Consider the following 230,686-nt stretch of genomic DNA (forward strand, 5'->3'; position numbering starts at 1 on the left):
ATGCAGCATAAACTCCGACATTAAAACCATAGATGGCATTTTTGTCATCGACTTCTCCAGAATAAAGATTAGACATATTTGCTCCTCCTTTTATCCCGAATTCGGCATTTACGGGAGCGTTTTGGGCTTGTAATACTCCAAAAGAAGCTGAAATAAATAATGTCAGGGCATGTAATAATTGGGCTTTGTTTTTCATAGTTTTAAAATTTTAGGGCTTGTAAATTACGTTGTTACTATTTAAAAAATCATGATCCTTTTTTATTGCTTTTGCTGCGTCCAGAAAGCGGTATTGTGTTGGCAAATATTTAATCGATAGTTTTATTATATCAGTATCATTGGTTTCTCTTGTTATTGATCTTAATAATTCAATCTGATCGCTTATAGATTCGATTATTAAATCTATGTATGCTTTATCAAAATCGGCCTTGGTTGCATCAATCAATGAATATAAATCGTTATTAGTTTCCTTTTCGTCGGTGTTTATAATAATGATTAGCTTTTGGTTGGCCATTCTGGCTATTTCATGAAGCAATTCATTCTGATTGGTTTCTATTTCACTGCTTAATTTTTTTATTTTACCCTCTTGACATTTTTGCTGTGCGATTTGGCTTTTTGATATTATAGCTTTACTAATATTAGCTGTAGCTATTAAAAAATAAGCATCAATTTCTTCTGAAGCCGTTTTGCTAAAAACTTCATTATCTGATGTTTTTTCAAGCGCTTCATTTTTTTTGCATGAAAGCATTGTCGTCAGAATTAAAAAGACAAAAATTGCTCTAACAAGCAAAAATTTAGAGGGGAACAGTGGGTTAATTTTCACTTCATAAAAGTTTATATTACAAAGTTGCAACCTAAATACAATTAATACTTTACAGCATAAAAAAGAATCGTTATATAATTCCCATAATATGAATTATATAACGATAAAAGTTAGTTTTTGGAGAGGATTATTCGGGCAGAAAAATGGTAAAAATAGATCCTTTGCCCGGTGTACTGTCGGCAATGATATGACCTTTATGGTTTTCGACAATTTTTTTGCAAATAGCCAGACCTATTCCAGTTCCAGGATATTGATCTGTTTTAGAATGTAAACGCTGAAACAATACAAAAATGGTTTCTTTAAACTGAGGGTCAAATCCCATCCCGTTATCGGTAAACGTAATTTTGTAATATTTTTTTATAGATTGTTCTAGCAAATCAGGAAATTCTGTAGCAAGAATTTTGGCACACGAAATATTGATTTTTGGTAAAACATCTGGCTGGTCATACTTTAAAGAATTACTAATTAAGTTAATAAATAACTGTTCTATTTGGTACGGAATAACATGCAGTTTTGGTAGTTTATCCGATAATATAATGGCGTTTTTCTCCTGAAGTACCTCTGTGAATTCTAGTTTTACTTTTTCGAGTAAGTCGTTTAAATTCGTTTTTAAGAATTCTTTCTTAGTCGTATTAGTTCTGGAGAACAACAATAAATCATCGATTAAAATACGCATTCTTTTGGCAGATACTCCAATCTTATTGATGTATTCTCGTCCGCTTTCAGACAAAGCGGCTTTGTCGTTATCAGAAAATCTCGAAATAAAAGTTTGAATTTTACGAAGTGGTTCTTGCAAATCGTGACTCGCCACATGGTTAAAGGATGCTAGTTCCTTATTCGTTTTCTCTAACTCTTTGTTACGTTCGTAAATTGCAATATTTTGAAAATGTTCTTCGGTAATGTCAAACGTTATTCCTAACATGATTTTACTTCCTTGCTCGTCTATTAAAAGTTTACCAATAGACTTAAAGTATCTGATATCGCCGTTTTTTCGAATAATTCTATAGTATATAAGCGGAAGCTGCTTATTTTCGATAATGCCTTGCATTAGGTTTGAGAAAGCTTCTTTGTCTTCGGGATGTACAAAATCCAGAAAGGTATCTTTTTCTGGAACAAAATAGTTTGGCGGATAGCCTAATAAGCGATATTGATTATCAGAGTAAACCATTTTATCGGTTCCTAAATCCCATTGCCAAGTGCTAAAAGCTCCAATTATTTCGGACTCTGCCATTAGTTTGCTAGAAATTAATAGCTTTTTGTTAAATACACGCAAGCGATCAATATCATTACTAATTTGTCTGTACGAAAGTAAAATAAGCGAAAGCGCTACCAGAAATAAGGATATGGTAAAGACAGGAGTTAATGAAATCTCGCTTTGGTATATTTTCTGTCTTTTTTGTAAGATGTCTTTTTCAAAATCATTCATTTCATCTATCTGAAAACGAATGTTTTCCATTACGATTCTTCCTCCAAACATACAGTTGTCGAGTTTCCTTTTGTCATAGGTTTTTTCGTTGCTGTATTTTAATGAACCTTCAAGATAGGTATAGCGCTGGATGATTAAATCGAATAGATTTTTAAGATTTTTTTGTTGCTTAGGATTGTCTGCCGTTAATTTCCTAAGTGCGATAAAGGATCGATTTACTTTATCGCGAGAAAATAGGTAAGGGGCAAGAAAACGGCTGTTTTTGGTTATTATATAACCTCTTTGTCCCGTTTCGGCATCTTTTACAAACGAAAGTAGTCGCTCTAATTGAATGTTTATTTCATAGGTATGCATCATTAACTTGCTAGAATTCTGCAAGTCACGATTGTGTTGATAGGATACCGATGAAATAAACAATAAAATAAATATCGATATTGCAAAAATAATCCTCAGCGCACGTGGGGAATTAAAATTGGGTATCAATTTCATCCGATTTTAATTATTTTAAGCGTAACAAAAATGTATCACGGTTTAAACCAGAAGTGTGATAATGCCAATTTAAAGTTACAACTTCATTAATAATCTTTTTTAGAGCATTAAAATTGCTTGGTTTTTTAATGTAAATATTTGCTCCTTGTATAAAAGTATCTTCAATATCTTCCTCTGATGAAGAAGTAGAGTAGATAGCAATTATAAGGTGTTTTAAATGATCTGTTTTTTTTATTTCCATCAAGCATTCTTTACCTGTTTTTTTAGGCATATTTAAATCCAGAAATAAAATATCGGGTAATACGGTATCAGGATGCATTAAGTGCTCCATTAACTCTATTCCGTCATGAGCAAATTGTACTTGTGTCTGTATTTTTACTTCTTCAAAGGCGTCTTTGAAAAAAAGGCGATCATCTTCATCATCATCTGCCAGTAAAATATGTAATGCGTTTTTCTGCATTTATAAATTCTTTATTTTAGGTTTTCGCGTCGTTTTTTTATGATTCTCTGAAAGGCCGAAGGAGTGATTCCTGTAGTGTTTTTAAATTGTGTGCTTAAATGCGCAACGCTAGAGTAATTGAGTAAAAATGCAATTTCGGTCAAGCTCATTTCATTTATAATAATGAGATGTTTGGCTCGTTCAATTTTTTGTAAAATGATAAAATTCTCAATAGACGAATAAGTAACTTCCGAAAATACGTTTGATAAGTATCCGTAACTATGATTTAATTTTTCGGCTAGATAAACAGAACTTTTTAAGTTGTTCCCGTTTTCATCCATAAAAACCATTTCTATAATAGCATCTTTTATTTTTTGTACTAAAACACTCTTCTGATTTTCTACAATTTCTAACCCAAAAGGCTCTAACTCATTCTTCATGCTATCCAATTCTTCGGATGTTAGGTTTTTGTCCAATTCAATTTCTCCAAAACCCAACGGTGTATAATTTATTTGGCGTTCGCCTAATTTCTGTTTCAGAAATTGGGTGCAAACTGTATTAATGTCAAACTTAATAAATAACTTCATCGTTTAAAAAATATTGCTAAAGATAGATAAAAAATTATTGCTAAGTAGTAATAAAATGAGCAGTAAAGTAAGTGTAGGGGAGTGATTGTTATTATTTTAGTAATTAACAAAAAAATACCGCCTAATATAAAATTAGACGGTACTAACTGAGTTAAAAAGAATTTACAAATCAGATTGATTTGATTCTCTACTTTTTTTGATTTCCCTAATTTTTGCTGAAGTCTTAAATAATAATTTCGACTTCCTCACTTCAGCAAACATCAAATCATCATCTGAAAATGTAGTGCGTAATATTTCAACTTTTCTTTATAACCCGTTTTCTTTATTTTAATTTATTTACACTTCGAAAAGTATAGTATGTAAATGTACAAAATATTGAGAGTTAAATAGTTATATTAAAATGGGTATTTGTTGCAGAATTCCCATTTTAGTAAAAATTTAACTTAGATAACGTCTTAATATCCAGGACATTTTTTCGTGTTGTTCTAATAAACCGGTGATAAAATCGGCAGAACCTATATCATGATTTTCATTTTCGAAAGCAGGAATGTATTTTCTAAATTCAGTAATAACCTGTTCGTGATTTTCTAATAACTCACTTAGCATTTCTTTTTGCGACGGATACTTATTAGGAAACTCTTTTAATGTCGAGTTACCAATAAATTCTGTCATGGTTCCGATTGTTTTTTCGCCAAGCTGATTAATTCTTTCGGCTACTTCATCAATGATAGTTTCCAGAACACCATATTGGTCCTCAAATAGTTTATGTAACTCCATAAAACTGTTACCAGATATATTCCAATGAAATTTTCTTGTTTTTACATATAAGATCATTTCATTAGATAAAATTGAGGTTAAGATGTCGGCACTTTTCTTTAAATCTTTTGGAGCTATTCCTATATTGGGTTTCATGTAATTTACTTTAAACGTTGTTTTCCAAATTTAGTTTTAACAACAGCTTGACTTGTTACACAATTACCGCTCTGTTTTATAAGAATTCTATGTTTGCCGAAATTCGAATACCAATAATATTATTTGTAATTTTGCCGCACTAGTAAATTACAATATGACAACACAACAACTACACGAACAAATTCTTCAAAAAAAATCATTTTTATGCATCGGTTTAGATGTCGATTTAACCAAAATTCCACAACATCTTCTAGAAACCGAAGACCCAATTTTCGAATTCAATAAAGCAATAATTGATGCCACACACGATTTGGCAATTGCTTACAAACCCAATACAGCTTTTTATGAAGCTTACGGAATAAAAGGTTGGTTGTCGCTGCAAAAAACGATTAACTATATCAACGAGAAACATCCTGATATTTTTACAATTGCCGATGCCAAACGTGGCGATATTGGTAATACATCGAGCATGTATGCCAAAGCTTTCTTTGAGGATTTAAATTTTGATAGTGTAACAGTTGCACCTTATATGGGGAAAGATTCAGTAGAGCCTTTCTTAGCTTTCAAAAATAAACACACTATAATGTTGGCGTTAACATCTAATGAAGGCGCATTCGATTTCCAGACTTTAATTACCAATGGTACCGAATTATACAAACAAGTTCTGGAAACTTCTAAAACATGGAAAAATAGCGAAAACCTAATGTATGTTGTTGGAGCTACCAAAGCCGAATATTTTACTGAGATTCGTAAGATTGTTCCCGATAGTTTTTTATTGGTTCCAGGAGTTGGCGCTCAAGGCGGAAACTTAGCAGAAGTATGTAAATACGGAATGAATGATAAAGTAGGATTACTTATTAATTCTTCTAGAGCTATTATTTATGCTTCTAAAGGAACTGATTTTGCTGATAAAGCAAGAGAAGAAGCTTTGAAAGTACAACAAGAAATGGAAGAGATTATGAGTTCAAAGGTTTAATTTTTTAACCGCAAAGAGCGTAGTCCCGATAGCTATCGGGATACGCAATCCCGAAGCGTCGGGAGCAAAGCTTTGTGTTCTTTGCGTAACCCTTTGTAATCTTTGCGGTAAAACTCTCAAACTAGAGCAACTTTAAACTTTAAACAAATGAAAACTCTTATAGACCAAATCGGTACTTCACATTCTTTCGAAACTGCACCAAAACGAATTATTTCGCTTGTTCCTTCGCAAACCGAATTACTTTATGATTTAGGTCTCGAAGATAAAATCATCGGAATAACCAAGTTCTGTGTTCACCCATATCATTTTAAATCAACAAAGAAAATGGTTGGCGGAACGAAGAAAGTGCATTATGAGAAAATCCGATTATTGAATCCAGATATTATCATTTGTAATAAAGAAGAAAACACAAAGGAAATTGTCGAAAAACTATCAGAGATATGTCCGGTTTGGGTTACTAATATCTTGACCATCGAAGATAATTTTCAAATGATTACCGATTTTGGACAATTGTTTAATTGCCGTACCGAAGCTCAAAAGTGGAACGATAAATTAGCTTTTGGGTTGCAGGATTTTAAATCTTATATAAAAGACAAGCCGTTTAAAAAAGCAGCTTACTTTATCTGGAAAAATCCTTTTATGGTTGTAGGTTCAGATAATTATATCAATGAGTTACTTAAACTCAATCACTTTACAAACATATATCTTGATAAAGGACGTTATCCTGAAATAGAGCTTAAGAAAATGCGTTTAGAGGGCGATCCCGACGTCGTTTTATTATCCTCAGAACCTTATCCTTTTAAAGAAGAAGATGCATTCGAGATTGGGCGATTTACACATCATGCCAAAACTGTTTTTGTCGATGGCGAAATGTTTTCTTGGTATGGAACCCGTTTGCTAAAAGCATTCTCCTATTTTAAGCAAATGCACGAACGCCTGCAATAATATTTTTTATAGAGAATTTCCATTAAAACAAAAGTGCTCCTAATAAGTGTCAATAGGAAGCATTGGTTTTTGCATGCTTTAAAATGTAGGAAATTATAATGCAAAAAAAAGCCGACATCTAACAGATGCCGGCAATCATTTAACTAACCAAAACCAAAATAATAAATAACCAGTTTATTACATTGCAAAGATCAGACATAAGCCAATGTTATCCTGTTAAGGTTTTGTTATTACTTTGTTGTACATAAGTTAACTTTTTTTTGATTACTTTTAGGTAAATTAAAAATGTACTAATTTAAAACTTTTCAATAGTTTGTAGTTATCAGAATATAAAAACAATCAATTTTGTTTATACATGCAAGTACGTTACCTTTGAATATAATCATTAAAATTTGTTACTTATGGAATCGAATGACAAACTTACCACGGCAACAGGAACGCCTGTACCAGACAATCAGAACATAATAACTGCAGGACCTCGTGGTCCGGTATTATTGCAGGATTTTTGGTTTTTAGAAAAAATGGCACATTTTGACCGAGAGGTAATTCCCGAAAGAAGAATGCACGCCAAAGGATCTGCAGCCTACGGAACATTTACCGTAACTCATGACATTACTAAATATACTAAAGCAGACATTTTTTCGGAAATTGGGAAAAAAACAGACATGTTTGTTCGTTTTTCTACAGTTGCTGGCGAAAGAGGCGCTGCCGATGCAGAAAGAGATATACGTGGTTTTGCCATGAAGTTCTACACCAATCAAGGGAACTGGGATTTAGTAGGAAACAATACGCCAGTATTCTTTTTCCGTGATCCAATGAAATTTCCTGATTTAAATCACGCCGTAAAACGTGACCCACAAACCAATTTAAGAAGCGCAGATAACAATTGGGATTTCTGGACATTACTTCCAGAAGCACTACATCAGGTAACAATTGTAATGAGTGATAGAGGTATTCCTAAATCATACCGTCAGATGCACGGATTCGGAAGCCACACTTTTAGTTTTATCAATGATAAAAACGAAAGACATTGGGTTAAGTTTCACTTTGTAACACAACAAGGAATCGAAAACTTATCCGATGAAGAGGCTGCAAAATTAGTTGGAGCCGACAGAGAAAGTCACCAAAGAGATTTATTTGATGCTATCGAAAGAAAAGATTTTCCAAAATGGAAATTGTCTGTGCAAATCATGACCGAGGAGCAAGCGAAAACCTATAAATATCATCCATTCGATTTAACCAAAGTTTGGTTAAAAGGAGATTTCCCACTTATTCCTGTTGGAGAGTTTGAATTAAACAGAAACCCAGATAACTATTTTGCCGAAGTAGAGCAAGCAGCTTTTAATCCAGCTAATATAGTTCCAGGAATAGGATATTCTCCAGACAAAATGTTACAAGCACGTTTATTCTCTTACGGAGATGCTCACCGTTACCGTTTAGGAGTTAATAATGCTCAGATTCCAGTAAATGCAGCAAAATGTCCAGTAAATAGTTTCCACAGAGATGGCGCAATGCGTGTAGATGGAAACTACGGAAGCAAAAAACATTATGAGCCAAATAGTTTTGGCAAATGGCAGGAACAACCAGAATATAAAGAACCTCCTTTATCAATTCACGGAGATGCGTATGCTCACAACTTTAGAGAAGACGATAACGATTATTTCTCTCAACCAGGAAAACTATTCCGCTTAATGACCGATGATAAAAAACAATTTTTATTTAAGAATACTGCTGCACAAGTAGGAGGAGCGCAAAAGTTTATTCAGGTAAGACACATTCGTAATTGCTTTAAAGCCGATCCAGCTTATGGAGAAGGAGTTGCAAATGCATTAGGAATGACAATGGATGAAGTAAATAATTTTAGTGATCCAAGATTATTAATAGAAGTTAAATAAGCTTCTTTAAGTTGCAAAGGTTCAGAGTTACAAAGGTTCAAAGAGCTTTAAAAAAACAAAACCCGACAAGTTTATACTTGTCGGGTTTTTTATAAGGTACTAAGATCCTGAGTTTTTTTGTAGAGGTGCACAACAGTGCGCCTTTGTTCCAGAGATTTTGTTGGTAATAAACTCAAAGAATTAAAACTTTGCGACCTTTGCGTAAATCTTCGCGCACTTTGCGGTAAAATCTTTTACGTTTAAGCCAATTAAGAAAACACAACCGTTTTATTACTATAAACCATTGTTTTACGCTCAGCATGTAATTTTATGGCTCTTGCCAGAACAATGCGTTCCAGGTCACGCCCTTTCATAATAAAATCATCTACGGAATGTATGTGCGAAACACGTGCAATATCCTGCTCGATAATCGGACCTTCATCTAGTTCCTCAGTTACATAATGACTTGTTGCCCCGATAATTTTCACCCCTCTTTTAAAAGCCGAATGATATGGTTTTGCTCCAGGAAACGCAGGTAAGAATGAATGATGTATATTGATGATTTTGTTTTCGTAAAGCGCAATCAGACTAGGTGTGATAATTTGCATGTAGCGCGCCAGAACAATAAAATTTATATCATATTTTTTTAATAATGCAATCTGTTGTTTTTCGCCTTCTTCCTTAGTGTCTTTTGTAAAAGGAACACAATGAAACGGAATATCAAAACGTTCGGCAATCGATCTTAAATCATTATGATTGCTTATAATTACCGGAATTTCTACACCCAGTTCATCAGCACTATAGCGCCCTAAAATATCAAATAAGCAATGGTCATATTTAGAAACAAACAATGCCATTTTAGGTTTTTGTTCCTGATTGTATAATTGCCATGACATCTGGAAATTGGTTGCGATAGTAGTACTAAAGTCGGTTTTTATATCTTCAATACTAATATTACGATTAGTAAGTTCGCATTCCAATCGCATAAAGAATACATTTTGCTCCACATCCACATGTTGGTCAATGTAAGTAATGTTTCCTTCAACTTTTAGGATAAAATTGGTTACAGCTGCAATAATACCTTTTTGGTCCTTGCAGTGAATAAGAAAAGTTATTTTTTGCATTTTGGTTTTTTGGTTAATCGGTTAATAGTTTATTTGTTTAATCGTTTAAATGCTTAACCGATACTTCCGATTACACAACTAAACGATTAAACAGTTAAACGTAAAATTACTTTTTATCCTGCAAAGCAAAAACACTTTTTAATAAAGGCGTAGTTCTTTCGCTTATATCAGTTCTAATGCCTTTTTCTTCTACAGCAATCATTTTAAAAACTCCAGCAAGAGCTTGGTTAGTAGTATAATCTGTTAAGTCAGGATTTACTTTCTTAACAAGCGGAATACTATTGTATTTAGCAATAATGTTTGACCAGATTACGTCGGCACCAACTTTACTAAAAGAGTTTTTAATAACAGGATTAAATTTGCTGTATAAAGCAGTAGTAGTGCTAGATTGTAAATAAGTTGTTGCAGCATTCTCATTGCCTAACAAAATAGATTTAGCATCGTTAAAAGACATGTTTTTTACAGCCGAAACAAATATAGGCGTAGCTTCTTTTACAGCATCTTCAGCAGCACGGTTCAATACCTTAATACCTTCATCAGCCAGTGACGAAAGACCAATTTTTCTTAAAGTAGCATCTACTTTTTGCAATTCGGCAGGCATAAGAATTTTAACTGCTTCATTTTTATAAAACCCATCGGTAGCAGTTAATTTTGTTACTTGTTTAGATATTCCTTTATCCAAAGCTTCTTTTAAGCCCGATGCAATATCTGCGCCGCCGCCCAAAGTTTGTATTTGCGAAGATAATTCATTTAAATTTTTCGGTATTTTTATTTGTGCACAAGCAGTTAGAGAAAATGTCAACGCAAGGAGTAAAATCTTTTTCATTAAATATTAGTTTTATAAGTTTCAAAAATACTACTTATTCAAAAACAAAGCCACAATTTTATTTTAGGAGCAGAAACATTTTGTTTTATTAGTAACAATGTTCCCGCTGTGCACTATATCCGCGCCAAAAAGAGCGCGGGATGCCGTTTCCATCGGGGCTAGATTAGGAAAAATAGTTTGTATTAGGAGAGAATTTGAGATGTGAGATAATAGAAGTAAGAGAATAGAAGCAAGATGATAGAGGCAAGAAAATAGAAAAAGTGGTAACGATTATTTTGTATGTAAATAGAACTGCAAAAGATTTTACCGCAAAGAGCAGGATTTTTACCGCAAAGTGCGCAGTCCCGATAGCTATTGGGATACGCAATCCCGAAGCGTCGGGAGCAAAGTTTTAATTCTTTGAACCTTTGAACCTTTGTAACTCAGTACCTTTTTTTAAAGAACCTCAGTACCTTCCTAAAAACCTTTGTCCCTTTGAGCCTCAGTACCTTTGTCCCTTTTTTAAAAAATCCTCATCTATGTATCTCAATTGGATAAATAAATACATCATTAGGTTCAAATAATACTCTTAGATCTTTATTATAAAATGCTTTTCTGTTCTTGAATATTCCTTTTTTTGTATACGGACTTTTCACTTCAGTAAAATCATTTGGGTAGATAAGCTTTTTATCTTTACTAGAATAAATTTTAGTTTCTTCAACGTAAATATCTATTGTTGTGGCCGAGTTGAGTTTGATTTTTTTTAATTTATTCTTTTTGCCAAAAGTTAGTTTAAAATCTTCCCAGACCTGATATTTTTTTTCTTCTTGTAAAGGCAATTTTCCTATCAATTCCTTTATTTCCTTTTTCGTCATGCCAAATTTCAAAAAATCTAAACTTACTCCAGGTTTTAAAACAGAATTAAGTGCTAGTTTTTTACCAGGGCCATAAATATTATTATAAGTTCTGCCTGAAACAATTTCTTTTTCTTCTTTCTTCTTTTTGTTTTCGGAATAAACGGCAATCTGAATTATTTCGTAAGGAGATAACAGACCACTAATCATCATGTTTAAATCGGTGAATATTAAATCTCGATTTACAATATATGGGTTGTGTTTTGATAAAAAGAGGTTTTTTTCGTCCTCATTACCTATCGTATATTTGGTTTTGTCTATTTCGATACTAGTAGCATCGTTTAAAATTATAGTCTTTAATTTATCATTTTTAAAGTAAAAATAATAGCCAAATTCTTTTGTTGAGCTTAATGTAAAACGAGATCCATTTGTATATTTTTCATACTGTTTGAATTCGTTTTTTTGTTTTAATATTTTCTCCACTTCATTAGGATTCATGTCTATTTTATAATCATCAATCCCGTCTTTATATATTAAAAAAGTATTTTTCATTTGTAGTTATTAAATTTTAGCAACTAAGCTTTTTCCATGTAGTTTATAACAAAAAGTTCTTGCAAGATTCCGTCTGTATTCTCATCATTCAAAAGTAACTGCGGTTCCAGTTTTTTATCCGGATTTACATTTCCGTCTAAGATTCCTAATACATCTACAACAGTTTCTGCAATCGTATTTTGTATAATTTCAAAAAACACCTTTTGGTTTTCTTTAGACAAGCTATTAAATAAATTTAAAGCCGATTTGTAATAGGGGATTAGCTCATCGGTTACAGTAGTTTTTTCGTATATCTCTTTGTATAAATTAGTGCCCAATAAAACTACATCCTCATATAGCATATCCAAAAAATGTTCGCTCATTTCTTCTGTCGTTTTCATATTCTCTATTGGTTTTAAATTAATCTATGTGAATTATAAATATCAAAATCGATAAAACCCATTGTATGACTTTATCGATTTTGATTATTGTGTTTATTTTATATCTGCGTAATTATCGGTAAAAAGGCGCCCTTCGCCTATAGATATTAAAGTATTGTATGGGTCTTTGTAATCATCGGACATGATTGATGCCATTTGTAGATTTTTGATGCCCTTAATTTTATTGTCCTGAACATCAAGTTCACCAGAAAGAATAATCAGATTTTGATATTTTGCAATATAAAGCCCTTTATCTAGCTCGCCATTACTATGAAATAAGATAGAGAATTTATTGCCTTCGCCAGATATAAAAGTGCCTTCTCCTTCCCATATTTCATTATTGCTATCATAGGAATAAATTAGAAAATTTTTAAAATCGATACTTAATTTAGCTGTATTTTGGTTAGAGAGCGTAAGAGTCGATGTACCGAAAGTAGTTCCTGATGCAAGATCTGCAAAGTTGGATTTAGCACAATAAAACGGGTCAATGGTGTAAACACCTTCTACCAGAGGTGGAGTAGTGCCTTTGTGTATGGTAATCCCTAATTGGTCAATCGATTTTTGCATGGTACTATTTATATAGTAATCGTACAAGATTTGTTCTGGCAGCACAGGACGGTCTTCATTATCATCACTAGATGAACATGCGGTAGTAGCCATTACAATACATAAAAGAAATAACTTGATTGTGGTAATTTTCATAGCATTAATAATTTTGGAATTAATAGTGATAAGAAGTATTCTCAATAAGAATGTTTGTAACCAAAACAATTACAATTAAATGCACTTATTGAGAAATAGTTTCAGTTTAGTTATATGCGAATATCATTTTTATTAAAGTTATTTCAGGCTATTATAAGTTTAAAAACGAGTATTTTAGGGTAATGTTTTTAGGTTTTATTGATGGTATTTATTTAGGAAAAAGAACAAATAAGCCTATTAATATGATTAATTAAAGAGTTGTTTTTGGGTAAGATTTTGCTCTGTTTTTAATATGGATAATGGTTTTTCCAGTTGTTGCATCAATCTCAAATCTTTCCTCGCTTACACCATGAGGAGTAAATTCGCATGGAATAATAATAAAATACTTCATCACTTGTGAGTTTCTAGATACAGACGAAACATAATTATTAGTCTTGATTTGATCATTTTCATTCATAAGATCTATGTCATATTCCTGTTTCATTTTCTTAACCAAATCTTGCCAACTAAATTTAAAAGGTTTGTCGTTATTTACCTCTTTTATAAGTTCTCCTTTTTCATTAAATTCTCTTCGGAAACCAATAATACAATCATAAAAGCTTTCTATTTCTTTTGTTACATTTAAAGTTTTCTTATCATACAAATGCCTTTTTTTTATAGGTGTATTTAAGTATGTTACTGTTTGTTGGTAAGAATCTGTATGTTCCAAGAGATAAATTTCAAGGGCATTACCATTACTATCTGTAGTTATATATCGGCAATAAGTAGCGCCGTTTTTTTTGTGTTTGTAAAATGATTCTAAATCAAATTTTCTCATGGTATTTTTTTTATAATTACAATTGGGTATAGCGAGAAATTTTTATTTTTCTGTCAGATGGTATATGATTTGTCCTGGTATAGCCCCAAAGAATAAATTCTAACTCTAGGTATTGAGCATCTTTTTTTAAAACGGTAGTTGAGTCTGGAATAATTTTAAATGAGTCAGTTTTTTCATCTTCAATGATTGAACTATTAGTGTTATCCTTTAAATCTTGATGATTGTTTTTACAATTAGTAAAAAAAATGCTAAGAATTAATAGTTGCCAGCTTTTCATTTTGCATTGCCCATTAGGCTTCGTTAACAGTGTCAATAACATGATGATTGAGTAATGTTTTGTAATTAAAAATGAACAAAACAGTCTTTGTCTGAATGTTTTTGACTTATTAAATAATAATTTTGTCGAAACAACAAAGGTTCTCTTAATTAATGGTGATTAATACTATTATAAGTTTTAAAACTACTAGGTTAAGGTAATATTTAAGTAAAAATGATTGTAGAGACTGGAAGCCAGCTTGTGGGGAAATTCATAAAGTTGAATTTTATGAGTTCTGTGTGTTGAATTATTTGTTTTGACTTTTATGCAAATTGCAAATAATGAAGATCAGGAGCATAAACAGGATTGTTTTGCTCTAGGTCATTTAGTATCATTTGGGTACAATCTTTACCGCCAATTATATGATAATACAACGAGCTAATTGTATGAATTGGTCCTAAAGGAAGTCCCCACCAGCCGAAAATTAAATTTAGTATAAAATAATTAAAAGAGTACTTGAGTGTATTCTCGTTAGGTCGAACAAAATAAATAGGGGACTCTTTTTTATAAGATAAAAAAAGAGCAGAAACGGTATAAGGAAATGCAACAAATTTCCCTCCTTGTTGTATTAGTTGTTTTATTTCAAAAAGTGTAAGTCCTTCAGTGTTATTCGTTTTCATTTTTAGATTTTTTATAAGTTATATTTCAGAAAAGAAAATTGACAGGGCAATCCTTAAAGCGAAAGAATCTTTGACCCTAATAGTAAATAAGTCGTAATCGAAAAAACTGCGATGATAAATAGTAATGAAATCCATCCGAAGATGTGTCTTTTATTATAGTAAACTGCTATTGTTGATAATATAAGTGCTGCTAAAAGCGTGAGAGGAGTAATTACAACGATAGAAAATTTGCAGAAATCCTCAATTTTTGCTGGAGCAATAATAAAAATGATTATCAATATAAGAAGAGTACTTAGGGATGTGAAGCCTAAAATTTGGACGCTTTTTTGTTTACTTTGCATCAAATGGTATTTTAATAATTAAATAAAAATTTGATTCTGTTTTAAAAGTATTGTGACTAAGAAATTTTAATCACATAAAAATTCGCATTTATTTATTGTTTAAAATATAACTACTTCTAATTCAGTATTTTTTGCGATTCAAGAAAAGTCATATATAACTCTTAAATCAAAGTGCAAAGGTCTGTTTAAAGAAAGCTGTTTTACGCCACTAGAAGTTTTAAAATTAGCAAGTTAGGGTAGTTTTTTGCTGTTTTTGGCAATAGAGAATTGATAAGTAAGAATACTATTATAAGTATGTGATTTCGTAAGAATTTAATCTGAAAAGAATATAATAGTATTAGATTATAATGTACTTGATCTTTTATGTTTTAATAAAAAATCTTTATTCTTAAAATGTTTAAGGATACTTTAAGTTAAATCGATATTTAATAGTAAGGTGTTTATAATAATTAAGAGTCGAATATATTCATTAATTTACTTTAGGTTTGTCGATAACGAACCATTTGTTATTTATCATAACCATGATTTTATCTTTTGAAAAAAAACTTGCCATATCATCATATTCAAAAGGAATGATGGTTTCTCCGTTTTTATTTATCATCCCCCATTTACCATTCAGAACAACTTTGGCTAAACCATCTTCAAAAGCATTTGCCAGTTTATAGATAATCGGAATTATAATTTTGCCGTTTTTGTTTACATATCCATATTTTTCATTTTTGGATACTAACGCTAAGCCCTCAGAGAAAAAACTTGAAGAAAAATCGGCTGGGTCATATATTAACGGAATAACTTCTTTTCCTGTCGCATCAATAAAACCACTTTTATTATTTAGTTCAACATAAGCCATGCCTTCGTGAAAAGCAGCTATGTTGTCATATTTCAGAGGTGTAATTTCATTGGCAGTTGCGTCTATAAATCCCCATTTGCCATTTAGTTTTACAGCAGAAAATCCCCCTTGATAAGCCTCTATTTTATCATACTTTAATAAGGAATCATCAGTTTGCGTAGTTCGGTTTTTCATGCATCTGGCAGAAAGAAGTCCGACACTAATTGCTGTAATAAATACTATTATTTTTTTCATACACTCTATAAAATTGGATAAATGACTATTTAGGTTTAAGTGAAATCAAATATATAAGAAAAAACGTATGTTTTAATACTTTTGAGTAAGAAAAAATGAACAGAATAAGTTTTTTTTCCGTATATAACTTGAGCCTGCTTTAAAAAGAGTATTTTTTTTGATAAGGTTTAAAACTAGATTCAAGAATCATTAAATTTTTTTGTAAATTGCTCTCCTAAAATTATCATATTCTCAAAATGGAACCACAAATACCTTATATTCCTAAAAATAAAGTAAGAATTGTTACCGCAGCATCACTTTTTGATGGACATGATGCGGCAATTAATATAATGCGTCGTATTATTCAATCCACTGGAGTTGAGGTAATTCATTTAGGTCACGACCGTAGTGTCGAAGAAGTTGTAAATACGGCTATTCAGGAAGATGCAAATTCTATTGCGTTAACTTCTTATCAAGGTGGTCACAACGAATATTTTAAATATATGTATGACTTGCTTCATGAAAAAGGAGCGGGACATATCAAGATTTTTGGTGGTGGTGGTGGTGTAATCTTGCCAAGCGAGATTGCCGAATTACACGAATACGGAATTACACGAATTTATTCTCCAGATGATGGGCGTTCTTTGGGATTACAAGGAATGATTAATGATTTGGTAGAACGTTCTGATTATCCTATTGGAGATAAACTTACAGATGAAATAAATCATATCGAAGATAAAAATCCAACGGCAATTGCACGTTTGATTTCTGCTGCTGAGAATTTTCCTGAAATTGCAAAACCTGTTTTTGATAAAATACATCAAAACAATGCAACTTCTAAAATTCCTGTTCTGGGAATTACAGGAACTGGTGGAGCAGGAAAATCATCTTTAGTAGACGAATTGGTACGTCGTTTTTTAATCGATTTCCCAACAAAAACTATCGGAATTGTATCTGTAGATCCATCAAAACGTAAAACTGGTGGAGCACTTTTAGGAGACAGAATCCGAATGAATGCTATTAATAACTCAAGAGTTTATATGCGTTCGTTGGCAACTCGTCAATCAAATCTAGCTTTATCTAAATATGTTGCCGAAGCGATTCAGGTTCTTAAAGCTGCTAAATATGATATTATCATTTTAGAAACTTCAGGAATTGGTCAGTCAGATACAGAGATTATGGATCATTCAGATGTTTCCTTATATGTAATGACACCAGAATTTGGAGCAGCTACGCAATTAGAAAAAATCGACATGCTTGATTTTGCCGATTTAGTAGCATTAAACAAATTCGATAAACGTGGTGCACTAGACGCCATACGTGATGTAAAAAAACAATACCAACGCAATCATAATCTTTGGGATAAAAATCCTGACGATATGCCTGTTTTTGGAACAATTGCTTCGCAGTTTAATGATCCGGGGATGAATACATTGTATAAATCTATCATGGACAAAATTGTCGAAAAAACAGAATCAGATTTAAAATCGACTTTCGAAATTACTCGTGAAATGAGCGAGAAAATTTTCGTAATTCCACCTCACAGAACGAGATATTTATCTGAAATTGCCGAGAACAATCGTAAATATGATGATACTGCTTTGTCGCAACAACAAGTGGCACAAAAATTATACGGTATTTTTAAAACTATCGAAAGTGTTACGGGGAAAGTTCCTGTGATTACCAAAGCAGGAATCGATGATAGCACTTTTATAAACGGAGCCGAAGAAAATCGTGTTTTCCTGAATCTTTTACTAAATCAATTTGATAAAGTAAAAATGGATTTAGATTCTTATAATTGGGAGATGATCCTAACTTGGGATGAAAAAGTAAATAAATACAAGAATCCTGTTTACAGCTTTAAAGTTCGTGATAAGGAAATAAAAATAGCAACACATACCGAAAGTTTATCGCACCAACAAATCCCAAAAATAGCTTTGCCTAAATATGAAGCTTGGGGAGATATCTTGCGTTGGTGTTTGCAAGAGAATGTTCCTGGAGAATTTCCGTTTGCATCAGGATTATATCCTTTTAAACGTGAGGGCGAAGATCCATCACGTATGTTTGCGGGAGAAGGTGGACCAGAAAGAACCAACAAACGTTTTCATTATGTGAGTGCAGGATTGCCTGCAAAACGTCTTTCGACAGCTTTTGATAGTGTAACATTATATGGTAATGATCCCGATGTACGACCAGATATTTATGGTAAAATCGGAAATGCCGGAGTTTCTATTTGTTGTCTGGATGATGCCAAAAAATTATATTCAGGTTTTGATTTAGTTCATGCTTTAACATCTGTGAGTATGACTATTAATGGACCAGCGCCTATGTTGCTTGGTTTCTTTATGAACGCAGCAATCGATCAGCAATGTGAGTATTACATTAAAGCCAATGATTTAGAAAAAGAAGTAGAGCAAAAAATCATCAAACTATACAAACAAAAAGGGATCACAAGACCTAAATACCAAGGCGATTTGCCAGCGGGAAATAATGGTTTAGGATTAATGCTTCTGGGAGTTACTGGTGATGAGGTTTTACCTATTGAGGTTTATAATGATATAAAAGCAAAAACACTTTCGCAAGTACGTGGAACAGTTCAAGCCGATATTCTTAAAGAAGATCAAGCACAAAACACTTGTATTTTCTCTACCGAGTTTGCTTTACGATTAATGGGAGATGTTCAGGAATATTTTATTACGCAAAACGTACGTAATTTTTATTCGGTTTCTATTTCAGGATATCATATTGCCGAGGCAGGAGCAAACCCAATTACGCAATTGGCATTTACGCTTTCTAATGGTTTTACTTATGTAGAATACTATTTGAGCCGCGGAATGAACATCAATGATTTTGGACCAAACTTATCGTTCTTTTTCTCGAATGGAGTAGATCCAGAATACGCAGTTATTGGTCGTGTAGCGCGTAAAATTTGGGCAAAAGCCATGAAGATTAAATATGGTGCTAACGAAAGAGCACAAATGCTTAAATACCATATCCAGACTTCAGGGCGTTCATTACACGCACAAGAGATTGATTTTAATGACATTCGTACCACATTGCAAGCATTATATGCTATTTATGATAACTGTAATTCATTGCATACTAATGCGTATGATGAAGCAATTACAACGCCTACCGAAGAATCAGTTCGTCGTGCTATGGCAATACAATTGATTATTAATAAAGAATTAGGTTTAGCCAAAAACGAAAACCCAATACAAGGTTCGTTCATTATAGAAGAATTAACAGATTTAGTAGAAGCGGCTGTTTTACAAGAATTCGACCGTATTACAGAGCGTGGAGGAGTTCTTGGTGCAATGGAAACCATGTACCAACGTTCTAAAATTCAGGAAGAGAGTTTGTATTACGAAACCTTGAAACATAACGGAGATTTCCCAATTGTGGGTGTAAATACTTTCCTGAGTTCAAAAGGATCTCCAACAGTTATTCCTGCTGAGGTTATTCGTGCAACCGAAGAAGAAAAACAATATCAGATAGATATGTTGAACAACTTACATGAGTATCATAAAGAATCGGTTAAAGATCATCTTAATACTCTGCAAGAAGCAGCAATTAAAAACGAAAACTTATTCGCCCATTTAATGGAAGCTACCAAAGTATGTTCGCTTGGTCAGATTACTTCGGCATTGTTTGAAGTAGGAGGACAGTATAGAAGGAATATGTAATTATTACGATTTTATAGATTTAGGAAACCTCTCAGAAATGGGAGGTTTTTTTGTTTTTGTTTGAGAGCTCGTTATTTTTTGTAAAGAGAGAGTATTGTTTCTTTAATATTATATATTTACTCAATTAATTAACAAAAAGGCAATTTGTATGTTTTTATGCAAATTGATTTAAAAATCTAAATACTTATATAGAGTGAAAACAAAACTACTTTTATTTCTTTTAACGTTTGTAATAATCAAAATTGACGCTCAACAACTAATCCAAGAATTTTCAACTACTCCGGAAGTTTTTTTTGAATTTAATAAACATATTTTTTTTAACAATTATAATGGAGATGTTGGTGGTAAAGTGTGGCGAACTGACGGAACTACTCCAAATACAGTTTTATTTAAAGATGTAATGGTAAAAAATGGAGGTTATCCAGGAATTCCATTTAAAGAGAATTCCGCAATTTTAAATGGTAAGTTATATTTTATTGGGCAAGATGCAAGTTCAAAAGGAGAAATATGGATGACTGATGGGACTGCTGATGGAACTATAAAAGTAACAAATTTTCTTAAAGGCAGGGTTTGGAGACTTACAACCGTAGGTAAGTATATTTATTTTATAATGAAAACAGGTGATTACTTAATGCAGGTTTGGAAAACTGATGGAACTACCATTGGAACAGAGTTAGTAAAAGATAATTTGCCTCTTTGGAATACGCCTACTTTTGAAGGTAGTTGCAATGATACTTTTATATTTACAATTCAATCTGTTAGTACTATGGATTCTAAAGTTTGGAGAAGTAACGGAACTTCTGAGGGAACGTTTCCAATTACCGAGAATATAGATGGTAATGGATCTGAAGGAGGAGGCACACCTGGTTTAACACAATATATAAACTATAATAATAAATTATATTTTGTTAGTAGGTATTTTTTACATGAGACTGATGGAACTCTTGAAAATACAAAAAGTGTCGGAAGGTTATTCCAGGCTCAAACTGATTTGGTGGAATATAGTAATGTTATTGAAGCAAATAATAATTTGTATTTTATGTTTTTTTCATCTGATAAAAATTTATTATCAATATGGGAATTTAATACAGTAAATAGAACTTCAGCAGAGATATATACAGAACAGAGTACTCGATATTTTTCGCCTTCTAATTTTATGAAAAAAGATAACTCTTTACTTTTTTGTTCTTCTAATTTTATAGGTGGTGGGACATCGTTAGTATCATTAAATCTTGATAATTATTCAGTATCGGGTGTAAAACATTTTTCAGATAGTGACATAGAAACGCCTTTTGTATTCATGAAAATATTGAATGTGTATACTATTTCTAAAATTCGTAATGATGACTATTTTATTACATCTGCATCGGATAAAAAGTATAATAGAAAAGGTTGGATTTATAATAGCACATTACAAACAACTGAAAATATTGACGCACTATATAATGTAAGAGAGAGTATTGTCTTTAATGAAGAATTATATTATTCAAAAGATAATAAATTATGGAAATATGCAAATAATTTGAATGTTGAGGTAATAGAAAATAAACAATCATTCAAGCTTTATCCAAATCCTACTTCTGATTTTATTCAAATAAATGTTGGTAATGATGATAAAGTGGAGAGTATTCGTGTTTTTGATTTAAATGGTAAAGTAGTAATTAATTTATCTAACTATAATGACAACAAGATTGATATTTCTAAATTAAGCCAAGGTACTTATATTATGGAGCTCAAATTAAATGGAGTTTTGGTAAACAAAAAAATAGTGAAGAAGTAAAAGATATATGATATATAGTAACTAGATTAAGATAGCTATTGTTTATATAAAAAATATGCTCCACGAAGTGTTTGAAATTGTTGTATGAAGCACGCTCTAAGAAGTGTTCGCAATCGCTGTGCGAAGTCTCCCGACTTCGCACCCGTTGCTATATTCTGTTCCAAATTTATTTTTTTGATTCTCTTTGCGGATTATTGGAGTAGGTACGAAGTCGGGAGACTTCACACAGCAATAAGGAACTCTGATATTTTATTGTGACTTTACTTTTTCAGGATCCTTTAGACTTGCGTTTCAATTTTTCAAGTATGGCATCGGCTTTTTCGTTTTGACAGATGAATTGTAAAGAGTCAGCATAACGATAGTAATATACAGGGTCTAAATCAGATGTCAAGGCAAACAATTCACCGTACCATACCGCAGCTTTTTCCAGTTTACAATTAGAGTAAGAAGAATTTCCTAATTTTTGGAATAAATCTACTGATTTATAACCTTTTGCCGCAACTCTTTCGTAGGTCTCTATTACATTAATATAAGCGTATTTGTCACTTACTTTATCGGTTACATAGTTTTTTTCATTTTGCGCAGAAATACGAAGTGAAAAAATTGTCAGTAGTGCTATAAGAGCTAATTTTTTTTGCATGTGTATTAGTTTAAAAAAATGTTAGGGTACACATTTTTTTGCCTTTATTGAATAATTTATAATGTAAGAAAATTTCATCTTTTGTTGAAAATGATGATGTTTTTTTGCAAATGTATATAAATCAGTGGTATAAAAATAGAAGTGACTGTTTTTTTTAGGACTGAAGCTAATTATCCCCCGTTCTACGAAGTGTTCGCAATTGCAGTGCGAAGTCTCCCGACTTCGCACCCGTTGCTATATTCTGTTCCAAATTTATTTTTTTGATTGTGTTTTCGGATTATTGGAGTAGGAACAAAGTCGGGAGTCTTCGCACAGCAACCAGAAACTTCCGTTTTAGTTATTAAGAAGATTTTTTAAATTTAGATAATTATAAAACTGCATTTAGTAAATGCGGTTTTTTATTTAATAGTAGTTACTTTTATTGTCTTATATTAAATGAAAAGAACTTAATTGGAATGGATTTAATTAATTATTCAGCCGACAAACTATTTGAAAAACTTTTGAATAATAAATCAAATAGAAATTATTGGAAATTTATTAGCGAATTAAGGAAGCGAAATGAAGATGGTATCTTTGAGAAAAGTATTGAACTTACTAAATCAGAAATTGTTAAGGAAAAAATTATAGGAATAAACATTTTAGCTCAATTTGGATATCCAAGATTATATTTGAAAAAAATCTTGAAGAGATATTTTGATTTATTAAAAAAAGAAATTGATAAAAATGTTATTAGTTCGATACTCTTTGGAATTGGACATAATAATGACAATCTAACAGAAAAACAAATCAATATAATTTGCGCGTATAAAAATCATAAAAGTGTTAATGTACGATATAGTTTGGTCTTCTGCCTTCTTTCAATTGATAAAAGCAAACCTATCGATACTTTGATTGAATTAAGCAGAGATAAAGATTCTACTATCAGAAATTGGGCAACTTTTGGGATCGGAACACAAATTGAAACTGATAACAAAATAATTAGAAATGCTTTGTGGGAGAAAGTAGGAGATAAAGATAAAATTACCAGATTTGAAGCCATTGTGGGGTTAGCAAAACGAAAAGAGGAAAAAATTAGAGAAATTCTTAAAAACGAACTTCTAAGAATAGATGAACATGGTTCATTAATTTTAGAAGCTATAGAAGAATTTAATGATGAAGAATTTATAAATTTAATTGAGGAACAAATTAAAAGAAATAAAGTTTTAAAAAAGATAGATGAGAATTGGTTATTAGAAACTTTAGAAAAATTATTACAACAGAAATAAAGATATTAGTTTAAAACCTTTCAGAGATGAAAGGTTTTTTTATATTTTAGTGTTATGAAAAATACTACCTATTATATTCTGTTTCTTTTTGTTACGGTTTTTAGTTATGCTCAAGACAAGCAATTGTTACAAACGGGAGTTATTATCGATTCGATGAAAATTGCAACGACTCCATCAGAATCGTATGCAATTTATTTTCCAAAAAAGTATGATGCCAAAACTCCAACGGCATTGGTCTTTATTTTTGATCCAGATGCAAGAGGAAAAATAGCAATTGAACCTTTTATACTGGCTGCAGAAACGTATAATTATATTTTGGTATGCTCCAATACTTTAAGAAATGGATCTACCCAAGTTAATATTGCAGTTGCTAATAGATTATTTGATAATGTATTGCAAACCTATCCTATTGATACTTCCCAACTTTATATTTCAGGTTTTTCGGGCGGTGCAAGATTAGCTAGTTTTTACGGAATATCTTCGGGTGCTTTTCAAGGAGTTATTGCTTGTGGGGCTTCTTTTAATGGTATGGATAAGCTTATTCCTCCTTCTAATAATTTTTCTTATGTAGGAATGGTTGGAGATAGTGATATGAATTATCAGGAAATGATAGCAAATAAAGATTGGTTAGATAAAGCGAAGATTGTAAACACACTTTTTGTTGCTCATGAAGAGCATGTTTGGCCGAAACAAAACGAAATGCTTCGCGCTTTTGATTGGTTAGAAATTCAGGCTTATAGAAAAAATATAAGACCTAAGAATGATACAATTATTAAAAGGATTTATGATAAAAATGTACGCATAGCAGATAGTTTAAAGGCCAATAAAGAAATGGTTTCTTCGGTGAATGCGTATGAAAAAGGAATTACACTCTTTAATACAAATGAAGATAATTTTATAAGAACCAAAATTGCCGAAATCAAAAAATCCAGAGAGTATAAAGAGGAACTAGCCAAAATGGAAGCGATACAGATTCAGGAAAATGAACTTTTAGATAAGCTTTCGCTTCGCTTTGACCAAGACTTAAAATCGGCTAAGAGTAATAGTAGTTTTAAGTTTTGGAAATCTGAAATTAAAGATTTGAATACAATGAAGTTAGACGACAAAAATCCTTTAGCCCAGAATATGGCCAAAAGAGTATTGTTTTGGTTTCAGGTTCTAGTTTATGAAACAGGGCAGGAAAATAAAAGAAATCAACAAAATAATAAGGCTGATTATTGTAATGAATTGTATAAAATTATTACAGAAGCAAATTAAAGACAAAAGCCCAACTCTTAAACAGAATTGGGCTTTTTATAATAACTAAATTGTAATTGTTTTGCTTATTAAAAAGCGGATAAATTAACGACGAAAAGCTGGGCTTTGATTAAAAGATTCGTCGGTTGTTTTGTTTGCTTTTGAAGATTTTACGATAATTTCGTGTTTTACTTTTTTGGCGTTGTCTTGAAATTCAAGATAATAAGTTCCTGCAGGATATTCTTCTAAACTTAATGTTTTCGAAATTTCTAATTCATTAGTTGCAATTCCTTTATATATCAAATGACTTTCGTTATCTACAATAGAGAAATTTGATTTCTGTTCTCCATTCAAAGTAAAACTAACTACTTTGCCATTTCCAGTTTTTATATTCAAGATATAATCCCCTTTTCCATCAATTGCATAAGTACTCATTGTTGTCAAAAAAATAACCAATACTAAGCTTAATCCTAAAATCTTCTTCATGTCTTTGTTTTTGTTTTTTAATTTTCAAATCGCGGTGCGCAAAACTACAAATAGTTCGTTAACTACAAAATATTTTTTATGTTAATTTTTGTTCTAAGTTGCTGACTTAAAAGTGTTTCGGCTGAACTCGTGATTATATACGGATTTATAAGATTGTTGGATGTTATTTTTATAACTTTTTTTAAATCAGTATTTTGCATTTTTGTAGTAGTCCACGTATAAAAGATAAATTTAAAATAAAAAACGATTGAAAAAATAGCTCTCTTTTGAATATTTGATACTATTATAACAAAAAAAAACAGCTCTTTTAACCATTAAAAGGGCTGTTTTTAAACGATGACGTTTTTAACTTTACTGACTAAACAAATTCATTTTTATATAATGTGGGCATGCAATTTTCTAACGTAATGCTACAGCAGTATTTTTAGCATTTGCTGTTTTGTATGTTTGCGAAATAGATTTGTTAGACATTGTTGATACCCTATTGGTAACATTAATCTCATATCTCAATTTCTTTACATTGTCTTCTATATCCAGAAAATAAGTTCCATCTGGCAATTCGGCCAAATCAAATGTTTTTATAATTCCGTCTTTACCCGTTGCATACTCAGAGTAAATTAAGGTACCATCTTTATCATAAATAGAAAGATATGCTTTTGTTACATTGTTTAAAGAAAATGTAATTAGTTTACCGTCGCCTTTTCTTACATGAAGGGCAAAATCGGTATTTCCATCAATTGCATAAGTACTCATTCCTGTAAAAAGTACTGCAAATACTAGACTTAATTTTAGAATCTTTTTCATGGCTTTAGTTTTTTAATTATTAGTTCTAATTCTCTGATGCTAAATTACTTTAAGAATATATTGTTTTACACATCTCTATTTGCCAATTTCTATGCTATATTCTCATTTACGAAAGCGTTATAGGTTAAAGTTTAAATTATATTAGGTGTTTTAGTTAAATTTGTTTTTATTTTTCAAAGAATTTATCATGAAGAACACCGCCCCAGCTCTTGAAGTGATATCAAACTCCTACGGAAGCTCTTTTAGCTATATTAGGCATGCAGAAAAGACCAATAGCAAATCCCATTTATGGCATTATCATCCCGAAATCGAATTGGTTTATGTAAACGGAGGTGCGGGAAAACGACAAATAGGAAGTCATGTTTCATATTACACCAATGGCGATTTGATTTTAATAGGAGCCAATTTGCCTCATTGTGGTTTTACCAATGAACAAACTGGGAATAAAAACGAAATCGTTATCCATATTAAGCCAGAATTTTTAGGAAATGATTTTTTTGGAGTTCCCGAGATGAAAAAAGTTCAAAATGTTTTTGGTCAAGCCAAAGCAGGAATAGCATTTACAGGAGAAACTAAAGAACGAATTGGTAAGAAAATAGAAATGATGGAAAAGCAACTTCCATTAGAACGATTGCTAACACTCTTGAGTATTTTAGATGAATTAGAATCTTCTGAAGATTATACGGTGCTTAACGCCGATGGGTTTTCGTTAGAATTATACACGCAGGATAATGATCGAATCAATGTTGTTTTTAATTATGTAAAAGACAACTTTCAGGAAGCTATTGCCATCGATGAGGTTTCGGGTTTGGTGAGCATGACGACACCTTCTTTTTGCAGATATTTTAAAAAAATAACCAATAAAACCTTCACCACTTTTGTAAATGAATATCGTTTGGTACATGCTTCGAAGCTTTTGGCCGAAAAGCCGATTAGTATTAATGAAGTTTGTTATGAAAGCGGATTTAATAATTTCAGTCACTTTAGTAAATTATTTAAAACTTATACAGGAAAAAGTGCGTTGCAATACCGTCAGGAGTTAAAAACTGTGATTAAGTAGTTTTAACTGCAAAGAGTTTAACCGCAAAGGGCGCAAAGATTTTATAAGTGAGATTCTATAAAAACGCAAAGTTCGCAAAGCTGTATGTTTTATCGGCTTTGTGAACTTTGCGTAAAACCTTTGCGTGCTTTACGGTTAATTTTTAAGCTGAGCGAATCCGTGTCATCTGCGTTCCCTTTTAGACAATCTTTATAATTTGAGTTCTATCTAAGTCTTTGTCAGAGTACCATACTGGGCGGTAATAATCCATTTTTTAGAATTGAAGTTTCATTTTGTATGTGAGAAAAAATTATATTTACATTCTTGTTTTTCGAATATTGTAACAAACAAGTGGTAATTAGTTAGATTTAATCAAAACAATCAAAATTATACTTAATGAATTTATTTAGAACACTCATCGTATTTACACTTACGGGAATAGTTGTTTCAAGCTGTGACAAAAAAGAACCAGCAGTATTTCCAGATCCTTTAATAACCAATCGTGATACAACAATAAATCCTGCGGATGATTTTTTTAACTATGCCAATAATGGTTGGTTTAAGAAACATCCAATTCTGAGTACCGATAGTAGTAACGGTATTGGGAGAATTGTTATGGATACAATTAATGAGCAAATAAAGAGTATTTGCGAAAAATCGGCTGCAGATGAATCGGCTGCAAAAGGAAGTAACAAACAAAAAATAGGCGATTTTTATGCTTCGGGAATGGATACAATTGCCATCGAAAAAGCAGGTTTATCTCCGCTTAATAGCGAAATGAAAAAAATTGCAGCTATAAAAGATGTTCCTTCTTTGGTAAATTCTATAGCGCATTTACAAACTCTTGGTACAAGTCCGGCTTTTTCATTTTATGTTGGTCAAGACGATAAAATAAGCACAAAATATGCGTTGTTTTTTGGTCAGGGCGGATTAGGAATGGGGCAAAGAGATTTTTATCTTGATACCGATAAGCGAAATGAATCTATTCGTAAGGAGTATTTAATTCATCTTAAAACGATGATGAAATTTACAGGCGAAGATGAAGCAACAGCTGCCAAAAGCGCTGCAACTATCATGAAGCTGGAAACTGATCTGGCAAAATCTTCTCGTAAACTAGAAGCGCTTAGAGATCCAGTAAAAAATTATAACAAACTTACTGTTGAGCAATTCAGCAAAACGACTCCAAATATTGATTGGAAAACAGTTTTACCAATTTTGGGTATTGCCAAAGCTGATACGGTAATTGTAGGTCAGCCTGAGTTTTTTACTTCATTAAATAAGTTATTAAAAACATATCCTGTTGAGGAATGGAAAACTTACCTTAAATGGAATTTGGTAAATTCGTATGCTGAATATTTAAATGCAGCGGTTGAGAAGCAAAACTTCAAATTCTTTTCGACAGTAATGAACGGAGTAAGTACTCAAAAACCACGTTGGAAAAGAGTTGTTGGGCAAACAGACAGCTATTTAGGTGAATTAGTAGGACAAGTATATGTGGCCGAATATATGCCAAAAGGGGTTAAAGAAAAATTACTAGAAATAGGTAATAACATACGTGATGTATTTGCTGTACATATCAAGAAATTAGATTGGATGAGTGATGCTACAAAAGAGAAAGCATTACAAAAATTAAATAAAATCGTAATGAAAGTTGGATATCCAGATAAATGGAAGGATATGAGTAAACTTTCTACTGATAGAAGTTCATTTTGTAGTAATGTGTTAAAAGCTAATTCTTGGCATTACAATGATATGGTTAACAAATACGGTAAACCTGTAGATAGAACCGAATGGAGTATGCAACCACAAACATATAATGCTTATTATAATCCTAGTAATAACGAAATTGTGATTCCGGCTTGTAATATTATCGTTCCTGGTTATGAAGGAAGAATGCCTGATGATGCTATCTTATACGGAATTCTTGGAGGTTCTTTCTTTGGACACGAAATCACGCATGGTTTTGATGATCAGGGAAGTCAATATGATGATAAAGGAAACCTAAATAATTGGTGGACTGCCGAAGATTTGAAAAAATTTAAATCTAAAACAAAGTTGATTGTAGATCAATATAATAAGTTTACTGTACTTGGTAAACACGTTAATGGAGAAGCAACTCAAGGAGAAAACATTGCCGATTTAGGTGGTGTTGTAGTAGGTTATGAGGCATTTAAGAAAACGGCTCAATATAAAAATAATGAAAAAATTAGCGGATTAACGCCAGATCAACGTTATTTCCTTTCTTATGCTTATTCTTGGATGATCAATAGAAGAGATGAGTCTAAGATTAATCAAATCATGACCGACGTACATTCTCCAGAACAATTTAGAGTAAATGGACCTTTAAGTAATATGCCAGAATTCTATAAAGCATTTAATGTGAAAAAAGGAGATAAAATGTATCAGCCAGATAGTTTACGTGTGGTTATTTGGTAATTTAAGTTGCTAAGGTTCTGAGAGGCAAAGGGACAAAGGTTTCCTGTAGGGACGCACCGCAGTGCATCTTTTTGGAGGTTCAGAGTTTTTTATAAGGTTTAAAAAAGGGACAAAGGTTTTCTGTAGTCTTTGTCAAAGAGAGTCAAAGAGTTTTGAACACAAAATAAACATAAACTTATTTTTTAGAGATAAGAGTAATCTCCGCAAGGAATTGACACAAACTAGTCAGTTTCTTATGGAGATTCTTTTTTTGGAAGAAAAAAGTTTGCGTTTGCTGTATGTTCAATCCAAACCTTTGTCCCTTTGAACCTCTGCGCCTTTATACCTTTTTCTAAACCTTTTTCATATCTTAGAGCCTTAGTAACTCAGAATCTCAGAACCTTTATTAAAAAACAAATGAAAAACTTTAAAATTATATTGTTGGCTGTTTTTTTATGCAGCTCCCTTTTATCTTATGGTGCCAAAGTAGATACGCTACAAATTGAGAGTGTTGCAATGGGGAAAACGTATAAAGCAGCAGTTGTTTTACCAAATTCGTATGCCAAAAGTAAAGCTTCGTTTCCTGTATTGTATTTGTTGCATGGTGCTTACGGACATTTTGGAGATTGGCTAAAAAACACACCAGATAAAAAATTAGTGCAAAATTTATCTGATCAATACAATTTGATAATCGTAATGCCCGAAGGAGAAACATTTAGTTTTTACTTAGATAGTCCAGTAAATAAAGGAAGTCAGTTTGAGACTTATATAACCAAAGAAGTAATTCAGAAAATAGATAAAACCTACCGTACTATTAGTGATAAAAAAGGAAGAGTAATCTCGGGACTTTCGATGGGAGGACATGGCGCATTGTATTTATCATCCAAGCATCCAGATTTGTTTTGCGCAGCAGGAAGCATGAGTGGCGCAGTAGATATGGGCGGAATGCTTAATCGTGACGCAGTACAGGTAACTAAATTTATGGAACCCGTTTTTGGAAAAGAAGGAGCGCCACAAGAAGTATATGCATCCTATGCAGTACTTGGTATGGTCGATAAGATGAAAGCCAATAAACTAGCATTGATAATCGATTGTGGAGTAGATGATTTCCTAATCGAACCCAATCGTGAATTACACCGAAGATTAGTTTATAGCAAAGTAGAGCACGATTATACCGAAAGACCAGGAGCACATACTTGGGAATATTGGGAAAATTCATTGCCGTATCATGTATTGTATTTTAGTAAAGTATTGGCTAAAAATGGTGTTGCAGTAAATTAAAATCATAAAATTCTAAAAAATAGCCTTTTATGATTTAAATGTTATGTATTGAAAACTAATGATTTGTATGTATTTGTGTGATTTTTTTTCAAGAAAATAGTACATATTATTTTTTTTGGTTTGATTTTTGGAATACCTTTATGTATAACTTAAAAAAATAAAAAAACATGAAAAAGATAATTACACTTTTTGCAATAGTAGGGTTGGTAGCATTCTCTAGTTGCGAAGGACCTGAAGGACCAATGGGGCCAGAAGGACTAGAAGGTTTACCAGGACCGGTTTCCGAAGTTATTGAAAGACAAGTAAATTTTAATCCAAGTGGATTTTCAGTGACAATACCATTAAGTCCACCAATTTATAAAAATGACGTTGTATTAGTTTATCATTTGTATGGTGCTTCAGCTGGAAATGATGTTTGGAGACTAATACCACAAACTTATTACATGAGTGATGGTGGAGCTCTTGATTATAACTTTGATTATACAATTAATAGAGTTAATATTTTTCTTGGTGCAGATTTTGATTTAAATACGCTTAGTCCAGATTGGACTCAAAAGCAGGTTTTTAGAATTGTAATTGTTCCGGCAGATATTTTTGAAACTGGAAAATCTGTTAATAAAGCGGATTATTCAGATTACAATGAGGTTATTAAAAAATATAATATTAATGATAGCAATGTTCAAAGAGTGAAGTTGTAATCTAAAAATAAAGTAAAAAAGGGAATCGTAAGATTCCCTTTTTTATTTTCTAAAAAAAAAACATTTAATCCGTGTTTTCGCTTTAGCGAATCCGTATCATCCGCGTTCCATCTACATTTAGTGAGAGTTAGAGGATTCTTAATAAACCTTAATCTCTTAATGGTTCGAAAAAAAACTGTTGTATTTCTATTCTTCTGTTTTAGAAATTTTCTCTTTGTTTTTGCTTAATCGCAATGAAACAATAATTCCTATAATTAGTGAAAGTCCGATAAAGGTAAGTGAGCCCCATTCTGGTACTTCGATATAATCGTGTAGGAGCATTTTAAGACCTACGAAACTTAAAATAGCAATAAGGCTGTATTCTAAATAACTGAATTTAGCCAACATATTAGCAAGGAAAAAATACATCGAACGTAATCCGAGAATAGCAAAGATATTAGAGCTAAAGACTAAAAAAGGATCTTTGGTAATGGCAAGAATTGCAGGAACGCTGTCGATTGCAAATAAAACGTCCATAAACTCAATTACTATTAAAGCAACAAATAGCGGAGTGGCAGCTTTTTTTCCTTTTTCAGTTAAAGTGAAAAATTTTTCATGCTCCATGTGAGAGGTAATCGGAATTACTTTTCCTAATACCTTATATATAAAAGAGTCTTTTGGATGAAAATCTTCTTCTTTGCCCGAAAATAACATTTTCATTGCTGTAAACAGTAAGAAAGCACCAAATACATAAGTTGTCCAGGTGAATTTATTGATAAGCATTACGCCAAAGAAAATCATCAATCCGCGAAAAATGACAGCGCCTAGAATTCCCCAAAATAAAACGCGATGCTGGTATTTTTGTGGAATCTTGAAAGAAGCAAAAATAATAGCAATCACAAAAATATTATCTACGCTTAATGATAATTCGATTAGATATCCGGTAATAAATTTTATTGCGGCAGCGGCTGGTTTTAGTCCGTCGGGATTTTCTATATAATCAGTACCATATAACCAATATATTACGCCAGAGAATAAAAACGAAGCGCTTACCCAGATAAGAGTCCATCTGCTAGCTTCTTTTGTGCTTATAATATGTGGTGTTTTATTAAATACGCCAAGGTCTAGAGCAAGAATAAGTAGTACTGCTATTAAAAAAAGTATCCAGACTATCATAAGCCGATTTTTTTTAGTGAATTACAAAGATAGTTTTTGATTTTATACCTAAAAAGCATATTTCCAATATTTTAACGATGCTTTTGGATTGTGTAAAAGAGAAAAATAAAAATTTTACCATTAAGAGATTAAGAGGGATTAAGTTTTAATCTGTGGCTGGGAATTTAACCGCAAAGGGCGCAATCCCGAAGCGTCGGATACGCAAAGGTCGCTAAGTTTCAAATTCTATGCGAAGGGGACGCGGATTAAACGGATTCGCTAAAGCGAAAACACGGATTAAACGGATTTTCTATCTGTTGTTTTTAAAAATCCGTATCATCCGCGTCCCTTTATATAGACAATTTAAGCTTTTTTGCAAAAATAATGGGCATAAAAAAAGCGCCTACATATATATGAGGCACTTTTTGGTTTTATGAAGCTATGAGATTACAATGCTGATTTTACAGTTTTGATAATTCTTGCAGCAATTTTATATGGGTCACCGTTAGATGCAGGTCTTCTGTCTTCTAACCAACCTTTCCAGCCTTTTTGTACTGTAATTAATGGGATTCTTATAGATGCACCTCTATCAGAAATTCCATAAGAGAAATCATGGATAGAAGCAGTTTCATGTTTACCAGTTAAACGTAAATCGTTGTAAGCACCGTAAACTGCAATATGCTCAGCAGTAACAGGACGGAAAGCCTCACAGATTCTTTCGTAAGTAGCTTGGTCTCCACAAGTTCTTAAAACTTCGTTAGAGAAATTAGCGTGCATTCCAGATCCATTCCAATCTGTATCACCAAGTGGTTTTGGGTGATATTCGATATAGTAACCATATTTCTCTGTTAAACGATCTAGTAAGTATCTTGCAATCCAAATTTCGTCACCAGCTTTTTTTGCACCTTTAGCAAATAATTGAAACTCCCATTGTCCGCAAGCAACCTCTTGGTTGATACCTTCAAAGTTAATTCCAGCTGCGATACATAAATCTGCATGTTCTTCGACTAATTTTCTTCCGTGAGTGTTCTTCCCACCTACAGAACAGTAGTACATACCTTGTGGAGCAGGATAACCTCCAACAGGGAAACCTAATGGCAATAAAGTTTTAGTGTCCATGATGAAATATTCTTGTTCGAAACCAAACCAGAAATCATCATTATCATCATCAATAGTAGCTCTACCGTTAGAAGGATGTGGAGTTCCATCAGCATACATAACCTCAGACATTACTAAGTATCCATTAATACGAGTTGGATCTGGGTAAATTGCAACAGGAACTAATAAACAGTCAGAAGATCCACCTTCGGCTTGTTTTGTAGAAGATCCATCAAATGACCAATTACCAAGTTCTTCTAGTGTTCCTTTAAAATTTTCGTGTTCTTCAACTTTAGTTTTGCTTCTAAGATTTTGAGTTGGTTCATATCCATCTAACCAAATGTACTCTAACTTTATTTTAGCCATAATAATATAAATTAATTTTTCTTTTTTTTTGGATTTTTTTGTTGGGTCAAATATATATTTATTTTTTTATTGCTAGAAAAACGGGGGTAGTTTTTATTTAGGGTAATGTTATTTTTTGCATAAGCTTAATTTTTGCGCCCTAAATTTAAAAATAGGTAATTTTAGAGGGGGATAAAAAATAATTCCGCAATTATGGGTGGTTTTTTTGAAAATGAGCAAGGTTTCGCGATTGGTAAATTGTTTTATAAATACCGAAAAAGCTGCTCTTTTGTTAAATTACTTCGAAAAGACAGGGGTGTAGTTTGAATTAGTTTCATAAAATGCACAAAGGGGGCTATAATAAAGGGGATTAATTATTATATTTGCACTTTATTATCAAATCTAAATTAATAATAACTTAAAATTTGTCTGCATGTCAACATTACGTTTTCAAGCTTTAAAAGAAGCTTCAACAAGAAAATCTGTTCAGTTTGAAGAAACCGACAGAAAATCAACCATTTTTGGATCTAATGTATTTAACGATAAAGCGATGAAGCAGTATTTGACTTCGGATGCATTTAAAGGAGTACAAGGAGCAGTTCAGCATGGAACTAAGATAGACAGAAAACTGGCCGATTATATTGCGATGGGTATGAAAGAATGGGCACTCTCTAAAGGGGTTACTCATTATACACACTGGTTTCAGCCATTAACAGGAACAACTGCAGAGAAACATGATGCATTTTTTGAGATCTCTTATGATGGTAGTGATCCAGTTGAGAAATTTGGAGGTGCACAATTGGTACAACAAGAACCAGATGCTTCTAGTTTTCCAAACGGAGGAATAAGAAACACATTTGAGGCAAGAGGATATACAGCTTGGGATCCTACATCTCCAGCATTTATTTTTGGAACTACTTTATGTATTCCTACTGTTTTCATTTCTTATACAGGAGAAGCATTAGATAATAAAATACCTTTATTAAGAGCATTATCTGCAATTGATGATGCAGCAACAGATGTTTGTAAATATTTTGATAAAAATGTAAAGAAAGTTACTGCAACTCTTGGATGGGAGCAGGAATATTTTCTTATAGACAGATCTCTTGCAGAATCTCGTCCTGATCTTATGATGACAGGAAGAACCTTGTTAGGACACACATCTGCCAAAGGGCAACAATTAGATGATCATTATTTTGGTTCTATTCCTACTCGTGCTTTATTATATATGAGAGATCTAGAGCAAGAATGTATGTTATTGGGTATACCAGTAAAAACGCGTCATAATGAGGTAGCACCAAATCAGTTTGAGTTGGCACCGATTTTTGAAGAAACAAACCTGGCGGTAGATCATAACTGTTTATTAATGGATGTAATGCAAAAAGTGGCAGAACGCCATGATTTTAAAGTATTATTTCATGAAAAACCTTTTAAAGGAGTAAATGGTTCAGGTAAACACAATAACTGGTCATTGGCAACAGATACTGGAGTAAACTTGTTAAGCCCAAGCAAAACTCCTATGAGTAATTTACAGTTCTTAACTTTCTTTATCAATACGATTAAGGCGGTTAATGATTATGAAGAACTATTAAGAGCAGCAATTGCTACAGCAAGTAATGATCACCGATTAGGAGCAAATGAAGCACCACCGGCAATTATCTCTGTATTTATTGGTGAGCAATTAACAAAGGTTTTGGCAGAATTAGAAGGTGTAACAACTGGAAAATTATCTCCGGAAGAAAAAACAGATTTAAAACTAAATGTAGTAGGTAAAATTCCAGATGTATTATTAGATAATACTGATAGAAATAGAACTTCACCATTTGCTTTTACAGGAAATAAATTTGAGTTTAGAGCTGTAGGTTCATCTGCAAACTGTGCTAACTCAATGACAACTCTTAATGCAATTGTTGCAAAACAATTAAAAGACTTTAAAATTGAAGTTGATGCATTGATTGAGTTAAAAGACATGAAGAAAGATGATGCTATCTTTAATGTTTTAAGAGAGTATATAAAAGTATCTAAAAAAATCCTTTTTGAAGGAGACGGATATAGCGAAGCATGGGAAATCGAAGCTACCAAAAGAGGTTTAAGTAATCATAAAACAACTCCAGAGGCATTAAAAGCCAGAGCATCTAAGAAAGCTTTAGATTTATTCTCGGAATTGGGTATCATGAACCATGTTGAGGTTGAGGCACGTTACGAAATTGAATTGGAAGAGTACACTAAGAAAATTCAAATAGAAGGAAGAGTTTTAGGAGATATTTCTAAAAATCACGTTATCCCAACAGCTATTCGTTACCAAAATACATTAATAGAGAATGTAAAAGGATTAAAAGAAATCTTTGGAGACGATTTCCTTACTATAGCAAAAGAGCAAATAGTATTGATTAAACAAATTTCTGGACATATCGAAGGAATCAACTCTAAAGTAGAAGCGATGACAAACGAGAGAAAGAAAGCAAACCATCTTACAGATGCACAAGAAATGGCCGAAGCATATTGTAATAACGTAAAACCTTATTTTGAGGATATACGTAATCACTGCGATAAATTAGAGCTACTTGTAGATAATGAAATTTGGACATTGACCAAATATAGAGAGCTTTTGTTTACAAAATAAGAGCTTAAAGCGCATTATAAAAGGGTCTGGCATTTTGCCAGACCTTTTTTGTATAATAAATTCAAAAATGGGGTTTAAAATGCATTTTTTAGAATGAAACTCAAATCTGAATATTGATTTAATGATAAAGTAACTTTTTTCTGATAGCAATTTAAGATAAAATTAGCATTTCGTCGATATTGTTTTGCACTTCATCGAAAAGGTGATTAACTTATTGAAAAATAGGTGGTTGTATTTATTTCGTTAGCAGAAAGTTCTTTAAATTTGAATCGTAATTAAGAAATAAAGCTTCACACTTTCCCCTTTATTTTAACATATCAGTAATTACAATTTTGCAGTGATTCCCCGTCACGAAACCTACATAATAATTTGTATTAATAACCAATTAAATATATTTATTATGAAAAAAGTAGTTTTAAGCATCTCCGCGATGCTATTTGTTGGTACAGCTGCAATTGCGCAAGCTAATGTTAGTGATGTAGATCAAACAGGCTGGATAAATGGAGCCTTGGTATCTCAGGTAGGTTATTCAAATGATTCACAAGTTACACAATTTGGTTTGGCAAATTTAGCATTTGTTAGTCAAACTGGAGATGATAATGAGTCAGATGTTTCACAAGCAGGTATTTTTAATATCGCAGCTGTAAATCAAAACGGAGATGATAATAGTGCAACTATAGCACAATTAGGTCTGGCAAATGTGGCAACAATCGACCAAATGGGAGATGATAATGATGCATTAACTGTACAATTAGGAGCATTTAACTCCGCTTCAACTATTCAATCTGGAGATAACAATAGTGCTACAACATTACAATTCTTTGTAGGTAACTCATCAACTATTGAACAAGATGGGGATGGAAACAATGCACTTGTTGTACAATCTTATTGGTTTAACACCTCAGATATTTATCAATTAGGAGATGGAAACACAGCAATTACAGCACAACTTGGTTATGACAATACATCTAGTGTTTACCAAGATGGTACTGCTAACTTTGCGTTAACACTACAATTAGGAAACGACCACATGAGTACAATTACTCAAACAGGTATTGCAAACGGAGCTATAGTTTTCCAATCTAACTAAGCTTTACTTGAAAAGAGTAGAATTTAATTCTGCTTACAATTCAGTTTATACCAGTTTTATTTATGAAACTGGTATAAATTTTTAAAGAAGATTTATTTTAAAAATATGTCATGAAACCAGCAGTGTATTTAATATTATTTTTATTTACAAATATTGCTTTCACACAGGAGTTAAATCCTTTAGATGTATATGCTATAAAAGCATTAGAAAGCAATAATGACTATAGAAACCAAAATGCAAATCTGTTTGTTCAAAATAATAATATTGTAAAAATTATGCAAATTGGAAATTACAATGCTACAGATGTAAGTATCATTAGTAATAAATCCAATGTAGTTCTTAATCAAATTGGTAATGACAATTATATAAATATGTATAAGAAAGCACCTGAAATTAATCAATCAGTTGTTCAGTCTGGAAATAACAATATGGTAAGCGACTTTTCTTTATACTCCAGTGGAGCTATAAATATGTCGATTAATCAAAGAGGAGATAATCTAACCATTTTTAATAATGGCTCAAACTCAATATCAGAGGGAATGAGAATTACCCAAACTGGAAATTCAGGCACTATTTATATTTTCAATCACTAATATTATGGAGCGATATAATCTAAATATTATTTTAATTATTATGATGTTAGTAGTGCAAAACACATTTGCACAAGTGGTTTATACAGAGGTAAAAGCTAAAATTGAAATTGAACAAATCGAAAATTCATTGGCAATTACCGGAACTGCAGAAAATTTAAAGGCAGAGTTTAAAAACATCTCCTATAAATTATCAGTTTTAAAAGTAAATAAATCCAATACTAATAAATCCAATAATGCACAAGACGGCAGAGTTACACTAGAACCAATTCAAAAAGTAAACCTCTCCAAAACACAAGTAAATTTTACTAAAGACGACGAAATAATTATTCTATTATTAATTTATGATGATAATAATGCAGTAATAGGAAAAGACAAAGTAATATTTGGAGGAAAAGATGAATCTAAAACAGAGATTCAAACACCTACAGACGGATTAGAAATGATTGGTATAGTTTCTAACGATACCAAGACTAAGTTGGGCAATGATTTTTACGATTATTTTTATTCAGAATATTCGAAATTAAAAATCAAATCACATAAAATCGTTACAGTTCGAGAAGAATTAACCTTCGGGAGAACAACTAAGATAATGATAGATGTTGATGGAGAAATAATTGATGAATTTATTTCAAGACCAGACGAAGATTTTTTAAAATACATGGCAGAATCATCTTCGGCCAAAATTTTCAAGTATTTTAAAAATATCGAAAGACAAAATAAATTGATCACTCAGTATTAAGTTGTGCATTTAATTAGTTGACATTCGAATAGATTAATTAAATGTTTTTTGGCAGTTATTTTTAAACCCTAAAAATACCAAAATGAAGACAATAACTTTACTATTTTGTTTACTAGGAATATGTTTTACTTCGGTTGCGCAAGATTTGGCCTATAAACCTATCAACCCAGCTTTTGGCGGAGATACGTTTAACTACAATTGGCTACTTAGTTCAGCGCAAGCACAAAACGACTACAAAGAAGATAAGACAACTGGATTCGAACAAAAATCAGATTTACAACGTTTCAAGGAAAATCTTAACAATCAGTTACTAAACAAACTTTCTAATTCATTATTCGAGGATCAGTTTGGTACAGGTACAGGAGGAGGTATAGGTACTGGTGGTACAGGAGGAGGAATAAAACCGGGATCTTATGTCTTTGGGACACTCTCTGTAGATGTTTATGACTCTAATCTTGGGCTTGTTGTAGATATCCTGGATATAGAAACAGGAGAACAAACGCAAGTAATTGTTCCTGGAAACAATTAGGATTAAATTTTTATTCCTAGTAATAAGTTTTACATTTTTTATCGCTAATAAGTTAATAAAAAATCACTTATGAATCAAAAATCACTTTTTGGAGTCCTAATAGCTATTTTATTCTCAGGTTGTGGTGCTTATTTTAATCAACCCGTTGGAGTACAAAAAGCTGTTTATGGAGAGAATACACCAGCTACCTCGGCATTAACCAATATCCCTAAACCCAAAGAACAAATTGTTGTAGGGGTTTATAAATTCAAGGATCAAACAGGGCAATACAAAGCCGTAGAACTAGGTAGTACATTTAGTACAGCAGTTACACAAGGAGCAACTTCTATCTTGATAAAAGCCCTTGAAGACTCAAAATGGTTTATTCCAATTGAACGAGAAAACTTGGGGAATTTGCTTAATGAAAGAAACATCATTAGATCCACAAGACAAGAATATGCTACCAAACCTAATGAAAAAGAAGCCCCATTAACGCCTCTTTTATTTGCCGGAGTTTTGCTGGAAGGAGGTATTATATCCTATGACACAAATATAATTACAGGAGGATTTGGAGCCAGATATTTTGGCGCCGGAGCTTCAGTAAGATATAGACAAGATAGAGTTACAGTTTATCTAAGACTTGTTTCAACATCAAATGGTAAAATCTTAAATACCGTTTATGTTTCCAAAACAATTTTATCACAAAGTGTCGATGCCAATTTATTTCGATACGTAAATCTAAACAGACTTCTGGAAGTCGAAACAGGATTTACCCGAAACGAGCCCATACAATTAGCCGTTACCGAAGCTATAGAAAAAGCAGTCGAAGGCCTTATTGTAGATGGTATCAAAGACAAATTATGGGAAGTAAATGCCCCACAAACCCAAATAGATAATTTTATTGCCAATTACGACAACGAAAAAAGCGAAGCCGACTTAGCACAACTATACGGAAGAAACCTAGTCGAAAAAAGAGGTCGTTTTGGTATAGAAGTAGCAGGAGGAGCAACCCTTATGAAAGGAGATTATCCTAGTCCGGTTGCAAAACCAATGGGAAGAGGAGCCGTGAAATATTTCTTTACACCAAATTTAGATATAAGTGCCTCGACAAATGTTTTTAAACTCGGTAATAAAGATAAGCTAGATGTTGGGTATGCAACCCTCGATCTAAATCTAGAATTATTGGTATTGCCCTATGACAACTTTACGCCTTACATATTTGGCGGCGGCGGAATAGGATTTAATTCTAAATATGAAAATAGGCATAGCAAAGTTCAGTTTGGAGGAGGAGTAGAGTATTTGGTAACGAGTAATCTTGGACTCAAACTGTACGGAGAATACAATATAAATTTCACAGATATGATAGATTATGTCGATAGCGGAGTCAGGGATGATTATTACTGGCGTTTCGGATTAGGGGTAACATATTACTTCCCGAAAAACTATCACAAGAAAAAAAAGATGTAAAAAAATATCATTCAAAAAATTCGTCGAATAAACTCGATAAAGTCTAACAAAATAAAATCTACAAATGAAAATAGGATTAAGAATTTTAGTGTGTTTTATTCTTTTGATTTCTTGTAGTGAAGAACAGCTAGAGGATGGAGCAAGTGGAACTGTAAAAGGAAGAGTAGTCGAATCGGGAACATTTACTCCCATCGAAAATGTACGAATATCTTCGAGCCCTGCAACAAGTACGGTATTTACAGATAAAGACGGTTATTTTACTTTAGAGAAAGTGTTGGTAGGAGATTACTCTTTTCAGGCTCAAAAAGACGGTTATATTGCCAGATTCGAACCCGGAAAAGTTACTGCCGATGCAACAATACAAATTATATTCGAATTGCAAATTTCTACAGCAAACAACAAACCGCCAGATATTCCGGTTTTAACAGCTCCGGTAGATAATGCAAAAGACCAACCGTTAAATTTAAATCTAACCTGGACAGCAGCCGATAAAGAATCTGATTCTTTAACTTATACCGTTACTTTAAAAAATGGAACGACCGATGAGATTAAAACATATCCAGATCTTAAAGCAAAAACACTGGCGATAAAAGATTTAAATTATAGTACAAAATACTATTGGCAAGTAGCCGTTTCAGATGGAATTAATAAACCAACTAATAGTGTAACTAACTCATTTACAACATTGGCATTTCCAAATCCAAGATTTTTATTTGTCAAAAAAATAAATAATAACAACGTAATTTACACTGCAGACGAAGCCGGAAATCAATTACAATTAACATCATCAACTGTTAATAGTTTTAGACCAAGAAAAAACCTAAGTGTAAATAAAATTGCGTACCTTAGTTCTGATGGTTCACAGAGTCAGATATATACGATGAACCCGGATGGGTCTGGAGTATTTAGAGTTACAAATTTTGTACCCGTTGCAGGATTTAATATGGAGTATGTAAATTACTGCTGGAACACAAACGGAAGTCAGATAATTTATCCAAATTTTGATAAACTATATCGTATAGATTCAGATGGAGGAGGACTCATTCAGTTATTTCAAACACCAAACGGAAAATTTATATCCGAATGCGATTGGAGTCAGGACGGATCACAAATAGCATTAAAAGTAAACGACAGATCAGGATATAATGTAGAAATTTATGTGATCGATATGGCGGGAACAGTTTTATATACAATACAAACAGGTTTAAGTGGTGCAACAAGCGGATTAAACATTTCTATAGATAATCAGAAAGTGATTTTTACAAGAGACGTTTCCGGTTTTGAAAACACAACATACCGAAGATTAGATTCCCGAATTTTCATGTACACACGTTCAAATAATACTGCTGCAGAATTAACAACTCAAAAACAGAATGGTTTTAACGATTTAGACGTGAAATTCTCACCAAATGAAGCCGAAGTTATTTTTGTAAATACATCCAATGATGGATTATCAGCACAAAATGTACAAAAAGTAAGTATTAATAGTGCAAGTGGTTCCGCATCGTCAAGAACCACACTATTTCAAAACGCATCAATGCCCGAATGGAAATAAGCGTGGTATGGATCTAGATTTCCAAACACTTTTTTCTAAAAATCCGATAAGAGTCTCAAACTTATCGGATTTTTTTATGTTTCAGACAGCCATAAAACCCAACAATTAAAAAAACTGGTTATCTTTGCACCACATCAACAACACAAACTAATTTCATGAGTTCAGATTCTAGCAAAAGGTACGCACAAAGAGGAGTTTCGGCATCTAAAGAAGACGTACACAACGCCATAAAAAATATTGATAAAGGATTGTTTCCACAAGCATTTTGTAAAATCGTCCCAGATTATTTAACCCAAGATCAGGATTATTGCCTTATCATGCACGCCGATGGAGCAGGTACAAAATCATCTTTGGCATATATGTACTGGAAAGAAACAGGCGATATATCAGTATGGAAAGGAATTGCACAAGATGCACTAATCATGAATATAGATGATTTGTTATGTGTAGGAGCAACCGATAATATCCTACTTTCATCAACAATCGGAAGAAATAAAAACCTAATTCCAGCCGAAGTAATTTCAGCAATCATAAACGGAACCGAGGAATTAATAAAAGAACTAGACACCTTTGGCGTAACCATCCATTCCACAGGAGGAGAAACTGCCGATGTGGGCGATATCGTTCGTACCATAATCGTAGATTCTACTGTAACAGCAAGAATGAAACGTTCAAATGTAGTAGATAATGCCAACATCAAAGCAGGCGATGTAATCGTAGGATTAGCTTCATTTGGACAATCAACTTACGAAAAAAGCTATAATGGTGGTATGGGAAGCAACGGACTAACATCTGCACGTCATGATGTTTTCGGTAAATACCTGGCAACCAAATACCCAGAAAGTTTTGACGCAGCAGTTCCCGAAGAATTAATTTATTCAGGACAAGTAAAACTTACCGATGCTGTCGAGAATAGCCCGATAGATGCAGGACAATTGGTGCTTTCGCCAACAAGAACCTACGCACCAATTATCAAGAAAATATTAGATAAATATACACCAGAACAAATTCACGGAATGGTACATTGTAGTGGAGGAGCACAAACAAAAATCCTTCATTTTGTACAGAATTTGCACATTATAAAAGATAATTTATTTCCAGTTCCACCATTGTTTCAGCTTATTCAGGAACAATCTAAAACCGATTGGAAAGAAATGTACCAAGTATTTAATTGCGGTCACCGTATGGAATTATACGTTCCCGAAGAACTTGCAGAAGACATAATTGCTATTTCAAAATCATTCAATGTCGATGCACAAATCGTAGGAAGAGTAGAAGCAGCCGACGATAAGAAATTGACAATTACCAGCGAATACGGTACATTCGAATATTAATATTTTAAGGTACAAAGGTTCAAAAGGTTCTGAGTTACAAAGGTTTTTTATGCTGGAGTTTACAACGGAACCTTTTTATTAATAATAGCTTTTTTTAGGAGCTAATCCCGCTATCCGCTATATCTTTTCGGGCGAACACCGCCCAAAAAGGATGTCGCTACTATCGGGGCTAAAAATCACGTTATCATGTACGAATTACTTTTTTGGAGATACTCAGAAGGAATTTATTTAAACCATCACGAAGTTTACGAAGCACTTATCGAAGAGCAGGAAGTCGACGGTTTAGAGGAACTTCCAGTTACTGTAATCCTAAACAGAATAGGTTCATTGTTTTCCAAATGGGAAAAAGTCGATGATAATAGCTGGAAAAGCAACGAAGGAAAAGGAGCATTTCAAGTTATAACTACACCGCAAAGCGTTAGAATAGACTGTTACGGAACCCAAGGAAAAGCAATGGATATTCTGGTAGGCGCCTTAGAAGAATTTAAATGTCCGCTTTACGACCCGCAAGTTCCAGAGCGTTACGACGAAATGAGTGAATAACAAAAAGAGTTTTTAAATAGATTATAAAATTATTTTTTTTACAAAATGGATTTCAATTTCTCTGAAAATATAGTACTCGAAGACGACTTAGTTTTATTACGTCCGTTACAAAAAACAGATGTAGAGAATTTATTAGAAATTTCTATCAACGAGCCCAATACCTGGGAATATTCGTTAATTCGTGCCAACGGAAAAGAAAACCTAGAGAACTATATAGACATTGCCTTAAAAGCAAGAGAAAAGAAAATAGAATTCCCATTTATAGTCTTTGATAAAAAATCAGGAAAATACGCCGGAAGCACCCGTTTTTACGATATGCAACTTCAGTTTAAAACCCTGCAATTAGGATATACCTGGTATGGTTCAGCCTTTAGAGGAACAGGATTAAACAAACATTGTAAATTCCTGTTATTACAATATGCATTCGAAACCATGGGAATGGAACGAGTAGAATTCCGCGCAGATAATAATAACCAACGAAGCATCGCAGCCATGAAAAGTATCGGTTGCAAAGTCGAAGGAGTTTTACGTAATCATATGCCTACTTTTGGCAGCGAAGTACGCCGAGATTCAATTATCTTGAGTATTCTGCGAGAAGAATGGTTTGATGAGGTAAAAGAAAACTTGAGGAAAAAGCTGTAAAATAAGTTGTTGGTAAAAAAATTAACTGCAAAGTTTTTAACCGCAAAGCACGCAATGATTTACGCAAAGGTCGCAAAGGATAAAAAATCCGTGTAATCTTTTAATCTGTGGCTAAGGAAAGAAAAGGTACTAAGATTTTTAAGTCGCAAAGGTTCAAAGGTTTTATTGATAAAAAACTTTTTCACAGAGTTTGCCACAAGATAACCACAATGTTGTCATTCTGAGTTGAGTCGAAGAATCGTAAGAAACTCCATAATCTTTTTAATTGTTACTATGATTTAACCGCAAAGTTTGCAATGGTTTACGCAAAGCAAGCAAAATTTTAAGTTTATAGTTAAGAAACTTTTTTACAAAGTTTATCACAAAACAACCACAATATTGTCTTTCTGAGGAACGAAGAATCTCCGCGAGTAGCTCGCCCCAATCTAGAAATACTTTATGTTAGCTTCTTACGGAGATTCTTCGTTCCTCAGAAAGACAAGTTTGCGATGGCTATTCCACATCTTTTATGATCAATCTGTTATTTTTTAGTTTAGCAAAAAGCAATTAAAACTTGTTTCTAACCATCAGCAAGAATAACATTTTGCTCTTTCCTAATTTTTACAACTAGCTTATCAATATGTGTTTTTACTTTTGTAGGTAATGAATTCCAGTTTTTATCTTTTTTAAAGCTTCTGCAATAATCTAAGTCACATTCAACAGCACGTATAACATACTTTTTACCTTTATAAAGAGTAATAATTTTAATACGTCTTAAGTCACCAACATCCGTTTTTGTGCCATAAACAAGTACTGGCTCAATATAACCATCATCGTCTAAATCTTGTGTGCTGCAATATTTTGTCCAGAACCAAATAGAAGTTTCTTCAACTTCGGCACTTTCAATTAAATCATTTATTTTCCATTTTTCGATATAACCACCATGATCGTTTAAATAGCAAACAGCTTCAATTTTGGTATTTAGCGTATCCTTGTCCGAAATTACTTTTTGGTTTTCGCTTAGAACCAATTCATAAACACCACCTTTATCTTGATATTCATAGGCTCTAAAAATGGGGAATTTACCACCATCTAAATCTCTTTCGGTTATTTCGGTTTGGCTTAATACTTTGCTTTGTACAGCTTGCGAAAAACTAATTGTAGAATAAAAGAAGAAGAATAATAAAATGAAATTTTTCATGAGATCAATTACTTTTTTGAATACTCAAAGATATTCATTTTTAGCCTTATTAAAAACAAGAGAATATATGATAGTATATCAGAGCTAATAAAATTCAGTAACAATTTTCATTAATAGAATTCGCAAAGTAATTTTTAAAAAACCAATATTTATTGTAATTTTCTAACCTGAAATTGTTATTAAATCGTTTTAGTAAAAACGAATAATGCTATAAACACAAAACCATAAACTAAAAAAGACCTGATGAATATTGTAAATTATAAAAGTTTCCTTTTCGGATTATCAGTTTTAATGCTCAGTCATACTCATAAAATGATTGGGCAGGAAAGAACTAATAAACTCAAAGATTTAGTTCAATATGTAGATCCTATGATAGGAACTGCCAAGATGGGGCATACATATCCAGGCGCAACAGTACCTTTTGGGAGTGTACAATTAAGCCCTGAAACCGATACGATTCCTTACGCAACAAATGGTAAGTATAATAAAGATGTTTACAAATATTGTGCAGGATATCAATACGAAGATAAAACGATTGTAGGGTTTAGTCATACCCACTTTAGCGGAACAGGACATTCCGATTTAGGAGATTTCCTTATTATGCCTACAACAGGAAAATTACAATTAAATCCTGGTACAGCAGCGCATCCTGAAACAGGATATCGATCAGTATTCTCGCATAAAACCGAAAAAGCCGAGCCAGCTTATTATAGCGTACTCTTAGAAGATCATAATATCAAAGCCGAACTTACTACAACAACAAGAGTTGGGATGCATCAATATACATTTCCAAAATCAGATCAAGCACATATAATCTTAGATCTTACAGCAGGAATTTATAATTATGATAAAAAGAATGTCTGGACATTTGTTCGCGTAGAAAACGACACTTTAATTACAGGATATCGCCAAACAAATGGCTGGGCAAGAACAAGAACAGTATATTTTGCAATGTCATTTAGCAAGCCAATAAAAGGATACGGACAAGCTACAGCCGAAAAAAGTGTGTATAAAGGTTTTTGGAGCAGATTTGATCAAACCAAAAACTTCCCAGAAATGGCAGCAGCAAACCTAAAATTATACTTTGATTTTGATACAAATGAAAATGAAAAAGTCAAAATAAAATTTGCTATTTCTCCAGTAAGTACTCAAGGAGCTTTGGCTAATATGAAAGCAGAAATTCCGGATTGGGATTTTGAAAGAGTTAAAAAAGAAAGTCAGGAAGTTTGGAACAAAGAGCTGAATAAAATTCAGGTACAAACCATCCAAAAGAAAGACATGGTTAATTTTTACACCGCAATGTATCATGCTTTTCTAGGACCAACAGTATATATGGATACCGATGGGAACTACAAAGGATTAGACGGAAACGTTCATAAAGCAACTACATTCCAGAACTACACAAGTTTTTCATTATGGGATACCTATAGAGCTTTACATCCTTTATTTAATCTGGTTCAGCCCAAAAGAAACTCCGATATGATTAATTCTATGTTGGCACATTACGATCAGAGTGTTCATAAAATGTTGCCAGTTTGGTCACATTATGCCAATGAAAACTGGTGTATGATTGGGTATCATAGTGTTTCGGTAATTGCAGATGCGATAGTAAAAGGGAACACCAATTTTGATGTAGATAAAGCACTTCTTGCAACCGTAAATACAGCCAAAGTTCCTTATTATGACGGATTAGAATATTATATGAAAAAAGGATTTGTTCCTGAGGACAAAAATGGTTCATCGGTATCTAAAACTTTAGAATATGCTTATGATGACTGGGCAATTGCACAAGCAGCTAAAAAGTTAGGAAAAGAAGATATCTATAACGAGTTCTCTAAAAGAGCCACAAATTATAAAAATGTATACGATGCCAAAACAGGTTTTATGAGACCCAAACTCGATGATGGAACATTCAAGAAAGAGTTTGATCCATTAGACACACATGGGCAAGGATTCATCGAAGGAAATTCTTGGAACTACAGTTTGTATGTTCCTCAAGATCCTGCCGAAATGATAAAAATGATGAACGGTACAGATGCTTTTACAAGAAGGTTAGATTCTCTTTTTTCTATGCACTTACCAGATAAATATTTTGAAAATACTGAGGATATTACCAAAGAGGGAATAATAGGGAATTATGTGCACGGAAACGAACCTTCGCATCACGTAGTTTATTTATACAATTGGACAAAGTCGCCATGGAAAGCGCAAGATAAAATCAGGATGATTCTTAAAAGAATGTATAAAAATGGTCCTGACGGATTAGGAGGAAACGATGATTTTGGACAAATGAGTGCTTGGTATATTTTTAGCAGTCTAGGATTTTATCCCGTAGCACCAGGATCAGAAGATTATAGTTTAGGAAGCCCGCTAGTAGCAAATGCTATTTTTAATCTTGAAAACGGAAAAACATTTGAAGTTGCTACAGTAAACCAATCCGATAAAAATGTATTTGTGAGTAAAGTGCTTTTAAACGGAAAACCACTAACAAGTCCTGTTATAAAACACAGTGATATTGTAAACGGAGGAAAGATTACATTTTATATGAGTAGTAAACCAAATAAGAAAATATATCTGGAAAAGGGACTAAGAGACTAAGGTTCTAAGATGCAAAGACTCAAAGGCTCAAAGATTCAAAGGTTTTATGCGGATAGTGTAAAGCTTTTAAGTGTGAGATAATTAATTGATTAGGTGGTTCGCGTTCGCAGTTGTCCTGCAAGGTCTTTTTTGACCTTGTAGGTATTAAGACTTATGAGGTCAAGTTTTTGTTTTTTATTACAGATTTACTTCGCCTGTTTGTTATTGTTAGAGTAGCAGATTTTTTTGGTATAAAAAATATTGAGTAAATACTCTATAAGCTCCAGCGGAGCGATACCTACGATTATTTTCTAATTGTGAAGCATGTCACCCCGATGGGGTTCTTTAAAAAATAATTAAAATTTCTATAAATATAACGTCTCGCTGGGACTTACTTTATAGTGATTTAATAAAGAGTTAGATAAGGGTAGGAGATTTTTTTTACATTGTTAGGTATTAAATTTAGACCTACAAGGTTAAAAAAAGCCTTGCAGGAATAGAATTTCTAAGAAGATTTGAGGTTAGCTCTTAATTTTCCTTAATTTCTTAATAGTTCGGTTTCTTGTCTTTAATTTTTTATTGAATTAAAATAGAAACATAATGCAGTTTGTAAAAAACTTCACGAAATTTGCCTTTTAAATTAATAGAAAGAGACACATGAAAATAAATCCAAAAAACGGAATAGACAAGTTGTTGTTCGGTATGAAACAGAACGATGTTACAGCTATTTATGGTAAACCAGATAGAAACTATAAAGACGAAGATGATAATGTAATTTTTGCATACAACAAGCATAAAATAAGATTGACATTCTATCAGGAAGAAGCTTTAAAATTGGGTTATGTTGTGGCATCAAGTCCAGATTTAGAAATCTTTGGTTTTAAAATTATAGGAAGAAAAATTGCTGATGTAAAAAAAGATTTGGCAACCAAAGAAATTACAAAATTCACACAAGAAGAGTTTGATACTTTCGAGAATTACTTTAACGAAGAAAACTGGATCATCTTCCAGACAGAATTTGAAGAAGTAGTAAAATTTGAAATCGGAGCAATCATCAATAATAAAGATGAATTCGATTGGAAGTTTCCAGCTAAAAAATAAAATAAAAAAGAGTATAAAAAAAACCGATAGTTACAACTATCGGTTTTTTTATGATATATAATTTAAGGAAATTATTGTTTTGGTGTTGGTTGATCTTTGTAGATTTCCAATTCAAAAACAAGCGTTGTATTTGGAGGAATCACATTACCTGCACCTCTTTCTCCATAAGCAAGTTTTGAAGGAAGGAAGAATACTGTTTTCTCACCATAAGACATAAGATCTAAACCTTCGATAAAACCAGGAATCATACCGTCTTTTTTACCAGCCTGAAAAGGAAATGCTTGATATCCTCCTTGAGCGGCACGATTTGTATCATGTTTTCCGTAAGTTTTAGCGATTTCTTCGATACTACTATCAAAAAGAGTTCCGTCTTCAAAATATCCTGCATACTTAAAATAGAAAGTAGCACCATTTGCCGGTTTTTCTCCAGTACCTTTTTGAATTACTTTATAACTTAAACCAGATGGAGTAGTTGTTGCAGTTGCTTTAGCAGTTTCTAGATACGCTTTTTTAGCAGTAATTACAGTCGCGTATTTTTCTTTGTAAAGACGTTCTTGTTCAAGAGCAGCAGCTTGTGCTTGTTTGGTCTTTTCAGCCTCAATTAAAGCTTGCTTTTTAGCATCTTCAGCTTTGTTTTCATAATATGCAGCAAATACCTTTGGAGCATCAAATTTCTTAGCCATAGCTCCCTTACGAGTAATCGTTACAGTAAGCATTACATCATCCTGAAGAATAAGATTAACAACATCCATTCCTTGTACAACGTGACCAAATATACTGTGTTTATCGTTTAACCAAGGTGTTTCTTTATGAGTGATAAAAAATTGACTTCCGTTTGTAGTTGGACCAGAATTTGCCATTGCAAGAATTCCGCCTTTATCAAATCTAAGATCAGATACAAACTCATCTTTAAATGCATATCCAGGACCTCCAGAACCATTTCCGTCAGGATCACCACCTTGAATCATGAAGTCATTAATAACTCTATGAAATTTTAAACCATCATAAAAAGGTTTTCCTTTTAATTTATCAATAGTCACATAAGGATTAGTTCCTTCTGCCAATGATACAAAATTAGCAACAGTAATAGGAGCTTTTATGTATTCTAGTTGCAATACGATATTTCCTTTTTTTGTTGCAATTGTAGCAAAAATTCCTTCGTTAACAGAAGGCTTAGTTTCAACTTTTGTAATTGTTGTTTTTTTGCCTGGAACAGGCTTTTTAGTCTGCGCTTGTAGGTTAAGTACACCCAAGCAAAATAAAAAAAGAATTTTTAATTTCATCTTATTCGATTTTAAAATCTGTTAATTTCTAAAATAAACTTATTGTTGTGGCATTTTTTCCAACAACTCTACTTCAAATATAATATTTGCATTTGGCGGAATTACACCTCCAGCACCAGCTTGTCCATAAGCTAAATGAGAAGGGATAAAAAGTACTGCTTTATCTCCAAAAGAAAGTTTCTCGATACCTTCGATAAAACCAGGAATCATACCTTCTTTACTACCAGCTTGAAATGGTATTGGGTTGTATTGCTTAGCTTCAGCTCTGGCTGCGTCAAATTTCCCAAAAGTTTGAGCTACATTTTCTATACTAGTATCAAATAAAGTTCCGTCTTCTAGAAAACCAGCATAATGTATAAAAACTTGTGCTCCGGCAGCAGGTTTTTTACCTGAACCTTTTTCAGTAATTACATATTCTAAACCTGAACTAGTTTTTGTAGCTTTTGATTTTAAACCAGCGTAGTAAGCTAATTTCTCGTCGCGAACTCCTTTAAATTTAGATTCAAATTCGCTTTTTTGTTTCGCTTCAGCAGAAAAATAATCATGAAAAACCTTAACAGCATCAAATTTCTTAGCTGCCTCACCATTTCTGATAATAGTTACTTTCTTGATGTAATCATCTTGTTTAACTTGGTTAACAACTTCCATTCCTTTGTCTACAACATGACCAAAAATAGTATGTTTTCCTTCTAACCAAGGAGTCTCAACATGCGTGATAAAAAATTGACTACTATTTGTAGCAGGTCCGTTATTTGCCATTGCAAGAACACCACCTTTGTCAAATTTTAAATCGCTAAACTCATCTTTAAATTTGTATCCAGTATCTCCAGAACCAGTTCCTAATGGATCCCCAGTTTGGATCATGAAACTTTCGATAACTCTATGAAATTTTAATCCGTCAAAAAAGTGTTTCTTTTTTAATTCAGGATTCGTAACAAATTCGTTTTTACCCTCTGCAAGCGTTACAAAGTTGGCTACAGTAATAGGCGCTTTTTGATAATTTAATTCAACAATGATATTTCCTTTATTTGTTTCAATTTCGGCATATAAACCATCAGGTAAATTGCTATGTTCGTCTTTACAAGAGTAAAGAGTTGTAATTGCAAGTAATAATAATATGAGGCTTTTTTTCATTTTAAAAATATTAGTTGTTTTTATTAATTTAATGAATCTTTCTTTATTGCAGGAGCTGCAGGAGTTGTAGGTTTAGGAGTCTCAGATTTTGGTTTTTTTGTTTCCATTTGTCTTCTATAAGCAGTTTCAGGAACAAAATTGTGTAACGTAACCGTACAGATTAAAGGCTGATTAATTCCAATTCTTTTTTCATCACCATGATAACCATAAGCCATATGAGATGGGAATAAGAAATTTACAGTTTCATTCTTGTGCATTAATTTAATACCATCACGCAGCCCCATCATGATTTCTTGTTTATCTACAAAATAAGTTTGAGGTCTTAATTCCATTTCACTATAAATAACATTTCCTTTTAAGTCTTTTATTTCATAGTCAAAAAAAGCAACATCTCCTTTTTTAGGAGTTATAGTATCTGTAGTATTTTGGTTTTCGTAAGCGTACCAATATCCTTTTGTCGAAGCAATATATTTTATTTTAGGATTGTTTTTTATAACAGCTTTAATTTGTTCTTCTTCAGTAGCTACAAGTTTTTTATTTCGCTCGATAGATTTTTTCATGAAAGTTCCCGAAGAAATAGAAATGGGTCTTCTGGCATCTTCATGTTGCTTACAGCTCGAAACTAAAACGGCTAAAACAATAGCTGAAGCAAATATTTTAGGATAGTTCATGGTAGGTTATATTTTTAGTTTGGTTACTAAATCTTCAAATTTTTTCAAAGTTTCTTCCATCGAATCAACTGATTTTCCTCCAGCAGCATTGCTATGTCCGCCACCATTAAAATGAGCTCTAGCAAACTCATTTACATCAAAACCACCTTGAGAACGGAAAGAAATCTTGATTATTTTCTCGTCTTTATTTTCAATAAATATAGCAGTAAAAACGATACCTTTCATACTTAAACCGTAATTTACGATTCCTTCAGTATCACCTTTTACATAATTAAACTCATCTAATTCGGCTTGAGTTAAAGAAGTATAAGAAGTTTTATGCTCAGTTAAAATCTTCAGGTTTTGCAGTGCTCTTCCAAGTAATTGCAAGCGACTGTAAGAACTGTTGTCATAAAGTAAAATCGGAATCTGCGTGTTTTCGACACCCAAATCAATAAGCTCAGCTATAATACGATGCGTGTTTCCAGTTGTTCCAGGAAAACGGAAAGAACCAGAATCGGTTAAAATTCCAGTATAGATACAAGTTGCGATAGTTTTGTCTAAATCTTCTTTTTTGTCTAAGAAAGAAATGAAATTATAAACCATCTCACAAGTAGATCCAAATGAAGTATCAGAATAGGTGTAAGCAGAGTAATCATCAGGTTTTTGGTGATGATCAATCATTATAAATGGAGCTTTTAACTTTGCCAAAGTATGTTCCATTTCGCCAGTGCGATGTAAAGCATTAAAATCTAGCGTAAAAATAAGCTCAGCTTCTTCAAGAATTTTAGTGCAGTTATCGATATCTTTTTCGAATACTTTTACAGTTTCAGAACCTGGTAACCAAGCAAGGAAATCTGGAAAATCATTCGGAGCAATTACAATTGGCTCATGATTATTTTTTAATAAAAAGTGGTATAAACCTAAGGTTGAGCCCATGGCGTCTCCATCGGGACCTCTGTGCGGAATTATGGCAATTTTTTTGGGAGTTGCAAGTAACAACTTTATGGCTTGAATGTCTTGTATTTTCATAGTGTGCGAATTTACATTTTTTTACTGTAAACCTGAAAACATTTTAGACATTAACATGCTTTTATATCTTCTTATTTTTAGTTGATAGTAGTTGGTTTATAGTTGTTAGTTTATAACTTTAAGTTTTCAGTCGCAGTTGCGGTTTTCAGTGAGCAACTTTAGATTTGATTTTTTAACTGCAATCGCAACTGAAAACTGAGACTGGTACTGAGAGCTGCAACTGCATACTGCAACTAAATGCTATATCAAAACCATTTCTGATACAAATCATACTTAGGACCTTTTACAATTTGCGATTTGTAAATGCCAACAGAACCCGATGATAAGTAGGCTATAACACAGACAATGGCAATAAAAATTCCGCTTTCAATACCAAAAAGTTCTATTCCCATAACGGTGCAAGCAATAGGAGTGTGGGTTGCGCCAGAAAAAACGGCAACAAAACCCATTCCGGCAAGAAGCGCAATTGGCATAGGAACAATGAGAGATAAAGCACTACCAAAAGTTGCGCCTACAAAAAAGAGGGGAGTAACTTCTCCGCCTTTAAAACCAGCGCCTAAAGTAAATCCAGTAAAGAGAATCTTAAGTAAGAAATCATACCAGGCATTAGTATTTGTAAAAGCGTCAACAATTACTGGAACTCCTAATCCTGAGAATTTTGAAAATCCGAAACCAGCAATAGCAATTGCCAGAATGATTCCGCCAACAAAAGGACGAAGTGGAGGATATTTTATCGTTTTAGAGAATAACGAACCCCAAAAATGTGTGCTACGGGAGAATAATAAAGCAGCAAACCCAAATAAAGTTCCACAAATTAAAGTATAAAATAGATTAGTCGCGGTGATTTCCGGCACAAGCGGAATACTATAATGAGTGTGTTTTACCTGCCAAATTTCGACAGTAAAATAAGCTGCGTAAGCCACTAAAAAAGAAAGCAAAATGCTTTTTAAGTTAATTTTACTAAAATATACAACTTCAAGGGCGAAAATAGCACCAGCTAATGGTGTTCCAAAAACAGATGCAAAACCAGCACTAATCCCTAAGATAATTAATGTTTTTCTTTCAGAATTATCAAGTTTAAAGATTCGGGTAAATTGATCAGCAATTGCACCGCCCATTTGTACTGCAGTACCTTCGCGACCAGCCGAACCACCTAATAAATGGGTGATTATAGTTCCAAAATAAACTAAAGGAGCCATTTTTAGCGGAATAATTTGCTTAGGATTTTCATATTCTTCGAGCAATAAATTATTGCCTTTTACAACATCTTTCCCTAAGTAATAATAGCTAAAACCTACAAGTAATCCGCCAATTGGCAGAAGCCAGATAATCCAATCGTGTAGGATTCTATATTGAGTAACAAATTCTAAAGTAATTAAAAAAAATGCCGAAGCAGATCCCGATAAAACACCTATTAAAGCACAAATGAAAAACCATTTGAGAATGAGAAGTATAGTTGCTTTTAAATTCATTAAAGAGGGTTAACTGTGCTTGTGTGGGTGCAAATATAATAAATCAGTTTTGAACACAAATTTCATTAATTACCACGAATTCTAAAGACTAACTTAGTTTGTGATATTAATTTCACAAATGAATTTGTGGTAATTAGTGAAATTACTTCGTCTGTTCGCTCTTTCAGGCTCGAGTCGTGTTTGATTTTTATAATTTAATGATTGTTTGTTATTCTACAATTACAGCAGTAAATTCTATTTCTACCAAGTATTCAGGAGATACAAGTTTACTAATTTCGTAAAAACCAGTTGTTGGTTTTATATCTTTAAAAAACGCCGAATGGGCTCCAGCTACAGATTCAAAAGTCGAAATATCGGTGGTAAAAATTCGTGTTCTAATTACGTCTTTCATGCCGATTCCTAAATCTTCCAATACTTTTTCGACTCTTTCCAGTATGTTCAAAGTTTGTGCGTAAGCATCATCTGCTTTAACTTTGTCGCCATCAACAATTGCAACAGTTCCCGAAACTTCTACGATGTTACCAATGCGAACTGCGCGACAGTATCCCATTTTGTCTTCCCATGGTGATCCCGTCAAGATGTTTTCTCTTTTCATTATAAGGTTGTTTTGTGTGTTTTCGAACTGCTTTTTTGTGGTTTTAAAGAGCAATTCATAGTTAGATTAATATGCTGCAATTTATAAAAAATGCACAAGAAAATCTGTAAAACACCGCTAATAATTCCTTATAAATAATCAGTTTTTGTGATAAAATTTCATGATTTGGGCGTGTCCCTACGGGTCGGGCTGTTCACGGCAAGTCCTCGCACTTCCTTCGTCAGGCTGTGGGCTTTCTGTTGCCATCCCTCACGCGAGATTGCGAATAAGAGAAACTTCTTAAACCAATTAAAAATTGTTTTTTAACACAAATAAAAAAGTGTTTTATAGCATATTGTGACCTATATCCATTTTTCGTTGCTAGTATAATCATTAGGAAAATAAGTAAGATATTGTACCATTCTAGGGGATTTACCTCGGTTTGCAGATGCACAATGAGGCAATGTATTTTGCCAAATAATAAAGTCGCCTGCATTTGCAACAATTGGCACAGGTTGAGTTATTTTAAATATTTCCTCTCGAGGGTTTATATCAGATTCAAGGTTTTTTAGCCAAGAATCTATTTTGTTATGAAATCCAGGAACACAATGAAAAGCACCATCTTGAGCACCACAATCAGTTAGATAAAGTAGTCCTTGCAATCCAAAACTAATAGGTAAACTTAAACTAACATCCCAATGAAGAGCGCCGCCTAAAAAAACAAACTCCTTAGTTTCTGGTGGGTTAAAGCTTACTTTATCAATCGTTTTATATATATTGTTAGTTTTATAAAGCTGTTGATACGCTTTTTTTATACGAGGAGAAAGTCTATTTCTGTTTAACGTTTCATGATCAGAAAAATTAAGCATCAATCCTTTTTGATCCTGATGATTGTTATACCATGATTCCTTTTTGTCAGGATCCATTTTTAAGAAATCCCAAATAGCAAACTGTGTGTCTTTGCAATCTTTTTTAGAAATAGCATTTTTTACAATAACATAACCGTTTTTATTCCAAAAAGCGAGATCATCATCCGATAGTACATTTTCAGTAAGGTCCTCAGGTTCTAAAGTTTTGTCTTTCTTATTTTTGTTAATCCAAATTTTAAAAGCTTCAAAATCGGGTTTCTCAAAATACAGATATTGTAAAGTATCTTCCATGCTAATTCCAAATTGGTAAAGCATTTCAATTTCTTTATCCCAAGTTATATTTTCATTAGTAGTAAACGTATTTGGGTTTAAAGTACGATTCCATAGATTTTCAAGAATATTCCAAGGCATAGTTTAAAATATAGATATGGTTTAAAATTAAGAAATAATCAGATTACTGTATCATTTCATGTGGTAATTGGTCAAAATAGACTTGTAGTATAAAATCACCCACTACAATATCATTTACTAACAATAAGTGACCATTTGGAGTATTGTCCCATTTTATGTTTGTCGAAATATGAGGTAAGCTACCTTTCTGATTTTTAATACTAAGATTATCTATTTTTAATGATTTTCCGTTTTTATCAACTATTTCCTGTCCAGAAAAAAGTTTGTCAGCTCTGGTATATTTTCCATTTGGGAGTAAAAAAGGCAAATTAGAGTTACAAACTAAATAAGGAGTATCATTACGATCTAAAGTCATATATACCATCTTATTCGATTGGTATTGATTACCTGCACTAAAAGAAATTTTTGCTTTAGATGATGATAATTTAATTTTTCCCCTGTATAGTTTTACTGATATTGCCGATACAGCATCACCTTTTTCAAAATGATCTATTGGTTTTAAACCTCTGGGAATCGTAATTAAAGCATTGGAAGTTGGGGTGAAATTGTTTTTCATAGGGCATTTTTTTTAGGAAGTTGTAGACTGTATTAAAAAAAATATGACTCAAAATTAATGTATTTAAAAATCTAGTCGTTACGTATAAATACCTGTTTTAAGAGTATAAAAAAACCAATTGAACGAATTCATTTATTTCTTGTCAGCGTAATTTGAAAATAAAAAGACTTCTTGCATTTAGTTAAGTTTCATAAAGAAAATCACTAAAAGCAACAAGTCTTTTAGAATTAAAGGAATATTATTCCGAAGAAATATATTCGTATAAGCAACATCATTATAATTAAGTTGACTAATTAAATTAGTCAACTTGATATTGTTCAAAAAGGCGAAGCTTATTTTGGGTTGCAGTAAGGTCTTTTTGTAATGCTTCTATTTTATTTAATAAATGAGCAATAGCATCAATCCCTTCTAGATTAATTTTGAGATCATAATGCATTCGTATCATTTTTTCTATAGCTGGCAATTGTTCAGGTTGTAAATATTGTTCTTCTTCCAGAACAATAATTTCTACTAAACCATAATTATTTAGTTTAGCTATAAAGGTGTCTTCAATTTCATGATATATACAAAATTGCTTTATCTGGATTAAATTTTTACTACTCATGATTTCTTATTTTAGCTAATTCTTGGAATAATTCTTTTTCCTTTTCGGATAAATTTGTTGGAATTTTGATGGTATAAGTAATATACAAATCTCCAAACTGATTGTCTTTTTTATATACGGGAAAACCTTTCCCTTTTAGTTTAACTTTAGTTCCGGGTTGAGTTTCTGCAGGAACTTTAATTTTTACTTTTCCATCAAAAGTATTTACTAAAACTTCGCCTCCTAAAATTGCCGTGTATAAATCAAGATCAACATCGGCGTATAGATTATTTCCTTCTCTCTTAAAATCAGAATCGTTTGCAATTACAAACGTAATATACAAATCGCCATTTGGGCCACCATTTGCTCCAGGACCGCCATGACCAGGAATTTTTATAATTTGTCCGTTTTCTACCCCAGCAGGAATTGTAATTCTGATATTCTTACCGTTCACAGTCAGATTTTGTTTGTGAGTAGTATAGGCCGATGCCAGATCTAATTGTAATTCGGCATTAAAATCTTGTCCTCTGTATTTAGCCTGACCTCTGGAACTTCTTCCGCCAGAACCGTACATAGAATTGAAGAATTCAGAAAAATCACTTCCCGAAAAATCACCTCCGCCAAAACCAGAATAATCGGGATTACTTTGTTGTTGTCTGGAATATTGTTGCTGGTTAGGATCATATCCTGCTTTTTCAAACTCTTCAGCATGTTTCCAGTCTTTTCCGTATTTGTCGTATTTTTTACGATTCTCCGAATTGCTTAAAACTTCATTAGCTTCGTTTATTTCTTTGAATTTTTGCTCGGCTTCTTTATCATTCGGATTCAAATCAGGATGGTACTTTCTTGCCAGCTTTCTATACGCTTTCTTGATTTCGGCTTCAGTCGCAGATTTTGTGATTCCTAATGTTTTATAATAGTCTATATAATCCATTTTTATGAGGTTTTAATAATGGTAAATTAAAGCATTGAAGTTATGAATAAGTTATTAATTATCAAAATAGTATATTTTTTTATATTAAAAATTTGAAAGAAAAGTTTTAATATTATGTAATGCCAATTAAGTCTTTTATAATTTTTTGGCAGGTTTTTTGTGTCCAAAAATTAGCCTAATATATTGTTATAAAACTCTTAAAGTTGTAGAGCCCATTTAAATTATGCTATTTTTGCGTATACTCTCGATTTTAAAAAATCTAAAAATTGATTCCATAATATTATACCCGAATGAAACAGCTTTTATTTTTTATACTATTAATCACAACTGTTACAGCATCAGCTCAAGCAGAATTTAATACTAAGTTTAAACCAATTCCTCCAGCAAGTTTTGGCATTAAGCCTAAAAAAATACCGCCTGCGGGAACAATTCCGCCTGAAATACCTAGTATAAAAGCACCAAATGTTTTTAATAGCACAAGTATTGCACCCGTACAGTCACAATTAAACTCTACATATCAAATAGGTAAAAAAGATAGCTTTACAATGACACCTTCTGATGAATTTGCAAATCCAGGAGACCGATACATACCAGGAATGGAAAAAGATTTGAATAAAACTCTAAAAGATCAAGGCTTAAAAGAGGGAAGAGGAACGTTGCTTAAACAGAATATTTCGTTTGGAGATTTTAAAACCAAAGCAAATTATTTTATTATCAGGCTTAGAGATTTTGGAGCAATTGATGGCGATTTGGTTAAGGTAACTTCAAATGATAAAGTAATACAATCGGAAATATTTTTGGATGTTAATTTTAAAGACATCAAAATCATTCTCGAAAAAGGATTTAATAAAATGGAGTTCGAAGCACTAAATATAGGTACTTTAGGAGGTAATACTGCCGAAATCCAAATACTAGATGATCAAAAAAATGTGATTGTTCATGACTATTGGAACAATCTTGCAGCAGGTTTTAAAGCATCTGTAGTAGTTACTAAAGAGGAGTAGGTTCTTTTTTTTGAGGTTCAAAGTTGCAAAGGCTCTGAGGTTCTAAGGTTTTTTAAGGTTCATAGATGCAAAGGTTCTGAGGTTCTAAGGTTTCTCTTTTTGAGGTTCAAAGGTTTTTTATAGAAACAGACACAATCTTGTCTTTCGATGTAAGTAAAACGCATACGATATAAATCAAACTAATAGTTCGATAACGTATTGCAAGCACAAATAACATGTTATAAACATTGCCAACGGTTTCAACCATTGGAATGCAATGTATTATCGCAAACCGTATCACACGGATGAAATCGTGCGCTATGATTAAAATAAGGTAGAATTTAGTTTTTTAAAGGTACTGAGATACAAAGGTTCTAAGGTTTCTCTTTTTGAGATTCAAAGTTACAAAGGCTCAGAGCTGCAAAGGTTTCTTTTAAGGTTTTGCTTTACTGTTTACCTTTATTATATAAAAATCCCTTATTCTGTTTAATTGTTAATTCAATTAAAACAAAATAAGGGATTTATAAAGTAAGAGTTAAGCTAATTTATATTTAGCCTAGCGAAAGAATTTGTAATCGTGAGTAAGATTATACGAATCTATAATTTGTAATTTATATGGGCTGTCGCTTAAAGGCAATTTATCAACCTCTATAGAAAATTTGTTGCTAGTAAGATTATCTACTTCAAGTACTTTACTTCCAGTACTATCATACACAATTCCTGATTTTAAATTTTTATTGGCTGTAACATCAATTTTATCAACAGCAATAGTTTTTGTTGAGTCAATTTGATATTGAACTTCGTGGTATCTATTAATTTTCAAGCCTAATGCGATTTTTTGCATTTTAAGGAATTCATTATAATATCTTGCACCCATTTCTCTTTGTCCAGCAGCATCAAAATGAATATCATCAAAATTATTGTTAGGTTTAGAAATTACAGTAGGAAATTCAGAATCAGCATATCCTGTGTTCATAACTCTATCAGGAGTAGCTTTAATGATTTGCTGTTGTTGCTTTCTTGAAGTGTTGTAATTAGCCCAATAAGGAACCATACCACCAAGTATAAATGGGACTTCCTGAATATCTTCCTGATGAATGTCGCTACGCATATCTGCTATCATTTGATCAAGCGTTGTTTGATATGGAGCCCACCCAACATTGGCTTCACCTTGATGCCAAAGTATAGCAGTTAATCTACTTCCGGGAATATTATCTAATAGGTAATTTACCCTTTCCATAGCATCTTTATATAAATTCTGGTTTTTTGTCCAGCTTGTAATACTACTTCCTGAATATCCGCAAGGAACAATTAAAACTTTTCTTTTTGAATTTTTTAAAATGTCATTTACATAAAGGTTAGAAAACGTAGTAGAGAAACTAACTCTGTCATTTGCTCTTGTCCAGAAATCTAGTACTGGTTTTGCAGGTGCAATTCTATAGTTAAGTCCGTCTAATCTATAAAGCGAATAAACTCTTGAGCTTACCGTATCGATAGCTTTGTTAAGTTGGTAACCGTAATGCGTATTAGATTGTCCAGCTACTAGGATTACATCATATCCTTCGCTTTGATCTAAATTTGTATTGTTTTGGGCAATTGAAAATTGGAAACAAAATAATATTAAGAGTAATTTTATATATTTCATGTCGATTATTTTTTGATAATTTTTATTTGTTTAGTCATATTGTTTTCAAGTGTTACCGATACAATATGAATTCCTGTTTGGAAATGATTTACTGCAATTACAACCTCATTTTGGTCATATTTGTTTTGAAAGACTAATTGCTGACTTTGATTGAAAATGGCTATATTTTTAATCTTTGACGTTGCTGATACTGTTATGTTATCAGTTGTAGGATTTGGATAAACCATTACATTTTCTGCTGCAACCTCAGGTTCAATCGATACAGTTTGTACCTCAATTGCAGGTTCAATTAATACCGTTTGTTTCTCAACCGTTGGCTCAATTACTTTGGATGTACTTACTAATTTAGGTTTTGGATCATTATTAAGCATTCTTAAAAATTCTTTATAATATCTTGCTCCCATTTCTCTTTGTCCAGCAGCATCAAAATGAATATTGTCAGAATTATTATTAGGTTTTACGATTACAGTAGGGAATTCTGAATCGGCAAATCCTGTATTTTGTACTCTAGTTGGTGTACTTTTTATAATTTCTTGCTGTGTTCTTCTGTTGCTTGCTAAATTTACCCAATACGGAACCATACCACCAAGTATAAAAGGAACGTCTTGTATGTTTTTTTGATCAATATCTGATCGCATATCTGCAATCATTTTGTCAAGTGTTTTTTGGTAATCTGCCCAACCAACGTTAGCCTCACCTTGATGCCAAAGTATAGCTGTTAACTTACTTCCAGGAACATTCTTTAAAACATAGTTTACTCTTTGCATGGCATCATTGTACAAGTTTTGGTTTTTTGTCCAGCTTGTAATACTGCTTCCAGAATAGCCACAAGGAATAATTAGAACTCTTCTTTTTGAATTCTTTAATATATCATTTACATAAAGATTAGAAAAAGTCGTAACAAAGCCGACTCTGTCATTTGCTCTTGTCCAGAAATCTAGTGCTGGTTTAGCAGGTGCGATTCTGTAATCTAATCCGTCAAATCTATTAAGAGAGTATACTCTTGAGCTTACAGTATCAATAGCTTTGTTAAGTTGGTAACCATAATGAGTATTTGATTGACCCGAAACCAAAATTACATCATAGGAAACATCATTAGCATTTATTGGATTTTTCTTGGTTTGTGCAACCGATGTTTTTAATCCTAAAAAGGTGAATAGGACCGAAAAGAGTAATAGCGTAATTTTATTTTTCATTGACTTGTTTTTTTAGTTTATCCTTAAAAAATAGATTTAATTTAAAGGACGTAATTAATATTTAATATTTTTTTTGTAAAAAAAGTATTATATTTTTTGTAAATGTAGAACATGTTTGTGTAAATTTTTTCTTAATATTAAAATAAATTTTTTCTTTTGAGAGCAATTGAGATGTTTTTTATTCTGAAAAAAAATGATTTTAATATAGAAAATGTTTAATTGGTGTTCAATTTTTAAGTTATTGATTATTAAAGAGTTATTTCGTTGCTCTTTTTGTAAAAATAATTTTCACAAAATTTAAGCTAATATTTAATTGTTTTGTAGGTTTTTGGCTTTTAAAAATTATATAAAGCACTGGTTTTTAGTTAGTAATGATTTTGTTTTGTGTGGTTTTTTTAAGTCAAACAGATAACTAATAATGAAGTTTTGTAATAAAATTTTCGGGTAAATTTGAAAATGAATAAAGGATGTATGCTAAGAATGGATAAAACCTTAAAAGATAAACGTTCAAAACGATAAGACGTTATTGTAATGCTTTTGAAATTTCAGAACCTTTGTGGCTTTGAAGCTTTGATCCTAATTTTGAAAAAAAAATCAGAATTCAATTTTTCAATTCGGAATATAAAAAGTATTTTTGCGCATGCAACACAACGTACTTATTTTAGATTTCGGATCGCAATATACTCAGCTTATTGCGCGTAGAGTTCGCGAATTAAATATATTCTGCGAAATCTTCCCATACAATCATTTTCCGAGTGATTTATCAAGTTATAAAGCAGTAATTTTAGGAGGAAGCCCATTCTCTGTTCGCGCAGAAGATGCTCCACATCCTGATTTATCTCAAATTCGTGGTAAACTTCCAATGTTGGCAGTTTGTTACGGAGCACAATATCTAGCTCATTTTAGCGGCGGAAAAGTAGCTGCTTCAGATACTAGAGAATATGGTAGAGCCAATTTGACTTATATTAAAGAAGACGAAGTTTTCTTTGAAGGTGTTTCTGAAAACAGTCAAGTTTGGATGAGTCATAGTGATAGTATTAAAGCTTTGCCTACAAATGGAGTGAAATTAGCAAGTACACACGACGTAGAATTTGCTGCTTACAAAATTGAAGGTGAAACTACTTATGGTATTCAATATCATCCAGAAGTATTCCATTCTACAGATGGATCAAAAATGCTAGAAAACTTTTTAGTAAAAATTGCTGAAGTTCCTCAAAACTTTACACCAAATGCTTTTGTTGAAGAGATGGTGGGAGAATTAAAAGAGAAACTAGGTAATGATAAAGTAGTTTTAGGATTATCTGGAGGAGTAGATTCGACAGTAGCAGCTGTATTATTACATCAAGCTATTGGTAAGAATCTATATTGTATTTTCGTAAATAACGGTTTACTTCGTAAAAACGAATTCCAAAATGTATTAGATCAATACAAAGGAATGGGATTAAACGTAAAAGGAGTAGATGCTGGAGATCGTTTCTTGTCTCAATTAGCAGGAATTAGTGATCCAGAAACCAAACGTAAAACTATTGGACGTGTATTCATCGAAGTTTTTGATGATGAATCGCACCTTATAGAAGATGTAAAATGGTTGGCACAAGGAACAATTTATCCTGATGTTATCGAGTCGGTTTCTGTAAAAGGACCTTCGGCAACTATTAAGTCACACCATAATGTAGGTGGATTACCAGATTACATGAAACTGAAAATTGTAGAACCATTACGTATGCTTTTTAAAGATGAAGTACGTAGAGTAGGTGCTACTTTAGGAATAGATCCAGAGTTATTAGGAAGACATCCTTTTCCAGGACCTGGATTATCAATTAGAATTCTTGGAGATATTACTCCAGAAAAAGTACAAATTTTGCAAGATGTTGATGCCGTATTTATCGACGGGTTAAAATCTTGGGGATTATATGATAAAGTTTGGCAAGCAGGGGCAATTTTACTTCCTGTAAATAGTGTTGGTGTAATGGGTGATGAGCGTACTTACGAAAAGGTAGTAGCGCTTAGAGCTGTAGAATCTACCGATGGTATGACTGCTGACTGGGTACATTTACCGTATGATTTCTTAATGAAAGTTTCTAACGACATTATAAATAAAGTAAAAGGCGTGAATCGTGTAGTTTACGATATCAGCTCAAAACCACCTGCAACAATTGAGTGGGAATAGTATTTTTTTTCAAATTAAGGCATTACATTTGTAATGCCTTAATTTTTTCAAACCTACTATTTATGAGAGAACTTTTAACGATTTCTCTTGTCTTTATTTTGTCTTTTAACAAAATAACTGCGCAAGAATCAATTATTGAACACAAAATCCAAAAAGGAGAAACTGCTTATTTCATTGCCCAGAAGTATAAAGTTTCCTTAGACGAGATTTACAGATTAAATCCCGAATCGCAAAGTGGATTAAAGGATAGTCAGATTATCCGAATTCCAGTACATTCTCCAGTCAAGGAGAAAGAAACCAAACAACTTACGCACACAGTTGCTGCCAAAGAAACTTTGTTTGGATTATCAAAACAATACAATGTGAGTGTTGAAGCCATTCAAAATGCAAATGCTTCGATTCTTGCTGATGGATTAAAAATTGGTCAGGAACTTATTATTCCACAAGATGCTGCCAGTATAATTAAGATTGCATCTGCAAGTAATGTTACTTCATCAAAAGTGACGCATGAGGTTTTGGCCAAAGAATCGTTATTTAGTATTGCCAGACAATACAATGTTTCGGTTCAGGATTTAGAAACCTTAAATAAAGAAACTTTATTAAATGGTTTGCAAATAGGACAAACTATTGCAATCCCTAATAAAAGAAAAACACTCGATGGTCGTGTTCGTGTTATCAACGGAGAAACTATTTTTCATGTTGTAGCACCAAAAGAGACAAAATATTCGATTGCTAAAAAATACGGAATTACAATTGATCAGCTTGAAGCTCAAAATCCCGAAATTGTAAACGGACTAGTTGAAGGAAATAAACTAGCCATCAATACCAAAGAAATTACGCCTACCAACGACAATGAAGAATTGATGCTTGCATTGGCAGAGAAACAAGTTGTAGTCGAAAAAACGAAAGCCAAGACAATTGAATTAGAAGATTTAAAAGATAGACTTGTTGTTCAGAAAGAGATGAACGAGAAGGTTATTAAAATTAATGACCTTAATGTTGATCTTAAGGGAATGGATGGTTTAAAAGGAAATTCGGTAGAAAAACTAAGATTAGTTCTGGAAGCGAATAAAAATGTTCAGGAAGTTTTAATGTCAAAATTAGATTCATTAGTTGTTAGTATGACAGATGATTTATATGACTTAAAAAAGATGGATGTGTTGAATATGAAAGAATCTAAACGTTTAGAAAAACTTTCGTACGAGGGTATTGCTAAAACTAATGAGCTTTCTTCTCAACTTAAAAAAGAATTAGCCGAGAACAGAAAATCATATGCGGGATTGATGAATAAAGTAGAGCGAATTGCTGTAGAAGAAAATCAAGAGTATAAGAGAAAGGTTCGTGAAAACACAAAAAATAAAACTGGCGAAACCCTTTTGCAAAGTCTTTCTTTAGAAAAAATCAAATATTATAAGATTGATCAGGAGAAAAATGATGCTCAGAATCAGAAATTGATTGCCAAAATTGATTCATTAGATACTCAGAAAAAAATTGAGGTAAAGCGACATATTAGTAAAGCATCATTTTATGGATCTGAGGCCAGAGCATTTGATGATAAAGTAGCTTTGGTTAAATTAAAAAGATACCAAGATAATGCAATTCAGAATCAGGGAAATACTGAAACTTCAATTGTAGCGTTATCATTAGACGAAATAAAACAGAAAATAAAAGAAGATCCTCTTTATACTAATAAAGATGTTAAAGTTGAATTTTTTGATAACCTGAAAGCAGTTCCCAATGGATATTACTTGGTTTTAGGTATATTTACAGACGCTACGCCAAGGGATCAATTTATTATGAAACTAATAGATTCGGGGGATTTTAATGCTAGTTTTTTCTATAATGTAAACAGTCAGTCGTATTATGTTTATGCTGAGAGTTTTGAAAACATAGAAGAAGCTTTGTATAAATACAAACAAAAAGAAAATTCACCGCTTTATAAAAATTGGAGTATCGCTAAATTAGAATTATACATTAGCAAATAATTAACAAGCTTGTGGAATCTTGTTTTATACAGAAATACTATCTTGTTTAAAATTTTTTATCTTATTATGAAATACATTTCAATACTAATTACAACTGCTTTTTTGATGTCTTATTCTGTTTTCCCACAGGATAAAATTAGTAAACACACCGTTACCAAAGGAGAAACAATTAACCAAATTGCCCAAAAGTACAAAGTAACTCCTTATGATATTTATAAGCTTAACCCAGATGCACAAAGTGGGTTAAAGTTAGATAGTGTTTTGTTGATTCCGAATAATTCAGGAAAAACAACTAGTTCAGATAAATCTACAGCAACCGTTACTGCTAAAAAATCAAACGGAGTAACTACGCATGAAGTAGTGGCTAAAGAAACGCTTTTTGGTATTGAAAAAAAGTATAATGTTTCGGATGAAGCTTTAAAAAAGGCAAATCCATTTCTTGAAAAAGATGGTTTGCAAATAGGACAAAAGCTTGTTATTCCTTCAGGAAACAGTTCTAAAGAAGCATCAAAAGATTCTAAGATACCTGCTACAAAATTAGTTCCTGCTAAGCAACAAGATAAATATGTTTACCATGATGTTTTGGCAAAAGAAACTAAATATTCGATTGCAAAACAATACGGAATTACAATAGAAGAATTAGAGAAACGCAATCCAGAAGTAGTTCCGAGTTTGCCAGTAGGATATCGTTTAACAATAAAAGGAACAGCTCCAAAAACTGTTGCAACAACGACTACTCCGGTTAAAAACGAAGTAAAAACTCCTGTAATCGAAACTACCAAAAAAGTATCGTATGCAGATTATCAGGTAAAACCAAAAGAGACATTATATAGTTTGTCTAAAACATTTGGTGTGTCGCAAGATGAGTTACTTAAATTAAATCCAACTTTATCTGGAGGAGTTCAGGAAGGAATGATTTTAAAAGTTCCTGCAGGAATTATGCCTCCACCAGAAATTAAATCTGAGACAAGACCAGAAATTAAAGAGGAAGCAAAAGAGATAGTTACTCTGACTAAAAAGAGAAGTAATGACCGCAAAAAGATAGCGTTATTATTGCCTTTTAATTTATCTAAAATTCAAAGTGATACAACTAGTGCCGCTACTCGTTTGAAAAAAGATAAGTTCTTAAATATGACTTTAGATTTTTATTCTGGAGCATTAATGGCAATAGATTCTGCTAAAGTTCTTGGGCTACCAATAGATGTTTCGATTTTTGATTCTCAGGAAACCAAAAACGGATCAAATGTAGCGGCTATTATACAAAACAACAGACTACAAGAAGCTGATGCAGTTATCGGACCATTTTATCAAAGTAATGCCGAAGCAACTGCTAAGTTATTAGGAGAAAATAAAGTTCCTGTAATTTCGCCGTTGTCTAAAGATCAAGGAAATTCATTTGATAATTTATATCAAACAATCCCATCTAATGATATTCTAAAAAATGCAATGTTTGATTACATGCGTTCTAAAGGGGGTAATATAGTTGCAGTTGTTGATAAGAAAAAAGAATCAATAAGACAGTATATTCAGCAAAATCAGAAAGGTGTAATTTTTGCACCAGTTACCGAAGCAGGAGATTTTAATCCGGCAGGTTTAAAAATTCAGTTTGTACCTAACAGAATGAATTATGTTGTAATGGAAACAGGAAATACAGCTATGATTAATGCTACGATTAAAGTTATGTTAAGTTCTATGTCATCATATCAGGTACAGTTGGTGATTTTAGAACCAAACAGTACATTAGATACAGACGAAGTTAGTTTTGAAAGTTTAACTAAGTTAAAATTAATGTACCCATCAGTAACACGTGAAAACGAATCTTCGGGAGCACTTATTTTTGAAAAAGAGTATAGAAACAAAAATAAGATCAATCCAAATACGTATGCTACGAGAGGTTTTGATGTAACTTTTGATACTATGATGAGATTATCACAAGGAAAAACGTATGAAGAAACTGCAAGTGAAATTGCAACTGAACAAGTAGATAATAAATTTCAGTTTTATAAAAAAGAAGATGGAGGATTTGCTAATAAAGGCGTTTACATCTTATATTATGATAGTGATTTAACAATTAAAGAAGCAAACTAATGACATCAAAAGTAACCTATTTAGGGGATTTAAGAACTAAATCAGTACACGTGCAATCAGGAAATGAAATCATATCTGACGCACCTATAGATAACAACGGAAAAGGAGAAGCTTTTTCTCCAACCGATACTGTTGCAAATGCTTTGGCAAGTTGTATGATGACAATTATGGGAATTAAAGCCCGTGATTTAAATGTAGATTTCATTGGCTCAACTGCCGAAGTAACTAAGATAATGAATGCTGAACCAAGAAGAATTGGAGCTATTGAAATTGCTTTTGAAATGCAGGGTGTTGCAGACGAAAAAAGTAGAACAATTCTGGAACGTGCAGGAATGACATGTCCAGTATTTTTGAGTTTAAATTCAGAAATTGAAAAGAAAATTACTTTTAACTGGAAGTAAATTCTTCAGATTATATTTAAAAAGCCATCAAGGAATAATTCTTTGATGGCTTTTTTGTGTTTACTAAATGATTCTATAATCCTTTTTCAGGTCTTAAATCTTCAAGAATAGGAGTAAGGATGGTTTTTACTTCCTTTTGAATGGTTTCATTTTTTTGCTCAAAAATAACAATGTTGTTTTTACCTTTTTTAAGCCAACAACCAGGTAGGTAAAGTGTTTGTTGTGGGCCAACACTCCAATAACGACCAATGTTTATTCCGTTTACAAATACAATTCCTTTGCCCCAATCACGCATATCCAGAAATGCATCTCCAGTTTTGCTAAGGCTAAAAGTACCTTGGTATAAAGTTGGTCGATTTACTTTTGCAGAATTTTTATAAGCGGTTAAATCTGGTTCGGTTGTCATTGGTAATTTATACATTTCCCAATCGCCAGTAATTGTTTCTCCATTGATAATAACAGGACTTATGATTCCTTTATTATTGGCATTGATTTGTGAACCGTAATTAATGCGTCCCATGTTTTCGACAACAATATCTAATGTGGCATTAAATGGAATTTCTATTTCGCAATCGTATTTTTTGTAATAACGATTTAACTCAGCTACTTTTTTTCCATTTACATATACTATTGCATAATCGCGTAATCCATTCAATTCTAATTTCCCACTAATAGGTTGAGTAAATTTTTTGCTATACCAAACATAACCATCGCCTTGATTTAATTGTTCAAATGTTTGTGGATTATCTTCGATTACAGGAGAGATTTTAGATTTTAAATCGGCTAAATCTACTGCTTTTGTCAGCTTTATATTCGGAATAGTGATTACTGGTATTTGGTCAGGAATAGCTGGAGTTTCATTTGTTTTTAATAATTCTCTTAAAGCATTATATTTTGGAGTTGCCCAACCTGCTTCACTAATCGGGGCATCATAATCATACGATGTCATATCGGGTTGAATATCGTGTTCTTTATCATAATTAGCGCCCGAAGTAAAATCGAAGTTTGTTCCTCCGTGTACCATATAATAATTAAAAGAAACCTGATTGTCCAGATATTTTTTTGTTTGACGAACAGTTTGTTCTGGTTTTTGAGTGGGGAATGGTTCTGCCCAATGATCTAACCAACCAGGGTAAAACTCAGCTACCATATAAGGGCCTTGATTATTATTAAATTGATTCACGACTGCTTTTAGTTTAGCGATATCACTTTCACCATTTGCAGTGGGTAATGCACCTGGTAAAGCACCTCCTTCAAACAACCAACTTCCATCAGAGGTAAAGAAAGGAACTTCAAAACCAATATCTTTTAATTGCTGAAATACGGCTGCGCTATATTTTTTATGTTCTTCGAGAGGAACATCTTTGCGTTGAGCAACATAAGAACCAAATTCGTTCTCTCCTTGCACCATGATTATTGGACCGCCTTTGGTAATTTGTAAATCCTTAACCTGATTATACAATTCGGTAAAATAGGCTTTGGTCGCAGCCAAATATGCTGTATTGTAACCACGAATTACCATATTAGGAACATTCTGCAAGAACCACGGATAACCTCCAAATTCCCATTCGGCACAAACATAAGGACCTGGGCGTAGGATTACGAACAAACCCTCTTCTTGAGCTATTTTTATATATTCGGCTAAGTTTTTATTTCCTGTTTTAAAATCCCAAACTCCGGGAGATGTTTCATGATAGTTCCAGAATACATAGGTAGCAACGGCATTTAATCCCATTGATTTCATCATTTTTAAACGATGACGCCAATACGGTTGAGGAATACGAGAGTAATGCATCTCTCCAGAATGTATCTGGATTGGTTTATCATTTAATAAAAAGTTCCCATCGCTTATGGCAAAAGTTTGTTTTTGCTGTGCTACTAGTGGGGAGAGTATAAAGAAAGAAAACAGAAGGGTTAAATAAACTTTTTTCATTTTTAATTTGAATTAAAGATTATAATTTATTGTGTTTTTGGGTTTATAGAGGTTGGTTATTAATTATGTCACCCTGAGGCGAAGTGCTATATTGAGTTTCAATAGCGCTTAGTTGGGAACGCGGATGACACAGATTTACTCCGTAAAGACACGGATAAAAACAGATTTTTTTAAATTAAGGATAAGAAAAAATCCGTTTTTATCTGCGTTTTCGTCTTTGACGAACCCGTATTATCCGCGTTCCTGACTAAGCTTGATATTGATTAAGTTTATCTAGAGCAAAGTTGAATGAAATTAGTTTGACATTTTGCCTAAGCAAATGATTATAACAAAAAGAGGGCACTTTATAATGGTGCCCTCTTGATGCAATTTAACTAACTTCAAAATTTTATTTTATTTAGAAAATTCTAAACCTTTTAATTTATTCCAACCTCCACGTGTAAAATCTGGGATTTCTACTGGAGAAGAATTGTTGTCAAGAGAAATTTCTGTTAATGGACCTAAACAAGACCATTCTGCAAGATCATATACATCCATATCAAGAGGTAATCCATTTTGTAAGCAGTGAATCAAACGGTAATCCATGATGAAATCCATTCCACCGTGTCCACCAACTTGTTTTGCTTTTTCTTCGATTCCAACTACAATTGGGTGTTTGTATTTTTCCATTAATGCTTTTTTCACATCTTCTGGCATGAATTTGTGTGCACTTAAGTTTTCGTGATCTGGTTTAATATCTGAGCTAATAGATTTAGAATCTAATGCATAACCTTCTACAGGATATTTATTAGCAAATCCTTTAGTTCCGCTTAATTGGTACATACGGCTATACGGACGTGGAGATGTTACATCATGCTGGATTTGGATAGTTTTTCCATTTTCAGTACGAATCATTGTCATAGTATGATCTCCGTTTCTAAAATCTTTAATATCGATTCCAGATTTTTCTTTGATGTAAGCAGGGTTTCCAACTGCTTTTGTGTCCATAGAAACTAAATAGTTCATTTTGTCACCACGGTGGATATTTAATGCTTGACAAGCTGGCCCCATACCATGTGTAGCATAAATATCACCACGGTGTTTTATATTGTAATCCATACGCCAGTTATTCCAGTACTCTCCCCAAAATGGTTGAAGACCGTGAATATATGAACCTTCTGCATGAAGAATTTCTCCAAATAAACCTTGTTGAGCCATGTTTAATGTAGTAAGCTCGAAGAAATCATACACACAGTTTTCTAATTGCATACAGTGTTTACGAGTTTTTTCGGAAGTATCGATAAGATCCCAAATTTCTTTCATAGTCATTGCACCAGGAACTTCGATAGCTACGTTTTTACCATCTTTCATAGCTTGAACTCCTATGATAGCGTGGTGTTTCCAGTCGGTAGCGATATAAACTAAATCTACGTTTGGAAGCGCAGTTACTTGTCTCCAAATGTTCTCATCACCATAAAATTCTTTTGCTTTAGGAAGACCTTGTTTAGTAAGGATTTCATTTGCTGATTTGGTATTTTTTTCAAGCATATCACAAAGTGCTACAATCTCTACACCTGGAATATGTGTCATACGTTCTACTGCACCTGGACCACGCATTCCTAAACCAATAAAGGCTACACGAACTGTTGGGATTGGAGCAAGTGCCAAACGTAAAACATCCTTTTGTCCTTTGGCACGCGCAGGAGTAGGTGTCTTAATCATTTGAGCTGAAGAAGTAGCATATCCTAAAAAGAAGCAGGATATCAGAATAAATTTAAAGATACTAGTTTTCATGTTGAATTAATTTTAATTTAAAATTGTGGGCAATCTATTTTGGGATTGTCTTACTGTCTTTTTTATGGCAAAGTACTAAAATTTATACTTGGCTTATTATGCTTTAACGGTTTTGTAAACTTAGTTTTGGCTTTGGTGTATTTGTTAAAGAATCCTCCGTCTTTTAAAAAGAAGTATCCTTTTTCTACTCCACCAGAATAATCCATTCTATATCCTTTTCTTCCAGTATTATCTATTGTAAAAATAGCCGAATCTATTTCTGTCCAAACTCCCTTATCATCGCGATACCATTGATTGTTAAACAAAACTTTGCGAGATTTATTTCCTTGTTGTGGTACGAAATTCTCTAAGAAAGAATGAAATCTTTTTAAATAAGTATTGGTTTGCGGACGGTTAAAACTTGCTATTAACATCCATTTGTTTGTTTCTGGTGCATAAAAATATGCAGTGTACGTGGTTGAGTTATCATTTTGAGGAACTCCGTTAAGCAAGAATTTATATGTTTTGCCAGCTTTCCAGTTGTATCTTAAATAACTTTGCCCACCAGAACCTTCGTTTCCGAATTCACCAGTTTGTACATTTTCTCCTTTTTTCAGCATTTTAATTTTATGCGATTCAGGAATGCTTTTCGGATCATCTGTAACAAAAGGGCTCCAAATAGAAAACAATACGCGGCGCTCTGTTTCAGAATTTACCTGAATTCCAAAATAGCCTTCGCCAAAACCGTTTGCCATATAATAAGAACCTATTTTATCTTCGTTTACAGGAACGGTAATTTCGTTATAATACCATTGAACGTTTACTTTTTCGGGAACTGTATAATTTAAATGAACCGAAGGACCTCTTCGTCCCCAGTGAAAAAAGTTATCATCATTATTAGGTACAAAAGCAGTTTTTCCTTGGAGTGCTGACCCACTAATGATTAATTTAGAAATAGAAGGGAAATTGTTTTGTGTTTTACTAATCCCTTTTATTTTTAAAGCGACATATCCTGTATCAATAATTTTCCATTCGTTTATTATAATTGGTCTTTTGTTACTTTCGTCAAATTCGATTTTTTTCAATTCTTTGTTAATACCAAATTCTAATGTAGATTTTCCTTGAATATTTACAAATTCATCTGTTGAGATTCTAACTAATCCTGGAGTTGAAACTCTAAAATAAACTGTGAAATATTCTTTAGGATCTGTCCAGTTTTCTATTCCGTTATTGGTTATAGTATTATTACTTTCAAGATTATAAGAACTAAAAGCATTTCCGCCAAGAGGCAAATGGATTTCGTTTTTAGAATCTTGTGCCAATACATTTGTACTTATAAGTAATAATGTAAGGAAAGAGAAAATAATTTTATAATATTTCATTTAGCCTGATTTTAGCTATTATTGTTTTTTGCATTTAACTTCTCCAGAATCCCTCTTATTTGCATAAGAGGGAAATTCTAAAGAAGGCCTTATTTACTAACTAACCATTAAACTTAAAATTAGTTTTCAAAATCGGTATTAAGGATTTTGAGTTAAAGTACCAGGATAAGCATTTATTTCCGATTGTGGAATATATTGTACTACTCTTGGACTTGTTGCCGGATAATCTACCATTGGGGTATGAGGACCAGGGTAATGACGCGTCATTGTTTGTCCGTTTCTATAAACGTCATATCCACGTTGCGCTTCAAAAGCTAGTTCTAGCTGGCGTTCTTCATCAATAAGTTGTACTGCATTTGTACTGGTTAAAGAAGTATATCCACCACCAATGATTGATCTTTCTCTAACAATATTTAAATTCTTAAGTGCATTTTGATAATCTGATTTTTTAGCATAAGCTTCTGCCATATTCAAATACATTTCGGCTAATCTTGAAATGATAGGCGAGTGTAGGTGAGAACTATTGTCTTGCAATGAACATTTAGTAACGTAGTACATAGGATATACACGATTTAACAACATCATATAATCTTTTTCTCCTACATAGGTTTTACCAGCATAATTTATCGAATAGCTATTTTCGGCAGCATTTACTACAGTAAGATTGTAATCTGTATTTGCTATAGTAATATAGTATGAACCGCTAGAATTAGTTTTAAGAGGTTGTTGTACATAGTTATAACCAGTTTGTACTCCACTAGCATTAAAAGCATCTGTTATAAAACGGAAAGCTTCTGTTTTATTGTTAGCAGCATCCAATGCATATTGAGGATCGATAAAAGCCCATCTTGCATCTTTCTTTAAGCCAGATTTACGTAAAAGATCTAAGTATTTTGCACTTGCATACATTTCTCCCCAACCTTGTCCTTGTATATTAGCATACATACCACCGATACCATAATAATGATCAAAACCTGAGTACTCAGAAGCTACACGTTTAACAGCAAAAATAGTTTCTGTTTGTCCGCTTGCATCAGGTGCAAAAGTGTTGTATTTCATAAAATCGACTCTGCTAAGCATATTATAACGACCACTATTGATTACTTTATTAGCATATTCAATAGATAAATCAGCATATTGTTGATTTGGTGTTTCATAAGTTCCGCTCATGTATAAATATACTCTAGAAAGCATTGCCTGAGCAGCTTCTTTAGTTGCGTAAGTAGCAGTTCTGCTTTCATTCATTAAGGCTTCCCCTTTTTTAAGATCGCTAATTGCTTGCTCGTAAGATGCTTTTACTGTAGCTCTATCCGGAAGATTGATGTTGGCAATATCCTCCGGTAATCCGTTAACAATTGGTACACCCAAATTAGTTTCTGGAGATTGTGCATAAGGTCTGCCGTATGTTTTAACTAAATAGAAATAAACCATTCCTCTTAGGTAATAAGCTTCTCCTAATTGCTGATCCATTTTAGGGCTTTCTCCTTCAGAAATCATTTTCATTAAGTCACTAGATTGTGAGATAACTTTATAACTATTATTCCAGAAAGTAGATAGTCTATCATTGACAGGGCTATGCTGATAAGAAATAAAAGTATAGAATGCATCTGTAGAGGTACCTCTAATCATGATGTTGTCTCCAGGATATTCACCAACACGGTGCATTACATCTGACCAACCTTTAAGTTGTGCATAACATCCGTTAAGAAGTACTTCGACAGCAGCTTCTTTATCCTGCATAATTTTATCTTTTGTATATGAGCCAAATGGTTCTCGCTCCAGCTCACATGAAGATAGAAAACTAAGGGTAATAAATAATATGAATATTTTTTTCATGGTTCTGTTTTTTAAAGAGTAAGATTAAAACCTAATACAAATCTGCGTGTCTGTGGATATACTGAGGTTGAAACTCCAGTTATTGTTCTTACACCATTTCTTTCAAATGGAGGTATTTCTGGATCTACACCTGAGAAATCGGTAATTGTAAACAAGTTTTCACCAGATACAAATATTCTTAGATTAGAAATATTCAAACGCTCAATAGATAAATTATATCCAAATGATACACTTCTCATTTTTAAGTATGACCCATCTTCTAAGAAACGTGATGATGCTTTATTTGAGTTGCTCGAATTGTTATAAATTGCTTGTGGGTGTGTAGCAATATCCCCTGGTTTTTCCCAACGACTCCATCCTTTTTGAAGATTCATTTGGTTACGATCTGTATAAGCTCCATCTGAATCAAATTCTGCACGAGCATAGTTATAAATTTTACCACCTACTGAATAACTGAATGTTGCTCCAAAATCGAAATTTTTATAATTTAAACTAGTCGAGAATCCTCCGTAATAAGATGGCGTGTAGGCATCGATAGCAATTTGATTTTTAGATGCATCTCCATAGTTAGATGTCTTAACACGTTCTCCAGCTGCATTGGTTGTAAACCATTCTGGCTTTCCATTATCAGGATTTACACCAGCCCATTCTGTAAGGTACCAAGTATCTACATCTTTACCAGGTGTTAATAGTTTATTTGCTGAACCTGAGATTCCAGTTCCATCAGGAACAATAATTTGTTGTTTTGTTCCGTAAAGGCTTGTCACTTCATTTCTATTTAAACCAATATTAGCATCTACATTCCATCTCCAGTTTTCATTTTTAATGATATCTACGTTAATAGATGCCTCAAAACCTTTGTTGTTTACAGCCCCAACATTTCTCCAGATACTTGTTACTCCAATTACTCCAGGTAAGGGTACCTCGTATAATAAACCAGAGGTGTCTTTATTGTAATAGTCTAATGTTAGATTAATTCTGTTTAAGAAACTAACATCTAAACCAATACCAGTTGTAAACGTTTTTTCCCAGCTTAAATCAGGGTTTCCTATTTGAGAAATAAGCGCACCAGGATTTTCATTATAACCAGAAGACACAGAATATAAAGGTAAGTGCAAGTATAAACCATTTGGTCTGTTTCCTACTGAACCATAACTAGCTCTAAGTTTTAAGTTATTGATATAATCGGCTTTAAAGAATTTTTCTTTATGAATATTCCAACCACCACTAATAGAAAAGAAATTACCATATCTTGCATTTTCTCCAAAATTAGAAGCCCCATCACGGCGTATAGAAAATTGTGCCATGTATCTGTCGTCATATGTATAGTTGATGTTGGTAAACAAAGATTGAACCGCCCATTGAGATCTGTTACCTTTAACTTTTTCTGGAACAGTTGCAGCATCTGCAACAATAAATCCTGGAGGTATTCCAGTTGAAACACCTTCAGTACTTTTACCATTATATTCATTCCATTCGTATCCAGCAATTGCGTTTATAGCGTGTGCTCCAAATGATTTGTTGAATTTGAATAATTGACTAGTATAAAAACGATTGCTACTAGTAGTTTCATCTGTAATTCTTCCTTTTACTGATAACCCTTCAGAAGATCTTGGATCAATGTAGGTCATTGAATTATAATTTGAGAAGGTATAGTTATTTGTAGAAGTGAATGATAGCCAACTATTAATTTTAGCATCAAAGTCTAAATTGGTTCGAACACTATATCTTTCAGATTCTCCATAATTCCATTGTAAGTCATACAAATAGTTAGAACCCGTTGTGTTTACCCAAGTAGGATTTGGTTGGTTGCCTACCAAAGTTCCATCAGGAAGATATGGGCTATCCCAAGGCATATTGCCATACATAGCACCGACAGAATGTTGTTTGTCTTCAGTTTCTGTACGTGTAATATTAGCTTGAGGACGTATGGTTAACCAATTGTTTACTTTATAGCTAAATTTAAGTAGTAAGTTATAACGAGTATAATCATATCCTTTTATAGCACCAGTTTCGTCATATATACCAAGAGAAACATAGCTTTTAAATACGTCACTACCACCGTTAATTGATAAGTTAAAATCTCTTGCAATACCAGTTCGAGTAGCATTTTTCCACCAATCGTAATTTTTGTTTCTTAATTCAGGGTTCCACCACCATGCATTACTAAAATCTTGTTTGTTAGGGAAAGAGTCATATAAGTCATATAATTCCTGACCATTCATGATGTCAAAATTTCCTGTATTTACAGTTGTTGCAGCAGTTTTGATAGAGGCATTAATAGTTGCCTTACCACTCTTTCCGCTTTTTGTAGTAACAATGATTACACCATTTGCACCTTGTGAACCATATACCGCTGTAGATGCTGCATCTTTAAGTACAGTCAAGGTTTCGATGTCGGCTGGATTCATATTTCCAGAACTACTTCCTACAATTACACCATCGATGACCCATAAAGGATCAGTACTTCCGTTAACAGTAGTTTTTCCACGAATAACGATTTTACCAGTATCTCCTGGCTGTCCATTTCCTGAACTTACATAAACTCCGGTAGCTTTACCAGCTAATAAATTCTCTACAGATGGAGTAGTAATATCAGTAAGTTTTTTATTATCTAACGTTTGTAAAGCTCCAGTAAGACTTTCTTTTTTAATTTTGCTGTAACCAACGATAACTACTTCGTCCATTACTTCTCCAGCTTCTTTTAAAGTTACAACGATAGGCCCTTTTCCAATCGTTACTTCTTGTTCTTGCATTCCCATATAAGAAATAACCAATACTGTTTGATTATCTGCTACTTCTATGGCAAATTCACCATTATAATCTGTTTGTACACCGATAGCAGTTCCTTTAATAAGAACATTTACTCCAGGAAGTGGCATTCCATTAGAATCGGTTACTTTACCCTTAACAATTTTTTGTACCAATGATAAATCAATTCTATTTGTGCTTACTTCTTTTGATGAAGCAGCGTTTGAAATTTGAAAAGTCAAAGCGAACAATGAAAGAATTGCTAATTTAATTTCCTTTCTAGAAGGGGCGTTTAACCGAAAACTTCTAGGTTTTTGTTTAATTAATAAATTCATACTCTTAAAAATGGGTTTGGTTAATAATTTGTTTTGTGTTGTTGTGTTAACTGGTATTCATTTTTATTATAATCGATTTAAGGAAATCTGCCTTAAATGAAATCGTGATGCTATTCTTTTTTTACTATTAATTAGCTGAAAATTCAATTTTTACAATCTCAAACGTGTACACTTTTTCTTGTTTATTTAGTTATGTTTTTTTAACATAAATTGTACTTTAATTTTTAAGATATGACGAAACTATATATTTAATTTTTATTAAACAAGGAAAAACACAAAAAATGTGCTCGAACACACAATATTTGTGTTCTCGAGCACATTTTTTTTATGGAAAATGTTTTTTTAGTAATAAAATTCTAGTTTCTTATTAAAAAACATGAAGCTTCTGGATTATTTAAAAACTAGTGTTTTGATGGTAATTACCATAAGAAGATGAAATAAAGAAAGAGGATTGATAAAAAAAGTATCAAATTCTTATATAAGGGTACAGTTGAATATTAAATATTCCTGAAATATTGTGTTAACAAAGGCGATAATATAGTATCAATAACGGCCTTATAAACTTAAGATTTAATGTGTCTTTTTAGCTTAACAGAGATAATAGGAAATCCTTCAGATGACCGCAATCATTTGAAGGATTTTTATTGTGTGTATTTAAGTTAATTTTTGTTAAAAAAAGAGAATTTGGAATGAAAAGAAACCAGGTTGTAATTTCAGTTTAAATAGTAATCGAAATATTGAATACAAACGGAATATTAAAAAAGTTTAAACCTTAAAAAATTACCTTTTACTATTAAGTTGAAACAAGCCAATTTCTTTACCAGAATCATTAAGCATTTGTAAATTTAAAACTTTAGTATTAGCTTCAATTCGTATTAAAGTTCTAATTCCAGTTTCTGGTCCGCCGCCAATAACAAAATGATGGGAGTGATCTTTATTTGGTTCGAACATTCCGTATTCGTGTGTGTGTCCTGCAACAAACAAATCAATTTTATATTTTTCGAATAAAGGACCAAATAACCTGCGACATTCAGTTGTTCCGTGTTCTTCATCGGAATGATAATGCGGAATGTGCATCATTACTACACGAAAAGGAGCATTCTTAAAAGCTTTAGACTTCATTTGTTTCTCTAGCCAAACTGCTTGCTCTTCTCGATAAGAATCATAATTTACAGTTCCGCCATATACAGGATGTGAGTCTTTTTTATCTTCGCCAGTATCTAAAACAATTGTAAAAACGGGACCCATTTTAAAAGTATAATACTCTTTCTTATCGTAGTTGTAGTAGTAATCTAATAGATTTCTTGAGTATTTACCTCTGGTTTCATGATTTCCTCTCACAAGCATAAATGGTTTCTCAGTCGAAAATAAGCTGCAAGGATTAAGTAAATGATTGATGATTTGGTTTTCATCCGTTTGATAGTCAAACATATCTCCGTTAAGGAAAACAAAATCGTAAGGTTTATTTTGGTTAAGTTGTATAAGTTCGCCAAATGATTTCGGGCGGTCGTGTATGTCGTTTAAAACGAGCCAGCTTACTTCTTTTGCTTTTGGGTTGAGTGTTTTAAAATAATATGTTTCACTGTTTATAATATCTCCAAAAGTGATTTTATATGGTTGAAAATCTAAAATTTGTTTGGAGAAAACTTTATAGTAATAGGTCGTATCTGGTTTAAGATTTGTGAGTGTTACAGTATTGATTCTAGAATTAATATTCATCATACCATGAGCACATTGCTGGGCTTTGATCCCTAATTTTTCGGTTTCGCCATATTCTACCCAATTTAAGCAAAGTTGGTTAGTGAGCCACATTATTGTAATGCCATCATTTGTGGGAGCTTGCAAATAGGGCTTTGTTAAGAAATCATGTTTTGAGTCTGGTACTTCGCTATTTGTGTTTGATGCTAAAGCCGATAATGGTAGCCCTGTTGCTATAACAGATCCCGAAATACCTGCTATAGTTTTTGTTAAGAAGGAGCGACGAGAGTTTTTTTCTTCTTTCATAAAAAGATAAAAATTTGGTTATTTATAGTTAAAAAGGTTGTTATTTTGAGGTTAATAGGAACGAAACTATAGATTATATTTTATTAAACAAAGAAAAGTATTGTAAAATGTGTTCGAGCACATTATATTTGTATTATTGAAAAAATGCTATCAAAACGATAATTGAAGAACAATATGAATCAGGGAATTAAGAATTACGAAGTAAAGTCAATAGCTGCAAACCAATTAATTGTATCCGGAAAAGGCGATTCTGATTTATGGAAAACAGCAATTATCCTGGATGATTTTTGTTCGCCTTGGGATTCTAAAGCGGTTTCCCGAATCGAGTTTAAAGCCTTATGGGATGCTGAGCAATTGTTTTTTTGTTTTACCGTTTATGATTCTGAAATTCATATAGAAAAGAAAGATGATAGTATTGATAGTATCAATAATTCCGATAGGGTAGAGCTCTTTTTTAGACCAGACAGTTCGCTTAATCCGTATTATTGTATGGAGATTGATACCGCAGCCAGAGTAATGGATTTTATAGCGTATCCTGATAAGAATCTTAATTTTGACTGGTCTTGGCCAAAAGATGATTTATTAGTTAAATCATCTGTAAATAAGGATTCTTTTGTTGTAGAAGGCGCAATACGTATTGCATCCTTAAAGAAGCTTAATTTAATAAAGAACAATCAAATCGAAACTGGAATTTTTAGAGCCAAGTATTCTAAAACCAATGATTCCGATTATGAACCCACTTGGATAACTTGGGTGGATCCTGTTACCGAAACGCCTAATTTTCATATTGCATCATCATTTGGAATTTTAACCTTGAAAAACTAGATTATTCCAGATAAAAATCGGCATTTTCGGAGTTAATAATATCAATAGGTAAGAGCGTAACAGCAGGTGTTTCTTTATGAAAAAGGAAATGCTCTACAAGATATGTTATGCCAAGATATGCTTGTCTTTTTTGGTTTTGATGAATTAAAAAATCAATTACGCCAAGATTTAGATTATTTACATTCTCATCGATTAAGTCATAACCAATAATTCGAATTTTTCTATCCTTAACCTCGTTAATTGTCTTGGCTATTTGATATGCTCTGGATGTAGTAATAAAAACACCAGATAAATCTGGATTTTCATTGATGAAGTTTTTTAGAGTGACTTCAACATTCGGGCTTTTTAGTTTTAATGTTGTAATCTTATAATTAAGGTTTTCTTTTTCGCTAAAATAATTTCTAAAACCTCTTTCTTTTTCCTGCATGTGAATTGCATTCTTGTAAGTTTCATCAATGTGTATAATTGCAATTTGGCCTTTATCTATAATTGTATTTAATAATTTGGCTGCTACACGACCACTTCTAAACAAATCTTGCCCTACAAAATTTTTGATTAAAGTAGATTCTACCTGATTATTAAATGTATTTACAATAATATTTAAAGAATCGTATTTTTTTATAGCATCTAATGTTTCCTTATGAAATAAAGGAGCTAGCAAAACTGCATCTGGCGATTTCTCTATAATCGTTTCGTTTGTGTTTGTAAACGATTTTGTTTTTTCGGGATTAAAGTAAAATGTTTCAACACGTATATTGTATGCTTTAAATTCCTGAATAGCATCTTTAATTCCTTGAATGCAAGGAAGCCAATAAGGGTCGATTTGAGGATCGGGTAATAAAATACAGATATGATATATCTTATTGTTCTTTAAATTTCGAGCAATAAGATTGGGTTCGTAATCAATTACATTTAAAACTTCGTTTACTTTCTCTAGAGCCAGCGGAGAAACTTTTCCTCTTTTATGCAAAACCCTGTCAACAGTACCTTTCGAAACACCTGCTAATTTAGCAATATCTTTAATCGTATATTTTTTATTCATAAGGAGGCAAATATATAAAAACTTTGTATTTATTCTTTTTAGGAGATATTTATAAAGTAAATGGCTTTTTTATTTGTAATGAAGTATTTGGTTGTGTAATAAATGGTTAATTTACTGAAAAAACGGAATGTAAAACAAAAATATAAAATTAGGTATTCTTAATTTCAATTAACATAAAAATCTTAATAAATTTCAAGAAGATTTTTATCAACATTTTCAGGCATCTATATAAGTGTGCTCGATAACATTATTTAAGTGTGTTCGAGCACATTTTTTGTTTTTTCTTAGGTTAATTAAAATTTAATATCTAGTTTCGTAAAGTTAAAACTAAAATAAAAGCCTATTTTATAAACTAATAATAGTGTAATTACCAGTATTGCAGTATTTTAATATATTTTAAAAGTGAAGAAAATTATATCATTGGCACCAGGACGAACGTGCCTTTTTGGAGATCATCAGGATTATTTAGGATTACCTGTTATAGCTTGTGCAATAAATAGAAATATACAATTAACAGCAGTAGAAAATGAGACTTCTATTTTTAAACTAAACATGGAGGATATTAATGAAGTTAGAGTCATTGATATCAATGCAACTTTTGAAGAATTAGAACCACGTGATTATTTCGCTTCTTCGCTGAGAGTTTTAAGAAGATACGGTTGTATCCCTACAGTTGGATATGATATTACTGTAAAAGGAGATATTCCGATTAATTCAGGAACGTCAAGTTCATCGGCATTATTAATGGCATGGATTAACTTTTTAATTACAGCTTATGGAGTTGATTGCGAAGTTACTCCAGAGTTTATTGCGCAAATGGGGTATGCTTCAGAAGTTTTGGAACATGGAGAACCAGGCGGAATGATGGATCATTTTAGTATAGGAGTAGGGAATATTGTTCATATTAATACAAGCGTTCCGTTCTCGTACAATATAATTGGCACACAATTAAAAGGATTAATTACAGGTGTTTCGGGAGTTCCAAAAGAAACAATTGGGTTGATAGGAGAATTAAAAGGCAATGCATTATTGGCTATCGATATTATAAAGCAAAATTTTAAAGATTTTGATTTACATAAAACCGAATTAGAAGATATAGATAAATATCGTAATTATTTGCCAGACAGATTGATTCCGTTTTTTGAAGCAGCTATAAAGAACTATCAATATACAAAAGAAGCTTTAAAAGAATTTGATAAACCAACACTTGATTTGGTTAGAATTGGTGAATTAATGAACATGCACCATGCTGTTTTGAGGGATTTATTAAAAATAACAGTACCAAAAATCGACGATATGATTAATGCAGCCTTACGTGCTGGAGCTTATGGTGCCAAGATTGTTGGTTCAGGCGGAGGCGGAAGCATTGTTGTAATTGCAGATCCTAAAAAAGAAGATGCGGTTGTAGCTGCAATATTAGCAGCAGGAGCAAAAGAAGCATATACTGTAACCGTTGATCCGGGAGCAAGAGTAATATAATAATTTTAAAATTTTAAAGAACAAATTATGCATGACAATTTAATTATTTTAGCAGGCGGTGCATCTTCTCGAATGAAAAAAGAAGTTGTATTAAATAATTTAACCGAAGAAGAAATCGCTCAGGCGAATGAAAGAAGTAAAGGATTAATAGGAGTTGGTCCTAATGGAAGACCTTTGTTAGATTATCTTTTGCTAAATGCAAAAAAAGCAGGATATAAAAATATCATCATCATTATAGGAGAGCAAGGAGATTTGTTTAAAGAATTCTACGGAAATCAAGATAAAAACAATGATTTTCATGGATTAAATATTTCATTTGCTGTACAGTATATTCCCGAAGGCAGAGTAAAACCATTTGGCACAGCCGATGCGTTATTTCAGGCAGTAGAACAATATCCAGAGATGAACACCCAAAGTTACTCAGCTTGCAATAGTGATAATTTATATTCTACAGCAGCTTTGCTGGCGCTAAGAGAAACTAACAGCCCAAATGCTTTTATTGGCTACGACCGTGACGCATTGGATTTTCCATCCGAAAGAATTTCTCGTTTTGCAATAGCCAAACTAGATAAAAATAATCACTTATTGGATATTCTGGAAAAACCAACCGCAGACGATTTAGAAAATTACAAAGATTCCGAAGGGAAATTAAGAGTAAGTATGAATGCTTTTAAATTTGATGGAGCAATGCTGTATCCTTATTTAAAAAATTGTCCAGTTAATCCAGAAAGAGACGAAAAAGAATTGCCTACAGTGCTTTTAAATACAATAAAAGACAACCCAAATGCAGCTTTAGGAATCCCTTTTTCGGAACATGTTCCAGATTTAACGGCCAAAGAAGATATTGCAGAAGTAAAAGAATATCTTAAAAAAAACTACCCAGAACTAAACTGGGAATCATAAAAAATTAACAAAAATTTCATATCTAATTTAGGAATAAGAAGAACTTATTGAGCTACTTTTGTCGTAGTATTGCAAAAAAATCGCACAACCCGTGATTAATTTGCAAAAATTATGAAAGTGTTGGTGCTATTTTAGATTGAAAAAAAATAACTAATCTATTAACCATCAACCAAAAAATAACTATGTCAAAGATTGAAAGTGCAATACGTATAGACCAGAGGAGTACCATTATTCCTATGGTTATTTTAACCGCATTATTTTTTATTTTAGGATTTGTTACCTGGCTTAACGGGCCGCTAATTCCTTTTTTCGAATTAGCCTGTGAGTTAACTGCTTCTCAAGCTTATTTTGTAACATTTGCTTTCTACATTGCCTATTTTGTAATGGCAATTCCATCTTCTTGGGTTATCGAGAAAGTAGGATATAAAAACGGAATTTCGCTTGGCTTAATTGTAATTGCAGTAGGAGCTTTTATGTTTTATCCAGCAGCAGCAACAAGAACTTTCGTATTCTTTTTATTAGCATTATTTACCATGGGAACAGGTTTAGCAATTTTGCAAACCGCTGCAAATCCTTATGTAGTTGTTATCGGACCGAGAGAAAGCGCAGCAGCAAGAATTAGCGTTTTAGGAATTGCAAATAAGTTTGCAGGATTTATAGCCCCATTAGCCCTGACAGCTTTGGTGTTATCAAATATGCAAGAATACACAGCAGATAAAATTGCACTTTTAGATGAAGTTTCTAAAACAGAAGCCTTAAATTTGCTCACATTACAATTGCAAACACCATATCTTTATATGGGATTGGTTATTTTGGTTTTGGCACTTTTAGTTAAGCTATCACCATTACCAGAAATTGATTTAGATGAAGAAGGTGATGTACTACATTTAAGTATTTTTAAGCAAATAAAAAATGCTTTCAAGCATCCACAATTAGTTTTAGGAGTAATAACTTTAATGCTATATCTGGCAGCCGAAGTTTTAGCAGGAGATTCCATTGGAGGATTCGGAAAACATTTGGGAGTATATGGTAAAGACGGTAATTTTTATTTAAAATTAACCTCATTTACAATGTCAGCAATGGTAGTAGGATATGTTTTAGGGATTACATTAATACCTAAATATCTTTCGCAAGTTACTGCATTAAAAGCATCTGGAATTTTAGGATTAATTTTAGTAATTTTAATAGTTGTAATATCACCTGCAATAACAGTTCAGTTTTCGGGGATTCCAGCGATACCATTAGTTGTTATTTTAGTAGCATTAATGGGACTTGCAAATGCACTTTGTTGGCCGGCAATATGGCCAATGGCATTACAGGATTTAAAAGGATATACCAAAATAGGAAGCGCAATTTTAATCATGGGTATTATAGGAGGAGCAATCTTTCCTTTAATTTATGGAGCTTGGGCAGAAAGTGTTAATGCAGCCAATATAGCAAATGGAGTTGCTAAAACGGCTAAAAGCGGAAATCAGATAGCATATTTAATGTTAGTGCCATGCTACTTAATGATTATATTTTTTGCATTCAAAGGACATAAATACAGAAGTTGGTCACGCAAATAAAAAACAGGATAAATAAATAAAGTAAATATAAAAAGAAGCGAATAATGTTAAAAAGTTCCATAGATAAGGCGACAGGTTTCGAAAAACGATTCGAAAATATTGACACGGTAGTTTTTGAGAATTCCACCGATGCATCCAAAGCAGTTGCGCAGCAAATAGCGGCACTTATCAAGTCAAAACAAGAGAAAAACGAATCATGTGTATTAGGATTAGCCACAGGATCATCCCCAAAAGGATTATATGCTGAGCTAGTACGTTTGCACAAAGAAGAAGGATTGAGTTTTAAAAACGTAATCACTTTTAACCTGGACGAATACTATCCAATGGAGCCAGATTCAGTAAATAGCTACGTAAGATTCATGAAAGAATTATTGATGGATCAAGTAGATATTTTACCTGAAAATTATCATATTCCAGACGGACTTTTAACAAAAGAAGAAATAGCAGATTATTGCGCAGATTACGAAGCTAAAATAGAAGCTCTGGGCGGAATCGATCTACAAGTTCTTGGAATTGGAGCAAATGGACATATCGGATTCAACGAATCAGGATCATTACAAAATTCAAAAACAAGATTAGTAGCATTAGACCATATCACCAGAGTTGCAGCAAGTAAAGACTTTTTTGGATTAAACAATACACCAAGAACAGCTATTACACTTGGAGTAAAAAAAATAATGGAAGCTAAACAAGTTATTCTACTGGCTTGGGGAGAAGGAAAAGCAGATGTTGTAAAAAAATCTGTAGAAGGAGAAGTTACTAATAGAATTCCTGCGTCATTTTTGCAAGAGCATAACAATGTAGTTTTTGTTTTAGACAAAGAAGCATCATCAAAACTAACAAGAATCAACAGACCATGGTTAGTAGAGAAAATTGTTTGGACAGACAAATTAACTCGTAAAGCCGTTTTAGGATTAGCGCTAGACTTAAAGAAACCAATCCTAATGCTTACCGATGCTGATTATATCGAAAACGGAATGAGCGATTTACTTGCCGATTCAGGACCAGCATACGATATCAATATTAAGATATTTAATAAACTACAAAATACCATTACAGGATGGCCAGGAGGTAAACCAAATGCAGATGATACCAAACGACCAGAAAGAGCTGAACCAGCAAGAAAAAGAGTATTGATATTCAGTCCGCATCCAGACGATGATATCATTAGTATGGGAGGAACATTCATGCGTTTGCAAGAGCAAGGACATGAAGTACACGTAGCATACCAAACCTCAGGGAATATTGCAGTTGCTGATGATGAAGCTTTGCGTTTTGCAAGATTCGTTACCGATTACAACGAGAAATTCGGAATCAAAAGCGCCGAAGCAGAAAATATCTACCAAAAAGCAGTAACCTTCTTAACCAATAAAAAGAATAGCGAGATAGATATTCCAGAAGTTCGTTACATAAAAGGATTGATCAGAAAAGGAGAAGCACGTTCAACAAGTCATTTTGTAGGTTTGCCAGACGAACAAATTCATTTTATGGAACTTCCATTTTATGAAACAGGAACAATCGAGAAAAAACCAATTGGAGAAGAAGATATTCAACTTACAATGGCTTTAATCGAAAAAATAAAACCACACCAAATCTATGCAGCAGGAGATTTAGCCGATCCACACGGAACACACAAAGTATGTCTGGATGCTATTTTTGAAGCAGTAAAACGATTAAAACCAAAATCATTTATGGATGATTGCTGGTTATGGTTATACCGTGGCGCTTGGCAAGAATGGGGAATTGACGAAGTAGAAATGGCAGTACCAATGAGTCCAGATCAGGTATTAGCAAAAAGACACGGAATCTTTAAACATCAATCTCAAAAAGATGGAGTTGTGTTCCAAGGATCAGATGCACGTGAGTTCTGGCAAAGAGCAGAAGACAGAAATGCAGAAACAGCCGAATTATACAACCAATTAGGTCTATCACGTTACGCTGCAATGGAAGCTTTCGTGAGATGGCATTACTAAAAGGTTCTAAGATTTTGAGTTGCTAAGTTTCTGAGTTTTTTTGAAAAGGTTCAAAGGTTCGGGAAACAAAGGTTTAAAGTTTTAAATCTGTGAAAATTTTTTTAACCTGTGGCAAAAATAAAAGAAAAATAATAATAGCTTTGCATTCAATGGAAGCAAGAAGAGAGAATAAGTCTATATTCTTTTTTCTTGCTTCTTTTTTATTAAAAAAAAATGGAACCAGACAAAAAACTTCTCATAAAATTAGCTCACACTAAAATGCCTTTCGGAAAATACGAAGGACGATTCTTAATTGAACTTCCTGAATATTATGTTGTTTGGTATCATAATAAAGGATTTCCTAATGGTGAATTAGGGCAGCAACTAGCACTTGTCTATGAGTTAAAACTTAACGGATTAGAAGAGCTGATTAGAAATATTAAAAAGCAATATCCAAAGCCTTTAAAATAATAAATCACTAAAAAAAGGTATGGAGAATAATTTTCGGCAATCAAATGCTGGTCAAAGTATGAGTATTGCAGCGTTAGTAGTAGGAATAGTGTCTATTATAGTTGCTTTTATACCTTGTTTTTATATACTAGCTATAATTGGTGGGGTTTTAACAATGATTTTTGCAGCTATAGGAATGTCTCAGGCAAAAAGCGAAAATGCTTCAACTGCATTGTCTAAAGTCGGCTTTATTATAGGAATCATAGCATTACTAATTGCGGTTTTCTTTACCTTAATTTATGGTTTTATTTTCGCATTATTTATGATGTGGGATTAGTAAAACTGCGATTTTTGATATTTCACTTTAAGACTTTATAGTATAATAAGTCTAAGCAGTCTAAGAAAGTCTAAAATTCTAAGCAAGTCTAAGTTAGTCTGATAATCATTTATTTGTTAATAACTTTGGCTTATTCTCTCTTTTTCGCATAAGTGTTTTCTTATTTTTGCAGCAATTAACATAAAAAACGATATGGATAACAATTTACAATCATCAAATGCAGGTCAAGGAATGGGAACTGCCGCTTTAGTTTTAGGGATATTGACAATTCTAATAGCATTTATTCCTTGTGTAGGATTAATATCGGTATTTTTTGGAATACTTGCAGTGATTTTTGGAATAATTGGTTACATGAAAGCCAAAAAAGGAAATGCTTCTACCTCAATGCCAATAGCAGGAATAGTTTTAGGAGTTGTTGGGACTATCTTTGCACTTATGTGGGTACTACTTTTTGTAGGTTCAGTTTGGGCAGGATCATTATCTGATGAAAATGAAATAAGATCAACTATAGATTCTATACATACAGAGACATTAAAATTACAGGATTCTTTAAATAACAGCGTTGAAACAGTAACTGATTCAATTGAAGTTGAAGAACCAAAAGAATAATTTTTTGTGAAAACAAAACCTTCTTACGAAATTGATTCATACAAAAGGATAAACAAGATTTTTATTATAATAATCATGTTTATCTTTTTTTATTGTTATTTATCCTCTTTTTTAAATTTAGGAGTACGTTCCCTTTGCGAAGGAATGCCTTTGAGTTATTGTAAAAGTCGAGGATTAACAAGGGCGTTTTCTCAAATTCTAAATTTCAACTTAAAAGGAGCAATTGCTTATAATCCTTATAGTTTAAAAATTTTCTCATTCTTCCTTATTCAGTTAATAGCACGTTTTCTCATTAATAAGATACTTCAATTTTCTAATTTTAAAATAGTATTGATTTTTGATGTATTCTTCAGTATTGTGTTTTTTATTTTTTCATTCTATAATTTGATAATAATTTAGACTTCTTAGATTTATAGACTTGCTTAGACATCTTAGAGTTTTCAGACTTCTTGGATATTTAGACTTTTTAGACTTGCTTAGATTTTTTAGTATTGTCGGATTATTGGGTTTCTTAGAATTTTCAGACTTACTAGGAATATAGGATTTTAAATTTTTACATTATATAGGTTATATGCTACGCATCATATAGAGTATATGCTATGTAAATCACCAGAATAAAGAGTCATTACTTTTATATTCGACTTTGAAATTTAATAATATAATTTGGGAAATTTTTTTAGGATTACTATAATTCATCAGTCTAAAATTAGACAATCCAATTATCCAAGAAGTCTAAGGCAGTCTAAGCAGGTCTAAAATCTAAGAAAGTCTAAGGAGTCTAAATATCTAAGATGTCTAATAATCTAAGTTAGTCTAAAATTCTAAGTAATCTAATAATCTAAGTGAGTCTAAGTTGTCTGAAAATCCAAGATGTCTAAGCAAGTCTATGAATTCTAAGAAGTCTAGGATAAAATTCTAATAATCCAATTTTATTCACTATTTTTGCCACGTTTTTTACACAACTACAATACAAACAACAACAGAATGAATCAAACGAAATATATTTTTGTTACTGGCGGTGTGACTTCTTCATTAGGAAAAGGGATTATCGCAGCATCTTTAGCAAAATTGTTACAAGCAAGAGGTTATCGCACAACTATTCAAAAATTTGACCCGTATATAAATGTAGACCCGGGTACATTAAATCCGTACGAGCACGGAGAATGTTATGTGACTGATGATGGTGCCGAAACCGATTTGGATTTAGGTCACTACGAGCGTTTTCTTAACGTTCCTACATCACAGGCAAATAACGTAACTACTGGTAGAGTATATCTTTCGGTTATAGAAAAAGAGAGAAGAGGAGAATTTCTTGGTAAAACAGTACAAGTAGTACCACATATTACCAACGAAATTAAAGATAGAATGCAATTGTTAGGTAAATCTGGCGATTATGATATTGTTATTACCGAAATCGGTGGAACAGTAGGAGATATAGAGTCATTACCTTATATAGAGTCAGTTCGTCAGCTAGTATGGGAATTGGGAGAAAATAACGGAATTGTAATACACTTAACATTAGTGCCTTATTTGGCTGCTGCGGGAGAGTTAAAAACAAAACCAACACAACACTCTGTAAAAACGTTGATGGAAAGCGGTATAAAAGCTGATATCTTAGTTTGTAGAACAGAACACGAATTATCAGATGAATTACGTAACAAACTTGCTTTGTTCTGTAATGTTAAGAGAGAAGCTGTAATCCAGTCTATCGATGCATCTACAATATACGAAGTACCTAATTTAATGCTGGAAGAAGGCTTAGATGTAGTTGCTTTAAAGAAATTGGATTTACCTAAAAAAGCGGCTCCGGATTTAAAAAACTGGAATACTTTCTTAAAAAGATTAAAAAATCCAAAGCATACAATTAATATTGGTTTGATTGGTAAATATGTAGAAATGCAAGATTGCTACAAATCAATTTTAGAAGCATTTATACATGCAGGAGCTTCAAATGAAACAAAAGTAAATGTAGTTTCTATACATTCAGAGTTTATCGATGCTGATAATATAGAAGACAAATTGAAAGGTTTAGACGGAATTCTTGTGGCTCCAGGATTTGGAGAAAGAGGAATAGAAGGAAAAATCGAAGCAGTGCGTTATGCGCGTGAAAATAAAGTTCCATTTTTCGGAATTTGTCTAGGAATGCAAATGTCAGTAATCGAATATTCTCGTAATATTTTAGGTTATGCAGATGCAAACTCAACAGAGATGAATGAGAAAACAGCTCATCCAGTTGTGAATTTAATGGAAGAGCAAAAAACGATTACCGATAAAGGAGGAACAATGCGTCTTGGAGCATGGAAATGCGATATTACACCAGATTCATTGGCACACAAAATTTATGGTAAAACAACTATTTCTGAACGTCACCGTCACCGTTACGAGTACAACAGCCAGTATGTAGATGAGTTACAAAAAGCAGGATTAATAGCGTCAGGAGTAAACCCTGATACAGGATTGGTAGAAATTGTAGAATTAAAAGATCACCCATTTTTTATAGGTGTACAATACCATCCAGAATACAAAAGTACGGTAGCGAATCCGCACCCAATTTTTGTGAATTTTATAGCCGCTGCGGTAACGGCTCATAAAAAATAATACGTATTTGTATAAGTTTCTAAAAAACAGGAGAAACGCAAACATAAAACTTGAATAAAAATTACAATGGAAGAAAAAAAATTTGATCTCAATTCAATTATTGGTTTTATATTGATTTTTGGTATTTTGATTTGGATAATGTATCAAAATAAACCATCTGAAGCTACTATTGCTGCAGAAAAAGCCAAGAAAGAATTAGTTGCAAAACAAGAAGCTCAAGCTAAAGAAGCTACTACTGCTAAAACTGCAGTCTTGCCAGTTGCAGCAACTCCTGGAGATACAGTGCAATTAGCAAAATTGCAAAAAACATTAGGTGGATTTGCTTATTCAGCTACGCTTCCTTCTGCTAAAGATGCTTATACAACTATCGAAAATGAAAAGATTATACTGAAAATCGCTAATAAAGGTGGTTATATAGTAGAAGCTACATTAAAAGGATTCAAAAGATTCGAGAAAAATTCAGGACAATTAGTAGAGTTGATTAAAGACAACAATGCTCATTTAAATATTCAGTTGCAAACAACTGACAACAGAACTTTAAATTCAAAAGACTTATATTTTGAACCTACATTAACTAAAAATGGAGAGGATCAAATATTATCTATGCGTTTAAAAGCTGGAGCAAATGAATTTTTAGAGTACAAATATGTGCTAAAACCAAACGAATATTTAGTTGGTTTTGATATTCGTTCTCAAGGATTGAACAAAGTTTTGAATTCATCTAAACCATTAGATTTAGTTTGGGATTTAAAAACGAATAGAAATGAAAAAAGCGTTTCTATAGAAAAACGTTTTGCTGAAATCTTTTTTGAGTATGGAGATAAAAAGTACGATTATGTAAGTCCTAACGGCGTAGGGAAAGAAGAAACACCTGAAAAAGTAAGTTATATAGCTTTCAAACAACACTTTTTTACCACTATTTTATCTACAGATAAGCCATTCGAAAAATCAAGATTACAATCTGATGATTTAGTAAAAGATGAAAAAATAGATACTAATTATATAAAACAATTTAAAGCAACAGTTCCTTTAGCTTTTTCAAACGGAGAAGTTGATTATAAAATGAGTTGGTATTTTGGACCAGCTGATTATAAAACATTAAAATCATACGATAATAATTTCGAGAAAATTATTCCATTAGGTTGGGGTATCTTCGGATGGATTAATAAATTTATTTTTATTCCGTTATTCGGATTCTTGAGTTCTACAATTGGATTGTCATTAGGTATTGCTATTATTGTTTTTACAATTATAATAAAAATTGCGATGTCGCCAATTACTTATAAATCATTCTTGTCTCAGGCAAAAATGAAAGTGTTACGACCAGAAATTACTGAGTTGGGAGAAAAGTTCAAGAAAGACCCAATGAAGAAACAGCAAGAAACAATGAAGCTGTATAATAAAGCAGGAGTAAACCCAATGGCGGGATGTATTCCAGCCTTGATACAACTACCGTTTATGTATGCTTCGTTCCAGTTTTTCCCATCAGCTTTTGAGTTAAGACAAAAAAGCTTCCTTTGGGCAGACGATTTATCTTCATTTGACTCAGTAGTGAAACTTCCATTTCATATCCCAATGTACGGAGATCATATTAGTTTGTTCCCGATATTGGCAGCAATTGCGATTTTCTTTTACATGAAAATGACATCTGGTGACCAACAAATGGCAGCTCCGCAGCAAGAAGGTATGCCGGATATGGCTAAGATGATGAAAATCATGATTTATGTTTCTCCACTTATGATGTTGATATTCTTCAACTCTTACGGAGCAGGTTTGAGTTTATATAACTTTATCTCTAACTTAATTACAATCGGAATTATGTTTGTAATTAAAAACTACATTGTAGATAGTGATAAAATTCACGCTCAAATACAAGAAAACAAATTAAAAGAGCCTAAAAAACAAGGTAAGTTCCAAAGACGTTTACAAGAAGTTATGGAGCAACAAGAAGCTGCTAAAGCTGCCAAAGGCAAAAAATAATATACTTGTTAAAAATAAAAAAATCTCGATTTATCGGGATTTTTTTATACACGTATAATTTATAATACACTATTTCGTTAAGGTTTTAAATAGAAGATAAAATGATTTGTAAAAGAATAATACTCGGATTGCTTTTGTTGAATGCTTTTTTTATAAATGCTCAGGCAAACTTGAATAAGCTCGATGCAGATGGAAAAAAAGATGGACTTTGGAAAGGGATTTATGAAGAATCAAAAAGACCTCGTTACGAAGGAACTTTTAGTCACGGTAAGGAAACAGGTATCTTTAAGTTTTATGATGATACCAAAGCTGCTAGTGTAATTGCAACGAGAGATTTTAGTGCTAATGATGGGAGTGCTTATACTATTTTTTATGATCAGAGTAAGAATAAAGTTAGCGAGGGTAAAGTAGTTAATAAGCTTTTTGAAGGAGAGTGGAAATATTATCACCAAGCTTCTCCAACTGTTATGACAATCGAGAATTACAGAAAAGGGAAGTTAAACGGTTTGCGTTCGGTTTTTTATCCAAATGGGAAAATTGCTGAAGAAATGAATTATAAAGACGGTATAAAAGATGGTCCTTATAAAAGATATGCGGAAAATGGAACTGTCTTAGAACAGTTGTATTATAAAAACAACGAATATAACGGAGAAGCCATTTTTAATAATGCTGATGGAACTGTTGCTTCAAAAGGGATGTTTTTAAATGGTAAAAAATCGGGTAACTGGCAATTTTTCGAAAAAGGAAAACTAGTAAAAGAAATCAATATGAGCGATCCGAAAAATGCAAACAAAACAGCTGATAAAGTCGAGAAGAAAAAAAAATAAAACAATAGATAAATTTGTTAAATTTGAGTCTTAACTAATAGATTCATATGGATTTACAAGAACTTTTCGGAAGGTTTGTATTATTGTTTTTTTCAATTCTGATTTTATACTTTTTTTCGAATAGAAAAGATAATGAAACAATTAATCCATTAATGGTTATTGTTGGGTTATGTACTTTTTCCTTATGTTATTTATTTACAAGAATCGAAATAGGAGTTGGGATTGGCTTTGGCTTATTTGCGATTTTTTCTATTCTAAGATTTAGAACCCAAACCTTTACTGTAAATGCAATAATCTTTTTGTTTGCTACAATTACACTTTCTATTTTGGATATTATGTATCCATTTGAAAAAATAGAAGTGTTGCTTTTCTTTCAGTTAATAATCATTGGTTTTTACATTATAGCTTCCGTTTTAGTAAACAAAAAAGCATCGAGATATCTTAACACGGTTGATGTGAAAGTAAGCCTGGGAGATGACTTTTCTTTGAATAATCAAGATATTCGACAATTAATTCAAACACAAATTAATATAGAAAATTTCGATTTCAAAATCATTACCATAAATACCGTAACAAAAGAAATTGACGTAACAGTTTTGTATTGATTTTTATTAAAATAAAGGTTTTTAAAAAAGGTTTTACCATTAAGAGATTAAGAAAAATTAAGTCAAGCTTTAAAAATTTAGTAAATACGCAATGCAAGAGAGTAAGGACTTTAGCTTTACACAAAACAATCTCAAACTTGTCTTTTCGACGAAGGAGAAATCTCCGCAAGAAACTGACTCACAGTTTTTTTCTTTTCTTAAATTGTCGAGCTACCCGTGGAGATTTCTCCTTCGTCGAAAAGACAATATTTAGGGTAAACTTTGCGAGAGATTTATGAAAACTTAATTTTTCTTAATCTCTTAATGGTGAAAAATGGTAAAAAAATGGTGAAAGCTAATCATTAAAGGGACGGACTTGTTTTATATATAAATCCCTGCTTTGGTTTACAATCTTAAATTCCATGTCGATAGCGCTACTTGAATTTTTCCAATAACGGGACATTTTGCTTTCTATCTTTTTGCTAACTAAATAAAGGTTATTGATCTCCTTTTTCGTTAGCAAAGGCTTATTGTCATTTAAATTTGAATTAGAAGTAAAATCGACATCAAAATCGGGATCTTTAGCTTCATCGAAAGTAAAATTATAAACTACAAATTGTTCGCAAACTTCTCCTTTTTCTGGTTTTACAACTGAGTTTTCTCCTTTTTGAATGTTTACCGTAATTCCTGGTAGACTTTCTCTAAAGATATTCTTAGTAATAATAACGCCGTTTGCCAGTTCATCTGGAAACGAACGATGAACGAGAACTCCCATCGCAATATTTTGTTGGTCAATGCCAAAGAGTTCACGTTCCCAATACGAACTTTCATTCCATACGCTTGCCCAAACTTGCTTAATTGCTTTTTCGAATGTTTTAATAGTGTCTCCCAGAATTCCGGTTTTAGACTCATATAAGCCTGCACCATTAAATCCAGCTATATCTTCGGCATTAGTAGAAGAACGAAATCTGAAATTCTTAAAATCAGTTTGTTTTCCTAATTTTTCATTTAGTTTAGTAATCAATACATTGTCGATGGGTTCTTTTTTAATCGCAGTTCGAATCCTTTTCAATTGATTGTTTATCCATTGTGCGGAGTCCTTATGCGGATTATCTAAAAGCTCTTTTATTAATGGTGAAATACTTTTATTCTGAATGTGTTTTGTGTAATAATAAAACGGAATCGCATTAGCATTCTCTGGTGTTTTAAAAGGGGTTTCTTTTGCAATAGCAATTAGATAAGCCAGATTTTGCGCTTTTGCACCAATATAATTTACACCATTTTTTGGAATGCTGGATAAATCAACTAGTTCTGTAACCGAATTATCTACGACTAGTTTTTTCTTTTTAGATATTGGTTTCTCGGCTATTTTCTTGGTAGTTTCACTAATGTAAAAGGTATCAATAGCAATTTTTAGTTCTACTTTTTTGCCAATCAAACTTGTGATTTTGTTGTCCTTTAAAACTTCGGTATAAGCCATAATCGGAATCTTTCGGTTCTTTCCTAATATGACTAAATGACTCAGAGGAGTTTGTAATTCATTTACAATAATTCCTCTTACATTTGGTAGGATTTCTGGTGTTCCGTCTAGAATAATAATCTCGTCTTTGTTGGGTTTTATCTTTTCTAAATCTTTAGTTCGGTACATTTTTAAAATACCAACATTCTTTCCTGAAACGACTTCTTGGTATTTAAGTTCATTAAAGATATAATCGGATTTTACACAAGGAATTTTAAATTCACCTAATTCGTATAAATCGATATTCTCTCGGTTATTCAGATAGAATTTTAGGTTTTTTTCAATAAAACTAGTTTCGGTAATGAGGTTGTAAAACTGCTCAATCAGTGGAATTGGCATATGATCAGAAGCTGCCAGTTCAAAAATCCATTTTTCGGTTCCTTTTATGTGGTTAAGATTCCCAAGTAGATAGTTTCTGTTTTTGTCGGTATTGCTATAATTATCACGATTAAAGATTTCTAATTCTTTACTATAGCCTAAATAATCAACCACAAAATCATAATGGAGTTTAATTAATGTACTATTGAAATAGTATATCTTTTTGCTTTTAAGGTCATAAATAATTTTAACCGATTCGATATTAGAGAATTTATCAGATAGCGGCTTTCCTCTAAATGCCTTGTATGCTTCGTAGTTTGGTAATTTTGAAACATAATTTTGAGCATAAAAAGTGGTAATTATTGCAAAGCAAATAATGGTATAAATACACTTTTTCATAGCAATTAATTTGAGTATTAAATATAAACAAAAATTGCAATAACTTTTATCTACTACCCAATTGCATAAACTAATGGAAACAATAGTTATTATCTGCAATTATGGATTAACTTTGCAAAATAATTTTTTTTAGATTTCGAATATATGAAACGTGTTGTAGTAGGACTTTCCGGAGGTGTTGATTCTAGTGTTGCGGCTTACTTGTTGCAACAACAAGGATATGAGGTTATTGGCCTTTTTATGAAGAATTGGCATGACGATTCGGTTACTATTTCTAACGAATGCCCTTGGTTAGAAGATAGTAATGATGCATTATTGGTAGCCGAAAAACTAGGGATTCCTTTTCAAACTGTTGATTTAAGCGAAGAATACAAAGAAAAAATCGTTGACTATATGTTCAACGAATATGAAAAAGGACGCACACCAAACCCTGATGTGCTGTGTAATCGTGAGATTAAATTTGATGTTTTCATGAAAATTGCATTAAGTCTTGGAGCCGATTATGTGGCAACAGGACATTATTGCCAAAAAACGGAAATCGAAGTTAACGGCGAAAAAGTATACCAACTTATTGCGGGAGCTGATACCAATAAAGATCAATCTTATTTCTTGTGTCAATTGTCGCAAGAACAATTGTCTAAATCGTTGTTTCCTATTGGAGAATTGACCAAACCAGAAGTACGCGAAATTGCTGCTGAAATGGATTTGGTTACTGCCGAAAAGAAAGATTCACAAGGATTATGTTTCATTGGGAAAGTACGTTTGCCAGAATTTTTACAACAAAAACTGCAACCTAAAGATGGTTTAATTGTTCAGATTGATAAAAATGATCCAATATATAATGCTGAGAAATCAGAAGATTTATCTCTTGAAAAAGAATTAGAACTTGAAGCTAAGAAATTACTTTACACTCCAAAAATGGGTAAAGTAGTTGGAAAACATCAAGGAGCACATTATTTTACTACAGGTCAGCGAAAAGGACTTAATGTGGGCGGAACAACTGATCCGTTATTTATTATTGCAACCGACGTTGAAACTAATACTATTTATACTGGTTTAACGAGTCAGCATCCTGGTTTATTCAAGAAAGCATTGTTTATAGAAAAATCTGAAGTACACTGGATTCGTACCGATTTAGCTTTAAAAAATGGAGAACAAATGGAGGTAATGGCAAGAATTCGTTATCGCCAGCCTTTACAAAAAGCTACTTTGCACCAATTTGAAGGTGGAATGTATGTTCATTTTGATGAGCCACAATCGGCTATAACCGAAGGACAATTTGTTGCTTGGTATTTAGATAATGAATTAGTTGGTTCGGGAGTAATTTCTTAGATTAGTACTTTTTTACGGAAGGTTTAACCTTATCTAAAAAAGTATCCTATGAAAAGATATTTCATAATTCTCTTATTATTCATTTCGGCAGCGAGTTTTTCGCAAGAAGAAGCATGGGTTTATTTTAATGCAAAACCCAATTCTCAAACCTATTATGATAATCCTTTATCGATGCTTTCGCAAAGAGCTTTGGATAGAAGAACCAATCAGAATATTGCTTTAGATTTTAAAGATATTCCTATCGAAACAGCTTATGTTAATCAGGTACAAGCTAGTACAGGAATAACTGTTATGGCAAAATCGAAGTGGTTGAATGCAATGCATATTCGAGGAACACAAGCTAATATCAATAATCTAAAGCTATTATCGTTTGTATCTAAAGTTGATTTTGCAAATAAATCATTGAATCTTACTGGGAGAAAAGTAACTTCGGATAAGGTTGAAGTAACAGATAAAGAGCTTAAAACTGCTGTGAACTATTCTTATGGGACTTCTGCAAACCAGATTCAAATGCTTAACGGACATATCTTGCATCAACAAGATTATACCGGTGCTGGCAAAATAATAGCTGTTCTCGATGCGGGTTTTCCAGGCGTTAATACCGCAAGTACTTTTCAGCGTTTAAGAGATAATAACAAGATTTTAGGTGGTTATAATTACGTTTTAAGAAATCCAGATTTTTATACCGGTGTTTCTCATGGTACCGAAGTTTTGTCGACTATGGGAGGATATAAAGTTAATGCGTTGGTTGGTACTGCTCCCGATGCTTCCTATTATTTGTTTATTACTGAAGATGATAACTCAGAGAATCCTGTAGAGGAATCTCTTTGGGTCGAAGCTGCAGAAGAGGCAGATAGGTTAGGGGCTGATATTATCACAACTTCTTTAGGATATTTTGGATATGATAATGCAAATTATAGCCATACATATAGCGATATGAATGGTACAACTAATTTTATTTCGCGAGGAGCTGAAATCGCTTTTAGCAGAGGTATGATTGTGGTTGCATCTGCTGGAAATGAAGGAGATACTGCAGAAAAACATATTGGAGGCCCAGCCGATGCTGCATCTGTAATTACTGTAGGTTCGGTGACTGCTACCAAGAATTTATCTTATTTTAGTTCTATTGGCCCTAGTTATGACCAGAGAATTAAACCTGATGTTATGGCTCAAGGTACGGCTGCTGTGGTATCGGATGTTTCAGGAAATATTGGTACAACAAACGGAACTTCTTTTTCATGCCCCATAATGGCTGGAACAATTGCTTGTTTATGGCAGGCTTTCCCGAATAAAACGAATCAGCAAATTAGACAATTGGTTTTGCAATCTGCAGATAGATATGCTTCTCCTAATCCACAATTTGGCTACGGAATCCCTGATTTTAGTTTGGCATTAAATAATGCTTTAAGTGTAAAATCGAATGAAAATATTGATTTTTTACTATATCCTAACCCAACTGATTCTGATATTTTCTTTACTTTATCCAATGGCATTAATGAAGCGTTTGTAACGGTATATTCTATTCTTGGACAAAAGGTACTGGAAAAGCAAATTACAAATGAGGCTTCGACGGTTTCATTACAATCATTACATTCTGGGATTTATTTTTATACTTTAGACGCAAATAACCTGCATAAAACAGGTAAAATTATAAAACAATAATTGGCATTATTACATGAATAAGATTACAACTCTTTTTAATATAAAATATCCAATCATTCAGGCGGGAATGATTTGGAATAGTGGCTACAAACTTGCTAGTGCAGTAAGTAATGCAGGCGGTTTAGGAATAATTGGTGCTGGCTCGATGTATCCTGAAGTATTGCGCGAACATATTCAGAAATGCAAAAAAGCAACATCTAAACCATTTGGTGTTAATGTACCGATGCTTTATCCTAACATCGACGAAATCATAAAAATCATTATTGATGAAGGGGTGAAAATCGTATTTACATCGGCTGGAAATCCTAAAACATGGACATCTTTTTTAAAAGAAAATGGCATTACGGTTGTGCATGTGGTAAGTAGTACTATTTTTGCGTTAAAAGCGCAAGAAGCAGGTGTTGATGCCATTGTTGCCGAAGGTTTTGAAGCTGGGGGACATAATGGTCGTGATGAAACAACGACTTTTACATTGATTCCGATGGTGCGCAAAAAAATTACTATTCCGCTTATTGCAGCGGGAGGAATCGCAACAGGTAAAGGAATGCTTGCAGCAATGATTCTGGGTGCTGATGGAGTACAGGTTGGTAGTCGTTTTGCAGCTTCGATAGAATCATCGGCACATGATAATTTTAAGCAAACTATTGTTAAGGTTAAGGAAGGTGATACTCAATTGACATTAAAAGAGTTGGCTCCTGTGCGATTAATTAAGAATAAATTTTATCAGGATGTTCAGGCATTGTATGAAAAATGTCCAACTAAAGAAGAACTTGTCGAACTTTTGGGTAGAGCGAGAGCGAAGCGCGGAATGTTTGAAGGTGATTTGGAAGAAGGAGAATTAGAAATCGGACAAATAGCTGGACTTATTCATGATATTAAACCTGCTGCTGAAATTATTGAAGAAATGATTTCGGATTTTGAAAGTGCACGTAAGCAAACATTAAATTTAGATTTTTAGATAAATGAATCGCATAAAAATATATATAGTATTACTTTTTTTAGGTCTTGGTTTGCAACAAACCTATAGTCAGAGTTACAAATTTAGGACTTCTGGTTATAGTGTTTTACAGAAAAATGAAAAGGGGAAATGGGGCAAATGGTCCGACTTGGAATTGGTTAATATTATGGTTGTTTTAGATACTGATAAAAACCGAATTGTTGTTAACTCTCAAGAGGTGCAAGTTTTTCAAATTTCTGATTATATAGCCAGAGAAGAGAATGATACCGATATTGTATATTCTTTTATTTGTAAAGATTTAGGCGGAAACGATGCTAAGTTGTCTATCATTACCAGAAAAATGCAAGATAACAGAAAGCAATTGTATATAAATTACAATGACCGAATTGTAGTGTATAATATTTTTAATATGTAATTATATTAGAATGTGTTTGCGTGAGGGATGGCAGCGAAAAGCCCACAGCCTGACGAAGGAAGTGCGAGGACTTGTAGCGAACAGCCCGACCCGGAGGGACACGCCCAAATTATTTAAGATATGATAATGTAAACGCTGTATCGGACTAATAAGGAAGAAATAGAAACTAAATAGAAAACCCGACAGATTTTAAAGTCTGTCGGGTTTTTTGTTTATTTTGAGATAATAACTACAACTTTATTAAAATCTGCGGCTGCATTTATAACTGCTTTGTATTGCTCGAAGCTCGATAAAGGGTAGTTTACGATATTGTAGAACTCACTATTCTCGATTATAACTTCGTTATTGTTCTTAGTGTATTTACTTGTAAAACCAGCTTCGGTTTTGCCGTTTATCTGTGTCTTGAAATCCATATTAAATTTCTCCAGATTTTTTATGGTCGCTCCTTTTGGGAGTATAAGCTTAATTTTTCTTGTGTAGGAATGTGGGTAATCAATTTCTATAGGTAACATTCTTTTATTTTCCTGGTAAAGCTCCATTTGTTTACCAATAGTTTTTCCAGCGGATACTAAGTAATTTGCCCCCGCTTTTTGAATTATTTCTTTTCCATCGAACGTAAGATTAATTATAAAAGGTTTTTTTCCTATAAAATCGGTTCCATCATTTTCGGTAGTTAATGTTTTGAATTCTGTTTGCGAAGTATAATTTTCGGCTATGCTTTTTAGCATGGTTTGGTATTGTTCATCAGAAACAAAATCTTTTATAGGCTGAAAATTTAGTCCTGAATAACCTCCGTAAGTAAATTTACTTGTTATTAATGGGTTTTCTATATCTTTTGTAAAATCTATAGTAATGTCCATGAAATCATGTGTGATTGTAGCATCAGGAATTTCGATAAAATTAATCTCGCTAATTCCCATTTTTACGCCTGCAAATACTTTTTCTTTTATAAATAAACCATTGTTATTTGCTAAGTAAGCAGGAAATAACGGAATACGGAATTCCATTTCTGTTGGGGTAAGATATTTTTTTATTGAAGGGAAATAGAATAAAAATTCGCTTAAGTTTTCATAACTCTCAAAATTTTTATCAAAAGGGATTTCGTATCTGTTTGAAGTAAATACGACGTTGTTCTCGATATTAAAATTCTTTAAAACGGTAACATATAATTTTAAAATATCGATACTACAGGCTTGCTTACTTTTGATTACCTCTGTTAATGTTTCTTTCTGGCTTACATATTTATCGTAAGCTATGCTTTTTTTAATTGTGTTTTCAATATTCCAGATTTGTTCTTGTAAGTCATTTGACTTAGGTATTTTAGAACAAAATTCTGTTATTGCTTTTTGTTGTTTTTTATCTAATTCTGGATTGATGCGTTCATATAAACTTGTAGCATATTCTTTAAAGTTATTGATGTTTTTTGAGCCGCTATAATTATTAGCGTTTAGTTTGTAACGTAGTAATCTTAATTGAACATCCCAATTTGAGTATGCTTCGTCATTTTTTAAAGCAATGATGTTTTTATCGTTTATGCTCAATACCGTTTTGTTTTCAAACTTTTTATCATCTAAAACGGGTTCACTTAATCCATTATATGATTTAGTTTTAAAAACGAGGTGTACTGGATAAATTAATTCAAAGTTTAGCTCGGCAATAGGGTATTGCGATTGCATTTTAATTGTTTTACCATCTAATTCTGGCGTTTCTTGCAGGATGTATAATTTCTCGATTACAGCTCCTTTTTCAAGTCCGTTTACAGCAAAATAATGATATTTTAATCCTTTTTCGGCATCAACTTCTTCTTTAATATCTCCTTTGTCTAAGGTTATTACTTTTCCATTTTTTAAAATTACTCTGGCTTTATTAAGCAATAGGGTTTCATCTTCATTAAAAGGGATATAGATTTTATTATTTCTTTCTATTGATTCATCAGAATTGATGTAAATTTTTTCATGAAATAATCGGTATTGTTGAGCTGCTTTTCCTACTACAATAATTTCTATTTTGGTGGTACGATTTAAAATTACTTCTTTTTCGTCTTTGTATTGTTTAGGAATTTCTATCGTGGTTTCTTTCTCTTTCCAATCATAGTCTTTGAAACTGTAATCTTGTGCAAAAAAAACGGAAGTGTTTATAATTGCAATAAAGGTTAAGATTGTTCTTAATAGTTCTTTTTTCATTATTTCTCAGATAAGATTAGGTTCTCGTTGTAGTTGGTTTTTAGTTTTTTTATTGTTTCATTCCAAGCAGCAAAATCTGAATTGATAAGCAATAATTTCTTCTGGCTTAACTCGATATTTAGATATAAAAGATTGTTTTTTAATGTGTAAGTAAAATTTGCTTTTATATAATCGTTGTCTAATTCAAAGTTTTTTGGAAGATATTTTATCTTATAATTTTTAGGAATTTCAAGAATATATTGTGTGTTGAATTTCGTTAGATATTCAAACTCATATGGAAAAGTTCGGTTTTGGTCTATAACAGCTTTATCCAGATATTTATCCAGAAATAAATTGATATAGACTTCATTATCTACTTTTACGATGTAATTATCTAAATCGAATTTGTAGTTTATTATATAGGCTTTATCTCTGTCATTTACATTTTCCTCGGTGTATTCCTCCAGATTAAACTTGTTGTTGCCTTTTATAACAAGACTTTTTATTCTTTCGAATCGGGCTTTATTTGTTGCATCTCCAATTTGCATTAACGTATGGCTTCTGTCATAACCTGTGCGTGATACTTTTCCTGACCCTATTAATTTATTTTTTGCAATAGAGATGTTTACGGTTTCTTTTATTTCATTTTTTTCGGCAGGTACTATTGGGACTTTAATAATTTTATAGGTACCATTTTCGCCAAACATAGCTTCTTTTCCTTGTATGAATGCTGTAGGGATTCCGTATCGGGTTTGTTTGTCTGTACCGTCTAAAAAGATGTATTCATCATTATTTTTAAAAAGAGCAATCATATGGTTATCAACAGCAGGCGTAGGTAAATCATCGTATGAATAGGGAATACTTCGTGTCCCAATCCAGGCTAGGGTTACATTGCTTACATTGGCATATTTTGCCATACAGGAAATTATGCTTGCCATGTCCTTACAGTCTCCAAATTTTCTCTGAAAAACCAAAGTTGCTTCACGAGGAATAAATCCTTCATAGCCGTTTTCAAAAGCGATGTATTTAATGTTCTCTTTTACCCAATAAAAGATGCTTTTTATTTTATCACTATCTGTTTTCTTATCTTTTGTAATTTCGAGAGATAGCGCTTTTAAGTCGGCATTATCATCTTTATTTAAATCTTTAACAAAGCCTTTATAATAACCAAATAATTGATTTGTAGTACCTAATACTTCTGTTGGTTTATTGTCTATTTGATACTCTTTTATATAAAACGCAATATGAGGAACCAGATATAAATATCCTGGAGAATTGTCTTCGTACTTTACGGGTTTTATATCGGTTAATGTCCATTTATAAATCCATTTTCCTTTTTTCTCTGTTTTAGAAAATACGATTGTATTTTTAGGATCATTAAAAATCTTAAAATCTATCGAGATATTTTTATCCGTTTTTACTTCTAAGCTTGAATATTGAATTGGTAAATTATTTCCAAAAATGAATCTTTGTAATAAATACGGATCTATAAATTCAGTTTGATAATCATATACTTTTTTTGCACCCGTTTCAAGATTTGGAAATGTAAGCTGACGTTCCATAACATCATTATAAAACACGGAACTTTGTTGCGATTGCTTTTCGTTTGTTTGCGTTACTTTTATTTTTTTCTCTTTTCCGTTATCGTTAATAATGGTGTATGCATCGTAACTTTTTAGTTTTATTAAATCCGAATATGAAAATGATTCTTTGGTGTTTTGAATACCATTTTGGTTAAGAATCATTGATTCATAATGATTATCCTGTATGATTTTTAGTTTTTTATCTTTAATAGATATATCATAAGACTGAACCTCATTTAAAATGAGTTCATTATAATCTGGATACAAAATTTTATAGTCCTTAAGTGATTTCTGAGCAGAACTCGTTAATACAAAAGACGCAAAAAAAGCAATATATAAGAGGTGTTTATTTAGCAATATTGACCAATTCATTTGAATCGTATTTTTTTGTTAATACTAGCTTTCCTTCTTTATAAATTAATGTGTTCCCGTGTAACTCACCATTTTTATAAGCAGACTTAAGCCAAGGTTTTCCATCTTCTTTAAAATATTCCTGAATGCCTTCGAAGTCATTTTTTACAAAATGCTCTTTCTTATATATTTTACCATTTGCGTAATATTCAATACGATCTCCGTCTAGAATACTGTTTTTGTACATAGATTCATATTCAGGTTTACTCTCCATATTGTAAATGACTAATTTACCGTCTAGATTTCCTTTTAAGAGATTCAGTTGTATCGCAACTTTTCCGTTAGGGTAATAAGAACTAACTTCAGCTGTTTCGTTCTCTATAATTACTTTATCATTTAGTTCGCCTGTTTTGCTTTTTCGGGTATAATACATAGGCTGATTATTTGTATAACCAATTGCTAATATAGGTTCCCCTTTTTGATTGTAATAAATGTATTCCCCTTCAGTTAATCCGTTGAGTTCATTATACTCAGATAGTTTAGTTTTATTGTGGTAATAACGAATGGTTTTTCCGTTTTCATCCCCAAAAGTGTACTCGGTGGTAAGCCTTAAATTACCCACTAAATCGTATTGTTTACTCATACCATTTATATCTCCAGAATAATAATTACTATCGGTATAAATACTACCAGATGGGCTATACGATTTGTATGAATTATGTAATTTGCCATTAAGATATTCGGCTGTAGTAATAGGAGTATTTAGTTTGTCTTTTAATGTGTAAGCACCGTTAAATACTCCATTTTTTAGATTGTAATCCTGAATAACAGTGCCATTATTGTGTGATAAAACAAATTTTCCTGTTTTATTCTTATAATCAATTTCATTCTCTTTAATTCCTTTTTGGTTATAGTATTCCTTACTAATCAAATAACCATCAACATAATTATCGATGATAGAGATTACTCCATTTTGAGAATAGCTATATTTTTTGAAATTCAAATCTCCATTTATAAAATAGCCCTCAATACTTGTAGTTCCATCAGAATAAAAAGATTTAAAAGGTCCGTTTTGAGTGTTGTTTTGATAATAGAAAGTACGATTTAATTTGTTATCCTCGTATACTTCAAAAGTTCCATTTATTGTATCATTTGCATAATTTCGGATGTTGTCTATATTTCCATTCTGATTATAAGCAGTATATAAACCATGCAGTTTACCTCGGGAATAAAACTCTTTAGATTTAGGGTTGCCAGATCTATAGTTATAATTCCATTCGCCATTTTTATTACCTTTCTCATAATTACCATAAACTACTACTTTTCCTTCGTAAGTTTTAATTTCAAAAGGTTTTTGTGACAGACTTATTTCTTTAGGTTTTGCATTTTTATCAGAATATTGTAATCCGTATTTTAATTCTCCAGATTTGTATTTTTCGTCATAATATTTATTACCATTGATGTCAAAATAACTGTATGCTTCTAATTGCCCTTTTTGGTCGTATGTTAATTCAGTTGATTTTTTACCATTCGGGAAGTAATCATTTAATTTTACTATTTTACCTGCTGAAAAAGTACTTTCTCTTTCTAGAGTTTTATTACTGTAATAGGATTTGTATGATTCCTGTACAACACCATTTTTATAGGTAACTTCATTTTTTACTGTTTTGCCATCATAGTATTGAACAGATTTTCCGTCGACTACATCATTAACATAATTTGCACTCTCTACTATATCACCAGCTACATTGTACTCTAAGTAATTCCCGTTTAATTTTCCGTTTTCATATCCTGTTTCAGATTTTTTTCCACCATTTTGATACAAACAAATTAGCTTTCCGTTACGTTTTCCACCAGTGAAAGTTATCTCGCAATTTTTCCCTCCATTAGGATAATAAGAAGTGCATATTCCATCTAAAAGACCATCTTTATAATTTTCGACTAAGTCTATAGATCCATTTTTATAATATGTTGTTCTGGTACCTTCTAACTTTCCATTTATAAAATATTTTTCTTCGCTTAGGTTTCCTTTGTCATCATAATATTTTTGATGTCCATCTAATAAATTATTCTTAAAGTTGATTTCTCCTTTAAGATTTCCATCACTATTTAAGTATTTATATTTTCCTTCTGATTTTCCATTTATTTGCGGACCAATAAGATAAGGTCTGCCGTTTTCTAATGTTATAACTACATCTTCTTGTTTACCAAAAATATCTAAGTTTCTCTTAGCATATTTTGACCAAAAGCTTTTTTTAATGTAATTTTCATTAAAAGAGGTGATTTTCTTTACGTTCTTGGTTAATGTTTTTCCTAATTTTTCTTCCATTGATACTAACATATAGTATGAATATCCTTCAAATTGGTTTTCTTCCATCATGGTTTTTACCCACGGAATATAAATAGTTTCAAAAAAACCATCACCCATTTTGTGCTCTAATGTATATTCGGCAACAGCCTGAACTTGGCGTGTTATAACATCATCGATATTAGACTTTACTTTGTAAGCACTTTTTAAAGGCAATTGGTTTCTAAGTATAGTTTCTATTTCTTCAAAATTATCTCCTGTTTTAGAAAAAATAACTTTGCTTTCGTCAAGATAATTTTGACCATATTTAGCATTTAATTTTAAAATAGCAGCTTCTGCATATGGGCCAGTTGGAGCAATTATAAGGTAGCTCATTAAAGCAAGTGTGCCTTCGGTTATTTTTCCGTTCTCTAATGCAATCGATCCCAAGAAAAAGTGAGATGAAGGGTGATTAGGATTATTTGTAATTATACGTTCAAGTATATCAACACTTTTTTGTGTTTCTCCTTTTCGAACATACAGAATTGCAAGATTATATAGAAATGAAGAAGAGTTAGGTAAGTACTTTTCTCCTTCTTTAAAAATTTTCTCTGATTTGTCATATTCTTTTTCATCACTCAAATAATTAGCATAAACCGCGTAAAGTTCAGGGAACTCGGGCATTACATTTTTAGTGTATAAGCTTTCGATAAAGGATTTGAATTCTTCCTTTTTATCAGATTGTCGAAGGCTAATCGCTTTTTCATATTGAGCATTAAAGAATTTAGGATCAGTTTTACTGATTTTTTCATACTCCTTAATTGCTTCGTCATATTTTTTTGCATCGTGTAGAGAGATTCCTTTTTTGAGTATGGAATCATTATTATAAACGAATGCGTAATTTGTTTGAGAATAAGTTTTAGCAAATGAAACTAAAATAATTGCGAGTAAAATTTTTTTCATTGATTAGGTTTAATTTTGTCAAATATAAAAATTTTATTAACGTTTGTAAGAAATTAAGTGTTTTAATTTGAGTTTTTTTGCTGATATTAATTTGTTGTTTTTGAAGCTAAACAAAACTGTTTTTTAGCTTTTATCGCAATAATTAGTAACTAAAAAAACAAACCCGATAAGTTATGAAACTTGTCGGGTTTGTTTGTTCTTTTTTATAAAATTATATTGCCACAATTCATAGAACCTTTGTTCCTTTGAACCTTTAGGCTACAGAAAAATCTTTGAAACTCTGGACTCTATTCAATATCCTTAATAAATTCATCATACTCTAGATAAAACATTTCCAGTGCATTCATTTTCTCGTAATAGAAATCAAAAATAGCATCCCAATAATTACGATTGCTAAAACCAACTCCAAGTTTTTCAACCCAAATTCGGCTAATAGTTTTTCCGCTTTCCAGTGTGTATTCTTTTTCGAAAATTAGATCTTTAATAAATTCTTCTTCCAGAATATTTTTTAAGGCTTCTAGCTTTTCATAGTAAGCATTTCGTTTTTCATCACTACGATGTTCGATATCTATTAAGACTTGTGCTTTTTTATTATCGACATAAAATTTAAATGAAAAATCTTTTATTTTGGTATCATAAAGCACCCATTTTCGAGGATATTTTTCTGCGAAAGAAACCCAGAATTCTCGTTTTAATTTTTGTGATTCTTCTTTACTATACATTTTTATTGGCTTAAGATCTAGAAAATTTGTGAGACACCATTTTCTAAAGTATATTTATATATTATTTGAGACTACAAAAATAGACTTTGATTATGGATTTTCAAGACTTTTTACATTTTGTTCCCAATTTTGCGCATGCAAAACTTCCTGCTATTGATGCTCACATAAAAATGGCACCTTTGGAAAGAGTGGAGTCCTTGATAAATCAGGATATGAATACTAAGAACCCAAGAATTGCTGCAGTTATGATGTTGTTTTATCCCAAAAACGGAAAAACACATTTGGTATTAATTGTTCGTAATGCCTATAATGGAGTTCACTCGTCGCAAATAGCTTTTCCTGGTGGGAAATATGAGCTCGAAGATGAAAATTATGAGCAAACTGCTTTAAGGGAAACATATGAAGAAGTAGGAGTTTCACCTGAAAAGATTAAGGTATTAAAGGCTTTTACACCTATGTATATTCCGCCTAGTAATTTTATGGTACATCCTTTTCTTGGAGTTTGTAATGAGGAAATTCATTTTTATCCAGATTCTAGAGAGGTCGCTGATATTATTGAGTTGCCACTTTTAGTTTTTTTAGATGATGAAATAGTTATTGATACCATTTTATCAACTTCGTATGCGGCTAATATTTCGGTTCCGGCTTTTAAGATAGAAAAGCATATTGTTTGGGGAGCTACAGCTATGATATTAAGTGAATTGAAAGATTTTTTAAAAGAGAATTTTGTAACCAAATAGTTTTAACACGGTATTTAAAGGCTCACGCCTTAGGTAAAAGTAATAGAAAGTCTTATTTTTTTAAGATACAATTATTTAACATAAAGAGACGTTTATTTTTAATAATTGACAGTATTAATGCTGATATTAAATAAGTTGCAATTTGTATTGATAGACTAGTTTCTACTTGGGACGACAAAAATAAATTTCGTAAGTTTGTCCTTCTAATTTTTCAAAATAACACATAAATTTATGGGATTGTTTAAAAGAAATCCTTTTGGTCATATATTATTCATTAAAAAATGGTTAATTCGAGTTTTTGGAGCAGTTACGCACAGACGCTATCGTGGTTTTAATGAATTACAAATTGATGGCTCAGAAATTATAAGAAGCTTACCTGATACAAATGTTCTTTTTATATCCAATCATCAGACATATTTTGCCGATGTTGTGGCTATGTTTCATGTTTTTAACGCAAGTTTAAGTGGGAGAGAGGATAATATAAAAAATGTAGGTTATCTATGGCAACCTAAAATGAATATTTATTACGTTGCTGCCAAAGAAACAATGAGAGCAGGGTTGCTACCAAGAATTTTATCTTATGTAGGAGCAATTACAGTAGAGCGTACTTGGCGTGCTAAAGGCGTAGATGTTACCGAAAAAAGAGAAGTAAACCCAAATGATACCGAAAATATTAAAATGGCACTTAATGATGGTTGGGTAATTACGTTTCCGCAAGGAACAACCAAGTCATTTAAGCCAGTTCGTAAAGGTACAGCACATATTATTAAAGAACACCGACCAATAGTAGTTCCGATTGTGATAGATGGTTTCCGTCGTTCTTTTGACAAAAAAGGATTACGATTGAAAAAGAAAGGAATTCTGCAATCATTTATTATCAAAGAGCCACTTGTTATTGACTATGATAATGAAACTATAGAAGAGATTGTTGAAAAAGTAGAGTTTGCTATCGAACAACATCCTTCATTTTTAAAAGTTATTCCATCTGAAGAACTAAAAGTTCAGGAAGAACTAAATCAAATGCGTAGATGGGATTATTAGTTTTCCAGATAAATGATTTTCATAAAAAAGGGAGATGTAAAATATTTTACATCTCCCTTTTTTAGTTTTATAATATCTTGATTAATCTCAAATACGCTGTTTCTTTGAGTCTTTGCAACTTTTAAGCTTTTCGTTATAAATCAATCTTTTTAAGTTCTTTATAATTAGAGTACAATCTTCGTAGTAACGTACCATATATAAGTCTGTAAAAACACCAGAAGAGCCCTAGGAATCCAAGAGTCACTAACAGTAAAATCCCTATTACCATTAACATTACCGTAGCGTTGGTAGCAATCTTTTCTTTAAGATAATTCATTTCTGGGCTTGAAAAAGCAATAAAGAAACTTATAACAGAGCTTAAAACAGCCATTGCCAAGTTGTACCAAACGTAGTATTGAACCGTTTTTCGGGTTTTTAAAATACTACTCATTAGTAATTTTGTAGATTTTGTTGTAGAAATTGTTGTGTAGTTTTTATAGAAAAAATACACAAAAATTAATACTACTACATAATTAAAGTAAGTTATTACTTCAAGATATAGTATGTATTCAGGATGATTGATTTGTTTTAAAAAATCATCAATGCTAAATACAAAATTTGATATTGTCCAAAATAATATTTCTAGAAGACTTATAACTAAAATCCATTTCACAATCGAAGACGATTTTTTATGAATCATGTTATAAATTTCAACTTCAGATACTTGATGAAAAGTGTCTGCAGTTTTGTTCCAATCTTTTTTTAGTAAATCCAGTTCTTTCATAATTTTTTTAAGGATTTAATATTTTTTTAAGTTTCCCTTTAATTCTATTCATTTTCACTCGTGCATTCACTTCACTAATACCCAACGTTTCGGCAATTTCCTGATAATCTTTATCTTCAAGATACATAAAAACCAATGCCTTTTCGATATCGTTTAGTTGGTAAACGGCTTTGTACATTAACTTAATTTGTTCTTCTTCCTCATAGTTGTAATCAACTTCTTTTATAAAATGTTGGTGATTTTCAAACTCTACAGTTGCTATCGAGCGTTTCGTTTTTCGATATAAAGTAATAGCGGTATTTAACGCGACACGATAGGTCCAGGTAGAGAATTTGCTGTCGCCCCTAAATTTTGGATATGCTTTCCATAGCTGAATCGTAATTTCCTGAAACAAATCTTTGTGAGCATCTTGGTTGGCAGTATATAATCTACAAATCTTGTGGATTATATTCTGGTTTGCCTGCAATTGCACAACAAATGAATGTTCTAAATTATCGCTCATAAATATATTAGTGTTAGGAACACTGATTTTGTTACAAAGTACATCTTTTTATTTTATATTTTTTTGATATTAATACTTCATAATAGAATTATTGCTGCAAGGTTTATATCATGAGAAGAATATTTCCATAATAAGATTATTACTAGCTTATAAATTCAAGGTTCTTATTTTTATTTTAACAAAAGAAAAAGAATGTAAGGCAAAATTAACAATTTATGTCTTCGTATATCTTTATAAATTGTAAGAATAGTTATAATTTCGCGTTTCAGAAACTTAGTAATTCAATAATCTAAAATGAACACTCAGTCTGTATCAAATATAAAAGCATCATTATATTGGTGTAAATTAAAAACTTTGAAAAATATTTAGCGAAACAACTAATAGTTTCTTTTTGACTGTCAAGTACATTTGATTATCTGAATATAAACATAAAATATGCTGTATTAGTAAGCAACGTAATTTGAATCTTAATTTTATAATAAATGCTAACTAGAATATCTAATACTCATCCTGAGCTGGGTGATATTATTGCTAATTACAAAGAATTTTGGTCAGAAATAAATTTGCCGTCTAAGCGAACCGTTTTAAAAGAAGGAGATGTTTCTAATACGCTATACTTTGTAGTAAAAGGAAGTATGCGACTTTCTAATAACAATAACGGTAATGAAATAACGATACAGTTTTTCTTTGAAAATGATTTTGTTGCTTCTTTTGAGAGTTTTTTAAAAGATACTCCCAGTTTTTTTAGCTTAGATACTATAGAAAATACGACAGTTTTGGTAATTAGAAAGGAACATTGGAAAATTATCATGGATGAAAACCCTTCGTTAAAAGAACTATTTTTTGATTTTACTTCGGATAGATTTATTAATTATATACATCATTTTTTATCTTATATAAAAGAGAAACCCGAAGAACGATATCAAAATTTGTTAAAAAACAAATCACATATATTGCAACGTGTTCCTTTGCAATATATCGCTTCCTATTTAGGAATTACTACGGTATCTTTAAGCCGGATTCGAGCGAGGAAAAGTAAAAAATAAGGTTTCCAATGTAATTGAGATATTTTAAGGGTGGGTTTTTTGTGCGTTTTTAATTAACAATTGTTAATTTTTAAAAAACAAATTTGACTGAAATTTGTTTAAAACTAACCCCCCCAAAAAAAATGAACAAAAAAATTATTTTATTTAATTTCCAACCTATCCTTGTAGGGAAATTAATTGACCAAAGGAAACTTAATGAATACACTAAATTTCTTTACCATCATTTTCAAAACCAATCTGTTTTATCGCTTGCTGGAGAAGACGAGGTATCAACCAGCTTTGAGTTTGTCTCAGATCAAGTTGATAAGTATTCTATTTCTCCCGAAAACATTAGTCAAAGGCAGATTTTAATTTTTGAAGAAGTAGCCCAGTTTATTGAAAACGAAATGGATGGTGTTTCACATTTAGATTATCAATACCCTAATAGTCTTACGAATGAGTCTGGCGATTTGTGTATCCCTAAAATAGGGAACCGCATGCAATGGTTTAAAGAAAAAATGAGTTATGTTTTTGACGAATTTTATTCTAAAACAGTAACTGCTCCAGAAAATCTCGTGCATGTTACATGTTCTGGTTATGCCTCACCTAGTGTAGCTCAAGAAGCCGTTATAAAAAGAGAATGGGAAATAGCTCAAGTAACACATTCTTATCAAATGGGATGTTATGGAGCTTTTCCGGCGATTCGTACAGCAAGCAGTTTAATCAGCGCTAGTCCTGGTAACGGAAGGGTTGATGTTATTCATACAGAACTATTGTCTGCCCATCTTAATTTAACTGAATTTTCTATCTCTAATACTATGATTTGCTCTCTTTTTGCAGACGGATTTATTGGATATTCTTTACTCGAAGAAGAGGCTTTCATGAGTGATGATAGTATAGAGGAGAAAAAAGGATTGCGTGTTTTGGCCTCACATGAAGTTATTATACCAGATTCTTTAGAAGATATGTCATGGGATTTAGGGGAGTTTAATTTTATAATGACACTTTCTAAGCGAGTTCCTGTTTTTATTCGTAAAAATATCAAATCATTTTTGTCAGTACTTTGTGAAAAAGCAGGTATAAATCTTGAAGAAGAAAAATACAATATGCATTTTGCAATTCATCCTGGTGGTCCTAAAATAATTGATTATGTAGTTGACGAAATAGGAGTTTTTAAAGAACAAGCCCGCTGGTCTTACGAAATATTACGTCGCCAAGGTAATATGTCATCAGCAACAGTACCTCATATTTTTAATGAAATTATAAATGATCCAACAATAAAACAAGGGACAAAAATTGTAGCAATGGCATTTGGGCCAGGACTTACAGCAACAGCCTTGTTAGTCGAAAAATTATAATTTAAATATCATATGGAAGAAGTATATGATGTAATAATAGCAGGATGTGGCCCCACAGGAGCCACATTTGCTAATTATTTTGGCAAGCAAAATTTAAAGGTTTTACTCTTTGATAGGGGAGCGGATATTATCGAATATCCTAGAGCTGTACACATTGATGAAGACGTAATTAGAATTTTTCAGGAATTAGGACTTTATGAAGGAATGAAAAAAGATGCGATAAAGCCTTTTGTAAATTATTCATTAGTTTCAAAAAAAGATAAGCTGCTTTTTCAGTTTCAACCCAATTCAAGTATTTCCGAAGACATTCCTGATTGTAGTTGGATTTTACAGCCTGAAATAGAGAAACATTTGCGAAACGGGTTTTTGCAGTATCCAAATGTCGAATTTTTAAAAGAAACAACTTGGAGTGATTTAGATAAAAAAGTAGATACAGTTTCTTTGGTATTAACCAATAATAGAAAGGAATCTATAAATGTAAAAGGTAAATTTCTTATTGCCTGCGACGGAGGTAGAAGTGCCATTCGAAAAAAGATGAATATAGCTGTTCATGATTTTGGATTTAAAAAAGAATGGTTTGTTGTTGATACAAATTATACAGGAAAAAAGATTTTCTCCGAAGATCATAAACAATATTGTGATCCAAACCAACCTATGACCTATGTAAATGGGGTTAAAGATCATTTTAGGTGGGAATTTATGATTTCTAAAAAACATGCTAAATTTTCTGATGAAATGCTGGCAGATACGATGATTCCAAGATTGGCATCTCATTTTCCTATACATGATTTTGAAATTATTAGAAAGAAAAAATATGTATTCCATACTTTAGTAGCTAAGGAATGGCGTTCAGACACTGTTTTTCTTGCAGGTGATGCAGCACATCAAATGCCACCTTTTTTAGGGCAAGGTATGTGTTCTGGTATAAAAGATGCTAAAAACTTATCCTGGAAGATTGTTAGCGCTTGTACTAATTTTAATGTAGCAACAAATGAATTATTAGATTCTTATTACAAGGAAAGAGCACCGCAGGTAGAAAAAATAATAAAAGTGGCTTCTGTTTTAGGTGGATTTATTCAGTATTCTAATCCTATTTTGGCATCTTTTAGGAATGGATTCTTGCGATTGCTGAATGTTTTGCCCAGCAAACCTATTGATGCACTTATAGAAAAATATCTTTATGGTTTAGAGGTCAAAAATTTTTCAAAATTAAAGCATCCTTTGGTAGGCAAACGAATCCCTCAACCCCTTGTTATTTTAAAAAATCAAAGAAAAGTATATTTAGATGAATTATGTGGTTTTCATTGGGTTGTGCTATTTCGTTCAGATTGCAAAATAATCCCTTTTAACCCTTCAGGTTTTTTAAAATACATTTCGCTAGTGGAAGATTTTTCGGATTCCTCGATCGAGATTAAATCTGTTTTTTTTAATAAATGGATGATTAAAAATAAAGTAGATTTTGTTGTAATCAGACCTGATAAATTCATTTTCGATATCGGAAAAGTTAAGGATTATGACGAGATTATCAGAAACATTGATTCTTATATTAATAAAATTAGTTCAAATTAAATAAAAAGCTATGAATTATTTAATCATCTTTAATCACCCGTTTAAAGGAAGTTATTGTAATGCTTTACTCGATGCGGTACAAGAAGGCCTTAAAACTGCGCAACATTCTATGGATTTAATTCATCTGGATAATGAGCAATTTAATCCAGTAATGACAGCCGAAGATTTAAAATCGTTTAGAGATAAAAAACCTAGCGACAGACAAGTTATAGCTTATCAGCAACGACTGGAAAAAGCGGATTATCTCGTTTTTATATTCCCTATCTGGTGGGAATTGATGCCAGCTTTAATGAAAGGTTTTATTGATAAAGTTATTTTTCCTGGACTGGCTTATGACTATGCAAATGATAAGAATACAAGAATGAAACCTTTATTAAACAATATAAAAGGAGTTACTGTAATTACAACAATGAATACGCCGAGATATATCTATCGTTGGATTTTTGGCAATGCAATTCAAAAAGCTTTCATGAGAGGCATATTTTGGAAATTAGGCTATAAAAATAGAAAATGGATCAGTTATAACAGAGTAAAAATGGTGAGCCAAAGCAAACGTGAAAATTGGTTGGATGAGTTAGAAAAAAAGTTCTCCAAGTTATAGCTCTTTTCCTTTATAGTAATTAACCATTAAATCGACAAATTTGCTGTAGCTTTCCATGCCATCTTTTTGCTGATTTATTTTTAAGAAATTATCATAGAAAATATGGAAACCAGTTTCGATAAAAGTCTCATATTGTTTCCAGAAATCCTGACTTTCTTTATAGTTTTTTATAATTCCGGGATGAACGGTTTTTATTAATTGTTTAGATAATTTTTCATCTTTTGCTTGAATAATCCCTAAGCAATAACGCAAAGCCAAGCTATAACCTGAATATTGAATATAGATATTGTCATTTTTTATCGATGCCAGAAAGCCTATAAAATTACATTCGTTTTCGCTGGCGTATCCCATCTGATGCGCCATTTCGTGATTTGTAGTCATTGGAAAGCTATACATGGGGCCAAGACTATTTACTTGAGCCTCATTAGTAAATGGGTTTAAATAACCGCCAAAACCCATATAAGTGAGTGGTAAACTAAATAATGATTTCTTGACACTTAAATGTGAATAGGTAAAATAAGGATGTTCGGTAGCAAGATTATTATATCCATTTAAGTTCATGTTAAAAACCTGTTCTTGCGAATAAGGAAACACAACTTTAAGACTATCATTTTTGGTTATTTGTAATTGAATGGTGTTGGTTTTCGTAATTAGTTTTTTGGTAAAAGCCAATAAATCGGCATCAGAATAATCCTTTTGAATTCCCATTTTTTCAAATAAAGGCTCTCGGTAATAATTAAACGCCCATAGAAAATGAAATAAAAAATAAAATACCGACAGATAACTTAAAACTGTCAGGAGATTATCTTTCCATAATAATTTCCATGATTTTCGTTTTATCCAAAGCCATCTTAAAAACAATACAATCAAGATAAAATAAATGCAATCTCCTATCGAAAAAGGAATTCCGCCAAGTACAATTCTAGAAAAGGAAGCAATTTTTAAATACAATCCGTTACTATAATTTTTTTCAATGAACTCTGGAAAGAATGGAATAATCTTTAAGATGATGATTTGTAGGAGTAAAAAAAGAGGAAGGATATATTTTCGTTTCACAGTGTAAATTTTGGATACGTAAATATAAATACAATATCAATTAGTATCGAAAAAGAATTTAAACTTTGTAACTTTGAAGTTGGAAAATGTTAAACTTCAAACAAAACATAAATGAGTCAAGAAATAAGAAATTTAGAACCAAAAGCACTTTGGAATAAGTTTGCCGATTTGAATGCTGTACCTCGTCCGTCTAAAAAAGAAGAGCGTGTTATTGAGTTCATGAAAAACTTCGGTACTAGTTTAGGATTAGAAACTTTTGAGGATGAAATTCGCAATGTAATTATCCGTAAACCAGCCACTCCGGGAATGGAAAACCGTAAAGCAATTGTTTTACAAGGACACTTGGATATGGTGCATCAAAAAAATGCCGATACGGTTTTTGATTTTGATACACAAGGAATTGATATGTATGTTGATGGGGATTGGGTTCGTGCTCGCGGAACTACACTTGGTGCAGACAATGGACTTGGAGTTGCAACAATAATGGCAATTTTAGAAAGTAAAGACATTCCGCATCCTGCAATCGAAGCATTGTTTACAATCGATGAAGAAACAGGAATGACTGGTGCATTAAATTTAAAAGGAGGAATTCTTCAAGGTCAGATTTTATTAAATTTAGATACTGAAGAAGATGATGAAATTGATATTGGTTGTGCAGGAGGAATTGATGTAACAGCTACAAGAACCTATAACGAAGAAGAAGTTCCAGAAGGTTCTGTTGGGCATATTATTACTGTAAAAGGTTTAAATGGTGGTCATTCAGGAATGGATATCAATAAAGGTTTAGGAAATGCAAATAAAATAATGAACCGTTTATTATTTGATGCTTTCGAAAATTTCGGATTACAAGTTGTTGAAATCAATGGAGGAAGCTTACGTAATGCAATTCCGAGAGAAAGTGTTGCAAAAGTGATTATTTCAGAAATGTTTGATGAAGCTTACATTTTTGATATGCAAGAAATCATCAATGATATTAAAACTGAATATAAAACAACTGAACCAAACCTTACAATAGAAATCGTAAAATGCGATTTACCTAAAAAAGTTATGGATTTAGGTGTTCAGGAAGGAATTATTCGTGCTATTTATGCAGCTCACAATGGAGTTTACAGAATGAGTGCCGATATGGACGATTTGGTAGAAACATCTAACAATATTGCTCGTGTAATTGTAAAAGATGGTGAGATTTCTATAGGATGTTTAACACGTTCTTCTGTTGAAACTTCTAAATTTGATTTAGCAAATTCATTGCGTTCTGCTTTTGAATTAGTAGGATGTGAAGTAGAACTTTCAGGAAGTTATCCTGGTTGGACTCCAAATGTAAACTCTGAGATATTAGATGTTTTAGTTGGAATCTACGAGAAACAGAATAACGAGAAACCAAAAGTTGTAGCTTGTCACGCTGGTTTAGAGTGTGGAATTCTAGGAACAAATTATCCAGATATGGATATGATTTCTTTCGGTCCAACAATCCACGGAGCACATTCGCCAGACGAAAGAGCAAGTATTTCATCTGCTCAAAAATATTGGAAATTTGTATTAGAAATTCTATCAAATATTCCTGTTAAGTAATAAAGTTCACAGTCGCAGTTTTCGGTTTTCAGTTAAAAAAACTGTATACTAAAAACTGCGACTGATTACTAAAAATTAGTCTCTTTTAGGACTATTTTTCTTTTCTCTCTTTTCCTCTTTTTTTTCTTTTGCAGTTTTAAGAGGTTCTTTTTTTGCTGTTTTTTTAGCGTCTTGACTCTTTGCCATGATATTTAAGTTTAGTTAATTTCTTTTTATATATAAGTAAATATAGTGACTATTTTTCAGATGTTTATACTTGTAAAGAGTAAAACCTTTTTTGTTAAAATAATTTTAAATGCTATTTCTTATTTAGATGCCTGTTTATACACTTCTATCGAATCTTTTGCTAGTCGAATTTTGAGCCATGATTTTAATCTTTTATCCATTTCACGGTCTAACTCTTTCTTGCTTTGATATAAAACTATTGGAATTATTTTAGTAGTTTGTCCATCTTTATAAGAGTAATTTCCAATGGCTAATGCCGATATATAAGGGAATAATGCTTTTGATTCGTTTGTAATTTGCTCATTGTTAAATTGATATTCGGATAGTTGTTCTCGTAAACTATTAATGAGGATATCTTTTTTATCTACTAAATCCTTACTAGAGTTTATCCTTTTAAGAACATCATTGCTTAGATTAAAAGTATCTTGCTGAATTATCAGTTGCGTATTAAGTAGGTTGTACTCGACCAATTTTTTATTCAAATCAACAATTTCCTGATGGTTGAATTTTTTAGATAAAAAGGCAAGTTTTATTTTCTTAGGTCTCGAATTATATTCTATTTTCTCATATATTATTGGGTAATCATGATCGGTAAATTCTTTTTTAATGAAAATTTCGGTTCTTTGAGTGTAACTTTTTTCAACAAAAAGCTGATAAGCAAAATAAATACTAGGCAAAATCATAAGCATTATAAGAATTGAAATTCCGTATTTTACTTGTCTCTCGCGTTTTAAATCCAGTTGTTCTGCAACAGGATATTCTAGAAATTTTACAATCACAAAAGTGGCAATACAAATAAACACACAGTTTATAGTGTATAGATACATAGCACCAAAAAAATAGCTAATGTTCCCGAGAGCTAATCCGTATCCAGCGGTACATAAAGGAGGCATTAATGCTGTGGCAATGGCTACACCAGGAATAGGATTTCCTTTTTCGACTCTGGTTACTGCAATTACACCAACTAATCCCCCAAAAAAGGCAATTAGGATATCATATATGTTTGGTGATGTTCGTGCTAAAAGCTCAGATTGAGCTTCTTTAAAGGGACTTACATAAAAATAGATAGTCGATATAGCTAAGCTTACAAATGTAGCAATAAGAAGGTTCTTAATAGATTTTTTGACCAATTCGAAGTCGTACATGCCTAAACCAAAACCAGCTCCAACAATCGGTCCCATTAAAGGCGATATTAGCATGGCACCTATAATTACGGCAGTGGAATTTACGTTCAGACCTACAGATGCAATAAGTATCGCACATGCTAATATCCATAAATTGGAACCTCTAAAAGAAATGGCACCGGTAATATTTTCGATTACCTTCTTTTTGTCTTCTTCTCCTTTGTGAAGGTCTATAAAATCCAAGACTTTGTTTATTCTTCGTTTCATTGCAATAGAGGTTTTATTTACAGTTAAAGTACGAATTTTATATTGAAATAGCTATTATGCATAATGCTGACGCAAAAAAAAATCCTCAACTACTTTTGGTAGAGAGGATTTGCTTTTTATTATTTAAAGTAATTTTAATTACGTTTAAGTATTTTATATTGCTCGTAGCAACCGCTTATGGCATCCATTATTTGTAAGTCATTTGCCGATTGTATAAAAGAGTCTGAGTAGTTACAACGTTTTAAAATCTCAGGAATTTCATCTTTACTTACTCCAAGAAGTACAGCTACGGTTTCCCTGTCAAATTTAGATTCTAATAAGTTACGCACTGTATCGTCTTTTTTCATTTCCTTGAGTTTCTTGAGCTCCTTGGGGTTTTTTCCGAAAAAGTTATAAAGTACATCTGTCGGATTAAAGATGGATCCTAATACTTTACCAAAGGCATTTGGTGAATATTCTCCAGCTTCATATCCTTGGGTTAAACCCGAAATACTATATCGATAATTTTCTTTTGCAGGAATCAGTTTAGAGTCAACTTCCAGATAACCAGTTAGGTTAAAAGGGCGTATAATTACCTCTTCAAGGGCAATTGCTTTTTCAGTAAGCTGAATTTTTGTGACTTTGTTTTTTATCCAGTCATTCGTAACACGAATCCTTAAGGACTGGAATCCTAAAATAGAGAAGTGTAAGGTATCATTTGGCTGTACATCAATTTCAAAATATCCTTTAGCATCAGATGTAGCACCTCTTACCTTATTAAGGTTAATGATGTTTACGCTAGATAGAGGAAGTTTTGTGTTGTCGTTAACAATGTAACCAGATACTCGTTGAGAATGCTCAATGTCTTGAGAAAACGCGGTCGTGGAAAGTACTAAAAATAAGAAAACTACAAAATATTTCATAAACTGATTTAAAACTTTAAAAGTAGTAAATCAGGATTAAATATTTTGTAGTCTTCAAGTATAATTATAAGAAAATTAACAAAGAGTATTAATCTCTTCTTGGTCTTCTTGGTCTCGATGAATCACCAAAGCTTTCAGAACGTCTTGGAGCTCTATCAGAACCACCTTCGCTTCTTGGAGCCGAGCTTCTGAAACCACCTTCTCTTGGAGCTGAGTTTCTGTCGCTTCTAAAACCACCTTCTCTTGGAGCAGAATTTCTGTCGCTTCTAAATCCGCCACCAGAACCTTCTCTTCTTGGAGCAGAACTTCTTCCGCCACCGAAACCACCACCAGAACTTCTTCCGTTATGGTCACGTCTTCCACCACCGTCATTTTTAGAAATTTCAACATTAATACGACGTCCTTCTAATTGTACGTTGTTTAATACTTCCATTACTTTGTCAGTGTGCTCAGGATCAGTGTTAAAGAAAGAGAAACCTTCTTTTACATCTACCTTGAAAACGTCATCACGACCTAAGTCTAATGTTTCTTTCAAGTAATCTTTTAATGACATCCAATCAAAATTATCTCTTGATCCAATGTTTACGAAATATCTTGTTGCACCACCATTGTTATTAGGTCTTGCAGCACCATCTCTATCATCACGTCTTTCAGAACCAGATGATTGATTAGAGATATCTCTGTTCTTTTTGTAATAAGCAATAAAACGGTTAAATTCAACAGAAACCATTTTCTTGATTAATTCTTCTTTAGATAATCCTTCTAAAACATTGTTAATAGCAGGAAGATAGTTGTCAATTTCGTGATCAACCTCAGTATCTTTAATCTTGTTTGCTAAGTGCAATAATTGGATTTCGCAAATTTCGATTCCAGAAGGAATAGTTTTTTCTTCAAACTTTTGTTTGATAATTCTTTCGATAGAAGAGATCTTACGTAATTCACTTTTAGTAACAATTACGATAGAAGTTCCTAATTTTCCAGCTCTACCAGTACGTCCAGAACGGTGATTGTAAGTTTCGATTTCGTCAGGTAATTGGTAGTTTACAACGTGAGTAATACTATCAACATCAATACCACGTGCAGCAACGTCAGTAGCTACAAGCATCTGAATTTGTCTTCCACGGAAAGATTTCATTACACCATCACGTTGCGCTTGAGATAAATCTCCGTGCAATGCAGCAGCGCTGTATCCATCTTCGATTAATTTTTCGGCAACAGCCTGAGTATCTCTTTTAGTACGACAGAAAACTACAGAGAAAATGTCTGGATTAGCATCAGCTAAACGTTTCAAAGCCTCGTAACGATCACGTGCATTTACTAAGTAAAATTCGTGAGATACAGTTGAAGAACCTGAGTTTTTAGCTCCAACAGTAATTTCTAATGGCTCGTGCATGAATTGTTTTGCAATTCTAGCAACTTCTTGTGGCATAGTTGCAGAGAACAACCATGTGCTTTTTTCGTCTGGAGATGTAGATAAGATGTTTACGATATCTTCGTAGAATCCCATGTTCAACATTTCGTCAGCCTCATCAAGAACACAATAGTTGATTTGAGAAATGTTTACCAATCCTCTGTTAATCATATCTTGCATTCTACCAGGAGTAGCCACAATAATTTGTGCTCCTCTTTTTATGTCTCTAGCTTGTTCTGTTATACTTGCACCACCGTAAACTGCTACTACATTAATACCTTTTTCGTATTTAGAGTAGTTTTTAATTTCGTTAGTAATCTGCAAACAAAGCTCGCGGGTTGGAGATAAAATTAATGCTTGTGTATTTCTGTTGTTGGCATCAATTTTTTGAATTAGCGGAAAACCAAAAGCTGCCGTTTTCCCTGTCCCTGTCTGAGCCAACGCAACCATATCTGTGTCTTTTTCCAATAATAGGGGAATCGCTTTCTCCTGTACTTCAGTCGGATTTTCAAATCCTAGATCTAAAATCGCCTTCAGTAACGATTCACTCAATCCTAATTGTTCAAATTTATTCATATGTATTTTTAAAATAGGGTGCAAAATTACTGTTAATTATTCAGATAAACTAATGCTATTTTAAGAATTGTATATTTATTATGATTTGATTATCAAGCGGTTATGTTTTTGATTAAGTATTTTATCATCGTTTTTTATGAAATTGCAGCAAAAAAACGTCTAGAAATTTAAAATTTGGGATGTAAAATGTTGCATTCTAAACAATTATTGAACGAGGTTCAGAAAATCAATAAGTTGTTGGGTTGCTTTTCCACGATGACTAATTTTATTTTTAACAGTTAAAGGTAATTCAGCAAAAGTTTCTTCATAGCCTTCAGGTTGAAAAATCGGGTCATAGCCAAAGCCTTGATCTCCTTTTTTATCCTGAGTAATACTTCCATCAGCAATACCTGTAAATAGGTGTTGCTTTCCGTTTAAATTTAATACAATTACAGTTTTAAAATGAGCTTTTCGGTTAGAAACATTATTAAGCCCGTTTAAAACTTTATTCATATTATCATCAGAGTTGCGTTGTTCTCCTGCATATCTGGCTGAATATACTCCAGGTTCTCCATTTAAAGCACTTATTTCAAGTCCTGTATCATCGGCAAAACAATCGTAACCATATTTTTTGGTTACGTAATCGGCTTTAAGAATAGCATTACCTTCAATAGTATCAGCAGTTTCTGGAATGTCTTCGTGACAACCAATGTCTTCCAAACTTAATATTTTTATACTACCGTCGAGTATACTTTGTATTTCCAGAATTTTATTTTTATTGTTCGAAGCAAAAACGAGATCCATTATATATAGGTGTGTAATTAAAAAGATGTTCATACAAAGTTACAAAGTTTTCATGGAATTTCGACTTCGTAGTTTTTATGAAGCTTCCGGAGTTTTGAGGACACTGTATGTTGTATTTTATATGGCAATCCAGCGGAAAGTAGAATATGTTCCTTGCAGATCTTTGTCAAAGTTCCTTACAGCCTTGGTTCAAAACTTTGACAAAGGTGTATGAGTGATCCTGCCCAGTCCAGTGATAGGTATTGCGTATGAAATATAATTAGATTATGTTTGAATTAATGATTTATTGATTCAACTCAAAAGAAAAAATTATGTTTAAGAAAATTATCCAAATCTCATTTGCTATCGTTATTATATTGTCATTAGTAAGTTGTAAAAACACCAAACAAAAACTTCAGGAATACGTTATTACTTATAATACTAGTATAGCGCCAAGTTTTAAAGGTGAAAATATTACTGGAACTACTGCTAGAGGATATTTAGAAGATAATAAAATTGAAATAAGAATAGAAACCGATTTAGAGCAAAACGAATCAAATAAACAAAAATATAGCAAGGCATTTCCTGATTTGTTGGCTGAAATGATTAAAAAAGATCAACTCCCTAAAGCATTAATCGAAGAAGGAATATCTTTTCATGTGTATTTTTTAGCTAAGGATAATACAGTTCTGTCCAAAGTGATAATTAATAAGGAAGAATTAAAAGAGCTGTTAAAAGAAAAGTAAGCTTGTAAAATATCCTAAAAACTTAAAAGCCTCTTTGTGTAAAACAAAGAGGCTTTTTTTATTTAGCGTTTGGTAACGCTTGTTAGATTATCTGGGAAATATAGTTCGGATAAATTGGTAAATTCATCACCACGCATAAAGATATTAATGTCAACGTCAGCAAAACGTGTTTTTCCTGCAGCAGCCAATAATTCATTTGCCGAATGCAAGGTATTTTTATGGAAATGAAATACACGGTCGGATTTATCAGTAACTACTAAACCTTTCATCAGCATTTTATTTTGTGTTGCAACTCCCGTTGGGCATTCATTATTATGACAACGTAAAGCCTGGATGCAACCTAATGAGAACATAAAACCTCTGGCACTATTACACATATCAGCACCAAGTGCTACAGCATGAAGGATAGAGTATCCAGAGATAATTTTTCCGCTACCAATTACTCTCATTTTATCTCTAATATTTAGAGAAATCAATGTTTTATTTACAAAAATTAAAGCAGGCTCAAATGGCATACCCACACCATCTGCAAATTCTAGCGGAGCTGCACCTGTACCACCTTCGGCACCATCGATAGTTATGAAATCAGGAAAACAATCTTCGGAAATCATTTCATGACAAATGTCTTCAAATTCTTTAGTGCTACCGATACAAAGTTTAAAACCAATAGGTTTACCGTTAGATAATTCGCGTAAGCGAGCCACAAAATGAACTAATCCTTTTGCATCAGAAAATGCGCTGTGACTAGGAGGAGATAAAATTGTGGTATGTGGTTGTACGCCTCTTATTTTAGCTATTTGTTCTGTGTTTTTAGAGGCAGGAAGTACACCACCATGTCCTGGTTTTGCTCCTTGTGATAGCTTAATTTCTATCATTTTTACATTTGGAAGTAATGCTTTTTCTTTAAATTTTTCTCCATCAAAATTTCCATTTGCATCACGGCAACCAAAATATCCAGTACCTATTTGCCAAGTTATATCACCGCCACCAGCAAGATGAAATTCTGTAAGTCCACCTTCACCAGTATTTTGATAGAATTTTCCTTTTTGTGCACCTATATTTAAGGCACGAACAGCATTTTCGCTTAGCGAACCAAAACTCATTGCCGATATATTTAGTAAAGACGCTAAGTAAGGTTGTTTACAATCTTTACCACCTACAAGTACACGAGGTAATTCTTCATTTACTTTGGCAGGAAAAATTGAATGTTTGATTCCTTCGTAACTATCATGATTAAGATTTAGTTGTGTTCCAAAAGGAGAACTAGAATCTATATTTTTGGCTCTTTGATAAACTAATGAACGTTGATTTCTAGAGAAAGGTTTACCGTCTGTAGATCTTTCGATAAAGTATTGCTGAATTTCTGGTGCAATCATTTCAAATAAATACCTGAAATAACCTAAAACAGGAAAGTTTCTTAAAATAGCATGTTTTGTTTGAATTGTATTATAAACACCAACAACTAATAGTATTGGAATAATAATAAGGAGTAAGAAACCACGTCCTGACTCAGAATAATGATAAATTGCTGCAACAACTAGAAACAATAAGAATCCGTAGATAAAGAATTTTTTTCTCATGTTTTTTAATTTTTAATTTGAAAAGTATAAATGTAAATTGTAAAATATGTTAGCTGTATCTCAAGCGAACGTAATTATGTTTGATTCCTTTTTTATCTGAATCTCTTTCGTCGATTTCAAGAATATCCGTTAAGGATTTTAGCATTGGAGTTAATTTTGAAAAACCATAATTTCTTGGGTCAAATTCAGGTTTCTTCTTAACCAAAAGATTACCTATATCTCCTAAGAATGCCCATCCATCATCATCACCAATTGCATCAATTGTATCTTCGATAAGTTCAATTGTTTGAAGATCAATTTTGTTTAGTGGTTTTTCGGTTTGTTTCTCAGGTTGTTTTCCAGTTGGTTTTTCAACAGGTTTTTTAGAGTCAGAAGTAGTAGGTTTTGGTTCTTTCTTTTTGATGGCGCCATCTAATACTTCAATATATATAAAACGATCGCAGGCTACAATAAATGCACTTGGTGTTTTCTTTTCGCCAATACCGATTACTTTCATACCAGATTCACGCAATCTAATAGCCAATCTGGTAAAATCACTATCGCTAGAAACGATACAAAAACCGTCTAGTTTTCCCGAATATAATAAATCCATGGCATCGATAATTAATGCCGAATCGGAAGAGTTTTTACCTACAGTGTAACTATATTGTTGGATAGGGGTAATGGCATGTTCTAGTAATACGCTTTTCCAACCGTTTGCATTAGGTTTAGTCCAGTCGGCATATATACGTTTAGTTGTTGGAGTACCAAATTTAGTAATTTCCTCCATCATCCCTTTTACATTGCTATACGGTACATTATCGGCATCGATAAGTACAGCAAGTTTCAATTCTTTGGTGCTGTTTAAAGACATTTTTTGGTTTTACAAAATTATAATCTACCAAAGATAAAACTAAAATTAGTTTTTATAGGATCTTGCTTTATAATATGTGTTTCTGAATAATTAAATTATTCTGGTTATAAATAAGGTAAGATTTTTATTTTAGAAATCTATTAAAGATAAATTTGTCTTTTAATATGTTTTTAAATACATTTGTATAAAATTAAATCAACTAGTCTATGTTTTCAAAAGCCTGTGAGTATGGTATTCGCGCCTCGATATTTATTGCTACAAAATCATCACAAGGAATTAGGGTTGGGATAAAAGATGTGGCGAAAGAAATTGATTCTCCAGAACCTTTTACTGCCAAAATAATGCAGATTCTTACCAAAAACGGAATTATAGATTCGGCAAAAGGTGTAGGAGGTGGTTTTGAGGTTTCTACTGATAAAGTAAAATCTATTAAATTAATTCAGATTGTTGATGCCATTGATGGTGATAACATATATAAAGGATGCGGTATCGGATTAAAAGAATGTTCAGAAGTGCATCCTTGCCCGGTACATAATCAATTTAAGCAAATACGTGAATTACTTTTAGATATGCTTACAAATACAACCCTGGAAGAACTCGCATTAGGTGTAAAATCAGGAGATTCTTTTCTTAAAGCATTAAACAAAAACAATTAATATTATATAATTTAAATACTCAAAAATGAATAAAAAAGTCAAAATTTCGATTGTAATGCTAATGGGATGTTTAGCAATAACTTCATGTGGTAAAAAAGAAACTGCACCAACTGATACGCCAACAGAGGTAAGTGAGCCAACAGAGGATTCTGAAGGGCAAACAGCAGCAGTTAGTAATGTTTTGGTTATTGAAGGAAATGATCAAATGCAATTTAATACCAAAGAGTTAAAAGCTGTAGCAGGAAAACCTATCACGCTAACATTAAAACACGTAGGTAAGATTCCTAAAGCTGCGATGGGACATAACGTAGTTATTTTGCAGGAAGGTACAGATGAAGCTGCTTTTGCGGGTAAAGCTGCTGCTGCTAAAGACACTGATTATATTCCTGCTTCAGAAAAAGCTTCGATTATCGCTCATACTAAATTAATTGGTGGAGGAGAAGAGGATACTATTGAGTTTACTGTAGATAAAAAAGGAACATACAATTTTTTATGTACTTTCCCAGGGCATGTTGCCATGATGAAAGGTGTTTTAATTGTTGAATAATTAAAGAACTCTAATCCATAAATTAGTGGGTTAGAGTTTTTTATTAAACTAATAAAGGATAAAAAAGTCTTTTATTGATGAAATTTAAAAAAATGAAAAGAGAAAAAAAATTATGGATAGCATTTGCTTTGGTAATGAGCATCTCGTTTGCTGTTTTGGGGTATTATGGCTATGAAATTTACCAACAAGCGCCACCAATCCCTAAACAAATAGTTTCAGATAGCGGAAAACTTATTTTTTCTGAAGATGAGATTAAAGACGGGCAAAATGTTTGGCAAAGTATAGGAGGACAAGAGGTAGGATCTATTTGGGGACACGGTGCTTATGTAGCACCAGATTGGACTGCCGATTGGTTGCATAGAGAAGCCATGTTTATTCTGAACAAATATTCGAAAGAAGATTTTGGTAAAGAATTTAATGACTTAGATAAGGAAAAACAAGCAGCATTAAAGATACGCTTACAAAAAGATGTGAGAACAAATCGTTATGATAAAAATTCACAAACACTTACAATTTCAGAAAATAGAGTAGCAGCAATTCAATATCTTAGTGAATATTATCAAGGACTTTTTACCAATGATCCTAAGTTTGATAAATTAAGAGAAGAATATGCAATTCCTAAAAACTCAATAAAAGACGAAGCAAGAATGCATAAAATGAATGCATTTTTCTTTTGGGCTACTTGGGCAACTGTAACCCAACGTCCCGATTCGGATATTTCATACACACACAACTGGCCATCAGACGAATTGGTTGGTAATAATGCCACAAAAGAATTGCTTGCCTGGTCGGGTGTCAGTATTATTTTACTGATTTTTAGTATCGGAATCCTAGTGTTTTATCATGCAAAATCGGGTGAAGAAGAGGAGTTTCCGCTTCCTAGTAAAGATCCAATACTTAATCAGGGGATGACTCCATCGATGCATTTGATCAAAAAATATTTCTGGGTAGTAAGTTTATTGATGATCTTGCAAATGGCACTAGGGATAATCACAGCTCATTATGGTGTAGAAGGAAATGCTTTATATGGCATTCCCATAGATCAAATTTTACCTTACGCAGTTACACGAACCTGGCACACACAATTAGCTATTTTTTGGATAGCAACAGCTTGGTTGGCTACAGGATTATATATTGCTCCGGCAGTTTCGGGAAAAGACCCTAAATTTCAATGTTTTGGAGTAAACTTCTTGTTTATTGCTTTATTAATCATTGTTTTGGGTTCAATGGTAGGACAATGGTTTGGGGTAATGCAAAAACTAGATTTAGTACAAAACTTTTGGTTTGGACACCAAGGATACGAATATGTAGATCTGGGACGTTTCTGGCAAATATTCCTTTTAGTTGGATTATTCTTATGGTTGGCATTAATGATACGTCCGCTAATTCCTATTTTAAAGAAAAAGACAGAAGAAAAAAATCTAATCATTTTATTCTTGATTTCTTGTACAGCAATTGCCATGTTTTATGGAGCAGGATTAATGTGGGGAAGACAAACAAATTTAGCCATTGCCGAATATTGGAGATGGTGGGTTGTACACCTATGGGTAGAAGGATTCTTTGAAGTATTTGCAACAGTTGTTATCGCATTTTTATTTGTTCGTTTGGGATTATTAAAAACTAAAACAGCTACTTTAAATGTATTATTTGCAACTATTATTTTTATGTCGGGAGGTATTCTTGGAACTTTCCATCACTTGTACTTTTCTGGAACACCAACAGCTATTATGGCATTAGGAGCTTCATTTAGTGCATTAGAAGTTGTACCGCTTACATTAATAGGTTTTGAAGCATACCAAAATTATAAATTGTCAAAATCTACACAATGGATTATTGATTACAAATGGCCTATTTACTTTATGATAGCCGTTGCGTTTTGGAATTTCCTTGGAGCTGGAGTTTTCGGATTCATTATCAATCCGCCAATTGCATTGTATTATGTACAAGGTTTAAATACAACACCTCTTCACGCACACACAGCATTGTTTGGTGTTTACGGAATGTTAGGAATTGGTTTAATGCTTTTTGTTTTAAGAAGTTTATACAGAAATATTACCTGGAACGAGAAACTACTTAAAATTACGTTTTGGTCATTAAATATAGGGTTGTTTTTAATGGCTGTATTGAGTTTGTTGCCAATAGGAATTTGGCAAGCTATCGAAAGTATTGATCACGGAATGTGGTATGCACGTTCATCAGAGTTAATGCAACAACCTACAATGATTACTTTAAAATGGATGCGTGCCATAGGGGATTCTATCTTCGGAATAGGAATTATAACTACGGCTTGGTTTGTCTTTGATTTGACATTAAAAAACAGAAGAAAATAATAAAATAAAAATAATATCATGGAAAATTTACAAAATAAAACAATAGGAACATTTGTAGCAGAAGATTTTAGAACTGCTGCAGTATTTTCAAAATATAAAATCGATTTTTGTTGCAAAGGAAACAGAACCATCGACGAAGTTTGTGCAAAGCAAGAAATTGACTCTAAAGTTTTACTTAAAAAAATTAAAGAAGCTTTATCAGCCGAAGATACTAATGCAATAGACTTTAACTCATGGCCATTGGATTTATTGGCTGATTATATTGAGAAAACACACCACCGTTATGTAGAGGATAAATCAATCATTATAATGCAATTTCTAAATAAACTTTGCAGTGTTCATGGAGGGAATCATCCAGAATTGTTTAAGATAAACCAATTGTTTACCGAATGTGCTGGCGAATTAGCTCAACACATGAAAAAAGAAGAATTGATGTTATTCCCTTTTATAAAAAAGATGGTTAAAGCAAAAGAAACAGACGAAGCTTTAGCACAACCTCCTTTTGGAACTGTATCGAACCCAATTGCAATGATGATGCATGAGCATGACGCCGAGGGAGAACGCTTTCGCGAAATTGCCAGCCTAACTAATGATTATCAGGCGCCAAGTGACGGATGTACTACTTACAAAGTAACGTATGCTATGCTAAAAGAATTTGAAGAGAATTTGCACACACACATTCATCTGGAAAATAATATCTTGTTTCCTAAAGCAATGATTCTGGAAAAAGAGTTTTCTTAAAAAATAAGAATGTATAATTAATTAAAAGAATGCACCGATAAATTAATTAACATCGGTGCATTTTTATTTCTATAAATATGAGATTAGGATTATTTTGAACTACTTTTAATTTAAATAAAGATGAAATTATTAACTAAAATGAGTTCGCAAAAAAGTTGGGTTGTATGTTGCTTCTTTAATTTTTTAATAGCTTCGCTTATGGGGTTGTTAATGCGTTATGTCTATCTATTTCCTTTAAATATAAATTATAGTTTCTTACTTCATGCACATTCACATGTAGCGATGTTAGGTTGGGCTTATTTGATGATTTATGTTTTAATTGTTCGTTTTTTTATCTCAAAAGAAAAAAGTCAGAAACCAATTTATAATCAGTTATTCTGGGTTACCGAATTTGCTGTTATTGGTATGATGGTAACTTTCCCGATTCAGGGATATGCTTTGTTTTCGATTATATTTTCTACAATGCATATTGTACTCAGTTATGTTTTTTGTTGGCTGGTTTGGAGAGATGGTTTTAAGGATAAAAGAAGCGATCATAAACTTTTATTGGCAGCGATTTTATTTATGGTTTTCTCGACTTTCGGAGTTTGGTGTTTAGGGCCAGCAGTAAGTATGTTGGGGAAACAAAGTGCTTTTTATCAAATTGCAATTCAGTTTTTCCTGCATTTTCAGTTTAATGGATGGTTTTTGTTTGCGGTTTTGGCTTTATTCTTAAAGCAATTTGAAGATAAAATAGAAAAAAAGTCGTTCAAAATATTCTTTACTTTACTCATCATAGCTACATTTTTAACCGTAGCATTTCCTGTAAGTTGGTATGTCGACAACAATTTATTAAGTTGGATTAATACTATTGGAGTTGTTTTGCAATTGGTTGCTTTTGTCCATTTTTATAAAATGCTAAAGCCTCAAATAAACTCGTTTAAAGCTAATTTAGATTCAACGACTAAAATAGTATATGGTTTGGCGTTGTGTTCTTTATTCTTGAAAATAGGCATACAATTATTGGTTTTAATACCTAATCTAGCCGAAATTTCACATCAGATCCGAAACTTTATAATTGGTTTTATTCATTTAACAACTTTAGGTATAATCACAGGATTTTTGCTTGGAGTATTAATTCAGAATAAGCTGCTTTCGCATCAATCTTATTTACTTCGTGCAGGAATAAAGTGTTTTATTTTGGGATATATAGCAACAGAAATATTGCTATTTATTCAAGGGGGATTTCTTTATTTTGGTAAAGGAGCGCTTTGGGGTTATTACGAAGAAATTTTCGGAACAAGCGTTCTTATTGTTGTAGGGTTAAGTTTAATTACAGCTTCAATCATTAAGACAAAAAATGTTAGATTGTAATATTTTTTCGCCACAGATTATTATAATTAAAAGGATTCTAACACTTTGTCAATAAAAGGAACGCGGATTAAACGGATTCGCTAAGGCGAAAACGCGATCCCGAAGCGTCGGGACGGATTTTCTTTTTATTGTTTTAAAATCAGTTTTTATCCGCGTCTTTACTTTTGTAAATCAGCTCTAATCCGCGTTCTTTTTTGCTACAGGTTAACTTTGCGCTCCTTGCGGTTAATTCTCCTGAATATTATAAAACAAAAAACAAGAGTCGATTAATCAAAATCTTCCCTTGTTCTTTACGAATTAATTAACCTATTTAATTTTTTCTGCTTCCAGATTTATTCTGTCTACTGTTTTATCATTGTTTACTCCTAAGCCTTCTTGTTGGTAAATTAATTCTCCATCAGGATTAAAAACACTTATAATATTGGAGTGTGAAAAATCTATGGGAGATATTTTTTTATAATTAACAGCTAGAACAGCTGCAAATTCTCGAGTATTATCTTCTGTAGAACGTAAGAAAATCCACGGGTCATTTTCCATTTTATTAGCAATAGCAAATGCTTTTAGTTTTTCGGGAGTATCAGTTTCAGGATCAATACTTACGAGAATAAGTTTTACGTTTTTCTTTGTTTCTTTATTTAATCGAGATTCTATATTTCTCATATCAGCAACTAATCTTGGGCAAGCAGCTTTACAAGTTGTATAAATCATTACCATAACCAGAACATTTCCTTTTAGACTTTTTAGTTCGATATCTTTTCCATCTTGGGTTGTCCATTGTGAAGGCAAATTATAAATGGATAAATCACTAATTGGTTTGTCTTCTGTGGCTAATGAACCGTCTTCTTTTTTAGATTCTTTGCAACTTTGCAAAGTAAAAAGAAGAATGAAAATTACCATTATTGTTTTTTTCATTTTTAAATGATTTAAAATTATAGCTTTGTTGTACTAGCACATCTAAAACCTAGATTTCGCGTTGAATATTGCGCTTTAAGACTTCCTCTAAAGGCATATCGCATAAAAGCAGCATAATCCATCAAGTCGGATGCATTTACAGATGCGCCTCCACAAAAAAGATTTTTATCGTCGCTTTTATCTTTTCTGGATTCTCCAGACAAAAAGATACTATTAAAGTCTGAAGTCCATTCCCATACTAAACCATGCATGTCATAAACGCCCCAATAATTTTTGAACGTTTGTCCAATAGGATTTTCATACGTTTTTGATTTCTCGTACCAGGACAAAATATATTTATTAAATTCAGTTTTAGTTCTGGCATCAATCCTTTTTTCATCTGCCATGGCAACATATTCCCATTCGTCCATTGTAGGCAATCGCTTTCCTTGACATTCACAATATTTTTTGGCAGCAAACCAAGAAACGTTGGTTACAGGAGCTTTTGGATTTGAATTTCCGAAATCAAAATCCGATTTCCAATAAGACAGATAACTTTTGTCTGCAAAAAGTCCTTTTATTTTAGATTTGCTATAGCTTGGATTCTTTTTGAGGAAACTCAAAAACTCATTGTTTGTAACAGGATTAACATCTATAAAAAAAGGTTTTACAACGACAGGCGTTTTTGTTGTAGCCCCGTAAAGAGGGACAAAGGAGCCCTCTTTTATCGGAACTATTTTCGATTCTTGTGCCCATACCATTCCCGTAATATGAGCCAAGAAAAGAATAATAATGAAAATGCTTTTTTGCATACTATTTGGTGTTGTTATCTTTGTGCTTTTACCATTTCGGGAGTAACATCTGTTTTATTATTTCCCCAACTGTTGTATATATAAGTCATAACATTTGCTATTTCATCATCAGATAAATTCTGGCTAGGCATAACATTGTTATATTTTTTACCATTTACAGTTATCTCTCCACTTAAACCATGCAGGATTGTTTTAATTGCTCTGTTAGCATCTGCATTAAGATAATCTGATTTTGCAAGAGGAGGGAACGTACTAGGAATTCCTTGCCCTTCGGATTGGTGACAAGCAAAACAGGTTGTGCCAAAAATTTCTTTTCCAATTTTTACCTTTTCTGCTACAGTTCTTTTTGGAATTACTGTTTTAGCAGCTCCATTATCAGGCATTTTCTGAATTGTTCCTCCTTCTGGTAAATAGATACCTTCTTGGATAGTTCCAGAATATATGTTTTTATGCTCAGCACCTTCTACTTTTAGTATTCCTAGTGCACCTTTATTAAATGCTCTAAAAATGGAGTGATCGACTATGACAAAACTTCCCGGAGTTTCTACTTTAAAATCAACTATAGATGCTCCACCAGCAGGAATTAGCGTAGTTTGAACATTTTTATTAATCATGCTTCCACCTTCTACATGTACATTATCAAATATTTCACCAATAACATGGAAAGAAGATACTAAGTTTGGTCCACCATTACCAACAAATAAACGAACCGTTTCACCAACTTTTGCAGTAAGTTCACCTCCATTTGTTAATGAACCAACTTTCCCGTTAAATACAACATAATCAGGTGTTTCTTTTACCGCTTTATTCATGTCAAAAGGCTGAAGTCCTTGAGCTCCATATTCACCTTGAGTGTAAAAATCACCTTGCATAACGTAGTATTCTTTGTCTACTGGAGGAAGACCACCTTCAGGCTCTACCAAAATTAAACCATACATTCCGTTTGCAATGTGCATTCCAACAGGAGCTGTAGCGCAATGGTAAACATATAGTCCAGGGTTTATTACTTTAAAGCTAAACACTTTTTCATGACCAGGTGCTACAAGTGATGATGATGCTCCACCACCAGGGCCCGTAACGGCATGTAAATCGATATTGTGTGGAAGTTTATTATCCGGATGGTTTTTTAAATGAAATTCGACTTCATCACCAACACGAGTTCTAATAAAACTTCCTGGAACAGAACCTCCAAATGTCCAATAGGTATATTTTACACCATCAGTCATAGTTCCTTCCTGCTCTTTAATTTCCATATTAACTTTTAGTTTCATGGCAGGTCTGTTACCAACTGGTTTTGGTACCATTGGTGGAGCTGTAAGTTCAGCTTCCATTTCTCCATCAGTTTTAATATCAGTGTAATTCGTAGATTCTTCTCCTTTTTTACATGATGCTAATAATAACATTGCAAAAATTGCACAAAAAACAGCTCTCAATTTTAAGGGCATTTTATATTTCTTTTTCATAACAAGTTTGGTTTATTTTAGTTTTAAATCTTTAAACAAAAATAAAAGACTGTTTTGTCTTTTATTATGATAAAAGTCATGTAAGTCATATAAAATATAATTTAATTCAAAATTGTTCTTATTTAATTGCGTTTAATCTTGTTAAAGGTGTGAGTTAAAATTTAACTTAATTATTTGGATATTGATATTCAGAATATTTTTCAATAAAAATAATTGCCAAACTCTATTTTAGAATAATAATCATTATTTTTGCACGCTGTTTAAATTAAAATTATTACTTCAAAATATATTTATGGTAAAAGATTTATTCGAAAGAATTCAGAACAATAAAGGACCATTAGGAAAATGGGCTTCACAAGCTGAGGGCTATTTTGTGTTTCCTAAATTAGAAGGTGAACTTGGCCCAAGAATGCAGTTTGGTGGAAAAAATATTTTAAACTGGAGTTTGAATGACTATTTAGGTTTAGCAAATCATCCAGAAGTACGTAAGGCTGATATTGATGCTGCAACTCAGTTTGGTGCAGCTTACCCAATGGGAGCACGTATGATGTCTGGTCATACTAAATATCATGAGCAATTAGAAAATGAATTGGCTGATTTTGTAATGAAACCAGCAGCTTATTTGTTGAATTTTGGTTATCAGGGAATGGTATCTATCATTGATGCATTGGTTACTAAAAATGACATTATCGTGTATGATGTAGATTCTCACGCTTGTATTATTGATGGTGTTCGTTTGCACATGGGTAAACGTTTTACTTACAAACACAATGATCTTGAGAGTATGGAGAAAAACCTGCAACGTGCTACAAAAATGGCAACTGAAACAGGTGGTGGGATTTTATTTATTACCGAAGGTGTCTTTGGAATGCGAGGACAACAAGGAAAATTGAAAGAAATCGTTGCTCTTAAACAAAAATACAATTTCAGATTATTAGTAGATGATGCACACGGTTTTGGTACACTTGGTAAAACAGGAGCTGGAGCAGGTGAGGAGCAAGGAGTTCAGGATGATATCGATGTTTACTTCTCTACTTTTGCTAAATCTATGGCAAATATCGGAGCTTTCGTAGCTGCAGATAAAGATATTATCGATTATTTAAAATATAATTTACGTTCTCAAATGTTTGCAAAAGCATTGCCAATGATTCAAACAATTGGTTCATTAAAACGTTTAGAATTATTGCGTAATCACCCAGAATTGAAAGATAAACTTTGGGAAAATGTAAATGCATTGCAAAACGGATTACGTTCTAGAAACTTTAATATTGGTGATACAAATACATGTGTAACTCCAGTTTATCTTCAAGGAAGTGTACCAGAAGCGATGGTAATGGTAAATGATTTAAGAGAAAACTACGGTATTTTCTTGTCAATTGTTATCTATCCAGTTATTCCAAAAGGAATTATTTTATTAAGAATGATACCTACTACATCTCATACTTTGGCAGATATTGATGAGACACTTACAGCTTTTGAAGCTATTCGTGAAAAATTAGAAAATGGAACTTATAAAGAAATTGCTAGTAGAACTACAGTTGATTTAGATGCATAGTTACAATCCAATATTCAATTGAATATATGGGAATTATATAAAAAAATCCATTCGTTATGCGAATGGATTTTTTTTGTTTATGACTATTATGTACTATATTTAACATTCAAACTTTTAAACGGAATAATTATGAAAAAAATAATAGCAATAATAGGAGCCGTTACATTAGTATTGGTTTCTTGTAAAAAAGAGAAACAAGAAGAGATAATCCCTAGTACGGTCGAATCTGCAAAAATCGAAGAATCTGTAGGCAAACAATGTTTTCAATCGGTAACTAATAAGGATACAGTCATGCTGACTTTAAACACAAATTCTCATAATGAAGTAGATGGGCAATTGACGTACAAGATTTATCAAAAAGATAAAAACGAAGGAACTATAATAGGGAGCATAAAAGGAGATACACTTATTGCTGATTATACTTTTAAATCTGAAGGAGTTTCTTCTATAAGAGAAGTTGCTTTCCTGAAAAAAGCAGGAACTTTTATTGAGGGATATGGAGACCTTATAGAAACAAATGGTAAATTGGTATTTAAAGATAAAAAGCTTTTAAAATTTGATTCAAAAATGACTTTATCAAAGGTTGATTGCAAATAGTTTGGGAGCTGAGAGAATAAAAAAATCCATTCGCATAACGAATGGATTTTTTATTATAATTCTTTACGAAAAGTAGCTCTTCGCTTGTGTATTACAGGATCAAAATGTTTCCATAAATTATGGATAGCTACATTATCTGATAATTCAGGAGTTCTATAGCAATTAACAATTCCTTTTTCTTTAAAAGTATGGTAATATTCATTGAAGATAATAGCAGTTACAGCCTTGTTCTGATACTCAGGGTGAACACCAATCAAGTAAAAAATCATATCCTTACTATGCTTTTTTGCTTTAAGCAAATGAAGAAATCCAAACGGGAATAATTTTCCTTTTGTTTTCTGTAAAGCTTCCGAAAAGGATGGCATTACAATACTAAAAGCGACAATGTTATGGTCTTTATCTTCTACAAATTTTATAAATTCGGGATTGATAAAACTGATGTATTTCTTTTTGAAGTATTCTTTCTGTACATCCGATATTGCTACAAATGAAGATAAAGAAGCGTAAGATTCATTAAATAAATCAAACATCTTATCTACGTGAGGCATAACTTCTTTAGTTGTCTTAAAGTTAAGCGGTTTTAATTGGTATCTTTTCTTAACCAACTCATTTGCCTTTTCAAAAAACTCTGGTTTTACGTTAGCAAAAGGGAATTTACTTTCGTCGTATTTTTTTTCTACCACATAACCCAATTGTTCAAAATGAGTTGCGTAATAGGGATGATTATACCAAGTAATCATCGTTCCTATTTCGTTAAAACCCTCGGTTAAAACTCCAACTTTATCCAGATTAGAGAATCCCATTGGACCCTCAACATATTCCAGGTTGTTTTTTCGTCCTAATTCATATACTCTTTCAAGTAAAACTTTGGTAACTTCGATATCATCAATAACATCAAACCAACCAAAACGGACTTTCTTTTTTTGTTGTCCATTAACTTCATCCCAGTTAATTATGGCAGCAATTCGTCCTACAATTTCATTGTTTCTAGAGGCTACATAAAAAGTAGCTTCGGCATTTTCGAATGCAGGATTTTTGGTTTTATCAAAAGTCTCTAACTCATCAGCAATAATAGGTGGAACCCAATATTTATTGTCTTTATATAAAGAGAAAGGAAATTTTACAAATTCGGTTAATTCCTTTTTAGTTTTAGCTTCTTGTATTGTAATCATTAAGACGGTATTGTATAGTTTGTTTTCCTAAAATAGAGACAACGAATATAGTTATCTTTCCTATAATTAAAAAATTCTTGTATATAGAAAGCCCAAATTAATGGGCTTTCTAGTTATTAATGATTGTTTTATCTATTTGCACTTTGATGCTGAATGTAACGTGATTACATTTTTTATTTGATTATCGTAATTTCACCGTTCATTTGCTCTTGAGGGATGTCTAAAACTAAGGTTCCGTTTAGCCATACCTTTTCGACTATAATGATGTTACATTCTCCTGTCTCTCTTCTGTATTGTGCTTTTAAAGTATCCGTTTCTGTTTTATTCCAATGTAAATAGGTAATAGGATATTCTTCGTCTGGCGAACTATTTAATCCCAATATAAAATTTAAATGAGTACCATTATTATCTTTAGTATTGTAGATGTTGATAGCATTACTCTCTGCTCTAATTATTTTGTCATTAACTAAGTAATCAGCGTAAATGAGGTTTATCGGGTATTTATCGGAGTCCAAAATGTTTTCGGTAGAACTATTTTTAAGATTAATCTTAATTGAATTAGAAAATGTAGTACACATTATTGCTTCACGATCATTATTGCATGAAGTAAAAATAACTAGTATTAAAATAAATAATTGTTTCATGATAGTCTGATTTATGGAGTTATATTGTATACTACAGAAATTTGATTGTTGTATGAAGCTTTTCCTGGATTAAAATTGTTATAATCATAAAACCCATCATAATTACCACCCCATCCCCAATTCATATAAAGTTGTAATGTAGTAACGCCGTATCCAGTACAATTTCCATTACTATCTTTTTGATAATATGTATTTCTTTGATAACCATCACAAACCCACGAATGTCCACTTCCATAAGAAGAATACCCTCCTAGAATTACAGGTTTGTTAGCATCGATATTACTTGTAATTAAACGGGTGTCACTATTGTCTGTAGTATAAGTTGCATTAGAATATCCAAAATAATTTTTTAGAGCTGGAGCTATATCTGCCGAGTAGGCTCCAGAACCATCACAACCATACTCCATGTTTACAGATGAACCTGCATTTTTCATTAAGAGTTGGGTATTGTAACTACCGTAGTTAGGAGGCATACTTGACCAATTGTAAGTATTAGGTTTTTTGAAAAAGTATAATACCTGTGCCATAGCTGTTGCTACGCAACCTGTAGGAGCTTTTCCTCCAGCATTATTAGGGCAGTTATATGGGACCAAGTCGTTATAACCCCAAGATTGATCCCAAGTTGTTTTTAAAAGGGGGCCTTTTGTAATATTTGTATCGGGACAATCTGTCCTTGAATCTGGAGCTATTTTATTGGTTGTATTCGGGGATTTTACGGCTATACTGTTATCTGTAATTGCTTCCCATTCTTGTTGAATTTCTTTACTTTGTGGGAGTTTATCATCTATAATATTTTGGATTTGTTCTTTTCCTCTTTTTATCCATTCCTGTATAGGAGGAATAATTTCTGTAGGGACTGAAGAAAAACTTCCAGTGTCAGAAAATGCTAGTATTGGGGTTACTCTATTATCGGCAGCTATAATGATAAACCCACCCTGTTTGTAGTTAATTACATAAAATGCCTTTTTATTTTTTTTCGTTTCATGTGCTATAATAGTATTAATCATTTTAGGATTGTCTACTCCTTTATTGGTAATGTTGTTTTTTTTAAAAAACGACTGAGCAACATCTAAGGCTATGTTTTCATTGATACTATTATTACTTGTAGAATTTAAATTAGTATTTTCTTGTTTGTCACAAGAAATAATAAAACTTAATAAAAATAAGAATGTCGATTTTGCTAAAATTGCGAAAAATTTAGCTTTAAAATTTTTTTGCATAATAAGAATTTTATTGATTAATAGAAATGATAATAATGCTAATTATCAAATGTAAGTAATATTAGACAATAAAAATCTTAAAGCATAAAATTTTTCTTATAATTTAAATTATTCAAAAGTAGCTTTACGCTTTTGTTCCATTAACTGATAATCTTCTTCTTTTTCTTTTTTCTTGCTTTTTTTAGGGTTTTTGTCTTTTTTACCTTTTTTATCAGTAAAATTCATCTGAACCTCTTTATATTTTGCATCGTAACGCCAAGAAAAACCTACTCCACCATAAAAAATAGAAGGAGTGTCTTTAAAATTAGTACTTATAGAAGCGTCGATTTGCATGCTTTTGTTTAGTAAATATGCAGCACCACCTCTAATAATACAATCGCTATAAAAGTCGCTTTTGTATCCTTGATTTTCGACAAAACCAGACCATTTATCATTAAAACCTCTTGTAAGTGTTAATACATATCCATAACTAGGATAGTCGGTGGTAATATAATCGGCAATGATATTGGTTACAAAAACCCATTTTCCATCGCCTAAGTGGTTTTGAGTAATCAACATGATTTTTGGAGAAATGCTAGATTCATTTGAAAAAGCATACGGATTTCCTGCAAAAGTAAAATTAGCTCCCGCAAAAATAGAAACCGCAGGAATTAATTGATGCCAGTCAAATTTTTGATTAGCCTTCCAGCTATAAATATTAGGTTTCTTTTCGTAGTTTTTAAAAGGATCGTAGATTAAATATTTAGCTCCAAGTATAGTTTGCTTAAAATCATTTTTTTTGTAACTATTAAAAGGAGTGCTGTAATCTTCCATTTGGTATTGCAAATCGGCGATAAGCTCAAGTTGCTCACGAAAAAGTCCCCAGCGAAGCGTTAAATCAGTACCGAAACCACTTGCGTTATAATTTAATAAGTCATGTTTTTCATTAATTCCATAAACACCAACTTCAGCTTGTATTACAGATTTTCCTACAGCAAAAGCAGACATTGTTTCTCCTGGGCGGTTTGAATTAATTACATCGGTATGTTGTCCGAAAAAAAGATAAGGCGTTAAAAAAACGCTGGAAATAATCAAGTTTCTGATTTTAAACATATTATTTTTATTAGTTAAAAAGTAATAACGCATTTCAAATGTACTATATTTTATTATTAATTTAAGATTGATATTTTAATTTTGAAGAATGGATTTATTATTTTTGAAAAAAATTATATGATTATGCAAACAGCATCTTTTTCAGGTCTTATAAAAGCGATTTTTTATATGATTGCTTTTTATTACATTTTTAGATTCTTGGCAAAATTATTTCTGCCAGTTTTAGTTAAAAAAGTAGTAGATAAAGCAGGTGAAAACTTTCAGAGACAACAGCAACAACAATATAGACAACCACAAGATAATTCATGGCAAAAAACCAGAACAAATGATGAGGTTATAATTGACACGGCCAATGCGAAAAATCCTCGTGAAACCAAAAAAGTAGGCGATTACGTTGATTACGAAGAAATAGATTAAGTTTGTAGTCAAAATAATAGATTTTCATCCATAACCAAACCCACCAAAATTGAAAGTAATAAATAAGCTTTATCCGCATGCCCTTGTTATATTGGGATTTGTACTCGTTTCTTTAATTTATTTTTATCCTGTATTACAAGGAAAACAGATTTTTCAATCGGATATTGCACAATATACCGGAATGGCCAAGGAACAAAATGATTTCAGAGCAACTGAACATTCTGAGCCATATTGGACAAATTCGGCTTTTGGCGGAATGCCAACTTATCAACTAGGAGCTAATTATCCACATGATTATGTAGGTCAGATAGATGATGCTTTACGATTTTTACCTCGTCCGGCAGATTATCTGTTTCTATATTTCTTAGGGTTTTATGGTTTGTTATTGGTTTTAAGAATCGACCCGCTTAAAGCTTTTATCGGAGCATTAGCTTTTGGGTTCTCTACTTATTTAATTATCATTCTTGGAGTTGGACATAATGCCAAAGCGCATGCTATTGCGTATATGCCACTGGTTATCGCCGGATTTATACTCGTATTCCAGAAAAAATATATTCTCGGAGGTTTGCTCACCATGTTTGCGGTAGCGTTAGAAATTAATGCTAACCACTTCCAGATGACGTATTATTTATTGATATTCTTATTGATTCTTTCAGGATATTATACTTTTAATTTTATTAAAGAAAAAGAATATAAGCCACTTTTAATTTCATTTGGAGTTTTGGCAGTAGCCGGAATTTTCGCTTTAGGCGCAAATGCTACTAATTTATTGGCTACTAGCGAATATGCTAGTTTTAGTACCAGAGGAAAAAGTGAACTTACATTTAATCCAGATGGTTCAAAAAGTAATACAAACGGAAGCGCATTAAGTCGCGATTATATTACAGAATACAGTTACGGAATTGCTGAAAGTTTTAACTTAATTGCACCAAGATTATTTGGTGGTTCTAATAGTGAAAATGTTGGTACAGATAGTAAGATGTACGAATTCATGATTGGACAAGGTGTTCCAGAAGGTCAAGCTCAGGATTTTGTTTCGGCAATGCCAACGTATTGGGGAGATCAGCCTATTGTAGCTGCTCCAGCATATATAGGTGCTATTGTTTTCTTTTTGGCAGTTTTGGCTTTGTTTATTGATGACCGAAAAATTAAATATGTATTCTTTTCGGGAGCAATGGTTGCTTTAGTACTTTCCTGGGGTAAAAACTTTCCAATATTAACTGATTTCTTTATCGATCATGTTCCTATGTATGATAAATTTAGAGCAGTTTCTTCTATACAGGTTATTTTAGAATTATGTTTCCCTGTTCTTGCAATTATGGGATTACAATCTTTCTTTAAACTAAAAGACATTGACCCAAAACTACAGCAAAAAGGATTGGTGCAAACTGGAGTATTTAGTATTGGTGTTTTACTAATATTAGTTTTCTGCAAGAGTATGTTTAATTTTTCAGGAGGTAGCGATAGTTATTTCTTAGAGAATTACGGACCTGATTTTGTAGATGCATTAAAAGAAGACAGAAGAACATTATACTCAGCAGATTTGTTGCGTTCTGGATTCTTTATAGTAGTTACTTTTGGAGTATTATGGTTCTTTATCAAGAATAAATTATCTCAAAATGCAGCATTAATTATTGTGAGTGTTTTTATGATTTTTGATTTGTTCTTTGTTGATAAAAAATATGTTTCGGCCAAAGATTTTGTAAGCGGAAGAGAGGTTGCAGTTCCTTTTCAGGAAACACCTTCGGATGTGCAAATTTTAAAAGACACTACACATTATAGAGTTTTTGAAGTAAATGGTAACTTATCAAGTGCTAGAGCTTCTTATTTCCATAAATCAATTGGTGGATATCATGCTGCAAAACCAAGAAGAATGCAACAGTTATTTGACTATCAGATAGCCAAAAATAATATGGAAGTATTGGATATGTTAAATATAAAATACATTATCCAAACAAATAAAGAAGGACAAGAATTCCCGACAATAAACCCAAATACTAACGGTAATGCTTGGTTTGTAAAAGATGTAAAATTGGTAAATACTGCCGATGCCGAAATGAAACTTTTGGATCACTTAGATACTAAGAATGTAGCAGTGTTTAATATTCATGATCATGGCTCTAAATTTAAAAGTGCTCGATTAAAGAAAAAATGGGATGCAAGCGGAACTATAAAATTAGACGTTTATAAACCAAATTATATTAAATATACATCGGATAACTTAAATGATGGTTTAGCAGTATTCTCTGAGATTTATTATGAAAAAGGATGGAATGCTTACATTGATGGTAAACTTACAAATCATTTTCCTGTAGATTACGTGTTAAGAGCTCTTGAGGTTCCTGAAGGAAAACATAAAATAGAATTTAAATTTGAGCCAGAAGTTGTTAAAACTGGTAGTATGATTACACTTGCTAGTTCAATAGGTATGCTAGTTCTTTTGATCGGAGGAATTTATTTTGAAAGAAAAAAAACGATTACTGTAAAGTAATCGGTTTTCAATCTCAGTTTGCAACTTTAAACATTAAACCACTTTTTTCTTGGAACAAAAGAAACTCCTAATTATAACATATTACTTTCCACCAGCTGGAGGACCTGGCGTGCAACGTTGGTTGAAATTTGTAAAATATTTACCCGAATTTGGTGTTCAGCCAATTGTATATGTACCAGAAAATCCAACATATCCTATTGTTGATGAAGGTTTGATAAATGAAGTTTCGGATCAGGTAATTGTTATCAAGAATAAAATTATTGAGCCTTATCAATTAGCTTCATTTTTTTCGAAAAACAAAACAAAGAAAATAGCTTCTGGAATTATCCCGAATCAGAAAAAGCAATCTTTTCTGGATAAAACATTCCTTTGGATTCGTGGTAATTTATTTATTCCCGATGCTCGTGTTTTATGGGTAAAACCATCGGTTTCTTTTCTAGAAAAATACATTGTTGAAAATAATATCGATACGATTGTAACTTCTGGTCCGCCACATAGTTTGCATCTTATTGGTTTAGAATTAAAACAAAAATTAAATGTAAAGTGGTTTGCCGATTTTCGTGATCCATGGACTACGATAGGTTATCATAAATCATTGCGTTTATCAAGTTATGCTGCTAAAAAACATAAGAAATTAGAACATCAGGTTTTAAACACTGCCGATACTATTCTTGTTACAAGCAAAACTACCAAAGCAGAATTTCAGGAAATAACAACAAAACCTATTGAAGTTATTACCAATGGTTATGATGTAGAAAATGTCGAAAAGCAAACATTAGATACCAAGTTTACTTTGGCACATATCGGTTCTTTTTTATCCGAAAGAAATCCTCTTTTTTTATGGGAATGTTTGGTTGAGTTATTACAGGAAATCCCTGAATTCAAACAACATTTGCAAGTAAAACTAATTGGTGCAGTTAGTCAGGAAGTATTAGAAACAATCGAGAAGTTCAAACTGAATGATTACCTGAATAATTTAGGTTATGTTTCGCATAACGAAGCTATTGCTCATCAAAGGAAATCTCAGGTTTTATTGTTAATCGAAATAAATTCAGAAGATACAAAGAGTATTATTCCGGGTAAGTTGTTTGAATACATGGTTTCTAATAGACCAATAATTGCAATTGGACCTAAAGGTTCTGACTTCTCAGATATTATAACTCAGACAAATACGGGTGTGTTTTTTGACTATTCTGAAAAAATGAAATTAAAAAGTGTAATTTTGGATTTTTATAATCAATTTTTAGAAGGAAAACTACAATCAAACGGAGTTGGATTGCAGCAATATTCTAGAAAAAACCTAACAAAACAGTTAGCACAATTGATTAAATAGAATACTTTTTAAAATTTCAATAAAAAACATAAATACCTTCAATGGGCATAGTCTTAAATCAGTCTTTTAAAAATACTATTATAACATATATTGGTTTTGGTATTGGTGCAATAAACACGCTTTATTTATATCCGATTTATTTAGGCGAAACGTATTATGGTTTAACAAATTACGTTACTTCAGCGGCAAATGTTATCATGCCTTTGTTTGCTATCGGGATGCAAAATACATTAGTCAAGTTTTATTCTCAATATAAAACAGAAGAAGAGAGAGAGCAGTTTTTGTCCTTTACAGCACTATTTCCTGTTTTAATGTGTATTCCTTTGGGAATAATTGGACTTTTCTTTTTTGATGATATCACGGCTTTTGTATCAAAGAAAAATCCTGTTGTAAAAGAGTTTATCTTATTGATTCCTTTTATCGGAATTTGTATGGCTTATTTCGAGATTTTTTATGCTTGGGCAAGAGTACATATGCATTCCGTTTTTGGTAATTTTATCAAAGAAGTTGGTTTAAGATTATTTTCTACACTTGCTTTGGTAGGATTATATTTTGATTGGATAACTTTAATTCAATTTGTATATGTGACAGCTGCAATTTATTTTATAGCTTTTATCGTAACGATGTTTTATGCTTTTAGTATCAAAAAGCCTAAGTTTCAGATTACAATACCTGCAAATGTAAAAAGTGTAATGGAATATACGTTTTACATAATCCTTTCAGGAAGTGTAGCCAATTTGCTTTTGGATGGAGATAAGCTTATGCTTAATCAGTATATGAAAATTGAGAATATTGCTTATTATTCGGTAGCAACATATATAGCCTTGGTGATCTCGGTTCCGAGTCGTGCCATGCATCAAATTGTATATCCTATTACGGCTAAGTTAATGCACGATGATAAACACGATGAGTTGAATGATTTGTACAAAAAGACATCTATTAACTTACAGATCGTTGGTGGATTTGTGATGTTGTGTATTTTCGTAAATATTAATCAGTTATACGAAATCGTTCCTGAGGAATATAGAGGAGGAGTTCCTGTTGTTTTTATGATTGGATTGTCTAAATATTTTGATCTTATTTTAGGGAATAATAATGCTATTATTTTTAATACAAAATATTACCGAACGGTATTGTTCTTAGGATTAGGTTTAGTTGTTTTAACCTTTGTTTTAAATATAATTTTTATACCGATTTATGGTATTACAGGTTCTGCATTTGCAACGTTGTTATCTATTACAGCATACAGTTTGGCAAAATTACTTTTTGTAGTTAAGAAACTTCATTTGTATCCTTTTACTAAACAAAACTTGTATTCATTACTGGTTACAACGGTATTGTTTCTATTGTTTTACTTTTGGGAATTTCCAGTTTATCCTTTAATCGGAATTGCTTTAAAATCAGTTATTGTGACGGTTTTTTATGTGTATTTAAACTATAAATTTGCTATCTCTAAAGAGATAAATCAAGTAATAAATAAGTTTATAGGCAAGCTTGGAATTAAAATTTAGTAAGAAATAAGGTCACGAACTAAAAGTGATGCATTTTGTTTTTATATTTGTTATAACCGCTTGTGGTTTTATTACATACAAATATGAAAAAGAGAATAATTGTTTTTCTGTTTATTTCGTTGCTATTAGTTTCACAAGTTAGTTTTGCTCAAAAGGCAAAAAAACAACCTGAAAAAGAAATCGTTCAAAGTAATACTGTCGATACGATTGCTAAAATTAATTTAAAAGGATATCCTGTAACACCTTTTAAAGACACCCTTTTTTATGTTTATAATAAAGTAGGTTCATTCTCGGCAGAGAATAGAGCCAAAGCCATTTCAGACAAAATAAAAAAGATTTATGAAGATGCTTTTTTTGTAAGCGATTCTCTAAAAATTATTCCTTCGGATATAAGTTTGGATATTGTTTACGAAAGTGATTTTGTAATAATGTCGATTCTGGAAGCGGATGCGAAATCTGAGAATATGCCAGCTGCCAATGTTGCCAAGCGTAATTTTACGGCAATAAAAAGAGCTATTCTTTTTCAGAATGAAAACTATTCTTTATTACCAAAAAGACTCGGGTTTACGGCTCTGCTAATATTAATTCTTGGTCTTGTATTGTTTTTTGTAGGCAAACTTTTTAATAAAGGAAGTCTTTATGTATCCAGAAATAAAAAAAAGTATTTTACAGGATATAAATACAATGAGATAACTATTCTTAGTCCGCAAAAGCAACATTTTTTGGCATTACGATTAATAGGAGCTATAAAGGTTTTCGTTTTGTTATTAATTGTGTATTTATCTTTACCAATACTCTTTAGTATTTTTCCTGCTACCGAAGGTTATACAACAACTTTATTACGATGGATTCTTACGCCTGCAAAATTGGCTGTAATGGGTTTTCTGGCATTTCTTCCTAATTTGTTTACAATACTTGTAATTGCATTTATTTTTAGATACACCTTAAAAGGGATTAAGTTTTTTGTAGATGAGATTAGTAAAGGAAACATAAAAATAGATGGTTTTTATAGTGATTGGGCAAAACCAACCTTTAATATCATACGTTTTTTAATGTATGCCTTTATGTTGGTTATTATTTTTCCGTACTTACCAGGTTCGGATTCACCTATATTTAAAGGAGTTTCGGTATTTGTGGGAATCTTATTTTCATTAGGATCGTCTAATGCAATTGCTAATATGGTTGCAGGACTTGTAATAACCTATATGCGCCCTTTTAAAATAGGAGATTTTATAAAAATAGGAGATGTAAGTGGGGAAGTAATCGAAAAAACGGCTTTGGTTACGCGTGTAAGAACACCAAAATTTGAGGACATTACAATACCGAATTCAACTGTTTTATCGAGTACATCGACTAATTATTCGGCAAATACAAAAGAAGATGCAAGAGGATTGGTTATGCATTCTACCGTTACAATTGGATACGATGTACCTTGGAGAGATGTTCATAAAGCATTAATTAATGCAGCTACAAAAACAGATTTTATAGAAACTACTCCGGCTCCGTTTGTTTTGCAAACAAGTTTGGATGATTTTTATGTTGCTTATGAAATTAATGCTTATACCAAAGAACCTCAGAAACAACCTCAAATTTATTCATCCCTACATCAAAATATTCAAGATAGTTTTAACGAAGCTGGTATCGAAATTATGTCGCCACATTATAAAGCGCTGCGTGATGGAAATAAAACGACAATACCCGAAGACTATTTAGGTAATAATTACGAAACTCCTACGTTTAATATAAATGGCAAGTTATAATTTGTTTAAAAGGAATTAGATAGCTAAAAAAAAAGAGAATTGCCTTATGTGTAATGAAACTTTTAATAAGGGACTCTATCTTGTGGAATTAATATTTTTTAGTGTTTTATGATGAAAAGTTAATTGTAATATCACTAAAAGTGGGTATTGTGTAGTTTCTGATTGTGAGCTAATTTTGCTTTCTAAATTCCCCCAAATAAATTATTAAAGTAAATAGCTAAAATAATTTTAATTAACGATTATGAAAAGCCCACAGTTTACACAAGAAGAAAGTCTACAAGTATTTTCGAATATAATTTCAAATAAAATACATAACGGTTTTATCTTAGAAGAAAGAAACGATGAAATGCTTTTTGCAGTTTTATCAAAAGGGGAGAGAGTAGTTGATCATAGTTTTAATTTCCTGATTTGTTGCTTAACATTCGGATTATGGTCTATTGCGTGGTTATACTTAACCATAGAATCATCTAAAAACAAAAAGATATTAGTTGCCATCGATGAAGATGGAATTCCTTTTGAAGATAAATGTTACTACGAATAATTTAAGATTACAGCTTGTCTTTTAGATAAATACCTGTTATAGATTTTTTTACTTTAACGATTTCTTCCGGAGTTCCTTCGGCCAATAATTCTCCACCATTTTCTCCACCTTCTGGACCTAAATCTATTATCCAGTCGGCACATTTTATAAGGTCAAGATTGTGTTCAATCACAATTATAGAATGTCCTTTGTCTATCAATGCATCAAATGAAGCTAATAATTTCTTGATATCATGAAAATGAAGTCCAGTTGTAGGTTCATCAAAAACAAATAAAGCTTTATCTTTTGTCGCTCCTTTTACCAAGAACGAAGCCAGTTTTATACGTTGTGCTTCACCACCAGAAAGAGTCGAAGACGATTGTCCTAATTGTACATATCCTAAACCAACATCTTGTAGAGGTTGCAATTTTTGAGTAATCTTAGTTTGGCTGTTTTTAGAAAAGAAACTAATAGCATCATCAATAGTCATGGTTAAGATGTCATTGATGTTTTTGTCGTCAAAAGTAATTTCTAATACTTCTTTCTTGAAGCGTTTTCCGCCGCAAGTTTCGCATGGCAACTGTACATCTGCCATAAAAACCATCTCGACGTTAATAGAGCCTTCACCTTTACAAGTTTCGCATCTTCCACCATCTACGTTAAAAGAAAAATGTTTGGCTTGGTAACCTCTTATTTTTGATAGTTTTTCTTTAGCATATAATTCTCGTATATCATCATAAGCCTTAATGTAGGTTACAGGATTAGAACGTGAACTTCTTCCAATAGGATTTTGATCGACATATTCGATATGTTTTATTTGCGAGAAAGAACCTTTTATTTCGGTAAATTGACCTGCTTTTTCGGCTGCATTATCTAGTTTTTTCTGAATTGCAGGGAACAAAATCTTTTTAACAAGCGTACTTTTTCCGCTACCAGAAACTCCCGTAATTACAGTTAAAACATCTAATGGGAAAGTAACATCTATATTCTTAAGGTTGTTTTCGCGAGCACCAATAACCTGTACGAAGTTTTTAGATTTACGGCGGTGTTTAGGAACAGTAATTTCTAAATCGCCATTTAAATATTTAGCTGTTAGAGAAGTTGATTTTAATATTTCGTCATACGTTCCCTGAGCCACTAATTCTCCTCCAAAAGTTCCTGCTTCAGGACCAATATCTATAATCATATCGGCAGCTTTCATGATGTCTTCATCATGTTCTACAACAATTACCGTATTGCCTAAATCACGAAGAGAAAGTAATACTTTTATCAATCGTTCAGAATCCTTAGGGTGCAAACCAATACTAGGCTCATCTAGAATATACATAGATCCAACCAAACTACTTCCTAAAGAAGTTGCCAGATTGATACGCTGAGATTCTCCACCAGAAAGAGTCGAAGAATTTCGGTTTAAAGTAAGATAAGATAATCCGACTTCCGTTAAAAAGGATAATCTATTATTAATTTCGACCAATAAACGTTTTGCGATTTGTTTTTCGTAAACGTTAAGATCTATTTCGTTGAAAAAAGTAACTAAATGCTGAATTGGTAAATCGACTAAATCTGAAACCGTTTTGCCATTTATTTTTACATAAGAAGCTTCTATTCGTAAACGTTTTCCTTTACAAACATGGCATTTTGTTTTTCCGCGGTAACGCGAAAGCATTACTCTGTTCTGAATTTTATAATTTTTCTCTTCTAGTTCTTTGAAGAAATCATTTAAACCTTCAAAATATTGATTTCCTTTCCAGATTAACTCTTTTTGTTCCTCGCTTAATTGAAAGTAAGGTTTGTGTATCGGGAAATCAAATTTATGTGAATTATTTACCAACTGATCACGAAACCAACTCATGCTTTCGCCACGCCATGGGAAAATAGCATTCTCGTAAATAGATAAAGAAGTATTAGGAACGACTAAATCGGCATCGATACCAATAATATTTCCATATCCTTCGCAAGCAGGACAAGCGCCGTATGGATTGTTGAAACTGAATAAATGCGGATTTGGTTCTAAAAATGTGATTCCGTCTAACTCAAAATTATTAGAGTAACTGAATCTTTTATTGGTGTTTAATTCTTGTAAAAAACAAATTCCTTTTCCTTCAAAAAATGCAGTTTGAACAGCATCCGAAAGACGGTTGAAAAACTCTTCTTCGTCTTTTACAACGATTCTATCAATAATCAATAATATATCCTGATCCTTTTTCGCGTCAAGCGAAGAAGCAAATTCATCAAGACGAACCATTTCGTTATCGATTAAGATACGTGCAAAACCTTGTTGTAATAAAACATTAAGTTTCTCTTCTAGTTTTCTTCCTTTTTCAAGATGAATAGGAGCAAGAAGCAACCATTTACTATCTAATTCGAAGCTTTTTACATCGGTAACAACATCGGTAACGGTATTTTTTTTGACTTCCTGACCAGAAATAGGAGAGTATGTGCGACCAATTCTTGCAAAAAGTAACTTTACATAATCGTAAATTTCTGTAGATGTTCCTACAGTCGAGCGCGCATTGGTAGTATTTACTTTTTGCTCAATAGCAATTGCAGGAGCAATTCCTTTTATGTATTCGACTTTTGGTTTATCTAATCGACCTAAAAACTGACGTGCATACGATGACAAACTCTCGACATAACGACGTTGTCCTTCGGCATACAAAGTATCAAAAGCCAAACTTGATTTTCCAGAACCCGAAAGTCCCGTGATAACAACAAGTTTGTTTCTTGGAATGGCAACATCTACATTTTTTAAATTATGTACCTGAGCACCTTTAATGATGATATTTTTCTTTGGGTCGAGTGTAGAAAGGTCAATTTGCATACAAAAAATCAATTTCCACAAAAGTAATCAATTTTCATTTGAGTTATGTTAAGGATAGGAACTCAATTTGTTTAAAATAATGTGATAATTATTGTTTTAGAGTTTAAATAAGTGTGATAAAATACTATTTGTATTTTTATTTCATTTTTTGCCAAAATAGTGTTTTATCAGTTAATAATGATTTATTTTAGTGCAGTTTTAATACTAAATTAATACCACAGATACCATTGAAATCGAAATTTTACTTTTTGTTCGTTTTTTTATATTGTAGTGTTTATTCTCAGGAATTACCGCCTATAATTAAGTATCCTCCCAGCGTTTACGGAGCAGGTAATCAGAGTTGGATGATTTCGCAAGATCAAAAACATTCTTTATTTTTTGCTAATAATGAAGGTCTTTTGGAATTTAATGGAACCAATTGGGAGTTATATCCATCTCCTAACGAAACGATTATTCGATCTGTAAAAGTTATCGATGATAAAGTTTATACGGGGTTTTATATGAATTTTGGTTTTTGGACAAGACAACCAAATGGAAAATTAAAATATACTTCGCTTAGTGATTCTATAAAAAATAAAATTCTTGATGACGAACAGTTTTGGAACATATTAAAATACGATGAATGGATTCTGTTTCAATCCTTAAACAGAATTTATATTTATGATACTAAAACTAAAAAGTTTCAGATAATAGCGCCCAAAAATGGTGTTGTTAAGTCATTTAGAACGAATACTTCGATTTACTTTCAGACAATGAAAGAAGGCCTTTTTGAAATAGAAAGTGGCAAAAAAGTCTTGATTTCGGATAATCCAATTTTAAAAAATAATACCATAGTAAATATTTTTTCTGTTGATGAAGGTTTACTAATTCAGACGCAATTAAGCGGATTTTATAAGTTAATCGGGGATAGTTTAACCAAAGTTCATACAGAGATAGATAATGAATTAGAAGCTAGTTTTGTTTATAGTAGTCAGCTGCTTTCGGATGGTAGTTTTGCGCTTGGAACGGTATCTGATGGGATTTTTATAATTTCGAAAGAAGGCAAGCTCAAGTATCATATTTCTCAAAATAAAGGACTGAGTAATAATACTGCTTTATCATTGTTTGAGGATGATGATAAAAATCTTTGGGTAGGATTAGATAACGGTATAAACTGTATTAATCTTCAGTCGCCCATTCATAGTTTTACCGATGATACAGGGATTCTGGGAACGGTTTATGCCTCGGCAACCCACAACGGAATTTTATATATAGGAACAAATCAAGGGTTATTTTATAAAAAATACCAAAGCACCGAAGAGTTTAAGTTTATAAGCGGAACCAAAGGTCAGGTTTGGTCTTTGTTTACCTATGACGGAACTTTATTTTGTGGGCACGATTCGGGAACATTTGTTATAGAGAATAATATTGCTAAAAAGATTTTTTCGGCGTCTGGAACTTGGAAATTTGAAACAATCGCGAGTCATAGTAATTTATTGATGCAAGGTAATTATTATGGCATTTCGGTTCTGGAAAAGATTAATAATCAGTGGGGATTTAGAAATAAAATAACAGGATTTGATTATTCGTCACGCTATTTTGAAATTACTAAGAATCTGGAGATATATGTAAGCCATGAGTACAAAGGAATTTTTAGGTTACAACTAGATAATGAACTAACAAAAGTTAAAACATTTTTTGCGTATACATCACCCAAGAAAGGGAAAAATGCGAGTTTAATTAAGTTTAATAATTCTATTTATTATGCTTACAAAGGAGGGATTTTTAAGCTTAATAATGCAACAAAACAGTTTGAGAAAGACAAACTGTTAAGTTCTGTTTTTGAGAAAGACGAATATACTTCGGGGAAATTAATTGTAGATAATTCTAATAAAATATGGTTGTTTTCTAAGAACTACATCCATTATTTTTCGGCAAGTAAACTAGGAAGTGAGCTTAAGCAAAATGTTATTCCGATTCCGGCATCGTTAACCAACTCCATGTTAGGATTTGAGAATATTACACAGTTATCCAAATCAGATTACCTCATCGGTACAACAGATGGTTATTATACGCTGAATATTGATGATTTGAGTTTTAAAAATTATGTAGTTTCTATTGCTGCCATTACTACAAATAAACTTAATGAACGAATTGCCAATGAATCTATTCTTGAAGAAGGAAGTTTTAAATCTGACGAGAATAATATAACTTTTAATTATACGGTTCCAGAATACAATAAATACATTAACTCAGAATACCAATATTTATTAGAAGGTTTTCAGGATGATTGGAGCGAATGGAGTGTAAAGCCAGCGGTGAATTTCAAGAACCTTCCGCCAGGAAATTATACATTTAAGGTAAGGGCAAAATTTGCCAATAAAGTATTAGAAAATACGGCAACGTATTCATTTACGATATTAAAACCCTGGTATCTTACCAATGTGGCTTATTTTATTTATTTGTTATTAGCATTAATCGTAGCTTATTTTATAAATAAAGCCTACAGAAATTATTACCATAAACAGAAAGAAAAACTAATAGAAGAAAACAATTTGTTATTAGAGATTAAAGAGCTTGAAAATGAGCAACAATTAATGAAGTTGCGAAACGAGCAATTAACTCAGGATGTAGATAGTAAAAACAGAGAATTGGCAGTTTCTACAATGAGCTTAAATAGCAAAAACGAATTATTAGCTTTTATAAAAGAAGATTTAAAGAAAACATCCGAAGACGGGGATAAAAATATAAAATCGGTAATTACGACCATCAATAAAAATATCACCGAAGATGATTCCTGGAACGTGTTTAAAGAAGCATTTGATAATGCCGATAAAGATTTCCTGAAAAGGATAAAACAACTTCACCCTTTATTAACTCCAAATGATTTACGACTTTGTGCATACCTGAGATTGAACCTGTCGTCAAAAGAAATTGCTCCATTGCTAAATATCTCGGTAAGAAGCGTGGAGATAAAACGCTACCGTTTGCGTAAAAAAATGGATTTGCAGCATGAACAAGGCTTAGTAGAGTATATTCTTGCTGTATAGGAAGCTACTAAACAGAAAATTTCACCTATACATCACCACAACATTAACGTTATTGTTGTGGTTTTTTTATGATTTACATTAATATTTTAACATAATTTAACATTGCTGATTTACTATTAATACTGGTAATTTTTTATGTTATATTAAAAATAAATAGTCTTTTTTGTGATTGTATGTTTTTTGTAAAGGTTGTTTTTGAATTATTATCAGTGAATCCGAATAAATTTATCTTTCAATAAAAACTAACTAATTATGAAATCTAGATTATTACTAATGGTATTGTTACTGTTTACATCTTTTGCGTTTTCGCAAGCCTTTGATGTAAAGGGAACTGTACTCGATGGCTCAGGTTTATCATTGCCTGGCGTAAATGTAAAAGTTAAAAGTTCGTCACAAAGTACAACCACTGATTTTGACGGATCTTTTAAGTTATTAGGTATCCCAAAAGGAACTACAATTGTTTTAAGTTATATTGGTTTTAGAACACAAGAAGTTGTGGTTTCGGGCAGTATAATTACTGTAAAGATGAGCGATGATGCCAGATCGCTTGATGAAGTTGTTGTATTAGGATACAGCAGCAAAAAGAAAAGAGATGTAACAGGAGCAGTTTCTATTGTATCTAGTAAAACCATCGAAGATTTACATCCTATTAAAGTAGAGCAAGCCTTGCAAGGAACCGTTGCAGGTGTTAGCGTTACTGCGCAATCGGGTTCTCCGGGAGCAGCTATGGATATACATATTAGAGGTGTTGCCACCAATGGAAATAATGCTGCAACTGTATTTATAGATGGATATCAGGGAGATTTAAGTATTTTAAATCCTAATGATATCGAGTCGATTACGGTTCTTAAAGATGCACAAGCAGCAATTTATGGAGTATTAGGAGCTAACGGAATTGTTTTGGTAACTACAAAAACGGGTAAAAAGAATTCTAAAACCAAGGTTTCTTTTAATTCCTCTTTTGGTACACAGGAAACAACCAAAAATATGTCGGTATTAAATGCTACAGAATATGCATTACTACTAAACGAGAGTTATGCCAATGGCGGACAAACATTACCTTATCCTAATGTTTCGGGTTTAGGAAAAGGAACAGATTGGCAAGATGAAATTTTTAATCCGGCTCCTATAATTAATAATGATATATCAATATCAGGAGGTTCTGATAAAATCACATATACATTTAGTGGATCTGATTTAAGCCAACAAGGTATTATTGGAGGTTCTAAATCTGACTTTAAAAGAAATACTGCAAGATTGTCTTTAGGAGTCGATTTATCTAGTAAAATAAAACTACAAACCAATATTATTTATACTTACCTAGATAGAGATTCATTAAATGAAAACGGATTGGGTTCTGTGCTTTTTAATGCTATAAATACACCTTCGACTTTACCAGTTCGTGACCAAAACGGGAATTATACATTAGTTCCTGCCACACCAGGTTATGGAGTCGAAATTATTAATCCGCTTGCACAAATAGAGAATACATACAATGACTATAAATTAAAAAAACTGAACGGAAGTGTTAGTCTTACTTATGATGTAACCAAAGAGTTTAAACTAACATCACGTATCGGGTTTAATACAGGAAATAGTATTAGGAAAAACTTCTCAAAACAAATAAGTTATGGAGGAAAAGTGTTTGATATTTCCCGAAGCAGTGTTACTCAAAACACAGTAAACGATAATGATTATACCTACGATTTTTTGGCAGAGTATAAAAAGACACTTTTTGACAGTCATAATATCAAAGCAATTTTTGTATCAACAAGTTATAAAACTTGGGGATCAGGACTTGGAGCAACAGGTTATGATGTACCTAATAATTCATGGCAATATGCCGATATAAATCTGGCTAAAGGAACAAGCCCTGCTGGAGGTCGTGATGTTTCGTCTTATAACTACGATGAAAGAAGAATCTCTTATGTTGGAATTTTAGAATATGATTTTAAAGGAAAATACCTTTTTAGCGGAGTTATCAGAAGAGATGCTTCGACCAAATTTGGACCAGATAACAGAGTAGCATTCTTTCCGTCATTTACTGGGGGATGGGTAGTCTCTGAAGAATCATTTTTAAAAGATAACAGTTTCATTAATTTCTTAAAACTAAGAGTAAGTTATGGAGTTTTAGGAAACGACTTAATCCCTAATAATGGTTATGCAGGATTGTTAGATGGAGAAGCGACTTATGTATATAATGGAGCTTTAGTAAACGGAACTGTAATTGGGGCGTTACCAAATTCAAAATTGCAATGGGAAGAAGCCAAAAAGTTTGATGTAGGATTAGATTTTCGATTATTTAATGAAAAAATAGACTTTACAGCAGATTATTTTATAGATACACGTGATAACTTATTAATCCCAAGAATTCCAGTATCGGCAATAACAGGAGTTTACGCTCCGGGAGCTTCTCCGCCTACTATGAATGCAGGTTCGGTAAGAAATAAAGGATTTGAGTTTGCTATTAATTACAAAGACAAAATATCTGATAGTTTTAATTTTAATATCGGATACAATATAACAACCATCAATAATGAAGTTTTAGAAGTAGCAAATAGTACAGGTTATACCGATGCAGGAAGTTTTGGAGTAGGGCAACCGCTACCTCCGTCAAGAATGGAAAAAGGACAGCCAATAGGGTATTTTTATGGATATAAAACTGATGGAATCTTCCAGAACCAAGCCGAGATTGCAGCGCATCCATCGCAAGCAGCTTTAGGTTCGGTTACAACAGCTCCAGGAGATATTCGCTATAAAGATTTAAATAATGATGGCGTGATAGATAGTAAAGACAGAACCAATATCGGGGATCCAATTGCGAGTGTAATCATGGGATTAAATTTAACCTTTAATTACAAAAACCTTGACTTTCTAGCTTATTCCTATGCATCTATAGGAAATGATATGGTGAGAAATTACGAACGTACACTTACAGATGTAAATAAATCTAATTATGTTTTAGGACGATGGACAGGTGAGGGAACAAGCAATACAGTTCCTAGAGTAACAACCGGAGCTACAAATAACACACTCTTTTCAGACTATTATGTAGAAGATGCTTCTTTTTTAAGAATCCAAAACGTGCAATTAGGCTATACATTAAACAAAGCATTCTCGGATAAAATCGGAATCTCAAAACTACGCTTGTATATGGGAGTAAACAATTTGTACACATTTACCAAGTACAGAGGTTTTGACCCAGCAGCTTTATCAGGACCATTAAATGCCGATAATGTTTCGCAATCGTCAGTGGGATCAGGAATCGATAACGGATTTTATCCAACACCAAGGATTTATACAATGGGATTAAATCTAAATTTTTAAAAGTAAGAAAATGAAAAAGTATATTATAAATATAGGACTAGGAATCGTGCTTTTGGGAGCAATAAGTATTTCTTGTACAGATAGTTTTGTCGAGCGTGACCCAGTATATTCAATAGATTCCGAAAATTATTTTAATTCAGAATCAGATTATTACAATGCCTTAATTGGAGCCTACGATTTATTGCAATCCTCTTATGTAAATGTTTTATTGGGCGAGATAGCCTCAGATAATACATTTTCGGGAGGAGAAAGTGCCAGTGATGTAATAGGATTCCAGCAAGTAGATGATATGACGCACACAGCTGTAAATAGTAATATAAAAGATGTTTGGAACTGGATGTTTGCGGGAGTTAATAGAGCAAGTTACATTTTAGAGTTTAAGGACAAAACAGACTTCCCAGGGAAAAATCAAATATTGGCCGAAGCTCATTTTTTAAGAGCATATTATCATTTTGAATTAGTAAAATGGTTCGGGGCTATTCCGCTAAACGGAGATAAGAGATTTAAATTAAATGATGAGAAAACAATTCCGCGTTCATCAGTTCCGGAAGTTTATGCTTCTATAGAAGCCGATTTGCTTTACGCAGTCGCTAATTTAAACCGAAATGCCCCAGAGGTAGGAAGAGCGACCAAAGGTGCAGCACAAGCACTATTAGGAAAAGTGTATTTGTATCAAAACAAATATTTGGATGCATCCAAAGTCCTAGATAAAGTAATCGAATCAGGTAAATATTCATTAGTGACAGATTACAATACAATCTTTGAAAATGCTGGAGAAAACGGAAGAGAATCTGTGTTTGAAGTACAATATAGCGATGCCGAAGGAGCAAATTTTGGATGTTTACAATGTAGCGAAGGTAACGTAGCAGTAGGATTTAATGGAGTAAGAAACTATGTAGGACCATTTTTTGACTCAGGATATAGTTTTAATGTACCAACACCAAAAATTGCCGATGCATTTGAGGTAGGCGATAAACGTAAAGATGTTGCTATCCTGGATATTGTCGCTTGGGCTGCAGCCAATAATGCTACTTATGGAGTAGGATATAAACACACAGGATATTTTAACCGTAAATATTTACCACGCCAAGGAGATGCTAATATTGGGGATCAAAACCTGACAAATCCTAATAATTATAGAGCAATACGTTATGCCGATGTATTATTAATGGCAGCAGAAGCTTATAACAGAGGAGGATTAGACGATGCCAAAGCAAGAACATACTTAAACGAAGTAAGAAGGCGTGCATTTGGAGACACAAATCATGATATATCGGCTTCAGGACCAGCCTTAACAGATTTTATCTGGTCAGAAAGAAGATTTGAATTTGTTGGAGAGGGACTTCGCTTTTTTGATTTAGTGCGCACAGGAAAAGCAGCACAAGAAATTGTAGGTTTTAAGGCTGGAAAAAATGAAATATTTCCAGTTCCTATCGAAGAGATTCAATTCTCAAACGGAAACTGGCAGCAAAATCCTCAATATTAAAAAATAGTATCATGAAAAAATTACATTTTATTATAAGTCTGTTCGTTTTAGCAATCGCAATAGGTTGTTCTAATGACAGTAGTGGCAGCGATGTCGATATAGATTCGGTAGGAGCGCCAGTAAATATATCGGTACTTACAACAATTGCACAAGATAATTCAGGAAAAGTTACTTTTTTGCCCAAAGGCGAAGGAGTTACACAATATGAAATTTATTTTGGGCACGGAGCCACACAGCCCGTTATTGTAAATCCAGGAGCGACAACTACACATACATATCCCGAAGGAATATATCAGGCAAAAATTGTAGCAATGGGAATTAATGGAAAAAAGACAGAAATAACGCAAACACTTACAGTTTCGTTTTTGGCACCAACAAATTTGCAGGTAACATTAGCGCATGTAGTTGGCGATAATTTATCGGCATCTGTAAGCGCAAAAGCCAATTTTGAAACCTTCTTTCAGGTTTATTTTGGCGAAGACCCAAATGAAATTCCTATTGATTTTATGGAAGGTGAAACAATTAAGCATACTTATGCAAACGTTGGGACTTATGAAGTAAAAGTTGTCGCTTTAAGCGGAGGAGTAGCAACGACTACGCATATAGAATCGATAACAATTTCGAACCCAATTTTGCTACCAGTTGATTTTGAATCGGCTACATTAAATTATGCATTTAATAATTTTGGAGGGGCACTTACCGCTGTAGCCAATAATCCTAGTGTAGATGCCAGTAATGTAAGTGCAAAAGTGGCTAAATTAACCAAAACAGCGGGCGCAGAAGTTTGGGCAGGTTCTTTCTTAGAACTAGGAGAACCGATTGATTTCTCGACATTGAAAAAAATCAGAATTAAAGCTTGGTCTCCAAAAGCGGGAATTGTGGTTAAAATGAAACTAGAGAATTTAACCGATTCAAATATAAATGCCGAAGTAGATGTTACCAATACAGTTGCAAATGGTTGGGAAGAACTTACATTCGATTTTTCGGCTGTAGATAATGCCAATAAATACCAGAGAGTAGTTCTTTTCTTCGATTTTGGTAATGCAGGAACAGGAGCCGATTATTACTATGATGACATTCAGTTGACATCAGGAGCAGAATCCTTAGTGTTGCCCTTAACATTCGAATCAGCTACATTAAGTTATGCTTATGGAAATTTTGGAGGAGCAACCACGGCAGTAATTGCAAATCCAGATAAATCAGGAATCAATACCTCATCAAAAGTTAGTGCTTTAACAAAAGGAAACGGATCCGAAGTTTGGGCAGGTTCATCATTGGCATTAGAAACGCCAATAAATTTCTCCACATTCAAAAAATTAAAAATAAAAGTTTGGTCACCACAGGCAGGAATTATTGTAAAATTTAAATTAGAAAATCTCACAGACTCGAGTATAAACAAAGAGATAGATGCTACCACAACAGTTGCCAATGGTTGGGAAGAACTTACGTTTGATTTTGCAGGGATTGTAAACGCCAATAATTATCAGAGAATTGTAATATTCTGTGATTTTGGAAACAGTGGCACAGGCAAAACATACTATTTTGATGATATAAAACAATCCAACTAAAAACATAAGGAATCATGAGTAAAAAAATAATTATAAATATCGTGTACATACTCACCATGCTTCTTATGGTAGGTTGTCAGGAAGATGATTTAAAATTTGGGGCATTACAAGCGCCAACAAACCTTGTAATTACTGCCGAAATTGTTGGTAAAACCACTACAGAACCTAACGGAGATGGCTCGGGATTGGTAAAACTTGTCGCTACTGCAAATGATGCAATCTCATATAAGTACGCCTTTAGCGACGGAACATCGTTAAACTCACCAACTGGTAAAACCGAAAAAAGATTTACCAAAACAGGATTAAATACCTATACAGTAACTGTAATTGCAACAGGGACAGGAGGAATACAGTCAAGTACCTCGATAGAGGTTACCGTACAAAGTGATTTTAGTGATCCCGATGCAGTAACATTCTTAACAGGCGGAACTTCTAAAAAATGGTATTGGTCAGCTTCAGAACCAGGGCACTTGGGAGTTGGACAAAATGATGGAGATGCAACCAAGAACTATTATGCCAATTATTATGCGGCAGGACCATTCGAGAAAGCAGCTTCGCCAGCAAGTAGTTGTTTGTATGATAATGTACTGACCTTTTCGCTCGACGGAGAACAAATAAAATACCAGTTAGATAACGGAGGATCAACATTCTTTAATGCAGCATTTGCAAGCGTAGCAGGCGGAAGCTCGCCAGACGATGCATGTTTAGCATACAATTCAAGCGGAACAAAAATAGTATCATTAAGCCCTTCAGAATCGGTTATTATGGGTAATCCAGACCATTTAACACAAACAAGAGGAACAACAATGAACTTCTCCGATGGAGGATTTATGGGGTACTATATAGGTCAGAACTCGTACGAGATAATCTCCATAACAGCAAACAGAATGGTTGTAAGAGTAGTTATGGGAGGCAATCTGGCATTAGCATGGTATCATATATTTACCACCACAAAACCTACACAGACACCACCAACGGATTATACTACTTTAATTTGGTCGGATGAATTTAATACCGATGGAGCACCAAATCCTGCAAATTGGGTAAATGAGTTAGGAACAGGAGACAGCGGTTGGGGAAATAATGAAAAACAAAATTATACCAACAGTTCAAACAATGTAATAGTGCAAGGCGGAAGTTTAAAAATAACAGCCAAAAAAGAAGCTTCAGGCGGAATGGCGTATTCCTCGGCACGATTAAAAACAGATGGTAAATTTAAATTTACTTATGGCAAAGTTGAGGTAAGAGCAAAGTTACCAACAGGAGGAGGGACTTGGCCTGCAATCTGGATGTTAGGGCAAAATTATGCAACAAACTCATGGCCAGCTTGCGGAGAAATAGATATTATGGAGCATGTAGGTAATAGCCAAAACCTTATTCATAGCACATTGCATTATCCAGGACATTCAGGCGGAGCTGGAAACACAGGTTCTACAACCATTGCAACCGCATCATCAGCGTTTCATGTTTACAAAGCGGTTTGGAGTCCAGAATCTATTAAGTTTTATGTAGATGATGCTCTGTTTCATTCTTTTGCTAATGATGCAACAACACCATTTAATAAAGATTTCTTCCTGATATTAAATTTTGCCATGGGAGGGAATTTTGGAGGAGTCATAGATTCAGCATTTACACAATCTACAATGGAGGTAGATTATGTAAGAGTATATCAATAATATAAAAGTTAAAGTTAGTCGGAATAAGGAGGTTAGCGGCACATTTGCTGGCCTTCTTATTTTTAATGATAAATAAAAGAAATAAAATGAAGAGAATTTTAATCCTATTATTAATAGGTAATTTAAGTTTTGCACAACAAGCAAAAAGGAAACTGGTTTGGGAAGAAAATTTTAACGGAAAAAGCCTAAACGAAACCGTTTGGAATTACGAACTCGGAGACGGTTGTCCTGATTTATGTGGTTGGGGTAATAACGAAAGACAAATTTATACCAAGACAAATCATCAATTAAAAGATGGAAACTTAATTATTAATGCAAGAAAAGACGGAAACGTATATACATCTACACGTATTACAACCAAAGGAAAAAAAGAGTTTAAATACGGACGCATCGAAGCCAGAGCCAAATTACCAGTTGGTCATGGCCTATGGCCAGCATTCTGGATGTTAGGAGCAAATAAGGATCAGGTAAACTGGCCAAAATGTGGCGAAATAGATATCTTAGAGTATATAGGCAGAGATCCACACATGGTTTATACCACTTTGCACACCCAAGATAGCCACGGGAATACAATTAATACCAAGAAAACTGCATTTCCAGATATCGAAAAAGGATTCCATGTATTCGCAATAGAGTGGACAAAAGACAAAATCGACTTTTTTGTCGATAAAGATTTAGTGTACACATTCGAACCAAAAGATAAAACCGAAGATGTTTGGCCTTTTGATAAGCCATTTTATATATTAGTTAATCTGGCAATAGGAGGAAATTTTGGAGGACCTGAAGTAGACGATAAAGTTTTTCCACAAGATTTTATTGTCGATTATATTCGGGTATATCAGTAATTTAAGATTGCAAAAAAAAGAAGGTTAAATCGTAATTGCTTTATTTTGTGAGATTTAAGCTTCTTTTTTAACTGTTGTAACCAAAATGTTAATTTATTGTTTCTTGGTCTTTTTTTAGAAATCATTGACTTTATTTTAATGTTTCTCAGTTTTTTGTGTTAATTATTCTTAATTTAATTTGCTTTATAAAATATTTATTTGTTAAATTTGAACACTTAATTAACACTTTAAAAACCAGAAGCCTATACATTAAAATTACTTTTTAGAAAATTACTCCAATTCAAAACTAAAACTAAAAGGTAGTATTATGGCTAATCTGCAAATTCCTGACGCTCTATTGGTGAAGAACTATGTTGAAGGTAACGAAAGTGCCTTGTCAACATTAATAAAAAGACATGAATCTAAGATTTATGGATTCATATATTCAAAAATAGCAGACAGAGATATATCAAATGATATTTTCCAAGATACATTTATAAAAGTAATCAAGACATTAAAAAGTAATTCTTATAACGAAGAAGGTAAATTCCTTCCTTGGGTAATGCGTATATCACACAACTTAATTGTGGATCATTATCGAAAAAATAAGAAAATGCCAATGTATAGAGAAACCGAAGAGTTTTCGATATTCTCCATCATGTCCGATGATTCCTTAACGATAGAGAACAAAATGATTATGGATCAAGTTGAGGTTGATTTAAAAAAATTAATCGAAGAACTTCCAGATGATCAAAAAGAAGTACTCGTAATGCGTATGTATCAAGACATGAGCTTTAAAGAAATATCCGAAATAACTGGTGTAAGTATTAATACAGCATTAGGTAGAATGAGATATGCATTGATGAATATTCGAAAAATTATAGAAAAACATCAAATTATTTTAACTAATTAATATACTAAATTGAGCAATAGGTCGTTGTTATATAAAATAAACATTTATTAGCATGGCAAAAATTTACTCAAAAAAAGTGATGATTAGTAAAAATCTAAAACCAAACAAAGAAGTAGTTTCTTTTTTATTGAGCTATTCACAAGCCTTAACAGTAGTGAAAATCGAAGATAAAAGTTTTGAGATTATAGCTAATTAAACAGCCCACAGCAACTGTCGGATGTTTTGAAAGTAAATGAAATTAATCAAATTGGTCGTTTGATTAAAAAATCACTAAGGGCAATATGCAATTAGTGATTTTTTTGTTTTCTAGAAGACTGATTTTCGTAATACTCATCAATAACCGATTTTCTTCCAATAGTCTTTGTAATAATATCTTTGTCAAGATCCCATCCTCGAGCAGGCGAATATTCTCGACCGTACCAAATAATTTCAAGATGCAAATCATTCCAAACCTCCTCAGGAAAAAGACGTTTAGCATCCTTTTCGGTTTGAGTTACATTTTTTCCGTTAGATAAATTCCATCTATACATCAATCTATGAATGTGAGTATCTACAGGAAATGCAGGAACACCAAAAGCTTGCGACATAACAACACTTGCTGTTTTATGCCCAACAGCAGGCAATTCCTCCAGATATTCATAACTCTGAGGAACCTCTCCGCCATGTTTATCAATCAGGATATGCGACAAACCATAAATACCTTTAGCCTTCATAGGCGATAAACCACACGGACGAATAATATTCTGAATTTCTTCAACCGACATTTTAATCATATCATACGGATTATCAGCCTTTGCAAACAATATAGGCGTGATCTGGTTCACACGAACATCGGTACACTGAGCCGACAATAAAACAGCAATTAATAAAGTATAAGGGTCTTTATGATCTAGAGGGACAGGGATAGTAGGATATAATTCTTTTAACGTATTTATAACAAAAGTTACCCGTTCTTGTTTATTCATTTCCGTAAATTTAATCCCGTAAAAATAGCACAAATTTTATCATGAGCCTAATCCAGCTTTCCGTTACAACACCTCATCGAGGCAGTAACATTTTTAAGTATTCGCAAGAGCTTCCGCTGGTCGCTTTGCCAATACATAAAATGTAAACCACCACAATTCCGGGGTTTTCACTACAATCTGGGCTAACAAATCAAGAATTATGGCAGATGAGTTAGGAATTATAAGTCATGAATTATTTAAATTCGCTATCAAAATTCTAAGCGAGTCTAAAACTCTAAGAAGTCTAAGAAGTCTAAAATTCTAAGTAGTCTAAGCCAGTCTAAAAAAAAAAAAACAAAAATCTAAAATAAAATGACAACATTACAAATAGGAGATAAAGCACCAAATTTTTCAGGAATAGATCAGGACGGAAATACACATAAACTAGCCGATTATGCAGGCAAGAAATTAGTAGTATTCTTTTATCCAAAAGCAAATACACCAGGATGTACAGCCGAAGCTTGCGATTTAAGAGATAACTACGAACGTTTTCAAGCAAACAATTATGCTCTTTTGGGAGTTAGTGCCGATGCACAAAAAGCACAAGCCAAATTCAAAGAAAAATACGATTTCCCTTTCCCGTTATTGGCAGATGAAGATAAATCAGTAATTCAAGCCTTTGGAGTTTGGGGACCTAAAAAATTCATGGGTCGTGAATATGACGGAATCCACAGAACAACTTTTGTTATCAATGAAAAAGGAATTATCGAAGATATAATCTCAAAAGTAAAAACCAAAGAACACGCCGATCAAATCTTGAAGTAGAGTTACTCGTAGAGATTCTTTCTTTGTCAGAAAGACAAGATTGCGATTGTTTTGCGCGTAAACCAAGTCAAAAACAAAAAAGCATCAATCGTAAAATTGATGCTTTTTTTTATGTGTTCCGGGTCTTTGAACCTTTGAACCTTTGCGTCTTAGTACCTTAGTGGCTTCCTAATTAGACTCTTTTAAAACTTTATTCGGTTCATAACCAAATAAGTGATGTTCTTTTATAATTTCGGCAATACCTACAGGAAGCATTGGTTCCCATCCAGGTTTTCCCTGACTAATCATTTTTAGTACTTCTCTCGAGAATACTTCTAATGTATGAGGATCGAAATCGGCTACATCGACAACTTTACCATTGAACTTAAAGAATTTGTACAATTCTTTCATTCTAGGATGTACTTTTAAGTTAGTCGAATTCATGATAGTACCATCTTCATCAATCATAGGATATAAGAATACTTTCATATCACGGTAGAATAATTTCCCGAAAGCTTCAAGAATTCCTCCACTTAAATGGCGGTAGTATTTCTCATCAAAGATGTCGACTAAATTGTTAACACCCATTGCTAATCCCATTCGGGCTTTAGTATAATTTGCAAAATACTCAACAACTTTATAATATTCCTGGAAGTTCGAAATCATTACAGTTTGTCCTAACGAACAAAGTAATTCAGCTCTATCCATAAAATCGCGTTCATCGATTTCTCCATCAGAACGAAGATTAGATAAAGTGATTTCAAAAATTACCAGCGTATTATCTTTTTCGACTTTATTTTCTTCGAGAAACATTTTTAATGATTTCTCATACATATCCATATTAACCTTCGTTACAGGACGAAAACTCCCTCGTAAGGCAAGAATATTCTTTTTGTATAAAATGGCAGCAGGAAGGATGTTTTTACCTTCAGGATTGAACATAACGGCATCAGTCATTCCGTTTTTTACCAATTGTAAGCTAATCAATCGATTATCGACATCGGCAAAACGTGGACCAGAAAAGTTAATAGTATCAATTTCTAGTTGATCTTTATCTAAGTGATCATATAAATAACGAAGTAATCTTTTAGGATCATTGTATTTATAAAATGCTCCATAAATTAAGTTTACCCCAAGAATACCTAATGTTTCTTGTTGTAATCGAGCATCAGTTTCTTTAAAACGAATGTGAAGTATAATTTCATTATAAGCTTCATCAGGTTCAATTTGGTATCTTATTCCTACCCAACCATGACCTTTAAATTGTTTTGCAAAATCTATTGTTGCAACAGTATTAGCGTAGCTAAAGAAAAGTTTTGTAGGGTGTTTTTCTCTGCTTAAACGTTCTTCAATTATTTGCCCTTCAAGAGTTAACATTTTCTTTAATCTCTCTTCAGTTACATAGCGGCCATCACTTTCAATTCCGTAAATGGCATCACTAAAATCTTTGTCGTAAGCAGACATCGCCTTCGCAATTGTTCCAGACGAACCACCAGATCTAAAAAAATGTCTTACAGTTTCTTGCCCCGCACCAATCTCTGCAAAGGTTCCGTAAATATTTTCGTTTAGATTTATGCGTAGTGCTTTGTCTTTTATGGATGGTATCTGAGCGATGACTTTGTCACCTTTAAGTTTTATTTCTATACCCATTTTATTTTAAATATGGCTGATTTGTTACAAAGTTAGTAAATTAGGCTTCTAATGAAAGATAATTAATCCTATTTTTGTAAAAAAATAAAGTACAATTGAAGGTATATTTTTTAGGCACAGGCACATCACAAGGCATTCCGATAATAGGGGTAGATCATCCTGTATGCAAAAGTACTGACGCTAAGGATAAAAGGCTTCGAGTATCGATTTGGATTAGTTGGGATGACCATTCTTATGTTATAGATTGTGGTCCTGATTTCAGGCAACAAATGTTATCTTGTAACTGTCAGAAATTAGATGCAATTTTATTTACACATGAGCATGCAGATCACACTGCAGGTTTGGACGATATACGTCCGTACAATTTCAGACAAGGCGAAATGCCAATTTATGCACACGAGCGTGTTATTGGTAACTTAAAAAAACGTTTCGATTATGTTTTTGAAACCGTAAATAAATATCCAGGAGCACCATCTGTAAAAACAATCGAGGTCGTTAATGATGAGCCATTTGCTGTGGGTGATAAAATGGCAATTCCGGTAAATGTTATGCACGGAGATTTACAGGTTTTTGGGTATCGAATAGATGATTTTGCTTATTTAACAGATGTAAAAACTATTGAAGAAGTCGAAATCAAGAAACTAAAAAACTTAAAAGTATTAGTGATAAATGCATTACGTGTTGAGCCACACGATACACATTTTAATTTGCAGGAAGCCTTAGATTTTATAACTTTGGTTCAGCCAGAAAAGGCTTATTTAACACATATTAGTCATGTATTAGGATTTCATGAAGAGGTACAAAAAATGCTGCCTAAAAATGTTTTTCTAGCCTATGATAATTTAGAAATCACAATTTAATTACATTTAAAAATGAAAAAATCCCTATTGCTTTACCTTTTTATCATTGCGATACTTATGAATATATTTACCTATATGTTTTATAGTAAAGAAGTAAAGTTTGAACAGGAACGTTATGTTAAAACAACTAAAAAGCTTAGAGATAGCCTTAATTTAGTAGAAACTAAATTAAACGAAGCCAATTACTTTTCATTAGAGAATAATCAAAACGCCCAAAATTACTTTGATTCAGCAGATGCTTCTAAAACTATTCAGTATGAGAAACTAATTCCTATTGTTACTGAGAAATTAATGGATCTAAATGCGAATCCAAAAGGGAATCCATATACAGGACAAGACCAAATAGGCGCCAATAAATTTATCATCAATAAAGTTAAGGTTTTAAATCACCGATGGATTATTGCAGACTTTAGTGATGGAGAAATATGGGGAGAAGTCTTATTAAAATACTTTGTTAATAATGATGAAAGTATTACTTTTGAAGTAAATCAATCATTATTATACCAAAAATAGTATTCCTAACACAGTGTAATAATTGTAACAACTAATAAATAGAACATATGAAAAAAGTATTTTTATTTTCGATTATTATAGGTCTTACATTTTCTTGTGCTAAAAAAGTTTCTCAGGAAGAAACAAAACCTATTAAAGAAGAAGTTAAACCCGAGCGTATTGTAGGAGGAGATTCGGATGCACATGGATGTAAAGGATCTGCTGGTTATACTTGGTCGGTTGTTAAAAATGAATGTGTACGATTGTTTGAAGTAGGTACAAAGTTAGAGCATGCGAAAGATGGTAAAACGTATTCTACAGTTGCTTATGTTATTTTTGAAAAAGATGGAAACAAAGCCGAACTTTTTCTTGATACAGAAGATGGAACAATTATTTTAGAGCGCAAAGCTGAAGGAGAGCCTTGGATTAAAGGAGATTTAGAATTAATCCCTTGGAAAGGATACGTACTTAAAAAAGCAGGAAAGATTATTTATACAGGCGAGTAAAGTTTGCAGTATTTAGTTGCAGTTTACAGATTATAAAAAAGACAAAACAAGAAAGGCGAGAATAATTCTCGCCTTTCTTGTTTTTATGTAAATCTGTTACTTTTCTGCTTCAGATAAAGATTAGAATGATTTTAAAACCTTTGCGTATCCCGAAGCGTCGGGATTGCGCGCTTTGCGGTTAAATTTTCACAATCTAAATATTCTGTTTTATAAAATCGGTTGTTACAACTTGAGCGAATTCTTCGTTTAAACTGGCAAGAGCCGTTTCGTGAATTGTCTCGGCACTAAATTCCTGTCCATTCAATCCCTTCTTATTAAAAGTGGCAGTTGCATCAGAAATTAAAAAGGTATTATAACCAAAATTCCCAGCCATTCTTGTAGTTGTCGAAACACAATGATCGGTTGTTAAACCTACAATAACAAGCGTATCGATTTTATCATCATCAAGTTGTTCTTTTAAATTGGTACCAATAAAAGCGCTATTTACATTCTTCTGAATTACAGTTTCTCCTAAATAAGGTTTTACAATATCTTTAAATGCATTTCCAGGATTGGTTTCATGGAGCAATGAATTGGGATTAGAGGAACAATGCTGAATATGGAAAATAGGTAATTTATTAGCTCGCCAAATTTCGAGAAGCTCACTTGCATTTTTTTCGGCATTTGGATTATTGCGTTCTCCGCCCCAATATTCTATATTATCAAAACCTTTCTGGATATCAATTAGAATTAATGCGGGATTGTCAAGTTTAGATATTTTCATTTTTATAGTTTAGTTGATGTTGTAAAAAAGTAAAAAGTGAAAAGAGAGATGAAAATCAAATTTTCACACAATAAAGCCAACACTGTTTTTATAATTTTTTTAGTTTAAAAGGAGACTGTTATGCGTTATTTTCCTTTTTGAAGTTCTTCCAGTTTTTGTTTCGTTTCGGCACTTTCCTTGTTGATGGATAACGCTTTTTTGTAATTGCTTATTGCATTAGTTTTATCATTCACTTGTTTATAATAATCTCCTAGAGAATCATATACGTTAGCGCTTTTTGGATAGTTTTTTACATTTAGTTTGAAAAAATACTCGGCTTGAGCTAAGTTCTTTCTGCCTAGTGCCATATATCCACATTGATTAATAGGAGCTTCGGGAGGTGGTATTTTATACCCCATTTTTTCGGAAACATTTAGATAATGTTTTTCAATTTTTGTAGGTAATGCCATCCCTGTTTCCATTAAATCAGTAATAGTCAAGTTCAGATTATAGAAATCAAAAATGAATCTAAGTGCGTCATATTCGGCAATAAACGGAACAGAACCATGACTGTCTTTATCATAATATTTGTATTCAAAGTGTAATTGGTTTTGTTTGTTCTTTTTTAAATCATTGGCTAAATCTAATATTGAACGAATGTGTCTTGTAACTTGAGTAGTATCTTTCTTTACTCTAAGAGTGTCCATTCCTGCTTCCATCGTGTTTGCAATACCTAAAAATAAACTAGTGTTTTTGAATTTTTTCTCAGCAAATGTTTTTTTGCTTTGCTCTAAAAATTTCTGTTTGTCCCACCACATACTTGGGTCGATAGCAACATAAGAATTAAATAAATTAGTATGATTTGCAAGTGTATTTATAACTGTTAAACCGCCAAAAGAATGACCAATTAGCATTTTGTATGGAGCAGTAGGATAGTTGGTTTCAACGTATGGTATTAATTCTTTTTCAATAAATGCAATAAAATTTTCATTTCCGCCACTAGTTTTACTCGCTTCACTAGTCATCATTGGCAAATCAGATTCGATATGAGTAGGAGTTAAATCACGGGCTCTGTCAGTATTGAGTATTCCCACTACAATCATTTTTGGACAAATTGTGTTACCGTTCATGGTACTTAATTGCTCCGTCATACCAACAATAGAAGTGAAATGTACGTTTCCATCTAATAAATAAAGAACGGGATAATTCTCAGTTTTGGGTGCGCCTTTGGTATAACCATCTGGGACATATATCCAAACTTTTCGATCTTCATTTAGTATCTTAGAATGAATGGTTTCAATCGTACCAATAGTAATTTTGTTATCCGATTGTGCTTTTGCGAAAAAAGAAGTGCCAATAAAAAGCAGTGAAAATAATAGTTGTTTCATGGTTAGTTAAATCAGGTTTATCGAGTTAGTCTTATACTTTGTTATTTGTTACAAAGTATAATAGTTTAAAGATAAGATGATTTATTATTATATGTAAAAAGTGAGAAGTAAAATGTAAAAAAAAGCGAGAAGGTGAAATGTGTGTTGTAAAAAGGAAATGTAAAAAGTGAGTTTAAATTCCTATTTCTATTCTTGAATTGCCTCCTGCTTTAGTTCGATGTCATTAAGTTAAGCTTTTTTGAACTGATCATGGTTAATTATTTTCTCGCAAAAGCGCAAAGATTTTAGGATTAAACTTGGCGGCTTGGCGAGAGATTTATTCAGTGCAGTATTAAAAGTTTTTTTCTTAACTTAATGACATTGTGCTTTAGTTGGAGGTTTAAGAATTGTTTATAAATGTGGCTTTAGTCAAAATAACGGGGCATTTTGACTAAAGTCAATATATTATTACTCCAGCTAAGGCTGGAGACAATTCAAAATATCAAAACTGATATTAAAGAAAAAATAGAAGATATAATTTCATTAATAAATTTAGAATCCCTAAAATGAATAATATCTTCCAATATTTTTTTGAAGTTTGGAAGTTCGGATTTTTAGTGTTTTTTATAAAAAGACCACCGGCAATTAATACTATTGGTAAAATAAAACCAATTAAACTTTCTATTCCCATAATTGTGTTTTGTTGTTACTATTTTTAAACTGAATTCAGTGAACTATTGTGCTAACCAATTCTTAAAATCAAAGAAATTTTGAGGAGCAACTCCATGTCCAACAGGATATTCTTTATAAGAAACAGGAATATTTAGATTTTCTAGAATTGCAGGTGTTTTTCTAGCCCAATCAATAGGGATTACCTGATCTACAGTTCCGTGAGAAGCAAATATTTTTAAGTTTTTGAAGTCGTTTTTCTCGTAACCATCTTTGATTATTTCATCATTAAAATAACCACTCATTGCAACTACTCTCTGGATTTTTTCAGGATAAGAAAGTGCTGTTGCATAACTTAAAATTGATCCTTGGCTAAAGCCAATTAAAGTTATATTGTTTGAGTCGATTGGGTAATTTGCAGTTAACTCATCAATGAAATTTGCAATTAAATCACGTGATGTTTTAGCTTGTTCGTTATCAGAGAATTTGTTTTGATCTGCATCAAAATTAATAGCATACCATGCATAACTGCCATATTGTAAATCATAAGGAGCTCTAGCCGAAATAACATAATAATTATCAGGAAGTTCGCTGGCAAAAGAAAATAAATCTTCTTCGTTGCTGCCATATCCGTGAAGTAATAGTAATAGTGGGTTTTTGTCTAAGATAATTTTTGGTTCTCTTATTTTATATTCTAAAGATAAATTCATTCTTTTAATGGTAAATTGTGAGTTGTAAATTGTGAAATGCAGTTGTCGGCTCTTAGTTTATATCTGAATTTAAAAATCAAAGACTAACCAATGCTTTTAAACCATTTTTGAAAAAGTGCACCTACTAATGGTATTGGTTTTGTTTGCCCTTGTATAGCGCTGAAAATCCCGTATGTCCATAAAATAGAGATACAAATCCACATTGGGAAAGTAATCATAAAGCTGTCAAAGTTGCTTATGATAAGTCCGAAGGAGATAAAAGTTAACGATAACCCTAACGCCTGACGTATATGAAAAGAAGCAAAGCTATTTTTATTTTCAGAGTTCATCGACATCGCGATTAAAACACCAATAATTAATATATAACTGGTAATAGCAGGAGTTTTTCCTTCTTCGATTGAGTTGTTCATTCTTGTATTTTATAGTTGTTTTAACAATTTGTTTTAAACCATTAAGAGATTAAGAAAAATTAAGTTGACTTTTCTTAATTCTTTAATGATTATCTTTTTTTGCATCAAATTGTTTAGATTAAAAAGGTTTTTCGACCATTGAGAAATTAGGGGTATTAATTAAACTTAATTTTTCTTAATCTCTTAATGGTAAAATTTTAATTTTTTATTATTTTTCTAATACCAATTGATTCTGATTCACGATTCCGTAAACTGAACCTTTTAATTGAATTCCCAAAAAGGCAGAATTTTTAGATTTAGATTGTATGTTACTTTTTGCGAAAATACTTTCTCCATTAGGATTAAACAATGTAATATTTGCTTTAGAGCCTTCGGTGATTGTATTGTTCTCGATACCAAAAACAGATTTCCCTAATGTTAGTTTCTCGATTACAGTTTCTAGTGGCAATACAGTTAGCAAAGCACCAAAAGCACTTTCCAGACCAATTGTTCCATTTTTAGCCATATCAAATTCCATTTTTTTGAATTCGATATCTATCGGGTTATGATCAGATGTAATCATATCAATAGTTCCGTCTAGAACACCATTTAGTAACGCTTGTCTGTCAGTTTCAGTTCGTAATGGAGGCGTAACTTTAAAGCGGGTATCAAAACCTTCTAATTTTTCATCGGTTAAAACCAAATGATGTACAGCAACGCTAGTTGTTACGTTTAGTCCTTTTGCTTTAGCATCTTTAATTAATTGAACGGATTTAGCAGTCGAGATAGTTGGAATATGAAGTTTTCCTCCTGTATATTCTAATAAAAATAAGTTGCGAACGATTTGTAATTCTTCAGCAAGATCTGGGATTCCTTTTAATCCTAATTTTGTTGAAACGATTCCTTCATTGGCAACACCATTTCCTTTTATATTTTGATCTTGTGAGTAAGCAATTACCAAACCATCAAAATCTTGTACATATTGCAATGCAATCTTTAACAAGTTGGCATTGTCAAGGCTTTTATTATAATCACCAAAAGCTACAGCTCCTGTTTTTTTCATGTCAAATAGTTCAGCCATATCTTTTCCTTCGCTAGCTTTGGTTAAAGCTCCTATTGGGAAAAGTTCTGTAGCAAAACCATTTGCTTTGTTTTTTACAAAATTAACTTGTGATTGGTTATCAATAATCGGGTAGGAGTTAGGTTGTAAAGCAATGGCAGTAAATCCACTTTTTGCAGCTACATTTAATCCGTTTGAGATTGTTTCGCGATCTTCATAACCTGGTTCTCCAAGCGAAACGCTACTGTCAAACCATCCTTGCGAAATATGTAAATTGTCGAGTTTTATCTCTTCGGCATTTTCAGTATTAGGAAGTGAAGTTCCTATTTTTTCGATTAAACCATCTTTAATTAAAATATCTGCAGTCTTATTATGAAACGGACTTTTAGAATCTATAATTTTTGCTTCACGGATGATTATTTTCATATGTAGATAAATTTATTTTAATTGAAACAATTAAGTTTTAAAATAGTAAAGCTTAATTTATTTGAACCATTAAGGAATTAAGTTGATAAAGGAAAAACTTAATTTTCTTAATGTCTTAGTTGTAAAAAATTACTTCACAAACCTGATAATTGCCATTTCTAATGCTAAAAATAACAGTGCAAAGATAACAAACCATTTCCAAATTTGATTGTCAGTGCGTTCAGTTTGTAAGGTGTTAAAAATAGTCGAAATCGTATCGGCAGTTTTGTAATCAGAAACTAGATTTGAATTGACTTGACTCAAATCGCTTTCGCTTCGTTTGTAATTAAAACTTACGTTCTCTAATGCTTCTTTTTTATTGTAAATGGTGTAATTACCAGCTTGTTCTGGATAATCGTTGAAAACGATTTTTACTTTATTATTTAAAATCTGTTGAATCGGAATAAATTGTTCATCAGTTCCTCGTACTTCCAGAATTGCATCTTTAGATAATAAGGCTTCAACAAAATAAGGCTGATTATTACCAATTGTTATTGCTACTATTCCAGATTTCTGATTGCTTTGTGCCATTTTATAAAAAACAAGAACAATTAATGGTGATTGCTGAAAGTTAGAATTAATACTATTTATAGATGCTGAAAAAACTGAAACTGCCGAAACTTGATTTTGTATCGAAGTTAAAAATGCAGTTTGATCTTCATAGGACAAAGCCGATGAATAAGAACTTGTAATAGGGAACGAACTCTTCGTTTTTGGATATTGAAAATTCTTGATTTTATTTTCGAAAACACCCGAGAATATAGGATGATCAAAGTTGATTTTGGTAATCAGTTTTTCTTTGTTTTCAAGTGAACTCATTTGCACTTTACCAAAATTTGATAAAAACGAATTCATATTGGCTACAGCCATTTTTTCTGATGGAATAATAATAACGTTTCCACCTTTGGATACAAATGATTTTAAAGTGGTTTGTAATGCTTGAGGAATTTCTTCTAGCTCATTCAAGACAATTGCGTCTTGTTTATCCAGACTATTGTAATCAAGCGAACGTATATCAAAATTATGATAGTTGAATTCTTCAGATGTATAAATTCGAGATAAGAAATTGCTTTTTGCAGGATCTCCAATACTAATAACATTGGTTTTTTTAGGGTCAGAAATACTAAAATACAATCTATTGTCATATTGTAAACCATTGTCTTCAATAGCTACATAGCCATGAAAAGCTTGTTTAGGAATAGTAAAATTGATTTTTTTCTTTTTAGCGTCAAAATTTACGATGGTTTTAGCTATTAGTTTGCCATTGTTGAATAAAGACATAGAAATAGGTTTGAAATCATCACCATAACCAGATAAATTAATACCTATATCATAAAAGTTATCCAAAGTTTGATTGATAAAAACGCTATCAATCGCCACATTATTTTTTTGCTCTGCTTTTGGAATTATAAAATACGGAGCATCTTCAGTGTTTATATTTTTTAATTGTTTTTCGTCCAGTCCTACTGCATCTGTAATAATGATAATATCTTTTTTAAAGGCCGATTTGCGAGCTTTTACTTTTGCCATTATATTGTCCAGCTCAAAAGGAGTTGCGCTATAATTTAGACTTTGCAATGAGTTACGAACTGATTTTATATCGGTATTCCAATAATTATCAGTGTTAGTCAATAAAGAAAATTGAGCATTTTCGGGCGTATTCTCTAATAATTCCTGAACGGCACGTTTTAGTAGTTCGCCTTTTTTACCTTTTGCTTGCATACTAAACGAGTTATCTAGAATGATATACATTTCGTTATTGGCATTTTTACTGTCTTTGGCGGTAAAAAAAGGTTGAGCAAAGGCAAGAATAAGGCAAGTAAGCAAAAATAATCGAGAAGCTAGTAATAGCCATTTCTTGATTTTAGAACTTTTTCGGGTTTGAATAGAGAGTTTTGCTAAAAGTCGAACATTGGTAAAATAAGACTTTTTGAAACGGCGTAATTGAAATAAATGAACCAAAATAGGAACAATCAATAAGAACAGAAAGTATAAAATTTCGGGATGTTTAAAATGCATTCTAAAGTTTAGTTTATTTCACTACGTTTTATTTTTCGCGAAGATGCTGGTCAAAAATACAAATTTGTTTAGAGTTAAAGGTTTTAAAGATTATTTTTTATTGAAAATAAGTATGTTGCTCAGTTTTTATCTAATCAAAAAAAGCAAAATCTCCCACATTTATATTACCTATTAGGTGGTTAGTAAATTCTTTTTTTGCAATATAAAAATATCCTTCAAGATGAGGCGTTTTATCTCCTTTTTTTATAATAGAATTATCTTTGTCAACTTCTATAACTATAGTATTACTTTCATTATTTAAAAAAGTGCAATATTTTAATAACTTATCATCATTTTCCCAAGTATAAATAATTATATTTTTAGAAAACACTTTGCTTTTGGTTATAATTGGTTTGCCATAATCTGAGATTAATAAATGAATGAATTTGTTTGAATTTTCTAAGCTAATTTCATCAATTAATCCACTCACTAAGATTAGTTTATTGTCTAATGTAGTCAGTACGTTTATAGCTTGAAAAGGAAATTTTTCATATACTGCTACGGTATCTATAGAAGAGTAATTCTTTTTAGTATATACAATCCATTTTGAAGTTTTGTTTTTTGTAAAATTAGAATTATCAAGCGTACCATCATCGTTAATAAATAGTGTGTCTTTCTTAATTAATTGCGTATGTAAATCAATCCCTAAATTATTATTTATAGGGATTTCATAATATTCGGGATTATTTTTCAACTTATATTTTTCAGAAAAAAAAACGGGAATGTTCAAATCAAATATTTTATTTTTAAGATTTAAAGGCTTTTCTCCAAATATTTCTGGTTGTTGAGCATTGCAACTAGAAATAATCATAAGTAATAATAAAACTGAAAGTTGTTTCATTTGTAATGTTTTGATTTAAAATAAAAAAGAAGAATATTCTTAATTAAAAACAAAAGTACAATTTAATTTTTGAGATTCCATTTGTTATAAAAAAAACAACCTCTATTGATAATATTGAGTATTTTAGCATACTCAAAAAAACATTTTTATACTATGAAAAGAACATATATACTACTTTTAGTGGCTTTTGCTGTTACAAATTTAAAGGCGCAAAATAAAGTTAATTTATTGGTAGGAACTTACACTAATAGTTGTGATAGCAAAGGGATTTATGTGTATGAATTTGATACCAATTCGGGTGAATCTAAATTAAAAAACACGTCAGAAAGTAGCGTAAGTCCAAGCTATTTATCGGTTTCTGCAGATAATAAATTTATTTATGCTGTTAACGAAAGTGGAGCTGAAAGTACAGTTAGTGCTTTTGGATATGTACCTGCATCAGGAAAGGTTACTTTTTTGAACAAGCAAAAAGCAATGGGGGCTGATCCATGTTACTTAATTAATGATGGAGAAAATGTAATTACAGCTAATTATTCTGGAGGAAACATCTCAGTATTTAAAAAGACTGCCGAAGGAATTTCGGAAGCAAAACAAGTGATTCAACATACAGGAAAAGGAGTTAACCCACAAAGACAAGAAGGCGCTCACGTGCATATGGTTTATTTTTCGCCAGACAAGAAATATGTTTTATCGAATGATTTAGGTCTTGATAAAGTTTTTATCTACAATTACAATCCAACTTCAAAAGATAAAGTCCTTACCTTAAAAGGTAGTGTTGATGTAAAAGCAGGAAGCGGTCCAAGACATTTAACGTTTAGCAAAGACGGGAAGTTTGTGTATTTAATTCAGGAATTAGATGCTACCTTAACTACGTTTGGTTATGATAAAGATGGAAGTTTGAAATTAATCGCTGAAACAAATATTCTTGCTAAAGATTTTAAGGGAGGAACAGGAGCAGCAGCTATCAAAATTTCGCCTGACGGTAAATTTTTATACGTATCTGATCGTGTAGATGCTAATAATATTTCAGTTTATAAAATTCTTAAGAATGGAAAAATTGAATTAGTAGAACAAGTAAGTACCTTAGGAAAAGGACCAAGAGATTTTTCTATAGATCCTACAGGGAAATTCCTTTTGGTAGGACATCAATACACCAATAATATTGTAGTATTTAAAAGAGATAAAGTAACAGGAAAACTTACAGATACAGGAAAGAGAATTGAGTTGTGTGCGCCAGTTGGTTTAGTTTTTACGAAGATTTAGTTTATTAAAGGTTCAAAGGTTCAGAGTTACAAAGGCTCAAAGGTTTCTCTATCTTGTGCGTAAAATATAAAAAGAAAAAAATCCAATAAAAAAATTCCAAATTCCAAGCGTAATAGCATTGGAATTTGGAATTTTTAATTTTTGGAATTTAAGAAAATCTATTTATTCTTATCTTTTTTTTTCTTATCTCTTGTTTTTAGCATGTTTCTGTTAACAGATCCGTGCGTTTTCTTTTTCGTTTTAGAAGGACCTCCCAAGTTGATTTTCTTGTTCTTTTTGGCTTTATCATGAAAAGCTCCATCACCATCAAGTTTTTGTTTTTTCATCAAGAACTTAACGGGTTGTCTGTCTTTTTCAGGCTCAATTAGTTTTATCGAAACTTCTACTTCTTCAGGGAAATCGGCAATCTCAAGTTCTCTGTTCATTAAAACTTCTACTTCTACTTTAAATTCCTCTTCACGTGGCGTGATGAAGCTTATTGCAGTTCCTGTTGCATCGGCACGACCAGTTCTACCAATTCTGTGCATATACAATTCAGGGAATTCAGGAAGTTCAAAGTTTATAACGTGAGTAATATTAGAGATATCTAAACCTCTCGCCATAATATCGGTAGTTATAAGTCCGCGTAGGTTTCCTTCTTGGAAAGAAGCCATCGTGCTCAAACGATAATTTTGTGATTTATTAGAGTGAATTACTCCAAACTGACCTTCAAAATCTTCTTCGATACGGTCATGAAGCATATCCGAAATCTTCTTATTGTTTACAAATACCAGGACACGACTCATGTCTTCGTTAGTTTGTAATAAGTGTTTCAGTAAGTTTACTTTGGTATTAAAGTTAGGAACGTTGTATGTAATTTGCTCAATGTTCTCTAAAGGTGTTCCAGACGCTGCAAGTGTAACTTCTTCAGGAAAATCAAAAAAGTCATTTAAAACCGCATCAACTTCATCTGTCATCGTTGCAGAAAACAATATGTTCTGACGTTTGGTTTTCATCATTGCCAAAAGTGCTGTTAATTGCGTACGGAAACCAAGATTAAGCATTTCGTCAAACTCATCAATAACTAGTTTTTGAGTTTCATCAAAACGAACAACTGCATCTAAGGCTAAATCCATAGTACGTCCTGGCGTTCCCACCAAAATATCGATTCCTTCGTAAACAGCTTTCTTTTGTGTATTGATATTTACACCACCAAAAATACCTAATGTTTTAACCGACATGTATTTGGTTAATTTCTCAACTTCTTCTACAACCTGAACTACTAATTCACGTGTTGGAACAAGGATTACAATTTTTGGAGTATTGGTTGGAGTAAACTTGTATAGTTTTAATAAAGGCAATAAGTAGGCAAATGTTTTACCTGTACCGGTTTGTGCAATTCCCATCATATCACGACCGGACATAATTACAGAAAAAGATTTTTCCTGGATAGGAGTAGGCGTAACGAAGCCTAATTCATCGATTGCTTTTTGTACGGATTTAGGAAGATTGAATGTCTCGAAAGTGCTCATTTGCATTAAATTTTGTGCAAAGGTACATTAAAATCATGGTTAGTTCACTAGAATCTTGGAATCATCTGATGATTTAATGATATAACAACCTAATTATCAATCTTAAAAGCCTTCAAAAACGCCTAGTCCAAATAATGCAAAATCGTACTTTACTGGGTCAAGTGGATCCATTTTGCGGAGATTTAAATCTAGTTCTGCCAGTGCTTTACCATCGTTTTGCTTTCGCGAAAGCAGTTCTAGTTTACGAGCGACATTTCCAGAATGTACATCGAGCGGACAAGAAAGTTTTGCTGGCGAAATATTTTTCCATATTCCTAAATCTACTCCTTTTGTATCTTGGCGAACCATCCATCTTAGGTACATATTAATGCGTTTGGCTGCCGAATTGTTTAAAGGGTCTGAAATGTGTTTTTGAGTTCTTTGTAAATGATCGATTTCAAAGAATGCTTTTTTAAATTCGTGAATACTTTTTTGTAAACTATCTTTTTCCTGATTTTTAGAGAAAATAGCTTCTAAGCCGCCATGATTTTTATAAATGTGTTGCAATCCTTTTATAAAGCTGCCAAAGTCTTTTCCGTTGAAGGTGCGGTGTACAAAATTTTCTAATCTTGCTATGTCTTCATCGCTGTGGCTCATGATAAAATCGTAGGGCGTGTTACCCATTAATTCCATCATTTGGTGTGAGTTTTTAATAATCATTTTGCGATTTCCCCATGCAATTGTTGCACTCAGGAAACCAGCAATCTCAATGTCTTCTTTTTGCGAAAATAAATGCGGAATTTGCACCGGATCACTTTCTATAAAATCCTGATTGTTATATTGAATGACTTTTTCGTCAAGAAAATCTTTAAGCTCAGTTTGATTCATTTGATATGTTTTTGGCGTAAAAGCCGTCTTTTAAATTAGTTGTTCGCATTTGAGGTTTTATCTTGTAATAAGTCTCAAAATATTTAATCTGTTCTTCATTAACGCAAGGTATTGCGCTATCTCCAGTTCCCCAGAAAAAAGAATTATCTACAGGAGAATTGTATCGTAAATTGCCATTAATGAGGGGGTTGTATTCGGTATCAAATTTGGAGTTTTTATATGGATAAACGATGTTGCTTATAGAAAAAGTACTATTACTCGTTAAAAAAGTATTTGTTGTAAATACTTTTAAATTAATTGGAAAGATTACAATAAATGCCAGTATTGATAATGATATATAAAGAACAAGAATAATCCTGTTTCGATTATTAAGAATAAGACTCGCTATTAGAAATGAAAATAGCAGTATAAAATTCATGAAGAATCTATATTGTGGTGAAGATAATAACAGCAATATTATTTGAAAAACAAAAACGCCATATAAAACCCAAAATGTTTTTTTATTGAAAAATTTAAAGATAAAAAAAGGCATGATTATAAGTAATAATACAATCAATTTATTAAATAAGCCATGTAATGCGGGTCTTGAAATCCATGTTTTAAAGATTTCGAATACACTAATAGTGTCGAATTCATTCTCTGTGATCGAAAAAGCTGCCCGTTTAGTTTCATCATAATAAAAATGCGCCATTGATACAGGAATTTGAAAATCAAAATGGAATATATTTAGTGTTATAGGGAATAAAGGATATCCGCTAATAATGGTGTTTTTTATTAAAAATAAAGAGAAAACAAGTATTCCAATGCTTAAGGGTTTTGCTATTCTTGGAATTAAAATTTTGTAGTGTTTTATAAGTAATAACAGCGGAATCAAGATAAGTGCAATTGCTGTTGTTTTAATATATATCGCAAAAACAACTAGAATAAAAACGGTATTAAATGTCCCAATATTAAGATTTTTATAGCTGCTTAAGAAGCTGAAAAAGATAATCAGAGATAAGATATAAACAGGCAAATCGGGAGAAGGAGAACTAATAAAAGAAAAAAAGAAAAGATTTGCCAAAGGCAACAAACCAATAATAAGGTAATTGATTCCTTTATTTTTGAAATAAGAATTAAGATGTAAAATGGCATAAATATTTCCTAGTAAAAGACAAAATCCGCTTAAATCATTAAACTTATCATACAAGAACGAAAAATTAAATGCACTTTGGGTAATATGCCAACCACTTGTTTGGGCAAGAAAAAGATGCAAATTGGCAAGACCTTTTACAAAACCATATTCATTAATCCATTTAATGGTTTGTATGTAATAAGATTCATTATCTATTATGTAAGGAATTGATGCACATTGAGCTAAAATTAAAAGAGTTATACTAATTAAAGCTATTTTTAAGGATCTATCTAAAGATCGTAATTCTTTAAAAAATGAGGTATAAATAACTTTAATTTCATTTTTTAACTTTAGGCAGATTCCAATATTTGCTATTAAAAGAAAAAGATGGAACTCAATATTTATCCTGTCAAAAATAGCCCAAATACTCGCAAGAATAGTTGCTGTAAAAAGGCCTAGAATAGAGAGAATTATAAAGTTTGAATTCTTTAATCGTAGAATCTTATCAGTTCCTAAACCAAGATTTATGGTTGTGAAAAGAATATAAATCCAGCTTAAAAGAATTAAAATCATTTTAGGATATTATTTGCCCATCCACCATTACTAATTTTCTATCGGCCATATTAGCAAGTTCTTCGTTATGAGTTACGATAACAAAAGTTTGTCCAAATTCGTCACGAAGCTGGAAGAATAATTGATGTAAATTCTCTGCAGAATGAGTATCTAAATTCCCTGAAGGTTCATCGGCAAAAATAACATCGGGTTTATTGATTAGAGCTCTGGCAACTGCAACACGTTGTTGTTCTCCACCCGAAAGTTCATTTGGTTTATGGTGTATTCTGTGAGATAAACCTAAATATTCTAAAAGTTTTTTAGCTTCTTTTTCTATTTCGCTTTTAGATTTATTGGATATAAATGCGGGTATACAAACGTTTTCTAATGCTGTAAATTCAGGTAATAATTGGTGAAACTGAAAGATGAAACCTAAATTCAGATTTCTAAATTCAGACAATGTTTTGTCTTTTTTACTTTTCTCTTTAAAATATCTAAAGTAATAAATAAATAGAGATACTATTGGTAAAAATATTGATACTAAGGTAACTGTTCCAAGTAAATCATCTCCTATTTTTGATCTAAAAAATAATAAGTATATGGCTAAAACTACAGCGTAAATCCCTCCTATCCAAGTAACAATTCGAAGCCTTTTTTCTTGTTTCGAATTATCATTTTCTACATCCTGAAGTGCTAAAATATTTTCTCCATTTATAGTTAGAGAGGATTCCTTATTTCTTTCAGGTTTGTCTAATGTTCCTAAAATTTGTAAAAGTGTTGTTTTTCCTGCTCCAGAAGCTCCAACGATAGAAACAATTTCTCCTTTTTTTATATGCAAATCAACTCCTTTTAAAACTTCAAGTTGATCATAGAATTTATGTATATTTTTTGCCTTTATCATTACGAAACTGTTTTTACAAAGAAACAAAGATTCTACCGATATAAAAATGTGTTGTAACAGAATTTTAGGAACATTTTTTGGTAAAAGTAAATTGTAAAAAAAGGAAAGAGGATTCTAAAAAAGAAAATCTCTTTTTTGATGAAGATTATTTTAGGAATGAAATTTGATTAATGGTTACGGAATGATAAGTTTATTCGAAAAAAATAAATAGACAATCTGTTCAAAATGAATTATATTTGAAGTAACTCAGGTTTTAATATATATTAAAATGGAAGAAAAAACACTTGTGAAAGACGAGAGAACAAAAAAACTTTTATTAGGATTGCTTTTTGATGCAATCGGAATGGTGAGTTTTACAATTCCTTTTTTAGGGGAATTTGCCGATGTTATTTGGGCACCACTAGCTGGTTTCTTAATGACTTATATGTATAAAGGTCGAGTAGGGAAGGTAGCAGGAATCTTAACTTTTGTAGAAGAGATACTTCCGTTTACAGATATTATCCCTTCATTTACCCTAACATGGGTTTATACTTATTTTATTCAAAAGAAAGATAAGCATATTGATAACGATATTATTCTTTAAACAAGAAACCTAGTCCCATATTTTTAAGCATTTTTTTCTCGAAGTTCCAGAAAAAACGGAATTGCCCAAAAATAGCTCCTATTGCTACAAGTAATACTTGGTAGATAGGGAAAATAATTATTAAGCGGATAAGGGTAAACCAAAAGCCAAAATCTTCTTTTGTAATTCCTAACCAAACGCAAAAAGGTTTTGATAACCATGCCGAAGTAGAACCGGTTATAGCAAATACAATAAATATGATAGTGAGTTGAAAATTAGAAGTAATCCCCCAACGTTGTTTTAATTTATTCATTTCTATTTATAATGAATACAAATATAGTAACATTATCTTGATGGGACATATCCTGCTAGCTTTTGTTTGTAAGTATTTTGAAAATAAATCATGTAGTTGTAAATTAAGTAATTTACCTCGTATCCATAATTAATTGTAGAGTCGTAATCAATTCTCATTTCGTACAAATTGGGACTGAAACGCTGTGGTTGTAAAACCCTGTTATTCCATTCACGCACATATTGTTGGTTTTTATTTTCAAGATAAGCTTGTGAATAATAGTTTCGAGGCAATGCCGTAGAAGCTAGCCAGGTACTAAAACCGTTGTCTATTATAATTACTTCATATTCTAAATCGTCGTTTGCAATACGAACTGTATCGTTTACCGATGTAGCAGGTTGTTTTGTAATGGCCATACTTGTTTTTTGAGTAGAACACGCAACGATAACAAATAGAATAAGCAATATGTAGATACTATTTTTCATGGCCTAAAATTGAGATATAAATTTACAAAAAAATCAGCGAAGGCTTTTCTTATTTAACAGTTTTTTCAAGGGAGGTTCTGAGGAGCTAAGGTTCAAAGGTTTTCTGTAGAGACGCACCGCAGTGCGTCTAAAAGGTGGAAAGAGACAAAGGTTTTTTAGGAAGGTACTGAGGTACTAAGGTTCAAAGGTTTCTTGTTGGGGTGTAATTGCATATCTTTTTAGGTTCAAAGGTTTTCTGTAGAGACGCACCGCAGTGCGTCTAAAAGTTTCAAAGGGACAAAGGTTTTAATAGAGACGCACGGTAGTGTGTCTAAAACATTCAGATACAGAATGTTTTAGTAATAAAAACATCAAGAAACATACCCACAAAAAAAGCTGTTTACATTTATGTAAACAGCTTTTGATTATTTTTTTAACTTAGAATTTAGAAACTTTAAACGTACTGAGTTTCGTCTCTACAGAAAACCTTTGTGTCTTTGAGCCTTAGTACCTCAGTACCTTCCTAAAAAAACTATTTCCCGAATAATTTACCTAGTAAACCACCTATACCACCGCTTTTGTTTCCTAATGCCATAGCATCGCTAACATCTACTTTCCCATCACCATTTTGGTCTAAGCCAAATTGAGTTCCGTATTTAGAAATTGCATCCATAATACCCGAAGCTTGTCCTCCGTTACCAGAAATAGCAGTAATAATATCTGAAATTTGAAAGCTACTATCGTTTGAGTCTTTTGCTTTCCCTACAAGAGAACCTAAAATTTGCGGAATCATACCTGCAGCAACACCACTAGATGCTTCACTACTTAATCCAAATTTTTCTCCAAGATTACCAGACAACTGTTGTGTTATTTGTTGTACAACAGGGTTCGAACTGTCAATAGGTGATTTTCCGCTAAATAAACTGGCGAGTTGTTCTGCGCCACCTTCCGAAGCAATTTTTTGCAATCCTGCAAAAATAGAATTACTAGTTTCACTTATTACAGCTTCATTGTGTTCATTAGGAACAGCGGGGTTGTTTACGACTGCACTGCCTCCGTATTGTTGCACTAATTGGGTTAATTGTTCAAACATGATGTTTACATTTAGATTAGACGACAAATTTAATAAAAAGAAAGGGATTTACTACAATGCGCAGTAAATCCCTTTAAAGTTAAACTATTTTTTAATTACTTAACTCAACAAAGTAATAATTTGTGAAGCTAGTTCAGTACCAATTCTGTCTTGTGCCTCTCCAGTTGCGGCTCCAATGTGTGGAGTCAAAGAGATTTTTGAGTGCATTAAAATAGCCATTTCTGGTTTTGGTTCGCTTTCAAAAACGTCTAAACCAGCAAACGATACTTTTCCGCTATCCAATGCTTTTACTAGTGCCACTTCATCGATAACACCTCCGCGAGCACAATTTACGATTCCAACACCGTCTTTCATAATTTCAAATTCTTTCTCTCCAATGATGTAACCATTTTGAGCAGGAACGTGTAAAGTGATGAAATCAGCTTCTTTAAATAAAGATTCTAATGATTGAGATTCTATTGTTGTCGTGATAGATTGACCGTCAAAGAATTCAACTTTAACGTCTACTTTAGGAATAAAACTATCAGCAGCAATAACTTTCATACCTAAACCAAGAGCCATTTTTGCAGTAGCTTGACCAATACGACCAATACCAACGATACCAAGAGTTTTACCTCTTAATTCAGTACCATTTGCATACGCTTTTTTCAAACCATCAAAGTTTGTATCACCTTCTAAGGGCATATTTCTGTTAGAATCGTGTAAAAAACGAACTCCATTAAATAAGTGTCCGAAAACTAATTCAGCAACAGATTCTGATGATGAAGCAGGTGTATTAATTACATGAATTCCTTTGCTTTTTGCATAGTCAACATCAATGTTATCCATACCAACACCACCACGACCAATAATTTTTAATCCTGGGCAAGCATCAATAATATCTTTACGTACTTTGGTAGCACTACGTACCAAAACTACATCTACGTTGTTTTCGTTTACAAAATTAGCTACTTGTTCCTGAGCCACTTTTGTAGTTATAACTTCAAAACCACCTTTTTCTAAAGCTAGAATTCCACTTTTAGAAATTCCGTCATTTGCTAATACTTTCATTTTAGTTTATGTCTTTGCGAGGAACGAAGCAATCTCATCCTCGATATTAATTTTTTTCTTTTTTAGGAGCTAATCCCGCTATTCGTTACAATCTTTTCTTTTTTAAAGAAAAAAATAAAAGGATTTCCACTTCTATCGGGGCTAGGAATCCGGTATTCAATTACTGTTTTTTGTGTAAAAGGATTTTTCGATTAAACAGTTAACCAAATTAACGATTAACCGAAGAAAGCGATTAAACTTTACCTTCCAAAGCTTTCATTACATCTACCAATACCTGAACGCTTTCTATAGGCATTGCATTGTATATAGATGCTCTGTAACCACCAACTGAACGGTGACCTGGTAAACCAGAAATGTTAGCTTCTTTCCACATAGCATCAAATGTTGCAGTATGGTCAGGATTGTTTAATAAGAAAGTAACGTTCATGTTAGAACGATCCTCTACAACTGCAGCACCTTTAAATAAAGGGTTTCTATCAATTTCTGCATAAAGTAGCGCCGCTTTTGCGTCGTTTAATTTCTCAACGGCTGCAACACCACCTTTTTCTTTAATCCATTGTAATGTTAATAATGAAACATAAACTGCAAAAACAGGAGGAGTATTATACATACTTTCTGCTTTAATATGTTTAGCATAATCTAACATACTAGGAATTGTTCTACCGTTTTTCCCTAAGATTTCTTCTTTAATAACTACCAAAGTAGTTCCTGCAGGACCCATATTTTTTTGAGCTCCAGCATAAATTAAATCAAATTGTGAGTAATCTAAACTGCGAGAAAATATATCCGAACTCATATCGCAAACTACTGGTACACTCGTTGTTGGGAATTCTTTCATTTGAGTTCCAAAAATGGTATTGTTACTTGTACAGTGAAAATAATCTGCATCGGCAGGTATTTCGTAACCTTTTGGAATATGGTTGTAATTTTCTTCTTTAGATGAAGCTACAGTAATAGTTTCTCCAAAAAGTTTAGCTTCTTTTATAGCGGCAGTTGCCCAAGTTCCAGAATCTAAATAAGCTGCTTTACCATTCTCTTTCATCAAGTTATAAGGAGCCATTAAGAATGCTGTACTTGCACCACCTTGTAAAAACAGGGCTTGATATCCTTTTCCTTGAAGTCCTAATAATTCTAAAGCAAGAGAACGAGCTTCTTCCATTACAGCAACGAAATCTTTACTTCGGTGCGAAATTTCTAAAATTGATAATCCTGAGTCATTAAAATTTAAAATAGCTTTTGATGCTTTCTCAAAAACTTCTTGAGGTAAGATACTTGGTCCTGCGCTGTAGTTGTGTTTTTTCATGGTGTAGTTAAATTCCAATATTTTTTAGAAACGCAAATTTCGGTAATAGCGCCCGAAAAATCGTTAAATTATTCGCAATAATTATCAGATTTTAACTTATGTTATTAACAAAAACGATATAGTATCTATATTGTCTGCATAATCCCACAAATCAGGAGTTTGCGTTTTTCCAAATAAAATGCTGTTTTCTATCAGGTTATCGCTTACAATGCATTGAATTTGCTCATTCTCAGCTTGTAATCGTTGTTTTAAATCTTCAATATTATTGTAGGTTTCATAAAAAACACTCGAAATAGGAGAGGCGTGGCTTGTATCTTCTTTTAAAGTTAAGAAGCCATTATCTAGTAATTTAAAATTACTCATTAAGAAAACTGCCTTATTGTAATCGTAATTGTTAGCGTATTTTTCATAATGAATAACATCCTGATATTCGAAAATTGCTTCAAAAAAAGCATCAAATTTATATCCTTCAGGAACAAATAGCTTAGAAACATTTCGACATCCTAAACCAAAATATCTAAATATATCTTCACCCAAAGCAATAAGTTGCTCTTTAGTTTCTTTTCCGTTTAAAACGGCAATAGAGTTTCTGCTTTTTCGAATAATCGAAGGTTTATCTTTAAAATAGTATTCAAAATAACGTGCCGTATTATTACTTCCTGTAGCAATTACAGTATCAAAATTTTCTAGTTTTCCTTCCACGAAAGTGATTTTATTAGCAAAATCAGGATTGATAGCAATAAGATATTTCGCCAAGAAAGGAAGTAAATGTTGATCATTAGAAGATGTTTTTACCAAGACACTATGTCCGGTAATTAAAACAGATAGAAAATCATGAAAACCAACTAGCGGAATGTTTCCAGCTAGTATTAAGGCTACGTTTTTACCTTCTTTAACAGAGTCAAAAGAATAAGCAGAAAGCCATTTATTAAGATTCTCTTCTGTTAAAGCATTGGCCCATGATTGGATAGAAAAAAAAACTTGTTCAGGAGTGTACCAACCGTTATGTGATTGAGACAAGTGAATCAGTTTTATGAAATCATCAAAAAACAAGTCATTACATAAAACATTATTGTGTTTTTTACAATCATTTTCTGAAAATTGGCTCAAAAATTTGCCCAGTTCTATAAAAGATTGTTTTTTTTCGTTTTGTAACATAAGTAATTTGTATATGAATAGTTTTGATTGTAATTTTGCACAAAAATAAGGATAAATAAGTCGAAAGTCAAAAGTCATTAAGTCAAAACGCTAAAATGCTCTTTTTTGTTTTTTTTGACTTTGATAACTTTAAGGCTTTTAACTTTAAGACTAAAAAACAATGGCAATAATTATAACCGACGAATGTATCAATTGTGGTGCTTGTGAACCAGAGTGTCCAAATACAGCAATCTATGAAGGTGCTGATGATTGGAGATACAAGGATGGAACAGCTTTAAAAGGAAAAGTAATTTTGCCAGACGGTACAGAAGTTGACGCAGATGATGCTCAAACTCCTATTTCTGACGAAGTTTATTATATCGTTCCTGGTAAATGTACAGAATGTAAAGGTTTTCATGATGAACCACAATGTGCGGCAGTATGTCCTGTAGATTGTTGTGTACCAGATGATAATCATGTAGAAGATGAAGAAACGCTATTAAATAGACAAGCGTTTTTACATAACGAATAAATACTAAAGTCTTTTTAGATTTTAAACATAAAGAAAATCCTGGGTTTACGCTCAGGATTTTTTTGTATATAACCTTTTTTTTGTATTGTATTGGTTTTTAATGTTTTATTTGTAGTTTTATAGCGGTTAATTTTTTTAACAAAGCCTATGAAGAGACTTATACTTTTATTTATTGTGTTTTTTAACGTGAGTATTTTTGCACAAAGCAAAGAATATTCTATAATCGTAAAAGATATAGAAACGCAGTTGCCGATAGAAAATGCAATGGTAGTTATAATGAAAACTAAGCAAGTTTTATTGAGTAACGAAGAAGGTAAGGTTACTTTTATGTTAACAGGAGCTTCAAATATTCAGACTTCCGAGACAAATTATGAGAGCTTAACAACTCGTTGGATAGCTTTAAAAGAGAATGAATTTGTAGTTTATTTAAAGAACAAGAAGAATAAGTTAACTGAGATTGTTGTGTCTAAAGAATCTCCGCAAAAAATACTTCAAAAAATTGTCTCTAATTCGGTAGAAAAACTAACAATGCCATATCGATTAAAAGTATATGTACGAGAGTATTTTATGCTTGATGATAAATATTCGTATTATAATGATGGACTTGTAAATTTTCAGTTCTCAGGAAATCGCAAAAAAGCAACAACAACATTATTGGTAGAGCAAAATCGATCTTATGGCTTGTTGGAAAAGGATGTAAGTGCAGATTTAAAAGGATATAATCTGAATAATATCATGGAGAATTATTCTAATTTGGATTATTTTGAGCCTATTTTAGATTCAAAAGCAAAAAAAGAATATGATTTTATAGTAAAAGGATTTCCTGATAATAAAGACTATTATGTAATGAGTATTACTCCGCTGGATAAGACTAAGAAGGAGATGGATAGTTTTGAAGTTATTTATGACCACAAAAAAAAGATAATTATTGAGTTTACGTGTGCTCTGATTCCTGCGAAGCCAGTTGAAACGGAAGAAAAACCAGATGTAGGTTCTAAAAATATTACGAGATCATTCATAAAAGTTAAATACAGAATAGACGGGTCGGATTATTATTTATTGAGTTCTAACGAAGAAATAGCTTATAATCTTATTTTAAAAGACAAAGTCAAGAATATTCAAGTTCGGAATAGTTTTATAACTACCAATTTCAATAAACAAAAATTCACTTATAACGAAAGCGATGTTTTTAAAGAGAAAACACTCTTTAATAAAAAGAATAAAATCCTAACCAATTACTGGGATGTTTCGGGATTTACCGCCACTGATAAAGAAAAAGAAATAATAAGTTCTTTAGATTATAAGATGTGAATTGTGAGATGTGAAATGTAATCTTTATATAAAAAAATCCTGAGTTTGACGCTCAGGATTTTTTTTGTTTTGTCAGGCTGAGTCCATTTGACTTCGCTCAGGCTGATAAAAGAAAGGCATTGTATTAAAACGTAAATCCAAGTCTTGCATAGTAATACGCTCCGCTGAACCCCATTTGTACAGCGTCCCAATATCCACCAGCCTCAGTATTTCCTTGTTCATCTTGTTTTGTTGGGTAAACATTAAATAAATTGTTACTACCAACACTTAATTTTAATGATTTTGTAAGCTGGTATCCTACAGTTAAATCTGTTACAATTCTTGGGTAATACGTATCATCTTCATCACCATAATCTACTAAAACTACTTTGCTGAAATGAGTAAAAGCTAAACCAGCATCAAATTTATGACGAGCATAATTTAAGTTCAATCCAAATTTATTTTTAGGAGCCGAAGCTAATAAAAATGCTCTATCGCGTCTTCCGAAAAAAGTTTCTTCAGGTAAGGGACCATTATTTATATTGTCAATTTTCATGTTATTGATGTTTCCTACCAGAGTTGCACTAAATAGAGATTCTCCAAATTTTTTCTTCCATGCAAGAACCAAGTCCAATCCAGTTGTTTTAGTATCAACACCATTAACGAAAAATTGAGCTTCAGAGACACCAATGTTTAATGCGGTTGCATCAAAATAACCCGTAAGTACGATACGATTTTTTACTTTTATAAAATACCCATCCACAGTTGCTGTAAAATCACCAAAAGTTGCAGTGAAACCCAAAGAAGCGTTCAACGCTTTTTCTTCATCTAGTTTTTGGATACCAAAAGCGCGGGTAATTGGGCTGTTATTTGGCGCAAGCAATACTTCTGTTGCTCCACCAGCATTAAAGTTTGTAAAATGTAGATTATAATATATTTGTGCCAATGATGGAGCACGGAATCCCGTGCTTACAGAACCTCTAAAATTGATATTTTTGCTCGCTTTTAAACGCATAGCCAGTTTACCATTTAAAGTACTTCCGAAATCACTGTAGTTTTCAAAACGAACTGCACCGCTAATTAAGAAAGCATCCGTGACATCTAGTTCGGCATCCGTGTACAAAGATAAATTAGTACGACCTTTATCAACAGTGTTTAGAGGGCTATATCCAGGGAAACCTTGAGAACCTCCAGGTCTTGGATTGCCAGAAATAGGATCTATTGGAGCACTTTGATTTGCGGGATCTCTTATCGGAATTCCGTTTGTGTCATAAGTAGCGTAAGAGCCTTCATCGCCAGCAAAAATGGTGAAATTTTCAGTACGATATTCAGCTCCAAAAGCTAGGTTTAATCCATCAAGTACAGAGTCGTAATTTTTAGAGAAATCAAAATTAGTAGTGTTTTGTGTCAGCGTATGACCTCCAGCATCAAACTCAGTTGGAGATGCAGCTTCAAGAGAAGCATTTATAGTCCCTTTTATATAATAGTGAAAAAGGTTTTTTCCGTACGTATTACTAATATCTATTTTCCATCCACCAGTAGTTACAGTTCTAAATCCAGCTGATAATGAGTTGTCAATAATATTTGATGTAATTCTTGGTGTGTATCCGCCAGGATATATAGATTCTACGACTCTCTCGCCATCATTACGAGTAAATGCATAAGCATCAGTATCTCTGTAATTTCTTCCTCCAAAGGCGTAGAACTCCGTTTTATCCGAAATCGGGATAGCAATATTTGCAAAAAGATTAAAACTCTGAATTGCAGCATCTCCAAAGCCTTTTCTAAAATCGTAAGCAGGGCGAAGTGTTTTGTTTTTGTTGATATATTCAGTAGTAAAATTAGCAAATCCACCTTTCTCACCAATGGCAACACCATAATTGGCAGCAACTTTTACTGAGCCACCGTCAAAATCTTGATTTTTTCCATACGAGTTTCCATTTCCGTTTTTATCCAAACGATATCCCTTAGTGTTAGGAGTTCCAGGAAGAAAATCACCTTTAGCTTTAGTATTAAAAACTCCATAAGTAACCGAACCATTAAGTTCGTTTATATTATCGTTTAGTACGATATTAATAACTCCCGCAATAGCATCAGAGCCATATTGAGCCGCTGCACCATCTCTTAAAATCTCAATTCTTTTTATAGATGAAGCAGGAATAGCATTTAAATCCGTTCCAGTATTTCCGCGTCCGCGAGTTCCAAATAAATTTACGAGCGAAGATTGGTGTCTTCTTTTTCCATTTATTAAAACCAAAGTCTGATCAGGGCCTAAACCTCGTAAAGAAGCAGGGTCAACGTGATCTGCTCCGTCAGATCCAGATTGTTTGTTAGCATTAAAAGATGGGGCTATGTATTGCAGTAATTGGTTAATTTCCAGTTTTCCGCTTTGCGTAGTAACATCTTTTATGTTAATGATATCAATAGGTACAGCAGAGTTTACAACTGTCCTTTTGGTGTTTCTTGAGCCTACAATTACAACATCTTTTAAGGTTTGTCCACCGTTTTCGTTCATAGTAATATCGATAATGCCACTTGTAGCATTTTTTTCGGTATTTGTGTACCCAACATAACTAAAAACTAAGACCGCACCTTCTTTAACCTTAATAATGTAACCACCTTGTATGTCGGTAGATACTCCGTTATTAGTTCCTTTTTCCATAATGTTTACCCCCGGAAGCACTACGCCATTATGGTCTTTTACGACGCCACTAATTTCTTTTTGAGCAAAAAGAAATGTAATATTTAGTATAAATACTAATACTGTAAATTTTTTCATAATTAATTGAATTTGGTTTTGTTGTTTAGTTAGATGTTTAGCTAAAAGTAATTCTTTTTAACAAAATATTAATATAATGTTTAATTTTTTTTAAGGGTTTGTTTAAAAGTGTATTAATACGCAGTTTTTGTTCGGCAACGAAGTATTAAATCTTATATTTGCAAACTTTTAAAAGCGAGAACATAAATTTCAGCAGAATTGAAGCGCTGCAAATAAAAATAAATAGAAACTACATATGAAAGCAGGAATTGTAGGATTGCCAAATGTTGGAAAATCAACATTATTTAATTGTTTATCAAATGCAAAGGCACAAAGTGCAAACTTTCCGTTTTGTACAATCGAGCCAAATATTGGTGTTGTAAACGTACCAGATCCAAGAATTGAAAAATTAGAAGAATTGGTAAAACCAGAACGTGTGCAAATGGCAACTGTAGATATCGTAGATATTGCAGGTTTGGTAAAAGGAGCAAGTAAAGGTGAAGGACTAGGAAATCAATTTTTAGGAAACATCAGGGAGTGTAATGCGATTATTCACGTTTTACGTTGTTTTGATAATGATAATATTGTTCACGTAGATGGGAATGTAAACCCAATTCGTGACAAAGAAACAATTGACATTGAGTTGCAATTGAAAGATTTAGAAACTGTTGAAAAACGTTTGGAGAAAGTAAATCGTGCAGCTAAAACTGGAAATAAAGAAGCTCAGACAGAAAAAGCACTTTTAGACAGAATTAGAGAGTCATTATTACAAGCTAAATCAGCTCGTACTATTACGCCTCAAGGTAATGATGAAGAGGTTTTAATGGAATCTTTCCAGTTAATTACTGCAAAACCAGTATTGTATGTTTGTAATGTTGACGAAAGTTCTGCTGTAAACGGAAACAAATACGTAGATCAGGTTCGTGAGTTGGTAAAAGATGAAGATGCAGAAGTTATTATCCTTTCAGTAGGAGCAGAAGCAGATATTACCGAATTAGAAAGCTACGAAGAGCGTCAGGTTTTTCTAGAAGATATGGGCTTGAAAGAGCCAGGAGCATCAGTTTTAATTCGTGCTGCTTATAAATTATTAAAACAACAAACTTATTTTACAGCAGGAGTAAAAGAAGTTCGTGCCTGGACAATCAATATCGGAGCTACTGCGCCACAAGCTGCAGGAGTTATCCATACCGATTTTGAAAAAGGATTTATCCGTGCTGAAGTAATTTCATACGAAGATTTCGTTCATTACGGTTCAGAGGCAAAAGCTAAAGAAGCAGGGAAATTCAAAGTAGAAGGAAAAGAATATATCGTAAAAGATGGAGATGTAATGCACTTCCGTTTTAACGTATAATTTTTCTTTAGAAAAAAGAATCAAGATTAAAGAGAATAGACAAAGCTGCTAAAGAAATTTAGCAGCTTTTTTTTGTTTAAATTTTTATTTTTAAAGGTGATAAAGAGGTTAATCTGCTTTTATCTGTAAAATCTGCGTGAAAAGAATTTTTGTGTTTGTTTTTATTTTTTTTAACATTTGGCTTGAATTTTGGTAAAACTGACTAAAAGAAACTTATGAAAAAAATCATTCTAATTTTAGGAATATTAATTGTTATATCATCTTGTAGAAAAGCCAATCGTGCTCCTTATGAAGGTTTTGATTTATATTTTGAAAATCCTCAGCCTGTTAATGATTCTGAGTTAGACCGATTTCCTGATAAATTTAAAGGGCTGTTTATGGATAGTGATTCTACATTTTTAAGAATTGATGAAAATGCAATTAGGTTTGAGAATTATAATAAATTTATAATCCATAAAAATAAATTAGATTCTTTAAAAGGAGAATATGATATTGTAGATGGGAAATTAATAAGAAAAGAGAAGAATCAGAAGTATGATATGAATTCAAAGGGTGATTCAATAGAATTAATCGAAAAACATGTAGATACATTATTTAGATTTTCATACTATAATAAAGCAAAACGAATTGATGGTAAATTGGTTTTAAGCATACGTGATTCTATTTTCTGGAGAGCAAAAATTTTCTCAATAGATAATAATGTTATAAAGATTAATGATATCCATTCAATGGAGGATTTGAGGAGATTAGATTCTATTACAGCGATTAAATCACAAAAGCTAGATTCAACTTCTTTTGTGGTTAAACCAACTCGCAGAGAATTTAAAAGCGTGTTGAAATTAAAGAATTTTGGATATCAGCAAGAATTCAAAAAAGTTTCAAAATAGCTTGGTTTTAAATGTATAAAAAGGAAAACTGTTGAAGATATTCAGCAGTTTTTTTGTTTTTACCATTAAGGGATTAAGAGAAGTTAAGTCTTAATAAAACTCAATGTCTTAATGGTTTTAAATTTTAATTTCTCAGAACCTATTTCCAGCTTTCCGTTTCAAGATTTTTCGGTAAAACCTTTTTTTGTAATACTATAAAAAGAGCTTCCGCTGGTCGCTTTTTTACAGCAACAAAAAATAGGTTTTCCTCTCAAAATGCTTTCCACTACAATCTGGGGTAGTCATGGACAAAGTATAACATTTACAGGAAATATGAGAATAACTTTATTTTTTTAATTGCTTATATTTGAGAGAAATAATTAATTAAAGTATTGTGAAAAGTCAAAATATAATATCCAAATCATGGTATTTGTTAAAAACTACAGTGTTAGAGTTTAACGATGATAATGCAATAAAGTTAAGTGCAGCATTGGCTTATTATACCATTTTTGCATTACCACCTTTGTTAATTATAATTATTACCATTTGTGGTGTTTTCTTTGGAGAAGATGCTGTTGCAGGCGAGCTTTATGGTCAAATAAACGGATTAGTGGGAGATAGTGCAGCGATACAAATTCAGGAAACAATAAAAAATGTACAGCTATCAGGAAGCAATGTTTTTGCAACTGTTTTTGGAGTCGGGATGTTATTAATTGGAGCTTCAGGAGTTTTTGCCGAAATACAGAGTTCTATTAATTTTATTTGGGGATTACGCGCCAAACCAAACAAAGGACTTAAGAAGTTTATACAAAACCGATTAATGTCATTTTCTATGATAGTTTCAGTAGGATTCTTAATGCTTGTGAGTCTTTTTGTAAGTACAATTTTAGATTTAATGAGTGCACGCTTAAAGTTGTATTTTCCAGAGAGTACCGTTTATTTATTTAATATAATAAATCTGATTATTATCTTGATTAGTATCACGTTACTTTTTGCAATTATATTTAAAGCATTGCCAGATGGAATAATAAAATGGAAAGATTCTTTTATTGGAGCATCTTGTACTGCAGTACTTTTTATGATCGGGAAATTTGCCATAGGATTTTATTTAGGGAGTTCTACAACAGCATCGGTTTATGGTGCGGCAGGTTCCGTAATAATAATTCTGGTTTGGGTCTATTATTCGGCAATTATTCTGTATTTTGGAGCTGAATTTACGAAGGTATATGCTAAGACATATGGAGGTAAGATTTACCCGAATGAATATTCGGTAGAAATAAAAAAAGAAATCTTAGAAATAGAGTAAACACTAAAAATAAAATCATGAAAATCATAGCATTTGGAGGAAGTAACAGTCAGCATTCCATCAATAAAAAACTGGCAACATATGCTGCAAATCAATTTGATAATGCCAATATAGAAGTGTTGGATTTAAATGATTTTGCAATGCCTTTATTTAGCGTTGATGTCGAAAAAGAAATAGGTCAGCACCCAAAAGCAAAAGCTTTTCTTGGAAAATTAGCAGAAGCAGATATTTTGGTAGTTTCTATGGCAGAAAATAATGGGAATTATTCAGTTGCTTTTAAGAATGTTTTCGACTGGTGTTCGCGTATAGAGAAAGATGTTTTTCAGCACAAACCAATGCTGTTATTAGCTACATCGCCAGGAGGGAGAGGGGGAGCTTCGGTTCTAGAAATTGCCACAAAATTGTTCCCGCGTTATGGTACCGAGATTAAAGCAAGTTTTTCATTGCCGAGTTTTAATGCTAATTTTGATTTAGAAGAAAATAAAATATCAAATACAGAGTTAGATAAAGAATTAAAAGACATTATTAAGTCTAGTTTTTAATCGATGACAATAAAAAAGATTGCTTTTATATTTCTTTTTCTGAATTATATTTTTCTCTATTCTGCATATTCACAAAAGTACAATGCGATTGATGATATTGTGCGGAAATACCCAAAACATTTTAGTTCAACAGAAGATTTAGCAACAAGAATTCAAAAAGATTTTACTTCAGAGTATGATAAGGCAAGAGCTATTTATAGCTGGATTGCTTTAAATATAAAATATGATTACAAAGCGTATTTAAATCCGCAGAAGCCTGTACAATTTAGCTATAGAACTGAAGCTGAAAAGCAAAAACAAATAGAGTTAATAAAGGAAAAAACGTGGCAAAAGGCATTTGATTCTCAAAAAGCAGTTTGCGAAGGTTTTACGCTTTTGTATCAGCGTTTAGCTTCTTTGGTAGATTTGAAATCTCAAGTAATTAGAGGTGATTCCAAGCAATCATTGATAGATATTGGTCGGAAAAATTTGTTGACTAATCATTCATGGAATACTGTTTGGGTTGACGGAAAATGGATTTTGGTCGACGTTACTTGGGGGCAAGGATATTATGATAGTAATAGAAAAGTAATGGTAAATTATTTTAACTCAGTTTACTTTGATACGGATCCAAAATACTTTTTTGCGAAGCATTTTCCTGATTCAGGAATGTATTTGGATCGTAAATTAAATCAGGAAGATTTTTTAAATGGCCCTTTAATTTCTGATAAAGCTATTGAAGAAGATCTCGAAATTTTAAGACCTGAATCAGGAATAATTAAAGCCAATGATGGTGATAAAATATCTTTCAAAATAAAAAATATTTCAAAATCGGATACATTTTTTTATTTAAAAAGAGGACAGCCAGTCAAAGTAGAAAATCCAAAAGAAGTAAGAGGAACTTTGGAATTCCAGATTACTTATGATAAAAAAACAGGCTCGTTTATTACTTTTTTTCTCTATCAAAATAGTGTTGTTTCTTTTAAAATAATTCCAAAGTAGAGATAATTAAAGATGTTTGTTTAAACAATTTTCTTTTTTTGTTGAATTGCCGTATATTAGCAATCAAGGTTTTTTAAAATTAATAAAGCAATTTGGGTATGGGGACAATCTTCCTAAAATCAATATTAGATAACGATTTCTATAAATTTACAATGCAGCATGCTGTAATAAAGCTGTTTCCTAAAGCTAAAGTGCGGTATAAATTTATAAACAGAGGAAAACATACTTTTCCTCCAGGTTTTGCTGTTTTATTGCGTCATTCTGTTGAAGCAATGACAAAACTACAATTGACTCAAGAAGAGAAATTATATTTAAAGAAACATTGTCCGTATCTAGACCCAACTTATTTGGATTTCTTACAAGGATATACTTTTGACGCTTCTGAGGTCGAGATAGAACAAGTTGGTTCCGAATTAGATATTACAATCGAAGGATTCTGGTACCGTACCATTTTATGGGAAGTCCCATTGATGGCTTTAATTTCGGAACTTTTTTACGCATCTCAGGATTTAGTGAGAATAGATGATAAAGCAGTTCAGGATATTACCAAAGCCAAAATTGAAAGTTATAATGCATTAGGAGCTTCAGTTTTAGAATTTGGAACAAGACGACGTCATTCGTATAAAGTACATACTTTGGTTAATGAAACATTAGCTCTTTTTGGTCAGGAAAGTTTTCTAGGTACAAGTAATGTGCATTTAGCAATGCTTAACGGTAAACGACCTTTAGGAACTCATGCGCACGAATGGTTTATGTTTCATGCTGCACAATATGGGTTTAAAGTTGCTAATATAGTTGCACTGGAGAACTGGACACAAGTTTATGGGGGTGATTTAGGAATTGCCTTGACAGATACTTATACTACAGATGTGTTTTTTGAGCAATTTGATAAAAAGTATTCCAAGCTTTTTGATGGAGTTCGACATGATAGTGGAGATCCAATTGAATTTGCTAAAAAAATTATTGCACATTACACAAAACTCGGAATCGATCCTAAGTCAAAAATCATAGTTTTTTCTGATTCATTAAACTTAGAAAAGGTAAAAGTGATATCAGATTTCTGTAAAGGCAAGATAAAAATGTCATTCGGAATTGGTACAAATTTCACCAATGATGTAGGTTTGCCAGCAATGAATATGGTTATAAAATTAACCGAAACGAAGCCAGATTTTACACATTGGGAAGGAGTTGTAAAACTTTCGGACGAAAAAAATAAAAATACGGGAACTCCCGAAATGATTGCTTTGGCAAAACAAGTTTTAGGTATTAAATCCTAAAATATTGTTTAAAAAGCAGTTTTTTTATAAAAATAATGAGTTTCTGTTTTTAATTTAAATAAATGCGTTTAAAAGATACTTTTATTGATAACTTTCAAAAGATTGACTTTCATTTTTTAAGGAGATATAGTACATTAGCAAAAAATCCAAAATTCATTTATGCTAGAGCAAAATCAATATAACGAAGATAATATTCGATCACTCGACTGGAAAGAACATATTCGTATGCGTCCCGGAATGTATATCGGGAAATTGGGAGATGGATCTTCACCAGATGATGGTATTTATATTCTTTTAAAAGAGGTTTTAGATAACTGTATCGATGAGTTTGTCATGGGTGCAGGAAAAACTATTGAAGTGACTATCAGAGATAAAACCGTTTCGGTTCGTGATTACGGCCGCGGAATTCCTCTAGGGAAAGTTGTTGATGTAGTTTCAAAAATGAATACAGGAGGGAAATATGACTCCAAAGCTTTCCAGAAATCAGTTGGTTTAAATGGAGTAGGAACCAAGGCAGTAAATGCACTTTCTAACTATTTTCGCGTAGAATCTGTTCGTGATGACAAACAAAAAGCAGCCGAATTTTCAGCAGGAAATTTGGTTCTTGAAGAAGATGTAATTGATACTACAAAACGAAAAGGAACAAAAGTAACTTTTGTTCCAGACGAAGCCATTTTTAAAAATTATAAATTCCGATTAGAATATGTAATAAAAATGGTTAAAAACTATTGTTACTTAAACAATGGCCTAACTATTATATTTAACGGAGAAAAATACATTTCTGAGAATGGTCTTAGAGATTTATTAGAAGAAACAATTAGTGCTGAAGATTTAGAATATCCAATTATCCATTTAAAAGATACGGATATCGAGATCGCTTTAACGCACAGTAAAACACAATATAGCGAGGAATACCACTCTTTTGTAAACGGACAAAATACAACGCAAGGAGGAACGCACTTAGCTGCTTATAGAGAAGCAATTGTGAAAACTATCCGTGAGTTTTACAATAAGAATTTTGAAGCATCAGATGTACGTAAATCGATTGTGAGTGCGATTAGCATCAAGGTGATGGAACCAGTATTTGAATCTCAGACCAAAACCAAATTAGGTTCTATGGATATGGGATCTGATGATGGAACGCCGCCAGTATCAGTTCGTACTTTTGTAAATGATTTTGTAAAAAATAAATTAGATAATTATTTACATAAAAACCCTCCAACAGCCGAAGCTTTACTTCGTAAAATTTTGCAGGCAGAAAGAGAGCGTAAAGAATTATCTGGAATCAGAAAACTTGCGACAGATCGTGCTAAAAAAGCCAATCTGCATAATAAAAAATTAAGAGATTGTCGTGCGCATCTTCCAGATACAAAAAATCCTAGAAACTTAGAAAGTACCCTTTTTATTACCGAGGGAGATTCGGCTTCGGGATCTATTACCAAGTCACGTGATGTAAATACACAAGCAGTTTTTAGTTTGCGTGGTAAGCCTTTGAATTCCTACGGAATGACAAAGAAAATTGTGTATGAAAATGAAGAGTTCAATTTACTACAAGCAGCTTTAGATATTGAAGACGGATTAGAAAAATTACGATATAATAATATTGTAATCGCAACCGATGCCGATGTCGATGGTATGCACATCCGTTTGTTGTTGATTACTTTTTTCTTGCAATTTTTCCCTGAATTAATAAAAGAAGGACATTTATATATCTTGCAAACACCACTTTTTAGGGTTCGAAACAAGAAAGAAACTATTTATTGTTATTCAGAAGAAGAGCGAAAAGCAGCTATCGAAAAATTAAAACCAAAACCAGAAATCACTCGATTTAAAGGTTTGGGAGAGATTTCGCCAGATGAGTTCAAGAACTTTATTGGAGAGACGATTAGACTAGATCCTATTATGATGGATAAAAACACATCGATAGAACAATTATTATCTTTCTATATGGGTAAAAATACACCAGACAGACAAGAGTTTATTATCAAGAATTTGAAAGTGGAACTAGATGCTATAGAAGAGGAAGTTTAGTTTTTTAAATAAAATATATTGTCAACCGATCTTCAAAATAAAGTCATATTTCAACAAGTAGTCGAGTTATTGCAAAATGCTCGACAACAAGTTTTACGTACCGTAAATTCAATGATGACAATTACCTATTTTGAGATAGGAAGAATGATTGTTGAAGAAGAGCAAAACGGAAAAGACAGAGCTGAATATGGAAAACAATTATTAAAAGGATTATCTCAACAATTAACAAAGGCGTTTGGAAAAGGTTTTTCTGTTGATAACCTACAGAATATAAGAAAATTTTATTTAGTGTATTCAATTTCCGAGACAGTGTCTAGTATTTTGGAAATTAAGAATTCCGAGACAGTGTCGCGGAATTCTAATGATTCAATTTCGTCATCGCTGTCGACGAATTTCAGAAATGAAAAAATGCAGATATTATCTTCGTTTTTTAAATTGACTTGGTCTCATTATGTTTTTTTAATGCGAATTGATGATGAAAAAGAAAGACTTTTTTACGAAATAGAATCTGAAAAATACAATTGGAGTGTTCGAGAATTAAAGCGACAGTATGATTCGGCACTTTATAGCAGATTATCATTAAGTCGTGATAAAGAAGGAGTTTTAAAATTATCAGAAAAAGGTCAGATTATTGAGAAACCTAAAGATATTATTAAAGATCCTTACATACTTGAATTTTTAGGATTGCCAGAATTACATCAATATTCAGAACTGCAATTAGAAGAAGAAATTATTAATAAACTAGAACATTTTTTACTAGAGTTAGGTCATGGTTTTACTTTCGTCGCAAGACAAAAAAGAATTACATTTGATGATAAACACTTCCGAATTGATTTAGTTTTTTATAATAGAATTTTAAAATGTTTTGTACTTATTGATTTGAAAATAGGTGAATTAAAACATCAGGATTTAGGTCAGATGCAAATGTATGTTAACTATTATGATAGAGAAATGCGTTTGGAAGATGAGAATAAAACGATTGGAATTATACTTTGCCAAAATAAAAGTGAGGCAGTAGTAAGATATACTTTACCAGAAAACAACGAGCAAATTTTTGCTAGTAAATATAAAACAGTGTTACCGAGTGTTGAGGTTTTAAAAGAACTCATCGAAAACAAATAATATTAAAATTATAATTTCGAATATAATTAAATGAAAGACGAAGAAGACGATAACATAATTCCAGATAACGAAGAAAATAATTCGGAGGATACTAATTCTTTTGATGACAATCAAGACGAGGAAGAATCTGAGGAAATTATCGAAGTAGATGCCAAATCTTTTGAAGGAGGACATTTTTACGATAATAACGATGGCGAAGGTGGTGATACCATTACCAAAGTTACCGGAATGTATAAAGACTGGTTCTTGGATTATGCTTCGTACGTAATTCTGGAACGTGCTGTTCCTGCTATCGAAGACGGATTTAAACCCGTACAACGTCGTATCATGCACTCACTTAAAGAGTTGGATGATGGTCGTTATAATAAAGTTGCCAATGTTGTAGGTCACACCATGCAGTATCACCCTCACGGAGATGCGAGTATTGGTGATGCAATGGTACAAATAGGTCAAAAAGATTTATTGATAGATTGTCAGGGAAACTGGGGAAATATCTTAACAGGAGATGGAGCTGCAGCTTCGCGTTACATTGAGGCACGTTTATCTAAATTTGCTTTGGAGGTTTTATACTCTCCAAAAATTACCGATTGGGGTGTTTCTTATGATGGTCGTCGTGCAGAACCGAATAATCTACCGGTAAAATTCCCTTTGCTTTTGGCACAAGGAGCCGAAGGTATTGCGGTTGGACTTTCTACGAAAGTATTGCCACATAACTTTAATGAATTAATCGATGCTTCGGTAAAAATTCTTAAAGGAAAACCGTTTACATTATATCCTGATTTTATGACTCAGGGTATTGCAGATATTTCTAATTATAATGATGGACTTCGTGGCGGACGAGTTCGGGTACGTGCCAAAATTGCACAATTAGACAAGAATACACTTGTAATTACGCAAATTCCGTTTTCGACCAATACGACTACTTTAATTGATAGTATTTTGAAAGCCAATGAAAAAGGCAAAATCAAAATCAAGAAAATTGAAGACAATACTGCGGCAGATGTAGAGATTTTGATACATCTTTTTCCAGGAGTTTCACCAGACAAAACAATTGATGCTTTGTTTGCGTTTACAGCCTGCGAAACTTCTGTAGCGCCTTTAGGTTGCGTTATTGAGGATAATAAACCATTGTTTATTGGTGTTTCAGCAATGTTGAAGATTTCTACGAACAGAACTGTCGATTTGCTTCGACAAGAGCTAGAAATTCAATTAGAGGAATTAAAAAATAAATGGCATTTCTCTACTTTAGAGAAAATCTTCATTCGTGAGGAAATGTACATTGATTTCAAATTATATTCTGACAGAGAATCGTTGTATAAATATTTATATGACCGATTTGAGCCTTTCAAGAAATCATTCGTAAGAGAAATTCATGATGATGATTTACAGCGTTTGACTCAAATTCCGATGATACGTATTACCCGTTTTGATTCTGATAAAGCCGATGATTTTATCGCTAAGTTAGAAGATGAAATGAAGGAAGTAGAATACAATCTGGAAAACTTAACAGATTTTGCTATTGCTTATTTTACCAGATTAAAAGAGAAATATGGTAAAGGACGTGAACGTCAGACAGAACTTCGTGTTTTTGATAATGTTGAGGCTACAAAAGTAGTTTTACGTAACACAAAGCTTTATGTAAACCGCGAAGAAGGTTTTGTTGGAACTAGCTTGAAAAAAGATGAGTATTTAACTGATTGTTCGGATATTGATGATGTGATTGTATTTTTACGAGATGGTAAAATGATAATTACAAAAGTTGATTCTAAGACATTTGTGGGTAAAGATATCATACATGTTGCTATTTTTGATAAAAGCGATAAACGTACAATTTACAATATGATGTATCGTGACGGAAAATCAGGACCTTCATATATAAAACGTTTTAATGTTTCGGGAGTTACACGTGATAAAGCGTATGATTTAACCAATGAAACTACAGGTTCGCAAGTAGTTTATTTTTCGCATAACCCTAACGGAGAAGCCGAAGTAATAACTATTTTACTGCGTCAGGTTGGAACGATTAAAAAATTGAAATTCGATATTGATTTTGCCAAATTAGCTATTAAAGGAAGAGCTTCAAAAGGAAATTTGGTAACCAAATATCCAATTAAGAAAATCGAACTTAAAGAAAAAGGAATCTCTACTTTATTGCCAAGAAAAGTTTGGTTTGATGATACTGTAAAGCGTCTGAATGTAGATGCACGTGGAGAATTGTTAGGAGAATTTAAGCCAAGTGATAAAATATTAATCATTAGCCAGACAGGAAAGCTGAAGGTGATTATTCCAGAATTATCAACTCATTTTGATGAAGACATGATTGTTTTGGAAAAATGGAATCCTAAAAAGCCAATTTCAGCTATTTATTTTGATGGGGAAAAAGAACGTTACTATATTAAGCGTTTCTTGATTGAGACTGAAAATAAAGAAGAATGTTTTATTACTGAACACCCTAATTCTCAGCTAGAGATTGTTGCGACTGATTATCGCCCTGTAGTCGAATTAGTTTTCACTAAGGTAAAAGGAGTTCAAAAAGATAATTTGTATGTAGATATCGAAGATTTTATTGCTGTAAAAGGCTTTAAAGCATTAGGGAATCAATTAACAAGTGATAAGATAAAACAAGTTAATCTGTTGGATCCATTACCATACGAAGAACCTAAAGAAGAAGTTCCTGAAAAACCAGAACTATCCGATGATGATTCAGTTGAAACAGAACTAGACGATGATGGACAAATCGGATTGGTTTTAGATTAAAAGATTATTTTTAGAAATATAAACACAAAAAAAACGCTAAGTAAATCTTAGCGTTTTTCATTTATAATAAATGGGAATTAAATTAATTTTCAGAGTTAATTAATACTTCCTCTTTAATCCATTTTACCTCGTCATTTTCGATAACGACAATCATTTTATCGCCATCTTTTACTTCACCAGAAATTATTTTCTTGGCCAATGGTCTTCTTAAATGACTACGAATAATACTTTTAATAGGTCTTGCACCGTATTTGGCATTGTATCCATTTTCTGCCAGATATAGTTTGGCTTCCATAGGGATTTCAACAGTTATATTGATGTTTTTAAGTAAATCCATGAACTCTTTTTTAAGATGGATTTCAAATATCTTCAATGCGTTTTCTTTGCTAATAGGGGCAAAAGGAACAATTTCGGTTAATCGTCCTAAAAATTCTGGCCTAAAATAATTCCCCATAATTTCCATTAAGGAAGTTGAAGTTGGAATTTTACCACTATTAAATGTTTCTACAATATGATCTGCACCAATATTAGAAGTAAAAAGGATAATAGCGTTTGAGAAATCTCCTTCTTTACCTAATCGATCATGAAGTTTTCCTTCGTCCATAATTTGCAAAAACACATCATATACAGAAGTATGTGCTTTCTCGATTTCATCAAATAATACGATTGAATATGGTTTTTGTCTTATTTTGTTCACCAATAATCCACCCTCTTCATAACCCACATACCCCGGAGGTGCTCCATAAAGTAATGCTGCGGAGTGTTCTTCTTTAAATTCGGACATATCAAAGCGGATAATAGCATTTTCATCCTGAAAAAGGAATTCGGCCAAACTCTTTGCTAGTTCTGTTTTTCCTGTTCCTGTAGGTCCTAAAAAGAAAAATGAAGCAATAGGTTGTCCAGCTTTACTTAAGCCTGATCTTGATTCTAAGATTGATCCTGCAACTGTAGCAATACAATGGTCCTGACCAATAACTCTTCGACCTAAAACTTCTTCGATATTGTTTAATTTTTGCTTTTCTTCCTCTTTTAGTTTTCCAGCAGGAATACCAGTTTTTTGAGCAATAATAAGCGATAAATCAAAAGCTTCGATATGTACACGTTTGTCTAAAGCTCTTTCTTCAAGTGTACTTATTAGGCTTTCGATATGGTTGATGATAGACTCTGATGTTTCAAATACTTTGTTGTCATTTTGTTCATCAACAACCATCAAAAATGTTGTCTTATTGATTAAATCGGTAAGGAACCAGTTTGATTCTTTTATTAATTGTTCTTCAGATAAACCAGCATCATTTTGCTTTAAAAGCTCTAATTTATCAAGAATTGATTGTTTTTCTTTAAGAAAAGTTTCGCCAGACGTTTTTAAAACTGACATCGTATGGTCGATAAGATTAATAGCTGATTCTGGAAGGCTTTTTTCTTTTAAATATCTTTTGGATAATCGAATGGACTCCGTAATAGTCTCATCATCGATTTGTATTTTATGATGTTCCTGATATGTTTTAATGGACTCGCGAATCATTCGAAACAAAGTATCATCGTCAGATTCTTCTAGTTTTACAATCTCAAACATACCAGATAAACCTTGTTCTTTCTCAATTCTTTTGGTGTATTCATCGATTGTCGATGTAGCAATAATGTTTAATCCTTTAGCTAATTCGCCTTTTAAAACATTAGAAACACCTGAATCGCCACCGTTTTTATCTAGCAGTATATGAATTTCTTCGATGATAAGAATCGCTTTAGGAAACTGTCTTAGTTCCTGAATACAGTTCTTTAATCGGTCTTCGATTTCGCCTTTATAAGAAGCTCCAGCGATTAGGGATGATAAATCTAGTTCAAAAAGTTGTACTTTGTTTAAGACATCTGGAACTTGATTTGAGATTACATTTTGAACGAGTGTATCTATTAAAATTGATTTACCAATACCTCGATCACCAATTAATAATACATTGGGTTTAGAGAATCGACAAAGAATTTCTTTAATCGTATTTAATTCTGTTTCACGACCAATAGCAACTATTCTCTTTTTCTTTTTTTCGAGGTTTTTATGAATGCAATATTTGCCTAAAAAGCCTTTTTTAACTTCTTGTTTGGCAACATTTTGGTCTTGAGGTATATTAGTCTGGTCTTCTAGTAATTCGTTTCGGGAAATAGGATAAGTTTTCATCTGGTCGAAATTAAAACCTACACCAGGTGAACTTAAGGCAACTATAATGGCATAAAGAGTAATTTCATCTTCATTTAATATAGCTCTTACCGATTCGGCTTCTTTGATAATTTCATCAATTACATCGCTCGGCTCTGCATTAAGAACTTGACTTGTTTTAGGTTCATCTTCCATTCGAACTTCTGCCCATTCGTCAAGATAATAAACATCTTTCCCCATTGTTTCAAGTTGTTTTAAAAGAGATAAATCTCTGTTTAAAATGGCTTTTAATAAATGGGCTGCCGAATAATATTTGTTTGAATTGGTTTTAGCAATTTTTCTTGCTATTTCAAATGCACTTAGTAATTCTACGCTGAAAATGTTTTTTTCTTCTTCCATACTATTTTAATCTTTAGACCAGATCAAGTATTTTTTTACTTTATAGCTAATATTTAGTCCCTTAATGCAATTATTTTGTTTGTCTTTGTTTAATCGTATTGATTCTATTTTTATTTTTTTTCCTTTAATAGCAGCACATAATTGTGAAAAAGTCAACAATTCTTTATCATTTTTTACAATCGGAATATCAAGATCATCACATAAATATTCAGAGAAATCATCTTTGACTTTGCTACCTTCAGCAACTTTAGTTAATAAAATTTCAAACTGATCTTCGGATATTTTTGGAGCCTTTTTTACTGCGCTAATACTATCTTTTTGAGTTTTAGTTTTTGGGGCAACAGGTACATATTGTAACATGTCTTCCAGAGGGTCTTTTTTAACAGAACCCCTTGGTAATGAAAAAGCTTCTGCCTTTTTTTCATATTCATACGAGGTTACATCCAGCGGATTTGTTTTCTTAATTACTCTGGTGTGCACATAAATTGTTTTTTTTGCAACGGTGCTAAAATCTCCATTTATGATAAGTGTAATTGTTTTTTCGCCCGGAGTTGAAAAAGTGTATACTGGATTTGCCGAAGTTTCGTCGATTCCTCTTCTATTTTCTCCAAATGACCATTCCCATGTTCTGGCATCATCAGATTCTGATCTAAAATAGGTGGGTTGTCCTGCGGTGATTATTTTTGGGACGATAATTTGCGGAGTTCCAAATTTATCAGCAGCATATTTATCCTTAATTACGAGTTCTCGAGTATGGGTACAATCCCCATTTATGGTTAGGGTAACTTTATATTTTCCTGGTTTTTTATACACGTGAAATGTATGTCTTCTTACATCTAGTAACGACCCATCTCCAAAATCCCATTCCCATGTTTTTGCATTATGGGTTCGGTCATAAAACTCAATGGATTCCTCGCTTTGCGAGTGATCTGAAAAAATGTAAAGCTTAACATCTTCACAGTCTACATGGTTGAAAAACTGTACTATAAATGCAACTATTCCTATCAATAATAAAATTGAAAAGAAGAATATAACCCTAATATCGATATTTTTTTTATTCATTTTTTATTTTTAAGAATTCACAAAAGTCAGAATATATTTTATAAAGTTGCTCGCAAAAATAGTTTTTATTATTTTAAGATTCCAAGAATTATTACTATAAAATTTACAAAAAATAATTTGTATTCTTACAGAATAATTTATTACGTTTGCAACCTTGTGATTATGGATGTAATAAATTCATAATATAAAGAACCAAGCTAACAAATACCACAACAGTTAGTCTTTTGGAAACTAAAAAGTGATATTTCATTTCACTTTTTAGCATTATTACATTTATTTAAAAAATAAAAAATACCGTATTGTAGTATTTTTATGACTTGTATAAGTCTTTTTTAATAGAATTATAATTTAGATTGCAACAAAAATTTTAGAATAATAAAAATCTGGAGATATTGGATGTTTAAATTCATTATCACTAAGAAAAATTATAACAAAGAATCTAAGCTAATAAATACCACAACAATTAGCTTTAAAAATTATAAGGATTAAAGGATTTTCAATAATTGATAATCTTAATAAATACTCTATTTTTTTCTATAGAGATAAAATAATAAATTTTATAAATGAAGCAGGTAATTTTATTAATGCTAATGATATGTTCATTTACGGAGTGTAGGAGTCAGAGTTATATTTCTCAGATTCCCTTTAAATATGATTATTCCCTGGATTTGTTGAAAAAACAATCTCATATGGAAGAAACTGGATTAAAGAATAAAACTGTTGTAAATGATAATTCGGAAAATTTAAGTGATGCTATCTTAGCTTTAAAAGAAAAATATTCGATAGTTCTTGCTGTAACTCCTAATAAAATAACGAATTACAATTTGTATGGGTATATCGATACTTGGATTAATACGCCGTACAAAGAAAAAAGCTTTTCGAAAAAAGGAATCGATTGTTCTTATTTCCTGCAATCACTGTATAGTGATGTTTATAAAGTAACGCTTCCTAAAGACCCTGCTGGAATGTGGAAATCTAAAGCAATTCAGATTTTTACTGGACGAAGTTTTTTGGCAGAAGGGGATTTAGTTTTTTTTAGATACGATAAAGATCATCCTATCTCAGATGTTGGTTTATACCTTCATAACGATAGGATTTTGGCATGTACAGATAAAGGATTGGCGATTTATAATTTCAATGACGAATATTTTCAATTGCGCTATATAGGAGCAGGAAGAATCAATGAAGATGCAAAGAAGAAATAAACAGTCTCTTGAAACTTTGGTAAAAGAAATAGAGAGTATTTCTTATGATATCAGAGCCGAAATTATAGCCAATGAGCTTATTGAGAGCAATAATGTTGTCTCCGAAGAAATTATAATTTCTAACAGAGGACAATTCTCAAGAGCATATAGGAGTGATGTTTTGGGCGCAACGATTCAGGATGATAACTATGATAAACAGGAGTATCTTAATATATTCTTGTCTAGAGATAGTATCTATGATGCGCTACCTGAGGGTTATGTTCATAGTTTGAGTGAGAACAATACTGATAAGTCTGTTCGACAAATGATAAAAGAGCATAAGCATCAGAAAAAACAAGAAGCCGAAGCTCGTAATTTTTTTATTCCTTTTGAAAATGAAATTTTTCATTATAGGACTAAGATAGAAAGTGTTGAGAGAGATTTTTTATACAAATTAAACGGAAGTAAACCGTTAGATTTCTTTTATGATTTCTGGGGTTTGCCACATATTTACCCAGCAGTTTTGGTGTCTAAGTTTATTCAGCTTTTGCCATACGCTTATAAGATTGTTGGTGATATTGATTTAGCATGCCGCTGTTTAGGCAGTATTATAGAAGAAAAAGTACAATATAAAATAACAAGTTCTAAAGAATATAGTGATGAGAGTCAGCAAATTAATTTAGGAGAGAATAGATTGGGTGTCGATTTTATTTGCGGTAACAAGTATATGGATTACTCCATGAATGTAACCGTCGAGATAGGACCCATAATCAACAAGCCTTTTCAAGATTATATTCATGAAGGCGGGGTTAAAAAATTTATAGATTGTTTTTATGAGCATTTTTTTCCAATGGAAGTTGAGCTTAAAACAATCTTATTAATGAATGAAGAAACAGAAGCATTTAATTTTAGTAAACAACCTGTGTTGGGGTATACAACACGAATTTAGAAATGGTAAAGAAACATTTAGCAGCGCTTATAGATATTAGGCTCATTGTATTTCTGGTTGTAATTATAGCAGTAAGTGTTATTCTTACAATGGTATTTAGTGATAAAATAAAAGAATTTGCAGTAAAATATAAGAAGAAATTCTACATCTATATATTTTCATTTGTGCTTATTTACGCATTAGTAGCCTTCTTGGGTTATAACAAGTTATTTACAGAACTATCCGATGAATTTCTATTTTATCAAATAGCTTCTTTATTGTTTGGATGCCTCCATGTTTATTTATACCGATGGTATTTTGAGGAATTTAGTATGAAATCTGTTGGTATCGAATTGTTATTTTCGTTATTAATTATACTGTACTCAAGTGTTCTGTTTATAATTATTTATACAGCACTTAATGGTATTGGGCTTACTTTCCTAATGTGCTCTCATTTCTTGGTATTTATTGTTCCTACTGGGATTTATGCTGTATTTAATTATATGATGCAAATACCACCTAAAGAATATGTTACCTGGAGAATACCTAAAGGGAAAAATCCTTTTCCAGAAATTGATGGTGTAGAGATGAAGGATTTATTACTTATAACCTTGTTGATCCAGAAAAAACCTGATAGTGCTACTTATACCTCTCTTAGATCTAAAGGTCCCGTAAGGATTGATTTTGGGAACTTATTTTACCATACTGTTTCGGGATATAACGATCATAATGCCGAAAGCATAATAGATCTGGACCAAAATGGTGAAAACTACAATTGGGTGTTTTTCTTGCAACCCAAATGGTATCAAAGCGCTAAATACGTAGATGCGAAATATACTTTGGGAATGAATGGTATTACCGAGAACTCGGTTATTATTTGTAAAAGACAGAAAGAAAAAGAAATCAAAGTAGATAAAAAAAAGAAGAAAGACGAAGAAGGTTTTATGTACGAACCTACGGTAGAGGAAAAAAAAGGAAGTAAAAAGGAAGTTAAAGAACCTGCATTGTAAAATTGTGAATAAATTAAAATTAGCTAAGACATAATGTACTATATAGAGGGATCTGAGATGTCATCATACGACAAACATCGCATTTATAAAATAAGGGTAGGAGATACGCTGGAAAGTGTAGCTCATAAACTTGGTATAGATGCCAGAGAACTCAGACGATATCATAATATATATTGTCCTATTCCTGATTTAATCGAAGCTGATTTTAAAAGTCATCTGGAATTATTGATTTTGGCTCCTGTAAATAGTGTCAATGCAGAGAAAAAAAGCATTGAGGATGGAACAGCAAAAGTTGTTTTAAAAAATGATTACACATTGCCATTTCTGCTTAGAGGTCTTGACAAGAAATATAAAGTGCATTACACTAGCGAAGTAGGAGATCAGGTAGATACTATTACTACAGAAGTAAATGTAAAATGGCTTGCTGTAGATAAGAATAAGTTTCAGCTCTTTGAAATTAACAAGGCGTCTAATATTTATATTAATGCCGAAAAGCCTGATACAATGATGGATGAGTTGGGAGCAAAAACTGCCGAAATCCTCTATCCATTAAAGATTGTAGTTGACGGAACAGGAAAATGGGTTGATATTTATAATTATAATGAAATTGTAACTCGCTGGGAAGATACTAAAAGAGAAATTTTAGATTATTATGAAGGAGAAGTAACTAATGCTTATATAGAACATACCGAGTATGCATTAGAAAGTTCAGAAACATTATTGGCATCATTATTTTCTGATTATTTTTTGAGAGCTTTTTTTAATGGTATTCATGTAGGATATACAGCCAATTACTCTTTTGAGAATAAGATTTCTTTTCCGTTAGAGAAAAATGAAGAGTCTCTATTTACAGTAGAACAAAAGGTAGCTCCTTATTTAGAAGTATCGGGTTTAATTAAAGTAGAGCAAAAAGGAACTTATATAGATTCTAGTTTTGATGAAAGTTTTGGGTTTGAACCTTGGGAAGGGAATTATAGTGCAACCTATTTTTTAGATTCAGATACTTATTGTATAGAAAATATGAATTTAGAATGTAGTATTGACTACCATGAACCCATAAAAATAGCTATAACAATAGATTCTCTATCAGATAAAATTGAGACTGAGAGCTAAAAAGATAATAATTGATTTGAGTAAGATTTATAAAAAAGAAAACGGAATCAACAAGGATATTTAATATCCAAAAAAGGTAAAGCCATGAGTGAGAAACATGTAGTAGTACAAGGAGCAACGGTAAAATGTAAGTTTAGTGTAGAGCCTAAGTTGGATAAACTTAAGGTAAAAACACAAAGTAAGCATTATGCTAATGACAAAGATGCCGAAAAAAAACTCATAGCAACCGATAAAGAAATTGGACAAACACTAGAGAAAAACACGTTTGGTAAATGCAAGATGCAACCTAACGGAAGTGGAGATTATTTGCCTTGTAAAGCAACCATTACCAAATGGAGTGGTTTTTATGATAAAGTTACATTATCTAATAAAGGGAAAATTTTATTAGAAGACAGTAAAGCAACTTGTCCTATAGGAGGACCGGATTGTATTACTGTAGATAAGCATGGACAAAAGGCAGAACCAGGAAAACAAAATGCAAAAAAGGCTAAGCCACAGGTGAGTAATCAAATAAACCCACTGGTAGATACAGCTAAATTTCAAGAAAGTTTAGAAGAGAGTGATTCTATTTGTAAATAAAATTAAGCAGTATGTCAGATTTTAAAATAACTGGTAATCCTAATCCTGTAGTAGGAAAAGAAGAGTTTTATACGATAAATGCTTTTTTTGGTAGTTTGCTACCAAATCCTCTTATGCCTAAGAGTTCGTTTGGTCCACCAGTTTCCTGGACGATACATGTATTGGAGAACGGTAAGTGGCGAAAAACAAAAGAGAATGACAAAACAGGAGATAAAGTATCTTATACTTTCTTGCAGAAGAGTCTGGAAAGAAAAGGTATCCGCATATTGGCAAAAAGAGGAGAAGAAGTTGCCCGACTAGATATAAAGACTCAAGCAGCTGGGAGTCCAAAAATTGATAGTGTAGAATTACTTGATAAAAGCGGAAAAAAGCCTGCGAAGCCATTATCTTATGGACAAACTCTTAAGGCCAGAGTACATTGCTTACACATGGAGAAACGCAAAGTGTATGTTACCCTATGGGAAGATGATGCAAAGAAGGGGGGACATAATACAGCGAATGAAAAAAATATAATAGAAACACGTTTTGGTATCGTTAAAAACGGAAAAGCAGATGTTGATTTTCCTTTAAGACCAAGTTTTGCAAAAATTGCAACAAAAGCAGGACCAGAAAAAGACAAGATCCATGAATATTATGTGACTACGGAATTTAATAAACAAAAAATACCTAGTAATAATGTTAATGTAAACGAGCTTGAAGCTCCCGTAGCACCTTTTAAAGGTAAAACGACTTCTCCAGGACAAACACAACCGGTTAAGAACAATGTGCCTGTACAGAAACCTAAAACTTCAACTCCAACTGTGCCAACGCAGACAAAAGTAAAAGGAGTAATTAATAGTGTAAACATTACTGATGCTAATGGAAACAAAATAAGAGGTATTTTTAAAGAAAACCGAATTAAAGTTTGGATAAATTCTAAAGGGCTTATCGGGAAAGAAGTTCGTCTTAAATTGTATGATGAAGATGTTGTTAGCGATGATGAATTACTTGATCAAAAATTTACTATCCAGTCAGATTTACATGTTAGGCTAGTACCTCTAGATACAATACCAAGAAGCTTAGGAGGTGATTTTGGAGAAGGGCCTGAATTAGAGTTATTTGCATATGTTGAAGTATTATCAAGTGGTGTGAATAAACCAAGTGGAATAGTAAATGTAGATGCTACAGTATTTAAGCCAGATCCTATAGAGCCTTCGAGTAGTGTGATGAAGCAAGGTAAGAATGATAAAAAGGATGAGAAGAAGGATGATAAAAAGGTTGTTTGCCAAAATTGTATAGATCCAGTAACTGGTGGTCAACTTAAAAAAATATTTACTAAAGCCGATCCTGTTATTTTGGACAAAGTAGCTAAAACTTATACCAAATATATGAAAGAGTTGGGGATGGATACTTGCTGGAATAAAGCTCATTTCTTTGCGCAGGCTCTTGTTGAGAGTGGTGAAAAACTATTAGTATCTGGTAAAGGAGAAAGTATGAATTATTTAGCAGACGATTTGTATTTAGGTAGATGGAATAAAAATAAGACAAAGCGAGATATCATTTTGTCATATTTCAAGACTCATAAAGAGGAAGCCTACAAATATGGTAGAATCGAGGAAATTAAAAATGGAAAAAAAATTATCACTCAAAGTGCTAATCAAGAAATGATTGCAAATTTGGCTTACGGCCCTAATGCAGCAAAAGGAAAAGAACTTGGAAATACTGGTTCTACTGATGGGTGGGATTTTAGAGGAAGAGGATTAGTTCAACTTACAGGAAGGTCTGGATATGAATATGCTAATACTTATACGAAGCGAGAAGGTGCAGATATCATAAAAAATTCTGATTTAATAGTTACAAATGCATCTATAGCTGTTTTATCATCTATGGCATTTTGGAAATGGAAGAAAATAGCACCTATTGCAAATAGTAATAAAAGCACAAAGAATATTTGTAAAAAAGTAGGAAAAAACGTAACACTTGCTAATGGGAAGAATAACTATGATGAAAAGCAAAGTGCATTTACAGATATCACTTCAGTAACATTTAAAATTAATGATTGTAAATATGGGAAGGCGAAGGTAGAAAAAACTACTTTGTCAGGAAAAGCCCCTTGGATGCCTTTTGCTTTAAAAGAAATAGGACAAAAAGCAATTTTGGGTAATGATAACAATTCAAGAATTACAGAATATTTTACTGCTTCTACAAATGGAAAAGGACTTAATGAAGGAACAAACTGGTGTGGTGCTTTTGCTAGTTGGTGTTTCACTCAGGCAGGTTATACACCTCCTCCTTTATCATGTAGGGCTGCAATGTGGCAATTTTGGAAACAAGATAAACCAATTTACGGTTCAGCTGCTGTGATAGATTGGGATAGCAATCAAAGTGCTAAAGTAAATGGTAAAGAAGGCGCTGTTGGTGGAGCTGGTCATATTACGTTTGTTGTTGGGATTAGTGCTGATGGAAAACATTATTACTGTGTTGGAGGAAACCAAGGGGGAGCTAAAGGAGCAAGAACAGTGAAAATTTCTAAATACTCTAAAAATGACATAGATTGGTTTGTTATACCTCCTAATTACACTCCTTCTGAAAAAGAATATACTCTCAAGGTTATGAATAATGAGGCTGACGTAGATAGCGCTAGTACAACTAGAACTTAAAAATTATATTATTATGAAATTATTAACATTTGCACCACTTGTATTATTATTTTGTTTTTGTTCATGTCAAAACAAAAGTGAAACTGCAAAAATTGAAAAAATGGAAAACAGAGATTTAAAAACATTATTAGAAAAACAGATTAAAGCAGGATATGGGGCAGAAAAAAATGAAACAGATTACCCTAATTATAATTTAACGGAAACAGATTTAGATGTATCAAATCAAATATTGAAAGAATACTTGATGAAAAATGGATATAAAGCCCCTAATAATATTCAGTTTAATGAAATTGTAAATAAATTATTTCAACGAACTTTAGATTATAATTCAGAGAAAAAAAATATTTATATAAATTTTACTACCCCTTGCGATAGAGTTATTAAATTTTTAAAAAATAATTCTGAAGAGGTGCAGGATTATTCATTTTATATAAATAAAGAAGGTAATTTTATTACAGAATTATTTTCGATACCAGAAGTTCTCGATTACGAAAAAGTATTTCCTGAAGTAGCTACATTAGAAAAAAATATGCCTACATCTAAGGATGAGATTAAAATTTATAAATGGAATTCTTTAGAAAATCTGCAAAATATACGAGAACAAAATTTAAAAACGATTTTATCTAGAAATAAATATTTATTCAATGATAGTAGAGTGGATTTATTATGGCTTCTTTCTAATGACAAAAAATTTTTAACTGATTTGGTTATTAAATTTGGTTTTGATAAAGAAAAGCAAATTAATAAAATGGCCTTAGAGGAATTATATAAAAAATATGAAAAAGAAAATCCTATTCAAGTTGAAAGGATTGGAGATTTGATTTTTCATAAAAATTGTGATGGTACTTTTTCGATTAGGCAAGGTCTGTTAGAATATGTTAGAGAAAACACAAATGAAAATGATAACAGGTTTATATATGCATTGTCTAATTATGTTTCAATATTATATGATGGTGATTTAAATAAAGTATTTGAAAATGATCCTTCGAAAGTTTTTAGTGAATTACAGAAAGCAAATATTGTAGCATTAATTGCTTCTATTGAAAATCCTGCAGTTACTAAATTTAAAAATAAAAAACCTGTTTTATGGAATAATGAATCAACAGCATTAGAAGATTTATCTGTTTCTCACCCAGAAGTAATTGAAATAATTATAAAAAATAATTATTTTGGAATTCAAAATTTGAAAGAAATTATCGATAATCTTGGAAGTGACGATTAATAAGAACTAAAAAGGAACAAGTTCGTTGACGTATTGAAAAGAAAAGCCCTAATTAGCAAGAGTCTAATTTTCTTGCTAATTGGAGGTATTTCTAAATTGATAAAAAGAAAGTAAATATTTAGAATATGAGTTTGATTCAAAATAAAAAAATGGAAAAAAGACTAACTGAATCCCTCCAAGGTTATATTAAACAAGTTTTTGATTTTTTAAAATCAATTTTTATATTTCTATTAGTCGTTTTCTTATTAGTTTCTTGTAAAGGGCAAGAAAAAGATAATATCATTCAAACAAAGCAAAAAATAGAAGAAGAAAAACAACAACAACAAGAAATTTTTATTGGCAAAACATTTTTTGAGGGAGATGAATTAAATAATTACTTATTCATAAAATCTGAAAATTTAATTAATATAGATAGTTTAAGTTATACCATTTATAGAAAAGAGGATACTAAAGATTATATATTTAGTTTAGAGAAATTTATTAAAAATGATGATGTAAAAAAATATTTAATTATTGATGTTATAAACTTTAAAGATTATGATTCTTTATCCTTCTCTGTTAAGGAAAGTTATATAAAGGAGAAATGGAATCTTATTTTTTTGCAAAAGAATAAAGTTTTAAAACAATGGGCTTTTGAAAAGAAAATGACAACCCAAACTATTGAATCTTTAAAGCTACAATTAGATAAGTACAAGATAAAAAAAGAATTAAAATGTGATTTAAATAAAGATGGACAGGAGGATATAATTTTAATTTTTGAACCTAAAGTGATTAAAAAAATGGATTTGGATAATTCACTCTTAATGGATTCTCCATTATGCATAATGATAAACAAAGGAAATAATAGTTATTCTATAATAAGCAACAATAATATTATTTATACTGCTTCTTATAATTGTCCTTCAGACGGGTTAGAAAAAATAACTTCAGAGGATAATTATTTTACGATTGAGCAAGTTACATGTGACGAATTTGGTAGGATACAAAATGACAATATTACGTTTGAATATAATAATAAATCAGATGAACTTACTTTAGCTAAATTCAAAAGAAGTCTTTTTGAAAGATCAGATGGATCAGAATTTTTACCTATAAGTTCCTTTCTTTATCCAAAAGATTTTGGAAAGATTGATTTTAAAAATTATGATTCAAAAATTAAATATGAGAATATAGAAAAATAATAAAAGTAATAAAAGTAATAAGCTCATTGACGTATTGAAAAGAAAAGCCCTAGCTAGTATGAGTATGATATTCATGCTAGTTGGGGAAATTATAAAATAATAATATTATGAAATTTTTAAAGATTGCAGTCATAACTATTTTTTTTACCTCATGTAAAAACAATGAAATAAAAAAAGATGTCCATTATAATAACGATAACAAAAATGAGATTATCAATAATTATGTTCAAACAGATTCAAAGAATATAATTGGTGTCTGGAATTGGAGATCTGATGATAAATCTCAACAATTTACAATACAAATAAAAAGAATTGAGAAGGATTCTGTATTTGGACAGTATTGTGCAGTTTATAATAATGGTAATAAACTTGACTGTGATGTTGATGATACAAATAACATAAAAGGTTTAATTGTAAAGGATAAAATTCAGTTAAGTTTCGATAGTTTTTTTGGAGCCAAAAATGGAAAAGCAGAAATTAAAATTTTTGAAAATCATATTGAGTGGAAAATTATAAAATCACCTAAAGGAGAATTTTATTCGCCTGAATTTGCAATTTTATATAGAAAAGGTGATAAAAGTGAGGTTGCCCAAAATAAAACTGATTTATCTCAAAAGAAAGTGAAACTTCCTTTTGATTATGAAAAATATATAGATTTATGTTACGTAGAAGAAAGTAAAGTTTGTGATGAAAATTTTCCTTTTTACAAAAGTGATGAATTGTCGGTTGTAACACAATTGATTAACAATAAGATAAACAAAAATACACCAGAGAGAATTTATTGTATAGATAATTCAGGTTTGGATTTTGAAACTTATGTTTTTATAATAAGAGATGAAGTACAGGATTATCTTTCAACTACTTATTTAATGAATGTGAGAAATAATAAAATTATAGCAAATCAATTAATTGGGCAATATCCTGATGGAGAAGCTCCAGAGGATGTAGATGTTAGTAATCAGACTTATGTAATTAATAAGGATTTATCAGTTTCAGTTTTTGATAAAGTTTATAAGAAAAAAAATAAACTTTCGGCAAAATACATTGTCAATTCAGATGGAACTATACAGGCTTATTAAACTGGTTTAGCAAATTTTAAAATATAAGTTCTTATGATTAAACGCAAAATGATAAAATTATAAAATGAGAAAACTAGTATTTATTTTATTTCTATTAGGTACGATGGCTTCCTGTAAATCAGAAGATAGTAGTGAAGAGTATATAGGAACTTGGTTAGAGGTTAAACAAAAAGGAAATGAATTTGTACTTGTAGATTGTGGCTATGATGGAGAAAGTATAAAAACTTCGAGAGATTCAATTTTTGAAAAAGGAATAATGGAAGATAGTAATATGAAAATCGACCATGTAAAACTAAATAAAGACGGGATAAGTTTATTTACGGATAAGTCAGAAAAATCATATTACAGATTTCAATGGATTGATAAAAATAAAGGTATATCTAAATGGGAAATCACATATGATGGATCGTCAACTGTTGTTAAATATTTTGTGAATAAATTGAATTTTAAAAGCGTAAAAACAGTTAAAGGAACAAAAGCAGATTGCATTACAAGTGATGATGTTGGAGATTTAGCTAATGATTCTATTGATATTATAAATCAAGATTCTTTGGATATCTGGAGAGGAGTTTATCATTTTGAAGCAAGTAATAGAGATAATGAGAAAACGGTTTTTGATATTATAATTAAATCTCTAGACGATATATCTGTAAATATTGACGATGCCGGAAGCAAAGAAAAATATTTAGATGTAAAGGGAGAAAAAGTTAGTGAGAATAAAATCAAAATAGCATACAATAAAGCATTTGAAGATGAAATGGGAGTAATATTTATAGAGGTAAATGAGGAGAAATTTTATATCTCTGGAAACCCGATATATTTTATAAATCCTGGTAACAATGAATTTCCTTTAACGAAGATTAAATAGACCTATTAACAGATTTGCAATAAGCATTTTAAGAGAGATTATAAATAACGAACCAATAATTAAATTCTAAAAATAGAACCTTAATAGGTCGTTATGAATAATTAATTAAGCATAAAATTATTTAAAGTAAATAAATTGTAAGGTAAAAATTTTCTGGATAATATGGGCTCATTGCGCGCCATTGCTTGTATTTAACCCAAATAAACTTATTTAATAAGTCTGTTCATGACATTTTAAAATTAATAAATAGTAAACAAATAATATAAAATGAAAATAAATTTTTTAGTACTCTTTTTAGTTCTTGCTTTTGGTAAAAATGCGAATGCTCAAGATATTTCCATACAAGTTTTATCTGCAGTAGAAAAAGATAAAGTATTAGACAATGCAGAAGTAATGATTCAACGAAATGGAGAATCATCAGCAAAAAGATTAACCAATGCTCAGGGGAAAACAACCATTAATGGAGGTTTTCAAGACGATTCGAATACTTTATTAATTATCAAAAAAGAAAACTATTCGACTCTTGTTGTAAAATGTCCATGTAATGATTTAACATATGCGTTGAGCCCGGTAATGAAAAACCTAGACGGAATGAGAATTGTTTTAAACTGGGGGAAATATCCGGAGGATTTAGACTCTCATTTAAGTTTTCAAGGCAATCATATATACTTTCAGCATAAGAAAGGAAATATGGCTAATCTAGATGTAGATGATACGGATAGTTATGGACCAGAAACGATAACGATTGAGAATAAAAAATTCGGAGAAGCCTATCATTATTTTGTTCACGATTATTCTAATAAAGAAGACATGAACTCTTCGCAACTATCGGCAAGTGGAGCAAAAGTATTTGTTTATGTAGGACAATCATTGGTTAAAACATATTACATCCCAAAAAATAAGAAAGGTAATGTGTGGAACTTATTCAAAATAAATGAAAATGGAGAAATCATTGATATAAATAATATCATTTCGAAAACGGAGCAAGAAGTAGGTATTGTTGAAACGTCTGGTGAGGATACCGAAGAACAAGTATATGTATCTAATGAAGACAGAAAAAAAGCGCTTCAATTAAACACAAAGGGAGATTTAGCTTACCAAGGTAAAGATATAGATGGTGCTTTAAATTTTTACAAACAAGCTTTAGAGTACAATCCAGTTTTCGGACAAGCCTATGGTAATTTGGGACTTATGTATATTAAAAAAGGATATAAGGCAGAAGCTATTTATGCTAACAGGAAAGCAATAACCTATGCAGCAGGTAATTCTATTAATACAACCAAAGCTAGCGCATATTACAATATTGCTAAGATTTTTGAAAACGATAATGATTTTGAAGAAGCATTAAACTATTACAAACTTGCCAAAGATTTAAAAGATAATGTTGTTTATGACAATGCAATAATTAGAGTAGAGAACAAAATAAGAGGATAAGAAATAACAAAATTATATTTCCAATAAAAAAATAAATAAAGAATTATGATAGAAAAACTGAATCATTTTCCCGTTAACTGGATTGATGGGATGAAGATAAACAAAAGTCATTTCTTATCGATGCAGGACAATGTTTCCGAATTGGTAAATGATGCAATAGGTATTCATACAACACCTATGAGTTATGGATTACTGGATTTGGGAAATCAGAACAGAGAATCGACAAAAATTACTTTAGGAATTGATAATCATAAACTACTTCGCGTACGTGTAGAGGAGTGTCATGCCATAACCCCAAATGGATCAAGAATCGAGATTAGTAAGAGTAATACAGATACATTAGACCTTCAGGTTCCTTATCCAGAGGATACTTATCAGATAAAAGAAGGTGAACAATTAGAATTGCTAGCCTGTATATCGGTTAATTCTAAAAAAAGAATTCCGTTTGGTGAGCCTGATCCAGACGAAGTTCCGCCAAGATATCCGTACACACAACCAGAATATAAATTACACTTAATTAAGGCCGAAGAATTTCGTTCAGGAATTGGGTATGGAGGATTTTATCTGGCAATCGGTAAAGTTTTGGTAGGAGATACTACTGTTCTGGATGAGGATTATATCCCATCATCAGTTACAGTAACCTGTCACCCAAAACTAGTTGATATGCAAGCACAAATTGCACGTTCGTTTGGACAGATAGAAATTTACTCAGTACAGATTTCTCAAAAAATTAACCGCGTTCAGCAAACAGGTGTTTTGGCACATACGATGATGCAATTGGCAGATAATACAGGATATTATTTAGGGAATTGTTTAACTCAATTTCGTTGGTTTTCGTTACACCAGCATCCAGCAGCAATGTTAAGTACAGTGGTTTCTTTTGCCAGAGTGATGAAAAATTTTATTGATTCAAAATCTGGAGCAGGAAAAGAAGAGTTACTAAACTATTTTGCTGAGTGGTGTGATATATCACAAGGAGATTTTGAAATACTGTTTACTTCACTGATAAATACAGGTTACGATCATGTACATATAGATAAAACAGCAGGTTTAACAATGACTTTTTTACAAAGAATAGAGAAGCTGTTTGAAACTTTGAGTAAGCTGGATTATATAGGGAAGAAAAAAGAAAATATCGAATTATTTGTTGCCGAAACAGACAAAAAAGATATTGTTCATAACCCGAAACGACATGGTTTCTTTATAAAAGATTAAAAAATAATAGTAATATAAATTATGGAAGTATTAAACAAATCTGAACGCCAGAAAGCATTTATAGCTTTTCTAGTAGCCTTTATTCTAACTTTTACAGTAATGTTAATTGCAGTATCGTTTAATTTTTATATGCCAATGGCAGAAAATAAAATGCTAAAGGCTGAGAATGAAATGATGAAAAGAGAGTATGATTATCAAACTAATTTTTCGGTAAAAATTGATAGTGTTCGAATGACGATTGACTCTATTAATTCGCCAAAAGTAGATAATGATTTTCAGCAACGTTTGGCTAATGTTATGATAGCCAATATTTATCAGAAAATACCAAAAGACACCACTGAAAATAAAAAGCTATATAACAACGTGATTTTGGCATACAAGAATATTATTGATTATAAAAAGCAAATTAGAAGTCTTACCCATAATTCTCATTTAATAGATAGTTTGAACCAATCGGCAAAAACATATAAAGAAGAGTTAGAAAAAGTAAGTAGAGACTTGGATGTTTGTCGTCAGATTTATCAAAACCAATAATAAGAAATTAGAGTAAAAGAATTAATAAACTAATCATTAAAAAATTAAAATTATGTTATCAAATTATGGAATTGGAGGTAATGAAGTAAAATTAGATGCAGATGAAGCAATCACTGCAATCCCTCAAAACAGAACACTTGTTGCTCAAAAACTAACTGTAGATGCACCTGTTAAACCAGAACTAGTAGAAGGAATTACAAGTGTTGAAAAAGCATTTGAACATTTTAAACCAGAAGTAAAAGTGAATTTTGAAACTGCAGATGGAGCTACGAAAGTAGAAGCATTAAAGTTTAAAAATTTAGGAGATTTTGGAATAAATGGTATCACTGCACAGAGTAAATTTTTATCTGATCTGGAAACTGAAAAAGACCAATATCAAAAAATTATTCGTCAGTTAAAATCGAATAAAATCTTAAAAGCAGCATTAGAAGATGCTGATGCTAAGAAAGCTTTATTAGAAAGCCTTGG

Annotated in this window: 187 protein-coding genes and 2 pseudogenes (2 of these 189 only partly in view); 104 read left to right on the plus strand and 85 right to left on the minus strand. The window is 32.2% G+C overall.

From position 1 onward, the window contains the following. The 6 genes from SHI72_RS03165 to SHI72_RS03190 form a co-directional block, all read right to left on the minus strand. Window positions 1-196, minus strand: partial view of a porin family protein gene (locus SHI72_RS03165; RefSeq protein WP_039117722.1) — the 5' end (the start) only. It extends 458 nt beyond the left edge of the window; 196 of the gene's 654 nt are visible here — the first part of the coding sequence; its start codon is at window positions 194-196; the stop codon falls past the left edge of the window. Between the two features lie 12 nt (window positions 197-208). Continuing rightward, window positions 209-745 (minus strand): DUF4142 domain-containing protein, encoded by a 537-nt coding sequence (locus tag SHI72_RS03170; protein ID WP_323489030.1) that lies wholly within the window; start codon window positions 743-745, stop codon window positions 209-211. 202 nt (window positions 746-947) lie between these two features. Continuing rightward, window positions 948-2,735 (minus strand): CHASE3 domain-containing protein, encoded by a 1,788-nt coding sequence (locus tag SHI72_RS03175; protein WP_039117723.1) that lies wholly within the window; start codon window positions 2,733-2,735, stop codon window positions 948-950. A gap of 10 nt (window positions 2,736-2,745) precedes the next feature. Further along, a complete protein-coding gene (locus SHI72_RS03180) occupies window positions 2,746-3,195 on the minus strand; it encodes a response regulator (RefSeq protein ID WP_323489031.1) in 450 nt (149 codons plus the stop codon). Between the two features lie 11 nt (window positions 3,196-3,206). After that, on the minus strand, window positions 3,207-3,761 hold the full coding sequence (locus SHI72_RS03185) for a helix-turn-helix domain-containing protein (RefSeq protein ID WP_039111105.1): 555 nt from the start codon (window positions 3,759-3,761) through the stop codon (window positions 3,207-3,209). A 438-nt stretch (window positions 3,762-4,199) separates the two neighbouring features. Continuing rightward, entirely contained in the window at window positions 4,200-4,673 is a 474-nt protein-coding gene (locus SHI72_RS03190; RefSeq protein ID WP_039111104.1) for a Dps family protein, read from the minus strand. A 154-nt stretch (window positions 4,674-4,827) separates the two neighbouring features. On the opposite strand from SHI72_RS03190, the gene pyrF reads away from it, so the two are divergent. From pyrF to SHI72_RS03205, 3 genes are all read left to right on the plus strand, one after another. Next, window positions 4,828-5,649 (plus strand): orotidine-5'-phosphate decarboxylase, encoded by an 822-nt coding sequence (gene pyrF / locus SHI72_RS03195; protein WP_323489032.1) that lies wholly within the window; start codon window positions 4,828-4,830, stop codon window positions 5,647-5,649. A 147-nt stretch (window positions 5,650-5,796) separates the two neighbouring features. Then, the gene (locus SHI72_RS03200; protein WP_323489033.1) at window positions 5,797-6,594 is read left to right on the plus strand and encodes a helical backbone metal receptor; all 798 of its coding nucleotides are present in this window, start codon (window positions 5,797-5,799) and stop codon (window positions 6,592-6,594) included. Window positions 6,595-6,995: 401 nt separating this feature from the next. After that, complete coding sequence (locus SHI72_RS03205) at window positions 6,996-8,489, plus strand: catalase (RefSeq protein ID WP_323489034.1); 1,494 nt, start codon at window positions 6,996-6,998, stop codon at window positions 8,487-8,489. Between the two features lie 248 nt (window positions 8,490-8,737). Here the strand turns inward: SHI72_RS03205 and purU are convergent, their stop codons facing one another. From purU to SHI72_RS03250, 9 genes are all read right to left on the minus strand, one after another. Next, the gene (purU, locus tag SHI72_RS03210; RefSeq protein ID WP_323489035.1) at window positions 8,738-9,592 is read right to left on the minus strand and encodes a formyltetrahydrofolate deformylase; all 855 of its coding nucleotides are present in this window, start codon (window positions 9,590-9,592) and stop codon (window positions 8,738-8,740) included. Window positions 9,593-9,698: 106 nt separating this feature from the next. After that, complete coding sequence (locus SHI72_RS03215; protein WP_086894586.1) at window positions 9,699-10,418, minus strand: DUF4197 domain-containing protein; 720 nt, start codon at window positions 10,416-10,418, stop codon at window positions 9,699-9,701. Window positions 10,419-10,930: 512 nt separating this feature from the next. Continuing rightward, window positions 10,931-11,803 carry a hypothetical protein gene (locus SHI72_RS03220; protein WP_039111098.1) on the minus strand — a complete coding sequence of 291 codons (873 nt, stop codon included), beginning with the start codon at window positions 11,801-11,803 and terminating at the stop codon, window positions 10,931-10,933. Between the two features lie 23 nt (window positions 11,804-11,826). Beyond that, entirely contained in the window at window positions 11,827-12,183 is a 357-nt protein-coding gene (locus tag SHI72_RS03225; protein ID WP_086894588.1) for a hypothetical protein, read from the minus strand. Between the two features lie 93 nt (window positions 12,184-12,276). Then, on the minus strand, window positions 12,277-12,924 hold the full coding sequence (locus SHI72_RS03230) for a hypothetical protein (protein WP_323489036.1): 648 nt from the start codon (window positions 12,922-12,924) through the stop codon (window positions 12,277-12,279). A 250-nt stretch (window positions 12,925-13,174) separates the two neighbouring features. Continuing rightward, complete coding sequence (locus tag SHI72_RS03235) at window positions 13,175-13,741, minus strand: hypothetical protein (RefSeq protein WP_323489037.1); 567 nt, start codon at window positions 13,739-13,741, stop codon at window positions 13,175-13,177. A gap of 16 nt (window positions 13,742-13,757) precedes the next feature. Then, window positions 13,758-14,018 carry a hypothetical protein gene (locus SHI72_RS03240; protein WP_123912089.1) on the minus strand — a complete coding sequence of 87 codons (261 nt, stop codon included), beginning with the start codon at window positions 14,016-14,018 and terminating at the stop codon, window positions 13,758-13,760. A gap of 302 nt (window positions 14,019-14,320) precedes the next feature. Further along, the gene (locus SHI72_RS03245) at window positions 14,321-14,677 is read right to left on the minus strand and encodes a hypothetical protein (protein WP_323489038.1); all 357 of its coding nucleotides are present in this window, start codon (window positions 14,675-14,677) and stop codon (window positions 14,321-14,323) included. An 810-nt stretch (window positions 14,678-15,487) separates the two neighbouring features. Beyond that, on the minus strand, window positions 15,488-16,102 hold the full coding sequence (locus tag SHI72_RS03250; protein ID WP_323489039.1) for a WG repeat-containing protein: 615 nt from the start codon (window positions 16,100-16,102) through the stop codon (window positions 15,488-15,490). Between the two features lie 236 nt (window positions 16,103-16,338). On the opposite strand from SHI72_RS03250, the gene SHI72_RS03255 reads away from it, so the two are divergent. Further along, window positions 16,339-19,767 (plus strand): methylmalonyl-CoA mutase family protein, encoded by a 3,429-nt coding sequence (locus tag SHI72_RS03255; RefSeq protein WP_323489040.1) that lies wholly within the window; start codon window positions 16,339-16,341, stop codon window positions 19,765-19,767. 193 nt (window positions 19,768-19,960) lie between these two features. Next, window positions 19,961-21,547, plus strand: a complete 1,587-nt coding sequence (locus tag SHI72_RS03260) for a T9SS type A sorting domain-containing protein (RefSeq protein ID WP_323489041.1) — start codon at window positions 19,961-19,963, stop codon at window positions 21,545-21,547. Window positions 21,548-21,815: 268 nt separating this feature from the next. On the opposite strand, the gene SHI72_RS03265 is transcribed toward SHI72_RS03260, so the two are convergent. Next, window positions 21,816-22,187 (minus strand): flagellar motor protein MotB, encoded by a 372-nt coding sequence (locus SHI72_RS03265; RefSeq protein WP_323489042.1) that lies wholly within the window; start codon window positions 22,185-22,187, stop codon window positions 21,816-21,818. Window positions 22,188-22,642: 455 nt separating this feature from the next. Here SHI72_RS03265 and SHI72_RS03270 point away from each other — a divergent pair, with 455 nt between their 5' ends. Both SHI72_RS03270 and SHI72_RS03275 read left to right on the plus strand, forming a co-directional pair. Further along, window positions 22,643-23,452: a hypothetical protein gene (locus SHI72_RS03270; protein WP_323489043.1), complete on the plus strand. Its 810-nt coding sequence runs from the start codon at window positions 22,643-22,645 to the stop codon at window positions 23,450-23,452. A gap of 54 nt (window positions 23,453-23,506) precedes the next feature. Further along, window positions 23,507-24,709: a hypothetical protein gene (locus SHI72_RS03275; protein ID WP_323489044.1), complete on the plus strand. Its 1,203-nt coding sequence runs from the start codon at window positions 23,507-23,509 to the stop codon at window positions 24,707-24,709. Window positions 24,710-24,793: 84 nt separating this feature from the next. On the opposite strand, the gene SHI72_RS03280 is transcribed toward SHI72_RS03275, so the two are convergent. Both SHI72_RS03280 and SHI72_RS03285 read right to left on the minus strand, forming a co-directional pair. Next, window positions 24,794-25,174 (minus strand): secretion protein, encoded by a 381-nt coding sequence (locus SHI72_RS03280; protein ID WP_323489045.1) that lies wholly within the window; start codon window positions 25,172-25,174, stop codon window positions 24,794-24,796. A gap of 399 nt (window positions 25,175-25,573) precedes the next feature. Continuing rightward, window positions 25,574-25,978, minus strand: coding sequence for a secretion protein (locus tag SHI72_RS03285; protein ID WP_323489046.1), 405 nt, complete (start codon window positions 25,976-25,978; stop codon window positions 25,574-25,576). Between the two features lie 187 nt (window positions 25,979-26,165). On the opposite strand from SHI72_RS03285, the gene SHI72_RS03290 reads away from it, so the two are divergent. The 4 genes from SHI72_RS03290 to SHI72_RS03305 all read left to right on the plus strand — a co-directional run bounded on the left by SHI72_RS03290 (window position 26,166) and on the right by SHI72_RS03305 (window position 31,411). Further along, the gene (locus SHI72_RS03290; protein WP_323489047.1) at window positions 26,166-27,038 is read left to right on the plus strand and encodes an AraC family transcriptional regulator; all 873 of its coding nucleotides are present in this window, start codon (window positions 26,166-26,168) and stop codon (window positions 27,036-27,038) included. Window positions 27,039-27,413: 375 nt separating this feature from the next. Further along, entirely contained in the window at window positions 27,414-29,453 is a 2,040-nt protein-coding gene (locus tag SHI72_RS03295; RefSeq protein ID WP_323489048.1) for a M13 family metallopeptidase, read from the plus strand. Between the two features lie 396 nt (window positions 29,454-29,849). Further along, entirely contained in the window at window positions 29,850-30,713 is an 864-nt protein-coding gene (locus tag SHI72_RS03300; protein WP_323489049.1) for an alpha/beta hydrolase, read from the plus strand. 167 nt (window positions 30,714-30,880) lie between these two features. Next, the gene (locus SHI72_RS03305; RefSeq protein ID WP_039117784.1) at window positions 30,881-31,411 is read left to right on the plus strand and encodes a hypothetical protein; all 531 of its coding nucleotides are present in this window, start codon (window positions 30,881-30,883) and stop codon (window positions 31,409-31,411) included. 186 nt (window positions 31,412-31,597) lie between these two features. Here SHI72_RS03305 and SHI72_RS03310 read toward each other — a convergent pair whose 3' ends face one another. Then, complete coding sequence (locus tag SHI72_RS03310) at window positions 31,598-32,566, minus strand: TerC family protein (RefSeq protein WP_323489050.1); 969 nt, start codon at window positions 32,564-32,566, stop codon at window positions 31,598-31,600. Window positions 32,567-32,992: 426 nt separating this feature from the next. Further along, window positions 32,993-34,009 carry a glutamine synthetase beta-grasp domain-containing protein gene (locus SHI72_RS03315; protein ID WP_039111076.1) on the minus strand — a complete coding sequence of 339 codons (1,017 nt, stop codon included), beginning with the start codon at window positions 34,007-34,009 and terminating at the stop codon, window positions 32,993-32,995. Window positions 34,010-34,421: 412 nt separating this feature from the next. Here SHI72_RS03315 and SHI72_RS03320 point away from each other — a divergent pair, with 412 nt between their 5' ends. The 10 genes from SHI72_RS03320 to SHI72_RS03365 all read left to right on the plus strand — a co-directional run bounded on the left by SHI72_RS03320 (window position 34,422) and on the right by SHI72_RS03365 (window position 45,082). Continuing rightward, window positions 34,422-36,611: a glutamine synthetase III gene (locus SHI72_RS03320; RefSeq protein ID WP_039111075.1), complete on the plus strand. Its 2,190-nt coding sequence runs from the start codon at window positions 34,422-34,424 to the stop codon at window positions 36,609-36,611. Window positions 36,612-37,011: 400 nt separating this feature from the next. Further along, complete coding sequence (locus tag SHI72_RS03325) at window positions 37,012-37,701, plus strand: hypothetical protein (protein ID WP_039117749.1); 690 nt, start codon at window positions 37,012-37,014, stop codon at window positions 37,699-37,701. 110 nt (window positions 37,702-37,811) lie between these two features. Next, window positions 37,812-38,294, plus strand: a complete 483-nt coding sequence (locus SHI72_RS03330; RefSeq protein WP_323489051.1) for a hypothetical protein — start codon at window positions 37,812-37,814, stop codon at window positions 38,292-38,294. 4 nt (window positions 38,295-38,298) lie between these two features. Next, entirely contained in the window at window positions 38,299-39,033 is a 735-nt protein-coding gene (locus SHI72_RS03335; RefSeq protein WP_052259321.1) for a CsgE family curli-type amyloid fiber assembly protein, read from the plus strand. A gap of 82 nt (window positions 39,034-39,115) precedes the next feature. Beyond that, window positions 39,116-39,562: a curli assembly protein CsgF gene (locus SHI72_RS03340; RefSeq protein WP_039111072.1), complete on the plus strand. Its 447-nt coding sequence runs from the start codon at window positions 39,116-39,118 to the stop codon at window positions 39,560-39,562. A 69-nt stretch (window positions 39,563-39,631) separates the two neighbouring features. Beyond that, window positions 39,632-41,008 carry a CsgG/HfaB family protein gene (locus tag SHI72_RS03345; protein ID WP_086894610.1) on the plus strand — a complete coding sequence of 459 codons (1,377 nt, stop codon included), beginning with the start codon at window positions 39,632-39,634 and terminating at the stop codon, window positions 41,006-41,008. 64 nt (window positions 41,009-41,072) lie between these two features. Then, window positions 41,073-42,563: a carboxypeptidase regulatory-like domain-containing protein gene (locus tag SHI72_RS03350; protein ID WP_323489052.1), complete on the plus strand. Its 1,491-nt coding sequence runs from the start codon at window positions 41,073-41,075 to the stop codon at window positions 42,561-42,563. Between the two features lie 155 nt (window positions 42,564-42,718). Beyond that, window positions 42,719-43,897 carry an AIR synthase related protein gene (locus SHI72_RS03355; RefSeq protein ID WP_323489053.1) on the plus strand — a complete coding sequence of 393 codons (1,179 nt, stop codon included), beginning with the start codon at window positions 42,719-42,721 and terminating at the stop codon, window positions 43,895-43,897. 186 nt (window positions 43,898-44,083) lie between these two features. Further along, window positions 44,084-44,440 carry a hypothetical protein gene (locus SHI72_RS03360; protein WP_086894611.1) on the plus strand — a complete coding sequence of 119 codons (357 nt, stop codon included), beginning with the start codon at window positions 44,084-44,086 and terminating at the stop codon, window positions 44,438-44,440. A 45-nt stretch (window positions 44,441-44,485) separates the two neighbouring features. After that, window positions 44,486-45,082: a GNAT family N-acetyltransferase gene (locus tag SHI72_RS03365; RefSeq protein WP_086894612.1), complete on the plus strand. Its 597-nt coding sequence runs from the start codon at window positions 44,486-44,488 to the stop codon at window positions 45,080-45,082. 559 nt (window positions 45,083-45,641) lie between these two features. On the opposite strand, the gene SHI72_RS03370 is transcribed toward SHI72_RS03365, so the two are convergent. Beyond that, entirely contained in the window at window positions 45,642-46,262 is a 621-nt protein-coding gene (locus SHI72_RS03370; protein WP_039111066.1) for a M949_RS01915 family surface polysaccharide biosynthesis protein, read from the minus strand. Window positions 46,263-46,505: 243 nt separating this feature from the next. Between SHI72_RS03370 and SHI72_RS03375 the strand changes: the two genes are divergently transcribed. Continuing rightward, the gene (locus tag SHI72_RS03375) at window positions 46,506-48,860 is read left to right on the plus strand and encodes a GH92 family glycosyl hydrolase (RefSeq protein ID WP_323489054.1); all 2,355 of its coding nucleotides are present in this window, start codon (window positions 46,506-46,508) and stop codon (window positions 48,858-48,860) included. A gap of 636 nt (window positions 48,861-49,496) precedes the next feature. Continuing rightward, complete coding sequence (locus SHI72_RS03380; RefSeq protein WP_323489055.1) at window positions 49,497-49,940, plus strand: hypothetical protein; 444 nt, start codon at window positions 49,497-49,499, stop codon at window positions 49,938-49,940. A 71-nt stretch (window positions 49,941-50,011) separates the two neighbouring features. Here SHI72_RS03380 and SHI72_RS03385 read toward each other — a convergent pair whose 3' ends face one another. The 10 genes from SHI72_RS03385 to SHI72_RS03430 all read right to left on the minus strand — a co-directional run bounded on the left by SHI72_RS03385 (window position 50,012) and on the right by SHI72_RS03430 (window position 59,438). Beyond that, complete coding sequence (locus SHI72_RS03385) at window positions 50,012-51,223, minus strand: peptidylprolyl isomerase (protein WP_323489056.1); 1,212 nt, start codon at window positions 51,221-51,223, stop codon at window positions 50,012-50,014. A gap of 39 nt (window positions 51,224-51,262) precedes the next feature. Then, window positions 51,263-52,357: a peptidylprolyl isomerase gene (locus SHI72_RS03390; RefSeq protein ID WP_323489057.1), complete on the minus strand. Its 1,095-nt coding sequence runs from the start codon at window positions 52,355-52,357 to the stop codon at window positions 51,263-51,265. Between the two features lie 23 nt (window positions 52,358-52,380). Next, window positions 52,381-53,028, minus strand: a complete 648-nt coding sequence (gldI, locus tag SHI72_RS03395; RefSeq protein WP_086894616.1) for a gliding motility-associated peptidyl-prolyl isomerase GldI — start codon at window positions 53,026-53,028, stop codon at window positions 52,381-52,383. 6 nt (window positions 53,029-53,034) lie between these two features. After that, window positions 53,035-54,039, minus strand: coding sequence for a DHH family phosphoesterase (locus tag SHI72_RS03400; RefSeq protein ID WP_039111060.1), 1,005 nt, complete (start codon window positions 54,037-54,039; stop codon window positions 53,035-53,037). Between the two features lie 245 nt (window positions 54,040-54,284). Continuing rightward, window positions 54,285-55,511 carry a voltage-gated chloride channel family protein gene (locus tag SHI72_RS03405; protein WP_323489058.1) on the minus strand — a complete coding sequence of 409 codons (1,227 nt, stop codon included), beginning with the start codon at window positions 55,509-55,511 and terminating at the stop codon, window positions 54,285-54,287. Window positions 55,512-55,719: 208 nt separating this feature from the next. Further along, the gene (locus SHI72_RS03410; RefSeq protein ID WP_039111058.1) at window positions 55,720-56,106 is read right to left on the minus strand and encodes a RidA family protein; all 387 of its coding nucleotides are present in this window, start codon (window positions 56,104-56,106) and stop codon (window positions 55,720-55,722) included. Window positions 56,107-56,447: 341 nt separating this feature from the next. Further along, window positions 56,448-57,365, minus strand: coding sequence for a phytanoyl-CoA dioxygenase family protein (locus tag SHI72_RS03415; protein WP_323489059.1), 918 nt, complete (start codon window positions 57,363-57,365; stop codon window positions 56,448-56,450). Window positions 57,366-57,408: 43 nt separating this feature from the next. Next, window positions 57,409-57,921, minus strand: coding sequence for a hypothetical protein (locus SHI72_RS03420; protein ID WP_039111056.1), 513 nt, complete (start codon window positions 57,919-57,921; stop codon window positions 57,409-57,411). A 298-nt stretch (window positions 57,922-58,219) separates the two neighbouring features. After that, entirely contained in the window at window positions 58,220-58,525 is a 306-nt protein-coding gene (locus tag SHI72_RS03425; RefSeq protein WP_323489060.1) for a chaperone modulator CbpM, read from the minus strand. After that, window positions 58,518-59,438 (minus strand): J domain-containing protein, encoded by a 921-nt coding sequence (locus tag SHI72_RS03430; RefSeq protein WP_323489061.1) that lies wholly within the window; start codon window positions 59,436-59,438, stop codon window positions 58,518-58,520. Before SHI72_RS03430 ends, SHI72_RS03425 begins: the two co-directional genes overlap by 8 nt. Window positions 59,439-59,728: 290 nt before the next feature. Here SHI72_RS03430 and SHI72_RS03435 point away from each other — a divergent pair, with 290 nt between their 5' ends. Next, entirely contained in the window at window positions 59,729-60,442 is a 714-nt protein-coding gene (locus tag SHI72_RS03435; RefSeq protein ID WP_323489062.1) for a hypothetical protein, read from the plus strand. A 535-nt stretch (window positions 60,443-60,977) separates the two neighbouring features. Here SHI72_RS03435 and SHI72_RS03440 read toward each other — a convergent pair. Then, entirely contained in the window at window positions 60,978-62,066 is a 1,089-nt protein-coding gene (locus tag SHI72_RS03440; protein WP_323489063.1) for a sialate O-acetylesterase, read from the minus strand. 5 nt (window positions 62,067-62,071) lie between these two features. Beyond that, window positions 62,072-63,262 carry a sialate O-acetylesterase gene (locus tag SHI72_RS03445; protein ID WP_323489064.1) on the minus strand — a complete coding sequence of 397 codons (1,191 nt, stop codon included), beginning with the start codon at window positions 63,260-63,262 and terminating at the stop codon, window positions 62,072-62,074. Window positions 63,263-63,902: 640 nt separating this feature from the next. On the opposite strand from SHI72_RS03445, the gene guaA reads away from it, so the two are divergent. The 4 genes from guaA (at window position 63,903) to SHI72_RS03465 (ending at window position 69,906) form a co-directional block, all read left to right on the plus strand. Beyond that, window positions 63,903-65,432, plus strand: a complete 1,530-nt coding sequence (gene guaA / locus SHI72_RS03450; protein ID WP_039117766.1) for a glutamine-hydrolyzing GMP synthase — start codon at window positions 63,903-63,905, stop codon at window positions 65,430-65,432. Window positions 65,433-65,494: 62 nt separating this feature from the next. After that, window positions 65,495-67,417: a lytic transglycosylase gene (locus SHI72_RS03455; protein WP_039117767.1), complete on the plus strand. Its 1,923-nt coding sequence runs from the start codon at window positions 65,495-65,497 to the stop codon at window positions 67,415-67,417. Window positions 67,418-67,483: 66 nt separating this feature from the next. Next, window positions 67,484-69,505, plus strand: coding sequence for a LysM peptidoglycan-binding domain-containing protein (locus SHI72_RS03460; RefSeq protein WP_323489065.1), 2,022 nt, complete (start codon window positions 67,484-67,486; stop codon window positions 69,503-69,505). Further along, on the plus strand, window positions 69,505-69,906 hold the full coding sequence (locus SHI72_RS03465; RefSeq protein WP_323489066.1) for an OsmC family protein: 402 nt from the start codon (window positions 69,505-69,507) through the stop codon (window positions 69,904-69,906). The genes SHI72_RS03460 and SHI72_RS03465 overlap by 1 nt, the downstream gene beginning before the upstream one ends. Before the next feature lie 73 nt (window positions 69,907-69,979). Here SHI72_RS03465 and SHI72_RS03470 read toward each other — a convergent pair whose 3' ends face one another. From SHI72_RS03470 to SHI72_RS03495, 6 genes are all read right to left on the minus strand, one after another. After that, a complete protein-coding gene (locus SHI72_RS03470; protein ID WP_323489067.1) occupies window positions 69,980-71,839 on the minus strand; it encodes a beta-galactosidase in 1,860 nt (619 codons plus the stop codon). Between the two features lie 393 nt (window positions 71,840-72,232). Then, window positions 72,233-73,612: a Gfo/Idh/MocA family protein gene (locus SHI72_RS03475; protein WP_086895427.1), complete on the minus strand. Its 1,380-nt coding sequence runs from the start codon at window positions 73,610-73,612 to the stop codon at window positions 72,233-72,235. Window positions 73,613-73,674: 62 nt separating this feature from the next. Further along, window positions 73,675-74,973, minus strand: a complete 1,299-nt coding sequence (locus tag SHI72_RS03480) for a DUF3472 domain-containing protein (protein ID WP_323489068.1) — start codon at window positions 74,971-74,973, stop codon at window positions 73,675-73,677. Window positions 74,974-75,111: 138 nt separating this feature from the next. Next, on the minus strand, window positions 75,112-76,809 hold the full coding sequence (locus SHI72_RS03485) for a RagB/SusD family nutrient uptake outer membrane protein (protein ID WP_323489069.1): 1,698 nt from the start codon (window positions 76,807-76,809) through the stop codon (window positions 75,112-75,114). A gap of 11 nt (window positions 76,810-76,820) precedes the next feature. Beyond that, the gene (locus tag SHI72_RS03490; protein WP_039111043.1) at window positions 76,821-79,895 is read right to left on the minus strand and encodes a SusC/RagA family TonB-linked outer membrane protein; all 3,075 of its coding nucleotides are present in this window, start codon (window positions 79,893-79,895) and stop codon (window positions 76,821-76,823) included. Between the two features lie 780 nt (window positions 79,896-80,675). Next, the gene (locus tag SHI72_RS03495) at window positions 80,676-81,899 is read right to left on the minus strand and encodes an FN3 domain-containing metallophosphoesterase family protein (protein WP_323489071.1); all 1,224 of its coding nucleotides are present in this window, start codon (window positions 81,897-81,899) and stop codon (window positions 80,676-80,678) included. Window positions 81,900-82,073: 174 nt separating this feature from the next. Here SHI72_RS03495 and SHI72_RS03500 point away from each other — a divergent pair, with 174 nt between their 5' ends. Further along, entirely contained in the window at window positions 82,074-82,724 is a 651-nt protein-coding gene (locus tag SHI72_RS03500) for a sugar-binding protein (protein WP_323489072.1), read from the plus strand. Window position 82,725: 1 nt separating this feature from the next. On the opposite strand, the gene SHI72_RS03505 is transcribed toward SHI72_RS03500, so the two are convergent. Continuing rightward, complete coding sequence (locus SHI72_RS03505) at window positions 82,726-83,766, minus strand: LacI family DNA-binding transcriptional regulator (RefSeq protein WP_039111041.1); 1,041 nt, start codon at window positions 83,764-83,766, stop codon at window positions 82,726-82,728. Between the two features lie 402 nt (window positions 83,767-84,168). On the opposite strand from SHI72_RS03505, the gene SHI72_RS03510 reads away from it, so the two are divergent. From SHI72_RS03510 to SHI72_RS03560, 11 genes are all read left to right on the plus strand, one after another. Beyond that, window positions 84,169-85,245, plus strand: a complete 1,077-nt coding sequence (locus tag SHI72_RS03510; protein ID WP_039111040.1) for a mevalonate kinase — start codon at window positions 84,169-84,171, stop codon at window positions 85,243-85,245. A 27-nt stretch (window positions 85,246-85,272) separates the two neighbouring features. After that, window positions 85,273-86,148: a sugar phosphate nucleotidyltransferase gene (locus SHI72_RS03515; RefSeq protein WP_039111039.1), complete on the plus strand. Its 876-nt coding sequence runs from the start codon at window positions 85,273-85,275 to the stop codon at window positions 86,146-86,148. 182 nt (window positions 86,149-86,330) lie between these two features. Continuing rightward, window positions 86,331-87,713: a glucose/galactose MFS transporter gene (gene gluP, locus SHI72_RS03520; protein ID WP_039111038.1), complete on the plus strand. Its 1,383-nt coding sequence runs from the start codon at window positions 86,331-86,333 to the stop codon at window positions 87,711-87,713. Window positions 87,714-87,757: 44 nt separating this feature from the next. Beyond that, window positions 87,758-89,686 carry a glucosamine-6-phosphate deaminase gene (gene nagB, locus SHI72_RS03525; RefSeq protein ID WP_323489073.1) on the plus strand — a complete coding sequence of 643 codons (1,929 nt, stop codon included), beginning with the start codon at window positions 87,758-87,760 and terminating at the stop codon, window positions 89,684-89,686. Between the two features lie 213 nt (window positions 89,687-89,899). Beyond that, the gene (locus SHI72_RS03530) at window positions 89,900-90,136 is read left to right on the plus strand and encodes a DUF3820 family protein (protein ID WP_039112721.1); all 237 of its coding nucleotides are present in this window, start codon (window positions 89,900-89,902) and stop codon (window positions 90,134-90,136) included. A gap of 58 nt (window positions 90,137-90,194) precedes the next feature. Beyond that, window positions 90,195-90,452, plus strand: a complete 258-nt coding sequence (locus tag SHI72_RS03535; protein WP_123912078.1) for a hypothetical protein — start codon at window positions 90,195-90,197, stop codon at window positions 90,450-90,452. Between the two features lie 192 nt (window positions 90,453-90,644). Further along, on the plus strand, window positions 90,645-91,061 hold the full coding sequence (locus tag SHI72_RS03540) for a DUF4190 domain-containing protein (protein ID WP_052249930.1): 417 nt from the start codon (window positions 90,645-90,647) through the stop codon (window positions 91,059-91,061). A gap of 984 nt (window positions 91,062-92,045) precedes the next feature. Beyond that, window positions 92,046-93,659 carry a CTP synthase gene (locus SHI72_RS03545; RefSeq protein WP_039112574.1) on the plus strand — a complete coding sequence of 538 codons (1,614 nt, stop codon included), beginning with the start codon at window positions 92,046-92,048 and terminating at the stop codon, window positions 93,657-93,659. Window positions 93,660-93,725: 66 nt separating this feature from the next. Beyond that, on the plus strand, window positions 93,726-95,639 hold the full coding sequence (gene yidC, locus SHI72_RS03550; protein WP_086894241.1) for a membrane protein insertase YidC: 1,914 nt from the start codon (window positions 93,726-93,728) through the stop codon (window positions 95,637-95,639). Between the two features lie 101 nt (window positions 95,640-95,740). Beyond that, window positions 95,741-96,466: a toxin-antitoxin system YwqK family antitoxin gene (locus SHI72_RS03555; protein WP_039117109.1), complete on the plus strand. Its 726-nt coding sequence runs from the start codon at window positions 95,741-95,743 to the stop codon at window positions 96,464-96,466. Between the two features lie 47 nt (window positions 96,467-96,513). Next, window positions 96,514-97,071 carry a DUF4956 domain-containing protein gene (locus tag SHI72_RS03560; protein WP_323489074.1) on the plus strand — a complete coding sequence of 186 codons (558 nt, stop codon included), beginning with the start codon at window positions 96,514-96,516 and terminating at the stop codon, window positions 97,069-97,071. A gap of 334 nt (window positions 97,072-97,405) precedes the next feature. Here SHI72_RS03560 and SHI72_RS03565 read toward each other — a convergent pair whose 3' ends face one another. Continuing rightward, window positions 97,406-99,286 carry a PEP/pyruvate-binding domain-containing protein gene (locus SHI72_RS03565; protein WP_323489075.1) on the minus strand — a complete coding sequence of 627 codons (1,881 nt, stop codon included), beginning with the start codon at window positions 99,284-99,286 and terminating at the stop codon, window positions 97,406-97,408. A 144-nt stretch (window positions 99,287-99,430) separates the two neighbouring features. On the opposite strand from SHI72_RS03565, the gene mnmA reads away from it, so the two are divergent. Genes mnmA through SHI72_RS03585 form a run of 4 tightly spaced genes read left to right on the plus strand, consistent with a single transcriptional unit; the run spans window position 99,431 to window position 103,653 of the window. Further along, window positions 99,431-100,618, plus strand: a complete 1,188-nt coding sequence (gene mnmA, locus SHI72_RS03570) for a tRNA 2-thiouridine(34) synthase MnmA (protein ID WP_039112723.1) — start codon at window positions 99,431-99,433, stop codon at window positions 100,616-100,618. A gap of 48 nt (window positions 100,619-100,666) precedes the next feature. Beyond that, window positions 100,667-102,280: a S8 family serine peptidase gene (locus tag SHI72_RS03575; RefSeq protein ID WP_323489076.1), complete on the plus strand. Its 1,614-nt coding sequence runs from the start codon at window positions 100,667-100,669 to the stop codon at window positions 102,278-102,280. Window positions 102,281-102,293: 13 nt separating this feature from the next. Continuing rightward, complete coding sequence (locus SHI72_RS03580; RefSeq protein ID WP_323489077.1) at window positions 102,294-103,238, plus strand: NAD(P)H-dependent flavin oxidoreductase; 945 nt, start codon at window positions 102,294-102,296, stop codon at window positions 103,236-103,238. 4 nt (window positions 103,239-103,242) lie between these two features. After that, the gene (locus tag SHI72_RS03585) at window positions 103,243-103,653 is read left to right on the plus strand and encodes a hypothetical protein (RefSeq protein ID WP_039112582.1); all 411 of its coding nucleotides are present in this window, start codon (window positions 103,243-103,245) and stop codon (window positions 103,651-103,653) included. A gap of 212 nt (window positions 103,654-103,865) precedes the next feature. On the opposite strand, the gene SHI72_RS03590 is transcribed toward SHI72_RS03585, so the two are convergent. The 4 genes from SHI72_RS03590 to SHI72_RS03605 form a co-directional block, all read right to left on the minus strand. Continuing rightward, on the minus strand, window positions 103,866-105,836 hold the full coding sequence (locus SHI72_RS03590) for a DUF3857 domain-containing protein (protein ID WP_323489078.1): 1,971 nt from the start codon (window positions 105,834-105,836) through the stop codon (window positions 103,866-103,868). Continuing rightward, window positions 105,836-107,770, minus strand: coding sequence for a DUF3857 domain-containing protein (locus SHI72_RS03595; RefSeq protein ID WP_086894234.1), 1,935 nt, complete (start codon window positions 107,768-107,770; stop codon window positions 105,836-105,838). The genes SHI72_RS03590 and SHI72_RS03595 overlap by 1 nt, the downstream gene beginning before the upstream one ends. Beyond that, the gene (locus tag SHI72_RS03600) at window positions 107,745-110,999 is read right to left on the minus strand and encodes a tetratricopeptide repeat protein (protein ID WP_323489079.1); all 3,255 of its coding nucleotides are present in this window, start codon (window positions 110,997-110,999) and stop codon (window positions 107,745-107,747) included. The genes SHI72_RS03595 and SHI72_RS03600 overlap by 26 nt, the downstream gene beginning before the upstream one ends. 287 nt (window positions 111,000-111,286) lie before the next feature. Further along, on the minus strand, window positions 111,287-111,721 hold the full coding sequence (locus SHI72_RS03605) for a DUF4268 domain-containing protein (protein WP_039112587.1): 435 nt from the start codon (window positions 111,719-111,721) through the stop codon (window positions 111,287-111,289). Window positions 111,722-111,813: 92 nt separating this feature from the next. On the opposite strand from SHI72_RS03605, the gene SHI72_RS03610 reads away from it, so the two are divergent. Continuing rightward, entirely contained in the window at window positions 111,814-112,461 is a 648-nt protein-coding gene (locus SHI72_RS03610) for a CoA pyrophosphatase (protein WP_323489080.1), read from the plus strand. A gap of 231 nt (window positions 112,462-112,692) precedes the next feature. Further along, window positions 112,693-113,502 (plus strand): lysophospholipid acyltransferase family protein, encoded by an 810-nt coding sequence (locus tag SHI72_RS03615; protein ID WP_039112589.1) that lies wholly within the window; start codon window positions 112,693-112,695, stop codon window positions 113,500-113,502. 133 nt (window positions 113,503-113,635) lie between these two features. Here the strand turns inward: SHI72_RS03615 and SHI72_RS03620 are convergent, their stop codons facing one another. Then, window positions 113,636-114,265, minus strand: coding sequence for a hypothetical protein (locus SHI72_RS03620; protein WP_039112590.1), 630 nt, complete (start codon window positions 114,263-114,265; stop codon window positions 113,636-113,638). Between the two features lie 7 nt (window positions 114,266-114,272). Continuing rightward, on the minus strand, window positions 114,273-114,767 hold the full coding sequence (locus tag SHI72_RS03625) for an RNA polymerase sigma factor (RefSeq protein ID WP_035623144.1): 495 nt from the start codon (window positions 114,765-114,767) through the stop codon (window positions 114,273-114,275). 482 nt (window positions 114,768-115,249) lie between these two features. Here SHI72_RS03625 and SHI72_RS03630 point away from each other — a divergent pair, with 482 nt between their 5' ends. The 4 genes from SHI72_RS03630 (at window position 115,250) to SHI72_RS03645 (ending at window position 119,320) form a co-directional block, all read left to right on the plus strand. Then, window positions 115,250-115,813, plus strand: coding sequence for a Crp/Fnr family transcriptional regulator (locus tag SHI72_RS03630; RefSeq protein WP_039112591.1), 564 nt, complete (start codon window positions 115,250-115,252; stop codon window positions 115,811-115,813). Window positions 115,814-115,935: 122 nt separating this feature from the next. Then, window positions 115,936-117,150, plus strand: a complete 1,215-nt coding sequence (locus SHI72_RS03635) for a 3-oxoacyl-[acyl-carrier-protein] synthase III C-terminal domain-containing protein (protein ID WP_323489081.1) — start codon at window positions 115,936-115,938, stop codon at window positions 117,148-117,150. A gap of 12 nt (window positions 117,151-117,162) precedes the next feature. Then, window positions 117,163-118,719 carry an FAD-dependent monooxygenase gene (locus tag SHI72_RS03640; protein WP_323489082.1) on the plus strand — a complete coding sequence of 519 codons (1,557 nt, stop codon included), beginning with the start codon at window positions 117,163-117,165 and terminating at the stop codon, window positions 118,717-118,719. A gap of 10 nt (window positions 118,720-118,729) precedes the next feature. Continuing rightward, on the plus strand, window positions 118,730-119,320 hold the full coding sequence (locus SHI72_RS03645; protein ID WP_039112592.1) for an NAD(P)H-dependent oxidoreductase: 591 nt from the start codon (window positions 118,730-118,732) through the stop codon (window positions 119,318-119,320). On the opposite strand, the gene SHI72_RS03650 is transcribed toward SHI72_RS03645, so the two are convergent. Then, window positions 119,315-120,376: a DUF3810 domain-containing protein gene (locus SHI72_RS03650; RefSeq protein WP_323489083.1), complete on the minus strand. Its 1,062-nt coding sequence runs from the start codon at window positions 120,374-120,376 to the stop codon at window positions 119,315-119,317. The two genes, SHI72_RS03645 and SHI72_RS03650, sit on opposite strands and share 6 nt — an antisense overlap. A 111-nt stretch (window positions 120,377-120,487) precedes the next feature. Between SHI72_RS03650 and SHI72_RS03655 the strand changes: the two genes are divergently transcribed. Next, window positions 120,488-121,948, plus strand: coding sequence for an aminoacyl-histidine dipeptidase (locus SHI72_RS03655; protein ID WP_086894229.1), 1,461 nt, complete (start codon window positions 120,488-120,490; stop codon window positions 121,946-121,948). Between the two features lie 305 nt (window positions 121,949-122,253). On the opposite strand, the gene SHI72_RS03660 is transcribed toward SHI72_RS03655, so the two are convergent. The 4 genes from SHI72_RS03660 to SHI72_RS03675 all read right to left on the minus strand — a co-directional run bounded on the left by SHI72_RS03660 (window position 122,254) and on the right by SHI72_RS03675 (window position 127,236). Then, window positions 122,254-123,564 (minus strand): TIGR00341 family protein, encoded by a 1,311-nt coding sequence (locus SHI72_RS03660; RefSeq protein WP_323489084.1) that lies wholly within the window; start codon window positions 123,562-123,564, stop codon window positions 122,254-122,256. Window positions 123,565-123,698: 134 nt separating this feature from the next. After that, entirely contained in the window at window positions 123,699-124,466 is a 768-nt protein-coding gene (locus SHI72_RS03665) for a carboxypeptidase-like regulatory domain-containing protein (protein ID WP_039112597.1), read from the minus strand. An 88-nt stretch (window positions 124,467-124,554) separates the two neighbouring features. After that, complete coding sequence (locus SHI72_RS03670; RefSeq protein ID WP_039112599.1) at window positions 124,555-126,453, minus strand: DEAD/DEAH box helicase; 1,899 nt, start codon at window positions 126,451-126,453, stop codon at window positions 124,555-124,557. Window positions 126,454-126,657: 204 nt separating this feature from the next. Next, complete coding sequence (locus SHI72_RS03675; RefSeq protein ID WP_323489085.1) at window positions 126,658-127,236, minus strand: non-canonical purine NTP diphosphatase; 579 nt, start codon at window positions 127,234-127,236, stop codon at window positions 126,658-126,660. A gap of 311 nt (window positions 127,237-127,547) precedes the next feature. Here SHI72_RS03675 and SHI72_RS03680 point away from each other — a divergent pair, with 311 nt between their 5' ends. Beyond that, a complete protein-coding gene (locus tag SHI72_RS03680) occupies window positions 127,548-127,961 on the plus strand; it encodes a hypothetical protein (protein WP_323489086.1) in 414 nt (137 codons plus the stop codon). Window positions 127,962-128,023: 62 nt separating this feature from the next. On the opposite strand, the gene SHI72_RS03685 is transcribed toward SHI72_RS03680, so the two are convergent. Continuing rightward, a complete protein-coding gene (locus SHI72_RS03685; protein ID WP_039112603.1) occupies window positions 128,024-129,541 on the minus strand; it encodes an FMN-binding glutamate synthase family protein in 1,518 nt (505 codons plus the stop codon). Between the two features lie 49 nt (window positions 129,542-129,590). After that, window positions 129,591-130,394, minus strand: a complete 804-nt coding sequence (locus SHI72_RS03690; RefSeq protein ID WP_039112604.1) for an NYN domain-containing protein — start codon at window positions 130,392-130,394, stop codon at window positions 129,591-129,593. Between the two features lie 206 nt (window positions 130,395-130,600). On the opposite strand from SHI72_RS03690, the gene SHI72_RS03695 reads away from it, so the two are divergent. The 5 genes from SHI72_RS03695 (at window position 130,601) to SHI72_RS03715 (ending at window position 136,021) form a co-directional block, all read left to right on the plus strand. Next, window positions 130,601-131,050, plus strand: coding sequence for an RrF2 family transcriptional regulator (locus SHI72_RS03695; RefSeq protein WP_039112605.1), 450 nt, complete (start codon window positions 130,601-130,603; stop codon window positions 131,048-131,050). A gap of 25 nt (window positions 131,051-131,075) precedes the next feature. Continuing rightward, complete coding sequence (azu, locus tag SHI72_RS03700; protein WP_039112606.1) at window positions 131,076-131,597, plus strand: azurin; 522 nt, start codon at window positions 131,076-131,078, stop codon at window positions 131,595-131,597. 92 nt (window positions 131,598-131,689) lie between these two features. Continuing rightward, complete coding sequence (locus tag SHI72_RS03705) at window positions 131,690-133,927, plus strand: nitric-oxide reductase large subunit (protein ID WP_323489087.1); 2,238 nt, start codon at window positions 131,690-131,692, stop codon at window positions 133,925-133,927. An 18-nt stretch (window positions 133,928-133,945) separates the two neighbouring features. Then, window positions 133,946-134,668 carry an iron-sulfur cluster repair di-iron protein gene (gene ric / locus SHI72_RS03710; protein ID WP_039112608.1) on the plus strand — a complete coding sequence of 241 codons (723 nt, stop codon included), beginning with the start codon at window positions 133,946-133,948 and terminating at the stop codon, window positions 134,666-134,668. A 120-nt stretch (window positions 134,669-134,788) separates the two neighbouring features. Then, window positions 134,789-136,021 carry a hypothetical protein gene (locus tag SHI72_RS03715; protein WP_323489088.1) on the plus strand — a complete coding sequence of 411 codons (1,233 nt, stop codon included), beginning with the start codon at window positions 134,789-134,791 and terminating at the stop codon, window positions 136,019-136,021. Between the two features lie 306 nt (window positions 136,022-136,327). Here the strand turns inward: SHI72_RS03715 and SHI72_RS03720 are convergent, their stop codons facing one another. The 3 genes from SHI72_RS03720 to nirK are packed head-to-tail and all read right to left on the minus strand — an operon-like array spanning window position 136,328 to window position 139,127. Next, window positions 136,328-136,933, minus strand: a complete 606-nt coding sequence (locus SHI72_RS03720) for an SCO family protein (RefSeq protein WP_323489089.1) — start codon at window positions 136,931-136,933, stop codon at window positions 136,328-136,330. 17 nt (window positions 136,934-136,950) lie between these two features. After that, window positions 136,951-137,724, minus strand: coding sequence for a formylglycine-generating enzyme family protein (locus tag SHI72_RS03725; protein WP_323489090.1), 774 nt, complete (start codon window positions 137,722-137,724; stop codon window positions 136,951-136,953). A 14-nt stretch (window positions 137,725-137,738) separates the two neighbouring features. Further along, on the minus strand, window positions 137,739-139,127 hold the full coding sequence (gene nirK / locus SHI72_RS03730) for a copper-containing nitrite reductase (RefSeq protein ID WP_409417914.1): 1,389 nt from the start codon (window positions 139,125-139,127) through the stop codon (window positions 137,739-137,741). Window positions 139,128-139,479: 352 nt separating this feature from the next. Here nirK and SHI72_RS03735 point away from each other — a divergent pair, with 352 nt between their 5' ends. Then, a complete protein-coding gene (locus SHI72_RS03735; protein WP_039117131.1) occupies window positions 139,480-140,742 on the plus strand; it encodes an aminotransferase class I/II-fold pyridoxal phosphate-dependent enzyme in 1,263 nt (420 codons plus the stop codon). Window positions 140,743-140,871: 129 nt separating this feature from the next. After that, on the plus strand, window positions 140,872-141,339 hold the full coding sequence (locus tag SHI72_RS03740) for a hypothetical protein (RefSeq protein WP_323489092.1): 468 nt from the start codon (window positions 140,872-140,874) through the stop codon (window positions 141,337-141,339). Between the two features lie 53 nt (window positions 141,340-141,392). Here the strand turns inward: SHI72_RS03740 and SHI72_RS03745 are convergent, their stop codons facing one another. From SHI72_RS03745 to SHI72_RS03760, 4 genes are all read right to left on the minus strand, one after another. After that, the gene (locus tag SHI72_RS03745; protein WP_323489093.1) at window positions 141,393-142,511 is read right to left on the minus strand and encodes a GTP cyclohydrolase; all 1,119 of its coding nucleotides are present in this window, start codon (window positions 142,509-142,511) and stop codon (window positions 141,393-141,395) included. Window positions 142,512-142,684: 173 nt separating this feature from the next. Further along, window positions 142,685-143,155, minus strand: coding sequence for a hypothetical protein (locus SHI72_RS03750; protein ID WP_039112618.1), 471 nt, complete (start codon window positions 143,153-143,155; stop codon window positions 142,685-142,687). An 11-nt stretch (window positions 143,156-143,166) separates the two neighbouring features. Further along, window positions 143,167-144,375, minus strand: a complete 1,209-nt coding sequence (locus SHI72_RS03755; protein WP_323489094.1) for a C10 family peptidase — start codon at window positions 144,373-144,375, stop codon at window positions 143,167-143,169. A gap of 108 nt (window positions 144,376-144,483) precedes the next feature. After that, complete coding sequence (locus tag SHI72_RS03760) at window positions 144,484-145,467, minus strand: transporter (protein WP_039117133.1); 984 nt, start codon at window positions 145,465-145,467, stop codon at window positions 144,484-144,486. Between the two features lie 123 nt (window positions 145,468-145,590). Here SHI72_RS03760 and SHI72_RS03765 point away from each other — a divergent pair, with 123 nt between their 5' ends. The 6 genes from SHI72_RS03765 to SHI72_RS03790 all read left to right on the plus strand — a co-directional run bounded on the left by SHI72_RS03765 (window position 145,591) and on the right by SHI72_RS03790 (window position 153,520). Continuing rightward, window positions 145,591-145,884 (plus strand): DUF4834 family protein, encoded by a 294-nt coding sequence (locus tag SHI72_RS03765; RefSeq protein ID WP_039117189.1) that lies wholly within the window; start codon window positions 145,591-145,593, stop codon window positions 145,882-145,884. 49 nt (window positions 145,885-145,933) lie between these two features. After that, window positions 145,934-148,375, plus strand: coding sequence for a YfhO family protein (locus SHI72_RS03770; RefSeq protein ID WP_323489095.1), 2,442 nt, complete (start codon window positions 145,934-145,936; stop codon window positions 148,373-148,375). Window positions 148,376-148,424: 49 nt separating this feature from the next. Next, window positions 148,425-149,708: a glycosyltransferase family 4 protein gene (locus SHI72_RS03775; RefSeq protein WP_323489096.1), complete on the plus strand. Its 1,284-nt coding sequence runs from the start codon at window positions 148,425-148,427 to the stop codon at window positions 149,706-149,708. Between the two features lie 41 nt (window positions 149,709-149,749). Then, complete coding sequence (locus SHI72_RS03780) at window positions 149,750-151,219, plus strand: lipopolysaccharide biosynthesis protein (protein WP_323489097.1); 1,470 nt, start codon at window positions 149,750-149,752, stop codon at window positions 151,217-151,219. A gap of 83 nt (window positions 151,220-151,302) precedes the next feature. Continuing rightward, a complete protein-coding gene (locus SHI72_RS03785; protein ID WP_086894889.1) occupies window positions 151,303-152,979 on the plus strand; it encodes a mechanosensitive ion channel family protein in 1,677 nt (558 codons plus the stop codon). A gap of 241 nt (window positions 152,980-153,220) precedes the next feature. Continuing rightward, window positions 153,221-153,520, plus strand: a complete 300-nt coding sequence (locus tag SHI72_RS03790) for a hypothetical protein (RefSeq protein ID WP_035623094.1) — start codon at window positions 153,221-153,223, stop codon at window positions 153,518-153,520. A gap of 7 nt (window positions 153,521-153,527) precedes the next feature. On the opposite strand, the gene uvrA is transcribed toward SHI72_RS03790, so the two are convergent. Beyond that, entirely contained in the window at window positions 153,528-156,320 is a 2,793-nt protein-coding gene (gene uvrA, locus SHI72_RS03795; protein WP_323489098.1) for an excinuclease ABC subunit UvrA, read from the minus strand. Between the two features lie 248 nt (window positions 156,321-156,568). Here uvrA and SHI72_RS03800 point away from each other — a divergent pair, with 248 nt between their 5' ends. From SHI72_RS03800 to SHI72_RS03835, 8 genes are all read left to right on the plus strand, one after another. Continuing rightward, window positions 156,569-159,349 carry a triple tyrosine motif-containing protein gene (locus SHI72_RS03800; RefSeq protein ID WP_323489099.1) on the plus strand — a complete coding sequence of 927 codons (2,781 nt, stop codon included), beginning with the start codon at window positions 156,569-156,571 and terminating at the stop codon, window positions 159,347-159,349. A gap of 252 nt (window positions 159,350-159,601) precedes the next feature. Then, a complete protein-coding gene (locus tag SHI72_RS03805) occupies window positions 159,602-162,676 on the plus strand; it encodes a TonB-dependent receptor (RefSeq protein ID WP_323489100.1) in 3,075 nt (1,024 codons plus the stop codon). 10 nt (window positions 162,677-162,686) lie between these two features. Then, window positions 162,687-164,162, plus strand: a complete 1,476-nt coding sequence (locus tag SHI72_RS03810) for a RagB/SusD family nutrient uptake outer membrane protein (protein ID WP_323489101.1) — start codon at window positions 162,687-162,689, stop codon at window positions 164,160-164,162. A gap of 11 nt (window positions 164,163-164,173) precedes the next feature. After that, on the plus strand, window positions 164,174-165,730 hold the full coding sequence (locus tag SHI72_RS03815) for a hypothetical protein (protein ID WP_323489102.1): 1,557 nt from the start codon (window positions 164,174-164,176) through the stop codon (window positions 165,728-165,730). A gap of 14 nt (window positions 165,731-165,744) precedes the next feature. After that, complete coding sequence (locus SHI72_RS03820) at window positions 165,745-167,406, plus strand: family 16 glycosylhydrolase (protein WP_323489103.1); 1,662 nt, start codon at window positions 165,745-165,747, stop codon at window positions 167,404-167,406. 86 nt (window positions 167,407-167,492) lie between these two features. Next, window positions 167,493-168,251, plus strand: a complete 759-nt coding sequence (locus SHI72_RS03825) for a glycoside hydrolase family 16 protein (protein ID WP_323489104.1) — start codon at window positions 167,493-167,495, stop codon at window positions 168,249-168,251. Window positions 168,252-168,558: 307 nt separating this feature from the next. Next, a complete protein-coding gene (locus SHI72_RS03830; protein ID WP_039112632.1) occupies window positions 168,559-169,143 on the plus strand; it encodes an RNA polymerase sigma factor in 585 nt (194 codons plus the stop codon). A gap of 52 nt (window positions 169,144-169,195) precedes the next feature. Continuing rightward, window positions 169,196-169,339 (plus strand): hypothetical protein, encoded by a 144-nt coding sequence (locus tag SHI72_RS03835; protein ID WP_165572092.1) that lies wholly within the window; start codon window positions 169,196-169,198, stop codon window positions 169,337-169,339. A gap of 91 nt (window positions 169,340-169,430) precedes the next feature. Here SHI72_RS03835 and SHI72_RS03840 read toward each other — a convergent pair whose 3' ends face one another. Beyond that, window positions 169,431-170,108, minus strand: coding sequence for an endonuclease III (locus SHI72_RS03840; protein WP_323489105.1), 678 nt, complete (start codon window positions 170,106-170,108; stop codon window positions 169,431-169,433). A 351-nt stretch (window positions 170,109-170,459) separates the two neighbouring features. Between SHI72_RS03840 and bcp the strand changes: the two genes are divergently transcribed. Beyond that, on the plus strand, window positions 170,460-170,912 hold the full coding sequence (bcp, locus tag SHI72_RS03845; protein ID WP_039112635.1) for a thioredoxin-dependent thiol peroxidase: 453 nt from the start codon (window positions 170,460-170,462) through the stop codon (window positions 170,910-170,912). A gap of 168 nt (window positions 170,913-171,080) precedes the next feature. Here bcp and SHI72_RS03850 read toward each other — a convergent pair whose 3' ends face one another. Further along, window positions 171,081-172,541 (minus strand): TonB-dependent receptor, encoded by a 1,461-nt coding sequence (locus tag SHI72_RS03850; RefSeq protein ID WP_039112636.1) that lies wholly within the window; start codon window positions 172,539-172,541, stop codon window positions 171,081-171,083. Between the two features lie 95 nt (window positions 172,542-172,636). Between SHI72_RS03850 and SHI72_RS03855 the strand changes: the two genes are divergently transcribed. The 3 genes from SHI72_RS03855 to SHI72_RS03865 are packed head-to-tail and all read left to right on the plus strand — an operon-like array spanning window position 172,637 to window position 174,399. Further along, window positions 172,637-173,401 (plus strand): MBL fold metallo-hydrolase, encoded by a 765-nt coding sequence (locus SHI72_RS03855; RefSeq protein WP_323489106.1) that lies wholly within the window; start codon window positions 172,637-172,639, stop codon window positions 173,399-173,401. A 12-nt stretch (window positions 173,402-173,413) separates the two neighbouring features. Further along, complete coding sequence (locus SHI72_RS03860; RefSeq protein WP_039117146.1) at window positions 173,414-173,914, plus strand: hypothetical protein; 501 nt, start codon at window positions 173,414-173,416, stop codon at window positions 173,912-173,914. 47 nt (window positions 173,915-173,961) lie between these two features. After that, window positions 173,962-174,399, plus strand: coding sequence for a hypothetical protein (locus tag SHI72_RS03865; protein ID WP_323489107.1), 438 nt, complete (start codon window positions 173,962-173,964; stop codon window positions 174,397-174,399). 193 nt (window positions 174,400-174,592) lie between these two features. On the opposite strand, the gene SHI72_RS03870 is transcribed toward SHI72_RS03865, so the two are convergent. From SHI72_RS03870 to SHI72_RS03900, 7 genes are all read right to left on the minus strand, one after another. Beyond that, the gene (locus SHI72_RS03870) at window positions 174,593-175,162 is read right to left on the minus strand and encodes a cysteine hydrolase family protein (RefSeq protein WP_039117148.1); all 570 of its coding nucleotides are present in this window, start codon (window positions 175,160-175,162) and stop codon (window positions 174,593-174,595) included. Between the two features lie 125 nt (window positions 175,163-175,287). Beyond that, window positions 175,288-176,529, minus strand: a complete 1,242-nt coding sequence (locus SHI72_RS03875; protein ID WP_323489108.1) for an alpha/beta hydrolase-fold protein — start codon at window positions 176,527-176,529, stop codon at window positions 175,288-175,290. 713 nt (window positions 176,530-177,242) lie between these two features. Then, on the minus strand, window positions 177,243-177,887 hold the full coding sequence (locus SHI72_RS03880) for an alpha/beta hydrolase (RefSeq protein WP_323489109.1): 645 nt from the start codon (window positions 177,885-177,887) through the stop codon (window positions 177,243-177,245). 83 nt (window positions 177,888-177,970) lie between these two features. Further along, on the minus strand, window positions 177,971-178,297 hold the full coding sequence (locus tag SHI72_RS03885; protein WP_039112645.1) for a membrane protein: 327 nt from the start codon (window positions 178,295-178,297) through the stop codon (window positions 177,971-177,973). Between the two features lie 208 nt (window positions 178,298-178,505). Continuing rightward, window positions 178,506-179,762, minus strand: a complete 1,257-nt coding sequence (locus SHI72_RS03890) for a dihydroorotase (RefSeq protein WP_323489110.1) — start codon at window positions 179,760-179,762, stop codon at window positions 178,506-178,508. 129 nt (window positions 179,763-179,891) lie between these two features. After that, complete coding sequence (locus tag SHI72_RS03895; RefSeq protein ID WP_323489111.1) at window positions 179,892-181,820, minus strand: BatA and WFA domain-containing protein; 1,929 nt, start codon at window positions 181,818-181,820, stop codon at window positions 179,892-179,894. A 130-nt stretch (window positions 181,821-181,950) separates the two neighbouring features. Beyond that, on the minus strand, window positions 181,951-182,700 hold the full coding sequence (locus tag SHI72_RS03900; protein ID WP_323489112.1) for a hypothetical protein: 750 nt from the start codon (window positions 182,698-182,700) through the stop codon (window positions 181,951-181,953). Between the two features lie 153 nt (window positions 182,701-182,853). Here SHI72_RS03900 and SHI72_RS03905 point away from each other — a divergent pair, with 153 nt between their 5' ends. Beyond that, window positions 182,854-183,963 carry a lactonase family protein gene (locus SHI72_RS03905; RefSeq protein WP_323489113.1) on the plus strand — a complete coding sequence of 370 codons (1,110 nt, stop codon included), beginning with the start codon at window positions 182,854-182,856 and terminating at the stop codon, window positions 183,961-183,963. A gap of 158 nt (window positions 183,964-184,121) precedes the next feature. Here SHI72_RS03905 and SHI72_RS03910 read toward each other — a convergent pair whose 3' ends face one another. The 5 genes and pseudogenes from SHI72_RS03910 to SHI72_RS03930 form a co-directional block, all read right to left on the minus strand. Then, complete coding sequence (locus tag SHI72_RS03910; protein WP_323489114.1) at window positions 184,122-185,474, minus strand: DEAD/DEAH box helicase; 1,353 nt, start codon at window positions 185,472-185,474, stop codon at window positions 184,122-184,124. A 102-nt stretch (window positions 185,475-185,576) separates the two neighbouring features. Then, window positions 185,577-186,341 (minus strand): TIGR02757 family protein, encoded by a 765-nt coding sequence (locus SHI72_RS03915; RefSeq protein WP_323489115.1) that lies wholly within the window; start codon window positions 186,339-186,341, stop codon window positions 185,577-185,579. Next, a complete protein-coding gene (locus tag SHI72_RS03920) occupies window positions 186,328-188,028 on the minus strand; it encodes an LIC_10190 family membrane protein (protein WP_323489116.1) in 1,701 nt (566 codons plus the stop codon). Before SHI72_RS03920 ends, SHI72_RS03915 begins: the two co-directional genes overlap by 14 nt. Window position 188,029: 1 nt before the next feature. Continuing rightward, a pseudogene (locus SHI72_RS03925) lies at window positions 188,030-188,479 on the minus strand (ABC transporter ATP-binding protein); the annotation flags it as partial. Between the two features lie 213 nt (window positions 188,480-188,692). Continuing rightward, window positions 188,693-188,908: pseudogene (locus SHI72_RS03930) on the minus strand (ATP-binding cassette domain-containing protein); the annotation flags it as partial. 268 nt (window positions 188,909-189,176) lie between these two features. On the opposite strand from SHI72_RS03930, the gene SHI72_RS03935 reads away from it, so the two are divergent. After that, on the plus strand, window positions 189,177-189,491 hold the full coding sequence (locus SHI72_RS03935) for a hypothetical protein (protein WP_039112656.1): 315 nt from the start codon (window positions 189,177-189,179) through the stop codon (window positions 189,489-189,491). Here the strand turns inward: SHI72_RS03935 and SHI72_RS03940 are convergent. The 6 genes from SHI72_RS03940 to SHI72_RS03965 all read right to left on the minus strand — a co-directional run bounded on the left by SHI72_RS03940 (window position 189,481) and on the right by SHI72_RS03965 (window position 194,830). Then, the gene (locus tag SHI72_RS03940; RefSeq protein WP_039112657.1) at window positions 189,481-189,783 is read right to left on the minus strand and encodes a DUF6787 family protein; all 303 of its coding nucleotides are present in this window, start codon (window positions 189,781-189,783) and stop codon (window positions 189,481-189,483) included. The genes SHI72_RS03935 and SHI72_RS03940 overlap by 11 nt on opposite strands. Before the next feature lie 32 nt (window positions 189,784-189,815). Further along, window positions 189,816-190,247 (minus strand): DUF6146 family protein, encoded by a 432-nt coding sequence (locus SHI72_RS03945; RefSeq protein WP_323489117.1) that lies wholly within the window; start codon window positions 190,245-190,247, stop codon window positions 189,816-189,818. 511 nt (window positions 190,248-190,758) lie between these two features. Next, window positions 190,759-191,319 carry a hypothetical protein gene (locus tag SHI72_RS03950; protein ID WP_039112659.1) on the minus strand — a complete coding sequence of 187 codons (561 nt, stop codon included), beginning with the start codon at window positions 191,317-191,319 and terminating at the stop codon, window positions 190,759-190,761. Window positions 191,320-191,418: 99 nt separating this feature from the next. Beyond that, window positions 191,419-192,369: a D-2-hydroxyacid dehydrogenase gene (locus tag SHI72_RS03955; protein WP_039112660.1), complete on the minus strand. Its 951-nt coding sequence runs from the start codon at window positions 192,367-192,369 to the stop codon at window positions 191,419-191,421. Window positions 192,370-192,601: 232 nt separating this feature from the next. Then, complete coding sequence (serC, locus tag SHI72_RS03960) at window positions 192,602-193,672, minus strand: 3-phosphoserine/phosphohydroxythreonine transaminase (RefSeq protein ID WP_323489118.1); 1,071 nt, start codon at window positions 193,670-193,672, stop codon at window positions 192,602-192,604. 96 nt (window positions 193,673-193,768) lie between these two features. Next, window positions 193,769-194,830, minus strand: coding sequence for an acyl-CoA reductase (locus SHI72_RS03965; protein ID WP_323489119.1), 1,062 nt, complete (start codon window positions 194,828-194,830; stop codon window positions 193,769-193,771). Between the two features lie 160 nt (window positions 194,831-194,990). Between SHI72_RS03965 and SHI72_RS03970 the strand changes: the two genes are divergently transcribed. Then, entirely contained in the window at window positions 194,991-195,341 is a 351-nt protein-coding gene (locus tag SHI72_RS03970; protein ID WP_035624858.1) for a 4Fe-4S dicluster domain-containing protein, read from the plus strand. Between the two features lie 147 nt (window positions 195,342-195,488). Beyond that, on the plus strand, window positions 195,489-196,652 hold the full coding sequence (locus SHI72_RS03975; protein ID WP_323489120.1) for a hypothetical protein: 1,164 nt from the start codon (window positions 195,489-195,491) through the stop codon (window positions 196,650-196,652). Window positions 196,653-196,776: 124 nt separating this feature from the next. Here the strand turns inward: SHI72_RS03975 and SHI72_RS03980 are convergent, their stop codons facing one another. Then, a complete protein-coding gene (locus SHI72_RS03980; RefSeq protein ID WP_323489121.1) occupies window positions 196,777-199,410 on the minus strand; it encodes a TonB-dependent receptor in 2,634 nt (877 codons plus the stop codon). A 235-nt stretch (window positions 199,411-199,645) separates the two neighbouring features. Between SHI72_RS03980 and ychF the strand changes: the two genes are divergently transcribed. From ychF to SHI72_RS04025, 9 genes are all read left to right on the plus strand, one after another. Next, on the plus strand, window positions 199,646-200,740 hold the full coding sequence (gene ychF / locus SHI72_RS03985; RefSeq protein ID WP_039112665.1) for a redox-regulated ATPase YchF: 1,095 nt from the start codon (window positions 199,646-199,648) through the stop codon (window positions 200,738-200,740). Between the two features lie 215 nt (window positions 200,741-200,955). Continuing rightward, window positions 200,956-201,627: a hypothetical protein gene (locus tag SHI72_RS03990; RefSeq protein ID WP_039117159.1), complete on the plus strand. Its 672-nt coding sequence runs from the start codon at window positions 200,956-200,958 to the stop codon at window positions 201,625-201,627. 373 nt (window positions 201,628-202,000) lie between these two features. After that, a complete protein-coding gene (locus SHI72_RS03995; protein WP_323489122.1) occupies window positions 202,001-202,912 on the plus strand; it encodes a YihY/virulence factor BrkB family protein in 912 nt (303 codons plus the stop codon). A 17-nt stretch (window positions 202,913-202,929) separates the two neighbouring features. Next, on the plus strand, window positions 202,930-203,454 hold the full coding sequence (locus SHI72_RS04000; RefSeq protein ID WP_323489123.1) for an NAD(P)H-dependent oxidoreductase: 525 nt from the start codon (window positions 202,930-202,932) through the stop codon (window positions 203,452-203,454). Between the two features lie 3 nt (window positions 203,455-203,457). Next, the gene (locus SHI72_RS04005; RefSeq protein WP_323489124.1) at window positions 203,458-204,435 is read left to right on the plus strand and encodes a transglutaminase domain-containing protein; all 978 of its coding nucleotides are present in this window, start codon (window positions 203,458-203,460) and stop codon (window positions 204,433-204,435) included. A 98-nt stretch (window positions 204,436-204,533) separates the two neighbouring features. Further along, window positions 204,534-205,712: a nicotinate phosphoribosyltransferase gene (gene pncB / locus SHI72_RS04010; protein ID WP_086895179.1), complete on the plus strand. Its 1,179-nt coding sequence runs from the start codon at window positions 204,534-204,536 to the stop codon at window positions 205,710-205,712. A 159-nt stretch (window positions 205,713-205,871) separates the two neighbouring features. After that, entirely contained in the window at window positions 205,872-207,743 is a 1,872-nt protein-coding gene (locus tag SHI72_RS04015; protein WP_039112671.1) for a DNA topoisomerase IV subunit B, read from the plus strand. An 18-nt stretch (window positions 207,744-207,761) separates the two neighbouring features. Beyond that, the gene (locus SHI72_RS04020) at window positions 207,762-208,865 is read left to right on the plus strand and encodes a PDDEXK nuclease domain-containing protein (RefSeq protein ID WP_323489125.1); all 1,104 of its coding nucleotides are present in this window, start codon (window positions 207,762-207,764) and stop codon (window positions 208,863-208,865) included. A 30-nt stretch (window positions 208,866-208,895) separates the two neighbouring features. After that, complete coding sequence (locus tag SHI72_RS04025; protein WP_086895177.1) at window positions 208,896-211,622, plus strand: DNA gyrase/topoisomerase IV subunit A; 2,727 nt, start codon at window positions 208,896-208,898, stop codon at window positions 211,620-211,622. 82 nt (window positions 211,623-211,704) lie between these two features. Here the strand turns inward: SHI72_RS04025 and SHI72_RS04030 are convergent, their stop codons facing one another. Then, window positions 211,705-214,170 carry an ATP-dependent Clp protease ATP-binding subunit gene (locus tag SHI72_RS04030; RefSeq protein ID WP_323489126.1) on the minus strand — a complete coding sequence of 822 codons (2,466 nt, stop codon included), beginning with the start codon at window positions 214,168-214,170 and terminating at the stop codon, window positions 211,705-211,707. A 6-nt stretch (window positions 214,171-214,176) separates the two neighbouring features. Further along, window positions 214,177-215,232 (minus strand): PKD domain-containing protein, encoded by a 1,056-nt coding sequence (locus tag SHI72_RS04035; RefSeq protein WP_323489127.1) that lies wholly within the window; start codon window positions 215,230-215,232, stop codon window positions 214,177-214,179. A gap of 689 nt (window positions 215,233-215,921) precedes the next feature. On the opposite strand from SHI72_RS04035, the gene SHI72_RS04040 reads away from it, so the two are divergent. The 14 genes from SHI72_RS04040 to SHI72_RS04105 form a co-directional block, all read left to right on the plus strand. Then, on the plus strand, window positions 215,922-216,437 hold the full coding sequence (locus SHI72_RS04040; RefSeq protein ID WP_323489128.1) for a C40 family peptidase: 516 nt from the start codon (window positions 215,922-215,924) through the stop codon (window positions 216,435-216,437). Further along, complete coding sequence (locus SHI72_RS04045) at window positions 216,421-217,365, plus strand: hypothetical protein (protein WP_240474700.1); 945 nt, start codon at window positions 216,421-216,423, stop codon at window positions 217,363-217,365. The genes SHI72_RS04040 and SHI72_RS04045 overlap by 17 nt, the downstream gene beginning before the upstream one ends. A 2-nt stretch (window positions 217,366-217,367) precedes the next feature. Then, window positions 217,368-218,354: a TssN family type VI secretion system protein gene (locus SHI72_RS04050; RefSeq protein ID WP_039112680.1), complete on the plus strand. Its 987-nt coding sequence runs from the start codon at window positions 217,368-217,370 to the stop codon at window positions 218,352-218,354. A gap of 33 nt (window positions 218,355-218,387) precedes the next feature. Continuing rightward, a complete protein-coding gene (locus tag SHI72_RS04055; protein WP_323489129.1) occupies window positions 218,388-219,467 on the plus strand; it encodes a peptidoglycan-binding protein LysM in 1,080 nt (359 codons plus the stop codon). 84 nt (window positions 219,468-219,551) lie between these two features. Further along, on the plus strand, window positions 219,552-220,046 hold the full coding sequence (locus SHI72_RS04060; RefSeq protein ID WP_039117169.1) for a DUF4280 domain-containing protein: 495 nt from the start codon (window positions 219,552-219,554) through the stop codon (window positions 220,044-220,046). 11 nt (window positions 220,047-220,057) lie between these two features. Continuing rightward, the gene (locus SHI72_RS04065; protein ID WP_323489130.1) at window positions 220,058-222,685 is read left to right on the plus strand and encodes a hypothetical protein; all 2,628 of its coding nucleotides are present in this window, start codon (window positions 220,058-220,060) and stop codon (window positions 222,683-222,685) included. Window positions 222,686-222,698: 13 nt separating this feature from the next. Further along, a complete protein-coding gene (locus tag SHI72_RS04070) occupies window positions 222,699-223,907 on the plus strand; it encodes a hypothetical protein (protein ID WP_323489131.1) in 1,209 nt (402 codons plus the stop codon). A 149-nt stretch (window positions 223,908-224,056) separates the two neighbouring features. Continuing rightward, window positions 224,057-225,088, plus strand: coding sequence for a hypothetical protein (locus tag SHI72_RS04075; protein WP_323489132.1), 1,032 nt, complete (start codon window positions 224,057-224,059; stop codon window positions 225,086-225,088). 107 nt (window positions 225,089-225,195) lie between these two features. Then, entirely contained in the window at window positions 225,196-226,167 is a 972-nt protein-coding gene (locus tag SHI72_RS04080; protein ID WP_323489133.1) for a hypothetical protein, read from the plus strand. A gap of 64 nt (window positions 226,168-226,231) precedes the next feature. Continuing rightward, a complete protein-coding gene (locus tag SHI72_RS04085) occupies window positions 226,232-227,035 on the plus strand; it encodes a hypothetical protein (RefSeq protein ID WP_323489134.1) in 804 nt (267 codons plus the stop codon). A 267-nt stretch (window positions 227,036-227,302) separates the two neighbouring features. After that, complete coding sequence (locus SHI72_RS04090) at window positions 227,303-228,469, plus strand: tetratricopeptide repeat protein (RefSeq protein WP_039112693.1); 1,167 nt, start codon at window positions 227,303-227,305, stop codon at window positions 228,467-228,469. A gap of 45 nt (window positions 228,470-228,514) precedes the next feature. Then, window positions 228,515-229,684, plus strand: a complete 1,170-nt coding sequence (locus SHI72_RS04095; RefSeq protein WP_323489135.1) for a hypothetical protein — start codon at window positions 228,515-228,517, stop codon at window positions 229,682-229,684. Between the two features lie 21 nt (window positions 229,685-229,705). Next, window positions 229,706-230,218, plus strand: a complete 513-nt coding sequence (gene tssO, locus SHI72_RS04100; protein ID WP_035627571.1) for a type VI secretion system TssO — start codon at window positions 229,706-229,708, stop codon at window positions 230,216-230,218. A 52-nt stretch (window positions 230,219-230,270) separates the two neighbouring features. Then, window positions 230,271-230,686: the 5' portion of a hypothetical protein gene (locus SHI72_RS04105; protein ID WP_082001795.1), read on the plus strand. The gene runs 34 nt beyond the window's last position; 416 of the gene's 450 nt are visible here — the first part of the coding sequence; its start codon is at window positions 230,271-230,273; the stop codon falls past the right edge of the window.

Source organism: Flavobacterium sp. PL02 (assembly GCF_035013205.1).
GTDB lineage: Bacteria > Bacteroidota > Bacteroidia > Flavobacteriales > Flavobacteriaceae > Flavobacterium.

What these genes read in the sequence shown, in the direction of transcription:
- SHI72_RS04095 (WP_323489135.1), top strand. Translation starts at nt 228,515, where the DNA reads ATGATAGAAAAACTGAATCATTTTCCCGTTAACTGGATTGATGGGATG.
- SHI72_RS03725 (WP_323489090.1), bottom strand. Translation starts at nt 137,724, where the DNA reads ATGCAAAAAAGCATTTTCATTATTATTCTTTTCTTGGCTCATATTACG.
- SHI72_RS03190 (WP_039111104.1), bottom strand. Translation starts at nt 4,673, where the DNA reads ATGAAACCCAATATAGGAATAGCTCCAAAAGATTTAAAGAAAAGTGCC.
- SHI72_RS04035 (WP_323489127.1), bottom strand. Translation starts at nt 215,232, where the DNA reads ATGAATAAAAAAAATATCGATATTAGGGTTATATTCTTCTTTTCAATT.
- SHI72_RS03790 (WP_035623094.1), top strand. Translation starts at nt 153,221, where the DNA reads ATGAAAAGCCCACAGTTTACACAAGAAGAAAGTCTACAAGTATTTTCG.
- SHI72_RS03720 (WP_323489089.1), bottom strand. Translation starts at nt 136,933, where the DNA reads ATGAAAAAAACAATAATGGTAATTTTCATTCTTCTTTTTACTTTGCAA.
- SHI72_RS03705 (WP_323489087.1), top strand. Translation starts at nt 131,690, where the DNA reads ATGAAAAGAGAAAAAAAATTATGGATAGCATTTGCTTTGGTAATGAGC.
- SHI72_RS03490 (WP_039111043.1), bottom strand. Translation starts at nt 79,895, where the DNA reads ATGAATTTATTAATTAAACAAAAACCTAGAAGTTTTCGGTTAAACGCC.
- SHI72_RS03465 (WP_323489066.1), top strand. Translation starts at nt 69,505, where the DNA reads ATGACATCAAAAGTAACCTATTTAGGGGATTTAAGAACTAAATCAGTA.
- bcp (WP_039112635.1), top strand. Translation starts at nt 170,460, where the DNA reads ATGACAACATTACAAATAGGAGATAAAGCACCAAATTTTTCAGGAATA.
- SHI72_RS03890 (WP_323489110.1), bottom strand. Translation starts at nt 179,762, where the DNA reads ATGAAAATAATCATCCGTGAAGCAAAAATTATAGATTCTAAAAGTCCG.
- SHI72_RS03245 (WP_323489038.1), bottom strand. Translation starts at nt 14,677, where the DNA reads ATGAAAACGAATAACACTGAAGGACTTACACTTTTTGAAATAAAACAA.
- SHI72_RS03225 (WP_086894588.1), bottom strand. Translation starts at nt 12,183, where the DNA reads ATGAAAACGACAGAAGAAATGAGCGAACATTTTTTGGATATGCTATAT.
- SHI72_RS03355 (WP_323489053.1), top strand. Translation starts at nt 42,719, where the DNA reads ATGAGTTCAGATTCTAGCAAAAGGTACGCACAAAGAGGAGTTTCGGCA.
- SHI72_RS03590 (WP_323489078.1), bottom strand. Translation starts at nt 105,836, where the DNA reads ATGAAAAAAGAACTATTAAGAACAATCTTAACCTTTATTGCAATTATA.
- SHI72_RS03745 (WP_323489093.1), bottom strand. Translation starts at nt 142,511, where the DNA reads ATGATTACAATACAAGAAGCTAAAACTAAAAAGGAATTAACCGAATTT.
- SHI72_RS03325 (WP_039117749.1), top strand. Translation starts at nt 37,012, where the DNA reads ATGAAAAAAGTAGTTTTAAGCATCTCCGCGATGCTATTTGTTGGTACA.
- SHI72_RS03175 (WP_039117723.1), bottom strand. Translation starts at nt 2,735, where the DNA reads ATGAAATTGATACCCAATTTTAATTCCCCACGTGCGCTGAGGATTATT.
- SHI72_RS03410 (WP_039111058.1), bottom strand. Translation starts at nt 56,106, where the DNA reads ATGAAAAGAGAAAACATCTTGACGGGATCACCATGGGAAGACAAAATG.
- SHI72_RS03170 (WP_323489030.1), bottom strand. Translation starts at nt 745, where the DNA reads ATGCTTTCATGCAAAAAAAATGAAGCGCTTGAAAAAACATCAGATAAT.
- gldI (WP_086894616.1), bottom strand. Translation starts at nt 53,028, where the DNA reads ATGAACTATCCTAAAATATTTGCTTCAGCTATTGTTTTAGCCGTTTTA.
- yidC (WP_086894241.1), top strand. Translation starts at nt 93,726, where the DNA reads ATGGAAGAAAAAAAATTTGATCTCAATTCAATTATTGGTTTTATATTG.
- SHI72_RS03200 (WP_323489033.1), top strand. Translation starts at nt 5,797, where the DNA reads ATGAAAACTCTTATAGACCAAATCGGTACTTCACATTCTTTCGAAACT.
- pncB (WP_086895179.1), top strand. Translation starts at nt 204,534, where the DNA reads ATGGGGACAATCTTCCTAAAATCAATATTAGATAACGATTTCTATAAA.
- pyrF (WP_323489032.1), top strand. Translation starts at nt 4,828, where the DNA reads ATGACAACACAACAACTACACGAACAAATTCTTCAAAAAAAATCATTT.
- SHI72_RS03810 (WP_323489101.1), top strand. Translation starts at nt 162,687, where the DNA reads ATGAAAAAGTATATTATAAATATAGGACTAGGAATCGTGCTTTTGGGA.
- SHI72_RS03390 (WP_323489057.1), bottom strand. Translation starts at nt 52,357, where the DNA reads ATGAAAAAAAGCCTCATATTATTATTACTTGCAATTACAACTCTTTAC.
- SHI72_RS04040 (WP_323489128.1), top strand. Translation starts at nt 215,922, where the DNA reads ATGGAAGAAACTGGATTAAAGAATAAAACTGTTGTAAATGATAATTCG.
- SHI72_RS03760 (WP_039117133.1), bottom strand. Translation starts at nt 145,467, where the DNA reads ATGTTTAAAATCAGAAACTTGATTATTTCCAGCGTTTTTTTAACGCCT.
- SHI72_RS03575 (WP_323489076.1), top strand. Translation starts at nt 100,667, where the DNA reads ATGAAAAGATATTTCATAATTCTCTTATTATTCATTTCGGCAGCGAGT.
- SHI72_RS03750 (WP_039112618.1), bottom strand. Translation starts at nt 143,155, where the DNA reads ATGAAACAATTATTTATTTTAATACTAGTTATTTTTACTTCATGCAAT.
- SHI72_RS03500 (WP_323489072.1), top strand. Translation starts at nt 82,074, where the DNA reads ATGAATCAGGGAATTAAGAATTACGAAGTAAAGTCAATAGCTGCAAAC.
- SHI72_RS03595 (WP_086894234.1), bottom strand. Translation starts at nt 107,770, where the DNA reads ATGAATTGGTCAATATTGCTAAATAAACACCTCTTATATATTGCTTTT.
- SHI72_RS03475 (WP_086895427.1), bottom strand. Translation starts at nt 73,612, where the DNA reads ATGAAAACTAGTATCTTTAAATTTATTCTGATATCCTGCTTCTTTTTA.
- guaA (WP_039117766.1), top strand. Translation starts at nt 63,903, where the DNA reads ATGCAACACAACGTACTTATTTTAGATTTCGGATCGCAATATACTCAG.
- SHI72_RS03735 (WP_039117131.1), top strand. Translation starts at nt 139,480, where the DNA reads ATGGTAAAAGATTTATTCGAAAGAATTCAGAACAATAAAGGACCATTA.
- SHI72_RS04070 (WP_323489131.1), top strand. Translation starts at nt 222,699, where the DNA reads ATGAAATTATTAACATTTGCACCACTTGTATTATTATTTTGTTTTTGT.
- SHI72_RS03360 (WP_086894611.1), top strand. Translation starts at nt 44,084, where the DNA reads ATGTACGAATTACTTTTTTGGAGATACTCAGAAGGAATTTATTTAAAC.
- SHI72_RS03455 (WP_039117767.1), top strand. Translation starts at nt 65,495, where the DNA reads ATGAGAGAACTTTTAACGATTTCTCTTGTCTTTATTTTGTCTTTTAAC.
- SHI72_RS03265 (WP_323489042.1), bottom strand. Translation starts at nt 22,187, where the DNA reads ATGCAAAAAAAATTAGCTCTTATAGCACTACTGACAATTTTTTCACTT.
- SHI72_RS03180 (WP_323489031.1), bottom strand. Translation starts at nt 3,195, where the DNA reads ATGCAGAAAAACGCATTACATATTTTACTGGCAGATGATGATGAAGAT.
- SHI72_RS03970 (WP_035624858.1), top strand. Translation starts at nt 194,991, where the DNA reads ATGGCAATAATTATAACCGACGAATGTATCAATTGTGGTGCTTGTGAA.
- SHI72_RS04050 (WP_039112680.1), top strand. Translation starts at nt 217,368, where the DNA reads ATGGTAAAGAAACATTTAGCAGCGCTTATAGATATTAGGCTCATTGTA.
- SHI72_RS03350 (WP_323489052.1), top strand. Translation starts at nt 41,073, where the DNA reads ATGAAAATAGGATTAAGAATTTTAGTGTGTTTTATTCTTTTGATTTCT.
- SHI72_RS03565 (WP_323489075.1), bottom strand. Translation starts at nt 99,286, where the DNA reads ATGAAAAAGTGTATTTATACCATTATTTGCTTTGCAATAATTACCACT.
- SHI72_RS03540 (WP_052249930.1), top strand. Translation starts at nt 90,645, where the DNA reads ATGGATAACAATTTACAATCATCAAATGCAGGTCAAGGAATGGGAACT.
- SHI72_RS03330 (WP_323489051.1), top strand. Translation starts at nt 37,812, where the DNA reads ATGAAACCAGCAGTGTATTTAATATTATTTTTATTTACAAATATTGCT.
- SHI72_RS03620 (WP_039112590.1), bottom strand. Translation starts at nt 114,265, where the DNA reads ATGAAAGAACTGGATTTACTAAAAAAAGATTGGAACAAAACTGCAGAC.
- SHI72_RS03880 (WP_323489109.1), bottom strand. Translation starts at nt 177,887, where the DNA reads ATGAATTTATCTTTAGAATATAAAATAAGAGAACCAAAAATTATCTTA.
- SHI72_RS03435 (WP_323489062.1), top strand. Translation starts at nt 59,729, where the DNA reads ATGAAACAGCTTTTATTTTTTATACTATTAATCACAACTGTTACAGCA.
- SHI72_RS03610 (WP_323489080.1), top strand. Translation starts at nt 111,814, where the DNA reads ATGGATTTTCAAGACTTTTTACATTTTGTTCCCAATTTTGCGCATGCA.
- ychF (WP_039112665.1), top strand. Translation starts at nt 199,646, where the DNA reads ATGAAAGCAGGAATTGTAGGATTGCCAAATGTTGGAAAATCAACATTA.
- SHI72_RS03950 (WP_039112659.1), bottom strand. Translation starts at nt 191,319, where the DNA reads ATGTTTGAACAATTAACCCAATTAGTGCAACAATACGGAGGCAGTGCA.
- SHI72_RS03295 (WP_323489048.1), top strand. Translation starts at nt 27,414, where the DNA reads ATGAATTTATTTAGAACACTCATCGTATTTACACTTACGGGAATAGTT.
- SHI72_RS04045 (WP_240474700.1), top strand. Translation starts at nt 216,421, where the DNA reads ATGCAAAGAAGAAATAAACAGTCTCTTGAAACTTTGGTAAAAGAAATA.
- SHI72_RS03815 (WP_323489102.1), top strand. Translation starts at nt 164,174, where the DNA reads ATGAAAAAATTACATTTTATTATAAGTCTGTTCGTTTTAGCAATCGCA.
- SHI72_RS03905 (WP_323489113.1), top strand. Translation starts at nt 182,854, where the DNA reads ATGAAAAGAACATATATACTACTTTTAGTGGCTTTTGCTGTTACAAAT.
- purU (WP_323489035.1), bottom strand. Translation starts at nt 9,592, where the DNA reads ATGCAAAAAATAACTTTTCTTATTCACTGCAAGGACCAAAAAGGTATT.
- SHI72_RS03780 (WP_323489097.1), top strand. Translation starts at nt 149,750, where the DNA reads ATGGGCATAGTCTTAAATCAGTCTTTTAAAAATACTATTATAACATAT.
- nagB (WP_323489073.1), top strand. Translation starts at nt 87,758, where the DNA reads ATGTTAAAAAGTTCCATAGATAAGGCGACAGGTTTCGAAAAACGATTC.
- SHI72_RS03380 (WP_323489055.1), top strand. Translation starts at nt 49,497, where the DNA reads ATGAAAATAAATCCAAAAAACGGAATAGACAAGTTGTTGTTCGGTATG.
- SHI72_RS04075 (WP_323489132.1), top strand. Translation starts at nt 224,057, where the DNA reads ATGGAAAAAAGACTAACTGAATCCCTCCAAGGTTATATTAAACAAGTT.
- SHI72_RS03480 (WP_323489068.1), bottom strand. Translation starts at nt 74,973, where the DNA reads ATGAAATATTATAAAATTATTTTCTCTTTCCTTACATTATTACTTATA.
- SHI72_RS03690 (WP_039112604.1), bottom strand. Translation starts at nt 130,394, where the DNA reads ATGTCTTTAAACAGCACCAAAGAATTGAAACTTGCTGTACTTATCGAT.
- SHI72_RS03305 (WP_039117784.1), top strand. Translation starts at nt 30,881, where the DNA reads ATGAAAAAGATAATTACACTTTTTGCAATAGTAGGGTTGGTAGCATTC.
- SHI72_RS03310 (WP_323489050.1), bottom strand. Translation starts at nt 32,566, where the DNA reads ATGATAGTCTGGATACTTTTTTTAATAGCAGTACTACTTATTCTTGCT.
- SHI72_RS03695 (WP_039112605.1), top strand. Translation starts at nt 130,601, where the DNA reads ATGTTTTCAAAAGCCTGTGAGTATGGTATTCGCGCCTCGATATTTATT.
- SHI72_RS03665 (WP_039112597.1), bottom strand. Translation starts at nt 124,466, where the DNA reads ATGAAATATTTTGTAGTTTTCTTATTTTTAGTACTTTCCACGACCGCG.
- SHI72_RS03400 (WP_039111060.1), bottom strand. Translation starts at nt 54,039, where the DNA reads ATGAAAATACAAGACATTCAAGCCATAAAGTTGTTACTTGCAACTCCC.
- ric (WP_039112608.1), top strand. Translation starts at nt 133,946, where the DNA reads ATGGAAAATTTACAAAATAAAACAATAGGAACATTTGTAGCAGAAGAT.
- SHI72_RS03680 (WP_323489086.1), top strand. Translation starts at nt 127,548, where the DNA reads ATGTTTAAGAAAATTATCCAAATCTCATTTGCTATCGTTATTATATTG.
- SHI72_RS03820 (WP_323489103.1), top strand. Translation starts at nt 165,745, where the DNA reads ATGAGTAAAAAAATAATTATAAATATCGTGTACATACTCACCATGCTT.
- SHI72_RS03765 (WP_039117189.1), top strand. Translation starts at nt 145,591, where the DNA reads ATGCAAACAGCATCTTTTTCAGGTCTTATAAAAGCGATTTTTTATATG.
- SHI72_RS03555 (WP_039117109.1), top strand. Translation starts at nt 95,741, where the DNA reads ATGATTTGTAAAAGAATAATACTCGGATTGCTTTTGTTGAATGCTTTT.
- SHI72_RS04055 (WP_323489129.1), top strand. Translation starts at nt 218,388, where the DNA reads ATGTACTATATAGAGGGATCTGAGATGTCATCATACGACAAACATCGC.
- SHI72_RS03840 (WP_323489105.1), bottom strand. Translation starts at nt 170,108, where the DNA reads ATGAATAAACAAGAACGGGTAACTTTTGTTATAAATACGTTAAAAGAA.
- SHI72_RS03935 (WP_039112656.1), top strand. Translation starts at nt 189,177, where the DNA reads ATGGAAGAAAAAACACTTGTGAAAGACGAGAGAACAAAAAAACTTTTA.
- serC (WP_323489118.1), bottom strand. Translation starts at nt 193,672, where the DNA reads ATGAAAAAACACAACTACAGCGCAGGACCAAGTATCTTACCTCAAGAA.
- SHI72_RS03485 (WP_323489069.1), bottom strand. Translation starts at nt 76,809, where the DNA reads ATGAAAAAAATATTCATATTATTTATTACCCTTAGTTTTCTATCTTCA.
- SHI72_RS03345 (WP_086894610.1), top strand. Translation starts at nt 39,632, where the DNA reads ATGAATCAAAAATCACTTTTTGGAGTCCTAATAGCTATTTTATTCTCA.
- SHI72_RS04090 (WP_039112693.1), top strand. Translation starts at nt 227,303, where the DNA reads ATGAAAATAAATTTTTTAGTACTCTTTTTAGTTCTTGCTTTTGGTAAA.
- SHI72_RS04005 (WP_323489124.1), top strand. Translation starts at nt 203,458, where the DNA reads ATGACAATAAAAAAGATTGCTTTTATATTTCTTTTTCTGAATTATATT.
- SHI72_RS03600 (WP_323489079.1), bottom strand. Translation starts at nt 110,999, where the DNA reads ATGAAAAAAATTTTACTCGCAATTATTTTAGTTTCATTTGCTAAAACT.
- SHI72_RS03250 (WP_323489039.1), bottom strand. Translation starts at nt 16,102, where the DNA reads ATGAAAAAAATAATAGTATTTATTACAGCAATTAGTGTCGGACTTCTT.
- SHI72_RS03895 (WP_323489111.1), bottom strand. Translation starts at nt 181,820, where the DNA reads ATGCATTTTAAACATCCCGAAATTTTATACTTTCTGTTCTTATTGATT.
- SHI72_RS03655 (WP_086894229.1), top strand. Translation starts at nt 120,488, where the DNA reads ATGAGTCAAGAAATAAGAAATTTAGAACCAAAAGCACTTTGGAATAAG.
- SHI72_RS03635 (WP_323489081.1), top strand. Translation starts at nt 115,936, where the DNA reads ATGAACAAAAAAATTATTTTATTTAATTTCCAACCTATCCTTGTAGGG.
- SHI72_RS03660 (WP_323489084.1), bottom strand. Translation starts at nt 123,564, where the DNA reads ATGAAACGAAGAATAAACAAAGTCTTGGATTTTATAGACCTTCACAAA.
- SHI72_RS03320 (WP_039111075.1), top strand. Translation starts at nt 34,422, where the DNA reads ATGTCAACATTACGTTTTCAAGCTTTAAAAGAAGCTTCAACAAGAAAA.
- SHI72_RS03460 (WP_323489065.1), top strand. Translation starts at nt 67,484, where the DNA reads ATGAAATACATTTCAATACTAATTACAACTGCTTTTTTGATGTCTTAT.
- SHI72_RS03315 (WP_039111076.1), bottom strand. Translation starts at nt 34,009, where the DNA reads ATGGCTAAAATAAAGTTAGAGTACATTTGGTTAGATGGATATGAACCA.
- SHI72_RS03755 (WP_323489094.1), bottom strand. Translation starts at nt 144,375, where the DNA reads ATGCAAAAAAATTTTAAAGCTAAATTTTTCGCAATTTTAGCAAAATCG.
- SHI72_RS03370 (WP_039111066.1), bottom strand. Translation starts at nt 46,262, where the DNA reads ATGAAAAATTTCATTTTATTATTCTTCTTCTTTTATTCTACAATTAGT.
- tssO (WP_035627571.1), top strand. Translation starts at nt 229,706, where the DNA reads ATGGAAGTATTAAACAAATCTGAACGCCAGAAAGCATTTATAGCTTTT.
- SHI72_RS03270 (WP_323489043.1), top strand. Translation starts at nt 22,643, where the DNA reads ATGGATTTAATTAATTATTCAGCCGACAAACTATTTGAAAAACTTTTG.
- SHI72_RS04000 (WP_323489123.1), top strand. Translation starts at nt 202,930, where the DNA reads ATGAAAATCATAGCATTTGGAGGAAGTAACAGTCAGCATTCCATCAAT.
- SHI72_RS03900 (WP_323489112.1), bottom strand. Translation starts at nt 182,700, where the DNA reads ATGAAACAACTTTCAGTTTTATTATTACTTATGATTATTTCTAGTTGC.
- SHI72_RS03405 (WP_323489058.1), bottom strand. Translation starts at nt 55,511, where the DNA reads ATGAATTTAAAAGCAACTATACTTCTCATTCTCAAATGGTTTTTCATT.
- SHI72_RS03420 (WP_039111056.1), bottom strand. Translation starts at nt 57,921, where the DNA reads ATGAAAAACAATTTCACCCCAACTTCCAATGCTTTAATTACGATTCCC.
- azu (WP_039112606.1), top strand. Translation starts at nt 131,076, where the DNA reads ATGAATAAAAAAGTCAAAATTTCGATTGTAATGCTAATGGGATGTTTA.
- mnmA (WP_039112723.1), top strand. Translation starts at nt 99,431, where the DNA reads ATGAAACGTGTTGTAGTAGGACTTTCCGGAGGTGTTGATTCTAGTGTT.
- SHI72_RS03365 (WP_086894612.1), top strand. Translation starts at nt 44,486, where the DNA reads ATGGATTTCAATTTCTCTGAAAATATAGTACTCGAAGACGACTTAGTT.
- SHI72_RS03990 (WP_039117159.1), top strand. Translation starts at nt 200,956, where the DNA reads ATGAAAAAAATCATTCTAATTTTAGGAATATTAATTGTTATATCATCT.
- SHI72_RS03865 (WP_323489107.1), top strand. Translation starts at nt 173,962, where the DNA reads ATGAAAAAAGTATTTTTATTTTCGATTATTATAGGTCTTACATTTTCT.
- SHI72_RS03545 (WP_039112574.1), top strand. Translation starts at nt 92,046, where the DNA reads ATGAATCAAACGAAATATATTTTTGTTACTGGCGGTGTGACTTCTTCA.
- SHI72_RS03885 (WP_039112645.1), bottom strand. Translation starts at nt 178,297, where the DNA reads ATGAACAACTCAATCGAAGAAGGAAAAACTCCTGCTATTACCAGTTAT.
- SHI72_RS03670 (WP_039112599.1), bottom strand. Translation starts at nt 126,453, where the DNA reads ATGAATAAATTTGAACAATTAGGATTGAGTGAATCGTTACTGAAGGCG.
- SHI72_RS04025 (WP_086895177.1), top strand. Translation starts at nt 208,896, where the DNA reads ATGAAAGACGAAGAAGACGATAACATAATTCCAGATAACGAAGAAAAT.
- SHI72_RS03835 (WP_165572092.1), top strand. Translation starts at nt 169,196, where the DNA reads ATGGCAAAAATTTACTCAAAAAAAGTGATGATTAGTAAAAATCTAAAA.
- SHI72_RS03640 (WP_323489082.1), top strand. Translation starts at nt 117,163, where the DNA reads ATGGAAGAAGTATATGATGTAATAATAGCAGGATGTGGCCCCACAGGA.
- SHI72_RS04065 (WP_323489130.1), top strand. Translation starts at nt 220,058, where the DNA reads ATGTCAGATTTTAAAATAACTGGTAATCCTAATCCTGTAGTAGGAAAA.
- SHI72_RS03910 (WP_323489114.1), bottom strand. Translation starts at nt 185,474, where the DNA reads ATGAGCACTTTCGAGACATTCAATCTTCCTAAATCCGTACAAAAAGCA.
- SHI72_RS04015 (WP_039112671.1), top strand. Translation starts at nt 205,872, where the DNA reads ATGCTAGAGCAAAATCAATATAACGAAGATAATATTCGATCACTCGAC.
- SHI72_RS03505 (WP_039111041.1), bottom strand. Translation starts at nt 83,766, where the DNA reads ATGAATAAAAAATATACGATTAAAGATATTGCTAAATTAGCAGGTGTT.
- SHI72_RS03185 (WP_039111105.1), bottom strand. Translation starts at nt 3,761, where the DNA reads ATGAAGTTATTTATTAAGTTTGACATTAATACAGTTTGCACCCAATTT.
- SHI72_RS03425 (WP_323489060.1), bottom strand. Translation starts at nt 58,525, where the DNA reads ATGAGTAGTAAAAATTTAATCCAGATAAAGCAATTTTGTATATATCAT.
- SHI72_RS03875 (WP_323489108.1), bottom strand. Translation starts at nt 176,529, where the DNA reads ATGAAACAACTATTATTTTCACTGCTTTTTATTGGCACTTCTTTTTTC.
- SHI72_RS03280 (WP_323489045.1), bottom strand. Translation starts at nt 25,174, where the DNA reads ATGAAGAAGATTTTAGGATTAAGCTTAGTATTGGTTATTTTTTTGACA.
- SHI72_RS03375 (WP_323489054.1), top strand. Translation starts at nt 46,506, where the DNA reads ATGAATATTGTAAATTATAAAAGTTTCCTTTTCGGATTATCAGTTTTA.
- SHI72_RS03215 (WP_086894586.1), bottom strand. Translation starts at nt 10,418, where the DNA reads ATGAAAAAGATTTTACTCCTTGCGTTGACATTTTCTCTAACTGCTTGT.
- SHI72_RS03290 (WP_323489047.1), top strand. Translation starts at nt 26,166, where the DNA reads ATGAAGAACACCGCCCCAGCTCTTGAAGTGATATCAAACTCCTACGGA.
- SHI72_RS03955 (WP_039112660.1), bottom strand. Translation starts at nt 192,369, where the DNA reads ATGAAAGTATTAGCAAATGACGGAATTTCTAAAAGTGGAATTCTAGCT.
- SHI72_RS03740 (WP_323489092.1), top strand. Translation starts at nt 140,872, where the DNA reads ATGAAAAAAATAATAGCAATAATAGGAGCCGTTACATTAGTATTGGTT.
- SHI72_RS03615 (WP_039112589.1), top strand. Translation starts at nt 112,693, where the DNA reads ATGGGATTGTTTAAAAGAAATCCTTTTGGTCATATATTATTCATTAAA.
- SHI72_RS03685 (WP_039112603.1), bottom strand. Translation starts at nt 129,541, where the DNA reads ATGAGAAAAAAATTCTTTATCTACGGATTCTTATTGTTTCTAGTTGTT.
- SHI72_RS03825 (WP_323489104.1), top strand. Translation starts at nt 167,493, where the DNA reads ATGAAGAGAATTTTAATCCTATTATTAATAGGTAATTTAAGTTTTGCA.
- SHI72_RS03830 (WP_039112632.1), top strand. Translation starts at nt 168,559, where the DNA reads ATGGCTAATCTGCAAATTCCTGACGCTCTATTGGTGAAGAACTATGTT.
- SHI72_RS04030 (WP_323489126.1), bottom strand. Translation starts at nt 214,170, where the DNA reads ATGGAAGAAGAAAAAAACATTTTCAGCGTAGAATTACTAAGTGCATTT.
- SHI72_RS03470 (WP_323489067.1), bottom strand. Translation starts at nt 71,839, where the DNA reads ATGAAAAAAGTTTATTTAACCCTTCTGTTTTCTTTCTTTATACTCTCC.
- SHI72_RS03385 (WP_323489056.1), bottom strand. Translation starts at nt 51,223, where the DNA reads ATGAAATTAAAAATTCTTTTTTTATTTTGCTTGGGTGTACTTAACCTA.
- SHI72_RS04060 (WP_039117169.1), top strand. Translation starts at nt 219,552, where the DNA reads ATGAGTGAGAAACATGTAGTAGTACAAGGAGCAACGGTAAAATGTAAG.
- SHI72_RS03945 (WP_323489117.1), bottom strand. Translation starts at nt 190,247, where the DNA reads ATGAAAAATAGTATCTACATATTGCTTATTCTATTTGTTATCGTTGCG.
- SHI72_RS03440 (WP_323489063.1), bottom strand. Translation starts at nt 62,066, where the DNA reads ATGAAATATATAAAATTACTCTTAATATTATTTTGTTTCCAATTTTCA.
- SHI72_RS03715 (WP_323489088.1), top strand. Translation starts at nt 134,789, where the DNA reads ATGAAATTATTAACTAAAATGAGTTCGCAAAAAAGTTGGGTTGTATGT.
- SHI72_RS03220 (WP_039111098.1), bottom strand. Translation starts at nt 11,803, where the DNA reads ATGAAAAATACTTTTTTAATATATAAAGACGGGATTGATGATTATAAA.
- SHI72_RS04085 (WP_323489134.1), top strand. Translation starts at nt 226,232, where the DNA reads ATGAGAAAACTAGTATTTATTTTATTTCTATTAGGTACGATGGCTTCC.
- SHI72_RS03285 (WP_323489046.1), bottom strand. Translation starts at nt 25,978, where the DNA reads ATGAAAAAGATTCTAAAATTAAGTCTAGTATTTGCAGTACTTTTTACA.
- SHI72_RS03870 (WP_039117148.1), bottom strand. Translation starts at nt 175,162, where the DNA reads ATGAAAATATCTAAACTTGACAATCCCGCATTAATTCTAATTGATATC.
- SHI72_RS04080 (WP_323489133.1), top strand. Translation starts at nt 225,196, where the DNA reads ATGAAATTTTTAAAGATTGCAGTCATAACTATTTTTTTTACCTCATGT.
- SHI72_RS03805 (WP_323489100.1), top strand. Translation starts at nt 159,602, where the DNA reads ATGAAATCTAGATTATTACTAATGGTATTGTTACTGTTTACATCTTTT.
- SHI72_RS03255 (WP_323489040.1), top strand. Translation starts at nt 16,339, where the DNA reads ATGGAACCACAAATACCTTATATTCCTAAAAATAAAGTAAGAATTGTT.
- SHI72_RS03530 (WP_039112721.1), top strand. Translation starts at nt 89,900, where the DNA reads ATGGAACCAGACAAAAAACTTCTCATAAAATTAGCTCACACTAAAATG.
- nirK (WP_409417914.1), bottom strand. Translation starts at nt 139,127, where the DNA reads ATGTTATTATTAGCATCATGTAAAAAAGGAGAAGAATCTACGAATTAC.
- SHI72_RS03335 (WP_052259321.1), top strand. Translation starts at nt 38,299, where the DNA reads ATGGAGCGATATAATCTAAATATTATTTTAATTATTATGATGTTAGTA.
- SHI72_RS03515 (WP_039111039.1), top strand. Translation starts at nt 85,273, where the DNA reads ATGCATGACAATTTAATTATTTTAGCAGGCGGTGCATCTTCTCGAATG.
- SHI72_RS03940 (WP_039112657.1), bottom strand. Translation starts at nt 189,783, where the DNA reads ATGAATAAATTAAAACAACGTTGGGGGATTACTTCTAATTTTCAACTC.
- SHI72_RS03230 (WP_323489036.1), bottom strand. Translation starts at nt 12,924, where the DNA reads ATGAAAATTACCACAATCAAGTTATTTCTTTTATGTATTGTAATGGCT.
- SHI72_RS03415 (WP_323489059.1), bottom strand. Translation starts at nt 57,365, where the DNA reads ATGCCTTGGAATATTCTTGAAAATCTATGGAATCGTACTTTAAACCCA.
- SHI72_RS03975 (WP_323489120.1), top strand. Translation starts at nt 195,489, where the DNA reads ATGAAGAGACTTATACTTTTATTTATTGTGTTTTTTAACGTGAGTATT.
- SHI72_RS03785 (WP_086894889.1), top strand. Translation starts at nt 151,303, where the DNA reads ATGAAAAAGAGAATAATTGTTTTTCTGTTTATTTCGTTGCTATTAGTT.
- SHI72_RS03920 (WP_323489116.1), bottom strand. Translation starts at nt 188,028, where the DNA reads ATGATTTTAATTCTTTTAAGCTGGATTTATATTCTTTTCACAACCATA.
- SHI72_RS03850 (WP_039112636.1), bottom strand. Translation starts at nt 172,541, where the DNA reads ATGGGTATAGAAATAAAACTTAAAGGTGACAAAGTCATCGCTCAGATA.
- SHI72_RS03275 (WP_323489044.1), top strand. Translation starts at nt 23,507, where the DNA reads ATGAAAAATACTACCTATTATATTCTGTTTCTTTTTGTTACGGTTTTT.
- SHI72_RS03235 (WP_323489037.1), bottom strand. Translation starts at nt 13,741, where the DNA reads ATGAGAAAATTTGATTTAGAATCATTTTACAAACACAAAAAAAACGGC.
- SHI72_RS03445 (WP_323489064.1), bottom strand. Translation starts at nt 63,262, where the DNA reads ATGAAAAATAAAATTACGCTATTACTCTTTTCGGTCCTATTCACCTTT.
- SHI72_RS03535 (WP_123912078.1), top strand. Translation starts at nt 90,195, where the DNA reads ATGAGTATTGCAGCGTTAGTAGTAGGAATAGTGTCTATTATAGTTGCT.
- SHI72_RS03585 (WP_039112582.1), top strand. Translation starts at nt 103,243, where the DNA reads ATGAATCGCATAAAAATATATATAGTATTACTTTTTTTAGGTCTTGGT.
- SHI72_RS03300 (WP_323489049.1), top strand. Translation starts at nt 29,850, where the DNA reads ATGAAAAACTTTAAAATTATATTGTTGGCTGTTTTTTTATGCAGCTCC.
- SHI72_RS03860 (WP_039117146.1), top strand. Translation starts at nt 173,414, where the DNA reads ATGAAAAAATCCCTATTGCTTTACCTTTTTATCATTGCGATACTTATG.
- SHI72_RS03675 (WP_323489085.1), bottom strand. Translation starts at nt 127,236, where the DNA reads ATGGATCTCGTTTTTGCTTCGAACAATAAAAATAAAATTCTGGAAATA.
- gluP (WP_039111038.1), top strand. Translation starts at nt 86,331, where the DNA reads ATGTCAAAGATTGAAAGTGCAATACGTATAGACCAGAGGAGTACCATT.
- SHI72_RS03630 (WP_039112591.1), top strand. Translation starts at nt 115,250, where the DNA reads ATGCTAACTAGAATATCTAATACTCATCCTGAGCTGGGTGATATTATT.
- SHI72_RS03915 (WP_323489115.1), bottom strand. Translation starts at nt 186,341, where the DNA reads ATGAATCAAACTGAGCTTAAAGATTTTCTTGACGAAAAAGTCATTCAA.
- SHI72_RS03980 (WP_323489121.1), bottom strand. Translation starts at nt 199,410, where the DNA reads ATGAAAAAATTTACAGTATTAGTATTTATACTAAATATTACATTTCTT.
- SHI72_RS03340 (WP_039111072.1), top strand. Translation starts at nt 39,116, where the DNA reads ATGAAGACAATAACTTTACTATTTTGTTTACTAGGAATATGTTTTACT.
- SHI72_RS03645 (WP_039112592.1), top strand. Translation starts at nt 118,730, where the DNA reads ATGAATTATTTAATCATCTTTAATCACCCGTTTAAAGGAAGTTATTGT.
- SHI72_RS03560 (WP_323489074.1), top strand. Translation starts at nt 96,514, where the DNA reads ATGGATTTACAAGAACTTTTCGGAAGGTTTGTATTATTGTTTTTTTCA.
- SHI72_RS03430 (WP_323489061.1), bottom strand. Translation starts at nt 59,438, where the DNA reads ATGGATTATATAGACTATTATAAAACATTAGGAATCACAAAATCTGCG.
- SHI72_RS03605 (WP_039112587.1), bottom strand. Translation starts at nt 111,721, where the DNA reads ATGTATAGTAAAGAAGAATCACAAAAATTAAAACGAGAATTCTGGGTT.
- SHI72_RS03205 (WP_323489034.1), top strand. Translation starts at nt 6,996, where the DNA reads ATGGAATCGAATGACAAACTTACCACGGCAACAGGAACGCCTGTACCA.
- SHI72_RS03625 (WP_035623144.1), bottom strand. Translation starts at nt 114,767, where the DNA reads ATGAGCGATAATTTAGAACATTCATTTGTTGTGCAATTGCAGGCAAAC.
- SHI72_RS03965 (WP_323489119.1), bottom strand. Translation starts at nt 194,830, where the DNA reads ATGTTACAAAACGAAAAAAAACAATCTTTTATAGAACTGGGCAAATTT.
- uvrA (WP_323489098.1), bottom strand. Translation starts at nt 156,320, where the DNA reads ATGCAAATTGACCTTTCTACACTCGACCCAAAGAAAAATATCATCATT.
- SHI72_RS03495 (WP_323489071.1), bottom strand. Translation starts at nt 81,899, where the DNA reads ATGAAAGAAGAAAAAAACTCTCGTCGCTCCTTCTTAACAAAAACTATA.
- SHI72_RS03240 (WP_123912089.1), bottom strand. Translation starts at nt 14,018, where the DNA reads ATGAAAAGCTGGCAACTATTAATTCTTAGCATTTTTTTTACTAATTGT.
- SHI72_RS03580 (WP_323489077.1), top strand. Translation starts at nt 102,294, where the DNA reads ATGAATAAGATTACAACTCTTTTTAATATAAAATATCCAATCATTCAG.